Raw genomic sequence first — 230,686 nt, forward strand, 5'->3', positions numbered from 1 at the left:
GTTCCGACGGCCCATGCGCTTGATCACGATGGCTTTGTGGGCGTGCAACTGCATCCTCGGCAATGCCGGGCGGCGATGATCGAGTTTGATCACACGCCGGGCGAAGCGAATCTGGAGGGGCCCTACTATCCTGCTGGCGGCGACGGCTGGCAGCACGCCATCTGCACCGACGTGACCCAGGGCATCCATGAAATCGTCGTTGAAAGCCCTGATCCCCATGCCCTTGGCCAGCACTGGGCCCGAATCATCGAGAAGCCTTACCAACAGGAAGGAAACGGCGGCCTGATCGAGGTCGACATGATCAATATCCGCTTCGCGCCAGGATCCGCGGGCAGTCGCGAGACCCTGCGCGGCATCGTGGTTGCAACCACCGATCCGGCTGGCGTCATGGCGCGGGCGGCTGAGCGCGGCCATGCGCCGGACGGGACAGGGTTCCGCATGTGCGGCGTCCGTTTCACAACGGCCTGAATCCGGACGGTTTCACCCGGCAATCCCCCGCCTCGCATCAGGCGGCGGGCAGGTGGCGAGCCTGAGGCGTCAGGCTGGGCGCTGCGACGGAAATGGTCTGGAGCCATCCGGAGGCAGGCTCCGAACGGCGCGTCGCGACTTTCGCGATGCGCCGTCCGTCACGGTGAGATAGCGCGGTCGATTCCTTGCAACAACGGCGTCAGGTCGCCTTTCGGCGCCGTCTTGCGGCGCCGAAAGGCGGGGTGGTCTTGCAGGGTGGTCTTGCCCGGAGGCGCAGACCGGGCCAGAAGCGCGCGCATCCAGCTTCCGTTCGCGACTGCCATTCCAGGTATTTACGATCGTCGTTTTCTGACGCAGCCCTTCATGCCGCCCCGGGGGTGAAACACGCCGCCGGTTGCGAAAGGCCGTTCATGGCAGATTATTGTCGCGCCGGATTTCGATGGAAGTATTAACGATACTATTAAATATACATCAATTAAATTTGAATATTTTACAAGTTGATTGAAAATAAAAAACATAATTCAGGGAGGGGCAGAATGGGGTTGAGTTCCATCTGTTTTCTTATTGAAGAATCAAAAAAATCAGGTTCTTCAGAAATTTCAAATGCACAACTGTTCATATGCAGACTATGCGAGGCGCTTTCGCTGCCGTTGCCGCAATTCGCTGCCGAGCATGATCGTGACAATCATTATATTTTTGAGAAATCTGTCAGTTTCGGTCTTCTTAACGGGCGTTTGTGTAGCGGTCGCATAGATCTCTACAAGCGCGGCTGTTTTGTGCTGGAATCGAAACAGTCGGCAATGGCGCGCCGCAGGGCCGCTGGCTGGCCGCCGCCGGCTCCGGCGACGCGAAGTGTTTGTGCATGGCGGCGGGCCATGAACGCCGCGCGCATGCAGGCGGAGAACTATGCGCGGGCCCTGCCCGAGCCGCCGCCGTTTCTCATCATTCTCGACGTCGGTCATATGATCGAGATCTATGCTGACTTCTCTGGAACCGGGGAGGCCTACGCGCCTTTTCCCGATCCCGGACAGCGTTGCATCGCCATGGATGATCTGCGCCGCGCCGATGTCCAGCAGCGCCTGCGCGCCATCTGGACCAATCCTGGCAGCCTCGCCAGCGAACTGCGCGCATCGCCGGCGCGCGAGGACGCCCTCACCCGCTATCTGCTGGACCGGGCGGCGTCGCGGGCCAGGAGCCATCCGCGCCAGCGCGCCCAGACCACCGGGATTCCCGAGCCGTCGGCAGGCCGGTTCGCCCCGCGTCTTGGCGTCCAGGAGCGCGGCGCCGGCTGCCGCATACTGGTCTGACTCCCGTCTGGTTTCACCCCAGCTGACTTAACGTCATGTGGCGCTGGAGCGATCGCGCTTGCGTCCTGTCGTTTTCCGCAGCCCCTCCCGGCGCTATTTGACTGGCGGATGCTGTCTGGAAAGGCCAGATTGCCGGTCTCGCCGCGCGTGATCTGGAGTCCTGCCAATGACAACATCTCCTTTCGTCACCACCGACTGGCTTGCCGGACGGCTGGGTCTTGCCGGACAGCAGGGCGCCGCCGGGCGCGCGGCTGGAGCCCCAGCGCCAGCGGTTGTCGACGGTTCATGGTATCTGCCGGCGCTGGCGCGCGATCCCGCGGCCGAGTTTCTGGCCGGACATATTCCCGGCGCCGTGCGCTTCGATATCGAGGAGATCCGGGACAAGGCGTCGCCGCTGCCGCACATGATGCCGTCACCGGAAGCCTTTGCCGCCGGCGCTGGCGCGCTGGGGCTCAGCGTTGACCGGGAGATCGTGGTTTACGACGGCGCCGGCCTGTTTTCCGCCCCGCGGGTATGGTGGATGCTGCGGGTGATGGGCGCGCGCCGGGTTTTCATCCTGCAAGGCGGCCTGCCGAAGTGGAAAGCCGAAGGCCGGCCGCTTGAAACCGGCCCGGCGCAGCGTCCGCAACCGGCGGCGTTCGTGGTTAGCCCGCTGGCAGGCGCCGTCGTTGATTATCGTGACATGGCGGCGACCGTCGCCAGCGGCGATCGCCAGGTCGTCGATGCGCGTCCGGCGGAGCGGTTCGCCGGCGCGGCGGCGGAGCCGCGTCCCGGCCTCGCCGCCGGCCACATGCCGGGCGCGCTCAACACGCCGTCATCCAGCCTTGTGGCCAACGGCATGCTGAAGTCGCCGGCGGAATTGCAGGCGGTGTTCGACGCTGCCGGCGTCGATATTCACAAGCCGGTGACAACCACCTGCGGTTCCGGCGTTTCCGCCGTCATCGTGGCGCTGGCGCTTCAGGAACTGGGCGCGCCGCTGCCGCCGGTCTACGACGGCTCGTGGAGCGAATGGGGCGGCCAGCCCGACGCGGCGATTGCCGTGGGCCCGGCCTGAAGCAGGCCGGTCATTCGCCCAGCACCTGGCTCAGGAACGCCTTGGTGCGGGCGTGCCTGGGCGCGGTGAAGAAGGTTTCCGGATCGGCCTGCTCGACGATCTGTCCGCCGTCCATGAAGATCACCCGGTCGGCGATGCGGCGGGCGAAGCCCATCTCGTGGGTGACGCACAGCATGGTCATGCCATCGCCGGCCAGTTCCACCATGACGTCCAGCACCTCCTTCACCATCTCCGGGTCGAGGGCCGAGGTCGGCTCGTCGAACAGCATGATGCGCGGGTTCATGCACAGCGCCCGGGCGATGGCGACGCGTTGCTGCTGGCCGCCGGAGAGCTGGCCGGGATATTTGCCCGCCTGTTCCGGAATGCGCACGCGGGCCAGCAGCGCCAGCGCCTGCTCCTCCGCCGCGCGCCGGCTGGCGCCGCGCACCCGCATGGGCGCCAGCACGCAGTTTTCCAGCACCGTGAGATGCGGAAACAGGTTGAACTGCTGGAACACCATGCCGACCTCGCGGCGCACCCGGTCGATGCTGCGCAGGTCATGCGTCAGTTCGACCCCGTCAACGACGATATCGCCCTGCTGGTGCTCTTCCAGCCGGTTGATGCAGCGGATCAGCGTGGATTTTCCGGAGCCGGACGGCCCGCAGATCACCACCCGCTCGCCGCGCCGGACGCTGAGATCGATGTCGGTCAACACCTGGAAGTCGCCGTACCATTTGCTGACGCCGCGCATCACCACGGCGTCGCCTTCGCCAGGGGGCGCCACATGGGTGGAAGGATCGTTCGCCGTCATGACCGGCTCCCTGCAGCCGCCAGGCGCCGTTCCATCGCCGCTGAATAGCGGGACATGGCGTAGCAGCAGATAAAGTAGAAAATCGCGGCGAAGGCATAGCCCGTCGACGCGGTCACCGGCGTTGCCCAGGCCGGATCGCGGGAACTGACGTCGATGGTCGTCAGCAGGTCGAAGATGCCGACAACCGTCACCAGAGTGGTGTCCTTGAACAGGCTGATGAAGGTGTTGACGATGCCGGGAATGACCAGGGTCAGCGCCTGCGGCAGGATCACGGTGAACATCATCTGCCAATAGCCGAGGCCAAGGGCGGCGGCGGCTTCATACTGGCCCTTCGGCAACGCCTGCAGGCCGCCGCGTATCACCTCCGCCATGCCGGCGGCGGCGAACAGGCTGACGCCGACCATCACCCGCACCAGCGGGTCGGGCAGCACGCCCGGCGGCAGGAACAGCGGCAGCATGCGGTTGGCCATGAACAGCACGGCCAGCAGCGGCACGCCGCGCATCACCTCGATGAACACGGTGGACGCGGCGCGCACCACGGGCATCTGCGAGCGCCGGCCCAGGGCCAGCAGCACGCCAAGCGGCAGCGATGCGACGATGCCGACGATGGAGATCACCAGCGTCACCAGCACGCCGCCCCACAAATTGCTGGGCACGGCGACGAGGCCCGAGAAGCCGGGACCATAGAGCAGGATCCAGGCAATGACCGGGAATGGAATGACGAAGACGAACAGCGCCGCGCCGCGAAACGGCGCGCGCGGCCACAGCGCCCAGGCAATGTTTAGCGCGCACAGGACCATGGCCAGGTTCGGCCGCCAGCGCTGCGCCTCCGGATACTGGCCGTAGATGAAATAGCCGAGCCTGCGGGCGATATAGGGCCAGCAGGCGCCGGTTGCGCCGCCGGCCTCCCCGGCCAGACAGGCGGCGCGATCCTCGCCGCTCCAGACAGCGTCGATGAGCAGGAATTCAACGGCGGGCCGCAGCAGGAACCAGGCGATGGCGATGGCCAGCACGGTGAGCAACGCGTTGACCGGTGTCGACACGAGGCTGCGCAAGCCCTGGATGAACCCGGAGGGTCTTTGCGGCGGGCGGGCGGAGGTTGATGGCGTCATCGTCATCTCAGCGCTCCACCAGCGCCATGCGCGCGTTCCACCAGTTCATCAGCAGCGCCGTCAGCAGCGACACCGCCAGATAGATGAGCATGATGAGCGAGATCACTTCCAGCGCCTGGCCGGTATTCTGCAACACGGGTCCGGCGCCGATTGACACCAGGTCCGGGTAGCCGACGGCGACGGCAAGGGACGAGTTCTTGGTGAGGTTGAGATATTGCCCGGTAAGCGGCGGAATGATCAGCCGCAACGCCTGGGGAATGACAATCAGGCGCAGGATCTGGCCTTCGCCGAGGCCCAGCGCCCGTCCGGCTTCGCGCTGGCCTTTCGGCACGGACTGGACGCCGGAGCGAACGATCTCGGCGATGAACGCCGAAGTGTAGAGTGACAGGCCCAGCACCAGGGCCACGAATTCCGGCAGCAGGGTGACGCCGCCGCTGACGTTGAAGCCGCGCAGTTCCGGCCAGGCAAGCGGCAGGGCGCCAGCGAGGCTTCCGGTCGTCAGCCAGACCGCCGCCAGCGGCAAACCAGCCAGAATGAGCGGCGTGACAAGCCATAGCGCAAGCGGGGGCTTGCCTGCCCGCCGCCGCCGGGCGCTCCAGACGGCGAGGCCGGCCCAGAGGGCCAGCGCCGCCAGCAGCCCGGCGCCAAGCGCGGTCCAGCCTGGGGTCGCGACCGGCCAGGGACTGTAGAGCCCGCGATTGTTCAGCAGCAGGCCGCCCGGCAGCGCGATGGACTGGCGCGGCACTGGCAGTGACTTCAGAACGACGTTGTACCAGACCAGCAACTGCAGCAGCAGTGGCGTGTTGCGCAGAACTTCCACATAGGCCGAGGCGAATCGGGCCACGAGGGCGTTATGGGACAGGCGCGCGACCCCCACGACGAAGCCGAGCGCCGTGGCGATGACGATGGCGGTGAGCGAGGCAGTCAGGGTATTGCCGAAGCCGGCCATCAGCGCCCGGCCGTAGCTGTCTCCGGCCTGGAACGGGATCAGCGAGCCGGTAATGTCGAAACTGGCCGGCTCGGCGAGAAATCCGAACCCCCAGGTGATGTTGGAGGCGCGCAGATTGGCCACGACATTGCGGCCCGCCCAGGCGAACAGGCTGACGACGGCGATCGCCAGCAACGCTTGCCAGACCAGGGCGCGCGCCGCCGGATTTCCCCACCAGCCGGTCCCCGGGCCCCGCCCCTGTCCGTATGCTCTGACCGGCTTGCCTGCTTTCACGCCGCTCCCGCCCCTGATCGATGTCATGACCTTGTGGACCGGCGCAAAGCGCACGCCCATCCAGGAGCGCCCACTGATATCTCGCCGCCTTTTACGGGAGTACGTCAGTTATCCGGGTGAATTCCTGAGTATTCCCGCGCAAAGCTGGCATGTGGATGCGCCCCCCATGGCTTGTATTCACAAGCAATTTTCATGAGCGGCAACGCCAGGGTCGCCGCGCTGCATTCTAGCGAATGGGCGGAGCGTACATCAGGCCGCCCTTGTTCCACAAATTATTCTGCCCGCGGGGGATTTTCAGACGGGAGTTTTCGCCAAGGTTCCGCTCATAAATCTCACCGTAATTGCCGACGGCGCGCACAATATTGACGAGCCAGTCGTTTGGCAGGCCGATGCCTGAACCAAGCTTGCCATCGACGCCGAGCATGCGGCGCAATTCCGGATTGTCGCTGGCGCGCTTCTCCTCGACGTTGGCTTTGGTGATCCCGGCCTCTTCCGCCGCGACAAGGCCAAAGCCAATCCAGCGCACCACGTCAAACCACTGGCCGTCGCCCTTGCGCACGGCGGCGGCGAAGGGCTCCCGCGAAATCCGCTCCGGCAGGACGATATTCTCGGCCGGGTTCGTCATGCGCAGGCGTTCGGCGTAGAGTGCCGAGCTGTCGCTGGTGAAGACATCGCAACGATGAGCGTCATAGGCCCTCACGGTTTCAGCGGCGCTGCCGAAGGCGACGGGCTTGTAGTCCATTTTGTGCGCGCGGAAAAAGTCAGCCAGATTCAGTTCGTTGGTGGTGCCGCGCTGCACGCAGATTTCGGCGCCATTCAGCTCCAGGGCTGATTTCACGCCAAGCTTGGCCCTGACCATGAATGCCTGCTGGTCATAGAAATTGATGGAGGTGAAGCTGGCGCCCACGGAGGTGTCGCCGGTCATGGTCCACGTCGTGTTGCGCACCAGCACGTCGATTTCACCCGTTTGCAGTGCGGTGAAACGGTCCTTGGCGGTCAGCGGCACATATTTGACCTTGTCGGGGTCGCCGAAAATGGCGGCTGAAATCGCCCGGCAATAGTCCACGTCGAAACCGGTCCATTTGCCCTTGTCGTCGGGCACGCCGAAGCCGGCGAGACCGGGATTGGAGCCGCAAATCAGCTCGCCGCGCTGTTTGACCTGATCAAGCACGCCAGCAGCAGCTGGCGCGCCGTTCGCCACGGCGGCGATCACGCCGCAGGCCATCGCCGTCAACACGGGGGCGCGTTTCATCCGTCTGTCCTCCTTCGCGCCCGCTTTCCGGCGCCGGGTCTGATGTGGCTCGCGTCTGCATGACATGGCGGGTGTACCCCGCAGGTCAACCCCACGGCGCCAATTTCCGCCGCCGCGCACTGGTTCCACAGGCAGGGGCTGGGGAGAAACAATGACTGTCCTGCGGGGCGCGGGGTTGACGGCCGGCGCGCAAAACCCGCACACCTCCCGGGTGAGACGGTCGTGACGAGGAGCCATCCGGACATGCGCAAACTGAGTGATGATGAACGCAGTCGCCTGTCCAGCCGCACCCGCCTGGTGCTCGGCGGTCGCAATCCCGACGAGCAGTTCGGCTTTGTAAACACGCCGATTTACCGCGGCTCCACCGTGTTGTCGCCGGACGCCGCGGCGCTGCGGCGCTCGGACGCCCGCTTCACCTATGGCACCCATGGCACGCCGACCACGGAGGCGCTGGAAAACGCCTGGTCGGAACTGTCTGGCGCGGCGGGAACGGCGCTGGTTCCTTCGGGGCTTGCCGCCATCTCCCTGGCGCTGATGTCGTGCGTGAAAGCTGGCGATCATATTCTGGTGACGGATTCGGCCTACCGGCCCACGCGGCGCTTCTGCGATGTGGTGCTGGCGCGCATGGGCGTCGAAACCACCTATTACGATCCCTATCTGGGCGCCGGAATCGCCAGTCTGATCCGCCCCAACACCAGCGCCGTGCTGACCGAGGCGCCTGGCTCGCAGAGCTTCGAGGTGCAGGACATTCCATCCATTGCCGCCGTGGCGCATGCGGCTGGCGCGCTGGTGCTGATGGACAACACCTGGGCCACGCCGCTGTTTTTCCCGCCGCACGCGCGCGGGGTCGATCTCGCCATCGAGGCCGGCACCAAATATCTCGGCGGCCATTCCGATCTTCTGCTGGGCCTGGTTTCCGCCAATGAGCGGGCGTTGCCGGGCCTGCGCCGCACGGCGGAGGCTTTCGCCATGTGCGCCGGGCCGGAGGATTGTTTCCTGGCCCTGCGCGGCCTGCGCACCATGGAGCTGCGCCTGCGCGAGGCCGAGCGGCAGGGCCTCGCCCTCGCCCGCTGGCTTGAGTCGCGGCCGGAGGTCAAAAGCGTCCTGCATCCGGCGCTGGAAAGCCACCCGGATCACGCCATCTGGAAGCGCGACTTTCTTGGCGCCAGCGGCCTGTTCAGCGTCGTGCTGAATCCGGTTTCCGAGGCGGCGGTGGACGCCTTCCTCGACGCGCTGGCCCTGTTCGGCCTCGGCTATTCCTGGGGCGGCTATGAGAGCCTGGTGATCCCGTTCAATTGCGGCTCCTACCGCTCGGCGACGACATGGGATCCGGGCGGACCCGCCCTGCGCTTCCAGGTGGGGCTTGAGGACATCAACGACCTCACCGCCGACCTGGAGCGCGGTTTCGACCGATTGCGGGACGTCGCCGGAATTTCCGGCGCGGTCGGGTGATCTGGCCATGCCGGGCCATCATTCCTTCATGCTGCTGGTGGCGGCGGGCGGCGTCGCCCTCGCAGCCGCCAGCGGTGCGCCCGCCGCCGGGGACCCGGCCAGCGCGCCGCCCATGGCGAGCCAGGCCATGGGCGGCGACGCGCGCACGGCGCTGCCGGTGGGAACGCTGCAACTGCCGCGCCCTCCGGAACTGGAGCTCCGGTCGCTGGATATCACCATCACGCCCCAGGAGGTGCGCGGCCGCTACGTGATTTTCAACCGTTCCGGCCGGGATGTCGCGCTGCGCGCATCGTTCGCCGCGCCCGATCTGGACGCGGCGGCGCCCGGTTTTGGCTATGCGGCGATTCCGCAGCCCGAGCAGATTAACTTCATGGGGTTCGCCGCCACGGTTGATGGCGCGCCCGTGGCGCTTATGGATGAGCGTCACGCATTCGGCGCCGGGCTGGAGCGCACCCAATTGCTGGAAGACGCCGGCGCGCCGCTGCAGCCAGCTGGCGTGGGGACCTGGGAGGCGCTCGGCAAGCTGGGCTCTCAAGCCTTGCAGGACCTGCGCGCCGCCGGGCTGATCGACATGGATCGGTTTGGCGAGCGGCTGGAGCCGCGCCCGCGCTGGCTGCTGAAAACCGCCTGGCACTGGCCCCAGATATTTCCGGCTGGCAAGGAGACGGTCATTGCCTGGCGGCATGCAGCTTCGGTTTCTGTAGGCGCCACGCCGCTGGCGGATCGCAGCCAGCTGGCGCATGCGGCGCGCTACGCGCGCTATTGCGCCGGGGACGCCGTCAACGATGCGGCCAGCGCGGCGCGCAACAATGGCCCTGGCAATGACTGGCTGCTGGAGCGCGGGCAGCGTTTGCGCATCAGCACCGGCCCGGCCTACGCTGGCCCTGCCGGGGTTGTGACCATCACGCTCAATACCGGGGCTGACGACGCCATTGCCGCAGCCTGCATGGAAGGGCTGGAGCGCGTCGGGCCAGGGCAGTGGCGCATGCGGCGCGAAAACGTCACGCTCGATGAGGACCTGGAGGCGCTGCTTGTCAGCCCTGGCAAGGTGGCCAGCCAGGGCGCGCCGCCGCCGGATGACGCCGACGCGGCGCCGGCGCAACAGAATCAGTGAGCGGAACAGGCGCGCCCGTCAGGCGGTCTCGCTCTCTTTCTGCCGGCTGTTGCGGATCAGCGCCAGGTTGCGCAGGTAGATGAAGACGCTGAACGCCTGGCCGAGGATGATGACCGGCTCGCGCTTGTACAGGCCGTAAAGCAGCGTGATCAGCCCGCCGCCGATGGAGAAGAACCAGAAGGCCACCGGCACCACGCTGCGACCGGCCTTTTCGCTCGCCAGCCATTGCACCACGAAGCGCATGGCGAACAGGAGCTGTCCGACCAGCCCCAGCACCAGCCACAGGTCGGCGCGGGCGATGAACACGTCATAGAGATAGCCGCCAATATCGTGCGACAGGCGAATCAGCATTAGCGCAATTCCTGAACATGCGGCGGGGCCTTGCGGCGGCGTATCAGCCACCAGACGCCGGCCAGATCGAGTATTCCCACCCAGAGCCGGTCGAAGAAACCATATTTCGAGGCGCCGGCCATGCGCGGACGGTCGATGACGTCGACCAGCGCCACTTCATGACCGTCCCGCCGCACCAGCGCCGGCATGAAGCGATGGAGCGCATCGAAATATGGCAATTGCAGGTAGACCTCCCGGCGGATGGCCTTCAGCCCGCAGCCGGTGTCGCGGGTGCCGTCGCGCAAGATGGCGCCGCGAACGGCGTTGGCGACTCGCGACTGGAATTTCTTGAAGCCGGTGTCCTTGCGGCCGACGCGCTGGCCAGCGGCAAGGCCAAAGCGGACGCCGCCTTCCGTCAACTCCCGCACCAGCGAGGGAATGAAGGCCGGATCGTTCTGGCCATCGCCATCGATGGTGACGAGAACGGGCGCGCGCGCCGCGAAGGCGCCGCTGCGCACGGCGGCGCTCTGCCCCCGGGAGATGTCATGGCGCAGGCGGCGCAGCCATGGGCGCGTCCTCGCCTGCTCCTCCAGCACCGCCGGCGTGGCGTCGGTCGAGCCGTCGTCCACATAAATGACCTCGAACGCCGCGAAGACCGCGCAGGCTGTCGCGATCTCCGCGATCAGCGGCGCGACATTGTCCGCCTCGTTCTTGACGGGAACAATCACAGTCACCGCGGGGAGGAAGTCGGTCGGTTCGCTCAAGGCCACAACTTTCCATTTACCGGGTCTGGCGAAGGACGGTCATCAGGGCCAGGGCCCGACCCGCCGGAACAGCTGACCTTCACCAGAACGCCTGACGCATCGCGCGCCACATGCGCGCGCCAATGCACGAACGTCCGCGTCGCTTCCGCCAGCTGTCCGCTCGCGCCAGATGCGCAGGGCGCGCACATAGCAAGCGCAGGCCCATGCGGCAATCTTGCGGCGCGCATGGCTGCCCGCGCTGGCGTCACGACGTTGCAGGCGACCGGGGCCGCCGCTACCGCGCCGACATCCAGACGCCAATGTCGAGGCGCTTGCCGCCATTGAGATTGAAGCCCCTGATGCGGGTGGTGAGCGTCGGCTGGCGCGGATCGCCCGTCAGGCGCTGCTGGAAGGCCGGCTCCTCGAGCGCCGTGACAAAGGCGACGCGGCACGGCCCATGGCGGATCCAGTCGGCGGCGGCGGCGCCATCGGCCATTACCAGGCCGGTTTGGGTCAGAAACACCAGGCTTGGCTCGCGGTAGCCGGCGGTCAGCGCCTTCACTTCCGGGCAGCCCGCCGCGGCGGCGGCGGTGCGCATGGCTTCGGCAAGGCGCGGCGAGGTGCGCAGACCCGCCAGATGCGGCTGCGTTACCCCCAGCACGGTGGCGACGAAAACCACCGAGCAGAAAATCGCCAGCAGCGCCGAGCGCCAGATGTGGCCGGCGCAATAGGCCAGCCAGCCGGTGATGGCGATCGCGGCGGCGACCAGCAGGCCGGGAACCGCGATCCAGGTAATGGCGCCATCCAGCGCCCAGCCGGCGGCCGGCAGCAGGAACAGGGCGGCCACCGGAATCAGCGGCAGCAACAGCATGGCCGGACGGGCGCCCCAGCGCTGCGAGGGGGCCAGCGAACCGTTGCACAGGGCGCGGGCGACGAGCATGGCCACCGCCGGATACAGGGGCAGCACATAGTGCGGCAGTTTGGTTGGCACCGCCTCGAAGATCAGCCACGCCGGAATGATCCAGGCCAAAGCGAAGGCCACCGCATCGTTACGACGCTCGCGCCACAGGGTTTGCGCGGCGATGGCCGCGAACGGGGCCAGTGGCCAGGCCGTGCCGAAGAAAGCGATGAAATAGGCGCCAGGCGGCCCCCAGTGTTTCTCCTGGCCGCCGCCCACCTTGCCGAGCATGTCCTTGCCGACGGCTTCGGCGAAAAAGGCGCCCTTCGTCTCAATGGCGATGGCGATGAACCACGGCGCCGTGAGCAGCAGCACAAGCAGCGCGCCTGATAGTGGCCGCAGCGCCAGCAGCCAGCGCGCCGAGCGCAGCCAGATGCTGAGGGCGATGGCCGGCAGCGCCACGATCATCAACCCAACCGGCCCCTTTACCAGGATGGATGCGGCCAGCGCGCCCCAGAACGCCAGGCGCACGCCCGGCGGCAGCGCCGGCGTTGCGTCGCCATCGCGCTGCAGATCGCGCCGCGACGGCATCCACGCCCGCGCCAGGCCGCCCATCAGCATGACGCAACAGGCGGTGAGCACAGCGTCGGTCTTGGCGAGGCGGGCCTCGACGCCGAGCAGGATGGTTGCGGCGAACAACGCTGCTCCGGTGATGGCGAGCCTGCGGCCGCCGAACGCCAGCAGCGCCCAATAGGTCAGCAGCACGGCGGCGATGGCGCCGAGCAGCGACGGCGCCCGGTACAGGGCGATGGTGGCGCGCGCTTCCGGGACGCCGAGCGCCTCACCAATTTTCACCGCGCCAACCTGCAGCCAATAGATGCCCGCCGGCTTTTTGTTGCGGGCCTCGTCCTGGAAGCGGATGGCGATGTAGTCGCCTGTTTCCAGCATCTGCTTCGTCGCCTGGGCGAAGCGCGGCTCGTCGCGATCCATGGGCTGGAGCGAGGAGAACCCAGGCAGGAACAGGGCCAGCGACAGCAGCAGCAACGCCGCAACCGCCCGCCAGTGCGAAGCTTCCAGCCACGACAGCAGACCCAGCGCGCGGCGGTCGCCAGGGGCCGGAACGGGCGGCGTTGCAGAGGCGACGCCAGGCAGGTTCGAAGGGGCAGCGTGGGACATCGGGTTCTCTTGCAAGGGGCTGGCGTACAGGGGGCTGGCGCATACAGCCGGCTGGCGTCCAGGGAGCTGGCGTCAATGCAGGGTCGATTTGGGCGCTTTCCCGGAAACGACGCGTCGCTTTCGGGAAAGCGCAAACAGCGCGCCACCCGCCTGAATCAGGCGCGCCGGCGCGCAGGGCCAATGATCCAGGGCGGCCTCTCATGCCTGCCCGCCCCCCGGAAACGGCGGTCCGCTGGCCGGAGATCAGGCGGCGATCCGTTCACAGCGCGCCGGCGGCATGCGCCTGGTCTCCAGGGACAACGCGAACCCTGTCAGGACGCAGCCCTGAGGGGGCCTGCCTGACGGCTCCATCGCTCCGCCTTGACGCGTCTTGCCTGCTTTAACGCGTCTTGCCCGCGTCCTCAATGACAGCGCGCGGCGGTTCACGCGCCGCGCCAGCCGTCGCCGTTCAACCCTGCCCCGCCATCCGCCAGCCTGGAGCCTGCTTGCGAACCATGTGATCTGCGCAACATTGATTTGGCGCGACGGGAATCTATGGTCAGGATGCGTCGATGGATGCGGACGGAGGGGTGGCATGAAAAAACCCGGTTGGCGCAGAGCCTTTGAAAAAGCCGACCCCAGCTCCCGGCCCGGAGACGGGCCATTGCCCGGGGGTGGACGCCGCGCGACGTCACTGCGGCCTGTCGCCAGCGACGACGGCCACGCCGGCCGGGCGGCGCAGGAAGGCGCCGGCGATGCGGACAACGGGCGCGCGCCAGCGGGAGAGCCAGCCGCCGCGCCGCCAAGCGCGGAAGTCATGGTGTTGCGCGCGGGCCTCGAAGACTGCCTCTGTCATCTGGTGGAGCTGTACGGGCCGGATGTGCTCGATTCTTTTCTGGAGCGGCGGTTGCGCCGGAACATAGCGCCCATACTTGCCCATGCGGCGGAAATGGAATCTGGCGCCCAGGGCGCCCGCATCCGGGCGCACGCGACGGCGGCGGAGCGGCTATTGCGCGATGCGGTCGAATCCGTCAGGAAAGACCCCACGCCGCCGTCCGGCTGAGGCAGACGCGCTACATGTGTTCGTTATCGTGCGCCCCTGGATGTTGAAAGCGGTCCCATTGGCTGGCGCCCTGTTCATAATAGCGCCAATCTGGAGAAAACGGCGCACCGGCCCGTGCCTGAACAGGCGCCGCCGGGCGGGCCGGTTTTCCGCTACAGACGGAGCTGTCTGCTCCAGCGTTTCGAACCGGCGCATTTCCCCGGAGCGCGAGGCGTCCTGGGAAGCGGCTCCGGTTTCGCCATGATCGCCGTTGTGTCGCCCATGCGAAGCGACCGGCCCCTTCCTTAAAATCGCGAGGCCCATGATGCACAAATTGCTCGCCACCCTGACTGCGCTGACGCTTCTCACCGCCTGCCAGACCACTGGCGCCCGCAATGTGGCAAACATGACGCCCTCGCAATTGCAGGCCGTAAAGGCCCAGGATGCGAAGACGGCGGAGGCTGAGTACGCGCGCTGCGACCAGGCGTCGGCCAATATCGTCGCCTCCACCAAATGCAAGGCCGCCGTGCGCGAGCGCTACATCACCCCTTACGCCCCGCCGGAGGAGCAGCGCATTTCCCGCATTCTGGTGGCGCAGAACATCGCGCTTGCCGAAAAGATCCAGCGCGGTGAAATCACGGAAGCCCAGGCGCGCGAGCAATACGCGGCCATTGTCCGCTCGGTGATGGATCAGGAGCGCCGCCAGCATCAGGGACGCGGCGGGCGCAGCTGACGCCCAGCGCCGGATTGCGTGAGAACGGGAGGCCAGCTTCACTTTCAGGTGGGGCTGGCCTGATTTTTTTGCGTCAGCTGACGCGACATTGCTGCTGCGGGATTGTCTCCGCCCCGGGGCGCGGATGCCCAGGCGAACAGCACAACAGGACGCCGGTCAGCGCGAGGCGTAACCGGAAATCGAAAATCATGTATGGCTGGAATTCTGTCAGAGCCTGATCCGGCTCGCACGCTGCCCATCGCGGACGACGCCGGCAACCCGGCCCGACGATATGCCTGGGGAAGCATTACTTCAGCAGCATGTTGATTTATGGTCGGGGCAGCAGGATTTGAACCTGCGACCCTCTGCTCCCAAAGCAGATGCGCTACCAGACTGCGCTATGCCCCGACGTGCTGAAAGCTCGTGCTTTCTATGCGCTTCCCACTTTTCGCGCAAGTTATTGCTGGAAAAAAACGGTGGACTGTTTGGCGGATCAAATCGCCGGGCAGCCTCCGGCTGCCTCCCTCCCGATTGTCTGGCGTCTCCCAGGTTGAGGCAATCAGGATCGGCCGGGCAACGTCGCTCGGCCAAAATACGCTTCAGGATCTGGCCAATGCGATCTGGCTGCTGGAATCAGCCACGCGCCCTGGTCCGCATGCAGGCCCCGGGCATGGTGCGCCAATTTCAGCGGATCGAATATGACGCCAGAACCCCACCGGGCGCTGGGGACTTCAGATGCCAGACCTGTGGGCAACGGGAGGCATCGCCTGGCCGGGAAGCTCCGGGAAGCTCCCGTTCCCGCAAAATGCTCCGGCGTCGCAACGGAAACCCGAAGCCGCGCGACGTTAACCAGCGATAGCCGGGGCCGGAGGCAGCGTCCCCCCATTGGCTCCGGAGCTACCTTTTGGCGGCTGGCTTACTTCAGGAGCGCGCTTGCGCGATCAAGCGCGTCGCCAAAACCCTTGAGCGACACGTTCAGCGCGAACGGCTTTTCCGTATCGCTGGCGAACAGGTTGAGCTTGAGCTGCTTGCCCTTGCGCATGCTGGCGACCGTAGAGGCATCAAGGGTCAGCGGCGCGATGCAGCCGCCCGGCACACAGGTGCGGATCGGTGTCGCCGCCAGCGCCTTGCCATCGTCAACCTGCACCGCGGCCCCCTTGGCCACCAGCAGGCCAAATGGCAGCAGCAGCGCCCCCTCGGCTCCCTTGGCGGACGGCGTCAGCTCGATGGACAGCACGCGCTGCGCGCCGCCGCCCTGGGACTGCTGGGCCAGTTGCTGCGACACGGTGCACAGCTTGCGATCCTTGGGCGTAATGCAATTCACCACCCAGTCGCCGTGGGTCTCCCGCAAGGAGGAGGCGCCGCCGGGCAGCGGGCTGCCCGTTTGCGCGAAAGCGGACGTGGCGGCGAAAATGGCCGTCGCTACAATACCAGCGCGAATCATATGAGCGTTCTCATCAGGAAGAATGGCAAAACAGACCAGACGCGACATCCGGCCACGATGGCTTGATAATGTATATATTAGAATTCACATCAATATAGAAGTATAGAAACACGCCTGTGGCGTTTTTGCGGCCCACATTTATCCCGGCGCGCGATTCTTCACTCCGCCCGAACGTATATCCCAGAACGTCAGCCTCTGAAAATTTTGCCTCCGGCTGGCAAGACGACGCGCCCCATGGCGCCAGGACGGGCGGCGCGGACGAGAGCGCGAATTGTCATCGGGTCGCGTAATATGGTACCGGGTCAGCAATGCCTGCACGCCGGGCAATTGCTCCTCTGGCTGGCAAACACTTCTCTGGGTGGCAAACCTTCTCTGGTTGGCAAACCTTATCTGGTTGGAAAGTCCCGATGACCGCGCGCATTCTGCAGCCCGCCCGTAACGCCATGCAGTCTGGCAAGGCCAAATCCGGCCGCTGGCTGCTTGAATTCGATCCGGCCTCGCCACGCAGCGTGGAGCCGTTGATGGGGTGGACGAGTTCTTCGGACACGCGCCAGCAACTGCGCCTGTGGTTCGACAGCAAGGAAGACGCCATCGCCTATGCGGAGCGCAATGGCATCGCCTGGCGCGTTGAAGAGCCGCGTCCGACCCGGCCGCGTCATAACCCGGCCTATTCCGACAATTTCAAATCTGACCGCATTGGCCAGTGGACTCATTGAGGCCCCATTGATCGGTCGCGCAGGCGGGGGAGACAGCCCCGGATGACGGCATCAGGCGGTGTGACGCCTGATATCCTGCAGGCCGCCGGGAGCCGCCAAAAACCGGGGTGACGGCGATTTTCGCTGCCGATGCGCCGGATTTTGCCCTATATGACCGTGGAATTGACTGGCGGAATCACGCGGCCAGTTATTGTTCGCCAGATCCGGCTGCCGGCGCTGCGCCTGGGTCAGGCGCAGGGTTGCCGGGCGCTGGCGCGTCGGCCCGGCAGGCCCAGACAGCCGGATGCGTCGCGGTTTTTGACACACGTTCTTCATGGCTGGTTCGCCAGCATGCCATGGGGCCCCGTAGCTCAGCTGGATAGAGCGTCGACCTTCTAAGTCGAATGTCGCAGGTTCGAATCCTGCCGGGGTCGCCAAACCTTATACAAATCAGATAGTTTAGGCTGGTTAGGATACATCCCGATCATATGGTTGGGATAAATGCCGCTGGTTACGGCGCGCCGACGAGGCGCAGCATCGCCGGCTTCGCGAGGACTTTTTGCCGCGCCCCGCCTGCCCCGTCGGCAATCTCGCCAGCTGCTTTTCCACCGCCATGGCCGCCCCTGATAGAATGGTCCGGCGTTTTCCTGACGCCCGGCGGCCGCGGCCTTTCCGATGCGCCGCGCCACGGCCGCGGGGCGCGCGATAGCCGTTGGCGGATCGCTGTCAGGGCGTTCGATTTCCGTTCGAATCCTTGACTTTCTGGCGTCGCGTCGACATCTTTCCTGTATGAACGACGTGCTCGCCACAGCGGGACATCCGCAAGCCAACTGCCCGATAGCGGGACACTAGCCCGACGTTCGTCCGCGCGCCCCGGACGTCGGGGACGAGCTGCCTGTGTTTTCAGGCCTTCCGTCTGTCCGTAGCAGGCGCGCTTTCCCCAACACATTGTTTTATTGCACCCGGTCCAGCGAAACCGCGCGCCGGATTGGAAGGCCTGACCCATGACCAAACTCAGCAGCACCCGCTCCCGTTTGCCTGCGCTGGTTATCAGCGCGGATGATCATCATCGCCTCACCATGCTGGCCGAAGCCGCCAGCGACCGCATGCCGGATGTCGCCGAAACGCTGCTCCAGGAACTGGACCGGGCCCGCGTGGTGAAGGATGGCTCGGCGCCGGCTGACCGGGTGCGCATGGGGTCAACGGTCACCTACCGGGCCGACGCGGCCGAGCGGACCGTACGGCTGGTCTATCCTGGCGAGGCGGATATCGAAGCCGGTCGGATTTCGATTCTCACGCCCATCGGCGCGGCGCTTATCGGACTGAGTCCGGGCCAGTCCATCAAATGGACCGCCCGGGACGGGACCGCCCACCAGCTGACCATCGTCGACGTCAAGCCGCCGGCAGCCTGAGCCGACGGGGCAGGCGCCCGGCGCGTCCCGCCTCCCGGCCGGCGATGTAGCCGGGTCACGGCCGTCATCAGGCGTCCGCTCATTGCGGGTCATTTTGAGCGGCGCTGATCTGATTCGGCGGGCATCGGCCCGCCGGTTTGGCATGACGCGGCGTTGCGCCGGCGGCCAGGCCTGGCGCGCAGGCTTTCTCCTGGGGGATCGCCGCTTCCGGCGCAGCCTGGCGTTTCACGAATACGCGATCGGCCGCCGCTCACAGGCGGCGCCTGCCACGCCGCGAAAGCCGCCGATCACAGGGCGCCTTAAAGGCAACAGCGCTCCAGGCAAATGTGCTGCATCCACATCTGGGCGGCCAGGCCGTGAAAAAGTCCCCGGTTTCCACATGGCGCATGCCCTTTTACAATTTGATAACCACCGGGGAAACGGCGACGATCATGCCGAAAACCTCGTGTTCGCCGCAGGTTGCGCGCGTCAAGCCGGATGTCGCCAGACACAAGTCCTAGAGTGACGATCCGTTAATTCATCTATATATAGTGCGTGACGCGAGGCGAGACGATTGCAGGGGCATTCAGACCCGGCTAACGTCCGGTTGCTCTGGCGACAGACGGCGGGCGCTCCCTGGTGAGGCTTCGCGCTGTGCTGGACCGTCTCATACGACAGTCGCTTGTGGCGCGCGGTTTCTCTGGCTGCGCGGCGCTGTGCGCCCCAGGGCAGGCCCGGCAGTTCGCGGCCAGGGTTCGCCCATTTTTTGAATTGCCGCATTTTCCCGATGTGGGGTGTTCGCGCCTCGCGGAAAATGCCCATCGCCACGACACAGCTGAGCCGCCGCCAGATAAATACGGCAGGCGTGACGGAGTCTTCCATGCGGATCGAGCGGCGTTACACCAACGAGGGCAAGCCAGTCTGGGAGAGCATTGCGTTTCGCAAGGCCACCAGCGAGATCCGCAACCCGGATGGCTCCGTGGTCTTCCGTCTGGAGGACATGGAAGTCCCGGCGGGCTGGAGCCAGGTGGCTGCCGACGTGCTCGCCCAGAAATATTTCCGCAAGGCTGGCGTGCCGTCGCGGCTGAAGCGCGTTGAGGAAAATGGCGTCCCGTCCTGGCTGTGGCGCTCGGTGGCCGATGACGCCGCTCTCGCCGCCCTGCCCGCCAACGAGCGCACCCGCTCGGAAATCTCGGCCCGGGAAGTTTTCGACCGCCTCGCCGGCTGCTGGACCTATTGGGGCTGGAAGGGCGGCTATTTCACCGCCGAGGATGACGCCCGCGCCTTCTTTGACGAACTGCGCTACATGCTGGCCAACCAGATGGTCGCGCCCAACTCGCCGCAGTGGTTCAACACCGGCCTGCACTGGGCCTATGGCATCGATGGCCCTGGCCAGGGCCACTATTACGTCGACTTCCAGACCGGCGAGCTGAAGGCCTCCGAATCGGCCTATGAGCATCCGCAGCCGCACGCCTGCTTCATCCAGTCCGTCGCCGATGATCTGGTGAATGAAGGCGGCATCATGGACCTGTGGGTGCGCGAGGCGCGCCTGTTCAAATACGGCTCCGGCACCGGCTCCAATTTCTCGGCCCTGCGCGGCGACGGCGAGCGCCTGTCCGGCGGCGGCCGTTCGTCCGGCCTGATGTCATTCCTGAAGATCGGCGATCGCGCCGCCGGGGCGATCAAGTCAGGCGGCACCACGCGCCGCGCCGCCAAGATGGTGGTGGTCGACGTCGATCACCCGGATATCGAAGCCTACATCGACTGGAAGGTGAAGGAGGAGCAGAAGGTCGCCGCGCTCGTCACCGGCTCCAAGACCGTGCGCCGCCACATGAAGGCGGTGCTGAAGGCTTGCGTGAACTGCGAGGGTGAAGGCGACGCCTGCTTCGACCCGGAGCGCAACCCGGTGCTGAAGCGCGAACTGCGCCTCGCCCGTCGCGCCCAGGTGCCGGACAGCTACCTGAAGCGCGTCATCCAGTACGCCCGCCAGGGCTACCGCGACCTCGATTTCGACGTCTACGACACCGACTGGGATTCGGAGGCCTACCTCACCGTCTCCGGCCAGAACTCCAACAATTCGGTGTCGCTGACCGACGACTTCCTGCGGGCTGTCGAGAATGACGGCGCGTGGGCGCTGAACTACCGCGACGGCAAGGTGAAGAAGACCCTGGCCGCCCGCGACCTGTGGGAGAAGATCAGCTACGCCGCCTGGGCGTCGGCCGATCCTGGCCTGCACTACAACACCACCATGAACGACTGGCACACCTGCCCGGCGGACGGCCGCATTCGCGCCTCCAATCCGTGCTCGGAGTACATGTTCCTGGACGACACGGCCTGCAACCTGGCCTCGGCCAACCTGCTGCAGTTCTATGACCGCGACGCCGAGCGCATGGACGTGGACAGCTTTGCCCATGCCTGCCGGTTGTGGACGGTGGTGCTGGAAATTTCGGTGACCATGGCGCAGTTTCCGTCGAAGGAAATCGCCCGCCTGTCTTACGAATTCCGCACCCTCGGCCTTGGCTACGCCAATATCGGCGGCCTGCTGATGACCATGGGCCTCGGCTATGACAGCCGCGAGGGCCGCGCCCTCACCGGCGCCCTCACCGCCATCATGACCGGCGTGTCCTACGCCACCTCCGCCGAAATGGCGAAGGAGCTTGGGCCGTTCCCTGGCTATGCCCGCAACGCCGATCACATGCTGCGGGTTATCCGTAACCATCGCCGCGCCGCCCATGGCGCGACCAACGGCTATGAGGGCCTGGCGGTGACCCCGGTGGCGCTCGACGCCGCCTCGTGCCCGGACCAGCGGCTGATCGAGGTCGCCCGCGCCGCCTGGGACGAGACCCTGAGCCTCGGGCAGGAGCATGGTTTCCGCAACGCCCAGGCGACGGTGATCGCCCCCACCGGCACCATTGGCCTGGTGATGGATTGCGACACCACCGGCATCGAGCCCGACTTCGCCCTGGTGAAGTTCAAGAAGCTGGCTGGCGGCGGCTATTTCAAGATCATCAACCGCGCCGTGCCGGACGCCCTGCGCCGCCTTGGCTACGCGGAAGCGCAGATCGCCGAGATCGAAGCCTACGCCATCGGCCACGGCTCGCTGGGCCAGGCGCCGGGCGTCAACCACACGACGTTGCGGGCGAAGGGCTTTGACGACGCGGCCATCGCCGCCATCGAAAAGGCGCTGCCGAGCGCCTTCGACATCAAGTTCGTCTTCAACAAATGGACGCTGGGCGAGGAACTGCTGACGGGCAAGCTGAAGGTTCCGGCCGAGCGGCTCGAGGACCCCTCCTTCGAGCTGCTGACGTTCCTCGGCTTCAGCCGCAAGGACATCGAGGCCGCCAACATCCACGTTTGCGGCGCCATGACCCTGGAAGGCGCCCCGCACCTGAAGAAAGAGCACTATGCGGTGTTCGACTGCGCCAATCCGTGCGGTCGCATCGGCAAGCGCTACCTGTCGGTGGAGAGCCACATCCAGATGATGGCGGCGGCGCAGCCGTTCATCTCCGGCGCCATCTCCAAGACCATCAACATGCCGAACGACGCGACGGTGGAGGACTGCTCCAGCGCCTACATGCTGTCCTGGCGCCTCGGCCTGAAGGCCAACGCCCTGTATCGCGACGGCTCCAAGCTGTCGCAGCCGCTCAACGCCGCGCTGATCTCGGACGAGGACGACGAGGTCGAGGACGCCGTCGACACCCTGCTGGCCCAGCCGACGGCGGCCCGCACCGCCCAGGTGGCCGAGCGCATCGTCGAGAAGGTGGTGGAGCGGGTGCAGCGGATCCGCGAGCGCGAGAAGCTGCCGGAGCGCCGCAAGGGCTACACCCAGAAGGCCATGGTCGGCGGCCACAAGGTCTATGTGCGCACCGGCGAATATGAGGATGGCCGCCTCGGCGAGATCTTCATCGACATGCACAAGGAAGGCGCCGCCTTCCGCGCCATGATGAACAATTTCGCCATCGCCATCTCGCTCGGCCTGCAATACGGCGTGCCGCTGGACGAATATGTCGAGGCCTTCACCTTCACCAGGTTCGAGCCGGCCGGCTTCGTCCAGGGCAACCAGTCGATCAAGAACGCCACGTCGATCCTCGACTATGTGTTCCGCGAACTGGCGATCTCCTATCTCGGCCGCGACGATCTCGCCCACGTCGACCCGTCCGAGATCGGCTTCGACGTGATCGGCAAGGGCGCGGCCCAGGGCCGGCAGCAGCCCGACGGCGAGCCAGCGCCGACGCCCGCCCCGCGTCCGCTGGTTTCCAGGGGCTTCGTGCGCGGCCGCCAGCCGACCAACCTGCTGGCCATCGCCGGCGGCCATGACGGAGCCCCCACCGCCTTTGGCGGCGCCCAGGCGGCGACGGCCCTGAAGGAGCCGCTGCCGGAGCTGAACGACAACGACGATGACGAGGCCCAGGCTGAAGCCATTTCGGCGAAGCTGCAGTTCGCCCCGGCCGGCTCGGCAGCCGCAGCGGCTGCGCCATCCTCCTCGGACCGTCGCAAGGAAGCGCTGATGAAGGGCTACCAGGGCGACGCCTGCGGCGAATGCGGCAACTTCACCCTGGTCCGCAACGGCACCTGCCTGAAATGCGACACCTGCGGCGGCACGACTGGTTGCAGCTGACCAGCACACGCGCGGATAATGTGGGGAAACCCAAAGTTTGTCCGCATTTGACGGGAATTTGCCGCAAACGACAGTGGGAAGCTGTGCCAGCCCCCATAGTGTGTCGGCAGTGACGATAAGTTTGAAGGCGGCAAACCACAAAGTTTGTCGGCTGGATCATTGACCAAAATGAGTGACCGGGCGGCCAGAAAGTGGCCGCCCGGCTGGCAAAGCGAACAAATCATGAATTGAAACCGAAGCGTGCGAGGACCGATGAGCGCCTACTCGAAGAGGAGAATGCATCAGTGGCGACGATTGAAGGCTCAGGAGTCCTCGAAGACCGCCCAGCCTGCCTCGCCACTTTCGTTCGGCGAACATCATGATCATTGATCAGCGTCCCGCCTTCAGGAAGGCCTACCTCATCAATCTCCTCGCTCGGCTTTGCTCCGAGCTGGACATCTCAGAAGCGCGCTTACGGCAAGCGCAGAAGCGCTATGAAGGCGTCGCGGAGTGGCTTTCGGAGGGGGATCACTTCCTCCTGCGCGACTTCTCGATCTACCTCCAGGGCTCGACCGCGCTCGGGACGTCGGTGAAGCCGATCGGCCGCAACGAGCACGACGTCGACCTCGTCGCTTTCATGCCCGCCGGTACCACCGATCTTTCGCCGGCTTTCGTCAAGGCAGTCGTTGGAAACCGTCTCAAGGAGAATGCGATCTACGCGCAGCTCCTAGAGGAGAAATGCCGTTGTTGGCGCCTAGTCTACGCGAACGAGTTCCATCTCGACATCACACCGGCGATCTTCGATCCGCGCTGCCGCCAAGGCGGGGAACTCGTTCCGGACAGGACGCTTCGCGAATGGAAGGGAAGCAATCCTAGAGGCTATCGCCGGGCGTTTGAACGGCGTGCCGCCATCGTACCCCGCTTGCGGGTCACGCGCGCGTTCGACATGCCCGAGGGGGCCCGGGCGGACATTGAGCCATTCCCTAAGACGGCCAGCGGCCGGAGCCTGCTCTGCAACATCGTCCAAGTCGCCAAGCGCCACCGAGACGTCCACTTCGAGGGACTCGACCCGGCTCTCTCGCCGATTTCCGTCATCCTCACAACGCTCCTGGCCTGGAGCTATGAGGCATGCATCGAAGAGGCGGTCTACGATACGGAGTTCGACCTGATGATGGCCGTCCTGGGCCGGATGCCGCAGTTCATCGGCACGACGCTTCCGGACGGGTCGCGGGGCTACTGGATCCCCAACGAGACCACGATCGACGAAAACTTCGCCGAGCGCTGGAACGACGATGGCCAGCGGGCAACAGCTTTCTATGCCTGGCATGCCAGGGCCATCGCTGACATGGAGCGGCTCGCGCTCGCCGAGGGCACCGACGTAGTTCGCCGGCAGATGGACGACGCCTTTGGGCCGAGACCAGTCGCAAGGGCCTTCACGGCGCTCGACGAGGAGATTTCATCCGCACGCCGAACCGGCTCGCTACGTGTGGCACCGCTCTTCGGCGTAACAGCGGCTTCGTGCGTAGCGGCGTCGGTGCCGGTTCGTGCCAACACGTTCTTCGGGCGGGATTGAGGGTGAACATACCACGCCAACCACCTCACCTGACGATGCCCCAGCAGCTTGTGAACCTGCGGTCGAACCCGCTGACCAAGGGCGACGGCGGCATCGAAGGCGGTGGACTGACCTGGCGGTTCGCGGCTTCCCCCAGCCCCATATCGCGAATCTACGGGCTGCGATTGACCTACGCCCGTGGCGTGCCTCCGCGGATCTATGTCGACGAGCCCGACCTGACGTTGCTCGCGAATGGCGCGCGCATCCCTCATGTCTATTCCGAACGCCCCACCCGCCTCTGTCTCTATCTGCCCGACGCATACGAATGGCTCCCGAGCATGTTGCTCGACCGCACCATCGTGCCGTGGGCGGTGCTTTGGCTGTGGTACTTCGAGGACTGGCTGGCGACTGGCGAATGGCACGGTGGCGGCGTTCACGTCGCGGACCGCGAGCTCGATGAGGGCGGTCGCCACGTCCGGCGCGCGCTCGCGGCGAAGGAAAGAAAGGCTGCTTAGGCATGGCCGGAACGAAGATCGCTCCGAAGGTCGAGTACGCTCTTTGGGCCAGGTCCGCCGGGCGTTGCCAGTATCGAGGTTGCAATGAGAACCTGGTCGGGGATCTGCTGGCCGGCAAGACCATGGGCAAGTTCGGCTACAAGGCGCACGTCATCGGGGACGTGCCCAAAAGCGGCTCCGGCGTGGGAGGGCCGCGCTACGATCCGGTCCGTTCGGCTGCGCTCGCGGGCGACATCAGCAATCTCATGCTGCTTTGCGGCAGATGCCATAAGAAAGTCGACGTCGACTATAAGGACGACCACCCAGAAGACGTGCTGCTCGCGATGAAGGAAGAGCATGAGCGGCGCGTCGAGATCCAGACATCGATCATGCCGGATCGCGCCTCGCATGTGCTCAGGTTCGGCGCCAACATCGGCTCAAACCAGGCGCTAGTATCGAAGCAGGACATCTTCGATGCGATGCTTCCCGAGCGCTCCCCCGACAACGATGGCCGCGCCATCGACCTAGACATGCCCGGCTTCTCGTTCGAGGACACGGAGCCGGCCTACTGGCAAGGCCTGCGAGAGAACATGCGCCGCCAGTTCGACGCCCAAGTTCGGGGTCGGATCGAGCGGCAGGAGATCCGGCATATCAGCGTGTTCGCGCTCGCGCCGATGCCGCTGCTGATCGAGCTCGGTCGGCTGCTCGGGGACATCCCGAATGTCAGCGTGCATCAACGGCATCGGGAGCCAGAAACGTGGAAATGGCAGATGGATGGGCCATCTATCGACTTCATCGTCCACGAACCGAAGTCGCCGACCGGTAACGTCGTCGCTCTGAAGCTTGGTGTAAGCGCAACACTGAACGACGACCGCATCGTCTCCGTACTAGGTACGGGAACAGCCATCTGGTCGATCACCGCAGCAGATCCCGGGAACGATGCCATGCGCCGCCCCGAGGACTTGGTGTCATACCGAAGAATTCTCCGGGGCATCTATGATCGCATCAAAGCCGCTCATGGTGAGGAAGCCAACATCCATGTCTTTCCAGCGGTACCGGTATCCGTTGCGGTGGAAACCGGACGCGTATGGATGCCGAAGGCAGACCTGCCGCTGCTCATTTACGACCAGAACCGCAAGAACGGTGGCTTCTTTGCCGCGCTGGAGATCAGGCACATCTAAGCACCCGTGGTATTGCAGCCAATCGTTCGACAAATGCGCGTAGGCCGCGCCCCGGTTGAAAAGGTCCGGTTGCCAATCCGCGGCGGCGCAGCGCCACCGCCGTCGTTGGCTACTGGAGCGTAATACGGCGATCACCTGAGGGTTCAATGCCTAGATTTATCTTCGTGTCCACGAAACCGGCAGCAGGCCATCTCGCGAAACTCAAGAGGTGAGAATGGCGTCCGGTTTCTTCGCCTAGCTTAGGTTCAGGCGCGCCTGCCTGACGCGCGCCTCGCAGGCGTCCAGCCGCGCGGCGAGCGCCGCCTCGGCCTCGCTGAGGGCGATCTCGCCGGCGTCCGGTTCGATTCTGTAGAGCTCCTGCCCTTCGCGACCAGATCGCCTTCCCTGAAATGACGCGCGCACGAAACCACTGGCGCGCGAGAGAATATCGACGGCATTGATGGCTTCGACACGCCCGATCAATTCCGTGACCGGCGGCGCGTCCCGGGCGTGAACCATGGCGCCGCCAACCAGCGGCGCATTCGATGACGGTTCGGCGCGGGCGGATGCGCCTGGCGCCGCCAGCGCGGCAAAGCCGCCGAAGCCGACATGCTTCACGGCAGGCCGTGCGCTCACTGGCTTCATGGCGAACGCCCTCATGCGTTGTCTGATCCCCTCGTGGCGGCTTCTGGTGATCCTCTTGGGGGATCATCGCGTCAGGCTCCATCGGAACCTGCTTGTAACCTGAAGCATCGCCGGCGGGTGGTGGGGGCGCGTTACCGTTTTACCCGGGGACAGCCAGCCGCCATGCTCGGCCGTCGTCATCCGGGTCGCCATTGGATTGCATTGCAATCCCGGAGCCTGCCGCGATACTGGGATTATTAACCGCCGCCTCACGCCATAGAATCGGTCGCTTGGAAACCGGTGGCCTGGAAACCGGTGGCTTGCGTCAGCGCCAGCATGTTTGTCCGGACAGGTTGCGGGTCGCCCCGCTTCGGGCGGCGCCGCAAGCCGGCGTTCATGCAAAGACAGTCACAGGGCGCAATGGCCCGGCTTCGCCATGCGTCGATCCCGCCACTGGCCGCCTGAAGGGAGCGCGACCAATGCCCAATTTCCAGATGATCAATGCCGGAGGTACGCGTATCCGGGCTGTGGTCGAGGGGACTGGCCCCCTCGTCATCATGGTCCATGGCTTTCCGGAATCCTGGTATTCCTGGCGCCATCAGATCGGCCCGATTGCCGCCGCCGGCTTCACGGCCTGCGCCATTGATGTGCGCGGCTATGGCGGCTCAGCCAAGCCGCCCAGGGTCGAAGACTATGCGATGGAGAATATGATCGGCGACCTGGTTGGCGTTGTCGACGCGTTGCAGCCGGGCGCGCAGGCGATCCTGATCGGTCATGACTGGGGCGCGCCGATCGTCTGGAACGCCACGATGACGCGGCCGGACAAATTCCGTGCCGTCTCAGCCATGTCGATCGTGCACGCTGGCGTTCCGCACCGGCCGATGACCGAGGTTTTCAACGAGCTGTTCACCTCCAAAAACCGCTTCTTCTATCAGGTCTATTTTCAGGAGGTCGGGCGCGCGGAACACGCTTTTGACAATGATCCCCGTGATTTCCTGGCAGCCTTTTATCACGCGATTTCCGGCGACGCGCCGGACGGATCCTGGCCAAAGAACAAGACCGCCGATGCGGATCTGCTGACCGGGCTGCCGCGCCCGTCAGCGGCGGCGGCGTGGATGACGGAGGCCGACCTCGATTATTATGTCGGCCAGTTCGTGGGATCCGGCTTCTTCGGGCCGCTCAGCCGTTACCGCAATCATGAGCGCGATTTCGCCTATCTGCAGCAGTTCAGGGGGCGGAAGATCACCCAGCCATCGCTGTTCATTGCCGGCGACCGGGACCCCGCCTTCAATATGTTTGGCGGCTCCGATCCGGTTGAGTTGATGAAGAAGCATGTGACCAACCTGCAGGGCGCGCATGTGCTTGCCGGCTGCGGCCACTGGACCCAGCAGGAGCGCCCCGGCGAGGTCAACGACCTGCTTTTGCCCTGGCTGGCTGACTTGCGCTGAACCGCGGCGCCCATCCCCCGGGCCGCCGGCATTCTGGCAAACCAACTGGATCGCCCGAACCAGATCGTTCAAACCAGGCTGCGGCGGCGCCGTGAAAGGCGCCCGCCGCTATTGTCCGGCGCGCGGTGCAACCCTTGCCAGCCAGCCTGGCGCACCACAGGCGCGTTCAGGTTGCACGCCATTTTCGATAGCGCGGAGCGGCGGCCCCCAACCCATTCTGGAATATCCGGTTGCCGCCAGCTCCAGTTCTCGTCGCCTCCCCCGCGACGGCGCTTGACGTCGGCTCAATCGTACTGTTTGGTATATTTATATAACTTAAAGTATGAATCCCGTTGGATCAGGGGACGAAACATGCGTTTTGCGGGCAAACTTCTGGCGGGCTGCGCGATTGCGCTGCTGTCCGGCGCGGCGGCCATCGCCGAGACGAAACCACCGCTGAAAATTGGCGTTCTGGACGATTTGTCAGGGCCTTATGAAGATGTTTCCGGCCAGGGCTCGGTGATTGCCGCGCAACTGGCGGCCGAGGACATGAAGGAAGTACTTGGCCGCAAGGTCGAGATCGTTTTCGCTGACCATACCAACAAGGCAGATGTCGGCGCGCCGATCGCCAAACGCTGGTTCGATGTGGACGGCGTCGACATGGTGACCGGCCTCGGCAACTCGGCCGTCGCCCTCGCGGTGCGCAACGTCGCGGCCAATGCCGGCAAGATCGACATGATCACCAATGCCGGCAGCAGCGACCTGAGCGGCAAGTTCTGCACGCCGACCTCGTTCCACTGGGTGTATGACACCTATGGGCTGGCAAAGACCATCGGCACGGCCACGATCCGCAGCGGCGCCAAAAGCTTCTACATGATCCTCGTCGACTATGGCGTCGCCAACGCCCTGCAGCGCGATGGAACCCAGTTCGCCACCGCGGCTGGCGGCAAGCCGGCCGGCAGCATTCGCGTGCCGTTGAACAACAAGGATTATTCGTCGTTCATCCTGCAGGCGCAGGGCAGCGGCGCCGACGCCATCCTGCTCGGCATCGCCGGCGCCGACCTCGTGAACTTCATCAAGCAGGCGCGCGAGTTCGGCGTCAGCCAGGACAAGACGAAAATGGCGTCGTTCCTGTCCTACATCAACGATGTGCGCGGTCTCGGCATCGACGCCGCCCAGGGCCTGCTGCTGTCCGAGGCGTTTTACTGGGATCAGGACGAGAAGACCCGGGCCTTCGCCAAACGCTTCTACGAACGCGCCAAAAAGATGCCCAACAGCATGCAGGCCGGCGTCTACAGCGCCGTCAACCACTATCTGAAAGCCGTGCAGGCCGCCGGAACCACGGATACCAAAACCGTGGTCGCCAGGATCAAGGAATTGCCGGTCAACGACTTCATGTCGGACAATGTCAAGGTGCGCGAAGATGGCCGCGCCGCCCGCCCCATGTACCTGTACCAGGTCAAGAAGCCTGGCGAGTCCAGGGGTGAATGGGATGTGATGACGCCGGTCCAGAAGCTTTCGGCTGAAGAAGCCACGCGGCCGCTGTCGGAAAGCGAATGCGCCTTCGTGAAGCAGGCCGGGGCGCAGCCAGGAAGATGATCTGGCAAATGATCTGAGCCACCGCCGTTTCCGCCGGGCCAGCCTCCTCCCTGATGGTCCGGCGGCGCGCTGCCGGCCAGACGAGCGCCCGTCTGGCCGGCATTTTTTGCATCCATCCGCGGCGCGGTTATCGCGGCGACGCGAGCGTCGTTAGAGCAGGTTTCGATCAATCTGGATCGCAAGCTGCTCTAATTTTCCTTGTTTTGAGCGAATTCTGATCGATCAGCTGATTCCAGATGATCGGAAAGCGCTCTAGCCGCGGCGCGGACGTGGCGGCGGCGCAAATCCGGAAAACAGCTGGAGAACTGGAGCGAAAACCCGGGACGTCGCGTGAAAGGCTGGGGCGTCGCAGCGCCTTTGCCACATGACCTTTGCCGCATGATCTGGGCCCGCGTCAGCCGGGGGCTGACCTCATGCGTTATCGCGCGTTGCGGCCGCTGCGGGATTGTGGCCCACGAGGTTGAGAGCCAGCTGGGCAAGCGAGGCAGAGAGGTCGTCCGGCGACAGGCGGCCCTTGTCAGAATACCAGCGGTGCACCCAGCGCACCATGCCGCTGACGGCAAGCGAGGCGATGCGGGGATCATCCACGTGGAAATCGCCGCTGGCGACGCCTTCGGCAATCAGGCTGGCCAGCTTGACGTCGAATTCCCGCTGCTTGGCGCGGATGTCGGCGATTTTTTCCGGGGTGAGGTTCTTTTCTTCCTCAAGCATGATCGCGGTGAACCGCTGGCGCTCGATATTGCTGCGCACGTAAACGGTCACAAACGCCCGCAGCCGCTCGACGGGCGAACCATCGGTGTTGTTGAGCGGATCGGCGACATCATCATAGAGATCAAAGAACGCCTGGTCGAACCAGTCTTCAAGAATCGCATATTTATTCTTGAAATAGGTATAAATAAACGGCTTGGTCACCCCAAGCTCCGCGCCAATGTCGTCGATCGTTGTTTTTTGAAAACCCTTTTCATAGAAGAGCTTGGTCGCGGCCGACAGGATCAGCTCACGCTTGTATTCCCTGACCTGCTTCTTGACGCTCATGACAACCTTCCGGAGCAGCCCCGGGCGCTGCGTTTCCTGTCAGATACAGCCAACCCAGACAGAGCGCCAGTCCCGGCGTCGCCGACCCGGCGCGGTGCTTGCGCCGGCAAGACCTGCCCCTGCCTGAAACCTTTGCACGCGGTCCGCGCCGGCCGGGAATGTGTTAGAGCGCTTTCCGATCAGCCGGAATCGGCTGATCGATCAGAATTCGCTCAAAACAAAGAGAACTGGAGCAGTTTGCGATCCAGATTGATCGAAAACTGCTCTAGCGCATTCTCCAGCCGGCGCGGACGGTGAAACGCCAGCCTCAGGCGGGGTGCAACTCTTCGCGAGCGCGCTTTGCCAGCATCACGCGCTGCACCTTGCCGGAAGCGGTCATCGGCAGGGCGTCGACCACCACCAGATGGCGCGGGATTTTGAAGCTGGCGATCTTGCCCTTGCACGCCGCCTGCACGTCGGCCAGCGAGCATGTGGCGCCGGCTTTCAGCACCACATAGGCGCAGGGCGCCTCGGCCAGCCGCTCGTCCGGCACGCCAACCACCGCCACCTGCTCAATCGCCGGCACAAGCGCCAGCAACTCCTGCTCCAGCGCCGCAGGCGATACATTCTCGCCGCCGACCTTGAGCATTTCCTTGTAGCGGCCGAGGAACTGCATGAAGCCGTCCGGCCGCAGGAAGCCGCGATCGCCGGAGTGCAGCCAGCCGTCGCGGTCAACTGTCTTCGCCGTCGCCTCGGGGTCACGGAAATAGCCGCGCATCACCGTGTAGCCGCGCGCCAGAATTTCACCCTCGACGCCGGCGGGGCGGTCCACGCCGGTTTCCGGGTCGACAATCCGCACCTCGAGGCCCGGCATCGGCCGGCCGGAGGTGGTTGTGCGCTGCTCCAGGGTGTTGTCCATCGAGCTCATGAAGACGAAGCAGCCGACTTCCGACATGCCCCAGCCCGAGAAGGTGGGGCACAACACGCCCTGCACCTGGGCGGCCACGGCGTTGGAATTTTCCATGCCGGCTGGGAGTGAGCTGAACTTCAGGCTGGATACATCGCGGGGCGATTGCGCCTGCGCCCGCAGGATGTCGGCGAAATGGGTCTCAAAGCCGTGCATCGCCACGATCCGCTCGCGCGCGACCAGATCCAGCGCGTCGGCGGGGCTCCAGGCGTCCATCACCACCTGATGCGTGCCGATGAGCAACCCCGCGACCAGATTGTCCGACAGGCCATAGGTGTGGAACGTCGGCAGGAAGCACAGCACCGCATCTCCGGCCACGGCGGGCCACAGTTTGTGCCGCTCGAAAATGTTCCGCACGATGCTGTGGTCGTGCATCACCCCCTTGGGGTTGCCGGTGGTGCCCGAGGTGAAGATAATCAGGGCGATATCCTGCGGTGTCACCGCCGCGGCGGCGGCCTCCAGCTGCGCCGGGGAAACCTCCCCGGCCCGGGCGAGAAAACGCGTCCATGCGGTTGGCGCATCAGCTGGCGCATCGCTGACGATGACGACGTGCTGCAGGTGTGGGAACCCCTCGGCTCCGTCAAAGCGCAGGCCATCGAAGCCCGGCAGCGCCCCCTTCAGCATGCTGACGTATTCAACCGGACCGGACCGCTCCACCACGAACAGAATCTTGCACTCGGCAAGTTGCAGGGCATAGGAAACGTCGTATTCGCGATAGCGGGTGTTCAGGGGCGCGACGATGGCGCCAATGCGTTGCGCGGCGAGGAAAATCACCGTGAAATCAATCCGGTTGGTCATCCACATGCCAACCACATCGCCCTTGCCTGTCCCATGCGCCAGCAATGCCCGGGCGGCCAGATCAACCTGGGCATGCAGTTCGGCGAAGCTCAACCGCCGGTCGCGAAAGCTGACGGCGGGCGCATCGGGCCAGAGCCTGGCGGCGCGGCCAGACAGATCGCCAAAGCGTGTGACTGTTTCTGACAAGGGCGTTTCTCCATAATCGCATGCCGCTGAAACGGGCGCTGGCCGGGCGCGTGAACGTCCGGCGCGATCCATTTTGCCGCAACTTAAAACGTTTTCCGGCAAAGCGGACGCCACTTTGCGCGAGGACAACGCGTTCAATCAAATCACCCGGAAAAATCCGGCCGGGCGCGTCAGCGCAAGTCACCGCCATCGTCCGTCCGCCGCGCCCGCTGATCCATCACAGATCGGCGTTGAACTTCTGCACCATCAGCGCCTGGGAGAGGCCGCCGTCGCAGTTCAGGTTCTGGCCAGTGATGAAAGACGCCATTGGCGAGGCCAGGAAGACGATTGTATCGGCCAGCTCCGACGCCTGGCCGAGGCGTCCCATGGGAATGCGGGCGGCGCGCTGCCTGATGACGTCCGGCGTCAGCACCGCCCGCATCAGCGGCGTTTCGACGGTGCCGGGGCTCACCACAGTGACGCGCACGCCATGGTCCACCCATTCAAGCGCCATGGTCTTCGTCAGGGCGATCAGGGCCGCCTTGGTGACGCCGTAAGGGCCGCCATTGGGATAGGCGCCGATGCCGGCGAGCGAGGCGATATTGACCACGGAGCCGTGCGGGCTCTGGCGCAGATGCGGCAGGCAGGCGCGGGACAGCATGATGGCGCCCTCGATATTGACGCGGAAGCTGCGCCGCCAGTCCTCAAGGTCGCTGTCTTCCACCCGGCCCGCCTTCACAAGGGCTGCGGCGTTGATGACGATGTCCAGCCGTCCCCAGGCGGCGACGGCGGCGGCGACCGCCGCGTCGATATCCGTCTGGTTGGCCACATCCATGGCGGCGGCGATCGCCGCGCCGCCACCGGCGACAATGGCGGCGGCGACCTTGTCCGCCGCTTCCCCGCGGATGTCGGTGACCAGCACCTTGCCGCCATTGGCCGCGATAACGCGGGCGGTTTCCTCGCCGATGCCGCTGCCGGCGCCGGCAACCAGCGCCACGAGCCCCTCTAGCTGCGAGTGGCGCATCCAGTCGCGCGGCCGCACGGCGGCAGATTCTGCTGCATCCATTTGCTTGCTCCGGTTGACGGGGCGGATCAGGCGCCGGTGGGCCGCGCATCGCGCGGGGCCTCCCCTCGTTTCCAGATCGAGGTCGCTCATCCTACCTGATGGTATATATTAATACTATTAGGTAAATTGAGTCACGCGATGAAACGGCCCGGCCCAGCGGGACGGGTTCCCCAGGCGCCTTTGCCGGAAAATGGCCCGGCTGGCTTTGGCTCAGAAATCCGCCGGTTCGGGCAGGAACTTCGCCATCGACCAGCCGCCGTCCACCGGCAGGACGACCCCATGGATGAAGCCGGCGTTTTCCGACGCCAGAAAAGCGCAGGCCTCGCCAATCTCCTCCGGCTGGCCAACGCGGCCGAGCGGCGTGCCCTCGACCATCATGCGATGCCACCATTTGTTGTTGCGGATGCGCTCGTCGGCGCCAGGGCTCCAGATCAGGCCCGGCGCCACGGCGTTGATGCGCACGCCGTCGCGGCCAAATTCGGTGGCCAGCATCGTGGTGATGCCGATGACGGCGGCTTTGGTCGGCACGTATGCGGCGCTGACGCCAACGCCCACCAGGCCAAAAGCCGAGGCGATATTGACGATAGAGCCCTTCGTTTCCTTCAGCGCCGGCAGGGCGAAGCGGCACAGGCGCAGCACTGGCCGCACATTGATGGAATAATAACGCTCATAGTCATCGTCAGAAGTTTCGAGGAACGGACGGGCGTTGCCAAGGCCGGCGTTGTTGACCAGGGCGTCGAGGCGGCCAAAGCTGGCGAGGCAGCCGGTGATCGCCTGCTCGCAGTCCGCCGCCTCGCGCAGATCGCCGACCTGGTGGGCATAGTCCTCATGGGCGGCGAGCGAGGCGTCAGCCGGCTTCTGGTCGACGCCGAACACCCGCCAGCCGTGCTTGAGAAACACCCGGACGATGCCGAGGCCGACGCCCTGCGAGGCGCCGGTAACCAGTGCGATGCGCTTCATGTGGTTTCCTTCCCTGTCATGGCGTCGGCCTCCCAATGGCGCGCCCTGCTCCTGTCATTGTTCAGTTGGAGAGCTTCTCGCGGCGAACCCGGATGCCCGCCCGCTCGCGGTCCCAGACCGTTTCCGTCACCCCTTCGGCCCGCAGCAGGTATTTCTCGATTTTCTGGGTCGGCGTGCGCGGCAGGTCGGCGACGACGCGGATGTAGCGGGGGAGCATGAAGTGGGCGAGGCGCGGCTGCAGGAACGCCAGCAGCTCCGCCGGATCGATGGTCGCGCCCGGCGCGGCGGCGACGATGGCCAGCACGTCGTCCTCCGAATGCTCGCCTGGCGCGCCGACCACGGCGCATTCGCGCACCGCCGGATGGGCCAGGATTTCCGCCTCCACCTCGAACGAGGAGATATTCTCCCCGCGCCGGCGGATGGCGTCCTTCATGCGATCGACAAAGAAGTAATTGCCGTCGGCGTCGACACGGAAGGCGTCGCCGGTGTGGAACCAGCCATTGCGCCAGGCGGCGGCGGTTGCTTCGACATTGCCGAAATAGCCAGAATTCAGCGCCCATGGCGCATCGCTGCGGACAATCAGTTCGCCGGTTTCGCCGGGCGCGACCTCGCAGTCATGGGCGTCGACAATGCGCAGTTCGTTGCCAGGACGCGCCTTGCCGCAGGTTCCCGGCGTCGCCGGATTGCGTTCAGAGACGATCGGCGTGTTTAGCTCGGTCATGTTGAACAGGGTCCAGACATCGACGCCGAAGCGCGCGGCGAACGCCTGTGAATCACCCGGCAGCGGGATCATGGTGACCTTGCGCAGGGTATGCTGGCGGTCTTCCGCCGACGGCGGGCGCTTCATGATGAAGCTCGCCATCACCCCGAGCAGGATGCTGTAGGTCGCCTGGGTAGCGTGCACCGCTGGCCAGAACCCTTCGGTGCTGAAATCGCCGCCGAGCCCGACCGCGCCGCCCCGGTCAAGCATCAGCAACACCGGCAACGTGCCGCCGATGTGGAAGAACGGCAGGAAACACAGCACGCTGTCCGTCTCGTCCAGCATCGGATAGGAGGCCGGCCCGCCCATGCACCACATGTGGGCGTAGGAGCTGACCACGCCCTTGGAGCGGCCTGTCGTGCCGGAGGTATAGATGATCGACTGCGGGTCCCATGGCTCGATGGGCCGGGCCAGCGGCGGCAGCTCCGATGCATCGCGGGCCACGGCGGCGAGCGGGATCATCTCCACGCCGTCGATAACGGAGTCGGTCCCGCCCTGAACGACAATGGTCCGGATGGCGCCGCGATCCACGCCCCGCAGCCGCTCCAGCAGCGCGCCAGAGGCGACCAGCACCGAGGCGCCGCCATTGGCCAGCACATGGGCGAGCACCCCGCCGCGATATGCGGTGTTGATCGGCACATAGACCGCGCCGAGCCAGTTGATGGCGAACCACACCTGGACGATGTCGACGGTGTTGGGCAGCCAGACGTTGACGTTGTCGCCCTGCTTCACGCCAAGCGCCGCAAGACCGGCGGCCAGTTCTTCCACCGATTGGCGGAATGCCTGGTAAGTGATCAGCGCGCCATCCGGAAAGCGCAGGAACGGCCGGTCCGGATGGGCGGCGGCGCGGCGCTCAAGCACGTAGCGCAATACCGCGTCATGGCGATCGGGGACGCCGCCCGCGCCGGCGGCGCGCTGACGATCTGCTGACATGATCTGGGACACGTTGTTTCCCCGTTCAGGCGACCTTCAGTTCATCCATGCGGGGTGCGCCGAGGTCCGCCTCGAAGCGGGCGTAGGTCCACGGCCACGACACCACATTGCCCTGCTTGTCGAAATACCAGCTGGTGCAGCCGCCGGTGGCCCAGACCGTGTGCTTTATTGCCTCCGACACCTCGGCGTTGAACGTCTCGGTCGCCACGCGGGTCGGCTCGATCTCACGGTGCGCGCCATCCGCCAGCATCCGCACCAGTTGCATGGCGTAGCCGATCTGCACTTCCGCGGTGCGCAGATAGGAGAAATTGCCAATGGGGCTGTTGGGGCCGCCAATGAAGAACAGGTTGGGAAAATCGGGTACGGCCACGGAGCGGTAGGCCTGGCAGCTGTCCTTCCACCGCTCGTTCAGCGTGACGCCGTCGCGGCCGGTGATCACCGCCGGGCGGAAGAAGGCGAAGGGATCAAAGCCGGTGGCGTAGACGATGACGTCCAGCTCGTGCAGCTCCCCATCCTTCGTGCGCACCCCACCCGGCTCGATGCAGGCAATTGGCGTATCGACCAGATGGGCGTTGTCCTTCTGGATGGCCGGATAGAATTTGTCCGAGACGATCAGGCGCTTGCAGCCGGTCTGGTAGTCCGGCGTCAGACGGCGGCGCAGATCCGGATCATGGACGTTGTTCTCCAGGTTTTCCCGGCAGGCGCGGGCCATTTCGGCCAGGGCTTCGTCATTGGCGCCGACCAGCGCCGAGGCGAAGCGGTTGTTGAAGACGTCGTTGAGGAATGCGTACAGCTCGCCCATCTTTTCCGGATTGTCGCGGAACTGCTGCTTCTTCTCTTCGGAGAAAGCATTGTTCGGCACCGGGCTGATCCACTGCGGCGTGCGCTGGAACAGCGACACGGAGGCAACCCGGTCAACGATGGCCGGCAGGATCTGCGTCGCGGTGGAGCCGGCGCCGATGACGCCGACGCGCTTGCCGGCAATATCAAGGCTCCGGTCCCAGCGCGCGCTGTGGAAGGCAGCTCCGGCGAAGCTGTCGCGACCAGGAATTTCCGGCAGCACCGCCTGGTGCAGGATGCCGGTGGCGAGGATCACGGCGTTATAAAGCCCCTGGTCGCCCTGACTGGTGACGAGGCGCCACAGGCCGTCGCCGGCGTATTCAGCCGTCTTCATCTCATTCGACAGCCGGACATGGGCGAGAATGCCAAGATCCTCGGCAACCTTGCGGAAATAGGCGTGGATCTCGGCCGCCGGCGCATATTCGTGCGTCCACTCGGCGTTGGGCGCGAAGGAATAGCGATACAGATGCGAAGGCACGTCGCAGGCAAGGCCCGGGTAGCGGTTGTCGCGCCATGTGCCGCCGACGTCGTTGGCGCGCTCAAAGATGTCGAAGGCAATGCCGGCTTGCTTGAGCCGGACGCCGGTGGCGATGCCGGAGGCGCCCGCGCCAATGACGGCGACCCTGAACGGAGTGCTACCCATGTTGTGTTCCCGCTTGCCTGACCGGTGAACCAGTCGCTTTAACCAATTGGTACTTTTATATACTCATCAGTATATTTTCCGCAAGCCCTGGCGGAATGGTTTCGGTCTTCCGTTCGCGCCTGACGGCAAACCGTGTGGTGCGGCTGGGGCGGAGCCGCGGGCGTTGTTTTTTAATACATAAATAATTTCAAATATTTACATGATACTCCGCGCGCATTCGAGGCGCGAACCATTGGCCTGCCGGCCGGTCGCCCGATGTGCCGGGACGCAGACATGCGGGATGCGCCAGCTTCGCTTTGGGCGCCCGATCCCGGCCGGCGCCACCATCCGTCTATGCCAAAATGGCCATGTGCGCCGGTCTGAAATGACCTAGTGGCTGCCTTGGGGGCAGGCTTCAGGGCGGAGTTTGTTGCGGAAGCATTGTGCGTCTCGCGTTGCAGCGGACGTCAGGGGACCCCGGCGACGCAATTAATCCGCTGGAATGCCGTGGATTTGCCGCACGGGCCACAATGCCGCGAAAAATTTGAACCAAATCCACCGCAACCGGCACTCATGAAGCAGAATTCAGGGGGTGAGGCCATGAGTGATGAAAAACCGCGATCCCGTCGGGGATTTGCTGCAATGGATCCGGCAAAAGTGAAAGCTATCGCCAGTCTTGGCGGGCAAAGCGTGCCGAAGGAAAAACGGGCCTTTTCGGCCCAGCCAGAACTTGCCGCGGCTGCCGGCCGCAAGGGCGGACGGAATGTGGACGCCGGGCTACGTTCGTTTTCCCAGGATCGCGCGCTGGCTTCAACCGCGGGCAAAGCCTCCGGCCGCCGCCGCAAGGACAGCGGCGCGGATGATGAAAAGCCGTAGGCCTTCCACCGTACCCGGCGTGCGATCGCGCGCTGTGCCGCCCCCCCCCCCCGCCGCGCGCGCCAAAGCTGGCGCGGCATGGGCGGGGGCTGCCGCCAGTCCGAAGAAAAAATTACTGGATTGATAAACGGTCAGGCTGACACATATGTCTGAGTTCCGGCGCATGTCCGCGTTGCGCCAACGAATGGAGACGGCATTGTCAGCAGACGCCCTGTTCCAGCCTTTCGATCTCAAGGGCTTGCGCCTCAAGAACCGTATCGTCATGGCGCCCATGACGCGCTCGTTTTCGCCGAAAGGCGTGCCAACTGGCGATGTCACCGCCTATTATCGCCGGCGCGCCGCCGCCGATGTGGGGCTGATCGTCACCGAAGGCACTGTCGTCGAGCGGCCCGCCGCGAAGAATGACCCGAATGTGCCCGACTTCTTCGGCGACGCCCTGCCCGCCTGGCGTCGCGTCGTCGATGGCGTACACGCCGAGGGTGGCCTGATCGCGCCGCAACTCTGGCATGTGGGCGCGGCGCGTGGCCGTGATCCGTCGTGGGACCCGCAGCCGGTGGACGCTCCGTCCGGCCTGTCGCGCCCCGGCAAGCGCTTCACCGAGCCAATGACCGAAGAAGCGATTGCTGACACCCTGCACGCCTTCGGCCGCGCCGCGCGGGCGGCGAAGGACATCGGCTTCGACGCCGTGGAACTGCATGGGGCGCATGGCTATCTGATCGACCAGTTTCTGTGGCGCGGGACCAACGAGCGCGACGACGCCTGGGGCGGCGCCGGCATCCCGGAACGCGCCCGCTTCGCGGCCGAAATCGTGCGTCAGACGCGTGAGGCGATCGGCCCCGACGTCCCGCTGATCCTGCGCCTGTCGCAATGGAAGCAGCAGGACTACGACGCGCGCATCGCCCATAATCCTGAAGAAATGCGCGCCTGGCTGGAGCCGCTCGCCGAGGCCGGCGTTGACGTCTTCCACTGCTCGCAGCGCCGTTTCTGGGAGCCGGAGTTCGAGGGATCTGACCTGAATTTCGCGGGGTGGGCCAAAAAGCTCACCGGCAAGGTCACCATCACCGTTGGCTCGGTTGGCCTGAGCGGCGAATTCATCGCAGCTTTCGCTGGCGAGGGTTCAAAGCCCGCGTCTCTCGATGGCCTGCTGCGCCGCCTGGAAGCCGGAGAGTTCGACCTGGTGGGCGTTGGTCGCGCGCTGATCTCCGACCCGGAATGGGTGCTGAAAATCCGCGACGGCCGCACGGATGAACTGAAGAACTTCGAGCGCACGGATCTTGCCACCCTGTTCTGAGGGGCTTCCTGGCCCTGAGGGACGCTCTGGCGCACAAAAAAGAAGGCCGCCCTTTTGAGGCGGCCAAATTCAGGGAGGTCTCGCTGGAGTGGGGATCTCCCGATCCCCGAAACGCCAGGCGACTGGCCCGCGTTTCATGCAGGCAACATAGGCCCGCCGCCCGGCTCCGTATGTGCGCGGCGACACATGCCGCGACATATGCCGTGATACGGATTCGCGATGCCCGGATGTGGGACGCGACGCGCCATCGCGACTGAATCCGCTTGCCTCAACGCAGGCCGGGACAGATGCTGCCTTGCCGATTTTGACGTTTGCATCCGCTCGCACATCCTGCGCACCGCAACCGGCAAAGTCGTCCGGTGCGATAACATTAACCGGTTGCCAGCGGTTTTTCTGATCAGGCGTTTGCACGGCCGCGTGGAGCGGACCGCCCATGCCGGCAACAGAACAATGGCGCCGCAATAACGCTTCAGGGGAGGAAACGGATGGGAAATCGTCTTGCTGGCCGGGCGGCGCTGATTACCGGCGGAACCAGCGGCATTGGGGAAGCGACCGTCAGGCTGTTTGTCGCGGAAGGCGCAAAAGTGATGATCGCCGGCCGCAACGTCGGCAAGGGCGAAGCGCTTGCATCCGAACTGGGGGCCAACGCCGCGTTCATCGCCACCGACGTGGCGCTTGAGGCGGACGTGAAGCGGGCGATCGACGCGACGGCGGCGCGCTTTGGCCGGCTGGATTGCCTGTTCTCCAATGCCGGCGGCCCAACCCGCGGCAACGCCGACACCATCACCGGCGATGATTATCATCACGCCATGGACCTGCTGCTGGGCAGCGTGCTGTTCGGCATCCGTTACGCCGCGCCTGTCATGAAAGCCCAGGGACGCGGCGCCATCATCAACAATGCCTCCATCGCCGCCATCCGCGGCCATATGGGCGGCTATCTGTATTCCATCGCCAAGGCTGGGGTGCGCCGCGCCACCGAAATGGCCGGCCTGGAGCTTGGCCCCTTCGGCATTACCGTGAACAGCATCTCGCCAGGGGCAATCGCCACGCCGATTTTCTTTGGCGGATCGCAGGTCGCCACGGGCCTTGACCCGGCGCATTCAGAAGCAAAAATGCGCAAGCTGACGCAGAACCTCGCCCGGGCAACGCCGCTGCACCGTTCGGGAACGCCCCACGATATCGCCACGGCGGCGCTATTCCTCGCGTCCGACGAAGGCGCCTTTGTCAATTGCCACGACCTTGTCGTGGATGGCGGCATGGCCGCTGGCGGCCGCACCAGTTTTGAGGACCAGACGCCCGGCGCTCCGGTCTGAGCGCCAGGCCCACAGGCTTCGGGCCCGCTCCTGCAGGCGCGGCGTCAGCAAGAGGCGGCCCGCCAGACGTTGCATGAAGCGCCCCGCGCCGCCACAACGACCCGACAAGGATGCCCGGCATTGTCCAGGCCCGCACAAATCGCCGCCCGTCACGGCCAGGCAACCATAAACATCACCAGGGAGACACCCATGACAGCACCGGTTCAGCAGGGCGCCAGCTACGAAGACGTCGTGCGCGGCCGTCGCAGCATTCGCGGCTACACATCCGCTCCGGTTCCGAAGCAACTGATCCGCGAGATCCTCGAGGTCGCCATGCGCGCACCCTCCTCGCACAATACCCAGTCCTGGAACTTCTACGTGCTGACCGGCGCGCCGCTCGATCGCATTCGCGCTGGCAATACCGAGCGCAATCTGGCCGGGGTGCCGCATTCGCGCGAGTTTCGCATCCGCGATGAGTCCGACCCGGCGCACCGGGAGCGGCAGATTGACATCGCCAAGCAGCTCTTCGGCGCCATGGGCATCGAGCGCCACGACAAGGAGAAGCGTCTGGACTGGGTCATGCGCGGCTTTCGCCAGTTCGACGCGCCGGTGTCGGTGGTCATTACCTATGACCGGACGGTGCACGGCAGCGATATCGCCCCGTTCGATTGCGGCGCCGTCGCCAATGCGCTGGTCAACGCCGCCTGGGCGCGGGGGCTCGGCTGCGTCATCAACAGCCAGGGCATCATGCAGTCGCCTGTCGTGCGCGAGCACGCCGGCATCGCTGATGATCAGGTCATCATGATGTGCATCGCCATGGGGTACCCGGACGATAGTTTTCCCGCCAACAGCGTGATTTCGCGTCGCAAATCGGTGGATGAAGCCACGACCTTCGTGGGCTTCGACGACTGAATTCCGGCGGAGCCGGCCTGACATTTGCCTCCCCCCATCGCGCGGGGAGCAAATGTCGGATGCAGCAGCGCGATGGGCGCGCTTTCGGGAAAAGCGAACTGGAATTTTCCCGACAAAATCCCATCACATCAACCAGATGGACCAGACCCATGCGAACCGGAATTTACCGGGCTTGCACTGACCCGGCTTGCACTGACCCGGCATGCTCTGACCAGGTATGCTCTGACGCGGCATGCTCTGACGCGGCGCCCTGACGCGATGCGGCTTCGCCGCCCCCCGGTCTCCTTGGCTCCCTTTCTTGGCCTCCCTTTCCTGGCCTTTCGCTCCGGGTCTCCCGCTCCTGGGCTCCCTCTCCTGGTCTCCCACTCCTCGTTTCCCGCTTCTGAGCGCTGGGGCGCCCCGGCGACGCCGTCGCGGCGCGCGTTGCCGCGCGCCCCGCCTCGCCAGCCGTTTCGCCAAACGGAAAAGCTTCTGGCCGCTCCATAGCCAGACGTTTTGCCGCCTGGCTGCTCCATGATGCTTCGCCGCCTGGCGGCGCCGGCGGGTCATGTGCATTGACTGATATTAAATGTTCATTTAGGCGGAGTTTAAATAACCATTTAAGTCATATGAGGAGACCGAGCCGACCATGTTGGAAACAGATCCCCGCACTCCGGTATTGGTCGGCGTTGGCCAGATCGTTCGCCACTGGGACGGCAAGGACGTGGCGGCGGCGCCAGATCCGCTGGGCCTTCAGGTCGACGCCGCCAGGGCCGCTCTGGCTGACAGCGGCGCGGCAGCCGCGCTGGCTTCCCTGATCGACAGCGTCTTCGTCGTCCGCGCCAACCACGATTCCATGCGAAGCGTGCGCCATCCGCTTGGCCGTTGCGCCAACCCGCCGGCGACGCTGGCGGCGGAGCTGGGCCTGTCGCCTGCCCGCTGCGTTTATTCAGTCGTCGGCGGCGACCAGCCCCAGGCGCTGGTCAACGAGGCGGCGGAGGCGATTTTCGCTGGCGATATGCGCGCGGCGTTGCTCGCCGGCTCGGAGGCGATCGCCGCCCTCAAGACGGCGTTGAAGACGAAAGCCCGGCTGGACTGGTCCCGCAGCGTCGAGCAGCCATGGGAAGATCGCGGCATCGGCCCGACATTGCTGTCTGAATACGAGATCGCCAATGGCCTTGGCATGCCGACCCAGAGCTATACGGTGTTCGAGCATGCCCTGCGCAACCGTCTCGGCCTCGACCAGGCGGCCTATGTCGCGCTGATATCGGAACTTCTGGAGGGTTTTTCCGCCGTTGCGGCGCAGAACCCTTACGCGCAGTTCCCCGAGGCGCGCGACCGCGCGTTTCTCGCCACCGAAAGCGCCGCCAATTATCGCATCGCCGATCCTTATCTGAAATGGCACGTGGCGCAGGATGCGGTGAACCAGGGCGCCGCCTTGATCCTGACCTCCGTCGGCGCCGCGCGCGAGGCCGGGATCGACCCGTCGAAATGGGTGTTCCTGCACGGCTACGCCGCCGCGAAGGACCGGCTGATCGTCGAGCGCCCAGACCTGTCGCGGTCGCGCGCCATGGAAGCGGCGCTGCATGGCGCGCTTGCCATGGCGGGCAAGACCGCCGCCGATATCAGCCAGTTCGACCTGTACAGCTGTTTTCCCTGCGCCGTGCTGATCGCCGCCGAAGCGCTTGACCTCGACTGGCGCCAGACGCCCTGCACGGTGACGGGCGGCCTGCCGTTCTTCGGCGGCGCCGGCAACAATTATTCCATGCACGCCATCGCCACGATGGCGGAGCGGATGCGGGCGGCGCCCGGATCGTGGGGGCTGGTGCTGGCCAATGGCGGCTTCCTCTCCAAGGAAGCCGCTGGCGTCTATTCCACCACGCCGCCGCAGGCCTGGGCCCCGCGCCACGTCCGCGTTCCTGGCGACGACATTCAGGCGCGCATCGACTCAGCCCCCGCGCCGCGCCTGCTGGCGGAGGCGACCGAGGCGACCATCGAGGCCTATACGGTTACGTGGAAGAAGGGCCGCCCGTCGCGCGGCTATATCATCGCCTCCAACAGCAAGGGGCGGATTCTCGCCCGGGCCCGCACCGGCCATCGTCCGACCCTGTACAGCTTGCATGCGGATGATCCGGTCGGCAGGCGGGTGCGCATCGTCCATGAGAACGGCGCCAATTTCATCGCGCCGTCGCACCGCCTGTGCGAGCCCGCCCCGGCGGGCGGCCTGCCGGAGCGGCGGTTTGAGCATGTGCTTGTCCGCCGCGACGGCCACGTGCTGGAGGTGACGCTGAACCGTCCCGACGCCATGAACGCCCTGCACAGCGCCGTTCATTTCGAGCTGCATGAAATCTGGGACGAGTTCGAGCGCGATCCCGACCTGTGGGTCGGCGTCATCACCGGCGCCGGCGACCGGGCGTTCTGCAGCGGCAACGACCTGAAGGTCACGGCGAAGGGCGGCGACATGTCGATCCCGCCAACCGGGTTCGCTGGCCTGTGCGGGCGCTTTGACCGCACCAAGCCGGTAATCGCCGCCGTCAACGGCGTCGCCATGGGCGGCGGCCTGGAGATCGTTCTCGCCTGCGATCTGGCGGTGGCCGACAGCACGGCGCGGTTCGCCCTGCCGGAGGTGAAGGTGGGCCTTTACGCCGCCGCTGGCGGCGTGCAGCGCCTGACCCGGCAGATCGGACGCAAGGCGGCGATGGAGCTGATCCTCACCGGCCGCCATTTCAGCGCCGCAGAGGCGGAGGCCCTGGGCGTCATCAACCAGCAGGTGGAGGACGGCCAGGCCATGGCGGCGGCGCGCGCCCTCGCCGCCCGGCTTCTGGAAAACTCGCCATCGGCGATCCGGGCATCGAAGGAGGCGCTGAACCGGCTGGAAGAACTGGAATCGCTTGAAAAGGCGATGGACGCCAACAACCGGATCTTCGGCAGGCTGATGCGGACCCGCGATTTCCGTGAAGGCGTCACCGCCTTCGCCGAAAAACGCAAACCCCAATGGAGCGGCTCATGATCGCCCCGGCGGACGGCCAGCCGATGCTGGCGGGCGTCAAGGTCGTTGACCTGACGAGCGTGGTGTTCGGCCCCTATTGCACGCATGTTCTGGCGGAGCTGGGCGCCGAGGTCATCAAGATTGAAAACCCGGCCGGCGGCGACAGCTTCCGCTGGTCGGGCAAGGCGAAAAAGACACCGGGCATGAGCCCTGGCTTCCTGGCGATCAATCGCGGCAAGCAGTCGGTCACGCTCAATCTCAAGAACCCGGACGACCTCGCCTGCATGAACGCTTTGCTCAGGGAAGCCGACGTGTTCGTCTGCAATGTGCGCGGCAAGGCCATGGAGCGCCTGGGGCTGGACTATGAGACGGTGCGGGCCGCCAACCCGGGGATCGTTTACGCCCATTGCGTCGGCTTTGGTCAGGATGGGCCCTATGCGGACCTCCAGGCCTATGACGACGTCATCCAGGCGGCGACGGGCGCCGCGAGCCTGCTGCCGCGGGTCGATGGCGATCCGCGCGCCCGTTATCTGCCGTCGCTGATCGCCGACAAGGTCGCCGGCCTGCATGCGGTCTATGGAGTGCTCGCCGCCATCATTCACCGGCTGCGCACCGGCGAGGGGCAGAAGGTCGAGATCCCGATGTTCGAGGCCTTCTCCCACTTCATGCTGATCGAGCACCTGGGCGGCCTCGCCTTCGATCCGCCGAATGCGCCCGTCGGCTACTTCCGGCAGATCGATCCCGACCGGCAGCCATTTCCGACCCGTGACGGCTATATCAGCATCGTGCCCTATACGGACGAGTCCTGGTTCACGGTTTTCGAAACCCTGGGCAACCCGGATTTCATGAAGGATGAGCGTTTCGCCACCCGCAAGCTGCGCGGCGTCAACCTGGCGCTGCTCTATCGCGAACTGGCGCGTCTCACCGCCGGGTTCACCACGGCCGAACTGCTGGAGATGTGCCGCGCGGCCCAGATCCCGGCCCAGGCCGTGCGCGATATCGGCGACATCATGAATGACGCCCATCTGGCGCAAACGACGTTTTTCTCCCACCAGGATCATCCGGTCGAAGGCGCCTATTTCGCCATGAAGCATCCGGTGCGTTTCGCAGAGCCGCTGGCCTCCGAAGGGCGGCCGGCGCCGCAACTTGGCGAGCACACCTGGAGCGTGCGGGCGAAGACAGCGTCCTGAGCCTGACGGATTCATGCGGAGCCGCGCGCCGGCTCCGCATGAGGGCGCCAGCTGGCAACAATTCCTGGAGGTTGAGGCTCTTGAGGCGTCGATCTTGAGGCATCGCTTTTGGGGCGTCGCGCTTGAGGCGCCTCCCGGCCCATGGCCCTGGCGCGCGCATCGTCTGCTCTCCTGGTCCAAAGTCGCGCCCGGTCTGGTCGAAAATGCTTGGGCGGAGGGGCGCGCCGGTATTGAAACACCCCGGCGATTCAATATGAACGATACATCCGCCCCGTTTCGATGCGGCGGATGTGGAGTACGCCTCAGCAGGTGGACTGCGTCCATCCCGCTGCATGGGTTCCAGGGCCAAATCCGTTCGTGATGAAGCGGCGTTTGCCCTGGTTGTCCGGCTAAACGCATTTTCCTTGTTGAAGCGCATTCCGCTTCGCCAAAAACGCCCTGAGCGACGGGTTACAGATGAAGCCTGCTCCCGCCCTGCTGCAACAGACCCCGCAACGCATCGTTGAGGCGGCGCGGTCGTTGATGACCGAACGCGGGGTGCTTGAGGTGTCCCTGGCCGACATTTCGGAGCGGGCCGGCTCCAATGTCGCCCTCGTCAGCTATTATTTTGGCAATCGCGAAGGGCTGATGCTCGCCATCGTCGAGGCCGACGCCCAGCAGGCGGCCGCCCATCTGGAGCGCCTGCTGGCGTCGGACATCACGCCGGCAGCGAAAATCGCCGCCCATGTCCGGGGGCTTGTCGAAGCCTATTACGCGCGGCCGTATCTGCACCGCCTGCTGCAAAAACTGCTGCGCGAGGGCTCGCCCGAAGCCTCCGCGCGGGTGGCGGAAACCCTGGTCCAGCCTGTCGCCGAGGCGCGGCGGGCGATTGTCGCCGAAGGCGTGGCGCAGGGCGCGTTCCGCAGTGTCGATCCGAACCTGATCGGCTTCGCCATCGACGGGGCCTGCGCCCATATCTTCTCGTCCGAGCAGTCCCGGCGCACCATTCTTGGCGACGGCGCCCTGAGCCACGCGCTGGTGCGCCGCTACGCCCGCGAGGTTTCAGAGCTTGTGGTCAACGGCCTGTTGGTGCTTTCCCCGGAGCCGCGCGTGGCGCCGGACGACGGCGCGACCAGCGTCAGCGCGTAGAGCCCCTGGTTTGAGCGCGTTCTGGTCTTCGATCAGACGTTTCTGTCTGACCGGAAAGCGCTCTGGCTGGCGGGCGTTGCAGCAGGCTGGCGCAGGCGGCGATCCCGAGCAAGACGGGCGTGGTCCAGAACCCGGCCGCCACACTGCCTGCGGCGTCTGAAATGGCGCCGCCAATGAGCGGCCCGATCGCCTGCCCGAAAGCGAAAAACACCGTCAGCAGTGAAATCGCCGCTGTCCAGCATGCGGGCTCCAGCTGGCGCTGGACGACAATGGTGATCGACGAGGGGCCGGCCATGAAGCTGCCCCCGAATATGACGGCCGACAGGAACATTGCCGCCGGCCCCGGATACAGCAGAACCGGCAGGGCGCCGATCATGGCGATGGCAAACACCATGGCCGGCCCGCGCCCATCATCAAAGGCGCCAAGCACCCGGCCCCAGACCAGGTTTGAGACAGCGGAAACGACGCCCAGCACGAACCAGAACCAGATCATCTGGCTGCTGCTGCCGCCCTGGCTTTGCAACAGCACCATGATGAAGGTCATGTAGCCGACGTAGCCGACGCCAAACAGGCCATAGCCAGCGACAGTCGGCGCCAGCTGGCGCAACTGGCTCCTGTCAAGCTTCGCCGCGGCCCTGCCCGCCGGCTCGCTGACACGGCGCGCGGCGGCGATGGCGAACGGCAGGCCGATCACGCCAATGCCCCCGAGAGCTGCCCACGCCTCCGGCCAGCGCTGCGGTCCGGCCTGGAGAATGAACGGGACCACCGCCCCCGACAGCAACACCGCGATGCTGACGCCCGCCATGTAAAGGCCGACCAGCAGACCACGCCGCCGGGGATTTTCCGCCGGACAGATCGCCGACGTGAGCGCCGCGCCGAGGATGAAGGTGAAGGCCGTGGAGAAGCCGCCAAGCGTTCGCAGGGTGAACAGCAACAGGAAATTGCCCGTGGCGGCCGTGAGCAGCAGGATGAGCACGCTGACCGCATAACCGGCGATGAAGGCGCGCGCCGCGCCCCAGCGCCGCGCCGCGAGGGCGGCGACGAGGGCGCCGCCAATGTATCCGGCGCCATTGGCCGTGTTGAGCGCGCCCGCCTCCACATAGGTCCAGCCCAGATCTGCGCGCATGGGCGGCAGCAGCAGGCCGTAGGCGAAGCGCGACAGCCCGAGGGCCACGGCGGCGCCGGCGGACAGGCCCAACGCCGTCAGCACCTGGCCACGAAACCGGGAAGCCGCCCCATCGCGCTCCGGCGTAACCTCAAGGCTCATGGCGCCCTCCCGTTCACGGCAACCGCCGGCCGGCAATCTTTGTCATTCTGAACCAGCGCGTCCCGGTTGGGCAAAGCGCCGCCTGTTGGGCAAGGCGCGCGCGTCCCCTGTCCGGCATGCGCCCCTGGCGGCGCGCTCTGGAGCGCAGCGGCGCAATCTGCTATCTTTGACAAGCATGTCATTTTTGACATTGCTGTCAACAACCATCTGGAGGCGGGCTTGGCTGGCGTCAGGCAGTTTGACGAGGACACCTTGCTGGAAGACGCGCTGGCGCTGTTCTGGAGCCAGGGCGTCGCAGCGACTTCGATGGTAGATCTGGCCAACGCCACAGGCGTGCAGCGCGGATCGCTCTACAATGCCTATGGCGACCGGGAGGCGATCTTTCTTCGCGCCTACGACCGCTATGCGGCGCGCTTCCTGGACAGCGCCAGGGCGTGCCTGGCGGGCGATGACGCAAGCCGGATGCTGCGCCGCCTGTTCAACGCGGTGACCGCCAGCATGCTTGCCGGAAGCCCGGCGCGCGGCTGCCTGACTACCCGGACGGCTGGCGACGGCAGCCTTGCAAGCCAGCCCATCCGCGCGCGCATCCGCCAGATGCTCAACGACCTCACCGCCATTGTGACGGAGGCGCTGTCGCGGCCTGGCGTTCGCGAGCAACTGACGCTGGAGCCGGCGCAGGCGGCGGAGCTGGTGGTCACCTTCACCCGCGGCCTGGCGGTGATGGAGCGGGTCTATGGCGACCCGAACGCCCTGCTGCGCAGCGCCGAAAGCCTGATCAGCGTCATCGCGCCAGATGCCAGGCGGCCATGACGGCGCCTGTCACGCCTCCTGCATCTGGCCGAATGACGGCAGACGCTCGCGCAAAAAGCTGACGAATGCGCTCACCGCCGCGTCGTCCTCAAACCGCGCGTCATATTGCAGAACGAAGTAGCGCGTCGTTGGCCGCACGATGGGGTGCGCCACCACGATATGACGCGTGGCGAGGTCCATGGGCAGCAACGCCTCGATGGCCATGGCGCATCCCAGGCCCGCGGCCGCCGCCTCGATGGCCATGCCGATGCTCTCGAAGCCGCCGCCATTCTGGGCGGAGATGGCGCCGAAGCCGGCGTGATCCAGCCAGCGCCGCCAGTCATCCGGCCGCGCCCGGGCGTGCAGCAGCGGCGTGGCGGCGAAATCCACCTCGCCATGCTTCAGCCATTCGGGCGCGCAGACCGGCAGCGTGCGGATGGGCGCCAGCGGCAGGGTGACCAGCCCGGCGCGCGCGGTCGCGTCGGAAACGGCGATCACCGCGTCGAAGCGGCCAGGCAGCAGGTCGAGCGGGTTCAGGCTGGTGTGCAGATCAATTTCGAGATCGGGATGGGCGGCGCGCAGGGCCGGCCACAGCGGCAGCAACATGCGCGAGGCGAAGAAGCCATAGGCGCCGATCGCCAGGCGGCGGAACCGGCGCAGCTTCAGGCCGCCGGCGGCGTCGGCGATGCGGTCCAGCCCCTCGCGTGTGGCCTCCGCCAGGGTTTCGCCTGCCGGCGTCAGCACCAGGCCCGAGGGACGGCGCACGAACAGCGCCGTCGCCATGTGCTCTTCCAGCGCCCGGACGTGACGGCTGACAGCGCCTGGCGTCACGCCCAGTTCGCCGGCGGCGCGGGTCATCGACAGATGCCGCGCCACGGCCTCGAAGGCGCGGATAGCGTGCAGCGGAGGCAATCGTCGCCATGACATGCATTGAGTTTAACTCAATGCCCTGGGCGAACAAGTCGTTTGGCCGCTGCGATGCATCGCCCCTAAGCTGGCTTCATGAACGCGCCCCAATCTCCATACGCCCTGGCCTCGCGAACCGCGAGCGCCCGGCGTTCCGAAGCGCTGGCTCCCACCACGCGCGGTCTCAATTACTTCGATATCGACGGCAGCCTGCGCGCGCTGGCGCCGTTGTATATGGAGGACAAGCTGCTGGCCCACCTGACGCCGCACCTGTCGGCGCTGGGCGAACTGGCGGGCGAACGGCTGTACGGGCTGTCAGAAACAGCCGAACGCCGCCAGCCGGTGCTGCACCCGCGCGACGCCAGGGGGCGGGACGAGGAGTGGCTGGAGTTCCACCCCGCCTACCATGAGATGGAGCAGATCGCCTTCGGGCAGTTCGGCATCCACGCCATGACCCATCGCGGCGGCGTCATGGGCTGGCCGGAGCGCATGCCCGCCATCGCCAAATATGTCTTTCACTACCTCTTCTCCCAGGCCGAATTCGGTCTGCTTTGCCCGGTCAATCTCACCGACAGCTCATCCGAACTGGTGCGCCGCTTCGCCAGCGACGAACTGAAGGCGCGCTACCTGGATCGCATGTGGAGCCAGGACATGGGCGAGTTGCTTCGCTGCGCCCAGTTCATGACGGAAAAGGCTGGCGGCTCCGACGTCGGCGCCGGCGACCTCGCCGCCGTGCGCGATGGCGACCACTGGCGGCTGTGGGGCGAGAAATGGTTCTGCTCCAATGTTGACGCCGAGCTGGCGGTTCTGCTGGCGCGCCCGGAAGGCGCCGGCAGCGGCGGGCGCGGGCTCGGCCTGTTCCTCATGCCGAAAACCCTGCCGGATGGCTCGCGCAACGACTATCGGGTTGTGCGGCTGAAGGACAAGCTCGGCAGCCGCACCATGGCCAGCGGCGAAATCGTGTTTGAGGGCGCTGTCGCCTATCAGCTGGGCGAACTTGACCAGGGCCTGAAGCAGATGCTGGTCATGGTCAATTCCAGCCGGGTTTCCCATTTGGCCCGCGCCGCCGGCATGATGCGCCGCTGCCTCAACGAGGCGTTCCAGGCCGCCCGCCACCGCAACGCCTTCGGCAAGGCGGTGATCGACCACCCGCTGATGCGCCGCCAGATGCTCAAGCTGATGGTTCCGACGGAACAGGCTCTCTCCGCCCTGCTCTACGCCGCCACCGCGCCGGAAACAGCGCTGCGGCTGCTGACCCCGGTCGCCAAATATCGCGCCTGCCGCGACAATGTCACGGTGGCCACGGGCGCCATGGAGGCGCGCGGCGGCAACGGCTATATTGAGGACTGGCCCAACGCCCGCCTGGTGCGCGACGCCCACCTCGGCCTGATCTGGGAAGGCACCAGCAATATCAACGCCCTTGATGCGGTGCAGCGCGCCGTCGGGAAGGTGGCGGCGCATGGGGCGCTGCGCGATGATCTGAACGCCAGGCTGGAGCAGACGCCCGGTCTGCCCGGCCAGTTCCGCACCCGGCTCGACGGCGCGGTCGGCGAAGCCTTCCGCTTCGCGGAGGAAGTCGCCCGGCATCCGGAAAACGAACGGTTCTGCCGCGTCGCCGCCGGCAAGCTGTACCACGCGACCACCGCCGCCCTGATGGCCAGCGAAGGCCTGGCGGTCGCGGCGGCCGGCGGCGACGCGCGGCGGCTGCTGCTGGCCCGCTTCGTGCTGGAACACCGCCTCCACCGCTCTGATCCAGCCTCGCTCGACGCCCTGCGCTGGGAGGATGAGGCCATCGACCTGCTGCTCAACGACGCCCCGGTTTCGCTGGCCCAGGCAACCTCGCTGCTGGTAGCCTGAGGCCTGCCCCAGACGCCGGCGCGCCCGCCTCACCGGCGTCTGGTCAGATCTGAATGGCGCATGGCATACCTTGCTGGACGGGCGTTCCGGCAGCGCTGCGCCTTGCAGGCCGTCGTGCGTCAGGCTCATCGTTCCATGCGCTTGGTTCCTGGTTCCAAGTTCCTGGTTCCAGGTCCCTGGCATGACGACGCCCACACAAGAATAACTGAACAGGAAGAAACGACGTGAGCCACGGATCCGACACCGTCAATTACAGCGTCAGCAACGGCGTGGCGCGCATTGCCCTTGCCCGCCCGCCGGTCAACGCCTTGAACATCCCGTTGCTCAAAAGCCTGATTGGCGCCCTGCAGCGCGCCTCGGCCGATCCGGCGGTGCGGGTGGTGCTGTTGGCCAGCGACGTGCCGGGGCGCTTTTCGGCCGGGCTCGATCTGCCGCTGATGCTCACGGCCTCGCCCGAGGCGGTGCGCGAGACCCTGCAAGACCTCTACATCAATCTCTATGACGCCCAGCACAATCTGGGCAAACCTTCGGTCGCCGTCGTCAACGGCACGGCGCGCGGCGGCGGCATGACCCTGGCCATCTCCTGCGACATCATCATCGCCGCCGATAACGCCACCCTCGGCTATCCGGAAATCGACCTCGGCCTGCCGCCGGCGATCCATTTCGCCCATTTGCCGCGCATCATCGGACGGCACCGGGCGTTCGAACTTCTGTTCACCGGCCGCTCCTTCACGCCCCAGGAAGGCCGCGAACTGGGCCTTGTCAGCCGCATCGTTCCCGCTGGCGAGCTGGACGCGGCGGCGCGCCTGCTGGCTGAGGAACTGGCGGGCAAGCCGGCGCGCGGCGTCGCCATGGCCCGGGCGGCGTTCATGCGCCAGAACGACCTCGACTACCGCCGCAGCATCGCCGTGGCGGTGGAGGATTTCTGCAACGCTTTCGCCACCCCGGAAGCGCGGACGGAGCTGGAGGCGTTCGCCCGGCGCAAGGGCAAGCTGCCGGTCGCCTGAACCGGAAGGTTCAGCGCCTTTCAGACGATGGCTTGCCAGCCGCCCGGGCGTCAAGCTCCCGGATGGCGGCGCGGGCCTCCTCGCCCTCGGGAATAGGCTGGCCGCCGTCGCGCCAGGCGATAGCGTCCTTGAAGCCGTGCTGCTGGGCGTAGCGGCGGAACCACAGGCCTTCCGGATTGTGGCGGGTGATGCCGTCGAACAGGGTGGCCATCATCTGGCTCTGCTCCAGGCCCATGTTCAGCATCACCTGATTGACCACCATTTTGTGCATGGCCAGATGGCTTTTCGGCACGCCGGCGATGCGGGCGGCCAGTTTCAGCGTCGCCGCTTCCAGCTCTGCCGCCGGAACCGCGATGTTGGCGAGGCCCCATTCGGCGGCGGTGGCGCCGGAAATGATATCGCCGGTGAACATCAACTGCTTGGCGCGGGTCGGGCCGAGACGGTAGGTCCACATCGCCGTTGTCGGGCAACCCCAAACCCGCGTCGGCATATAGCCAATGCGGGCGTCATCGGCCGCCACCAGCAGATCGCATGACAAGGCGATATCCGTGCCGCCGGCCACCGCAGCGCCATGCACCTTGGCGATGGTCGGCTTGGAGCAGCGCCACAGGCTCATGAAGTCCTCGGTGTTCCGCTTCATGTAGGCGTAGTCCACCATGGGATCCCACGGGTGGCTTTCCTGCTGGCACGGATGCTCGATCATCTGCTCGGCCGAGTTGGCGAGATCGTAGCCGCCGCAAAATCCCTTGCCGGCGCCCTCAACGATGATGACGTGGGTCTGCGGGTCGGCTTCCGCCCAGGCCACCGCCGCGCGAATTTCGCCGGGCATGGCGTCGCTGATGGCGTTCATCCGCTGTGGCCGGTTGAGCAGCAGGCGGGCGATGCGCGGATTTTGCGGGTCGTGATCTATGCGCAGGGTTGAGAATTCCGGCATCTGACTGTCCTCCCGGTAGCCGTTTTTTTTCTGGATGCGTGTTCGCTTCAGCGCGGCGGCGCCTGTCCGCGACGGCTTCCCCTGACCTGTCGGGCCAGGGCGCGCTTGCTGAACCGCGAACATTGGCTGAAGCGTCGCTTGCGCGAATGCCCGGGACAGGCCCGGGCATTCCACCGGGGGCGTGATCAGCCCTGGCCGGCAACGCGGAGGCGTGGGCGGCGCGTGGTGGCGGCGCTCTGGCCCCCGCCTTGTCGATGGCCCTGGTCGCGCCCCGCTCCGCTTACAGGGACGGGTGGCGCGCCAGGATGTTTCTGACGTCGACGCTGGCCGGAATGGCCCCGAAGGTGCGGCCGCTGGCGCCGTTGATGCGGGTGGTGACGAAGGCATCCGACACGGCGGGCGGCGCGTGCTGCAGCAGCACCGCGCCCTGGAGCATGAGCGCCATGCGCTCGGCGTTCATGCGGGCGTCGCGCTCCTGCGCGCCGGCGCGCAGCCGGTCAACCAGCTCCGCGCTGGCGCGGTCGAAGTCGGCGTTGAGCCCCCTGGCCCGGTCCAGTTCGGCGGCGAAGGCGTCGAGCGCCTCCGGCTCGCGCGCCAGGGTGCGCATGACGTCGAGGGCAATGACGTTGCCCGAGCCTTCCCAGATGGCGTTGAGCGGCGCCTCGCGATAAAGGCGCGGCATCATGCCTTCCTCCACGTAGCCGGCGCCGCCGTGGCACTCCATGCATTCGTAAACGAAATTGGCGTTGCGCTTGGTCAGCCAGTACTTGCCGACGGCAACAGCGAGACGGGCGAAGGCCTTTTCCTGCCCATCCGTCGCGTCGAAGGCGCGGGCGACGCGCATGGTCAGGGCCACCGCCGCCTCATATTCCAGCGCCAGATCGGCGAGCACGCCCTCCATCACCGGCTGGTCCGCAAGGGTCTTCTGGAACGCGCGGCGGTTGCGGGTGTGATGCAGCGCCTGGGCCAGCGCCATGCGCATGATGCCCAGCGTGCCAGCCATGGTGTCGAGGCGGGTGTGATGCACCATGTCGATGATGACGTTGACGCCCCGACCCTCCTCGCCGAGGAGTTCGGCGTAGGCGTCATGATACTCAATCTCGCTCGACGCGTTGGACTTGTTGCCGAGCTTGTCCTTCAGGCGCATCACCTGCATCGTGTTGCGCTCGCCGTCCGGCTTGATGCGCGGAACCAGGAAGCACGACAGGCCGCGATCCGTATAGGCCAGGGTGAGGAAGGCGTCGCACATGGGCGCCGAGCAGAACCATTTGTGGCCGACCAGGCGGAAAGTGCGGCGCGCCTCGTCAAGCGGCCAGGCGCGGGTGGAATTGGCGCGCACGTCGCTGCCGCCCTGTTTCTCGGTCATCGCCATGCCGATGGTGACGCCGGCCTTTTGCTGGAACGGACGCAGCTTGGCGTCGTAGGTTCCGCCGATCAGCCGGTCGAGCCATGGCTGCGCCACATCCGGCGTCGTCCGCAGGGCCGGAACGGCAGCGTAGGTCATCCCCACCGGGCACAGCACGCCAGCCTCTGCCTGGGTGAACACGGCGATCATGGCGGCGTGCGCCACATGGCCGCCCCGCCCCACAGGACCGCCGTCCGCCTCCTGCCGCCAGGGCAGATCGTGCAGGCCATGCTTCATCGCCAGCGCGATCAGCTCGTGATAGGCGGGGTGAAACCGCGCCTCGTCGATGCGCCGGCCGTAACGGTCGAACTGCGTCAGCTCCGGCGGAAACCGGTTGGCCAGGGCGCCCAGCTCCAGCACCCGCTCCGAACCCACGTCGGCGCCAAGCGCAAGCAGCGGCTTTTCCGCCCACTCTCCGGCTTCCCGGGCGACGGCCTCGCGCAGCGGCGTGTCGATCGCATAAAGGTTGACGTCGACGAATTCCGGCGGCTGGTTGGCGACGTCATGCGTGGCGAGACTGGTGCGGGGCGCGTAGACGGACATGGGGTTCCTCCAGGGCAAATAGCGCGGATCAGGCAGAGTGGATCTGTGGGCCGGCCAGATGTCGTTTCGAGAAAGTTGCTAAATTTGTCTGATACTGTCAACAACCGCAACAAAGAGAAAATCTCCGCCCGCGCCCTGGTGCTCGACCTGTTCACCACGGGCGTGCGCAACACCCTGTCCTCCAACGACATTCGCAAGATCGGCCATGCCTTCGGCCTCAGCGATCTGGCGCTGCGCACGGCGCTGACGCGGCTGCGGGCCGAGGGCAAGCTGAGCACGGCCGGCCGCGGAATTTATGCCGCGGGCGCCATGGAGGACCCGGTGCGCGAACGGGCGGCGGTGTGGCGCGCCCATCCGCAGCGGCGCATCGTCTGGGACGGCAGCTGGATCTGCGCCGCCATCAAGCCGGGCAGCCTGCCGCGCACCCGCTGGCGCCGCACGCAATGGGCGCTGGAGTTCAGTGGCTTCCGTCAGGATGAAACCGGATTGTGGGTGCGGCCCAACAATCTGCGCGGCGGCGCCGGGCAGATGGCGGGCGATCTCGTCGCGCTCGGCGCCGCCGACGCCATGCTGGCGGCGCGGCTGGATCATGTCGCCCCCGCCCATGCCCGGCGCTTCAGCGCCCTGTGGGACCGCGACGGCCTCGCCCGCTCGCATGAGGACGCCATCCAGATGCTGGAGGATTCGCTGCGGCGCATGGGCGTTGGCGACGCCGTGGCCGTCGAGACCCTGCTGACCGGACGCGAAGCGATCAGGCGAATTCTGCGCGATCCGCTGCTGCCGGCGGAAATCGCCGAAACCGCCACCCTCGACCGGCTGGTCGCCTGCATGGATGCCTATGACGCCTTTGGACGTCAGGCGTGGACGGATTTCATGGACCGGCTTTAGAGCGTTTTTGACCAGACGGCGCCGTCTGGCCGACCAGAGTTCGCGCAACATAAAACCTCCGGGGCTGGCTGCGGACGAAATCCAGACATCGGCCAGCTGTTGCTTTGCCGGCCAGGCGCCGTCCACCGGACTTGTCCGCCCGCCGCTGCCTGAACACCCGCCGCCCTGGCTCCTCGCGCCCTGGCTCTTGCGCCCTGGTCCTTGCGCCCTGGTCCTTGCGCGTCTTGACTCCTGGCCGCGCCGGGACGAAGGACGGGACGTCTCATCCCTTTTCACGCGTTTCCATGATCCGGTCTGGACGGGAGCGCTGCGTTTTTTTCCAGGTTCAGAAGCTGCGGATACGATGTCAGAAACAGAAAACCAGTCTCCGGAGACGGCGCCAGAAGCCTATTTCATCCAGCAGGGCGATCTGTTCGTTCCCACCAAACGGAGCCTTGGATACTGGCTGGACAACACCCTCACCGGCCCCGCCGTGGCCAGCCTGCTGGCCTGCTGCCTGGAGCGGGAATTTGGTGGCCCCGACTACATCGTGACGCGGTTTTGCGTTGACCTGCTCGGCATGATCCGGGCGGAGCCGTTCAGCGTGGAAACCCGGATGCTGCGCAGCGGCAAGCGGCTGCAACTGGCCGAAGCCTCGATCAGCGCCGGCGGCCAGTTGCTGGCCCGGGCAAGCGCCCAGTTTATCCGCCGGACCGAAAACCCCGACAACCCGACCTGGCAGACGCCGGACTGGCGCTCCCCCCTGCCAGACGAGTTGCCCCCCGCGAAGGGCTATGGCCTCGCCGCGGTCAAGCCGGTTGCGGCCGAATATGCCCGCATCGCGCGCATCGCGCCGGAAGCCACGGACAGCGGCCGCAGCAACGCTCCGGTGCTTGGCCCCATGGCTCCCGTCGCCTGCCGCCAGGCCTGGTTCCGTCCCCAGCGTCTGGCCATTGATGGCGTGCCGCTGACGCCGTTCATGCGCGCGGCGATGATGGGCGACATGACCAGCCCGATGACCCACAGCAGCGAATTCGGCATTGATTTCATCAACACCGATTTCACCCTGTACCTGCACCGTGAGCCCGTGGGCGAATGGATCGGCATGGAGCTGGTCAGCCACAACGCCAGCGACGGCGTCGGCATCGGCGGCTGCTGGATGCACGACGCGCAGGGCGTCCTCGGCACGGTGAACCTGTCGGCCATCGCCCAGATCCGCCGCAAGAACGCCGCGTGAGGCGGCCGGACACAGGGACAGGGAAACCAGGGCAGAGAGCCCGGATCAGGGACTGGCCCGTCATCCAGGCTCGCCACAGCCATTCGGTATGAACGGTTCCGGCGCTATGCCATCGCGCCGGCGCCGCCCTTCATCTTCACCGGAATTTTCAGGTAGCGCACGCCATTGGCCTCGGCCGGCGGAAACCGGCCGGCGCGGATATTGGTCTGGATCGACGGCAACAGCAGGCGCGGCGCCGACAGCGTGGCGTCGCGGGCATTGCGCATGGCGACGAAATCCGCCTCCGCCACGCCGTCCTTCACATGCACATTGCCGGCGCGCTGCGCCCCGACGGTCGTTTCCCAGGCGTAGGCGTCCCGGCCTGGCGCCTTGTAGTCGTGGCACATGAACAGGCGCGTTTCCGGCGGCAGCGCCAGCAGACGCCGGATCGACCGGTAAAGCTGGCGGGCGTCGCCGCCAGGAAAATCGGCCCGCGCCGTGCCGTAGTCCGGCATGAACAGGGTGTCGCCGACGAAAACCGCATCGCCGATGCGCCATGATACGTCGGCGGGCGTGTGGCCAGGCGTGTGCAGGGTCTCCACCTCCAGTTCGCCGATGCGAAACCGCTCGCCATCCTGGAACAGATGGTCGAAGTCGCGCCCGTCGGCATGCAGGTCTTCCGCGTTGAATACCGGCCGGAAAATCCGCTGAACCTCCCGGATGTGCTCGCCGATGCCAATGCTGGCGCCTGTCCTGGCCTTGATCCATGGCGCGCCGGAAAGGTGATCCGCGTGGGCATGCGTCTCCAGGGCCCATGCAATCCGGTAACCGGCGTCGGAGGCCGCCGCCAGAATGGCTTCGACAGAGCGCGTATCAACCTCACCGGACGGATGGTCGTAGTCCAGCACCGGGTCGATGACGGCGGCGACTTTCGTCACCGGATCAGCCACCAGATAGCTGACAGTGTTGGTGGCTTCATCAAAGAACGCCTGGATGATGGGTTGGGCGGACATGCAGGCCCCTTTCTGGATGGCTGTTGCCGAAAGCGATATTGACAATATATGAGCAATAACTAAATAAGCAATATCTTAATTAAAGACCCTCAATTGAACCCAGTGAGGCCCCCATGTCCGCCACCGTTGCAACCCTGCCCGCCATTGCGCCCGAACGCGCCCACCGCCTGATTCAGGACGGCGCCGTTCTCGTCGACATCCGCGAAGCGGATGAATACGCCCGCGAGCACATTCCCGGCGCCCGGTCCCGCCCCCTGTCGCTGGCCGCATCGCCCCTGAGCGCGCCCGACGGCGCCGCGATCATTTTTCACTGCCGTAGCGGCATGCGCACAGCCAGCGCCGTGGACCGGCTGGCCAACGGGATTCTGCCCGGCCGGCAGGGCTATGTGCTTGAGGGCGGCCTCGACGCCTGGAAAAAGGCCGGCCTGCCGGTCGCGGCGGACCGCAGCCAGCCGCTGGAGATGCAGCGTCAGGTGCAGATCGGCGCGGGCTCCCTGGCGCTTGCCGGCGTGTTGCTCGGCTTTCTGGTTTCGCCGGGGTTCTTTCTCATATCCGGCTTTGTCGGCGCTGGCCTGATCATGGCTGGAGTGACGGGCTTTTGCGGCATGGCCAGGCTGCTGAAGCACGCGCCGTGGAACCGCGCGGCGGCGCCTGCCTCCTGCTGCGCTTCCCCGAAAAACTGATGTCGCAGGCTGGGGGACCAGGCCATGACGCTGACCCTGCTTGAAGGGATTCTGGGCGTGGGCGCCGGCGCGCTCGTCGGCTTTACGCTTGGGCTTGTTGGCGGCGGCGGATCAATCCTGGCGACGCCGCTGCTGGTGTATCTGGTTGGCGTCGCCAATCCGCATGTCGCCATCGGCACGAGCGCTGTCGTGGTCGCCGCCAACGCCTTCGTCAACCTGCTCAATCACGCGCGGGCCGGAAATGTGAAATGGCGTTGCGCCGCCGTTTTTTCGGCGGCTGGCACCGCCGGCGCTGCGGCGGGCGCTGCCCTCGGCAAATCGATTGGCGGCGCCAGCCTGCTGGGTTTGTTCGCCGCGCTGATGCTGGCGGTGGGCGTCATGATGCTGCGCGGCCGCGCCGACGGCGGCGAGCCCACGGTGCGCCTCAACCGGAACAATTTTCCGAAACTGGTTGCGACGGGCGCCGGAGCCGGAGCGCTATCCGGATTCTTCGGCATTGGCGGCGGCTTCCTGATTGCGCCAGGCCTGGTGGCGGCGACCGGCATGCCGCTGGTCTTCGCCATCGGCTCCTCGCTGGTGGCGGTGACGGCCTTCGGCCTCACCACGGCCATCAGCTACGCCGCCTCCGGCCTGGTGGACTGGCGACTCGCCGCCCTGTTCATTGGCGGCGGCGTGCTTGGCGGCTTGCCCGGGGCCTGGGCGGCGCGGCGGCTTGCCGCCTCGCGCGGCGCCCTGAACCGGCTGTTCGCCCTTATCATTATTGCCGTGGCCACGTTCATGCTGGCGCGGGCGTCCGGGCTGCATTAGGTAAGGAGCCGGACAGGTCGCCGAAGCGCCGGCAGCCATTTCTGGACATGCTTCAGGGAAGAGCGAACGCACATGTCGCATCCGCAGATGGCGCTTGACGCCTTTGAACGACAGGCTACGGACGTGGCCAATGTTCTGCGGGCGCTCGCCAATGAGCGCCGGCTGATGATTCTGTGCAAGCTGGTGGAATGGGGCGAAGCCAACGTCACCACCCTGGCGGAGGCGGTTGGCCTGTCGCAGTCGGCGCTGTCGCAGCATCTTGCCCGCATGCGCGACGAGGGCATTGTCGCCACCCGCCGCGAAAGCCAGACAATCTGGTACCGCATCGCCGATCACCGTATCGAGCGGCTGTTCAACACCCTGTACGAGCTGTATTGCGCTGCTCCGGACGAAACGACTGACGACTGAGCCGGCGCCGGTTATTTCACCCGTGACTTTTCCAGCTTGCGGGCCAGGGTGCGCCGGTGCATCCCCAGCCGCCGGGCGGTTTCGGAGATGTTGAAATCAGTCTCGATCAGCACCTCGTGAATCCGCTCCCATTCCAGATTCTTTAGCGAGGTGGGCCGGGCGGTGACGCCGATGGAGGCGTCGCCCTCACCCCGGTCAAAAGCGGCGATGATGTCATTGGCGCTGGCCGGCTTGGGCAGGTAATGGCAGGCGCCGAGTTTGATCGCCTCCACCGCCGTGGCGATGCTGGCGAAGCCGGTGAGCACGACGATGCGGGTTTCCGGGTCGTTGGCGTGCAGGATGCGCACGCATTCCAGCCCCGAGCCGCTGGCCAGCTTCAGATCGACGACGGCGAACTCCGGCGCGCCGTCTTCCAGCACGGCGCCCAGGCCGTCGAGGCCATCGATGCGCCGCACCAGATAGCCCCGACGCTCGAAGGAGCGCTTCAGCGCGCGGGCGAATGCCTCGTCGTCCTCGATGATGAGCAGGTCGCCCGCATCACTCTCCATGAAGCCGCCCCTCCATGTTTCCGTTCGCTGGCGGACCGAAGGTCAGGGCCGTCAGCGGCAACGTCATGCGCACGCAGGCGCCGCCTTCCGCCCGGTTGTATGCAGCAAGACTCCCGCCGAGCTGGCGAACGATGTTTGAAACCAGAAACAGGCCAAGACCGCTGCCCGGCCGCCCCTTGGTAGAATGATACGGCAAGCCCAGCGCCTGCAGCATCTGGTCAGAGAAACCTGGCCCCGCGTCGCTCACCTCGATGTCCAGCTGTTCGCCGCTGTTGCGCACGCGCAGTCGCACCAGATGCGGTGAGGCCTCCAGCGCATTGTCCAGCACATTGAAGGCCATCTGCCGCAAGGCCATGTCGGTGACGATCGGACAATCGGCCCCCTCCAGCCCCGCGAAAGAAAAATGCGGCGGCTTGCGGGAAGCCACCCATTCGCCAACGGTGTTGCCAATGAAGACCGACAGGCGCGTGTGCGCCGTCCCCTCGCCGCGCACCTCGCCGGAGGCGGTCAGGATGCTGGAGACGATGGCCTTGCAGCGGTCGAGCTGCTCCTGCATCTCCCCCAGTTCTTCCATCATTCCTGGATCGTCCGCGAAAGCCGGGGCATGGCGCCAGTCGTCGAGAATCACCGTCTGGGTTGAGAGCGGCGTGCCCAGTTCATGGGCGGCGCCAGAGGCCAGCAGGCCGATGCGGACAATGTGCTCCTCCTCCGCCGAACGCTGGCGCAATTCCGCCAGCCGCGCGTCGCGCGCCCGCAGGTTGCGCTGGATGCGGCCGACAAAGATGGCCAGCAGCGCGGCCGCCAGCACAAAGCAGAGGAACATGCCCTGCAGATGCAGCCGGAAAAAGGCGGCCTCACCCGCGCCCGGCGGCATGACGATCTCCCGGCGGAAGAACATCAGCCCGATGAAGCACAGGCTGGTGATGACCACCAGGGCCCAGACGGCCCATGCCCGCAGCAGCACGAGGCCAAGCATCAGCTGCAACAGGAACAGGAAGATGAACGGATTGGCGGCGCCGCCGCTCAGATAGAGCTGCAAGGTCAGCGCGCCGACATCAACCAGCAATTCAAGAAACAGGCCGGAGGAGCTGATGCCCGCCTGCCGGCGGCTGCGCCAGACGCTCACCAGATTGACGCAGACCAGAAAACCGACCACCGCCAGCATTCCGGCGAGCGGCAGGCGCACGCCGAGCCAGAAATGCACGACGAGGATGGTGGCGATCTGGCCGCAGGCGGCGATCCAGCGCAGGTGAATGAGCAGAAGGAGGTTCTGCCTGTTGGCCAGATCCTCCGGATGGGCCGTGACGTTCACGCGCGCGCTCCGCCTCTGCGACCTTCAAGGCGAATAACGAGCACGGCGGCCGCCGCCGTCATCAGCGCCAAAGCGAACCATGTCACGGCGTAGACGAGGTGGTTGTCGCTGAAACGCACCACGGTGAGGCCGCCGACCGGATAGCCGCCAGGATTGAGGACCTGGCCAGCGTCAATGAAATAGGGCGCGACGGCGCCCGGCGCCATCCGCTCCAGCCCCTGTTGGCTGGCGATGGCCGCCACGTCGCGGGAGTGCCAGCGGCCGGCGGCGGGGTCGTTGTTGCGCAGGAAACCGCCGCCCGGCTCGGTGAGACGCAGCAGGCCCGTCACCTCCACCCGCCCTGCTGGCAAGGCCTCCTGGCGCGTGGCCTGGGCGCGCCGGTCCGGCGGAACGAATCCACGATTGACCAGCACGATGAACCCGGCGTCGGCGCGCAGCGGCGTCATCACCCAGAAGCCGCCGCCAAGCCGGGTGACGGCCTGGGTCAGCGTTTCACGGTCATGGAGAAACTGGCCCGCGACGCGCACGCGCCGATATTCCTCGCCGGCGACATCGCCCCAGGCGTCGGGCCCTGGCGCGGCGACGGGGGCGGCGTTCACCCGGCTTTCCACTTTGGCGATGAGGGCGTGCTTCCACGCCATGCGCCTGACCTGCCAGACGCCGAGCGCCCCGAAACCCAGCGCGCCCGCAAGGGCCAGCGTCAGGATGACCAGCAACCGGAAGCCGCTCCGTTTCATCGTCAGGCGCGGCTCCCCGCCATGGCGCGTTCACCCGGCGCAGCTAACGCCTTGCGTGAATAAAGCGCCTCAAACCAAAAGGACACAAGGAAAACCCGGCCTGGCGCGCCAGACCGGGGCTCCCACTCACCGGCGGATCATCTCCTCATGGGTCGCCATCATGTTGGCGTTGAGGTGGGTCATCACCCAGAGCGATCCGACGAGCACAATCACCACGATGATGATGGTGAAGACCAGCGCCATCATGTTCCAGCCCCCTTCGGAGCGGCCGTTCATGTGCAGGAAGTAGACCATGTGGACCACCATCTGCGCCGCCGCCAGGGCGAGCACAAGAACGGCGGTGACCGTTTTGCTCTCGATCGGACCGGCCATGACCAGCCAGAACGGGATCGCCGTCAGGATGACCGAGAGCACGAAGCCGATCACATAATCCCGCAGGCTTCCGTGCGTTTCCTCATGGCCGTCGTGGTGATGGCCATGGTCCGCGTGCGTTTCAGCGCTCATCGCAGCATTCCCATCAGATAGACAATGGTGAAGACGCCAATCCAGATGACGTCAAGGAAGTGCCAGAACATGCTCAGGCAGGTCATGCGGCGGCGATTGGCGGCGATGAGACCGTGGCGTCCGATCTGGACCATCAGCGTCACCAGCCAGATCGTGCCGAAGGTCACGTGCAGCCCGTGCGTGCCGACCAGCGTGAAGAAGGCGGAGAGGAAGGCGCTGCGCTGCGGCGTCGCCCCCAGGTGGATCATGTGGTGGAACTCGTAGAGTTCGATGCCAAGGAACGCCAGGCCGAACAGGCCGGTGACGGCCAGCCAGGCCAGCGTCGCGCCCGTCCGCTGTCGCGCCATCGACAGCATGGCGAAGCCGAAGGTGATCGATGACAACAGCAGCATCGCCGTGTTCAGCGCCACCAGATTGAGATCGAACAGGTCCTTCGGCGACGGGCCGGCGGCGAAATTGCCGCCGAGCACCGCGAAGACCGCAAACAGGATGGCGAAGATGAGACAGTCGCTCATCAGATAGAGCCAGAACCCCAGGGCGGTGCTGTGCCCTTCGGGGTGGTGCGGCTCCTCCGCCAGATGGAACGCCGGAGCCTGGCCGGCGCCCGCGGTGATTGCCTGGTTCGCCATCGTCAGACTCCCGCCGCCGCGAGGGCGCGCGTGCGCTCTTCCTCGGTCCGCGTCACTTCCTCAGCCGGAATGTAATAGTCGCGGTTGTAGTTGAAGGTGTGGGCGATGGCCGTGACGATCAGGGCGACGAAGCTGGCGGCGGCAAGCCACCAGATATGCCAGATCAGTGCGAAGCCCAGCGCCAGGCTGATGCCGGCGAGAATGACGCCCGCCCCCGTGTTCTTTGGCATGTGGATCGGCCGGTAGCCGGCGAGCGGCCGCTTGTAACCCCGCCTCTTCATGTCCGACCAGGCGTCATTGTCATGCACGACCGGCGTGAAGGCGAAGTTGTAGGCGGGCGGCGGCGACGAGGTCGCCCACTCCAGCGTGCGGCCATCCCATGGATCGCCGGTCTCGTCGCGCAACTCGTCGCGTTTCCAGATGCTGTAGGCGATCTGCAGCAGGAAGCAGACGATGCCGAGGAGGATCAGGAAGGCGCCGAAGCCGGCGATGAGGAACCAGATCTGGTGCGACGGATCGTCGAACACGCGCAGGCGGCGGGTGACGCCCATCAGGCCGAGAATGTACAGCGGCATGAAGGCGAACCAGAAGCCGATCACCCAGAACCAGAACGAGAACTTGCCGAGCAGCGGATGCAGGCGAAAGCCGAACGCCTTGGGCCACCAGTAAATCATGCCGGCGAACAGGCCATAGAGCACGCCGCCGATGATGACGTTATGGAAGTGGGCCACCAGGAACAGGCTGTTGTGCAGCACAAAGTCGGCCGGAGGCACCGCCAGCAGCACGCCGGTCATGCCGCCGATGACGAAGGTCAGCATGAACGCCATTGTCCACATCATCGGCGCTTCGAAGCGGATGCGGCCGCGATACATCGTGAACAGCCAGTTGAACATCTTGGCGCCCGTCGGGATCGAAATGATCATCGTCGTGATGCCGAAGAACGAGTTCACGCTGGCGCCGGAGCCCATGGTGAAGAAGTGGTGCAGCCAGACCAGGTACGACAGGATGGTGATGACCACCGTGGCGTAGACCATCGAGGTGTAGCCAAACAGGCGCTTGCCGGTGAAGGTCGAGGTGACTTCCGAGAAGATGCCGAACGCCGGCAGGATCAGGATGTAAACCTCCGGGTGCCCCCAGATCCAGATCAGGTTCACGTACATCATCGGGTTGCCGCCGAGATCGCTCGTGAAGAAATTGGTTCCCACGTAGCGGTCGAGCGACAGCAGCACCAGAACGGCCGTCAGCACCGGGAAGGTGGCGACGATCAGCACGTTGGTGCACAGCGACGTCCAGGTGAAGACGGGCATCTTCATCATGTCCATGCCCGGCGCGCGCATCTTGATGATGGTGCAGATCAGGTTGATGCCTGACAGCGTCGTGCCGACGCCGGCTATCTGCAGCGCCCATATGTAATAGTCGACGCCGACGCCTGGACTGCCGTCGATGCCCGACAGCGGCGGATAGGCCAGCCAGCCTGTCTGGGCGAACTCGCCGATGAACAGCGACATCATCACCAGAACGGCGCCGGCGGTGGTCATCCAGAAGCTGAAATTGTTCAGGAACGGGAACGACACGTCCCGCGCGCCGATCTGCAGCGGCACCACATAGTTCATCAGACCCGTGACCAGCGGCATGGCCACGAAGAAGATCATGATGACGCCGTGCGCCGTGAAGATCTGGTCGTAATGGTGGGCGTTGAGATAGCCCTCCGAGCCATTGAAGGCCCACGCCTGCTGCAGGCGCATCATCACCGCGTCGGCGAAGCCGCGCAGCAGCATGATGATGCCCAGCACCATGTACATGATGCCGATTTTCTTGTGATCGACGCTGGTGAACCACTCACGCCACAGGTAGCCCCAGAGGCGGAAATAGGTGATCGCGGCCAGCACCGCCACGGCGCCAATGGCGACCACGACGAAGGTCCAGACCACGATCGCCTCGTTCAGCGGCAAGGAACTGAGCGACAGTTTGCCGAACAGGATCGACTGGGATGTAGAAGCGACAGTCACTGAAGCCACCCGCGTCAGGAGTTCGTGGGACGCGCCGTCTGCATACCGCGCGGCGTGGGTTCGGAACGGCGGAAGATGCTGCCGGGGTGCGGCAGGCCAAAGCCGGTGATGGCCGTCGACGACCTGACCGGAGCCACCGGCGGCGCGCGCGACGCCATCCGCTCCGCCTCATCCGGCGTGCAGATGCTGGCGATCACGCGATCACCGCTCCTGGCGCGGGCCCGGTAGTCGCGGGGCAGCGGCAGGGTGGCGTTGATGCCGGCGAGGCCGAGGCCCCCGCGCGCGTCCAGCGCCATCATCTCGCTCATGCACATGCGGCCTGGCTCGACGCACATGTTGCGGATCAGATCGAAGATGCCCTGCTCTACCTTGCCGAATTTCTGGACCGGAACATTCTCGCTCGGCCGCTCGAGCTGCATGTAGGCGGCGCGGTCGAGCTGGGAGCCGGAGGCCTTCGCCGCGTTCACCCAGGCTTCGAAGCCGGCGTCATCCATGCCGTGGAAACGGAAATGCATGCCCGAGAAGCCGGCGCCGCTGTAATTGGCGGAGAACCCCTTGTAGTTGCCGGGGTGATTGATCACCGCGTGCAACTGGGTCTGCATGGCCGGCATGGCGTAGATCTGGCCCGCCATCGCCGGAATGTAGAACGAGTTCATCACCGAGGACGCGGTAATGCGGAAGTGAACCGGCCGGTTGACGGGCGCGGCCAGCTCATTGACCGTGGCCACGCCCTGCTCCGGGTAGATGAACAGCCACTTCCAGTCGAGCGCGACGACCTGCACCTCAAGCGGCTTCACATCCTTCGCCACCGGCGTATCGGGCGCGATCTTCTCCAGCCGCCGGTATGGATCCAGCAGGTGCGTGCCCATCCAGGTGATGGCGCCAAGGCAGATGATGATCAGCAGCGGCGCCGCCCAGATCACCAGCTCCAGCCCGGTGGAGTGATCCCAGTCAGGCTGGTAGTTCGCCTTTTTGTTCGCCGCCCGGTAGCGCCAGGCAAACAGCACCGTGAGCGCCATCACCGGAATGATGATGACAAGCATCAGCAGCGTCGAGATAATGACGAGATCCCGTTGCTGCTCGGCGATGAAGCCCGCCGGGTGAAGCACGACAAAGTTGCAGCCGCCCAGCAGCGCCAGTACCGGCAGCAACGCGACAATGCGAAAACGGTTCACGGCGCCATCCTTCCCGAAATACGCTCGTTCAGGGAGCTGCTAATCACCCCATAGCGAACATGACATTGGACAATTTGTCCAATGCCGTCATCGGGAGCTATGCTGCATGAGGCCAGAGCCAATTCAACCCTGAGGCGCATATTGCCTCGCCATTGCATTGGGCGATTCCGGGCGCCGGAGCGACGTCCGCTTTCGCAGGAATGACGGCGCGACGCCACGAAACTGACTGATATTTCAACGGACGGATCCTATGGCGCAGACCCTGACTACCGCCAACGGCGGCCTCCCGGAGAGTCACGGCCACGTAAACCCCGGGGAAATCGCGATTGGCGTTATTATTGGCCGCACGTCGGAGTTCTTCGACTTCTTCGTGTACGCCATCGCCTCGGTCGTCGTGTTTCCGAAACTGGTGTTCTCCTTCGCCGATCCGCTGCGGGGCACGCTGTATTCCTTCGCGATCTTTGCCCTGGCCTTTATCGCCCGCCCCATTGGCACGGTGATTTTCATGGCCATCGACCGGGCCGCAGGCAAGAACGCCAAGCTGACCATCGCGCTGGTCATGCTCGGCACGTCGACCTGCGCCATCGGCTTCCTGCCGGGTTATGAGACTGTCGGCGCCCTGTCGATCTGGCTGCTGGCGCTGGCGCGCATTGGCCAGGGCATCGCGCTCGGCGGCACCTGGGACGGCCTGGCCTCCCTGCTCGCCCTCAACGCGCCTCCGGAAAAGCGCGGCTGGTACGCGATGATACCCCAGCTCGGCGCCGCGCTCGGCCTGATCGTGGCCAGCGGCCTGTTCGCCTATTTCATCCACTTCCTGTCGCAGGAAGATTTCTACAGCTGGGGCTGGCGCTACCCGTTCTTCGTGGCCTTCGCCATCAATGTGGTGGCCCTGTTCGCCCGTCTGCGCATGGTGGTGACGCCTGACTACCAGCGGCTGTTCAACAACCAGGACCTGCATCCGAAACGGGTGCTGGAGACGCTGCGCGCCGAGGGCGGCAATGTGGCGATCGGCGCCTTCGCCCCGCTGGCCAGCTTCGCCCTGTTCCACATGGTGACGGTGTTCCCGCTGTCGTGGGTGTATCTGTTCACCCGCGACAACCCTGCCAACTTCCTGATCATCGAAATGGTGGCGGCGGTGTTTGGCGCGGTGGCCATTGTTGCCTCGGGCATTATCGCCGACCGGGTTGGCCGGCGCGTGCTGCTCGGCGTCAGCGCCGTGGCAATCGCCGCCTTCTCCGGCTTCGCGCCCCAGCTGCTGGACGCGGGCCCGGTGGGCGAAGCCTCCTTCATGATCGTCGGCTTCATTATTCTGGGCCTGTCGTTTGGCCAGTCGTCGGGCGCCGTCGCATCAGCGTTCTCGCCAGCCTACCGCTACACCGGCTCGGCCATCACCTCCGACCTGGCGTGGCTGTTTGGCGCCGGCTTCGCGCCGCTGGTCGCCCTTGTGCTCTCCAGCCAGTTTGGCCTGCTCGCGTCAGGCGCCTATCTGCTGTCCGGCGCCATCTGCACCCTGGTCGCCCTGCGGATGAACACCCGCTGGGAAGCCCACCACGGATCGACGCGCGCCCCCTGATTCTGCCCGGCGGAGCGCTGCAACGGAAAAACCGCCAGGATCGCGCTGATCCTGGCGGTTTCATTTTTTAGCGACTGGAGGCAACGCGCCCCCAGGCAAACGCCTCAACGCCCCCGGAAGACCGCCGTCCGCCGCTCGACGAACGAGCGGATGCCCTCGGCGGCGTCCTCAGTCTGCATGACGCGGCCGCGAATCGCGGGAATGACGTCGATGGCCGCCTGTTCGCCGGCTTCGATGAATTTGCGCCCGGCCTCCTTCGTCACCTGCACGCCAAGCGGCGCATTGGCGGCGATGATCCGGGCCAGCTCCATGGCGCGCGCGACCTGCGCGCCCGCTGGCGTCACCTCCTGCACCAGTCCGATGCGCAAGGCTTCCTGGGCGCCGAATTCGTCGCACAGCATCAGATGGTACATGGCGTTGCCCCACCCGGTGCGGGTGATGAAGCGGAAATGCGCGCCGCCAAGGGGCGCGATGCCCCGGCGGGCTTCCATCTGGCAGAACCGCACGTCGTCCGCCGCCACAACGATGTCGCCGGCAAGCGCGATCTCGATGCCAATGGTGAAACAGATGCCCTGCACCGCCGTGACGATGGGCTTGCGGCACTGGTTGCGCAGGCCGAACGGATCAATGGCGCCTGGCGGCAGCTCCCGCGCCGTCGCGCCGGGGCCGAAGAACTTCGGCATGTCGAGGCCGGCGGTGAAATTGTCTCCTTCGGCGCAGAGGACGCCGACCCACAGCTCCGGGTCCTGGTCCAGTTCGGTGAGGGCGTCGGAGAGCTGCGTCATCATCTCGGGGATGAAGGCGTTTTTCTTTGTGGGGTTATCAATGATAATTTTCAGGATGTGATCGTGGCGTTCGCTGCGCACGCGCGCTGTCGAAGGCATTGCTGCGGTCATTGCGTCCTCCCTGTCGCCCGGTCATCGCCGGCGATCTGGATGATGATCGACATTCACCACGATGATAGGCATCATGCTGATCGTCAAGCGCGAGTTATGGGCATGGGTCATTCACAGGCAGGAAAATCGGAAAACCGCGAGCGCATCCTTGCCGAGGCCTCACGCCAGGTGCGGAAAAACGGTCTGGAATCAGTCAGTGTGGGCGAGCTGATGAAGAGCGTCGGCCTGACGCACGGCGGATTTTATGGCCATTTCAGCAGCCGGGCCGCACTGCTGGCCGAGGCCCTGACGCTGGCGCTGGCCGATGGCCAGCAGCATGCGCAGCATCAACAGCATGAAAAAGGACAGGAGACGCTGGCCAGGGATCTGCCCGGATTCGCGCGCAGCTACCTCAGCCGCACCCACCGCGATGCGCCGGAAAACGGCTGCGCCATCGCCGCCCTGGCCGCCGAGGCAGCCCGCGCTGATCCGGAATGTCGGGACGTCATGAGCGCGCATGTCGACGCCTTCATCGGCTCCGTTACCGAGATGCTCAACGGCGATGAAGAGAAGGCCATGGTCGCGGTCAGCGCCATGGTTGGGGCCCTTTCGCTGGCCCGCGTCGCGACATCGGCGGAGCGCTCGGATGCGATTCTCAAAGCGGTCCGGACGCAGATGCGGATGCTTGCGGCGGACTGATCGCCACAAGGGCGCCTGGTCACGCCCACCCTGGCCCGGGCCATGCCCCGGCCAGCCCCTGACGGCGCCGTCCGCATTTACCGGCGGTCCGCGCCCCCGGCGGCTTCATGGGCGTCGCCAGCCGCCGCCTCTGCTTCTGTCCTCTCCGGTTCAGCCATTGCGGCGATCCGCTGCCGGGCGATGTCGAGAATTTCAGCTGAACGCGCCTCGCCCCTGAACACCCGCGACAGGGTCAGGGCGCCGAGCATGGCGCACCAGGCGAACACTGCGTCATCCTCCGTTGCCGCGTCACCGCCAAAGGCCGCGTTCATCCGCGCGAAGCCGCGCTCGGCCAGTTCACGCACCGGCCCGGACAGTTGCGGATCCGCATGGCGGCTGACGTCGGCCGCCAGCGCGGCAATGGCGCATCCTGCTGCAAGATTGTCGCGATGGCTTTCGCTCAGGTAACGCCCGACAATCTTCCGCACCGCCTCCGGCCCACCGGCTTGCGTCTCATCGCTGAACAGCCCGGTTCTGGCCGACGCTGCGCGCGCCACGGCGGCCTGAATGAGCGCGTCGCGTGAGCCGAAATGTTTGTAGAAGCCGCCATGGGTCAGGTCGGCGGCCTTCATCAACTCGCTGATGCTGACGCCCTCCGGCCCCTGGGCGCGGACGCGACTCGCGGCGACATCAAGAATGCGTTCGTGGGTTTCGGCCTTTTCGGCCCGGGACCGTCGCATGACGCCTGCCTCCTGTCCGACCGTTGACAATTTGGATGTTAATCATCATCCTAAACCAACTGGATGATGACAGACATCTAAACACGACAGGGCGGCGTTGTGAAGATTGCCCTGGCGCACCGGGACGGAACGAACCATGAGCTCCAATTTTGATAACAGCTGGCTGGCAGGCCCTGCCTCTGCCGGTCCCGCCCTCTCTGGCGCCGTCGCGCAAGCTCCGGCTGGCCAAAGCCGCCCCATACATCCGCAAGCGGAGTAACGGCCATGGCCAGACCCGATTTTGCCCATCCGCAGGTTGCAGGGGCGCCGGCCCCGGCGAGGCGCCTGTCTCCTGGCCTGGTGGCGTTGCTGGCGGGCTTTGCCGCCGTCGGCGTGCTGTCGACCAACATCATGCTGCCGGCGTTTCCGGCGATCGCCGCAGCGCTGCATGTCGCCCCGCGCGATCTCGGCGTTACCTTGTCCAGCTTCTTCATCGTCTTCGCCCTCGGCCAGGTCGTCGTTGGCCCGATCTCGGACCGCTTTGGCCGTCGCAAGGTCATCGTGGGCGGGCTCGGGCTGTTCCTGCTTGGCTCGGCCATTTGCGGCGTCGCCCCGTCGCTGGACATTCTTGTCGCCGGCCGGGTTATTCAGGCCATGGGCGTCTGCGCCACCTCGGTGCTGGCGCGGGCCATCGCCCGCGACCTTTTCGATGGCGACATGCTGGCGAAGGCGCTGTCGATGATCATGGTGGCCATGGCGGCGGCGCCGGGCTTCTCGCCGCTGGTCGGCGGACTCATCGCCACCTTCTTTGACTGGCGCATCATCTTTCTGCTGGTCAGCCTCATCGCCATCATCCTGCTCGTCGCCTATGTGTCGACGCTGGGCGAAACCCATCCGCCGGACCGCCGCGCGCCGCTTTCCCTGTCGAATGTCGCCGGCGCTTACGCGGCGCTTGCCGTGGATGCGCGCTTCATCTGCCCGGCCCTCGCCGTCAGCCTGATTATCGGCGGCCTGTACGCCACCTTCGCCGCTGCTCCGGTGATCCTGATGGCGGAGATCGGCATGACGCCGGTCCAGTACGGCCTGTACACGGCGGCGACGGTGTTCGTGGTGTTCGGCGCCGGCATCGCCGCGCCGCGTCTGGCCGCCCGCTTCGGCGCCCTGACCATGGCGCACGCCGGCGCCGGCCTGGCGGCGGCTGGCGGCCTGCTGCTGCTGCTCACCTACCGTCAGCCCAGCCTCATTGCCTATACGGGGTCGACGATCGTCTTCCTGCTCGGCATGGGCATGGCCAATCCGCTGGGCACGGCGATCGCCCTCCGGCCGTTTGGCGAGCGGGCCGGACTGGCCTCGGCGTTGATCGGCTTCCTGCAGATGGCCACCGCAGCGGCAACCACTGCGCTTGCCTCCAGCCTGCCGTTCTCCACGGCCTCGCTTCTCGGCGCCATGCAGTTCTGCGGCGGGCTGGTCGCGCTTGCGCTGCTCGGGCAACTGGCGCGCGCCGCCCGGAAAGCACCGGCCATCACGGCGGCGGAAGGCTGACCCACGCGCCCGACACAACAGGAAGCACGGCCATGGACGTACTGAAAAACAATCCGGCGCAATTGAGCGGGCTGGAGCAATTGCGCGGGCTTGTGGCGGCGGGTACGCCGCCGCCGATGATGCGGACGCTGTCATTCGCGCCAACAACAGTCGAGCCTGGCAAGGTTGTGTTCGAAGGCTCGCCGGGCCCGGAAACGCTCAATCCGATCGGCTCGGTCCACGGCGGCTACGCCGCCACGCTGCTCGACAGCGCTTGCGGCGCGGCGGTTCACACCCGGCTGGCCGCGCATCAGGGCTTCACCACGCTTGAGCTGAAAGTCGCCTATCATCATGCCCTGACGCCGGCCAGCGGCCCGGTGAAGGCCGAGGGCGTCGTGGTGTCGATGGGCGCCCGCGTCGCCTTCGCCGAAGCCAAGCTGACCGATGCGCGCGGCCGGGTCTGCGCCTCGGCGACCTCAACCCTGCTGGTTTTCGACCTGAAGCCCGCCGCCTGAGGCAGCCCCTGCGGCGCCATCGGGCTGGCCGACCCACGGCACGTCGCCCCGCCCCCGGCTGTGGGGGCGGAAATGGCTCGGCTGCCGGCCAGTCCAGCGCCGGAAAGCCGTGCGGAAGCTCGCCGTCGCGCCGAACCCCAGAATGCGCGCGATCTCGTCGGTCTTCATGCGGGTGGCGCGCAGGTAGCGGATCGCCATCCGGGCGCGCACGGTGTCGAGAATCCCGGCGTAGGACGCCCCCTCCGCCAGCAGCCAGCGCCGCAGCGTCCGCGAGGTCACATGCATGCGGGCGGCCACCTCATCAATGCCTGGAAAATCGTAGCGGGCCTCTTCCAGCATGCGGGTGACGGCGCCGGCCGCGCCGCTGCCGGCGGCGATCTGGTCGCTGAGCTGGTCGCAGATTTCACCCAGCGCCTGCGCCGTCAGCGGGTCGGCCATGCGCATCGGCGCGCCGACCCATTTCCGGTCCCAGAAAATCTCGTTGCGCGCCGCGCCGAAGCGGACTGGCGCGCCGTAAAGCCCCACGATTTCATCCGCATGGCGCGGCCGGGGGCGCGACAGGCGCACGCCGGCGAGCTGAAACTCCTCGCCATAGAGATCGCGCTGGTACGTCAGGGCCATGCCCAGATGGAAATCCAGAATGAAGCTGAACAGTTCCGGCTCAAGATCATGGGCGTCGAAATAGGTCATGATGCAATGGGCGTCCGACAGGGCGACATTGACCCCGAGCGCCGGCGTCGAGAGCTGGCGATGCCTCTCGAAATACGTCATCAGTTGCGGCCAGTTGGCCGAGGTCAGCATCAGCAGGCCAAAATAGCCAAGCACCGGAAGATGGCATTGCAGCCCGCCGCGCAGGGCGAACAGCGGATCATCGACCAGCGCATGGGCGTTGCGAAACACGCCGATCAGCTGCCGGATCGACATGCGCGCCGCCACATTATCCAGATCGCGCGCCTGCAGGCCAACGCCGGCAAGGGCGCTGTCTGCGTCAACCCCGGCGGCGTCAAGCAGCGCCACCAGAGCGCGGGCCTTGTGCAAGGGATGCACGGCCGGATCGAGCGCTGACGGCAACGTCCGCAACGTCGGCAGGCTCACCCCGCCCGGCTCCGGCCTGTCCGGCATGGCTCCTCCCGTCCTGTCACCGCCCGGATTGGCTCCGGTTCCCGCGCCGCATGTCCGCCAACCGTCTCCGAATGTCCGCGAAGGCGTCTTGGAGACAGCAGGCATAATCTAACATCATTCCAGCAATGACGGACTGCAAAAGCGGCGCATCCGCTGCGCGCCGGGCTCCCTAGCTCACGGGCCCCCTGGCGCGCCGGGGCGTAAAAAGCCTTGCAGATACCGAAAATTAGCGAGGAACGCCCATGACTACGGTCGTTGACAGCGAGCGGTTGAAGTCCTTTGTCGCCGCGCTTTTTCAGGCAGTGGGTTCAAACTGCCAGGAAGCCATGGAGATCGCTGACCATTTGGTGGAGGCCAATCTGGCCGGACACGACAGCCACGGCGTCGGCATGATTCCGGCCTATTTCCTGCATTTGCGCGCCGGCCACGTCAAACCCAACCAGACGCCGCAACGCATTGGCGGCGATGGTGCCTTCGCCCGCTTCGATGGCCAGATGGGCTATGGCCAGCCGGCGGTCAACCGGGTGATGGAGGCCGCCGCCGCCATCGCCCGCGCCCACGGCGTCGCCGTGACCACCCTGTGCAACGCCCAGCATATTGGCCGGGTCGGCGCCTATGCCGAGCGTTTGCAGGCTGAAGGGCTGATGTCGCTGCACTTCGTCAACGCCGTCTATCACGCGCCCACCGTCGCGCCGTATCGCGGCAGCGACGCGCGCGTCATGACCAATCCGGTCTGCATCGGGGTGCCAGGCGCGACGCCGCTGCTGCTGGATTTCGCCACCGCGACGATTGCCCTCGGCAAGGTGCGCGTCGCCTACAACAAGGGCGTCGCGGCGCCGGAAGGCAGCCTGATCGACAACCGGGGCCAGCCGACGACCAGCCCGGCGGTGATGTTCGAGGAGCCGCGTGGGGCGCAGACGGCCTTTGGCCTGCACAAGGGTTGGGCGCTTGCCTTCATGGCCGAGGCGCTGGGCGGGATCATGACTGGCGGCCCCCGCTCCGGCGACGGATTCGCCGGCGAGCGCGGCCTGATCAACGGCATCATGTCGATTGTCATCGATCCGGCGCGCCTGGTGGACGCGCAATGGCTGGACGCCGCCATGGCCACGCTGGCCGATTATGTGAAGGCCTCGCCCGCCGCCGACCCGCAAGCGCCGGTGCAGGTTCCAGGCGAGGCCGAGGCGCTGATGCGGGCCGGGCGGCGGCGCGATGGCATTCCCATCGATCCGACGACCTGGTCGCAAATCCTGGCCTGCGCCGAGCCCTATGGTCTGCGCCCGCCGTTCTGAATCAGGAGAGGCCATAGTGAAGCGTCAGATCAAGGCGTTCGTCTTCGATGTGTTCGGCACGGTGGTTGACTGGCGCGAAGGCGTGGCGAGCGAATTTGTCGCCAGCGGCCTCGTCGCCGGCGCGGACGCGGGCCTCGGGCTGCGTTTCGCCGACGCCTGGCGCGGGCGCTATGTGCCGGCGTTCATGAAGGTGAACCGGGGCGAGCGGCCCTTCGTCAAGCTCGACGCGCTACACATGGAAAACCTGCTGGAGATCCTGCCGGACTTCGGCGTCGATCCCTCGGGCCTGGCGCCGGAGCAACTGGAGCGGCTCAATATGGCCTGGCATCGCCTGCCGCCGTGGCCGGATTCGGTGGAAGGTCTGGCCCGCCTGAAGAGCCGTTACATCATAGCCCCGCACTCCAACGGCAATCTGCGGCTGTTGCTGGAGATGGCGAAGCATGGCGGACTGCCATGGGACGCCATTCTCGGCGCCGAGGTGGTTGGCGCCTACAAGCCGACGCCGCACAGCTATCTGCGCACCGCCGAACTGCTGTCGCTGCAGCCGCACGAGGTGTGCATGACCGCGGCGCACAACGACGATCTGCAGGCGGCCCGCGCCTGCGGCCTGCGCACCGCCTTCATTTACCGGCGCACGGAATACGGGCCGGAACAGACCACGGATCTTCAGCCCACCGCCGATTGGGATTTCGTCGCCGAATCCATGACCGATCTGGCGGCTCAGGCCTGCGCCTGAAGCCGCCGCCAGCATATCCGGGGAACCCACATGACCGCATCCGACCAGCCCCCCGCCCGCAAGCTTCGCAGCGCCGGCCTCACCGGCCCCAACGCTTTCGCCACCCGCGCCATGCTGCGCGCCGCCGGCGTGAAAGCGGAGGATTTCGGCAAGCCGATCATTGGCATCGCCAACACCTGGAGCGGCGCCATGCCGTGCAATATCCATCTGCGCGACCTGGCGGCGCGGGTGGCGGAGGGCGTGCGCGCCGCTGGCGGCGTGCCGCTGGAGATCAACACGGTGGCGGTGAGCGACGCCGTGCTGGCGGTCGGCGGCGCTTCGCTGATCAGCCGCGAGATGATCGCCGACTCCATCGAGCTGGCGGCCACCGCCTATGCCTTTGACGCCATGGTGGCGATTGGCGGCTGCGACAAGACCAACCCCGGCTGCGTCATGGCCATGGCCCGGCTCAACATCCCGTCGGTCTATCTGTACGGCGGCGCCATTGCCCCGGGTCGCTATCGCGGCAAGGACGTCACCATCCAGACCCTGGCGGAAATGTCCGGCGCCTTCGCCGCAGGCGCCGTGAGCCGCGCCGACATGGACGAACTGGTGGAGACAGCCCTGCCCGGCCCCGGCGCCTGCGGCGGCATGTTCACCGCCAACACCATGGGCTCGGCCATCGAGGTCATGGGGTTGACGGCGGCCAATTGCACCAGCGCCCCGGCGGTGAGCGGACGACGCGGCGACATCGCCTTTGAAACCGGCCAGCTGATCCTCGACGTGCTGGCGCGCGACCTGCGGCCGCGCCAGATCATCACCCGCGCGGCGCTGCACAACGCCATGGCCGTGGTGGCGGCGATGGGCGGCTCCACCAACGCCGTGCTGCATCTGCTGGCCATCGCCCACGAGGCCGGCGTCAGGCTGGAGCTGGAAGAGTTCCAGCAGGTCAGCGACCGTACGCCCCATCTCGGCAATTTCACCCCCTCCGGCAAATACAACATGCAGGACCTGCACCAGATCGGCGGCGTGCCGGTGGTGATGCAGGCGCTGCACGGCATCGGCCTGCTCGACGGCGACGCTCTCACCGTCGACGGGCGCACCCTGGCGCAACGCCTCGCCGATGTGGCGTTTCCGCCGGAGCAGGACGTGATCGCCCCGCCACAAGCGCCCCTGCACCCCAATGGCGGCTGGGTGATCCTGCGCGGCGACCTGGCCCCGGAAGGCGCGGTGCTGAAGGCGACGGGCACCGAACAGCGCCGCCACGTCGGCCGCGCCCGGGTGTTCGAAGACGAACCCGCAGCCTATGCGGCGGTCATGGCCCGGCAGATCGTTGCCGGCGACACGGTCGTGATCCGCAATGAAGGCCCTTCTGGCGGGCCAGGCATGCGCGAGACGGCGCGCGTCACCGCCGCTCTGGTCGGCCAGGGCTTCAAGGACAGCGTGGCGCTGATCACCGACGGGCGCTTCTCCGGCATTTCGCACGGTCTCGCCATCGGCCACGTCAGCCCGGAGGCGGCGTTCGGCGGGCCAATCGCTTTGGTGCGCGACGGCGATGAAATCGTGGTGGACCTCGACGCCCGGCGCATCGATCTCAACGCGCCGCCAGAGGTGCTGGCCAGCCGCCGGGCGGAATGGCGCCCCGTAACGCGCCCGGCGAGCACCAGCGTCTACGACAAATACGCCCGCAACGTCAGTTCGGCCTCCACGGGCGCCGTGACGACGCCCGCCCGGGCGTGAAACCATGACGCGCCGTCTTGTTGACGGCGCGGGTTAGAAAGCGTGACGCGCCGTCTTGCAGACGGCGTGGGTTAGAAAGCGTGGCGCGCCGTCTTGCAGACGGCGTGGGTTAGAAAGCGTGGCGCGCCGTCTTGCAGACGGCGTGGGTTAGAAAGCGTGGCGCGCCGTCTTGCAGACGGCGCCTGGATTTTGCGGCTTTCACCAGAAGCGAACTCCGCTTTTGGTGAAAAGGCGCGTGAAGCGCGCGTGAAGCGCGTCAGGCCGAAGGGACAGGGCATTTTGGTGGAGCCCGCTTTCACCGGAAGGCTCTCAACAAGCAGTGGGGCGCCCATGAATCAGCCTATGACACGGGACCGGATTGCCGGTCTGCTTGAGCAGGACGACTGGTTCGCCGCTTTGCCCGCGCCGCTGAAAGACGCGATCGTGAGCAACAGTTGCGTGCGCAGCTACCGGGCTGGCGAACTGGTGTTCGCCACCGGCGATGAGCCCAACGGGTTGTTCGCCCTGCTCTCGGGCCAGATCAATCTGGTGAACAACAGCAGCTCCGGCCGCCAGGTCATGCAGAACCTGCACCGGCCGGGAACCTGGTTCGGTTATCTGTCCATGCTTGACGCCCAGCCGCGTTTTCAGGACGCCGCGGCGACCGGGCCAACCGAACTGCTGTGCCTTGGCCAGTCCGCCTTCCGGCGCATCCTTCGCGCCGACCCGGATTATCACGCGCGCTTCGCCCTGCTTCTGTGCGGCAGCGTCCGGGTGCTGCTGGGCATGCTGGTGGAAAGCCGCACCAGCCCACTGAGCAGCCGGCTGGCCGCGACGCTGCTCGACATGTCGGGCGCAGTCTCCGCGCCCGCCGTCGCCAGCCCCGCCCCGCGCCTGACCCAGGAATTGCTGGCCGGCATGGTGGGCGCCACCCGCCAGACCGTGAATCGCCAGCTGCGCGACTGGCAGGCGCGCAACATCATCCGGCTGGGCTATGGCGCGGTAACGGTGGTGGACCGGGCGGCGCTCGCACACGCCGCCCGCGGCAACGCCACATCCGGGGAATATGGCCGCCGCGTCGCCTGAACGGGCGCCCGTCATAAAGCGCCAGCCACCGGGCGCTGCTGGATCACCGGACGCTGCTGGATCACAGCGCGTTCATGCAGAACCCGCCGTCGATCAGGATATTCTGGCCAATGATGTAGCCGGCCGAGGCGCCGCACAGGAAGGCGCAGGCGTCGCCGAATTCGTCAGGATCGCCCATGCGCCCGGCCGGCACGCTGCGGCTCACCGCCTCCAGATCAGCGGCCAGCGCCTGGGCGCGGGCGGTGGCGAATGATCCCGGCAGCAGGTTGTTGATGGCGACGTTGCGGCCGGCCACCTGGCGGGAGACTCCAGCGACAAAGCCGGACAGGCCAAGCCGCGTGGCGTTGGACAGGTCGAGATTGACCACCGGGCGCACGCTGGTCATCGAGGTGATGTTGACGATGCGGCCGAAATTGCGCGCCATCATGCCATCTACCGTGCGGGTGATCAGGGCCACGGCGGCCAGCATGTTGGCGTTAAGCGCCGCCTCCCAGTCCGCGCGCGTCAGCTCGCGAAAATCCTTTTTCGGCGGCCCGCCGGAATTGGTGACGACAATATCCGGCTCGGGACAGGCGGCCAGCAGGGCGTCCCGGCCCGCGTCGGTCGCCACGTCGGCGACAACGGTTCTGACCGCCGCGCCGGTGCGCTGACGCAGCTCCGCCGCCGCCGCCTCCAGCTTTTCAGCGCGCCGGCCGTTCATGATCACCTCGCAACCGGCTTCGGCCAGCGCGCGGGCGCAGGCAAAGCCGAGCCCTTCGCTGCTGGCGCATACGATGGCCGTGCGGCCGGCGATTTTCAGATCCATCGGCTGTCTCCAGGGCGCGGTCGGCGCCTGCTCATCCGGTTACGATGATCGTGGGGAAGCGCCGCCGAGACCGGCGACGCCATGGGCGAACCGGCAGGGCTCAGGGCGTGATGATATCGCCGAACAGCTCCCATGTTTTTCCGTTAAAGCGCTGGAGCTGCATGCTTTTCAGCGGGTAATAGTCGGTCGGCGTCGTCCTGACGTTGATGCCGGGCAACAGCATGGGCACGCGGAAATTCATATTGGTCGCCTGCTTCATGATGTTCTCGCGCGTCAGGTTGTCGCCGGCGTTTTCCAGCACCTTCTCCGTCACGCGGGCCACCACATAGCCATAGACGTTCATCTGGTCTTCCAGATTTCCATCTGGGTAATATTTGGCCATAAAGGCCTTCCACTCCTTCGTTTCCGGATCGTCCTTCCACTGCGGATCGGTCGGGTCCTTCAGGTAATAAGCGGAGATGATGCCCGTCGAGGCGTCAAACCCGGCCGGTTTCAGCACGCTGGAGACAGAGGTGGAGGTGGCGGCGAGGAAGAACATCGGTTTCCAGCCGATTTCGTGAATCTTGCGGATAGCCTGCGCCGCCTGCTTGGGAATGGCGTGCATGAACAGCACGTCGGCGCCGGAAGCCTTCAGTTTCAGGATCTGGCTGTCGATGCTCGGGTCCGTCGGCTCATAAGTCGCCTCGGCGACCACCAGCTTCTTCACATTGTCCGGCCCGAGCCCCTTTTTGAAGCCGAAACCATAGTCCTTGCCGGCGTCATCATTCTGGTACAGCAGCGCGATCTTCGCATCCGGCTTGTTCTTCAGCACATAGGCGGCATAAACCGCCGTCTCCGCCTGATAGGACGGCTGGAAGCTCATGCTCCAGGGGAAGTGCTTGGGGTCGCCCCAGGCCGTGGCGCCGCCGCCAACGAACATTTGCGGGATCTTTTTGTCGTTCAGATATTTGCGCACCACCATGCCGGTCGGGGTGCCAAGCGGGCTGAAAATGAAGGAGACATTCTCCTGCTCCACCAGCTTGCGCGTCTGCTCGAAGGTCTTGGGCGGGCTGTAGGCGTCGTCCAGCGAGATCAGATTGATCTTGCGGCCGTTGATGCCCCCCTTCTCGTTGACCATCTTGAAATAGGCGAGCTGCGCCCGTGGAATCACGCTGTAGGCGGACGCCGGCCCGCTGTAGGCGAACGTCTGGCCGATCTTGATCTCCGCATCCGTGACGCCTGGACCATATTGCTTCTCGGCCATGGCCGGACCGAGGCTGGCGATAACGGATATCGCCGCAACGGCGGATAGACCCCATTTCATTGTGACCCCTCCCGATGTTTTTTATGACCCAACAACAGTTGTGACGGAGCGCTCCTGGCCCTGTCTCACCCTGGCTTCCGCGGACGGCCGCATATTCCGGTTGCGCAGCGAGTGTGCACGCCAGCGGCGCGCCGCAATATCAAATGGGCGACATTATCGCCGGCAGAGTCAGCCTGCCTGTATCTGGACCAGAGCGAGCGGCGTTTCGCCGGCTGCGAACCTGGCCGCGTTTTCGGCCACATGCCGGGCCAGCCGCGCCATGTAGGCGGGCGACGCGGCGCCGCCGAGGTGCGGCGTGATGATGACGTTGGGCTCGGCCCATAAAGGGTGGCCCTGCGGCAGCGGCTCCGGGTCGGTGACGTCCAGACCGGCGCCGCCGATCTTTCCGGCGCGCAAGGCCGCAAGCAGCGCATCGCTGTCGACCAGATCGCCGCGCGCCACATTGATGAGCAAGGCGTCCGGCTTGCAAACGGCCAGTTCCGCGCGGCCGATCATGCGCCGGGTTTCTGGCGTTGATGGCGCGGCGATGACAATGACATCCGCGTCGGCCAGCGCCGCGTGCAGGCGCTCCACCGGATACATCACATCCGCTTCCGCAACGGGGCGCCCGGAGCGGTTGACGCCGGCGACGCTCATGCCGAAAGCCCTGGCGCGAACCGCCGTTTCACGGCCAATGCTGCCCATGCCGACAATCAGCAGACGGGCGCCAGCCAGCGAGCGCACCTGATTACGCACCGGCGCGTTCCAGCAACTGGCCTGCTGGTCGGCGGCGCACTGGCGCGCGCAACGGGCCAGCCCAAGCATCAGGGCAAAGACATGCTCGGCGACGCTGGGCGACCAGACATCGCCGGCATTGCTGACCTGGCATCCGGCGGGCACGCCATGAATGTCGAGGGTTTCGTGGCCCGCCGTCAGCAATTGCAGCCAGCGCGTGCGCGCCTGCGGCGCGGCGAGCGCCGCCGCCAGCTCTGGCCCGTAATGAAAGCTGCCGACGACGATGGCGTCGGCCTCGCGCGTCGCCGCCGGCAGATCGCCCGGCTCACACGCCCACGCCTCAATCTCCGGGTTAGCGGCCATGAGGGCCAGCATGTCCTCAAGGAGGACTGGCGAGCAGACAGCGATGCGCATGAGCGATATTCCCGCGTAACAGTTTCAGACCAGGGTCAGCGACACCTCGCCCAGACCGCCATCATGCTCGCCGCCGAGGCGACCAAGCAGCGTCAGCCCGCCGCCCACTTGTGCTGGCCCAACCGGCGCGGGCCCAACCGGCGCGGGCCACGGCGGAATGCAGGAGCCGCTGCTGACGATGTCGCCGGCTTTCAACGGCGCCCCCATGGCGGCGCGGTCGCGGGCGAAGCGCAGCAATTGCCCCAGCGGCCCGCCCACCACCAGGGCGCCGGAGCCACTGGCTACCGCCTCGCCATTGGCCATGAGCGTCACCGGCAAGGTTTCCAGATCAAGCGCGCGCCAGTTGGCGACGGGCGCGCCCACGACCAGCGCCCCGGCGTTGCCAAGGTCCGCGACAATCGCTTCTGGCCCTGGCCGCGGCTTCTGGAGAAAACGGCTGTCCGCAACCTCCAGGGTGGGAAAAACTTCGGCGATCGAGTCCCGCAGGCCCGCCGCGTCGATTTGCGGATCGATGATGTCAGCGCCGATGCGGAAGCCAATTTCCAGCTCGATGGCGCAGACGAAGAAATCGCCGCGCCGCAGCGTCGCCGGGCTGGCGTGGGTCCATGCGGAGAGAATGGGACCGTGGAAGGGCCCGGCGAAACCCAGGGCCTGCATCGTCGCCGTGCTGGTGGCGCCCAGTTTGTAGCCGGTCTGCGCGCCGCCAAGGATTGCGAGGCGGCGGGCGAGATGTTCAGCCTGCGCCGCATAGGCTTCATCCAGGGTTTGCGGCGGCGCGACCGGCTTTTCCGCCAGATCCAGCGGAACGCCGCTGCGCCACGCCTCCAGCAGTTCGTCAACCAGCGCCGTCATTCCCCCGCCTCCCTCACGCAGCCTGTTTCCGATTCCCCGATCATGGACCACTTGTCTGTCGCAAACAGTCGCCAGGGCGACATTCCGGCCTGGCGCCGATGTCGACGCCATGGGGGATCTCCTGGCGGGTATCCTGGCGTGCGGGTTCTTGGCGTGCGGGTTCTTGGCGTGCGGGTTTCTTGGCGAGCGGGTTCCTTGGCGGGTGGGTAGCTTGGGGGTGGGTAGCTTGGGGGTGGGTATCCTGGCGGATCTCCCGCGACCGGCTGACCTGCGCGCGCAACAAGCGACTGCTGGCCCGGCCACGAACCGCCTGCAAGCCAGATTGCGTCGGCATCTTTCTTTCCTCATGAAATTTTGATATTAATTATTTCCATGGAAAGGATATCGCCATGTTGACCGTTCACTCCCGGCAGACGGCTCAGGTCGCGGCGGGGCCGGTCGTGACCAAAGCCGTCGTCCGCGCCGCCGACCGGCTGGGCGTCAACGCCCGCACCCTGGCCGTTATCATCGGCGTCAGCGAGGCAACGGCGTCGCGCATGAAGCGGGGCGGTTTCATCCTGGAGCCTGGCGCCAAATCCTTCGAACTGGCCGTGCTGTTCATCCGCCTGTTTCGCTCGCTTGATGCGCTGGTTGGCGGCGACGACGGCGTTGCGGCGGCCTGGCTGAATGCCCCAAACACGGTGCTGGACGCCCGCCCGATCGAAAAATTGCAGAGCATCAGCGGACTTGTCGATGTCATCGCCTATCTGGACGCGCGTCGCGCTCTCGTCTGAATTCCGGCCATTCGCCGGAACCTGCTGGCGGCTGGTGGAAGCCCAGCACCAGGTCTCTACCCTGAAGCTGACCGACAGCCTCGCTGAACAGGCGCTGCTGGAAGAGCTGATCGAAGGCACGAAGCCGGCGATCCCGCCCGAATGTCGCCATCTGGATTTTCTGCTGGCGACGCCGTTCCGCTATGGCGCGCTGTATCCGGCGGGCTCGCGCTTTCGCCGGGCGGGCCGGACCCTGGGCGTCTATTACGCCGCCGACCGGCCGGCCACGGCTGTGGCGGAAATGGCCTTTTACCGGCTGCTGTTCTTCGCCGAATCGCCGGCCACGCCCTGGCCCGCCGACGCCTCTGAATACACCGCCTTCGCCGCCGCCGTGGCCAGCGGCCGGGTGCTCGACCTGACGGAGCAACCGCTGGCGCACGACGAAGCAATCTGGAGCGCCCCCGTCGCCTATGACGGCTGCCAGGCCTTCGCCGACGCCGCCCGCGCCGCGGACGCGGAGATCATCCGCTACCGCGCCGTGCGCGATCCACACGGCGGCGCCAATCTGGCGCTGCTTACCTGCCGCGCCTTCACCCAGCCCGCGCCGGTGGAGCGCCAGAGCTGGCGCATACGCGTCAGCGCCAGCGGCGTGCAGGCGCTGTGCGAGTTTCCCCGCCAGGCCGTAGAATTCTCCCACACGGATTTCGCCAGCGATCCCCGCATCGCCGGGATGAACCTGAACCGCCCGGCGCGCCCGCGAAAATAGGCCGCGCCGACACATGCGGGAAGCGGCTGGTTCATGACGTTCGCGCTGGCGCGCTGGCGTGCGGGGCGTTTCCCTCCCGCTTTTCCGCCTTCCTGCTTTCCCACCCGGGGCAACCTGTCCGCCGCTCCAACTTCCCGTCTCCGGCATTTACCTTCCGCCCTTTCCGCCGCCTTTCCTGACGCCATGGCCGGACTTGTTCCAGCCATCCACGGAAACCACAGCTCCGCAACGCGCTGTAACGGGATACGCGCCAGAGGCGTGGATGCCCGCGACAAGCGCGGGCATGACGCGGCGGATGACTCCTGGGCGCCTGGGCTGAAGGCAGTTTTCCAGATTTGGGCCGCAGACGCGGACGAGCGGTCATGCCGTCTGGATGATATTGAAATAATATTGATTTAAATCAAATACATAATTCAACACTATAATCTAAAACATCAACCCGGCATCACCCACGCGGTTATGTTCGTCCGGTGCTTCGCCCGGTTCGTTTCAGCCCATCTCGGCGCGTCAGGTGCAGGCGTAATCGTCCGCATGGCGCCGCAGCATGTCCAAAACGTCCTGCGCATCAGTCATGCCCTGCTAGGCGTCATCATTTGCCTGGTCGCTGACCGGCTCCCAGGGCGTCACATAGCTTTCGCCCCGGTGGCTGGCGTGAGCGAGGCGCACGTGGAAGGCGCGGGCGACAAGGGCGTCGTCGAGGACGGCTTCAGGCGGCCCGTCGGCCAGCTTGCGCCCGTCAGCCAGCAGGGCCAGGCGATCGCAGAATCGCGACGCCAGCGCCAGGTCATGCAGGGAAACCAGCACGCCGCAACCGGCCCGCGCCTTCGCCCGCAACAGGCGCATCACCTGCAACTGGTGTAGCGGGTCGAGGGCCGCCGCCGGCTCATCGGCCAGCAGGAACGGCGCCTCCACCGCCAGCGCCCGCGCCAGCAACACGCGCACGCGCTCGCCGCCGGAAAGGGCATTGAGGGGCCGGTCATGAAATTGCCGGCAGTCGGCCTCCGCCATCGCCCTGTCAATGGCGGCGTGATCGGCGGCTGTCAGGCTGGCGAAGGCGCGCCGGTGCGGCAGGCGGCCAAGGGCGACGATATCGCGGGCGCGCATGGCGCCGTTATCGTCGCCCAGGGAATCGGCGCTCTGGGACAACCACGCCACAGAGCGCGCCAACTGCCGGCGGTCGATATCCCGCAACAATCGTCCGCCCCAGGCGATCTGGCCAGCCGTGGGCGGCGCGACGCCAGCGAGAATGCGCAGCAGCGTTGATTTGCCGGCGCCGTTCGGTCCGATCAGGCCGACGATTTCGCCCCGGCGCAGGGTGAAATCGACGCCATCCAGGGCCAGTTGCGCGCCATGCGCCAGTTTCAGCCCGCTGGCGGCGATGGCGTCGGGCGCCGTCATGCCCGCCTCCTGCCCTGGAGCATCGAAATCAGGAATGGCGCGCCGACCAAAGCGGTCATGACGCCGAGTTTCAGTTCAGGCTGCACCGGCAACAGCCGCACCATCATGTCGGCGCACAGCACGATCATGGCGCCGGCAAATCCGCTGACCAGCAGCAGCCGGCCAGGACGGTGACCGACCAGCGGCCGCATCAGATGCGGCGCCACCAGGCCGACAAAGCCGACGGCGCCGGTGACCGAGACGGCGCTGCCCACGGCCAGCGCCGAGCCCAGCACCAGTTGCAGCCGCAGCCGCTCCAGATTGACCCCAAGGCTGGCGGCGGTGTCCTCTCCCAGGGCCAGCGCCTCCAGGCTGCGGGCGGAGGCCAGCAGCGCGATCCAGCCCAGAACCATCAGCGGCGCGGCCAGGAAAAACTGGGCCATGCTGCGGTCGGCCAGCGAGCCCATCAGCCAGAAGATAATCTCCAGCGCGGCGTAGGGATTGGGCGACAGGTTCAGCGCCAGCGCGGTGAAGGCGCCGGCCAGCGCATTGATGGCGACGCCGGCGAGGATCAGCCCGGTCGGGCTGCGGCTGGCCCCGGCCATGCGGAACAGCAACAGGGTGGCGACCAGCGCCCCGGCCATGCCGCCGAGCGGCAGCGCCAGGGCAAAGGCGCCGGCGAAACCGAAATAAAACACACAGACGGCGCCGAACGCCGCCGCGCCGGAAACGCCAATGACGCCCGGCTCCGCCAGCGGATTGCGCAGCAGCCCCTGCAACGCCGCCCCCGAAACACCAAGGCTGAAGCCCATGAACGCCCCCAGCAAAGCGCGCGGCAGGCGCAGCTGCACCAGCACCAGCGCATCCATGCTGTCGCGGCCGCTCCAGGCGCTGGCAATGGCCGCGCCCAGATCCAGCGGCGCATAGCCGATGGCGACAGACGCCAGGGTGAGCGCGACGGTGGCGGCCAGCAGCACAGCGACCAGCAAGGGCCACGGGAGCATTGGAATGGCTGGCGCCCGCAAGGAACGACGGATCATGGCCGCGGGCTCGCCTTGCTGGCGTCGCCGCCAGCCTTGTGCGCCGCGCGCCAGTCGTCCGCCGCCAGGGCCAGCCTGGCGACAGCCTCGGCGACGCCAGGCCCGGAGCAGGTCCACAAGCGCGCCGGCAGGGTCACCACGCGCGCGTGTTTCGCCAGCGCCTTCAAAGCGGGATGAACCAGCGCTTCGCCGGCCAGGGCGGGCCCCTCGCCCTCTTCATCGGTGAGGATCAGCATGTCGGGCCTGGACCGGATCACCGCCTCGAGCGGCGGCTGCGCCTGCCCGGCCAAAGGACCGGCGGCTGCGAGATTGTCGACGCCGGCGCGGGTCAGGATATTGTCGAGCAGCGCGCCAGGGCCGGCGGTGAAGCCGCCCGCCCGCACCACCACGGCGCGGGGCCGCGGCGCATGGAGATCCACCTTTGGCAGCCGGGCGTCAAAGGCCCGGACCAGGGCTTCGGCGCGCTCCGCCCCCCCGAGCAGCGCGCCGACGTCGCGGATCTGCTGGCGCACGCCGTCGATGTCCGGCGGCGTGTCCATCTCGACAACCGGGACGCCCAGAGCGCGCAGCAGCGTCACGCTGTTGCGGTTTGTGTGGAGACCGGCCAGCGCCAGATCGGGACGGAAGGAGATGACGTCCTCCACCAGCCCGTAATTGACCGGCGTCGCCGACGCTTCGGCGACCACATTCGACGTGTCGGGCCGGCGCGACAGGTAGGACACGGACGCCACCGCTCCCGGCCGCGCCAGCCGCAAGGCCAGTTCATCCGTGCACAGATTGATCGAGACGATCCGCTGCGGATGCTCTGGCGGCGCTGGCGCTCCAGCCATGGCGGTGGATGCAAGGCACAGGCCGGCCGCGACAGCCGCCAGCCCCAGGCGGACGCCCCGGATACAGGTCCTGACCGGTCCGCCGCACATGTCGCCCTCAGAAGGTGATGCGCGCGCCGAGCGTCGCCGTGCGGCCCGCGACGCCATAGGTGTAAACCTCCTGGTAGCGCTTGTCGAAAAGGTTATCGACCTTGACGTACAGCTCGGCGTTTTCGTTGATGCGCCAGGAGCCGCCAAGATTGACCAGCGTATACGCGCCCAGCGTCACCACCTGCTGGTTGTAAAAGGCGTCATAGGCCCAATCCGTCCGCTGACCATTGTAGATGACGCCGAAGTTGACGTTGGCCTTGCCCTCAAGGAAGGCGTAATTGACGTTGAGGCTGGCGATATCGCGCGGACGCCGCACCAGCTGGGCCCCGGTCGCATCCTTGCCGTCGGTATAGGTGTAGGCGCCGGTGACGGTCAGGCCGTCGATGGGCCGCACGGTCAGCCCCAGCTCCACGCCCTGGATGGGTGAGGTTCCCGGCATATTGACCGAGGTGTAGCCGGCGCCGGTGATCAGATCGGTGATGCGCTGGTTGAAGTAAGTGGCGTTCAGCACCACTCGCTGGCCCCAGATTTCCTGATCGACGCCCACATCCCAGCCTCGCGCCTTTTCTGGCGTCAGGTTGGGGTTGCCGCGATAGGTGTTGGTGTAGCCGTACAGTTCCGCCATCGTCGGATTTTTGACGCCCGTGCCGTAGGAGGCGCGCAGCTTGGTGCCGGTTTCGTCGATGCGGTAGGCGCCGGTGAAGCGGTAGGTCGTCGCGTCCTTGAAGATGTCGTTGTTGTCGTGGCGCACGCTGGCGGTCACCGTCAGATTGCGGAACGTGCCCTGATACTGGCCGACGAGGCCAGTGGACGCCATGGACTGGTCAAGGTTCGCCCAGGTGCTGTTGGTGCGGTAGCGCTCGTCCTTGTGCTGGGCGGCGAAAGTGACAATGTGCGAGGCGTCGAGGAACGACGGCGTGTCGAAACGCAGGTCCGTCTTGTATTCGTAGCGCGAAACCGTTCCGCGCGTATTGCCATCGGGCTGCCTGTCCAGGCGGTATTCGCCGCTCTGGTCGCTGCGCGTGGCGGCGAAAGTGTGGTTCCAGCGGCCGTCCAGCAGCTTCAGCTTCGCTTCGGCCCGGCCGAAGACCTGCTCGCCCTTCGCATCGGAATTGTCGTCATAGGCGCCGACGCCGCCGGCATAGCCGTCGGTCTTGTTGAAGAACTTCGTGTAACGGCCCATGAGGTTGACTTCGAGATATTCATTGGGGCTGAAACCGAACTTGGCGTAGCCGCCGCCGTTACGGTAGCCGTCGTTCTCGAAATTGCCGTAGCGACGATCGGCGGACGAGAAGCCGTCCGTGCTGAAGCCATTGGCGCTGATGGCGAAATTGAACCGCTCATCGCCATAGCTGACGCTGGAGGCGCCATTGATGGTCTGGCGCGAGCCGCCCTCGATGCGCGTGCTGAAGCGCGGCTTGCCCGAGCCCTTTTTGGTGATGACATTGATGACGCCGCCGACGGCGTCTGAGCCATAAAGGGCGCTCTGCGGGCCGCGCAGCACCTCGATGCGCTCCACCTCATCGGTGAGCAGATTGGTCAGGTCATACTCCGAGCCCGTCGCCGGATTATTGACCACAACGCCGTCAATCATGACCAGGGTCTGGTTGGACTCCGAGCCGCGTATGCGCACCTCGGTCTGCTTGCCCACCGGCCCCGACCGGCTGACAGCCACGCCCGGAACCAGACGCAGGGCGTCCGGAACGAAGCGGATCTGCTGGCGCTGCAGTTCCTCGCCGGAAATCACGGTGACGGCGCTGCCCACCTTGCTCAGGTCCGTGGGCGTGGTGTTGGCGGTGACGCTGATGGTGTCGAGCTGGATCACATCGGCCGGCAGGGCGCTGGGGGCGTTCGCGGCGCCAGATCGCGCGGGCGCGGCGCCCGCATTCTGGACCTGGGTGCTCTGGGACTCGAGGCTCTGGGACTGGGGGCTCTGAGCCTGAGCATTCCCGGCCTGGGGCGCGAGGGCCAACAGCGCGGCGGCGGAGCAGCCGGCCAGAACCTGGCGGCGCGCATGGCGATGGAAGCTGGCGGTGGAAGAAGACAACAACATCTGAACCCCGGCGGGACGCCTGTGGCGCGTCACCGCGAACAGGGCTCCCCGTCACCCGCCAGGGCGAGCTCCGGAAACCACCCGCCACAGAAGCACCCCGCTCCATGGGCTCGCGTGTGACCACGGCTGACGGCAGGTCTCCTGACTCGCGGGTCGTTACCTGCCGCCGCCTTCCCGGAACCGAGGTTTCCAGTGGCGCCATGGCGGAAGATTCGCCGCTTACAGTTGCGGGGGCAGCCACAGAATTGGCTGAAAAAACAGCCGCACTGCGTTCCCTTTTGATCCATTCAATGGAACCGTCGCCGGCCGGAGTAGGACGCGGCGACGCCAGTGTCAATTCCGCGGGTGGCGGAGCTTCAGGCCGGCTGGCGCGCATGCTCCAGAAAGCGGTCGGCGACGATTGCCGCCGCTGTCCTGTTGTCGACGCCGAGCTTTTCCAGCACCTGCTCCAGGTGCTTGTCGACGGTGCGGCGCGACAGGCCCAGATTTTCGGCGATCTCCTGGTTGGTCTTGCCGGCGGTCAGCCACACCAGCGCCTCCGCCTCCCGGGCGGTCAGGCCGAAACGGCCTTGCAGGCGGGCGATGTCGTCGCCCTCCTCGCCAGCGTGCGCCTGGATGATGATCTCGCCGCGCCGGCCGCGCCCCAGGCAGGTGAGACGTATGCCATCGCAGCGCAGGGGCTGCGCCTCGGAAACCGGACGGCCTGCCACGGCGCACAACCACAGGCGGATCGCCGGCGGCAGGTTGATCCCGCCCGCCGGCGCGCCCGCATCGCCGGCGAACAGTTGCGCCGCGCCGGGCGTGGCCCACACCACCCGGCCGTCAGCTTCCGCCGCCAGCACCGGGCGGCCAGCCTGGTCGAGAGCGCCGGAGGCCAGCCGCATGCGCCGGGCATTGAGCGCGTGAACGGTGATGCGGGCCAGCAGCACCTCATGATTGATCGGTTTGACCACATAATCGACGCCCCCCGCCTCCAGCCCGCGCAAGACGTCGGCGGGATCGCCCAGCCCGGTCATGAAGATCACCGGCGCATCCACCGCCTGGGGGCCGGACTTGAGCCGCCGGCAGGTCTCGAACCCGTCCATGCCCGGCATCACCGCATCGAGCAGCACAAGGTCCGGCGTCACCCGCGCCGCCAGATCGAGGGCGCCGGCGCCGTCGCGGGCGACAATGGCGACACAGCCGGACTCCTCCAGCGCCATGCAGATGGCGTTGAGGGCGGCCGGGTCGTCATCCACGACCAGTATGATCAGATCCTGCGGGTTCATGGTTGCGTTCCCTTAACACGCGGGCGATGGCCGGGAGATCGAAGACATCCAGCGCGGCGCGGATTTTGTCGAGCGCGCCGCGGTCGAGCCATGGCGGCGGATTGGCCAGGGCCTTGCGCAACGCCGTGGCGCGCCCCTCCTCCGCCAGGCGTATCAATTCGGCGGCGGACGCTGGGCCGCCGCCGGCCGCGATGGCCGGCGCACGCTCCGGGCGGGCGCTGTCCGCGCCTCCGCCATCTCCATCGCCATCTCCATCTCCATCTCCATCGCCAAGCAGCCTGGCGATGCGCGCCGACAGATCGTCAAGCCGGTAGGGTTTCACCAGCACGCTGTCCGGAGCCTGGTCGTCGCCGACCAGCGCGTCCGCCTCGCGGGCATGGCCGGTGATGAACAGCACCGGGGTCGCATGATGGCCGTTTCGGCGCAACCGCCGGGCCAGCTCGACGCCGTTCATGCCGGGCAGATCGACATCGAGCAGGAACAGCCTGGGCCGGATGGGCCGGGCGTCATCCTGCAACAGCGCCAGCCCGGCCTCGGCGCTTGAGGCGGCGTGGACGGTGAAGCCAAGCGGCTCCAGATGGGTTTTCGCCAGACAGATCTGCGCGGCGTCGTCATCCACCACCAGGATGTCGCCGGCGCCTGGCGTCGGCTGCAGCGCCGGCGGTTCGTGCAGCACCACGGGACCATGGCTTCCCTCGCGCGGGGCGACATGCTCGGCCGGCAACATCAGGCGGACGGTGAAGCGGGAGCCAAGGCCCGGCGCGCTGTCGAGGGCGATTTCACCGCCCATCACATCCACCAGCAGCCGGGTGATGGTGAGACCAAGGCCCGAGCCGGCGTGATGGGCGGCGCGGGCGGCGACGCCGCGCTGGAACGGGCTCCAGATGCGCTCCTGCTCGTCCGGGGGGATGCCTGGGCCCGTGTCGGCGACTTCGAACCGCGCCACCTCGTTACGATAGCGCACGGATAGCGTCACCGAGCCGGCGGTCGTGTAGGCGACGGCGTTGGAGCACAGATTGATGAGAATCTGGCGCAAGCGCTTTTCATCGATGCGCACCAGGGCCGGCAAAGGCGTTTCCACCTTCAGGGCGAAGACCAGGCCCTTTTCGGCGGCGCTGGAGGCGAAGATGCGGCGGATCTGGTCAAGAAAAGCGTTGATGTCGACCAGATCGACGTTCAGCGCCAGCCGCCCGGCCTCGATCTTCGAAATATCGAGCAGGCCTTCAATCAGCCCGGCCAGATGTTCGGACGAGGCGCGGATGGCCCCGGCGGCGGCGCGCCGCTCGGACGGCAGGTCGCCAGCCTTTTCCAGAACCTGGGCGAAGCCGTAAATGGCGTTCAGCGGCGTGCGCAGTTCGTGCGACAGCCCCGCCATGTAACGGGATTTGGCGTTGCTGGCCGCCTCGGCGCGCTCGGTGGCCTCGCGCAGGGCGGCGTCGGTGCGGCGGTGGGCGCGGATTTCGCGCAGCAGCCGGGCGGAGCGGTCGCGGACTTCGCGAAACGCCTTGATGCGATTGTCGTTGGTGAGCAGCAACAGCCAGACGCCAACGCCAGCGAAAATCAGCGCCAGGCAAAAGACCAGCACGACGACGCGGCCAAAATCAGCGGAGCCGCCAGCGCGGACCAGCGCCGTCATCATGCCGCCAAGCACCGCCGCCGCCAGCGCCGTGAAGATGATGAAGCGGCCAACCAGCGAGCGCACCCCGTTGAGCGCCGCCGTGGGCAGCACCGCGCGCAGGGTCCGGTAGGTCTGGGCGCTGATGCGGGCGCCGCGCCGGCAGGCATCGTGGCAGGCGGCGTCCAGCGAGCAGCACAGGCTGCACACCGGGCCGCTGTAAAACGGGCAATGCAGCAGGTCTTCCTGATCGAAGCCATAGCTGCAGATGCAGCAGCGCGATTCACCAATGACCACCGCTTCGGGCTGGCGGGCAAGGTAGTAGCGGCCGCGCGTTGCCCAAGCGATGGCCGGCGCGGCGACGATGGCCACGCCCAAAGTGATGAATGACGAGAACGCCTGGGCGGTTTCGCCAGCGAGGCCGCCGCCGGCGGCCAGCGCCGCGACGCCAGCCAGGGCCATGGCCCCGACGCCGACCGGATTGACGTCGTAGAGATAGCCGCGCCGGAATTCGACGCCCGGCGGCGCCAGCCCCAGCGGCCGGGAAATGGCGAGATCGCCAAACACCGCGCCGATCCAGGCCAGTGCGAAATGGGCGTAGACCAGCAGGGCCCGCTCCAGGGTTTCCACCACCCCGCCCCACATCAGCACGAAGGCAATGGCGACGTTGAACACCAGCCAGACAACGCGGCCCGGGTGGCTGCGCGTCAGCCTGGCGAAGAAGTTGGACCAGGTGATGGAGCCGGCGTAGGCATTGGTGACGTTGATCTTGATCTGCGACAGCACGACAAAGCTGACGGTCAGCAGCACGACGGCGCCGGCCGGCAGGCCCAGGGTGGCGAAAGCGGTGTGATACAGCGCTGAGGGGTCGGAGGTGGCGACGCCGGTGAGCTTCAGCGCCACGACGGCGAGGAAGGAGCCGAGCAGCAGCTTGACGGCGCCAGGAATGATCCAGCCAGGGCCGCCGAGCAGCAGCGCCGCCCACCAGCGCCGGCGCCCGGCGGCGTCGCGCGCCTCGGGCAGGAAGCGCAAATAATCGACCTGCTCGCCGATCTGCCCGACCAGCGCGAACAGCACGCCGCAGGCAGAACCAAACGCGATGAGCGGCGAGACGGGCGCGCCTTCCGGCCGCCAGTTCAGCCAGGTCTGCGCATCGGGCGCGACCCCGGCGAACAGCAATGCGGCGAACGGGATGACGTGGAGGATCAACCACGGCCAGTGCGTGGCCGACTGCAACGCCGAAATGCGGTTGATGCCGCCGACCACCAGCGGAAAGACGATGAGCGTGCCGGCCAGAAAGCCGGCCCAGACCGGCACGCCGAGGAACAGCCGCAGCGCCTCGGCCAGGATGGCCGATTCCAGCATGAAGAAGATGAAAGTGAACCCCGCATAGATCAGCGAGGTCATGGTGGAGCCGAGATAGCCGAAGCCGGCGCCGCGGGTCAGCAGGTCGACATCGACGCCAGCCCGCGCCGCCGCCCGGCAAATTGGCAGGGCGAGAATGAACAGGACGAGGCTGACGGTGAGGATGGCGCTGACGGCGATGCCCGCTCCCCAGGCGAGGGTCAGCGCCGCCCCGATCGCCTCCAGCGCCAGAAAGCTGATCGAGCCAAGCGCCGTCGACGCGACCCGCCCCGCCGACCAGCGCCGGGCGCGCCGCGCCGTGAAGCGCAGGGCGAAGTCCTCCATGGTCTCGTCGGCGACCCAGCGGTTGTAACGCCGGCGCTCCCGCGTCGCGGCCACATGCCTGGCGGCTCCGATGGCATATGGCTTTTCCAGGGGCCTCACGGATACAGCCTCACGGTGGGATACAGGTTCGCGCGAACGCGCGTTCGCTCATGCTCCGACCATAGCCGCCAGACAACGGCCGCGCGCGCCGGCGGTGGCGAACATTTGTGCAGGCGCGCCAGCAAAACGGCGCCCGCTTCCTGGCCAGGCGGCCCCGCGCTGAAAACAGCCAGGAACGGCCGGCGCCGGCGCCCACGATTTGGGCAGCGAACTGCATGAATCAGCTATTTCAGCGACTTACGGAAGGCCAGATACGCAATTTCACGTATGCGCCCCCGCCGTGGCCTCGGGCAGCATGAGATCAATCCAGAGCAACAGTTCCGGATCGGATCCATCCCCCGGACGCGTCCCAGCCGACGCGGCCATCCGGGGCCAGACCCAGCGAGAGCCTCCATGACCGACGAAACATTCCGCCCCTCGCGTCGCGCCATGATGTTCGGCGGCGCCGCGCTTGGCGCCGCCCTGTTCATGCCGAAGAACCTGCGGGCCCAGGACTTTCCGACGGCGAAGGTCAACACGACGGGCCTCAACGTCACCGACAAGGAGGCCACCGTCGGCATCCTGCACTCGGTCACCGGCACCATGGCCATCTCCGAGATCGGCTCGGTGCAGGCCGAGAAGCTGGCCATCGAGCAGATCAACGCCCAGGGCGGCGTGCTTGGCCGGCAAATCAGGTTCATCCAGGAAGACGGCGCCTCCGACTGGCCGACCTTCGCCGAAAAGGCGCGCAAGCTGCTGGTCAACGACAAGGTTCCGGCGGTGATGGGCTGCTGGACCTCGGCCTCGCGCAAGGCGGTGCTGCCGGTATTCGAGCAGAACAACGGCCTGCTGTACTACCCGACCTTCTATGAGGGCCTGGAGGAGTCGCCGAATGTTTTCTACACCGGCCAGGAAGCGACCCAGCAGATCATCGCCGGCCTCGACTGGGTGACGAAGGCCAAGGGCGCCAAGACGTTCTACCTGCTCGGCTCCGATTACATCTGGCCGCGCACCTCCAACAAGATCGCCCGCAAGCACATTGAAGACAAGCTGGGGTTGAAGGTGGTGGGCGAGGAGTATTATCCGCTCGGCCACACCCAGTTCAACAGCGTCATCAACAAGATCAAGCTGAAGAAGCCGGACGTGATCTACGCCGTGGTCGTCGGCGGCTCCAACGTGTCGTTCTACAAGCAGCTGATCGCCGCCGGCATCGACCCGTCGAAGGAGAAGCCGATCATCCTGACCATCTCGGTGACCGAGGACGAAATCCGCGGCATCGGCGGCGAGAACGTCAAGGGCGCCTATGCCTGCATGAAATACTTCCAGAGCATCGACAACCCGGCCAACAAGGACTTCGTCGCGGCGTTCAGGAAGATGTGGGGCCAGGACATGGTGATCGGCGACGTCACCCAGGCCGCCTATCTCGGCCCGTGGCTCTGGAAAATGGCGGTCGAGAAGGCCGGCTCCTTCGACGTGGACAAGGTGCGCGCCGCCTCGCCTGGTCTTGAGATGACCAATGCGCCAGAGGGCGTCATCAAGGTCCACAAGAACCACCATCTCTGGTCGAAAACCCGCGTCGGCAAGGCGCTGGAGAACGGCCAGTACGACGTGGTGTTCGAGACGAAGGACCTGATCGAGCCCAACCCGTTCCCCGCCGGCTACCAGTAAGCGCCGTCGCGCCGGTTTAACCGGCGCGGCCACCCTCATGCATTGCCAGGCCGGAGCATCGCCCGGCCGGCGCGTCTCGCCAACGCAAGGGGGCGGAACAAGGGGACGGAAGATGTTTGGTGAATACAGCCTGTCCGAACTGGCGTCGATTTTCGCGATGCAGGGCTTCTCGGGCCTGATCCTGTTCTCGGTGTTCGTGCTGATGGCGCTGGGTCTGGCGATCATCTACGGCCAGATGGGCGTGATCAACATGGCGCACGGGGAGTTCATGATCCTCGGCGCCTATGTCACCTATCTGGTGTCGCGCGCCTTCGGCGAACTGCCGCACGCGCTGTTCAATGTCTATTTCCCGGTGGCCATGGTCGCCGCGTTCCTCGCCGCCGGCGCCCTGGGCGCCTTCGTGGAGTGGGCGCTGATCCGCCGGCTGTACAAGCGGCCGCTTGATACCCTGCTCGCCACCTGGGGCCTGTCGCTGATCCTGCAGCAGCTCTACCGCACGATTTTCGGGGCGCGCGAAGTTGGCGTGACCATGCCGGAATGGATGATGGGCTCGCTGAAGCTGAGCGACACGATCGAGGTGCCCGTCAACGGCATCCTGGTGATGTGCATCGCCGTGACCATCTCCATCGCGGTGGGCGTGATGATGTACCGCTCGTCGTGGGGGCGCCAGGTCCGCGCCGTGATGCAGAACCGCATGATGGCCGGCGCCGTCGGCATCGACACGGAGCGCACCGACCGCCTGACCTTCGCGCTTGGTTGCGGCATCGCCGGCGTCGCCGGCTCCGCCTTCACAATGATCGGCTCAACCGGCCCCAGCTCCGGCCAGCTCTACATCGTCGACACCTTCCTCGTCGTGGTGTTCGGCGGCGCCGCCAGCCTGCTCGGCACCATCGCCAGCGCCTTCACCATCAGCCAGGCCCAGTCGATCCTTGAGTTCTTCCTCTCCGGCTCCATGGCCAAGGTGCTCACGCTGCTCACCGTCGTCGGCATCCTCATGCTGCGGCCGCAGGGCCTGTTCGCCCTCAAGCTGCGCAAGTGAGCAGCTGACGCGACTTCCCGGGCGTCTCCGCCGCCCGGGCTCCGAATTTACCGAACGCCTCTTCCGGAGACCGCCATGCGCTTCCTGTCAGTATCCGACCCAGGCCTGAGGCGGCAGACCATCGGCCTCGCCATCCTTGCCGTGCTGCTGCTTATTGTGCTGCCGCTTGGCCTCGACGCCTTCCGGCTCAACCTGTTCGGCAAGTATATGTGCTTCGCCTTTGTCGCCATCGGCCTCGTGCTGTGCTGGGGCATGGGCGGCATTCTTTCCCTCGGTCAGGGCGTGTTCTTCGGCCTCGGCGGCTACGCCATGGCCATGTATCTAAAGCTCGAGGCCTCGACGCCGGAAGCGACGAAGATCCAGTCGACGCCTGGCATCCCGGACTTCATGGACTGGAACCAGCTGAAGGCGCTGCCGCTGTGGTGGGAGCCGTTCCACTCCCTGCCCTTCACCCTCTTCGCCATCATCGCCCTGCCGGTGATCTTCGCCTTCATCATCGGCACGGCCATGTTCCGGCGGCGGGTGGGCGGCGTGTACTTCGCCATCATCACCCAGGCCATCGCCGCCATCGCCACCATCCTGATCATCGGCCAGCAGGGCTACACCGGCGGCGTCAACGGCATCACCGACCTGCGCACCCTGAACGGCTGGGACATCCGGCCGGACAGCGCCAAGGTCACCCTGTATTTCGTCTGCTCTGGCCTGCTGCTGCTCTCCGCCGTCCTCGCCCTGTTCGTGCAGCGCAGCAAGCTTGGCCGCATCCTGATCGCCATGCGCGACCAGGAAGACCGGGTGCGCTTCTCCGGCTACGACGTCGCCGCCTTCAAGACCTTCGTCTTCTGCCTCGGCGCCGCTTTCGCCAGCGTTGGCGGGGCGATGTTCACCCTCCAGGTCGGCTTCATGTCGCCCACCATCGTCGGCATCGTGCCGTCGATCGAGATGGTGATCTTCTGCGCGGTCGGCGGCCGCCTGTCGGTGATCGGCGCCGTCTATGGGGCGCTGCTGGTGAACTGGGCCCGCACCAGCTTCTCTGAAAGCTTCCCCGAGCTGTGGCTGTTTGGCCTCGGCGCCCTGTTCATCGCCGTGGTGATGGCCTTCCCGTCCGGCCTGGCGGGGGTCTGGGTCGAGCGCATCGAGCCGCTGTTCCGGCGCGGCGGCCGCAGCCGGGATGCTGGTGAGGACGCTGGCAATGGCGACGCCGGCAAGGCGGCGCCGGCAGCCCCGGAAGCCCCCGCAAGCCGCCCGCTGCCGCACGCCAGCGAGAGCCTCCGGCCCGAACTTCCGGCTGGCGCCCGCGCCGCCCTCTGAATGAAGGAGATCACGATGTCCGCGGAAACATCCCACTTCATTCTCACGGTCGAGGATCTCACCGTGTCCTTCGACGGGTTCAAGGCGGTTGACGGGCTCAACCTCTACATCGAGCCCAATGAGTGCCGGGTCATCATCGGCCCCAACGGCGCCGGCAAGACCACGGTGCTCGACCTGATCTGCGGCCGCACCAAGGCCACCGGCGGCTCCATCCAGTTCAAGGGCCTGGAGCTGCGCCGGATGCGCGAGGACCAGATCGTCCACGCCGGCGTCGGCCGCAAGTTCCAGACCCCCAGCGTTTACGAAGACCTCACGGTCTTCGAGAACCTGGAGATCAGCTACCCGAAGGGCCATGGCGTGTTCGGCGCCCTCGCCTTCCGCCGCGACGCCGCCGTGAAGGACCGGATCCGCGACATCGCGGAGCAGATCTTCCTGGATGACTCGCTGGAGAAGAAGGCCGGCCTGCTCTCGCATGGCCAGAAGCAGTGGCTGGAGATCGGCATGCTGCTGATCCAGGACCCGCAATTGCTGATGCTGGACGAGCCGGTGGCCGGCATGTCGGTGGCCGAACGGCGCAAGACCGCCGAATTGCTCAACCGCATCACCCGGGACCGCAGCGTCATCGTCATCGAGCACGACATGAGCTTCGTCGAGGACATCGCCACCCGCGTCACCGTCCTGCACCAGGGCAAGCTGCTGTCGGAAGGCTCGCTGGCCCACGTCAAGGCCGACCCGAAAGTGGCCGAGGTCTATCTGGGGCACTGACGGGCGCGCCGGACCGACTGGCGAAACCCGGAACAAGTATCTGATTTCATTAAACCTGCAACGAACCGACGCCCGAATTGCGTCCGCAGGTCGCGGCCAGGCCCCAGGCCGCCGCAGGAAAGGAGCCAGCCATGCTGAAGATCGCCAACCTCAGATCCGGCTACGGCGCGTCGGAAGTGCTGCACGGGCTCGACCTCACGCTGGCCCCCGGCGAGATCGTCGCGGTGATGGGTCGCAACGGCATGGGCAAGTCGACCCTGATGAAGACCCTGATGGGCATCATCCCCGCCATGGGCGGCGACATGTCGGTGGCCGACGCGCCGCTGAACGGGCTGAAGCCGCACAGGCGCGTCGCCGCCGGCATCGCCTATGTGCCGCAGGGGCGGATGATCTTCTCGGCCCTCACGGTGCAGGAGAACATCGAAACCGGCCTGACCGTCACCGGCCGTCGCGACGTGCCCCAGGACCTCTACAGCATGTTCCCGGTGCTGTGGGAGATGCGCGGCCGGCGCGGCGGCAACCTCTCCGGCGGCCAGCAGCAGCAGCTCGCCATCGCCAGGGCGCTGGCCTCCAATCCGCAAACCCTGCTGCTGGATGAGCCAACCGAAGGCATCCAGCCGTCGATCATCAAGGATATGGCGCGAACGCTGAAGCAGCTTCGCGACGCGCGCGGCCTGTCCATTCTCGTTTCCGAACAGGTGCTGTCGTTCGCCCTCGACGTCGCCGATCGCATCGTCGTCATCGACAACGGCCGCTTCGTCCATGAGGCGCAGCGCGCCGACGTGGACGCCGCCGCCGTGGAGCGGTTCCTGTCCGTCTGAATTCTTCTTTTCTCTTGTTTTTCAACAGCGAGGACGCCATGGCCGAGACCCTGATTTCCGTAGACCTGTCGGCAAGCCCGCACAGCAACGCCAACGTGCACAACCGCTGGCACCCGGACATTCCGATCAATGTCTGGGTCGAGCCCGGCGATGATTTCAAGATCGAGTGCTATGACTGGACCGGCGGCCAGATCAGGAACAACGACGACGCCTCCGACGTGCGCGACGTCGAGCTGCCGCAGGTGCACTATCTCTCCGGCCCCATTGGCGTGAAGGGCGCCGAGCCGGGCGATCTGCTGGTGGTCGACATTCTCGATATCGGCGCCAAGGAAGAGATGCAGTGGGGCTTCAACGGCTTCTTCTCGAAGAAGAACGGCGGCGGCTTCCTCACCGACTATTTCCCTGAGGCGCAGAAGTCGATCTGGGACTTCGAGGGCATGTTCACCAGGTCCCGCCACGTGCCGGGCGTGCGTTACGCCGGGCTGATCCATCCTGGCCTGATCGGGTGCCTGCCCGACCGCAAGATGCTGGACGCGTGGAACGCCCGCGAAAAGGCCCTGTTCGACACCAACCCTGACCGCGTGCCCGGCCTCGCCAATCTGCCCGACGGCGGCCCCACCGCCCACATGGGCGCGCTGAAGGGCGAAGCCCGCGACAAGGCGGCGGCGGAAGGCGCCCGCACCGTGCCGCCGCGCGAACACGGCGGCAATTGCGACATCAAGGACCTGTCGCGCGGCTCGAAGATCTACTTCCCGGTTTACGTGCCTGGCGCCGGCCTTTCCATGGGCGACCTGCACTTCTCCCAGGGAGACGGCGAAATCACCTTCTGCGGCGCCATTGAGATGGCGGGCTGGCTGCACATCAAGGTGTCGCTGATCAAGGAGGGCATGAGCAAGTACGGCATCCGCAACCCGATCTTCCGCCCCTCGCCGATCGCGCCAAAGTATGACGACTACCTGATCTTCGAAGGCATCTCGGTAGATGACGCCGGCACGCAGTATTACCTCGACGTCAACGTCGCCTATCGCCAGGCCTGCCTCAACGCCATCGAATATCTGAAGAAGTTCGGCTACTCCGGCGCCCAGGCCTACGCCATCCTCGGCACCGCGCCGGTGCAGGGCCACATCTCCGGCGTGGTTGACGTGCCCAACGCCTGCGCCACCCTCTGGCTACCGACCGACATCTTCGAGGGCGATTTGATGCCCGGCCCCGACGGCCCGAAGAAGCTGGTGGACGGCTCGGTTGACGTGCCGCTGGCGCCGGACCTGTAACGGGCTCCCGGTGTGGGCGGGAGCACCGCTTCCGCCCTGCGCGCCCCTGTCAGGCGGCCATGCCCTTGCGGCATCCGCCTGACGGCGCCGCCACACTTCCCTGACGCAGCAAAGAAACCATCCGGCCGGGCGCCATGACGTCCCGCAACCACCAGGAGACCGCCATGCCGTCCTATGATTATGAATGCGCCGGCTGTGGCCCGTTCGTGGCCTTCACCAGCATGGCCCGCTATGCCGAACCCGGCGCCTGCCCGGATTGCGGCGCCGAAAGCCCGCGCGCCTTCATCAGCGCGCCGATGCTCTCCGGCATCAGCAGCGAGCGCCGCTTCGCCTGCGAAACCAACGAACGCAGCGCCCACGAACCGCGCCGCCTCTCCAAGGACGGGCCGACCGGACCAGCGCCCCGCAAGCACGGCGCCGGCTGCTCCTGCTGCAGCAGCAAGACGCTCGCGCCGCGCAAGACCCTGCACCGCCCGGATGGTTCAAAGAGTTTCCCGACCGCGCGACCGTGGATGATTTCGCACTGAGGGAATCCCCGCGCGCAAAAACAGGGGCAAAAACGGGGGCAAAAAACAGGGGCTGGAGTCATGGACTCCAGCCCCTGTTTTTTTGCGGTGATGCGCCGGAAAGCCAGCGGCTGCCCGCCAGGCAGCCAGGGCCTTCAGGCAGTCAGGGCCTTCACGCGGCCGAAGCCTTCACGCAGCTTTGCCAATCATGCGGAAATGATAATCAGCGGCGCCGAACATGGCTTCGAAAGCCAGCACGCGCTTCATGTAGTGGCCAATCGACAGCTCGTCGGTCATGCCGACGCCGCCGTGCGTCTGCACCGCCGCCTCGGCGATGGCGCGGCCGAGCTTGCCGATCTGCGCCTTCAGCACCGAGACGTCGCGGGCCGTCAGGCGGCCGGCTTCGGCCAGCGCCGTCGAATAGGTCAGCGTGGCGTGGGCCTTGGCGAGGGCGATCTTCATGTCGGCGAGCCGGTGAGCCACCGCCTGGAACGTGCCGATGGCGACGCCGAACTGCTTGCGCGTGGTGGCGTAGGCGCCGGTGATGCGCATCATGGCGCTCATGGCGCCCACAGCTTCCGCCGCCAGCAGCAGGATGGCGTCGGCGACCAGACGCACGATCACGTCATGGGCGTCGCGCGCCAGCACGTCGGCGCCAGCGACCTGCACATTGTCGAAGCGCACATGGGCGGCGCTGCGGCCATCCTGGGTGCGGAACGGCGTGAAAGTCACGCCGCCAGCCTTCGGGTCCACCAGCAGCAGCACGAGGCCGGTTGCCTCGCCAGCCTTGCCAGCGGCGCGTGCGGCGACGACGATGAAATCGGCTTCGGCCGCGGCGAACACCAGCCGCTTCTCGCCATTCAGCGTGAAGCCGTCGCCAGATGGGGCGGCAGCCATGGCGATCTGCGCCGGGGCGGCGAGACCACGCCCCTCGTCATAGGCGAAAGCGCCGATGCTGGCGCCGCTGGCGAGATCAGCCAGGCGGGCGCGGGCGTTGGCATTGTCGCCAGCCGCGACCAGGGCGCCGCCGGCCATGGCCAAAGCGAAGGCCAGCGGTTCGACGGTCAGGTGTTCGCCACAGGTTTCGGCGACGGGAACCAGCGCAGCGGCAGAGCCGCCCAGTCCGCCGACCTCCTCCGGAAACGGCAGGGCCAGCACGCCGAGTTCGGCCAGCTGGCTCCACGCCTCCTTCGACCAGGCGGCGCCCGAGCGCAGCAGGCCCTGGCGGGCGTCAAAGTCGTAGTTACGGTCGAGATAACGCGCGACGCCGTCGCGCAGCATCACCTGCTCTTCGGTGAAATTGAAATCCATGTTCCAGTCCTCACCGATTGGCGGCCAGCACCGTGCGGGCGATCAGATCGCGCTGCACTTCATTGGAGCCGGCATAGATCGAGGTCGCGCGGGTATTGAGATAGTACGGCATGGCGATCAGGTCGAAGTCGTCGCCCAGCGGCGCCACATTGGAGCCGACCACCAGCGCCTCGAGCTGCTGCGGAACGGTTTCAATGCCGGAGACGCGCGTCATCATGATCGAGATGCGCTGCGACAGCTCCGAGTTCATCGTCTTGTTCACCGACGGATAGGCCGCGTCGCGGGCCATCGGGTGGCCGCTGATGGCCATCTGCTCGAAGTGACGGCAGGACAGCACGTCAGCCTCAAGCTCGCCGAGATCGCGCTGGAACACCGGATCGTCGGCCAGCATGCCGCCGAACGGCGATGGCGTCTGCTCCGCCGTCTGGCGGATGCGATCAACGGCGTGCAGCATGGCCGGGCTGGCGGCCGAGCCGCCGCGCTCGTGCTTCAGCAGATGCTTGGCCACCGACCAGCCGTCGTTCTCCGCGCCGACGCGGCCGGATTTGGGCACGCGCACGTTGTCAAAGAACACCTCGCACTGCTCCGGGAAGCCGTCGAGGCCGATGATCGGGCGGATTTCCATGCCCGGATAATCGGTGCGCTCGAGCAGGAGGAAGGTGATGCCTTCCTGCTTCTTGCCGGTCTTGCTGGTCCGCACCAGCATGAACATGCGGTTGGAATGATGCGCCAGGGTGGTCCAGATCTTGGAGCCGTTGATGATGTAGTCATCGCCGTCCGACACGGCGGAGCACTGCAGCGAAGCCAGATCGGAGCCGGCGTTGGGCTCGGAATAGCCCTGGGTCCAGTAGTGCTCGCCGGAGAGGATGCCAGGCAGGTGCTTGCGCTTCTGCTCATCGGAGCCAAGCTCGATCAGCATCGGGCCGACCATCTGCAAGCCGTTCGGCAGCAGCGGCGGCAGCTCGCGCTTGCGGCATTCCTCGGCGAAGATGTAGCGCTGCTCGACGCTCCAGCCGGTGCCGCCATATTCCTTCGGCCACGCGGGCGCGGCCCAGCCCCTGGCGTGCAGGATCTTGTGCCACGCCATCACCTGCTCGAAGGGGGCAAAGACGCTGGTGGTCTTTTTGCCGGCTTCGCGGATGGCCGGGGTTGGCGCGACGTCGAGAAACGCAGCGACTTCCTGCCGGAAGCTTTCAAGCTCCGGTCCGAACTCGATATTCATTTGCAGTTTCCTGCCCTTGCGATGTCACAAGGCGCCGGCGCAAACGCCGGCGCCAGATGTCTGGCGCGTCAGTTTTCTGACTGGACGCCAATTTTCCGGCTGACGCAATGTGTGGCGCAAACGGCGTCCACATGGCTGGAAGCGCCCTGCCGGGAACGCCCTGGCGCCCAGGCAGGCGGGGCGCGAACCGCCCCGCCCCGGGTTCATCCGTCAGGAGGAACCGTCAGGGTTGCCTCGCTCAGCCCCTGCTCAGCCCTTGGCGGACGTGGGCTTGTCAGCCAGCGCCCACTCGTCGCCCTTGTAGGTGCCCATGATCAGCTCGTTGAACGGCGAGTAATCCTGGGGGGTAATGGCGTAGGTGATGCCCGGCAGCAGGGCCGGCGTGGTCATGCCCTTCAGGTTGGTGGCCTGGCGCAGCAGGTTTTCGTGGGTCAGCTCGTCGCCGCAACGCTCCAGCACCTTGTGCATCAGCGCCGCCACGCCATAGCCGAGGAAGGCGGTGTTGTTGTCCGGGGTGATGTTGGGCAGGCGCTTGGCCCGCAGCGCCTGATAGGCCAGGACGTCAGGATCCTGCGCCCAGCGCTTGCCGCCAATGTCCTTGACGTACTGCGGCGAGACGATGCCCTGGATGGCGTCCTTGCCGGCGGCGTTGAGGATCGAGGTGGCGTTGGAGGTGCTGATCAGCAACTGCAGCACGTTCCACTTCAGTTCATGCGCCTTGCGGATGGCGAGTGAGGCGAACTTGCCGGAGGCGCAGTTGTAGAACACGTCGGCGCCCGACTGGGCCAGCTTCAGCATCTGCGAATCGACCGTCGGGTCGGTCAGGTCATAGTGGGCCTCGGCGACGATGGTTCCGCGGTTGCCCAGCGCTTCCTTGAACAGACGGAAATAGTCGCGACCAAATTCGTCGTTCTGGTACAGGGCGGCGACCTTGGCGCCCGGCTTCACCGTCGCCGTATAATTGGCGAGAATGGCCGCCTCGATATTGTAGAGCGGCAGGCCCGGCGTGGTCCACGGGAAGTTCTTCGGGTCATTCCAGCGCGGTGCGCCAGCGTTCAGCAGAAGCTGCGGAATCTTCTTGCTGTTCAGATACTTCTGCACCGATGCCTGGGTGGCGGTGCCGAGCGAACCGAACAGGCCGAGCACCTCTTCCTGCTCCACCAGGCGGCGGGTCGCCTCCATGGTCTTGGGCGGGCTGTAGGCGTCATCGAGCGAGATGAACTTGATCTTGCGGCCGTTGACGCCGCCCTTCTCGTTCAGCTCATCGAAATAGGCCGCCTGGGCGAGGCCCACGGCGCCATAGACCGATCCGGCGCCGCTGTAGGGGATGGTCTGGCCGAGACGGATCTCGGTATCGCTGGCGCCCTTGTCATATTTCTTGGTTCCGGCGGCGATCGCCGGGCCGCCGCGCAGCGTGAAGCCAGCGCCGAGCGCGCCCGCGCCGGCCAGCAGGAATGTCCGTCTGTCCATGGTGTCCCCTCTTAACAACCGAAGGCGCCGGTTGGGCGCCCGTATTCTGCTTGTGTCCGCCAGGTCAAACCCGTGCGAAGCGGATTTGCCAGGCCTGCAGTCCTGTCGCAACGCAAGCGACGACCGCTGCGTCAGATGTCGCCATGCCCGGGCGTCTGCGTCCCGATGTCTGGCGATGTGCGCCGCCCCGCCTTTCCAGACCGTCGTCAGTAACGTTCGGCTGGCCTCCCACGGGCGGCGCCGGCGGATATGGAGCGTAGTTTGCCGGCGTCCGCAAGAGGTCTGGACGCATGAAACGTTGCATTCAGAACCGATTTCAGCAGGCCGCCGCCCGCCAGCTGACGCTTGCAGGGCGATCTGACGGATATTTCCCGGGAAATTCTGGTGATTTTTCAACCCGTGACGGCGCTATGAGCGGCGCCGCCGGCTGGCCGGCGGCGGTGAATCGTCGCCGCCGTCCGGGCCTGCGCCCCAGGTCCATGCTCCAGGTCCATGCTCAAGCGCCCGCTGTGGCCTAGCGACCGGACGGTTTTGCCAGCAGTTCAAGCGCCGACAGCGTCGCCACGCGGGTTCCGAACGGGATCGCCTTCAGATCGACGACGAAATTCGGGCTGTGATTTATGTAAGGGAACTTCCTGCCCTCCCGCGCCGCCCGCGTGAACACGCCGGGATCGGCGACGCCGACGAAGGTATAATTTACCGGCGTATCAGTGAACGAGCCGAGCAGGTGGTGGAAGTCCTCGGAGCCGCTGGCGCGGGGCATGCTGGTGATCACGGCCTTTTCGCCGATGGCCGGCCTGAGGGCGGCGGCAAGACGCTCCGAGAGCTTTTTCTCATTGACCAGCGGCGTTGCGCCACCCTTCATGGTGATGGTCGGGTCGGCTCCTGGGGCGGCGTAGGTGGCGGCAACGCCGGCATTCACCGCCTTGATGCCCTTCAGCAACTGCTCGCGCACCTCAGGATCGTACCAGCGCAGATTGGCCTTCAGCACCGCCGTCTCGGGAATAACGTTGTTGTCCGCGCCCGCCTGCACGGAGCCGACAGTGATCACCGCCATTTCCTGCGGATTGACCATGCGGCTGACCACGGTCTGGTAGCCGAGCACCGCCATGGAAGCCATCACCACCGGATCGCGCGCCATGTGCGGCATGGAGCCGTGGCCACCGGCACCCCTGAACACCACGTCGAGCTGGTCGGTCCCGGCCATGCGCGGCCCTGGCGCGTTGGCAATGGCGCCGACGGGGATCGGCGCCGTGTGCAGGCCAATGAGGAAATCCGGCTTTGGCGCGCCATGCCTGTCATACAAGCCGTCGGCCACCATGGCCTTGGCGCCGGTGATCAGTTCCTCGGCGGGCTGGGCCACCAGCACCAGGGTTCCGCTCCAGTCAGATTTCATGGCGACCATGTTCTTCGCCATGCCCAGCATCCAGACGACGTGGGCGTCGTGGCCGCACATGTGGGCCACTGGCGATTCTGAGCCATCATCGCGCTTCACCGTCACCTTGCTGGCGTAGGGCAGCCCGGTTTCCTCCTTCACGGCGTTGGCGTCCATATCGGCCCGATACATGACGACGGGGCCAGGGCCGTTTTTGAGAATACCGACGACGCCCGTCTGGCCAATGCCTTCCTTCACCTCGAAGCCCAGCGCCTTCAGCTCTCTGGCCACGATGGCGGCGGTGCGTTTTTCCTGGAAGCCCAGTTCGGGATGCTGGTGAATGTCCTTGAACATCCCGGTGAGGCGCGCCGTATCGTCCTCCACCAGCCTGGCAACCCGGCTGTTGAAATCAGCGGCGGGCGCGGTCTGGTTTTGCGCCTGCTGGGCCAGCGCCGGGGTCGGTTGGGCCAGGATCGACTGGGCCAGGATGGGTTGGGCCAGGATCGGTTGGGCCACGGTGAACAGGGCCGCCGACAGCGCGCTGCGCATTGCGATGTTTCTGGACATGGTTTCCCCCTTTTGAGCCGGCGGCGCGACGCCGGCGTTTGCCCTTCATCTCACGGTTTCTGGCCGGCTCCGTCGCCGGATCAGAACTCAACCCCCTGCTGCGCCTTCACGCCGGCGGCGAAATGATGCTTCGCCGCGCCCATCTCAGTCACCAGATCAGCGGCGGCGAGCAATTCCGGCCTGGCGTTGCGGCCGGTGACAACCACGTGCAGGTCCGGCCGTCGCGCCTGCAGGCGGGCGACCACGGCGGCCAGATCGAGATAATCGTAGCGCAGGGCGATGTTCAGCTCATCAAGGATGACCATGGCGTTGTCGGGATCGTCCATCATGGCGCAGGCGGTTTCCCAGGCCTTCGTCGCCGCCGCCACGTCGCGGTCGCGATCCTGCGTCTCCCAGGTAAAGCCCTCGCCCATGGAGCGCCAGGTCACCAGATCGCCGAAGCGTTGCAGGGCCGTCTGCTCGCCGGTGCTCCACGCGCCCTTGATGAACTGCACCACGCCGACCTTGCGCCCGTGGCCCAGCATGCGCAGAGCAAGGCCAAAGGCGGCGGTGGATTTGCCCTTGCCCGGACCGGTGTTGACGATGAGCAGCCCCTTCTCGATGGTTTTGCTGGCCACCTCCGCGTCCTGCACCGCCTTGCGGCGCGCCATCTTGTCCTTGTGCCGCTGCGCCTCTTGGTCGAGTTTGGCCCCGTCGTCGCGTTTGGCCCCGTCGCTGTTTTCCACGTCCGCTTTCCTGTTCCGATGCTGAGGCGCCAAAGCGCGATCATCCGGGCCGCCATCCCGGCGAGGGCCGTCACATTGACAAAATACGCTGGCCCACACTAGATGCCGGCAGCGATGGTCTTCTTCCCCACAGGAAGAAGTAAAAAGGGAAAGCGGTGCGCCGCACATCCCCGGACGCCGGCCAGGCCGGCGCCATGGGTTTTACGCGCAATTCCGCTGCTGTACCCGCAACTGTAAGCGGACAGCCGGCGTCACACGGCCACTGGGGCAACCTGGGAAGGCGACGACCGGCGTTTTGATCCGTGAGCCAGGAGACCTGCCCTCGCTACAGATTCACCATGTCGTCCGGCGGGTTTACCGGGCAGGGAGAACAGCGTGAGCAAACACGTCCCGCCGCTGGAATCGCCAGCGGTCCCTGGCTGCATCGCCAGCGAAGACCATCCAGCCAGCAATGAGCATCTGGCCGCCGTTTCGCCCCCCGGCGACGCGTCTGCGACCGCCGCCGCCCCTGCCGCCCATGGCGTGGTCATCGTGGTGTGCGAAACCTGCCGCCGCCCGGAAGATCCGGCAGCCGAACCGCGCCCTGGCGCGGCGCTCTGCGCCAGCGCCGAAGCGGCGGCCAGCGGCTCGGGCTTTGCGGTGCGCCGGGTCTCCTGCCTTTCCAATTGCAAGCGCGGCCTCAGCGCCGCCATCGTCAGCGACAGGGCCTGGACCTATGTGTTCGGCGACCTGAAGGCCGACAGCGGCCCTGACCTGTTGCGCGGCGCCGAATTGCTGGCCGGCTCGGCGGACGGGCTAATGCCGTTCCGTCCCCGGCCGGAAACGCTGAAGCGCGGCATGATCGCCCGCGTCCCCCACATGCAGACGCTGCTTTCCCCCCCAAAGGATACGCCATGAACGCCCAGGGCCCCCACGCCCCGCAGAGCGCCGCCTCCGCCCGTCCCGGCCAGACGCGCACGCCCTGCACCGTCATCACCGGCTTTCTCGGCGCCGGCAAGACGACGCTGATCCGCGCCCTGCTGGAGAAGGCCGACGGCCGCAGGTTCGCGGTGATCGTCAATGAATTCGGCGATGTTGGCATCGACGGCGAATTGCTGAAGAGCTGCGGCATTGCCTCCTGTCCCGGCGAGAACATCGTCGAACTGGCCAATGGCTGCATCTGCTGCACGGTGGCTGACGATTTCGCTCCGGCGCTCGACCGCATCCTCGCGTTGCCCCAGGCCGTCGATCACATCCTGATCGAGACCTCCGGCCTGGCGCTGCCCAAGCCGCTGGTGCAGGCGTTCAACTGGCCACAGATCCGCAACCGCGTCACCGTCGATGCGGTGATCGCCGTGGCTGACGCGGCCGCGCTTGCTGAAGGCCAGGTAGCCCACGACCTGGAAGCGCTCGCCGCCCAGCGCGCCGCCGATGAATCGCTCGACCATGACGACCCGGTGGAGGAAGTGTTCGAGGACCAACTGGCCTGCGCCGATCTGGTGGTGCTGACCCGCACCGACCTGATCGACGCCGCTGGCCTGGAGAAGGCCCGCGCCCATGTGGCCGCCCATGTGGCGACCGGCGTGAAGACCATCGCCGCCGCCCATGGCGACGTCGACCCGGTGGCGCTGATCGGCCTTGGCCATGCGGTGGAAGACCAGATCGAGGGCCGCAAGACCCACCACGATGACGAGCTGGACCACGAGCACGACGATTTCGACAGCTTCGTCGTCGACCTGGCCGATCCGCAGTCGCCGGAAGAGCTGGCGGCGCGGGTGCAGGCGGCGACCGGCGTCGACAATGTGCTGCGCATCAAGGGTTTCGCCCGCGTCGCCGGCAAGCCCATGCGCCTGGTGGTGCAGGCCGCGGGTCCCCGCGTCAGCCATTATTTCGATCGCGCCTGGCAGGCGGGCGAAACGCCGGCCACCCGCCTTGTGGTCATTGGCCTGAACGGCCTTGACCGCGCCGCCGTCGAGGCCGCGCTGCGGGCGTAAAGCATCAGGCATGCACATTCTCGCCAGCACATCGTCATCGCTGGATGACCTCGCGGTTCCCGTCGACCTGGGCCAGAGCCCGGCGGAGATGGCCGTGCTGTCCTTCAGCGACAGCGATCTGGCGGGTCTCGAGCGGGCGTGGCGGGCCGAACGCGACGCGGCGCCGGCGGAAATGCCGGAGTTGCGGCTGGTTCCCCTGCGCGAGTTGCGTCACCCCATGTCGGTGGATCTGTGGATCGACGCGGTGGGCGCGAAAGCGCGGGTCGTGGTCGCCCGGATTCTCGGCGGCCTCGACTGGTGGCGCTATGGCTGCGAGCAGCTCGCGGCGACGGCGCGCCGCCATGGCGTCGCGCTGGCGCTGTTGCCGGGTGAAGATCGCGACGACGACGAACGGCTGGCGCAGCTGTCCACCGTCGACAGCGCGGCGCGACGCGCCATCCTGAGTTGTTTTCGCGCCGGCGGCCCCGACAATCTGCGCCTCGCGGCGCGCCACATGGCCCGGCTGGCGGGCCGCGAAATCACCGTCGCGGAAGCCCGCGTGACGCCGCAGGCCGGCGGCTATCTGCCTGGACGCGGCGCTGTCGCCATCGACGCGCTGGGCGTTGAAGCCAATCCCGAGCTGCCATGCGTCGTCATATTGTTCTACCGCTCGATGTTGCTGGCGGATGATGCGGCGCCGATCGACGCGCTTGCCGCAGCGCTGCTGGCGCGCGGCATACAGCCAGCGCCGGTTTTCGTCTCTTCGCTGCGCGACAGCGCCGGGCGCGACGCGGCGCGCGACGCCTGCGCGCGGCTGAAGCCGGCGGCGCTGGTCACCGCCACCGCCTTCGCCGCCGCCGGCGCCGACGACGGCCCCGGTCTGTTCGCGGAGCTGGGCGTTCCGGTGTTCCAGGTTATCGTGGCGACGACGCGGCGCAGCGCCTGGGCCGACGGCCAGCGCGGACTGACGCCCGCCGACACCGCCATGCACGTGGCCCTGCCCGAGGTCGATGGCCGCGCGCTGGCGGGCGCGCTTTCGTTTAAAGACGCAGCATCTGACCAGGGCGCAGCATCGGGCGGCCCTGGCGAGACGTTGCGCAATATGCCAGAGCCGGACCGCGTCGAAGCCGTGGCGGACCGCATCTGCGCCCATATCCGCCTGCAACGGACGCCGGCGGCGGCGCGACGCCTGGCGATCATGGTTCCCGACTATCCGGGCGTCGAAGCCCGCAGCGGCTACGCCGTCGGCCTCGACGCTCCCGAAAGCGCGCTGGCCATCCTGGCGGATCTGGCCAGCGCCGGTTATGCGATCGCGGATATTCCCGCCGACGCCCGCGCCCTGATGCTGGCGCTGGAGCGGCCGCAGCCGGCATTCAGCGCCGAAGATTATCTCAGACATTTCAACGCCATGCCCGAAACGGCCCGCGACGCCGTTATCGAACGCTGGGGCCCGCCGCCCGCAGCCGATGCGCCGGATTTCAACTTTCGCGCCGCGCCATGCGGCGCGGCGACAGTGGTGCTGGCGCCGGATCGCGGCGAAGCCGACAGCCGCCGCGCCGACTATCACGACGGCGCCCTGCCGCCGCATCATAACCTGCTGGCCTTTGGATTCTGGCTGCAGCACGCGCTGGCGGCGGACGCCGTGGTGCATGTGGGCGCCCATGGCGCGGTGGAATGGCTGCCGGGCAAGACCGTGGCCCTCACCGGCGCCTGCTGGCCCCAGATCGTCTTCGGGCCGCTGCCGGTGATTTATCCGTTCATCGTCAGCAATCCCGGCGAAGCGGCGCAGGCCAAGCGGCGCATCGGCGCCCTCACCCTCGGCCATCTGACGCCGCCGCTGATCGCCGCCGGAACCACCCCGGCCATGCAGGCGCTGGAGCGGCTGGTGGACGAATACGCCAGCGCGGAAAGCCTTGATCCGCGCCGCCGCGATCTGCTGGCCGGGCAGATCGTCGCCGCCGCCCGCGACAGCGGCCTTGCGCGTGAAGCCGGTGTCGACGTGGACGGCGACGCCGTCGAAGCGTTGCAGCGCATCGACGCCTGGCTGTGCGACCTGAAGGATTTCCCGGTCAAGGACGGACTGCACGTCTATGGCCGCGCTTGCCCGGAGGCGCCGCCGGAGCGCGCCGCCAGCGCGGAAAGCGCCCTTCATGCGGAAAGTACTCTTCACGCCGAAAACGCTCTTCGCGCCGAAAGCGCCGTTGCCGAAAGCACCGCGTTGCTGACCGCCCTTGATGGCTGCTTTGTCGCCCCGGGCCCGGCCGGGGCGCCGGCGCGCGGCCGGGCCGACGTACTGCCGACGGGGCGCAACCTGTTCGCCGTAGATCCGCGCGCCATGCCGACGCCCACCGCCTTCGCCCTGGGCAAGGCGGCGGCGGAACAACTGGTGCTGGATTATCTGCAACGCCACGGCGACTGGCCGCGCGCCATGGTGATCGACCTGTGGGGCAGCGCCAGCCTGCGCACCGGCGGCGAGGAAATTTCCATGGGCCTGGCGCTGATGGGCTGCCGGCCGGACTGGGACCACGCCACCGGGCGCGTCACCGGCGTTGAAGTGCTGCCGCCAGCCAGCTTTGGCCGGCCGCGCGTCGACGTGTCATGGCGGATTTCCGGCCTGTTCCGCGACATGTTCCCAAGCCAGATCGCCTTGCTCGACGCCGCCACGGCGGCGGTGGCGGCGCGGGAGGAAAGCGACGACGACAATCCGCTGGCCGCCAGCGTGCGGGCCGGGGCCACGGCCGCGCGGGTGTTCGGCGCGGCCCCGGGCGTCTATGGCGCCGGCGTCGAGCATGAACTGGCCAGCGGCCAGTGGGAAACGCGCGAGCAACTGGGCCAGCGTTATCTTGAAACCGCGTCGCACGCCTATGGCGGCCTCGCCGGCGACGGCGTCGCCGCTCCTGGCGTCTTCGCCGCGCGGGTGGCCGCGGCGGACGTACATGTGCACCCCCAGGATGATCCCGGCCGCGACCTGCTGGAGGGCTCCGCCGACGTCGCCTTCATCGGCGGGTTCGCGGCGGCGCGGGCCTTGCAGGCGCGCGATGCTGGCGAGGTTCGCCCTGCCGATATCGTGGTGCTGGACACCACCAACCCCGCCAGCCCACGCGCCCGCTCGCTGGCGGCGGCCATCGCCCGCGTGGTGCGGGCCCGGGCGGTGAACCCGGCGTTCATCGCCGGCCAGATGCGGCACGGGCCGCGCGGCGCCTCGGAGCTGGCCGAAACCGTCGACCGGCTGGTGGCCTTCGCCGAAACCACCGGCTGCGTGCCCGGCTCGCTGCTGGACGCGGTGCACGACGCTTATCTGGGCGACGCGGCGGTGCTGGCCTTCCTGCGTCACAATAATCCCGCCGCCGTGCGGGTGATCGCCCGCCGCTTCGCCGACGCCCGCCGGCGCGGCCTGTGGCATCCACGCCGCAATTCCATCGACGATGATCTGGCGGCGCTGATGGCGCAAGCCGGATCGCCGGAAGCGCAGGCCGAAAAAGCCCAGGGCCCAAAATCCGGGTCCCCAAAATCCATGGCCCCGGTGGAGGCAACGCCATGACCGCCGGCTCCCTGCGGCGGGGCGCCTGCCCCAGCCTGGCGACGCCGATGCGGACCGGCGACGGCCTGCTGGCCCGGCTGACGCCGCGCGACGGCGAGATCAGCATGGCGCAACTGGCGGCGCTGGCCGCAGCGGCGACGCGCCACGGCAGCGGCCTGATCGAGATCACCATGCGCGGCGCCGTGCAAATTCGCGGCCTGACGGCGACAGGCGCCGAGGCGCTGGCGATGGACGTAGCCGCCAGGGGCATCGTGGCGCGCCAGGGCCTCGCGGTTGACGTCAACGCGTTGGCCGGCATCGACCCACTGGAGTTGTGCGATCCCCGCCCCCTGGCGTCGCGGATCGCCGGCGCGGTGAACGGCTCGCCGCTCGCGCCGCTGCTTGGCCCGAAGGTCTCGGTGACGGTGGACAGCGGCGGCCAGTTCGGCCTGACCGCGTTGAAAGCCGATATCCGCCTCGTGGCGGTCGATGCCTCGCGCTGGGCGATGATGCTGAACCTGGCTGCCGGCGCGCGCCGGGCGTTCAGCGGCGATGAGACCGCGATCGCCGGCGCGGCGCTGGACATGCTGGCGGAGATCGCAGCGCTGGGGCCAGAGGCGCGCATGGGCGACGTGGCCGCCGGCGTGGTTGACAGGATCTGCGCCGGCCTCACGCCCATTGACCCGGTTCCGGCGCGCGCCGCCGTCGTTCCCGTCGGCGTTTTTCCGACAGTTCACGGCCCTGCCATTGGCCTGACGCCGCCATTCGGCGCCACCGACAGCGCCACGCTGGCCAGGCTGGCGGCCGCGTTGCCACTGGCGCGGGTCCGCTTCGCGCCAGAGCGCGGCCTGTTGCTGCCTGGCCTTGATGCTGCTGCCCGGACGCGTTTGCCGGAAATTGCCGACGAGCTCGGTTTCATCCGCCAGGCCGATGATTCCCGGCTGCGGATTTCTGTCTGCGCCGGCGCGCCGCTCTGCGCGTCCGCCGCCATCGCCACGCGCCCGCTGGCGGCGGAGCTGGCGCGCGATGATGACGCGGCGCTGCGCGCGGCCGTCGGCCCGGACCAGAAATTGCACGTCTCGGGCTGCGGCAAGCGCTGCGGCGCGCCCGCGCGCAATGTCACGCCGCTCGCCCTGCCGGCTGGCGCGGCGGTCATCACCGGGGGGACTGCCCCTCCCAAGAAAGCGGCGCGGAACGGCGCGGCAGCTCCCGAACCAGCCCCCATGCCGGCGCAATTTTCCCGATTGTCCCAGGCGCTTCAAACCCTGGCCGCGCGCCATGCCCATGGCGACGCTCCAGATCCGGCGCCCGATCCTTTGAAAAAACAGCCATGACCACCCAGAGCTATATCAAGGATGGCGCCGCCATCTACGAACAGTCGTTCTCCATCATCCGCCGCGAAGCGGACCTCGCGCGCTTCAGCGACGGCGAGGCCGACGTCGCGGTGCGGATGATCCACGCCTGCGGCGTGGTCGAGGCGGCGCGGCATTTCATCTTTTCGCCCGGCTTCGAGCCGGCGGCCCGGGCCGCGCTGCAAAACGGCGCGCCCATCCTGTGCGACGCGGAAATGGTGGCGCACGGCGTCACCCGCGCCCGCCTGCCGGCGAACAACGAAGTGATCTGCACCCTGCGTGACCCGCGCACGCCGGAACTGGCGCAAAAGCTGGGCAACACCCGCTCGGCGGCGGCGCTGGAATTGTGGCGCGACCGGCTGGAGGGCGCGGTGGTCGCCATCGGCAATGCCCCAACGGCGCTGTTTTATCTGCTGGACATGATCGACGCCGGCGCGCCGCGCCCGGCGGCGATCATCGGCATGCCGGTGGGTTTCGTCGGCGCGGTGGAATCGAAAGCGGCGCTGGCGCAGCGCTCTGATCTGGCGTTCGCGACCGTGGCAGGCCGCATGGGCGGCAGCGCCATGACCGCCGCCGCCATCAATGCTCTGGCGAGGGTTGGCATATGAGCGCGAACAGCATGAACGGAACCCCGATTGGCCGCCTCACCGGCGTCGGCACCGGCCCTGGCGACCCGGAGCTGATGACCCTGAAGGCGGTGCGCGCCCTCGCTGGCGCGGACGTGGTGGCGCACTTCGCCAAGCGCGGCTCCGCCAGCAATGCCCGCGCCATCGCCCAGGCGCATCTGCGCCCGGATGTGATCGAGCTGCCGTTGCTCTATCCGGTGACCACCGAGCTGCCGCACCGCAGCGACGCCTACCGGGACGCCATCACTGGTTTCTACGAGGAATCGGCGGCGGCCGTGGCAGCGCACCTCGACGCCGGCCGCTCGGTCTGCGTGCTGAGCGAGGGCGACCCGCTGTTCTACGGCTCCTACATGCACCTGCACGTGCGGCTGGCGACGCGTTACCCCACCGAGGTCATCCCTGGCATTACCGCCATGTCCGGCTGCTGGTCGGCCGTTGGTCTGCCGCTGGCCCAGGGCGAAGATGTGCTGATGGTGCTGCCCGGCACCATGGACGAAGCGGAGCTGGCGCGCCGTCTCGCCGACGCCGACGCGGCGGTGATCATGAAGGTTGGCCGCAACCTCGGCCGCATCCGCCGCGCCCTCGCCCTGGCCGGCCGGCTGGAGGGCGCGATTTATGTGGAGCGCGGCACCATGGACGCCGGCCGCACGGCGCCGCTGTGCGAGGTTGCCGGCGACGTCGCGCCCTATCTGTCGCTTGTGCTGACCCCAGGCTGGAGCGACCGGCCATGAGCGGCGCGATAGCAGGCATGAGCGGCGACGCTTCCCTTGACGGCGCCGGCGCCGGCCGCCTGACCGTCATCGGCCTTGGCCCTGGCGGCCCGGACCAGATGACGCCGGAGGCGCGCAACGCCGTGGCGCGGGCCACGGATTTCTTCGGCTATTTTCCTTATGTGGAGCGGCTGGCGCTCGGCCCGCATCAGCGTCGCCACGCCTCCGACAACCGGGAGGAGCTGGCCCGCGCCAAAGCGGCGCTGGCCATGGCCATGGCGGGCCGCGAGGTGGCGGTGGTTTCCGGCGGCGACGCCGGCGTGTTCGCCATGGCGGCGGCGATCTGCGAGGCCATTGATCACGGCCCGGCGGAATGGCGGGCGCTGGACATCGCCATCGTGCCTGGCGTCACCGCCATGCTGGCGGTGGCTGCCTGCGTCGGCGCGCCGCTCGGCCATGATTTTTGCGCCATTTCCCTGTCGGACAATCTGAAGCCGTGGGAACTGATCGAAGCGCGGCTGCGCGCCGTGGCCGGCGCCGGCCTGGTCATCGCCCTGTACAACCCGGTGAGCAAGGCGCGCCCGTGGCAATTGGGCCAGGCCTTCGACATCCTGCGCGACATCCTGCCGGCGCAGACGCCGGTGGTGTTCGGCCGCGCCGCTGGCCGGCCGGACGAGCGGGTGGCGATCGTTCCCCTCGCCGGGGCCCATTCCGACATGGCCGACATGGCCACCTGCATCATCATCGGCTCGCCGGAGACGCGGCTGATCGCCCGCGACGGCCGGGCGCCGCTGGTCTACGCGCCGCGCTCGGCGACGGGCGCGGGCTCCAGGGAGCCTGGCGCCGAGGGGCGCGCGTCCGGGGTCTCCCCGTCATGAGCATGACCGGCCAGACGCCGCAGCCGGGGTTATCGCAACAATGCCTGTTGCAAGCAGACCCTGCGCAGCCAGGCCACCGCCTCGGCGGCGGATTGCGTCGCGGCGCCGCCGGGCGACGGCGGCCGGTCGATCATGACGACCGGAACGCCAAGCATGCGCGCCGCCGCCAGCTTGGCCGCCGCATCATCGCCGCCGCTGTTCTTGGTCACCAGCACGTCGATGCGATGGGCGATGAGCAATTGCCTTTCGTCATCCAGACTGAACGGACCGCGCGCCTGCAACCACGCGACATGGGGAAACTGCACGCCAGCGTCGGCCGCCTCGATGGTGCGGGCCAGATAGACGTGCTGCGGCGCGGCCATGAAGGCGGCGAGATTTTGGCGGCCAATGGTGAGGAACACCCGGCAAGACGCTTCGCCAAGGGCCGTGACGGCGGCTTCGATGCTTGCCACCTGGCGCCAGTTGTCGCCGGGTTCGGGCGTCCAGGCCGGGCGGACCAGCCGCAGCAGCGGCGTTCCGGTCAAGGCCGCGGCTTCGACGGCGTTGGCGGCCATGCGCGCGGCGAAGGGATGGGTGGCGTTGACAATGCAGGCGACGCGCTGCTCGCGAATGAACGCCGCCAGTCCGGCAACGCCGCCGAAGCCGCCGACACGCTGGTTTACTGCGATGGGGCCGGCCTGCGGCGGCAGCGGATTGCGGGTGCGGCCGGCGAGCGACAGCGTCACGTTGAGCGGCAAATCCGTTTTCGCCTGCAAGGCGCGCATCAGGGCGCGGGCGTCGGCGGCGCCGCCCAGGATCAGAACATGCGGCGCAACGGCGGACTGGCTGGAGGTCATGATGGCGTCCAGTAACGACGGGTGGGCGGAAGTTGCAAGCGCCGCAGGCATAAGAGGCGCCGCAGGCGATGCAAGCGCCGCGGGCTCTTCTGGCCGGGCAGCGCCCCGCCCCTGGCTGCAGGTGGTCGGGCTTGGCGAGGATGGGCTGGATGGCCTGGGCGCCGGCGCCCGCCGGGCCATCGCGGAAGCCAGCGTGGTGTTCGGCGGCCAGCGCCACCTGGAGCTGGCGGCTGCGGCGATCACCGGCGAGGCCTGTCCATGGCCGACGCCATTCGACGCCGCAATGGCCGCCGTGCTGGCGCGGCGCGGCGCGGCGACGTGCGTGCTCGCCTCTGGCGATCCCATGCATTACGGCGTCGGCGTCACCCTCGCCCGCCACGTGCCGGCGGCGGAAATGAAGGTATGGCCTGCGCCCTCGTCGTTCAGCCTCGCCGCCGCGCGGCTGGGCTGGGCGCTGCAGGATGTAACCCTGCTCTCGCTGCACGGCCGCGACGAGGACGCCCTGCGCGCCCATCTGTTTCCGGGGATGCGGCTGCTGGTTCTCACCAGCGACGGCGCGGCGCCGGCGCGGCTGGCGCGCATGCTGGCGGAAGCTGGCTTCGCGGCTTCGGACGTCACGGTGCTGGAGGCGCTGGGCGGTTCGCGCGAGCGGGTGACGACGACCACGGCAGGGAATCTGGGCGAGGCGCGGTTCGATCCGCTGAACGTGCTGGCGCTGGCCTTGCGCGCCGATGCGGAAATACAGCCGGCGCCGCTGGGCGCGGGGCTCGATGACGGGTTCTTTGCCCACGACGGCCAGATCACCAAGCGTGAGGTGCGGGCCGTCACGCTGGCGGCGCTGGCGCCGTCGCCTGGGCAATTGCTGTGGGATGTAGGCGCCGGCTCCGGCTCGATCGGCATCGAATGGCTGCGGCTGTCGCCGGCCATGCGCGCCATCGCCATCGAACAGGACGCCGCCCGGGCCGAACGCGCCCGCGCCAATGCGGCGCGGCTTGGCGTTCCCCGGCTCGACCTGCGCCAGGGCGCGGCGCCGGAAGCGTTCGCCGGCCTGCCGCAACCGGAGGCCATTTTCATCGGCGGCGGCGCCCGCGAGACCGTGGTGGAGGCGGCGAGCGCCGCCCTGAAGCCCGGCGGGCGGCTGGTGGTCAATGCGGTGACGCTGGAAACCCAGGCGCTGCTCACGACCCTGCGCCAGCGCCATGGCGGCGAACTGATTTCGCTGGCGGTGGCCCGCGCCGCGCCGGTGGGCGGCATGACCGGCTGGCGCGCCGCCATGCCGATCGTGCAATGGCGCTGGGGCAAGCCATGAATTTCTGCGCCACGAATTCCCGCGCCGAGAATTCCTGCGCCGCCGGGAGCCCGCGCGCCGCCTGCACCGCCAGGGTCTGTATTGCCGGCGTCGGCTGCCGCGTCTCGGCCAGCGTCGACGACATCCTGGCCGTGACCGTTCAGGCGCTGACGCGCGCCGGCCTGCAAATGGCCGATCTCACCGCCCTCGCCTGCATTCCGGCCAGGGCCGGGCATCCGGCCATCCAGGCGGCGGCGGCCCGGCTTGGGCTGCCGCTTGTCGTTGCCGATCCGGCCGCGCTCGTGGTGGCGGCCGGGGCCTGTCTCACCCACTCGGACGCCTCGCTGGCCGCCACCGGCCTGCCTTCGGCCAGCGAGGCGGCTGCGCTGGCCGTCGCCGGGCCGGGCCGGGCCCACCTGCCCGGCCCGCGCAGCGCCAGCCCGCAGGCCACCTGCGCCATCGCCGTGAGCGACGCGGACCGCGCGGACGCCCCCCGGCAAGATTGAACCATGCCTTTGATTTCAAGCACGTTTGACCATCTGGATCAGCAATGACCGTCCACTTCATTGGCGCCGGCCCCGGCGCCGCCGATCTCATCACCGTGCGCGGACGCGACCTGCTGGGGCGCTGCGAAGTTTGCCTGTACGCCGGCTCCATCGTGCCGGCGGAACTGCTGCAATATTGCCCGCCACAGGCGCGGCTGGTCGACACGGCGCCGCTGTCGCTGGATGAAATCGAGGAGGAATACATCGCCGCAGCGGCGCACGGCCAGGACGTGGCGCGGCTGCATTCCGGCGATCTGTCGATCTGGAGCGCCGTGGCCGAGCAGACGCGCCGGCTCGACCGGCTGGGCATTGCCTGGACGATGACGCCAGGCGTGCCGGCCTTTGCCGGGGCCGCCGCCGCCCTGGGGCGCGAACTGACCATTCCCGCGCTCGCCCAGTCGCTGGTGCTGACCCGCGTTTCCGGCCGCGCCTCGCCGATGCCGGCGGGCGAAACCCTGGCCGGCTTTGGCCAGACTGGCGCCACCCTGGCCATTCATCTGGCCATTCATGCGCTTGACCAGATCGTCGCCGAGCTGACGCCGCTGTATGGGCCGGCGTGTCCGGTGGCGGTGGTCGTGCGGGCCACATGCCCGGATGAGCGGGTCATTCGCGGAACCCTGGCCGACATTGCCGGGCAGATGGCGGAAGCGCCAGCCGAGCGCACCGCGCTGGTGTTCGTTGGCCCCGGCCTCGCCGCCGCCGATTTTCAGGAAAGCGCCCTGTATGACGTGGACTACCAGCGCCGGTTTCGCGGCCGCGACGCCCATAACCGGCCGCTGGCGCCGCATGACGCTGAATGTGGAGAGCCGTCATGAGCGCTGAGCGCCCCACGTCTCCCACATCACCTGGCAATGCCGGTGAAACCCTCCCGGCCGTGGCGGCGGAGGCGTTGCGACGCCTGGCCGGAACGCCCCTGCCGGCGGCCGAGGCCAGCAGTTTTGGCCCCGGCGAGGTCTGGCTGGCGGGCGCCGGCCCCGGCTCGCTGGAATGCCTCACGCTTGGCGTGGTTGCAGCATTGGCGAAGGCCGACGCCGTCGTCTACGACGCCCTGGTCAATCCGGACCTGCTGCTGGCCGCGCCCAAAGCCGAAAAGCATTACGTGGGCAAGCGCGCCGGCGTACGCTCGGCGGCGCAGGCCGACATCAACGCCCTGCTCATCCGCCTCGCCGGCGAAGGCAAACGGGTGCTGCGGCTGAAGGGCGGCGACCCCAATGTGTTCGGTCGCGGCGGCGAAGAAGCGCGGGTCCTGGCCGGCGCTGGCGTACCGTTCCGCTTCCTGCCGGGCCTCACCTCCGGCCTCGCGGCGCTGGCCGGGGCCGGCATTCCGGCGACGCTGCGCGGCGTCAGCCAGGCGATCACCCTGGCAACCGGCCATGCGGCCGAGCCGCCGGTTCCAGGCGAAGGCCCGGACTGGGCGGCGCTGGCGAAAACCGGCCAGCCCATCGTCATCTATATGGGGCTGGGCAATTTACCGCTCATCCGCGACCAGTTGCTGGCCGGCGGCCTGGCGCCGCACACGCCGGCGGCGGTGATCCACGCCGCCTCGACGCCTGAGGAAAGGGTGCTGGTTTCGGACCTGGCGGGCGTGGCGGAGGCGGCGCGACGGGAGAACATAAAATCGCCGGCGCTGATCGTCATCGGCGAGATCGTCGCCTGGCGCCACGGCGCCGCGCCCGCCGGAGGCGCATCATGACCGCTCCGCATCCACCACGCGGCCTCATCGTCGGCGCCGCCCGCTCCGGCTCGGGCAAGACCAGCGTCACCATCGGCCTGCTGCGCGCCCTGAAGCGGCGCGGCCTGAAGGTGCGCGCCGCCAAATCGGGGCCGGATTACATCGATCCGGAATTTCACCGCGCCGCCACCGGCCACCCTGGCGTCAACCTGGACAGTTGGGCCATGGAGCCCATGCTGCTGCGCGACCTGCTGGCCCGCCAGAGCGCCGGGGCTGATCTGGTGATCGTGGAAAGCGCCATGGGCCTGTTTGATGGCGTCGACGCCGCCCCCGGCCGCAGCGGCGCGGCCGCCGACCTGGCGCGCATCTACGGCCTGCCGACCCTGCTGGTGCTGGACATTTCCGGCCAGTCACAGACCGCCGGCGCCATCGCCCATGGCTTCGCCACCCACGACCCCGCCGTGCGCATTGGCGGCGTCGTGCTCAACCAGGCCGCCAGCGAGCGGCACGAAGCCGTGGTTCGCCCGGCCATCGAGCGGCTGGGCCTGCCGGTGGTCGGCGCCATCCGTCGCAACCCGGAGATCAGCCTGCCGGAACGGCATCTGGGCCTGGTGCAGGCAGGCGAGCACACCGCCCTGGAAGCCTTCATCGACCAGATGGCCGACGTGATCGAGGCTTCTGTCGATCTCGACGCGGTGCTGGCGCTGGCGGGGCCAATTGCCGCCGGAGACGGAGAGACGGCCTCTTCCCGGCTGCAGCCGGATTCTTCCTGGCTGCAGCCTCCTTCTTCCTGGCTGCAGCCGCCTGGCCAGCGCATCGCCATCGCCCGCGACGCCGCCTTCTCCTTCATCTACCCGCATGTGTTGCAAGGCTGGCGCAACGCCGGCGCCGACATCGCGCTGTTCTCGCCGCTTGCCGACGAGGCGCCGGACACTGCCTGCGACGTCTGCTGGCTGCCCGGCGGCTATCCCGAGTTACACGCCGGCCGGCTGGCCGCCGCGAGCGGGTTCATGGCCGGGTTGCGCCGCTTCGCTGAAACCCGCCCGGTGCATGGCGAGTGCGGCGGCTACATGGTTCTGGGCGCGGCGCTGGAGGACGCGGACGGCGTCACCCACCCGATGGCCGGCCTGCTCGGCCACGTCACCAGTTACGCCCGGCGGAAGATGAACCTCGGCTACCGCGAGGCGCGGTTGCTCGCCGACAGCCCCGTGGGCGCGGCGGGCGCAGTCATTCGCGGGCACGAGTTTCATTATTCCCGCCTGGTGAGCGCCGGCGACGACGCGCCGCTGGCGCAACTGGCCGATTCCCAGGGCCGCGATCTTGGTCCCTCCGGCGGCAGGCGCGGCCACGTCACCGGCTGCTATTTCCACGCCATCGCGCGCCACAGTGTTTGAGAGCGTCATGCGCAAGATCTTCGTTATCGGCATCGGCGCCGGCAACCCGGACCACATGACCGTGCAGGCCATCGCCGCGCTGAACCAACTTGATCTGATCCTGATCCCGCGCAAGCCGGGGCAGAAGGACGATCTCGCCGAAGTCCGCCGCGAAATCTGCCGGCGTTTCCTGACCAGTCCGGACACGCGGCAGATCGAGTTCGACCTGCCGGTGCGGGCGCAGCAGGACGACGCCTACCGCCAGACCGTCGACGACTGGCACGACGCCATCGCCCGCGCCTACGCCGGCCTGCTGGACAGGGAATGCGGCCCCACTGGCGTTGTGGGCCTGCTCGTCTGGGGCGACCCGTCGCTCTACGACAGCACCCTGCGCATTCTGGAGCGGTTGCGCGCCCTGCCGGAGGCGCCCATGGCGATCGAGGTGATCCCCGGCGTCACCAGCGTCCAGACGCTGGCGGCCAGCCATCGTATCCCGCTGAATACGATCGGCGGCCCGGTGCTGCTCACCACCGGGCGCCGGCTGCGCCAGGGCGTCCCCGCCGATGCGGAGACCATCGTGGTGATGCTGGACGGCGCCTGCGCCTTCACCGTCCTGCCGGCGGCGCAATACGATATCTGGTGGGGCGCCTACCTCGGCATGCCTGACGAAATCCTTGTCGCCGGGCCGCTGGCGGACGTGGGCGAACGCATCGTGCGCACCCGCGCCGAAGCCCGCGCCCGTCACGGCTGGATCATGGACACCTACATGCTGCGGCGCCGCGCTGACCCGTGACGCGCAAGACGCCGCTTCCCGAACCGGACCGGTCAACCGAGGGGGCATGACGCGTGGGAGGGCGCCAGCATGACGGCGGGCCAACGCCTGGAAGCATGGGATCAGCAGATGGAGGCAGGCCATGTTGGATAATGACCGGCAGGCGGGCGCGGCGACGACGGCGCCGGTCGTGATCCTCTATGGCCGCGCTTCCTTTGATCGCCAGCAGAACGTCGCCCAGATCGCGGCGCGCCTGAACGCGGCGGGCGGTCGCACATTCATTCCGGCCTGGGAGGATCTCACCGGGCCGTCGCTTCCGGACGTTCTGGAAGACCTGCTGCAGCGCGGCGTGCGCCAGGCGCTGGTGATTCCAGCAGCGTTTCCAGCAGACCCGTCGTTGACCGCCTGGTTGCCCGGGGCGCTGGCCGCCTGGCGGCTGGAGCATGCGGGCGGGGATTTCGACCTGCGCATCGGTCCGCCGGTCGAGCAGTTCCTGGACGTGACGGCGGCCGTGACGGCGGCTCTGGCGGCGGAGCCGGAGCGGATCCGGCCCGTCGCCGACGTGAAGCCCAGCATGGGCAAGCCCGGCTGGACCGATGTGCCGGAGCACGCGCGCCAGGTGTTTTTCTGTCTGGGCGCCCGCTGCGCCCACCGCAAGGCGCTGCCGCTGTATCAGCACATGCGCAAGCTCATGAAGAACATCCGCCCGCTGAACAGCGGCCCGCAGCGGGCCATGTGCGTGCGCTCCGGCTGCCTCTATCCCTGCAACCAGGGGCCGTTGCTGGTCGTCCAGCCAGACGGCGTCTGGTACGGAAATCTCGATGAAGCGCTGATCGAACGCATTGTGCGGGAGCATCTTCTCGAAGGCGCGCCAGTGGTTGACGCCATCGTTCATCAGCAAAAAACTTCAAAAAACCCAGATGCCTGACGAAAACTCCTCAAGCGCTGAATCAAGCCGGCGCGCAGCGGGTTTGTCGGGCGGCAAACCAATGCGGATGGCGTCGGCGCCCACGCCGGAGGCGGCTTCAAAGCGGCGCACCCACAGGCCGCGCCGTCCCAGGACATCGAATAACGCGCGGGCGCGCGGATGACGCACCAGGCGGAACAGGCGGACGTCGCCGGTGACGGCGAGCCCCGCCGCAGCCAGCCGCTGGTCGAGCCGCGCCGCCTCGGCCGTCAGCCGCCGGATCATGGCGTCGCGCCAGGCGTCGTCCTGCAGGGCGGCCAGGCCGTACTCCAGCGCCGGGCCCGACACCGACCATGGCCCGAGAATGGCGTTGAGGCGGGCGGCGTTGGCGGGCGCGGTAATGGCGAAGCCCAGCCGTACGCCCGCGAGGCCATAGAACTTGCCGAAGGACCGCAACACCACCAGCGCATCGCCCAGGCCGTGTCGCCCCACGTCGCCGGCGAGGCTTTCCGCCGCCGGACAGGCGTCGATGAAGGCCTCGTCCACCACCAGCAGGCCGCCCTTGCGGGCCATCGCCTCCGCCAGTTGCAGCAGCGCCGCCCGGCTGGTCACCCGCCCGTCCGGATTATTGGGATTGACGACAACGGCGACGTCGGCCCCGGCCAGCGCCGCAAGCCCATCGGAGACGTCCGCCTCATGGAAAATGACCTGATGACCCGCGGCCTTTGCGGCGTCGGCGTGGCCGGCATAGGTCGGCGACAGGATCATGGTCCGGACTGGCCCGGCCGCGGCTGGCCGCGCCAGCATCATGATCTGCGCCAGCAGGATCTGGGTTCCTGGCGCCGCCACGACCTCCGCGCCGGGCGCGACGCCCCAGGCCGCCGCCGCCACGGCGCACAGGCGGGCGTGGCGGGCCGGCTCCGGCAGGCGCATCAGCAACGCCGATGGCATTGGCCGGCGGCTATGGGGATGGGGATTGACCCCCGTCGACAGGTCGATCCACGGCGTCGGCGCCTCCGGGAACAGGGCCGCCGCCTGCATCAGGGAGCCGCCGTGCACGATCACGTCCTGCTCTGGCGCGCCCCGCCCGCCCATCGCTGAATTCTCGTCCATCAAACCCACACCGCTTGCAAACCCGTCGCCATCCTGAACCCGCACAGCCTGAGCCGCCATGACCATCCTGCTCGCCTTCGCCGCCATGCTGATCGAACGCGCCATCGGCTATCCCGGCCGGGTATACACGACCATCGGCCACCCGGTGAGCTGGATTGGCCGTCTCATCGCATGTCTGGATGAAAAGCTGAACCGGCCGGGCTTTTCCACCGCCGCCCGCCGCGCCTTTGGCGTGCTGACCCTGCTGGTTCTCGTCATCGTCTGCGGCGGCGTTGGCCTTGCCATCCAGCAGGCCCTGCTGGGCGCGTTCGGCCTGGCGGCCGGGGGCGCGCTGGTCGCCGTGCTGGCCAGTTCCCTGCTGGCCCAGCGCAGCCTGGCCGAGCATGTGGTCGCCGTCGCCGATGCGCTGGAGCGGGATGGCCTCGCCGCCGGCCGCCACGCCGTGTCGATGATTGTCGGCCGCGATCCCGATACGCTGGACGAAGCCGCCGTTTGCCGCGCCGCCATCGAGAGCCTGGCCGAAAATTTTTCCGACGGCGTCACCGCGCCGGCGTTCTGGCTGGCGGTCGCCGGATTGCCCGGCGGCGCCGTCTACAAGGCGGTGAACACCGCCGACAGCATGATCGGCCACCGCACGGCGCGGCACGAGGCCTTTGGCTGGGCCGCCGCCCGCTGTGACGATCTCATCAATCTGCCGGCCTCGCGGCTCACCGGGCTGGCGCTGGTCGCGGCCGCCGCCATCACGCCAGGGGCAGACGCCGGCGCCGCCTGGCGGGCGGTGCGGCGCGACGCCGGCAAGCACCGCTCGCCCAACGCCGGCTGGCCGGAAGCGGCGATGGCCGGCGCGCTCGGCCTCGCCCTGGCCGGCCCCCGGGTCTATGGCGGCCAGACGGTCGATGACGCGGAGATGGGCGCTGGCGGGCGGCGCGCCGCGACGCCCGCTGACATCCGCCGCGCCCTGCGGCTGTACCATCTGGCGGATGCCCTGCTGATCGCCATTGCCGGGTTTTCTTTCGTTGTATTACAGTCGCTTATCTGGATGTCCTGACAAGCCAGTCGATGTCGAGGTGCGTCTCAAGATGCGCCGCCAGAGCGTCGAGGGCCGCCTCGACGCCGGTCTCATAGGCATGATCGACGCCATCGCCGCCGAGGCGCCGCAACCAGGCGTCGCGCTGGCCATCGTCGGCGAACAGGCCATGCACGTAGCAGCCGCAGACCCGGCCGTTGGCGGAGACGGCGCCGTCCGCGCGCCCGTCATCAAAGCGGGCGAGCGGCCGGGCGAGACCTGGGCCGGTGGTCACGCCCACATGCATCTCATAGCCATGGAAAGCGGCGCCATCGGCGGTCCGGCCTGAGGTTTCGCGCAAGGTCTTGTCACCGGCCAGCACGGTGTCAACGTCGAGCAGGCCGAGGCCGGGAACGGCCCCAGGCGCGCCCTCCAGCCCCGCCGGATCGCTGACGCTGCGGCCGAGCATCTGGTAGCCGCCGCAAATGCCCAGCACATGGCCGCCGCGCCGCACATGGGCGGCGAGGTCAGTGTCAAAGCCTGCGGCGCGCAGGGCGGCCAGGGCCGGGATCGTCGCCTTGGAGCCGGGCAGGATCACCAGATCAATGTCGCCGGGCAGCGCCTCGCCCGGGCGAACGTGAACCATCTCCACCTGCGGCTCGGCTTCCAGCGGGTCAAGATCGTCAAAATTGGAGATGTGCGGCAGCACCAGCACGGCGACGCGGATGCGCGCGCCGGCCTTGCGGACAGCGCGCCCGCCTTTTCCGGAAAGCCCGAGCCCGTCCTCCGCCGGCAGCCGGCCGGCCGCCTCCAGATGCGGAACCAGGCCGACGGCGCGCCAGCCGGTGCGGGCCTGGATGATCGCCATGCCATCGGCGAACAGCGCCGGATCGCCGCGAAACCGGTTGATGATAAAGCCTTCGATCATCGCCGCATCGGCCGGATCGATCACCGCCTGGGTGCCGACGACGCTGGCGATCACTCCGCCCCGGTCGATATCGCCAATCAGCACCACCGGAACGCCGGCGGCGCGGGCAAAGCCCATATTGGCGATGTCGTGACTGCGCAGATTGACCTCGGAGGCGCTGCCGGCCCCCTCAACCAGCACGATGTCGACATCCTGGCGCAGCCGGTTGAAGCTCTCCAGCACCGCCGGCATCAGGCCGGCCTTGACGCGCTGGTAATCCGCGGCGCTGGACGATCCGGCGACGCGGCCCTGGACGACGATCTGGCTGCCATGGCCGCCCTGGGGCTTAAGCAGCACCGGGTTCATATGCACCGTCGGGGCCAGGCGGGCGGCGCGCGCCTGCAGGGCCTGGGCGCGGCCAATCTCGCCGCCATCAATGGTGACGGCCGCGTTGTTCGACATGTTCTGCGGCTTGAACGGCGCGACCCGCAGGCCGCGATTGACCAGGGCGCGGGCAAGCCCGGCGACCATCAGCGATTTGCCGACGTCGGAGCCGGTTCCCTGAAACATCAGCGACCTGGCGGGCATGTGGCGCTCCATAGCTTTGATGCGAGCCATTTTGCGCGCTGGCCGCGCGCACCCCGTCGCGCGAGGCAGCTCCACCTTTCGCGAACATGCTCTGGTTGTGGATGCCTGACTACACGGATGGGCGGCGCGCATAAAGGCCGGCGGCCGGGCGCCTGCGGGCCATTCTTGACATTTATATCAATTGATACATTTTTAGCGGATAACCACTCAGGAGGAAGCCCGCATGGCTTTTGACGCAGACAGCCCGGACGTCTGGGCCCGCGCCCGCCGTCAGGCGGAGCAGATTCCCGCCATTTATGGCAACATCGATTTCGACAATTTGCCCGAGCGCTTCACCAACTCCATGGAGAGCGACAGCTCCGTGCGCGGCCCCTTCCGCGACATGCGCGCCGCGCTGCTGGCTGACCGCGAACGGGTGGCGACCATCGCGGGCTACACGATGACTGGCGATGTGGTGGCCGACGCTTATGCGGCGCTGATGCCGCAACTCGGTTTTCGCGGCATGATTTCCCAGCTGGAAACCGCATGCCGCAAAGGCCTGGAGGCCGTGCCCGACGCCCCGCCGGAGCTGGTGGCCTTTATCCGCGACATGGAGCGCACGCCCGCCTGGGTGGACATGAAGCTGGTCAATGAAGGCGCGCGGCTTGAGCGCAACAGCATGGCCAACCTGGCGCCTTACGTGATCCGCGGCGCCCTGCTCGCCACCTTCATGAACAAATATTCGGCGCTGCCCATGGCCCTGACCGGGACGCTGACCGATTCCCTCGCCGCCAAGCGCGCCTTCGAGACGGCGACCTTCTTCACCCTCACCGTTCTGCCTGGCGGGCTGGAGCGTCATGGCGAGGGCTTTCGCGCCGCCGCCATGGTGCGGCTGATGCATTCGATGGTGCGGTTCAACGTCATGCGCCGGCCTGGCGTCTGGGACGCCAGCGTGTTCGGCGTGCCGATCCCCCAGGTTGACCAGATGCCGGCGGGCCTCATCAGCTCCTTCCTGCTGTCGTTCAAGGTGCTGGGCCAGGGCCGCAACCATTTCACCGATGAAGAACGGGCCCGCATCGAGCTTGCCCGCTACCGCTGCTTCCTGCTTGGCCTGCCGGAGGATCTGCTTGGCGAGACGCCGCAGCAGATCGTCGACCTGCTGATGACCCGCCAGGCGACCTTGCGCGCCGGCTTCGACGACAAGACCTGCGGCGCCCTGGTGCGCGGCGCCATGTCGGCGGAACTGTCAAAGGACGCCAGCCTGGCCGGGCGCATGCGTCGCGGCATGGAGCGCAGCTTCTCCAAGGCATATCTGGTGCGCAACTTCCTTGAGGGCGACGTTTCCAAGGCGCGGGCGATGGGCGTTTCCTATACCGGCCGCGACCGCCTCATCGCCATGGCCACCGCCCTGTTCCTCGTGCCGCGCATGAAACTGTATGACGTCGCCATGCGCCTGCCCGGCCTGCGCGACATCGCCAACCGTCGCCTTGTCGACAAGCTGGAGCGGCTGCTGCACCGTTACGGCCACGCCGATTTCGCCTCCGACGGCGAGAACTACCGACCCGTGCGGGCCTGACGCCGGCGCGTGGCGCGGTGGCCGGCGCCGGCAGGCGTCGCCATTTGCGCCCTGGCCGGAGCCATGCTCAATAGGGATATGGCGCAGCCGTCCCCACCACCACCTTCCAGACCAGCAGCCCCCCCACGGGGGGGGCGCGACGCCCGTTCTGGCTATGCCAAGGGCGAGGAGACCCGGCGCGCCATCCTCGCCGCCGCCCTCGCGGAATTCGGCGAGCATGGCCTGGCCAACGCCACGACGCGGCGCATCGCCAGGGCGGCCGGCGTCACCCTTCCGTCGCTGGCATATTATTTCGGCAACAAGGAAGGGGTGTATCTGGCCTGCGCCAGCGAGATCGTTGACCGTTACGTGCGCCAGATGGCCTCCATATCGGCCGCCGATCTCACCGAAGCCCTGACGCGCGCCGACAGCGCCGCATGTCGCGCGCACCTCAAGCAATTGCTCCGGCATCTGGTGCAATTGCTGGCCGGCTCTGATGATGCGCTCACATGGACAACTTTCGTGGAGCGGGAGCTGCGCGAACAGGGGCCCGCCTTCACCATCCTGTACGAGCGCCTGTGGGAGCCGGGGGTGCGCCTGCTGGCCCGGCTGATCGCCGGCGTGCGCGGCGCGACCAGCGCGCGCGATGCCGACACCATCGACGCGCTGCTGCTGATTTCCAGCCTCGTGGCCTTCTACACCGGCCGCGCCGTCTCCCTGCGCACCCTGGGCTGGAAGAAGATCGGCAAAAGCGAGCTGGAGGCGCTGTTCGCAGCCGCCGACCGCCTGGCCGATGGCGTCAGCGGCGGCGCGGAAGCCTGAGCAACGCGCCCCGGCTCCGGTCTGGCGCGCTTTCCGGTCAGACCCAAACATCTGATCGACCGGAATTCCTTCAGGACAAAGGCTTTAACGCGGCCACAACACCATTTGCGTGCAGCGGAATAGCGCCAGGGTCTTGCCGCTGGCCTCGCTGCGCGCCACGGCGTCCCAAACCTGGGTGGTGCGGCCGCCATGCGCCATGGTGGCGACGCAGGTAACGGCGCCCTCCCTGGCGGTGCCGAGGAAGTTCGACTTCAGCTCGATGGTGGTGAAGCTTTCCGCCCCCTCCGGCAACGACAGCATGCAGCCATAGCCGCAAGCCGAATCCACCAGTGCGATCACGGCGGCGGCGTGCAGGAAACCGTTGCCGGCAAGATGGCGCTGTTCGATGGTGAACCCGCCCTCCACCAGGCCGCGCTCCGCGCGCGCCCAGCGCATGCCCAGATGCCAGGGCAAGGTGCCCTCATGCCGGGCGGCGATCATCGCGATACCATCTGACATTGTTTCCTCCGGCGCTTGCAATGTTTCGGTCCGGCTACGCGAAACCGGCGCTTCCATTTATAATTTGTCCCGCCAGGCGCCGGAAGGAACCCGGATGCGCATCCATGTTACCGGCGTCTTCGTTGACGTGGACGCGAAACATGATGGTTTGCCGGCGCCCGACGATGCCTGCCGCAATCTCATCCGGTTGCGGCAGCTGCGGCGCGCCTGGGGGATCAGTTCCGCAGATCCAGCACCATGAACATGGAGTTGGGATCGGCCACGTAGTCATTGAATGGGCCGGTTTCCGCGAAGCCGTGGCGCAAATACATGTCGATCGCGGGCCGGAAATAGTCCCAGGAGCCCGTTTCCAGCCAGAGCTGGTGAACGCCGCCGGCCCGGGCGTCGGCGATGAGGTGGCGCAGCATCTCGCCCCCCACGCCGCGGCGCCGCATGGCCTCCACCACATACATGGACTTCACTTCGGCATGGCGCGGCGCGAAGCGCTTCAGCGCGCCAATCGCCAGCAACGCGCCCTGGTCCCATGCGGACCAGAAACGGATATGCGGCGTTTGCAGCGCGGCGATTTCCAGCGCATGGGCGCTGCCTGGCGCGGTGTTGGCGTATGCTGCTTCGAAATGGGCGCGCAGGGCCTCTATCACGCGCGCATCATCGAAAACCCCCAGACGGAACATCATCTGAACCTCCTTCGGGCAAGGCCTGCCAAGGGATCAAGGCCTGGCAGGGGCTCAAGGCCTGGCAGTGGCCTGGACTTGGCAGGGCCTGGACCTGGCAGGGCCTGGGCCTTGGCCCGGACCTGGCAAGGGCCTGGACCAAACGCGACGGCCACAGTAAACCGATTGCCCGCCCGCCAGAAGGCGCCCCGAATGCCTGGCTGGCCATGGCGGGCGGGTCCGTGGCGCCCGGCCGCCCGGGGCGCGCGCACGGCATGGGCCGGCCGGGCGCGGGAATTTTCTCCCATTCTTTCTTGGGAAATCTGGTCCGCGCCCGATATGCTGGGCCCAGCGCCCGCCCCCAATCCAGGATCCAGATGCTCCAGATCGACGCCTTCCTGTCCTTCACCATCGCCATGTCGCTGCTGCTGGGCGGCAAGGTCATCACGATGAACGCTCCGCTGCTCCGGCGTTACAGCATCCCCGAGCCGGTGGTTGGCGGCGTGTTGTGCGCCGCGGTGGTGGGGCTGGTCTACGCCATCAGCGGCGTGAAGGTGAGTTTCACCCTCGGCGCGCGCGACTTCCTGCTGCTGGTGTTTTTCGCCTCAATCGGGCTCGGCTCCGACCTGAGAACCCTGTTGCGCGGCGGCAAGCCCCTGGTGATCCTGACAGCGCTGGCGGCGACATTCATGCTGATGCAAAACGGCCTTGGCGTCCTGCTGGCCGAGGCATTTGGCTTCAATCCCCTGGCGGGCCTGATGGTCGGCTCGATCTCGCTCACCGGCGGCGTTGGCACCACTTTGGCCTGGTCGCCGGTTTTCGTGCAGCAGCATGGCGTCAGCAACGCCCTGGAGCTGGGGATCGCGGCGAACACCGTGGGTCTGATCGCCGCCTGTGTCATTGGCGGCCCCATGGCCACATGGCTGATCAGGCGCCACGGCCTGCATGGTCCGGCCGCGCGCCAGCTCGACATCGGCTCGCGCGCCCGGGGGGCAACGCCGCCGCTGGATTATTTCAGCGTGGTGTGGGCGCTGCTGGTCATCAATTTGACGATCATGCTGGGCATGGGCCTGCATGGCCTGATCGCGGAAACCGGCGTGACATTGCCGGCGTTCGTCGGCTGCCTGCTTGCCGGCATCATCGTCCGCAACGCCACGCCCATGGCGTGGAAACGCGACCTCTCCCGCACCTGGCCCGGCGTGCGCCAGGGCATGGCGCTGGTCTCGGACATCGCCCTGGGCGTTTTCCTGACCATGGCGCTGATGGGCCTGCAATTGTGGGAGTTGTCAGGCGCGCTGGTCTTCATTTTCACCGTGCTGGCGCTGCAGATCCTGCTCACCATTCTCTGGACGCTGTTCGTGGTGTTTCGCGCCATGGGCTCCGACTATGAGGCGGCGGTCGTCTGCGCCGGCTTCGGCGGCATCACCCTCGGCTCCACCGCCACGGCCGTGGCGAACATCACCGCCGTGGCGCAGCAGCATGGCCCGGCGCACCGGGCGTTCATCATCGTGCCGCTTGTCGCCGGCTTCTTCATCGACCTGGTAAACGCCGCCGTTATCTCAGGCTTCATCGCCGCGCTGGGCTGACGCACTCCATTGAGTCACGCTCACAGGGGGCGACAGGGCCGCGCGATTACCGTCGCGATTACCGTCGCGTTTCCCTCGCGACGCCGTCCCGCGCCGCCACCGCCACATCGGGGAAGTCGCTGAACAGACCATCGACGCCCAGGTCGATCAGAGCCCGCACTTCCTTCGCCGGATCCCCGCCGTAGCTGGCCGCCAGAAACCGCGGCTCGCTGCGCAAGGTCCAGGTGACGACCCCGAGCCCCGCCGCATGGGCGTCGCGCACCACGCCGCCCGGCGGCAGCGCCAGCCGGGCGCCCTCGCCCTCGGCGCCTGGCGCCAGTCCATCGGCGGCGGTGGCGGCGCGGGTCGGGATCAGCCAGCGCTTCCAGGGCGCCACATAATCGGCCCAGGTTTTCACCTCGGCGAGGCCAGCCGGCGTCAGCAGATCGGCCCATGTGCGGCTGTCGCCCGTGACGGTCCAGTCGAAGGGGCGCATGTTATCCGCCGCCAGGGTCATGGCGCCGGCGGCGTCAGGCGCGCCGCCGTCCACCAGTTGCAGCAGACGCACGCCGGTGCGGCGGCGCAGATAGCGCAAATTGCCGGTTTCGAAACTCTGGATGATGACCGGCGCGGCGCGATCCTTCCAGCCGGCGGCGTCGAGGGCGGCGACCAGCGCATCCTCCAGCGGCAGCCCCTGGGCCGCGTGCCAGGTGGGATGCTTGGTCTCCGGCGCGATCCCAATTTCCCGCCCGATTTCCCGCCCAATTTCCCGGCCCCGTCGGGCGCTTTCAGTTTTGGCGAGGTCGATGACCTCCTGCAGGGTTGCGATGCCGTAGCGGTCGTTATGGCTCTGGTCGCGCCACGCCATGGGCTGGCGGGCGCGCAGGGTTTTCAGCTCGGCCAGGGTAAAATCGGTGGTGAACCAGTCGGTGACGGCGACGCCGTCGAGCAACATGGTCCGGCGCCGGGCGGCGAACTCCGGGTGATCGGCCACATTGGTCGTTTGCGACAGCATCGGCTCATGACGCACCACCAGCACGCCGTCGCGCGTCGCGACCACGTCCGGCTCGATGAAGTCAGCGCCCATGTCGATGGCGCGCCGGTAGGCGGCGATGGTGTGATCCGGCAGATAGCCGGAGGCGCCGCGATGGGCGATGACCAGCGGCCTTGCCCGCGACGGGCCGCCCGCCTCGCTGGCATGGGCCCTGACAGACGCGTTCGTCGCCATGGATGTCTCCGCATGGGCAGGGGCGAACAGGGACAGAAACAGGAAACCGGCCGCAAGGCTCCGCACCGCATATCCTCCGTGAAAGAAACAGCGAACGGAGCATACTGGTCCGGCTGCGCGATCATAGCATGACAACGCCGCCAGCCCGCGGACGCCAGTGCGGACGTCCTGTCGCCCGGCGCCTGGCGCAAAAACAAATGGCCGGGACATGCCCGGCCACCTCGTCATCCAGTCTGTCAGCCGCCGGTCAGGCGACCGACTTCAGATGGCGCGACAGCACGTCGGCGATGGCGTGGTCATCAAGGCCGCGGGCGCGCAGGTCCTCGGTGAAGGCGCGCACGTTGAACTCGCCAACGCGGCGCTCGGCCGGATCGACCTGCGGCTCGGTGACCATGCGGAAATCGAACGGACGCTCCGGCCCCTCGAAGACCTCGTAATGGATGATGTCTTCAACCTTGTTGCCGGCGCCGTAGGTCAGCACCTTGGGGCGCATGGAATACAGCTCGGTTTCCTGCACGAAAGCCGATGCGCAGATGATGAGCTGGTCGCCCTTCTGGCAGTTGCGGGCGGCGGCGCCGTTCAGCACGCACTCGCCCTTGCCCGGCTCGCCGAAGATCACATAGGTGTAAAACCGCGCGCCATTGGCCTTGTTGAAGATGTCAACGTACTCCAGCGGGCGGATGCCAGCCTGGGTGCACTGGTCGGGATCGAGGGTAATGGAGCCGTGATAGTCAAGATCCGCGCCAGTGACGCGAATTCCATGCAGCTTGGCCCTGACAACCTGGATCATAGCTAACCTTCCGCAGCGTTCACGGCAGGACCGTGAAGCCTGTATCGCCAGTCTTGCGCCCGACGGAACGGGCGGGACGTCCGGCGCTCCCGGCGCCGGGGCCCGCCGCAGGGCGAGCAGAGGCCCGCATATACGTAAAAACGCGTCCAGACGCCAGCTTTATCCACGCATGGCGCCATTCCGGCGCATGCAGATTGCATTCCACGCCGTCAGATCAAATCGAGACGTCCGCCAGCCGCGCCGACGGACGTCCTGTTGCAGAAACAATACCGCTCAGCTGGTGCGCTGCGAACGGTCCTTCTCGTTCTGGCCCTTGATCAGATCACGGGCCTTCTGCCAGTCGGCGTCGCTCCAGTCCCGCATGACGCTGTAGAAATTGCCGCCGGTGGCCAGGCCCTGGGCGCCATCAAGAGCGATGGTCTCGCCATTGATCCAGGTGGAGCCGTCCGACTGCAGGAACGACGCGAGGTTCTGCAGATCGGCGAACGTGCCGTGGCGGCCCATCGGATTGGCCTTCGCCGCGCGCTCGCCAGGCTTCTGGCCGGGGCTGAGCCGGGCGTTCATGCCTTCCGTGGGGATCTCGCCGGGGGCGATGGAGTTGAGGCGGATGCCGTAGTGGCCCCATTCTGCGGCCAGCGACATGGTCATGACGTTGACGGCCGCCTTGCTCATGGCCGAGGGCACCACATATGGGCCGCCATTGCGCACCCAGGTGGCGAGGATGGAAATCACCGAGCCCGGCAGCTGCTTTTCGATCCAGCGCTTGCCCACCGAATGGGTTACGTAGAACGTGCCGTGCATGACGATATTGGCGATGGCGTTGAAGCCGCCAGGCGTCAGGTCCTCGGTGCGCGAGATAAAGTTGCCGGCGGCATTGTTGATCAGGCCGGTGAGCGGCGCGCCGCTCTGGAACACCTCCTCCACCATCGCGTCCACCGCGTTGAAGTCGCGGATATCGACGCCAAACGCATCGACCTTGCGGCCCGGATAGCGGTTCATCAGCTCCTTTGCCGTATCATCAAGCACGCCCTTGCGGCGGCCGCAGATAACAACGTCGGCGCCAAGCGACATGAAGCCTTCGGACATGGCCTTGCCGAGACCCGTGCCGCCGCCAGTCACCAGAATGCGCTTTCCGCCGAGCAGATCCTTGCTGAACATGTAAATCTCCAGTCAAACGCTTGTTTTTCCCGGCCGGGCCCGCCACTCGCGGTCCTCCGGCCTCATGATGCAATTCCATGGCGGCCCCAGTCCATGGGTCCGCGGCCGGGCGAGGCTCATACCAGAATGCGAAGATGCTGACGCATCCGCATTCTGAATTGCTCAAGCGCCGCACGGGCTTCACCAAGGCCCGGTGAGTCAGGCTCACCGGGCCCTGGCATCAGGCGGCGAATTTGGCCTTCATGCGCTCCCCCACCTCGGCAAGGGCGTTCAGGGGGCGGATCATCACCTCAAGCCCGGTGATCAGCCCCTGTTCATCAAGGCGGAAGTGATCGATGCCGCGCAGCTTGTGCGGACCGACATTGGCCTCGAACTCCAGAATGACGCCGCCATCGCGGGTCCACTCGCCGACGTAACGAAAATTCTCGAAGACCGCCAAAGCGTTGCAAACAACCGCGACGGCATATTCCTTCGATTGCTTGGGGCTGTAGAAAACCGGCGACAGCAGCGTTGGATTATCGGCGAACAGGGCGGCCGCCCCCGCCGCGTCATGGCTGTCGGCCCATGCGCGCCAACGCCTGATGAAATCCGCCGTGATGCGCGGCCAGTCAGCTTCGCTCATTGTCATCTCCTCCCCCGGCGCCCATGGCTTTTCCGGTAAATGTTCGCGGGTCATCCGCCAGGGCCAATTCCGCCAGGGCAAGATTCTGCAAGTGCAGGATTCCGCCATGCCGGGCATGCGCCGGCGCCGGCTGGCGCGCGGCCAGACCTGTTCGTGATGAGAAAACATCTGTTCAGTCAGGCGGCGCCATCAGCGGGCGGCGCCCATGAGGCTCAACAGGAGCCGGCGGTCTGCCGCCCCCCGGGCGGACATAGCGCAGCGAACGCGCGGCCAGGGCTGGCGGCGACTGGACGCGCCGCCGGGCCGTCAGGTCTCCCCCGGCTTCCGGTCTATGCGCCCACCGGAAACCGCCACCTGGCGACGACAGCGCGTCCTGAGCGCCAGAACACCCGGAAACCGGCTGAACCACAAGGGGCGGACACGCCAGAAACTTGTGTTTTCGCGCCAGCTACGACACCATGGCGCCAGCCAGATCGTTTCCCGGCGCAGCGTTCGCCGCTTTGCGGGAAGAAAACGCGTCTGGTCAGGATGATAGAACATTGGCCCCAGCCAGGGGGCGCGGGAAGCGCTCCAGCCCCAGGCCACGCCGTCCAGGTCACGCTGGCCAGGTCACGCTGTCCATGTCACGCCGTCCATGTCGCGCCGGGCCTGCAAAACCGGCCGCCGGCCTGGCCCGGGCGCGGCGCGCGGTTTTCCCCAGCGGCGGGATGCGGCGCGGGGCGCGCGGGCTTCAGGCGGACGCGGCGCGCCCAGGCGGTGTGGCTGAGAAATCGCGGCGCGGAGGAGAAATCGGGGCAATGCTGCTGTCACTTTACCGCAAGGTTCCCGTATCGCCGCAGAACATGATGGTGATGGCGGAGTTGCTGCGCGAGAACGACATTGACCCTGCCCCCGCCTTCGCCGCCGCCGGCGTCACGGCCGATCAGGCAAGCGATCCGCTGGCAACGGTCAGCGGCGCCGCCGAGCTGGCGTTTCAGGAGAAATTTGTCGATCTCACCGATGGCCGCCGGCATATCTGGCTGGAGCTCGGATTGCGCTCGCGCTTTTTGATGCTGGGCCTGTTCGGGGTGGCGGTGATGACGTCGCGGACCCTGCGCTCCGCCATGGAAACGGCGGGGCGGCTGGCATGGCTGCACCATTCGCTGGCGCTTTACGACCTGAGGACCGCAAACGGCGTCTGCACGCTGCGCATGCGCCTGGACCAGACGCCGCCGCATTTGCGTGAGTTCACCGCCCTGCGCGACGCCCCCGCCACCACCGACCTGCTCAACATGATCTGGGGCGGGCGCTTCCCCTTCCTCGGCATTGAGCTGACGGCGCGCGACCGGATTTTCACCCAGGTGCGCAAGCCGGACGCGATGGTGGTGAGCGTGGGCGAACCGGGCGCGACCTGGACGTGGCCAGCGGAATTGCTTGACCAGAAACTGCCGGCGGCCGACCGGCGCTCCCACGAGCTTTCGCTGCGCCAGGCCGACCAGTTGCTGCAGCGCGCTTTGGCGACGAAAGAGGAGAACGATCTGGCGGCGCGCATATCGCGCCTGCTGCAATCGGGCGAGCCGGGCCTGAGCCTGCCAGATGCGGCGACCCGGCTGGGCATGAGCGCGCGCACGCTGCAACGACGGCTGACCGAGGCCGGCGTCAGCTATCGCCAGCTGCAGGCGCAGGAGCGCATCAATGGCGCGCGGCGGCTGCTGCGCGAAACCAGCCTGCCGGTGGCGGAGATAGCCTGGCGGCTGGGCTACACGGAAACCTCGGCGTTCAACCACAGCTTCCGCCGGACCTGCGGCATGAGTCCCCGGGCCTGGCGCAAGAGCATCGGCCAGGCTCCGGCGGGGTCATGAACGGCGACAGCCTCAGGACTGGATCACCGGAATCGCGGTCTCGGACTTCAGCCGCTCAAGGGCAAAACGCGACACCACGTTCTTGAGATTGCCGGCGGCGATGATGCGGCGGTAGACCTCATCATATTCGGCCATGTCGCGCACGACGATGACCGCCAGATAGTCCACGTCGCCGGCCATGCGGTAGAAGGACAGCACTTCCGGCATCTGGCGCAGCGCCTCGGCGAACCGGCGGATCTCCGCTTCGGAATGTTCGCCGATCTGCATCGACACGAACACGGTCACGCCATAGCCCAGCATCTCGTGATCGAGCAGCGCCACGCGCTTGCGGATGATGCCCGCCGCCTCCAGACGCTGGATGCGCTTCCAGCACGGCGTCGGCGACAGGCCGGCCTCATCGGCGATTTCAGCGATGGTCAGCGACGCATCGCGCTGCAGCGCGCGCAAAATGCGCCTGTCGATGGCGTCGAGCTTTGGCGCCGGCCCACGCGGGGCCGGACGCGGGATGTCGCGTATGACGGCAGCTTCAACCATTCCCGATGTCCTGTCCCCCACGCCCGCCGCACGCACATCCGCCTGACGGCTTTCAGGCGTGTCGTCGCGACGTCGCGGCCTAATTCACATTTGAATTCGATATTTAAAATAATAATACAGAAAATTGCGACGTAAAGGCAATCAATTTTGGGAGCATGCGTAATTTATGCGCATAACCATCTGTTTTAAAACAAATTCAGCCGACCCGGAGAGATCCGCGACAGGGCCCGCGTCAAAGAAAATCGCCCGGCTGCGTTGGCGGCCGGGCGAGCAAGGGCTGCGCACGTTAGCTACGGGAGGCGCCTACGCCCCGCCGAGCCGGTCGCGCCGGATGCGAATCCCGGCCGCCTCCCGGTCCCACACGCCGGCGGCGACGCCTTCGTCGCGGATGACATGCTTCTGCACCTTGGCCGTCGGGGTTTTTGGCAAATCGGACAGGATGCGGACGTAGCGTGGGATCATGAAGTGAGCCATGCGCGGAACGAGGAATTCGATCAGTTCGGCCGGATCGAGGGAGGCGCCAGGGGCCAGCGACACGGCGACCAGCACCTCGTCCTCGGATATCTCACTCTTCACCGCCACCGCCGCCGCCTCGCGCACGGCCGGATGGCTGATGACCTCTGCCTCCACTTCGAAGGATGAGATGTTCTCGCCGCGCCGGCGGATGGCGTCCTTCATGCGGTCGACGAAATAGAAATAGCCCTCCGCATCGCGCCGGAAGCCGTCTCCAGTATGGAACCAGCCATTGCGCCAGGCGGCGGCGGTGGCCTCCGGGTTCTTGTAATAGCCGTGGTTCATCGCCCATGGCCTGTCGGTGCGCACGATCAGTTCGCCAACCGCGCCAGGCGCCACTTCGCAATCATTGCTGTCGACGATGCGGCATTCCACGCCGGGGCGCGGCCGGCCGCAGGCGCCGACGCGGTCCGGATTGGTCTCGGACACCAGCGGGCACGACACCTCGGTCATGTTGAACACGGTGATGACGTCGACGTTGAAGCGTTTGCCGAAGGCGATGGCGTCGGCGTCCAGCGGCACCGCCGTCACCCATTTCAGGCTGTCAGCGTATCCCGGCGGCGGATCGGGCTGCTTCATCAGGAAGCCGCCCATGACGCCGAGCAGGATGACCGTGGTGGTCTGGGTGCGGTGAACCGTCTCCCAGAACGTCCCGGTAGAGAACGCTTCGACCAGAGTGATGGAGCCGCCCTGGCCGAGCATGAAGTAGACCGGAATGGTGCCGCCGGCATGGAACAGCGGCAGGGTCACCATGTGCCGGTCCCCCGCCGTGGCGAGCGGGAAACCTTCGCCGAAGCTCATCAACTGCATATAGGACTGCAGCACGCCCTTCGACGGTCCGGTGGTGCCGGAGGTGAAGATGATGGCATGGGTGTCCCAGGGCTCGATCGGTTCGGCCAGGTCGCTGACGTCGCCCGCGCCCTCCTCCAGCACGCGGGCCGGATGCTGTGTCAGTCCCTCCACCACCACGTCGCGGTCGTGGATCACCACCACGTCGCGCAGGTCCGCCAGGTCCACGTCGCCGAGGCGGTGCAGCAGATCGCCGTGCACCACGCCGATGCGGGCGTCCGAAAGCTTCAGGACATGCTCCAGCACGCCGCCGCGATAGGCGGTGTTGAAGGGCACATAAACCGCGCCAAGATAGTTGATGGCGAACCAGACGGTGAGGATTTCCGGCCCGTTGGGCAACCAGACCATGACGTGGTCGCCGCGCCGCACGCCGAGCTTTTCCAGGCCTTCGGCCGCGGCCCGCACCCGCTGGCGGAACTGCGCGTAAGTCCAGCCGGCTCCATCCTCGAAGACGACATACGTCCTGTCCGGGAATGCGGCGGCGCGGTCGTCCAGCAGATAACGCAGCACACACGCTTCGCGCGGCGTCACGCCATGGTCGGTGTGATTGGTCATGGGCCTCTCCCGTGACGATAACAGTTTGTTTTTATGGTTTTCTGCGACTGTGTTTGCTGGTGCGCAGCGCGCCAGTGAGGGGACTGGCGCGCTGCGCGTCCCGCCGGCCCGAGGAATCAGACCGGCGGAATGGTGCGGAAACGCGGCGGCGCGTGATTGTCCCGGCGGGCGGGCGTGCGCTGCAGCGTCTCGATAATGCGGAAGCGGGTGGTGCGCGGGTCGATGACATCATCCACGCCGAAGCCGCGGGCGGCTTCAAGCGGCGTCACCTGGGCGCGCATGTCGTTGACCAGTTGCTGGCGGCGGGCCTGTGGATCGGCCGCCCCGGCATAGTCCTTGCGGAAGGCGACATCGACGGCGCCTTCGATCGACATGGCGCAGATCTCGGCGGTCGGCCAGGCCACGGCAAGGTCGGCGTCGAAGCTGCGGCCGCCGGCCATCGCCACATAGCCCAGCCCATAGCCTTTGCGCAGCACCACCGAGATGCGCGGCACCGTCGCCAGTCCCAGTTCGGCGATCAGCTTGGCGCTGCGCCGGCCAAGCTGGGTGCGCTCGGCATCGGAGCCGATAGCGAAGCCGGGCACGTCGATCAGATAGATCAGCGGCAGACCGAAAGCGTCGCACATGGCGATGAAGCGGGCGGCCTTCTCGCAGGCCGGCGAATCCAGCATGCCGCCCAGCGCCAGCGCCTGGTTGGCGATGAAGCCGACCGGCCGCCCGTCCATGCGCGCCAGCGCCGTCACCACATTGCGGGCGAAGGCCGGCTTGAACTCGGTGACGCTGCCGGCGTCGGCGATGCGGCCGATGACATGGCGCACGTCATAGGCTTTGCGGGTGTTGGCCGGCACCATGGCCGCCAGCGGCGCGGCGCGCTCCGCCTCTTCAGCGGCGCTGAGAGTGGGCGGAACCACCGGCAGCGGCGCCCGGGCATTGGTGGGCATGTAAGAGAGGTGCCGGCGCAGGGCGGCGATCGCCTCCTCTTCCGTGGCCACGGCCAGATCGGCCAGGCCATAGCGCGTCACCTGGGAATCAGCGCCGCCCAGCGCCTCAATGCCGATGTCCTCGCCCGTGCCCGCCTTCACCAGCGCCGGCCCGGCGAGGCCCATGGCGGACTTGCCGCGCACCATGACGACGAAATCGGCGAGGCCAGTGTAATTGGTGTTGGCGGCGAAGCCGGCGCCCAGGATGGCGCCCACCACCGGAACCCAGCCGTTGAGGCGGGTGAGATCGTGGAACGACGAGGCGCCGGCCGCATAATGGCGGGAGTTCTGGCCGTCCTGGATGCGATGGCCGCCGCCATCAAGCAGCATGGCCAGCGGGACCCCGCTTTTCAGGGCGATGGCGATGGCGCGGTCCATCTTTTCGATGCCGAGGTGGCCGACGCTGCCGCCGAAGACGCTGAAATCCTGGGAGACGACCATCACCGGCCGCCCGTCGATCCGCGCCGAACCAACCACCACGCCCTCGGCCGGGGCGGTTTGTTCCAGCCCCTCATGGGCGACCAGTCCGCCAATCTCGACAAAGCTGCCCGGATCGACCAGCAGGTCGATGCGCTCGCGCGCCGTCAGCCGGTCGCGCTGACGCAGACGCGCCACGGCGTCGGGCCGCGCCGCATCCATGGCCGCGGCGCGGGCCCGCTCGATGACGTCGCGCTGGGCCAGCGCCTCGGGATCATGCTCCGGCTCCTGCTCCGCCGCGACCATGGGGTCGCCCGCGCCAACCATCCAGAGGATTGGCGCATCGGCGCGCAGGGTCTCGCCCGGCGCGGCGTCGATGCGCGCCACCTGCCCCGCCATCGTGGCGGTGATGGCGTGCTCCATTTTCATGGCTTCGACGATGGCCACGGTCTGCCCGGCGGCGACGCTGTCGCCAGCCGCCGCCTTCACCGCCACCAGGCGGCCACGCATGGGCGCGCGCAGGGCCGTCGCGCCCTCCAGATCGCCAGTCGCGGTTTCCGCCCGGGCGCTGTCGCCGGCGTCCACGCGCGGGGCCAGCCATGACTTCTGGCTGGCGGCGGCGGCGACCAGTTGCGGGGCGGCGCGGTCGATGAAGCCGGTGTCAGCCTGGCCAGCGATGAATTCGGGATGGGCGAGAATGGCCTGCAGCGCCGGAATGGTGGTGGCGACGCCATCAACGCCGAATTCGCCCAGCGCCCGGCGCGCCCGGGCCAGGGTCTGGCCAAAATCGCGGGACGGCGCGCGCACCACCAGCTTGGCCAGCAAAGCGTCAAAGCCGGAGTGGGTTTCATAGCCCCGGTAGCCAAAGCTCTCCACGCGCACGCCGGCGCCGGCTGGCGGCTCGAACACGCTGAGCACGCCGCCGGAGGGCAGAACCCCGCCATCTTCGGTCAGCGTCTCCATGTTGACGCGCAGCTGGATGGCGTGGCCGCGCACGGGCGGCGGCGCGGCCAGCCCCAGCTCCTCCAGCGTGCGACCGGCGGCCAGGGCAAGCTGGGTCTGCACCAGATCGACGCCAGTCACCTCCTCGGTGACCGTGTGCTCAACCTGAAGCCGGGGATTCATTTCGATGAAAACATGACGCCCGGTGGCCCGCCCCTGGGCGTCGGTTTCCACGAGGAACTCGACGGTGCCGACGGCGTCATAACCCGCCGCCGCCGCGATGCGGGTGGCCTCGACGCAGAGCTGATGGCGCAGCTCGTTCTCCAGCCACGGACTGGGGGCGATTTCGACCAGCTTCTGATGCCGGCGCTGCACCGAGCACTCACGCTCCCACAGATGCGAGACGGCGCCCGTGCGATCGCCGATCACCTGCACCTCGATGTGGCGGGCGCGGCCGACCAGTTCCTCTGCGTAAACGTCGGCGTTGCCAAAGGCGGCGCGGGCCTCGGAGGCGCAGCGGTCATAGGCCTCGGCAAGTTCGGCGACATCGCGCACGATGCGCATGCCGCGCCCGCCGCCGCCGGAAACCGCCTTCAGCATGACGCCGGCGGCGTCTGGCCCCAGGCTTTCCATGAAGCTCTGGACCTGCGCCAGGCTGGCGGGACCGTTGGTGTTGCGAGCCACGGGCGCGCCTGCTTCACGCGCCAGCGCAACGGCGCGGGCCTTGTCGCCGAACAGCTCCAGCGCCTCCGGACGCGGCCCGATGAACGTCAGGCCGGCGGCGGCGCACTGGCGGGCAAAATCGACGTTCTCGCTGAGGAAGCCGTAGCCTGGGTGGACAGCGTCGCAACCATTCTCCACCGCCACGCGAACGATGGCGGCGCCATCGAGGTATGCGGCCGCGCCCTCGCCCGGCAGCGTCGCCGCCCCATCCGCCTTCGCCATATGCAGCGCGCTGGCGTCATCCAGCGGGGCGACGGCCAGCGACGCCACGCCAGCCTCGGCGCAGGCGCGGGCGATGCGGATGGCGATCTCGCCGCGATTGGCAATGAGAATCTTGCGGAACAAGGGCTGATCTCTCACGGGTTCAAGGAAGCCGGCCGCCGGGCGCATGGCCCACATGGCGGCGCGCAGGCGTTATCTCGTCAGGCATTATCCGGGCCGTGACGCGGCGCGCGCCTGGAGCGCCGGACGCGCGCCCTGCGACGCCAGCCGGAACGCCTGGGCAGACGGAATGACGGTCAGGATTTTCGAGAAACTGTCGGCGGTCTTTGCTTCCCGCGCCGGTCTGATGAGATGCGGCTGGCAGTGGCCGCCGCTGGCGCGTCCAATCACCCCGGCGCCGGATGGCTGGGCGTGGCGCGGGACATCGGACGGGGTCTGGCGCGGGACCGAAGCCAGATCATTCTTGCCCGGCGCGTGGCGGGCGAAGGCGGAGACATCGTCGCCGAACCCGGCGCAGATCGCCTCCCTGCCAGCAAGAGCGCCGGTGATCGCAGCGAGGCCGGCCGCCTGCACATTGCCGGCCATGAGAACGGCGCCGGTGCTGGCGCGCCATGTCGCCGCCATGACGACGCGCCGCGCTGCAATGCCGCCTGCGGCCGCTTTGCCCTGACCGGCCATCCGGTCCTCCCTTGCACGTCCCCTCGCTGGCTTCAGTGACCCAGCGTGCTTTTCATAATTGTTAGCATAACCAATTTATTTGCATCAAGTCATTGGCGTATTGATTTGCATCATCCCGTTGACCAACGCACGCCTTAATTGAGTCCCGGCATGGATTTGCCCATTGCCCGCCTCGCCCTGAGGCCGCGCCGACGTGAGGCATCGCGGCCGCGCCGGCGTTTTTTTTGAATCCTCCGTGACTTGAGCGTTTGAATTTTCTGGCGCCAGATGCCATTCAGGATTCGCAATTCTGCAACCATAACGCGAACATTTCCGACCAATGACATTGCAACAACGCGCACCTCCAGGCGCGCAGTCGCCCCGGACGAACGCAGGCTCGGGGCGCGGGACTGCAAGACGGGAGGCTTTCAGATCGGGGACGTTCCCGGCTTCATGCCGGCGACCGGCATGGGAGCGCCGCCATGTCCAGGCGGCGTGACCCTGCCGACAGGCCAGCGGATCCCGCCAAGGCCCCTGCTGCGCTTCCCGCCACGTCTCCTGTCGCGCCCGTTGTCACCCCCCAGGCCGCTGACGCCGCAAAAACCACCGAACCCGCAAGCCTTCTGGCCGCGCGGCCGGAGCTTTTTCGCCCTCCCCGCGCCCGCCGTCCGGGCAGACCGCCGCGAAAAGGCGACGACACAGGGGATTCGTCACGGGAGAAACTGCTCGACGCCGCCATCAATCTGTTCGCTGACTGGGGTTATGAGCCGGTGAGCACCGCGGCGGTGGCGCGGGCCGCCGGCCTGTCACAGTCAATGGTGCACTATCACTTCGGCTCCAAGGAGCAGTTGTGGCGGGCGGCGATTGACCGGCTGATGCGCCGTCGCGGGCAGTATTTTCCGGTAACGCGCCTGGCAACGCATGAGCTGAACCCGGTCGAGCGCCTGAAGCTGCTGATCCGTCGCCTTGTGGAGGCCAACGCGGCGGAACCGCACTACATCCGCATCGTGACCCATGAGGCCATGGGCCGGACGCAGCGATTCGACTGGTTGATGGAAAAATTCGTCCAGCCTGGCATCTTCGCCTTTGACGAGGCCATCGCTGACGCCATGGCCCAGGGGCTTATCCGGCCTTTACCGCCCCATCAAACATCAAGCATCATCACCTCCGCCGCCTCCATGACCTTCAGCATCGGGGCGGTGACGCTGGCTATGCACGGCCGGGATCCCTACGCGCCCGACCAGATCGCCAGCTATGGCGACACCATCGTTTCCCTGCTGTTTGACGGGTTGCTGACACGGCCTGACGACAGCGCGCCGCCAGCCGCCGGCTGAGGGATTTGCCCTCGACCAGCGCCGGTTTCGGCGGCAGGATGCCCGGGCCCGGAACCTGACGCCGCACAGGATGGCGGATCTGGAAGGACCGGAGCCTGGGAGGACCGGAGAATGAACAGGCACGTGCTTGTGGCGGGCGCATCGGGGCTCGTCGGCCAGGCGGCGCTACGCCATTTCCAGGGCATGGCGGGCGTGCGCGTCACGGCGCTGTCGCGGCGGCGACCGCTTCAGGACGGCGGCGGCCGCTTCCTCAGCCTTGATCTCAACGACCCGAACGCCTGCGCGGATGCGGCGGCCGCGCTTGGCGACGTGACCCATGTGGTCTACGCGGCGCTCTATGAAAAGCCGGAGTTGATCGACGGCTGGCGGGACCCGGAGCAGATCGCGGTCAACGCCCGCATGTTCAGCAATCTGATGGAGCCGCTGCTCGCCCACGCCAGCGGCCTGCGCCATGTCACCCTGCTGCAGGGGGCAAAAGCCTATGGCGCCCACGCGCGCCGCATGGCGCTGCCGCCGCGTGAGGATCGCGACGAGGCGCATGACATCCCGAATTTCTACTGGGAGCAGGAGAACTGGCTCAAAACGGCCCGGCGCGGCAAGGCCTGGAGCTGGACCATCTGGCGCCCGCAAATCATCTTCGGCCTGTCGTTCGGCAGCGCCATGAACCCCATCACGGCGATAGGCGCATGGGCGGCCCTGCTGCATGAGAAAGGCGAGCCGCTGTATTTTCCCGGCGGCGAGACCGGCAATGTATTGCAGGCGGTGGATGCAGACCTGCTGGCGCAGGCGATTGCCTGGGGCGGCGAAGCGCCGACGGCGCGCGACCGCATTTTCAATATCACCAATGGCGATGTCTTCGTCTGGGCCAATGTCTGGCCGGCGATCGCCGACGCCCTCGGCATGCGCCCTGGCGAACGCCGCCCCGCCTCCCTCGCCGATGACCTGGCGCAAAGCGGCGCTGAGTGGACCGCCCTGTGCCGGCGGCATGGCCTCGCCGCGCCAGAGTTGCCGGCCTTTGTCGGGGCCTCGGCCCAGTACGTGGATTATCTGCTGGCGCGCAACGCCACCGGCAGCCCCAAGGTTTCGATCATTTCCGACATCCGCCGGCACGAGGCCGGCTTCTCCATGGTCATGGATACGGAAGCCATGTTCCGCAAATGGTTCGCCGCGTTCCGTGAGGCAAGGCTGTTGCCTGGCCACGCCGGCGCGCATTGAGCTTTGACGGGGGAGATGACGGCGCGCCGGCCAGGGCCGCAGCCGCCAGCGTTGCCTGCCGGCGGGGCGGCGCGGCAAATCCTGCGGGGCAGTTCCTCCGCCGCAAGTTTGGCGCGGCAATTTCAGTACAGCAAATTCAGCGGGGTTTGACGCCCGCGCGTAGCCCGCGCCCAGGCTGAAAAATATCGCCATCGAAAGGTACAGCCCGTGAAATATGTGAAATTCGGCCGCACCGGCCTCGACGTTTCCCGCATCTGCCTTGGCTGCATGACCTATGGCGTTCCCGAACGCGGCGCGCACCCATGGACGCTCGACGAGGCGGCCAGCCGGCCGCTGATCCGCCAGGCGGTGGAGAAAGGCATCAATTTCTTCGATACGGCGAACGCCTATTCCGACGGCACCTCGGAAGAAATTGTTGGCCGGGCGCTCAAGGAATTCACCCGCCGCGAAGAAACCGTCATCGCCACGAAGGTCTTCATGCGAACGCGCAAGGGGCCGAACGGCGCCGGGCTGTCGCGCAAGGCGATCATGCAGGAGATTGACGCCAGCCTGAAGCGCCTCGGCGTGGATTACGTCGACCTCTACCAGATCCACCGCTGGGACCATGCCACCCCGCTGGAGGAGACCCTTGAGGCGCTGCATGATGTGGTGAAGGCCGGCAAGGCCCTCTACATCGGCGCTTCCTCCATGTTCGCGTGGCAGTTCGCCAAGGCGCTTTACACTTCCCGCCTGAACGGCTGGACGGAGTTCGCCTCAATGCAGAACCACCTCAACCTGCTGATGCGGGAAGAGGAGCGCGAGATGCTGCCCCTGTGCCGCGATCAGGGCGTCGCCGTGATGCCATGGAGTCCGCTGGCGCGCGGCCGCCTCACCCGCGACTGGGACGAAACCAGCCAGCGTCAGGAAACCGACGCGTTTGGGGGCACGCTGTATCGCTCCAGCGAGGACAGCGACCGGCAAATCGTGGCGGAAGTCGCCCGCATCGCGGCGGCGCGCGGCGTCTCGCGCGCCCAGGTCGCCATGGCGTGGCTGCTGCGGAAGGATGGGGTGACGACGCCGATCGTTGGAGCCAGCAAGCCACAGCATCTGGATGACGCCATCGCGGCGGTTGATCTCGCGCTCGACGACGCCGAGATCGCGGCCCTTGAGGCGCATTACGTTCCCCATCCCGTTACCGGGTTCAGTTGAGCGAATGCCTGCCCACGCACGCCAACGGCCCCCCGCCCATGCCGGCGGGCGACGCCAGGAGCCAGAGGTTTGGAGCCAAAGGTTTTGAGAGCCAGGGGGCTGGGGCCAGCCCATCATCATTTTCACGCGACAATTCACAGACGCCGCTTGCGCCAGCCGCATGGCGTCGCGACCATCGCCCTCGGGATGGCGCAGAATAAGCAATTGTCTCCATGTCAATATTCCCGATCAGCCCCGGAACAGCCTGACGGACGCGGCTCTCAGCAACGCCTGCTTCTTAGAACCCCTCTAAATCATTGAGATTGCGTTCAAATTTTTACGGCGTTAGTGAAACGCAAGTTCCGGGATGCCTGTCCGGCAACAGGCCCCAGTCGTCTGGAGTGGTGTTTCTGGTCCGGAGCACGCTGGCGAGCGCCAGCCGGGATCATGGGTGGGCTGCCTGCGTAGCCCCCCGGCTGGCGCGCCGGTATCCGGCGCGCGTCGACGACGGCGGGATGCATGTTCCCGCCGCAGACGTCAGCCTTCCGCCAGCCATTCCGGCGGTTGTTGCAATATGGGAGTTGGTCACTTGTCCGCGTTTTCGAAGCATTTCGCCCGTTCGCGCAACATGCGCGCCGTCGAGGCCTTTGAACGCGCCAAACCTGGCTCCCGTCAGCGTTACGCCGCGCCCCTCGCCGTCCTGATGCTGGCCCAGGCGCTGGCTCCCGCCGCCCTCGCCCAGGGACTGTCGCAAGGGCAACAGCAAGGGCAGCCTTTGGGTCAGGCACAGGCGCAGCAGGCGCCGGCTCCGTCCAGTGCGGCTCCATCCACCGCCGCGGCCCAGCCGGCCAGGCCCGTCATGTCGGTTCCCGAACACGCCGCGCCGGCCACGGCGCTGCCGCCGGGCCATCCGCCCCTGCCGGCATCTCCGGCTAATGTTTCACCTCAGGCCAGCCAGCCGGCCGCGGCGCCTTCAGGGGCCGCGCCCGTCAACGCTGCCCCCGCCCAGGGCCAGGCGCCAACCGCCCCCGCCGTCATCCCGCACGATCTGTCGCCGTGGGGCATGTTCATGCAGGCCGACATCGTCGTGAAGGCGGTGATGCTTGGCCTCGCCTTCGCCTCGCTGGTCACCTGGACCATCTGGCTGGCGAAATCGCTGGAACTGCTGGCGGCCCGCCGCCGCGCCTTGCGCGCCCTGCGGCGCCTGCATACGGCCGGCAGCCTTGCGGAAGCGCTGGGCGACAACGCCATCCGCTCCGGCGGCCCGGTCAGCGAGATTGTCGCCGCCGCGGAGGCTGAAGAAGAGCGCTCCGCCGGCCTGCCCGCCGAGGGCGTCAAGGAGCGCGTCGCCATCGCCCTGTCGCGGATCGAGGCGCGCGCCGGCCGCAGCATGGCGCGCGGCACCGGCCTGCTCGCCACCATTGGCTCCACCGCCCCGTTTGTCGGCCTGTTCGGCACCGTGTGGGGCATCATGAATTCGTTCATTGGCATCTCGGTGGCCAAAACCACCAATCTGGCGGTCGTCGCGCCGGGCATTGCCGAGGCGCTGCTGGCCACCGCCATCGGCCTGGTCGCCGCCATCCCGGCCGTCATCATCTACAATGTGTTCTCCCGTTCAATCACCGGCTACCGGGCGCTGCTGTCAGACGCATCGGCCCTGGCCCTGCAGCACCTGTCGCGCGATCTGGACCGGCGGGACATGGGCGTGAACATGACCCAGCTGCGTCGCGCCGCGGAGTGATCAGATGGCCGTCAGCCTGAAGGAAAGCGGCGACGACCTCGCGGAAGTCTCCGAGATCAACGTGACGCCGTTCATCGACGTCATCCTCGTTCTGCTCATCATCTTCATGGTGGCGGCGCCGCTGTCGACCGTGGACGTGCCGGTTGACCTGCCGGTCTCCAACGCCCAGCAGCAGCCGCGCCCGGACAAGCCGCTGTTCCTGTCGGTGAAGAACGACCTCACGCTGGCGCTCGGCGACGACGGCGTCGCCCGCGAAGGTTTGCAAGGCGCGCTTGACGCCCGCACCCATGGCGACCGGGAACAGCGCGTGTTCCTGCGCGCCGATCAGGGCGTGGCCTATGGCGAGCTGATGAAGGTGATGAACCTGCTGCGCGGCGCCGGCTACCTCAAGATCGCCCTCGTCGGCCTGGAAGACACCGGCCAGGCTGGGCAGCCAGCGCCCGCCGCGCCTGCCGCCAGCGCAGAAGCTGGACAAAACCCCGGAGCCGGCCAGTGATGGGAAGCGCCGGTCATGGCTGGGCGTTCGCCCGCTGGGGCGCCGCCAGCGCCGTTGTGCTCGCCGCCCATTTCGGCGGGGCCTGGGTGGCGCTGAACTGGAAGCACGCCGAACCCGCTGGCGAACCGCCGGCGGCGGTGATGATCGAACTGGCGCCGCTTCCGGTCTCGGCCAATAACGCGCCGCAGAACGAAGCCGCCCCGGGCCCCGAAGTCGCGGAAGCGCAGCAGGCCGAAAAGCCGGTGGAATCGGAGGTGGCCCAGAACGAGCCGCCGCCGCCGCCCGAGCCGGAACCCGAGCCGCAGCCACAGGAAATCCAGGCGCCGGAAGTGCCCCAGAAGGCCGAGGTCGTGCTTCCCGCCGCGCCCAAAGTCGATCCGCAGAAAGAACGCGAGAAAGAGCGCAAGCTGGAGCGCGAGCGCCAGAAACGCATCGAGCTGGCGCGCGAACGGGAGCGCGAGAAGGAACACAAGCGCGAGCTGGAGCGCGAGAAAAGGCGGGCCGCGCGGGCAAAGGCGCTTGACGCCGAACGCACGGCCACGGCGCAGCGCACCTCCGCGCCCTCCGGCGCGCCAGGACCGCGCTCGCCTTCCGCCGCCTCCGCATCATCGGGCGCCAACAGCGCGGCGATGGCGAGCTGGCGCGGCGCGCTGATGGCCCACCTCAACCGGCACAAGCGCTTCCCCGGCAGCGCCGCGTCCAACAATGGCACGGCCGTGGTGTCGTTCTCGATCAACCGGAGCGGCGGCGTCACCAGCGCCCGCCTGGCCCGTTCGTCCGGCGACAGCGCTCTGGATGCCGAAGCCGTGTCGACCGTGCGGCGCGCCAGCCCGGTGCCGGCGCCGCCAGCGCACATCGCCGGCGGCTCGATTTCCCTGTCGGTGCCGATCCGCTACAGCCGTTGACCCGCAAGTTCGCCGCGTAGGCGCCAAAGCCATGACAATGCCCGCGCCCGTCGCGGACATTGGCTTTTTGGGAAGACGGCCTGGCGCGCGCCGGGCGGGCTTCTAATGACCGGCCTCTGATGATCCGGCGATTGGTGACCTGCACTGGAAGGACGCCGCCCTGACGCACCATGGCGTCAGGCGGGCTCAGGACCAAGGCGTTCCGCGACAGTCCGCCGGGCCGGTCCAGTTATCAATGCGCCTTGTAAAACCACCTGGCTAAAGCCGCCTTGCGAAGGTCGCCAGCGCACGTCGCCGTTGCCACCAGCCATCAGCTATTTCTTCGGCGGCTCCGGTTGCACCGGCGGCGAGAGTGGCTGCAATTGTTGGGCGGCCCCGTCATGGCCGGCCGCGGCGCCGGCCTTCACCGCCGCCACCGCGTCGAGAATGGCCCTGGCCACCACCTCCGGCTGCGACAGCACCACGGCGTGGCTGGCGGGCGTCGAGACGGTGCGGGCCTTGATGCGCCCCGCCTCCGTTTGCTGCACGCCGGGGTCGAGCAGCCGGTCGTTGCCGGCCACCACATACCAGACCGGCAGGTTTTTCCAGGCGGCGTTGTTCACCCGCTCCTCGAACACCTTGCCGAACACCGGAGCCTGGGTGGCGGCGAGCAGCCGGTTTTGCGCCGCGTCGAGGTCCTGGCCAAAGTCCGTGGCGAAAGCGTCATCGGCAAGCCGGACGAAACCGGATGAATCGGTCAGCAATTTCCCCAGCCCCGGACCACGCGGCGCGTTGCGCAGGCGGTCGATGAATGACTGGCCCACGTCCGGCGCCATGGCCGCCACATAGACGAGCGCCGCCACCTTCCGGTCGACGCCCGCCTCGGTGATGATGACGCCGCCCCACGAATGCCCGACGAGAATGACCGGCCCCCTGGCGATGGCCAGCGCCCGCTGCACCACCGCCACATCCGCCCACATGGAGTTCAGCGGCAGTTGCACCGCCGTGGCGCTGACGCCAGCGCGCTGCAACAGCGGGATCACGCCGCGCCATGCGGAGCCATCCAGCAATTCGGAATGAACCAGGATGACCGTGGGGGTGATCTCCGCCTTCGCGGTGGAGCCAGCCGTTGCAGCTCCTGGCGCTGCGGCTCCAGAAGCCGCGGGGCCAGAACTGGCTGAGCCTGGCGCGCCCTGCGCATCGCCGGCAAGCGGGCCGCGCCCGGCCGACGGCGTGGCGGCTGATCCATCCTTCGCGCCAGCGCTCCCTGCCGGCGCGCTGGCAGGCGCTTCAGCGGCGGCGGGAGAACTGGCTGAAGGACTGGCTGGAAGGTTGGTTGCAGGCGTTGCCGTTGCACGCGGGCCCGGCTTCTGGCCGTCCATGCCGGCTGGCGTCGCCGGAGACGGAGGCGCGGCGGATTGCGATGCGTTCGCCGCCGGCCCGCCATCCGCCGCATACGCAGCCGGGCCGCCAACCGCAAGCAGCGCCGCCAGCCCCAATGTCGTCACACAGGAAATAATCCGCGCGGCGTGAGCGCGCGCCGGGGCCGTCCGCTGGCGCGGCGCCGGGGCTCCGGATGTCGAACCGGGCGCTATTCCAGGCGCCAAAGCGGCGCCCGCTTTTGCTGGAATCGCCGTGGCCGCCATATCGCCCTCCTCGCCCCGCCGTGCGGTCGCCGCGACCGTCAACGCCGGCCGGCGCTCACAGGCCGCCGCGAATCGTCCGCCCGCAGGAAACCATACGCCAGTTATCATTCCGGCGTAGCGAGACTGCCCTGGCGTCGCCCCCCCGTAAAGCCGTTCCCGGATTACGACGCCATGCCGGCCAGACAGACAGCGCGCACAAAAAATCCGGCCCGACGTCACCGCCGGGCCGGATCTGGTTCCTTTCGGACAACGCGGGACCGGCAAGGCAGAGATGCGATCGTACGGATCGCCATCCTGTTCCGGCCGGTTGGTCCCACGCTCTCACACACGCCCGGCGATGGCGCCAGCGCGCCAGAGCAAAATCCGTTCATACTGAAACGGTATTTCACTCCAGCATTTTGCAGTCACGCGTTTTCCTGACGCGAAGCAGCGCCCGCCTCGCTGGAAACGCTTTAGCCGCGCAGCGCCTTCAGGGCGTTGCGACCGGCGTAGATGGCCTGGCCGCCGAGCTGCTCCTCGATGCGGATCAGCTGGTTGTACTTGGCCGTCCGGTCGGAGCGGGCCAGCGAGCCGGTCTTGATCTGGCCGCAGTTGGTGGCGACGGCGAGGTCAGCGATGGTCGAATCCTCGGTCTCGCCCGAGCGGTGCGACATCACGGCGGTGTAGCCGGCGCGGTGCGCCATATCGACGGCGGCCAGGGTCTCGGTCAGCGAGCCGATCTGGTTGACCTTGACCAGGATGGAGTTGCCAACGCCCTGGCGGATGCCGTCCGACAGGCGCTCGACATTGGTGACGAACAGATCGTCGCCCACCAGTTGGCAGCGCGAGCCAACCAGATCGGTCAACAGCTTCCAGCCAGCCCAGTCGTCCTCGGCCATGCCATCCTCGATCGAGGCGATCGGGTAGTCGCCGACCAGCTTGGCCAGATATTTCGCCTGCTCTTCCGGCGAGCGGGAAACGCCCTCGCCTTCGTAGACGTAATTGCCGCCCTTGAAGAACTCGGTGGAGGCGCAGTCGAGGGCGATCATCATGTCGTCGCCAGCCTTGTAACCGGCGTCCTCGATGGCCTTCATGACGAAGTCGAGCGCAGCTTCCGCGGACGGCAGGTTCGGCGCGAAGCCGCCCTCGTCGCCCACATTGGTGTTCTGGCCAGCGGCCTTCAGATTGGCCTTCAGGCGGTGGAACACCTCGGCGCCGGCGCGCACGGCGTCGGCCAGGCTTGGCGCGCCCACCGGCATCACCATGAATTCCTGGAAGTCGATCGGATTGTCGGCGTGGGCGCCGCCATTGACGATGTTCATCATCGGCACCGGCAACACGCGGGCGGTCGGGCCGCCGACGTAACGGTAGAGCGGCAGGCCGGAAGCCTCGGCGGCGGCCTTGGCCACGGCCAGCGACACGCCAAGGATGGCGTTGGCGCCAAGGCGGGCCTTGTTCGGCGTGCCGTCGAGCTCGATCATGATCTCGTCGATGGCCACCTGGTCCTCGGCGTCCTGGCCGGCCAGCGTGTCATAGATTTCGGTGTTGACGGCCTCGACGGCCTTCATCACGCCCTTGCCGCCGTAGCGGTCCTTGTCCCCGTCGCGCAGCTCAACCGCTTCGTGGGCGCCGGTCGAGGCGCCGGAAGGAACCGCCGCGCGGCCCGTGGAGCCGTCCTCCAGCACCACATCGACTTCAACGGTCGGGTTGCCCCGGCTGTCGAGGATCTCGCGGGCGACGATATCGACAATGGCGGTCATGGAATGCAGCTCCATACGTTCAGGAAAGCGCGGGCATACGAAACGCCTGTGACGCGCGCGTGAAAAGGGTTCGCTCTGGCGAGGGCTTCTGAGGGCCTTTTACGGCATCAACATGGGCTTTCAATAGCCATGCGCGGAAATTACAGCCCCCGCCAGCTTGTATCCGCCGTTGGCGCGGCCGTTCCCTGGGCTTTGCAAAAGGAGTATAGGAGCGCCATGAGCAACGCCGATCTTACCCAGCATCTCAGCCATTTGGGCCAGCAGAGCGCCACCCCCGCCGACCCGGCGACGGCGGTGCTCGACCGCGTGCCCAATCCGCATCCGGATACGGACTATATCGCCCGGTTCACCGCGCCGGAGTTCACCTCGATCTGTCCGGTCACCGGCCAGCCGGATTTCGCCATTCTGGTGATCGACTATGCGCCGGACCAGTGGCTGGTCGAATCGAAATCGCTGAAGCTGTACCTGCACGCCTTCCGCAATCATGGCGCGTTCCACGAGGATTGCACCGTCGCCATCGGCAAGCGGCTCGCCAGCCTGCTGCAGCCGAGGTTCCTGCGCATCGGCGGCTACTGGTTCCCGCGCGGCGGCATCCCCATCGACGTGTTCTGGCAGACGGGCGAGTTGCCGAAGAACGTCTGGCTGCCGGATACCGGCGTGCAGCCCTACCGCGCCCGCTTCTGAGCCAGGCGCCCTTTTCCGCCAACGCCGCGCCCCGCGCCACCCGCCGGCGCAATGGCGCCCCATTGGCTGTAGTTTTATCTTTCGTATAACATATCACCCCCTTGCCACCGGCAATGGGGAATGGGCACACTCACATCAACGGTCTGTGAATGGCCGCTCCGGCCAGCAACGGTCAGCCGCAAGCAGCGCAGACGCCGGGAATGCGCTCCCGCGTCGCGCAAGCTGTGATCGCGCCAGACGATCCGGCCCGCACGGCTACGTTTCCTGACGGGCTCCAGGGAGGGATGTGATGAAGAGATTGCTATCGACGATCGCCGCTTCACTGCTGTTCGGCGGCTCCGCGCTGGCCCAGGGCGCAGACATGCCCGGCGTGACGAAAGACAATATCAAGATTGGCCAGACCACCGCCTTCAGCGGCGGCGCCTCCGCCTATTCGGTGATCGCCAAGACGCACCAGGCCTATCTCAAGGAAATCAACGACAAGGGCGGGATCAACGGCCGCAAGGTCGAGCTGATCTCCCTGGACGACGGCTACGCCCCGCCGAAAACCGTGGAGCAGACCCGCAAGCTGGTGGAGCAGGACGGCGTCTCGTTCATCTTCAATCCGCTGGGCACCGCCACCAGCCTCGCCGTGCAGAAATATCTGAACAGCAAGGGCGTGCCGCAGCTGTTCGTCGCCTCCGGCAATAGCGGCTGGGATAACCCCAAGCAGTTTCCGTGGACCACCGGCTTTCAGCCGTCCTACTTCAGCGAAGGCGTGGTGATCGGCCGCTACATCGCCAAGAACCTGCCCAACAGCAAGGTCGCCCTGCTTCATCAGGCTGACGATTTCGGCAAGGACTACCTGCACGGCCTGCGCAAGGGGCTCGGCGCCAACGCCGACAAGCAGCTCATCAAGGTGGCGAGCTACCAGCCGACCGATCCGGTGATCGACTCGCAGCTCGTCGAGCTGAAGGCGTCGGGCGCCGACGTGTTCGTCAACGTCTCCGTACCCAAGTACACCGCCCAGGCCATCCGCAAAGTGGCGCAGATGGGCTGGAAGCCGACCCACTTCGTTTCCTCGATCTCCGCCTCGGTGGCGGCGGTGATGAAGCCGGCCGGCGTGGAGAACGGCGTTGGCATCATCGCCACCGCTTATGTGAAGGATCCGCTCGACCCGCAGTGGAAGGACGATCCGGGCATGAAGGAGTTCCACGCCTTCATGGATCGGGCCATGCCCTCCGCCGACCGCGCCGACACCAACTACGTCTATGGCTACACCTCGGCCAGGGTGCTGGAAGACGTGCTGAAGCGGGCCGGAAACGATCTCAGCCGCAAGAACATCATGAAGATGGCGACCACCCTCAACATGGATGCCGGAACCCTGCTTCCGGGCATCAAGGTGCAGAATACCCCGGAGCGGTTCTCACCGCTCACCCGGATGCAGCTGACCAAATTCGACGGCAAGACGTTCCACCCGTTCGGCGAGATCATCTCCGGCGAGTGAGCGTGCGCCAGCGCTGGCATTGCGTGACGCCCGGGGCTTTCCCGGGCGTCATTTCATTTATGAGAACACCAATCCAAGCACATGGCATAACTCGTTATTTTCATCATGCACCGCAACTTCCGGTCACCAGCCTGGCGCGAGAACGCTTGCTCGCGGCCAGCCCTTGCGCGAACCCGGAATGGCCAAGTAGCCCCTGGCCAGCCCCCTTTGCCCCATTTGCCGCCTGCTATCGGCGCGGCGCTCCCAGCAAATAGCCGCAGAGCAAACCGACAATTGCGATGACGCCCGCGCCAAGCCCCAGGGTCAGCGCCGGCCCGGCGAAGCCCAGCGCCGCGCCCCACCAGATCGGCCCCACTGCCTGGCCGGTCATGAAGCTGGAGCCGTGCAGCGCCACGGCGGAGCCGCGAAACGCCGGGGCCAGTTCAGTTGCCTGCACCTGAAGGGAATTGTGCAGGCTGTAGAAGCCAAAGCCCAACAGCATGAAGGCGGCGAAGTCGCCCTGCCAGGGCAGGCCCGTCGCCGTTGCCAGCAGGGCCGCAGCCGCAGCTATTCCGCCCATGCCCATCAGCCCCCGGCTGCCCAGAAGCTCCATCAAACGGCCCGCCGAGGCGCTGTAGACAATGCCGCCAAGCGGAAAGGCGGCGATGACCAGACCAGCGATGGCCGGGCTGTTCTCGCCGCGCGCCGCCAGCAGAACCGCGACGAACGGCATCAGGCCGAAGATGAACACCCCCTCGCAAAACACGGCGCTGAAGCAGATCCACGCCCGGCGGTTGCGCAGCACCGCGCGAAAGCCATGCAGCACGCCATGGACCGGCGCCGTGGCGGAACGGGCGCCGCGCGGCAACACCCGCATGACCGCGACAGTGGTGATGGCGCAAATCACGCCATACAGCAGGAAAACGCCGCGCCAGCCGAGCCACTCGACAAGGAAGCCGGCGCCAATGGCGCCGGCAAGGCCGCCGCTGATGGTGGCGCCAAGCATGCGGGCCAGCACGGCCTGACGCGCCTCCAGCGCCACCCGGTCGCCGATCAGCGCGATGGTCGCGGGGAAAATGCCGGCGGAGGCGACGCCGCAGACCACTCGCATGGCGAACTGCCAGTCCCATGCCGGCCACAGGGCGCTGGCGACGCCGCCAAGCGAAATGATGACCATGCAGATGCGGATGACGCCGCTGCGACCGAAACGGTCGCCCACCGGCCCCCAGACCAGCTGCATCAGGCCAAACGGAAACGCGAAGGCGCTGCCAAGCAACGCCACCTGCCCCGCCGGCACGTTGAGATCGCGGGCAATAACCGGCACGAGCGGATCGACAGCGCGTACGAACAGGCTGGCGGTGAAGCAGGAGATCGCCAGCCAGACCTGAAGCCGGGCAAGCGAAGGCTCAGCCAGGGGCTGACGCATGGTTTTCCTTCCCTGACGCCTGGCGGCGCCCTGCTTTTCTTGTCCGCGCGACTTTCGCGCGCGTCATTGCCATGGCCCGCCTCGCGAACGCGCGCCGGGGCAACGCGACGCGAGCGACCCTGCGCTGCCCGACATTTACCGTTTGATGTTTACTGGCTGGGTACGGCGGAAACCAATTCCGCGCCGGCGGGGTGGCGTTGCGTCACGCGAAGGGCTGGCGCGCCATTCAACAGCATTCCGTCATGCCGGCGCCTGCGGGTAACGGGCGCAGCCCTCCAGCCCTCCAGCCCTCAAGCCGCCATGGCCCTGCCTGTCCTGGCCATCCACGGAGTGATGCCATAGCAACCATCTGCGCCCGCTCCGGCGCGGCAAAGGCGTGGATGCCCGCGGGCATGACGCTTGGGAAGTAGCGGGGCGGCGCGGACGACGCCAGGATCTCCTGACGCGGCGAGAAACCCCTTGCCGGAAAACCTTCTGGCGCCGGATTACCCGGCGCGCTGCTTGGCGATGGCGTCGAAGGCCAGCAGTTCGCCCAGCAGCGTCTCCATCTGCGCCAGCGGCACCATGTTGGGGCCGTCGGACGGGGCGCGATCCGGATCAGGGTGAGTTTCGATGAATACGCCGGCGACGCCCACGGCCACGGCGGCGCGGGCCAGCACGGGCACGAACCGCCGCTCGCCGCCAGAAGAGGTTCCCTGCCCGCCAGGCTGCTGCACCGAATGGGTGGCGTCGAAAATCACCGGCGCGCCCGTGGTCTCGGCCATGATTGGCAGCGCGCGCATGTCGGAAACCAGGGTGTTGTAGCCGAAGCTGACGCCGCGCTCGGTGACCAGCACGTCGGGATTGCCGGCGCTGGTCAGCTTGGCGACCACGTTCTTCATGTCCCACGGGGCGAGAAACTGTCCCTTCTTGACGTTGACGACGCGGCCGGTGGCGGCGGCGGCCAGCAGCAGGTCGGTCTGCCGGCACAGGAAGGCCGGGATCTGCAGCACGTCGACCACCTCGGCCACCGGCGCGCACTGGCCAGCGTCATGCACGTCGGTCAGCACCGGCACGCCCAGCTTCTCACGCACTTCGGCGAACACCGGCAGCGCGCCATCAAGCCCCATGCCGCGCGCGGCGGAAGCGGAGGTGCGGTTGGCCTTGTCGAACGAGGCCTTGAAGATCAGGCCGATGCCCAGCCGGTCGGTGATGGCGACCAGCTCCGACGCCACCTCCATGGCGTGATCGCGGCTTTCCATCTGGCAGGGGCCGGCGATCAGGGCGAGCGGCAGGTCATTGCCGAAACGCACCGGCTTGCGGGCGCCCGCGCCCACAGTGACGACGGGGTTGGCGGTGGCTGGAGCCTGGCTGGTCATGGCGCCTGTCCTTCTGTCCGGTATGCGGGCGGGCCTCGTGGCCGCGACAACCCGCCATGAACGGCAACGCCCCGAAAACCGGGGCGTCGCGCTTGTCAGTTCTGAATAACCCGCGCCATCAAACCGGCGAGGCATGGTCGCGCGAGCAGCGGCAACCGGCTTCAGACCAGCCGGCGTCAGACCAGCCGGCTCTGGGCAATCGCCGCCTCGACGAAGCTGCTGAACAGCGGGTGCGGCTCCAGCGGGCGCGACTTGTACTCGGGATGGTACTGCACGCCAATGAACCACGGGTGATCCACATGCTCGATGGTTTCCGGCAGCACCCCGTCCGGCGAGACGCCGGAGAAGCGCATGCCGGCGGCTTCGAGGCGCTCACGGTAGTCCATGTTGACTTCGTAGCGGTGGCGATGGCGCTCGGAAATTTCGGTCTTGCCGTAGATCCCGGCGATCTTCGATTCCGGCGACAGCACCGAGCGGTAGGCGCCGAGGCGCATGGTGCCGCCCAGATCGCCCTCGGCGGTGCGGCGCACCAGCTCATTGCCGCTGAGCCATTCGGTCAGCAGGCCGACCACCGGCTCGTCCGTGGGGCCAAATTCGGTGGAGCTGGCCGCGCCAACGCCGGCAAGGGCGCGACAGGCCTCGATCACCGCCATCTGCATGCCGAAGCAGATGCCCAGATACGGCACCTTGCGCTCGCGGGCAAAGCGGGCGGCGCGAATCTTGCCCTCGGCGCCGCGCTGGCCAAAGCCGCCGGGCACCAGGATGCCGTGCACGTGCTCCAGGAACGGCGCCGGGTCCTCGCGCTCGAACACCTCGCTCTCGATCCAGTCGAGATTGACCTTCACCCGGTTGGCGATGCCGCCGTGGGTCAGGGCCTCCATCAGCGATTTGTAGGCGTCCTTCATGCCGGTGTACTTGCCAACGATGGCAATGGTCACCTCGCCCTCCGGGCTTTTGACCCGATCGGAGATTTCCTGCCAGCGGGTGAGATCCGGCTCCGGCGCGTCCTTGATGCCGAACGCCGCCAGCACTTCGCTGTCCAGCCCCTCGGCGTGATAGGACAGCGGCACGTCATAGATGGAGGAGACGTCGCGCGCCTCGATCACCGCCGTCTCGCGCACGTTGCAGAACAGCGACAGCTTGCGGCGCTCCTCGCGGGGAATCGGCCGGTCGGTGCGGCACAGCAGCAGGTCCGGCTGGACGCCGATGGAGCGCAGCTCAGCCACCGAATGCTGGGTCGGCTTGGTCTTCAGTTCGCCGGCGGACGGGATATAGGGCAACAGCGTCAGGTGCATGTAGATGGCCTGATCGCGCTCCAGCTCCTGGCCGAGCTGGCGAATGGCCTCCAGGAACGGCAGGCTTTCGATATCGCCGACGGTGCCGCCGATCTCCATCAGCACGAAGTCGTAACCGTCGTTGCCGCTGAGGACGAATTCCTTGATGGCGTTGGTGACGTGCGGAATCACCTGCACCGTCGCGCCCAGATAGTCGCCGCGCCGTTCGCGGGCGATGATGTCGGAGTAAATGCGGCCGGTGGTGATATTGTCATTGCGGCTGCACGGCATGCCCGTGAAGCGCTCGTAATGCCCGAGATCGAGATCGGTCTCGGCGCCGTCGTCGGTGACGAACACCTCACCGTGCTGATACGGGCTCATGGTGCCCGGATCGACGTTGAGATAGGGGTCGAGCTTGCGCAGGCGGACCTTGTAGCCGCGCGCCTGCAGAAGGGCTCCGAGTGCGGCTGATGCGAGGCCCTTGCCCAGGGAGGAGACCACGCCGCCAGTGATGAATACATACCGCGTCATGGGACCCGCTGGATACGCTGAATCGGTGCGATTGGCGAGAGCTCCGGATAAATTTTGTTCGGTCATCACAAAAAAATGCCCCGCCGCTGAAGCGGCGGGTCCATGCTGGAGCAACCTTCGCAAACGTGGACGCGGCCACCCTTGCGCGCGGAATTGCATCAAATCAAACAATCAGAGCGTTTTCACGGGTTCATTGCTGAACCCGGAAAACGCTCCTGTGTGGCGTTAACGCCCGTGGCTGCGGGCAGCCGCCCCGGGGGCGACCGCGCCACATGACTTACTGCTGCGTGGGGACCTGAGGCGCCGCCGGAGCCGCTGGCGCGGCGGGAGCCTGCTTCTGCATCTGCTTCAGCTGGTCGAGAACGCCGCCGCCGGCGGGCGCGCCAGGCGTCCCTGGGACCGTCTGGGCCGGCAGATTGCGATCAAGGATCGAGCCGCCGCCGCGCGACATGCTGGCCAGCACGGTCAGCCCCAGGCTGGTGACGAAGAACAGCGCGGCGAGAATCGCCGTGGCGCGCGTCAGGGCGTTGGCCTGACCGCGGCCGGTCATGAAGCCGGAAACGCCGCTGCCGCCGCCCATGCCCAGCCCACCGCCTTCAGAGCGCTGAAGCAGCACAACGCCAACCAGCGCCAGAACGATGAGCAGATGAACGACGATGAGAACCGTTTGCATGAACTATGCCCAATGGCCGGCGCCCGGCCCATCTCGATGTGAACGGGAAAGCGGTTTCGGGAGACAGCCCCCAAAGCGACTTGCGCGTTTAGCACGCCCCGCGCCCAAGAGCAAAACGAGCAGCAAAACGCGCCGCAAAACGTGCGGCAGAAGGCGTGACCAGGACGCAACGCCAGACGCGGCAAGCGGTGCGCGAAACACCGGGGCAAACCGCACAGGGGCGCGACCGCCCGCCCGGGCGGGCCCGCGCCACGCATCCGGCATGGCGCCCGCCCCGCCCCAAACAGCCTCAGGCGCTGGAATCAGCAGCCGGCGGCGATCGCCAGGAAATCCGCCGCGACGAGGCTGGCGCCGCCCACAAGGGCGCCGTCCACGTCCTCCACCGCCATCAGCTCGGCCGCGTTGGAGGGCTTCACCGAACCGCCGTACAGCAGGCGAACGCCGTCAGCGAACGCCGCGCCAAAGCGCTTGCGCAACTCGGCGCGCATGAAGGCGTGCACTTCAGCCACGTCAGCGACAGTCGGGGTCAGGCCGGTGCCGATGGCCCACACCGGCTCATAGGCGACGATCAGGGCGCCCTCGCCATCGGGAACCGAACCGGCCAGCTGCGCGCCCACCACGTCCAGCGCCCGACCAGCGTCGCGCTCCTCGCGGGTTTCGCCGACGCAGACGATCGGGGTGAGGCCGGCGCGGCGGGCGGCTTCGGCGCGGGCGCGCACGTCGGCGTCGGTTTCACCATTATAGGCGCGACGCTCGGAATGGCCGACGATGACCGCCGTGGCGCCGACGTCGGCAAGCATCTCCGCCGAGGTCTCGCCGGTATAGGCGCCGGAAACCGCCGGATGGCAGGTCTGGGCGCCAATGGCCACGCCGCTGCCAATGGAAGCGGCCGCGAACGTATACAGCAACGGCGCGGGCGGGCAGACGAGCAGGTCGGCCTTCGCGCGCAGGGCGGCGTCATAGCCTTCGATCACCTGGCCGAGCGTGCGGGCTCCGGCGATCTTCATACCATTCATCTTCCAGTTGCCCGCGATCAGCGGACGGCGCTTGTGACCGGCCATCTTGCTCCCCGTTTCGTCATTGGCGCTCCGCCAGCCGGGCTTCAGCCCGGCGCCAGCCGCCGCCTCGTGAATCTGGCGCCGCCCCTCGAATCTGGCGCGGCCGCCGCCGCTCCCGATACGGGGCTCCGTTTCTGGGGCCGGCTCTAGCAGAGCCACCGCACGCCGGCAATGGAGCGCCTGGGGACACCGCGTAGCCCCACAAGAGCCGGGGCGTCGCTGGATATTGCTGAATCTGGCCCTCTCCGCCCGGTCTCTCGCGCGCGACCATGGACGCAGGCGCGGCCGTGCTCTATGTCAGCATCAAGCTAAGTAATTGCTGACTTAAGTTACAGCCCGTCCAGCTGGCCGGGCCATCGCGCCGGCCGGCCCAGCGCGGCCCATCATTCACCCTGGCAGGCCGGCCCACGCGGCCCGCTCCCGCCGGGACGCTCCAGGAAGGTCGATTGATCACATGCTTCAGGGAATGCGCAACGCGAGCAAGGGCCTGCTTGGCAAGGTCGTTCTCTTTGTTCTCTTCGGACTGCTGATCGTTTCCTTCGCCATCTGGGGCATTGGCGACATGGTGCGCGGCGGCTCGCGCAACACGGTGGCGATGGTCGGCAAGACCGAGATCACCATGGAGCAGTTGCGCACCGCCTGGCAGAACGAGTTGCAGCGCCTTTCCCAGCAGTACCGCACGGTGATCACGCCCGCCCAGGGCCGTGAGATGGGCCTGGACGCCATCGTGCTCGGCCGCCTGGTGACCGAAGCGGCGATGGATCAGGAAGCCCGCGACATGAAGCTTGGCGTCACCGACGCCTTTGTGGTCGAGACGATCGCCGCCGACCCCAACTTCCGTGGCGTCAACGGCCAGTTCGACCGCGCCCGCTTCGCCGAGGTGCTGCGCAACAACGGCTTCTCCGAGGCCGGCTACCTGGCGGAGCAGCGCAATACACTGGTGCGCCGGCAGATCCCGGAAGGTCTGGCTGGCGGCATCCAGACCCCCGTTGCGATGAACCAGGCGGTATACCGCGTCAACGCCGAGCGCCGCGCCGCCTCCTGGGTCGCGCTTCCCGCCGCTTCTGCCGGCGAGATCGCCGCGCCGTCGGATGAGGCGCTGAAGAGCTTCTTCGAAAGCCGCAAGGCCTCGTTCCGCGCGCCGGAGTTCCGCACGTTCAATGCCGTGGCGCTGACGCCGGCTGGCCTCGTCAAGGCGAAGAACCTTGCGGCCGCCGTTACCGACGCCGAGATCAAGGCGCAATACGAGAAAACGAAGGAGAGCGCCTGGGGCTCGCCAGAGCGCCGTCGCCTGCAGCAGATTTCTTTCCCCGATGAAGCGACGGCGAAGGCCGCGGTGGAATCGATCAGGGCCGGCAAGTCTTTCGAAACCGTCGCGAAGGAACGCGGCGTGTCGGAGAAGGATCTGGATCTCGGCGAGGTGACCCGCGCCCAGATGGTCGACCCCGCCGTGCGGGACGCCGCCTTCGCTTTGGCTCCGGGCGCTGTCAGCGATCCGGTCAAGGGCAATTTTGGCGTCGTGGTGGTGCGGGCCGCATCGGTGACGCCGGCGGCGATCAAGCCGCTGGCCGAAGTCGCCGACGCCATCCGCACCGAACTCGCCACCGCAAGGGCGAAGGAAGAAATCACGGCGCTGCATGACAGGATCGAGGATCAGCGCGTCAATGCCCGCCCCCTCGCCGAGATCGCTCGCGACGCCGGCCTGACCCTGGTCAAGGTGGACGGCGTCGACAATCAGGGCAAGGACAGGCAGGGGGCGCAGTCGACCGCGCTGCTCGCCCTGCCCGGCGCCCAGGAGTTGCTGCGCGACGCCTTCAACACCGACGTGGGCGCCGACAACGAGGCGCTGAACGTCGATGACGGCCATGTCTGGTTCGAGGTCACCAATGTCGAGGCGGCGCGCGACCGCACGCTCGAGGAAGCCAGGGCCAATGTGGAGAAACTCTGGCGTGAGGATCAGGTGAACGCGAAGCTCACGGCGCGCGCTGACGAGATCGTCAAGAAGGTCAACGAAGGCGCGACATTGCAGGCCGCCTCCGGCCTTCCGGTCAAGACCGCCAGCGACCTGCGCCGCGGCCAGGCGGCGGGCGATCTGGACGTCGACACGGTGCGCCAGATCTTCGCCATCCCGGCCGGCAAGGCGGGCTCGGCGACCCGGCCGGGGCAGCGGATCATCTTCCAGGTGACCTCGGCCACCATGCCGCCCTTCTCGGCCAGCGCCATCAATCCCCAACTGGCGGAGCAGATGAATCTCGCTCTCACCGACGATCTGCTGAGCAGCTACGTGCGCATCCTGCAGAACCGTTTTGGGGTCAGCATTAATCAGCAGAACCTTCGCAACGCGATCGGTTCCGCCCAGCAGTAAGCTGAACGATGCAATTTGAACCCACGCCCGAAGCCGCCGCCGCGCTTTACGCTGCTGGCCGGCCCTTCACCATCGCCGTCCGCTTTCTTGCGGACCTCGAGACGCCGCTCGGCGCCTATATGCGCCTGTCGCAGGCCGCCGGCCCCAGCTTCCTGCTGGAAACCGTGCAGGACCTCTCCGTGCGCGGCCGCTATTCGATGATCGGCATCGCGCCGGATCTCATCTGGCGCTGCCTCAACGGCAAGGCCCAGATCAACCGCCAGGCGGCGCGCGATCCGGAGGCCTTTGTCGACGAAGCGGCGGGCCCGCTGGACAGCCTGCGCGCCCTGGTCAACGAAAGCGCCATAGACCTGCCGGCGGGGCTGCCGCCGATGGCCGCCGGCGTGTTCGGTTACCTGGGCTATGACATGGTGCGCCACATGGAGCGCCTGCCGCACATCAATCCGGACGCCCTTGGCGTTCCGGAAGCGATCATGGTGCGCCCGACGGTGATGGCCGTGTTCGACTCGCTGAAGGACGAGCTGATCCTGGTCACGCCGGTGCGCCCCCAGGCCGGCCTCACCGCCAGCGCCGCCCTCGCCAGCGCCCAGGAGCGGCTGGAGGCCGCCGTCGCGTCGCTCAGCGCGCCGTTGCCGGTTGCCGACCAGGCTGACGTGACCGGGATGCCGGAGCCGGAGGCCGTGTCCAACACGCCGCCGGAGACCTTCATCGCCATGGTTGAGAAGGCGCGCGATTATGTACGGGCCGGCGACATTTTCCAGGTGGTGCTGGGCCAGCGCTTCGAGGCGCCGTTTACCCTGCCGCCGCTGTCGCTCTACCGGGCTTTGCGCCGCGTTAATCCCTCGCCTTACCTCAGTTTTCTGGACTTCGGCGGCTTCCAGCTGGTTTGCTCCAGCCCGGAGATCCTGGTGCGGTCGCGCGAAGGCAAGGTCACCATCCGCCCCCTCGCCGGCACCCGCCCGCGCGGCGCGACCCCGGAGGAAGACCGCCGCCTTGGCGAGGAGTTGCTGGCCGACCCCAAGGAGCGCTCCGAGCATCTGATGCTGCTCGACCTTGGCCGCAACGACGTCGGCCGCGTGTCGAAAACCGGCACGGTGAAGGTGACGGAGAGCTTCGTGCTGGAGCACTACAGTCACGTGCAGCACATCGTCTCCAACGTGGAGGGCGAACAGGACCCGCGCTTCGACGCGCTGGATGCGCTGGTCGCCGGCTTCCCGGCCGGCACGCTCTCCGGCGCGCCCAAGGTGCGGGCGATGGAGATCATCGACGAGCTGGAGCTGGAGCGGCGCGGACCGTTCGGCGGCTGCATTGGCTATTTCAGCGCCAATGGCGACATGGACACCTGCATCGTGCTGCGCACCGCCATCGTCAAGGATGGTAAAATGGCGGTGCAGGCCGGCGCCGGCGTGGTCTATGATTCCGACCCGAAGTCGGAGCTGATGGAATGCGTCAACAAATCAAAGGCCCTGTTCCGCGCCGCCGAGGAAGCGATCCGCGTGGCCGGGCAAGCCGGGCGCGGCCAATGACAGGCCGGGCGCAACTCATGGGCGCTGCGGCGAGACACGCAGCCCCCCGGGCCAATCCGGCGTTGCGGCTGGCGACGGCGGCGTGGCGCTGGCGAAGCTGCTGACCAACGCATTCGCCCCGCCCAACGCCAGGCTCATGAGTGAGCCGCCGCGTTTTCACGGAAAGCGGAAGTCCCTTTCCCCGAAAACGCCATGAATGATAAAGGCCCTGCCATGACGCGCGTGGTTCTTGTCGACAATTATGACTCTTTCACCTGGAACCTGGTGCACCTGATCGGCGCGCTGGGCCCGCAGGTGGACGTGCACCGCAACGATACGCTGACCACGGCCGACATCGCCGCCATGGCGCCGGACGCCATCGTGCTGTCGCCGGGGCCGTGCACCCCCAACGAAGCCGGCGTCTGCCTCGATGTGATCCGCGATCTCGGCGGCCGCATCCCGGTGTTCGGCGTCTGCCTCGGCCTGCAGTCCATTGGCCAGGCCTATGGCGGCCAGGTGGTGCGCGCGCCGCTGCCGATGCACGGCAAGGTCTCCGTGGTGCGCCACACGGGCCAGACGATCTTTGAAGGGATCGACGGCCCGTTCAACGCCACGCGCTACCATTCGCTGATCGTCGACCGGGAAACCTGCCCGGCCGACCTGGCGATCACCGCCGAGACCGACGACGGCCAGATCATGGCCCTTTCGCATGTCAGCCAGCCGGTGCACGGGGTGCAGTTCCACCCGGAAAGCATCCTCTCCGAGCACGGCGCGACCATGATGCGAAATTTCCTCAACCTGGCCGCCGCGTGGAACGCCGCCACAAACGCTGGAAACTGACCGACGCCATGGATGCTTTCAAACCCTTCATCGCCAAGGTGGCGACCGGCGCGGCGCTGACCCGCGACGAAGCCCGCGCCGCCTTCGAGAACCTGCTCTCCGGCGAGGTGACGCCCTCCCAGGCTGGCGCCTTCCTGATGGCCCTGCGGGTGCGCGGCGAAAGCCTGGACGAGATCGTCGGCGCCGTCAGCGCCATGCGCGGCCGCATGACGGCGGTCCAGGCTCCGGCCGGCGCCATTGATATCGTCGGCACCGGCGGCGACAATGTCGGCACCTGGAATGTCTCGACCCTCAGCGCCTTCGTCGTCGCCGCCTGCGGCGCGCCGGTGGCGAAGCACGGCAATCGCGCCGCGTCGTCGAAATCCGGCTCGGCCGACGTGCTGCTGGCGCTTGGCGTCAATCTGGACCTTGGCCCGGCCGACATCGCCCGCTGCATCCAGGAAGCCGGCATCGGCTTCATGTTCGCGCCCAACCATCACGCGTCGATGCGCCATGTGGCGCCGGTGCGCACCGAACTGGGCGCGCGGACCATCTTCAACATTCTGGGGCCGCTCTCGAATCCGGCTTCCGTGAAGCGGCAACTGCTCGGCTCCTTCTCGGCCATGTGGCTGGAGCCGATGGTGCGGGTGCTGCAAACGCTCGGCGCCGAACGGGTGTGGGCGGTGCACGGTTCCGATGGGCTGGACGAGATCACCACCACTGGCCCGACCCAGGTGGTGGCGCTGGAAGATGGCGCCGTGCGCACATTCACCGTGCAGCCGGAGGATGTTGGCCTGAAGCGGGCCAGCCTCGATGACCTGAAGGGCGGCGATCCGGAGCATAACGCCTCCGCCGCCATGCGCCTGCTCCAGGGTGAACCTGGCGCCTACCGCGACATCGTGCTGATGAATGCCGGCGCGGCGCTGGTCGTCGCCGGCAAGGCGGACGATCTGGCCGCCGGCGTCGCCATGGCGGCGCAGGCCATCGACAGCGGCGCGGCGCGCAAGACGCTGGAAAAGCTGGTCCGGGCGAGCCACGCGGGAGCAACGGCATGAGCAATGTTCTGGAACGAATCGGCGCTTACAAGCTGGAGGAGATCGCCGCTGCGAAGGCCGCGATCCCCCAGGCGCAAATCGAGCAACTGGCCGCCTCCGCCCCGGCGCCGCGCGGCTTTCTGGCCGCGCTGGAGCGGAAAATCGACGCCGGCCAGCCGGCGCTGATCGCCGAAATCAAGAAGGCCAGCCCGTCGAAGGGGCTGATCCGCGCCGATTTCGATCCGCCGGCGCTGGCCCGCGCCTATGAGGCCGGCGGCGCCGCCTGCCTGTCGGTGCTGACCGATACCCCGTCGTTTCAGGGCAGCCCGGAGTTCCTGAAGGCGGCGCGCGCCGCCTGCGCCCTGCCCGCCCTGCGCAAGGATTTCCTCTACGATCCTTACCAGGTGTTCGAAGCCCGGGCCTGGGGCGCTGACTGCATCCTTGTCATCATGGCCTCGGTCGACGACGCCCTGGCGCTGGAGCTGACGCGGACGGCGACCCGCCTTGGCATGGACACGCTGGTGGAGGTGCACGACGGCGACGAACTGGAGCGCGCGCTGAAGCTGCCGTCGCGGCTGATCGGCGTCAACAACCGCGACCTGCGCACCTTCGAGGTGTCGCTGACGGTGACCGAACGCCTGGCCCCGCGCGTGCCGGCCGATCGCGTGCTGGTGGGAGAAAGCGGCATCTTCACGCCGCAGGATATCGCCCGCCTCGCCGCCTGCAAGGTCAACGCCTATCTGGTGGGCGAAAGCCTGATGCGCCAGGAGGACGTGACCGCCGCGACGCAGGCGCTGCTGGCCGCCGCCTGACCCCCAGGCTGCCTGACCCAATGGAGGCTGGCCTGGCCATGGCGGCGCCTGAGCCAGGAGCCGTAGCCAGGCAGCCGTCCAGTCATGCAACCAGCCCGGTCAGGCCATCCGACCGTCTCAGTCGCGCGGCGCCACGAATGTCAGCCCGTCGCCATCGGCCTTGCAGGTCAGTTCCGTGGCGTCGCTGAGCGGCTTCATGGTCGCCGGGTCCAGCTGGCGCAGGTACACATGCGCCAGTCCATCCGGCGTCAGGCGCAGGCGCACATATTGCAGCGTCATCGCGCCGGTTTTTGATGACAGGAACAAATGGCTGTCGGAGGTGGCGATCCACCGGTCGATGACATTCCACGCCTGAAAGCGCACCACGGCGAATCCCGTCGGGCCAAACGTCTTGCCAGCGCCAGCCGCCTTGTCAGCGCCAGACATTTTGCTGACCTCGCGACCAGTCCGTTCGCATTTGCCAAGGCGCATCACCACGCCGGGAAGCTCGCCGGCGGCCAGGCGTCCCGCGAGATCGTCATGGCTCCAGGCCGCCTGCCCGGCGCGCGGCGCAACAAGGACAACAACAGCTACAAGCAATAACTTCATTGAAAAATGGTACATACGCATAATAATCACCAGTATTTCAAATAAATATCCGCAGGTTCTGACGATACAGCACCTGCGGCATGTGGAAATACCAGTGAATGCGCATGACGGTGAATATATGCGCGCGCCAGTTGCCGGAGCCGCTGCGGCGCCCGGCAACCATGCAGATCATCGCAGCCGCAGGCCGGCATCGCGGCGCAACTGCGGCCGCCCCGCGCATGACCGGGCGCGATGCGCACGGGGCTTTTGCCGCCGCCTGCCTTTACTTGCCTTTCGGCTGTCGCCCTCAGTGCCGCCGCGCTCTGCCCTGTGGCGTTTCTGCCCGGTGGCGTTTCTTCCTGGGCGCGTTTCTTCCTGGGCGCGTTTCTTCCAGGTCGGGTTCTACCCGGCGGCGCCTTATTCCGCAGCCTGGGCGCCGTAACTCAGCTCCAGCCCGTCCATGTCGCCCTTCTGACGCCAGGTCTCCCACATGCGAAGGAACACCGTCGGGCCCCGCCAGTACTGATTGTTCTTCAGCACCCGCATGTTGTTCACGTTGCCTTCGTTGTTGTAGTAGCCCGGCGTGCACTCCTCCAGATAAGGCACGCGGGCGCGGGCGATCTTGACGCAGGCATCCACCCACGCCTTTTCCGCCGCCGCCGTTGCCTCGACGGTGATCGCGCCGCGTTCGCGCATCTGCCGCAACAGCCAGCCGATATGACGGGTCTGCTCATCCAGCATGTGCTGGAAATTGGGGCTCTGGCCCGACTGGATCGGCGTGACGATGAAGCAGTTGGGGAAGCCGCGCGAGAACAGCCCGTGGAAGGTTTCGGCCCCGTCCCGCCATTTCTCGGTCAGCGTCAGGCCGTCCCGGCCGTAAACCTCAAGGCCGAAGCGGCGGGTGATGTCGGTGCCAACCTCGAAGCCGGTGGCGTAGATCAGGCAATCCAGTTCATAGGATTTGCCGTCGACGACGACGCCGGTTTCGGTGATGCGCTCGACGCCCCGCCCCTGCGTATCGATGAGATGGACGTTGGGGCGGTTGAAGGTCGGCAGATAGCCATCGTGGAAGCACGGCCGCTTGCAGAACTGGCTGTACCAGGGCTTCAGCGCCGAGGCGATGGCGGCATCCCTGACGATGGAATCAACGCGGGCGCGCACCCGCTCCATTTTCTGAAAGTCAGCCAGTTCGATCAGCTTCTCCGGGTCTTCGACAACCTCGCCCTGTTTCTGCTTGCGCCGCGCCGCCAGCAGAATGTTGCCGATGAGATCGGTCCAGCCGTCATTGACCAGATCCTCCTCGAACTCTCCGCCCGAGACAACGGCGGTGAAATTGTCCATGCGCTCCCGCTGCCAGCCCGGCTGGAGCGAACCGGCCCAATCCATGTCGGTCGGCCGGTCATCGCGCACGTCGATGGACGACGGCGTGCGCTGGAAGACGAACAGTTCCTTTGACCATTCGCCAAGATGCGGCACGCACTGCACCGCCGTGGCCCCGGTGCCGATGATGCCCACCCGCTTGTCGGCAAGGCCGGTGAGATTGCCGTGCGAATCGCCGCCAGTGTAAGCGTAGTCCCAGCGGCTGGTGTGGAAGCTGTGGCCCCTGAAAGTCTCCACGCCCGGAATGCCAGGCAGCTTCGGCCGGTCCAGCGGACCGCCGACGAGGATGACGAAGCGGGCGGAAATTTCATCGCCGCGATCAGTGCGCACATGCCAGCGCGCGGCCGCCTCATCCCAGCGCATCTCCGTCGCCACGGTCTGGAACAGGGCGTGCGGGTAAAGATCGAAATGACGGGCGACCCGGTGGGCCTGGGCAAGAATTTCCGGCGCGCGGGCATATTTGCGCTGCGGCGTGTAGCCGGTTTCTTCCAGCAAGGGCAGGTAAATATAGCTTTCCGTATCACAGGCCGCGCCCGGATAACGGTTCCAGTACCAGGTGCCGCCGAAGTCGCCGCCCTTCTCGATGATCCGGAACGATTCGATCCCCGCCTCGCGCAGGCGCGCGCCAGAGAGCAGCCCGCCGAAGCCGCCGCCGATAACAACGGCGTCAACGGTTTCGCGCACCGGCTCACGGGTGAAACCCGGCGCGACATAGGGATCGTCCAGATAATGCGCGAAATCACCGGTCATGGCGGCGTACTGCTGGTTCCCGTCGGAACGCAGACGCCTGTCCCGCTCCTCCCGGTAACGCGCCTTCAGCGCATCGATCTCGATATGCGCGGCGTTATCGCCCGTAGCTGACATGTTTCACTCCCGGCGCAAGCGTCATGACTTTATGAAATATCCTTATTCTTGATAAAGATACTGATCAGTACCAATAGCCATGTCAACTGCGGCTTCGCCATGATCGCGTCTGCGCCCGGCGCATGGAAAACCCAGGTCGCGCCGCCGCACTGCCAGCAGCGCAGCGCCTGCCACCCCGGCCCATTTGCATCCGGATCACATATTGCGGAACACAGCAGGAACATGCAATACTGTTCATGATTTGTTTCGTTGCAGAATCGGCCTGTCAGTTTTGCCCGTTCGTCTGGCGTTAAGGCGGGGGCTGGCTGCTCTGTCATTGGGGGTGAGAGACGATGTTGACGGCCAAGCAGCACGAGCTTTTGCGGTTTATCCATCAACGCCTTCAGGAAACCGGCGTGCCACCGTCGTTTGACGAGATGAAGGAGGCTCTGGATCTCAAATCGAAGTCCGGCATCCATCGCCTGATCATGGCGCTTGAGGAGCGTGGATTCATTCGCCGGCTACCCAACCGGGCGCGCGCCGTCGAGGTGTTGCGCATGCCTGACATCCAGCAGGGAGCTGGAGGAAAGCCCGCGCAGACGGGTTTCCGGCCGCGCGTGGTGGCGGGCGGCAAAAGCGCCGCAACGGTGGCGAAACGCACGGACAACGAAGGCTTTTCCCCCGCGATGACGGATGGGCAGATCCCGGGTGTCGTCGCGGTGCCGCTGATCGGGCGCATCGCCGCCGGCGCGCCCATCAGCGCCATACAGCATCAGGGCGAGAGCATCCCCCTCCCCGTCGGCCTGCTGGGCGCGGGTGACCATTACGCCCTGGAGGTGCGCGGCGATTCGATGATCGACGCCGGCATTCTGGAAGGCGACACCGTGGTGATCCGCCGTCAGGATTCCGCCGATAATGGCGACATCATCGTCGCGCTGATCGATGATGAGGAAGCAACCCTGAAGCGCCTGCGCAAACGCGGCCCCAGCGTTGAACTGGAAGCCGCCAATCCGCAGTTCGAGAACCGGGTGCTGCCGGCCGGCCGGGTGAAAATTCAGGGCAAGCTCGTCAGCCTGGTGCGGCGTTATTGAAGCGCCGCCCCGGCATTTGGGAAACCGCGCCGGGTCAGGCTCTTCAGGGCAGTCGCCAGCTTCAGCGGATTGGCCATGTCCCAACTGCTGGATGACGCCGGACGGTTGCGCGGCTCGCGGGTTCTGATGGCGTTTTCGCTTGTGCCGTGCGGGGCGCTCAATCCGGCTGCGCGGCGCCGGTTTCGCCACGCGCGTCATCATCGGGGTCCGTTCCGCCGCCGGCGTTTGCCTCCCTGCCTTGTTCTGGCGTCGTCGCGCCATGCTGATCCGGCGTTCGCCGCGCCGGCCGCTCCGGGGCTGGCTGGAAACTCCGGTGTGTGGGCGGTTCGTATCGTGGTGGCCGGGCCGGCGTCCATGGCCAGCCTTCCCCGGGCTGCCGCACGCGCCTTACCGTGGCCGCGCCTTCATGCAGATAGATGCTGGCGGCCCCCTGCTGCGCCAGTGTCTGACGATCCAGCGCCACGGCCGCGCGACATCCCGATGGCGCGCGATGCGGGGAGACGATGACATCGGCGCGGGCGCAATCTTCAAACAGGCCGCGTCGCTCCCGGCTCCATGCGATGGCGCCGCCATCATCGCGGAGCGCGGTGCAGCCCAACGGATCGCAGCGCGCGCCAGCCCGCAGGGAAGGATCGCTCGCCGCCCGCTGGTCGCCAATGGCGCGCAACCATTGTTCAACGGTGAACGATGACGGCGTTCCCAGCAGGGTGACGCGCAGCCGTCCATCAGAATCGCGCCCCTGGCCCTGCACCACCAGCGCTCCGCGTCCCTGCCGGTCGACCAGCACATCCGGCTTTGAGGCGAACTGGAGCAGAACCAGACCGGCGAACGCCGGCGCAAGGGCCGCCCAGCGCAGGGGCGAGCGCCAGATGACAAACCAGATGATGGCTACGCTCAGGCACAATAATGCGCCCGGCCCAGGCGCGGCGACGCCGGCGACGGCGTGGGGCGTCGCCGCGATGCGCATGGAGACGTAAAGCACCGGCTCGGTCGCCGCCCCCATGACCCACCAGACCGGCCAGTCCAGCCCAAGCGCCGTCAGGGCGACGCCCACGACGGCGGCGGGCATCACCACCAGCGACAGAAATGGCAAAGCCATGGCGTTGCCGACCAGCCCCAGCGGATACACCGACTGGAAATGCCAGACGCTGAATGGTCCGGTCGCCAGCTCACAAACCAGCGTCGTCAGTCCGACTGCGACCAGCGGCGCCATCGCCCGGCGGACCAGACCAGGCCCGGCGCGACGCCGGCGCGGCTGCCCTGGCGTGACCGCGCTGCGGTCCGCCAGCGCGATCAGCCCGGCCACGGCCGCGAACGACATCTGGAAGCCAGGCCCCAGCAGGCTTTCCGGCTCGCGCACAAGCACAATCATCGCCGCCACGGCCAGATTGTGCATGGAGAGCGCCGGCCGGTCGACCAGAATGGCGCCAAGCATGGCGAGGATCATGATCAATGACCGTTCGGTCGCGACATCGGCCCCGGAGAAGACGCAATAGGCGGTCGCTCCGGCCATGGCGAGGACAGCGGCGATCTTGCGCACCGGCAGATGCAGCGCGCACCACGGCGAGAGCGCCAGAAGCGCGCGCGCCGTCCAGAAGAACATGCCGGCGGCCAACACCATGTGCAGCCCGGAAATGGAGATGATGTGATAGATGCCGGCGGCCCGCAGCCAGGCGTTGGTCTCCTCCGCGATCTGCCCGCGCTTGCCGGTGACGAGGGCCGCCGCGACCGCGCCAGCCTGGCCGCCCCATGCGCTGGCGATCCGGTCGGTCAACGCCATGCGGCCATTGTCGATCCATGCGGCCAGGCGCCATGCCCACGGCGCCGGCGCGGGCATGGCTTGCGCGCTTTCCAGATCGTTTTCCTGAGCATTTTTCTCGCTGTTTTTCTGGCCGCGGTTGCCCTCTCCTGGTAGCGGCGCGGCTGATGGGGCGTCGACCCAGGCGGCCTGCGCCCCATCCCAAACCGCAATCCTGCCGAGGGCTGAACCCGTGCCGCCGGTCTGCCGGAACCAGGCGTCGCGGGCAAAATCGTAGCCGCCGGGGCGCGCTGCTTCTGGCGGCGGCAGCAGGCGCGCCCGCGTTCGCACCATGACGCCCGCGCGCAACGGCTCCGCCTGTCGCACCGACACCCTGACCCTGGCCGGCAGTTGCTGCGGCGACAGGCGCGCGAAGCTGACCGGAGCCACCAGCAGCCTCGCGCCGGCCCCGCGCTGGTCCACGGCCAGGACATATCCGGTCAGTTCGCCAATGGTGGGCCGTTGCAACACCGGCGCATCCAGCGCGGCAAGCCGCAGGGCGCTGGCGGCGTAGCCGGCGGGAATCATGGCCAAAACGACCAGCGCCATGCGCGCCGCCGGCCGGCGGCGCGTCGCCGACGCCAGCAACAGGGCGCAGGCGGCGACAAGCGCAGGGCCGGCGTCCCCCGGCGTCAGGCGGTTGAAATACCAGATGACGCCGCAGCCGAAGAGCACCGGCAGCCAAAGCCAGTGGCGGCGCTGGTCGATGTCCGCGCCCAGCCAGCCCCGGATCTGGCGGGCGGCCATCGCCGCCCACAATGCCATGGTCGTGGCCGGAGCCCGGCGCAGCAGGCGCGCCTCGCGCGCCAGACCAGTCGCTATCCCATTCACCAGCCGGCGAACCAGGCCGGCGTGCGTCTGGAGAGCCCGGAGGCCTGACCACCAAAGGCCTGAACGGGCTGTATTTGCCTGGGCGGGAGCAGTTGTTTCCGGAAGATGATGATCCGCGCCAGCATGGGGGGGCGCCGCCTGCGGGGATGCGGCGCGGGCAAGCTCCGGTGGGGCATACGCCGCCTGGGCGAACTTTGCGGCAAGCAGCTGTCCGTCCCGCGCGAGCGCAGGCGCACCAGACCGGCGCGGAGCGTCCGCCGCCCCACCCTGCGCTTTCCCCACTGGCTTCATGCGCCGTTCCGGCGTCACGACGGGATGCGCCCGCCATACAACAGCAACAATCAACGTTCAGTCATGGCCCGCGTCTGGCTTCGACTGACGGCGACGACATGCTACACGAGCGCATGGCGCGTTGACAGCGATCCGGCGGCGGCTCCGTGCAAACGGCGGATCAGGCACAGGCTCCGGCGTCGCGCCGGTTGCGGCCTTCTCCGGCCTCCTGCTTGCTGACAACGCCCTGGAGGCATTGCCAAACCGGCGGATGGCCAAACGCAACGCGCCAGGGCAACGCGTCAGGGGCTTTGCTTTCATGCAAAGCCTCATGCAAAAGCGGAGACGCTTTTGCTGGACTGGCGCAACCCCACCCGTCCAGACAATGGCGCCCCCAACCGGGCGTCGCTTTCCGTATTTCACACGCTGTTGAGCCCATGACCGATCAGATCATCACGCGATTCGCTCCGTCTCCGACTGGCTATCTGCATATTGGCGGCGCCCGCACCGCTCTGTTCAACTGGCTCTACGCGCGCAAGCACGGCGGCAAGATGCTGCTGCGCATCGAGGACACCGATCGCGAGCGCTCCACGGACGCCGCCATCGCCGCGATTATCGACGGCCTTGGCTGGCTGGGCCTGAACTGGGATGACGAGGTGGTCTACCAGCACGGCCGCGCCGCGCGGCATCGCGAAGCGGTCGACCAGCTGCTGGCCAGCGGCAACGCCTATTATTGTTACGCCACCCCCGAAGAGCTGACGGAGATGCGCGAACTGGCCCGCAAGGAGGGCCGGCCCATGCGTTATGACGGCCGCTGGCGCGATCGCGACGCATCCGAAGCGCCTGCTGGCGTGAAGCCAGTGGTGCGCCTGAAGGCGCCGCAGTCCGGCGAGACGGTCATCGAGGATGAGGTGCAGGGCCGCGTCGTCTGGCAGAACAAGGATCTCGACGACCTGGTGCTGCTGCGCTCCGACGGCAACCCCACCTACATGCTGGCCGTCGTGGTGGACGATCACGACATGAACGTCACCCATATCATTCGCGGCGACGATCACCTGACCAACGCGGCGCGCCAGAAGCAGATCTATGACGCCCTGGGCTGGAAGACGCCGGTGATGGCGCACATTCCGCTGATTCACGGGCCGGATGGGGCCAAGCTCTCCAAGCGCCACGGCGCGCTCGGCGTCGAGGCTTACCGCAGCATGGGCTACCTGCCGGAAGCGCTGCGCAACTATCTGGTGCGTCTCGGCTGGAGCCATGGCGATCAGGAAGTGTTTTCCACCGATGAGATGATCGCAGCTTTTGGCCTTGGTCAGATCGGCCGCTCGGCGGCGCGGTTTGATTTCGCCAAGCTGGAAAACCTCAACGGCCTTTACATGCGCAACGCCAGCGATGCGCGGCTGGTGGAAGCGATCGAAGCGATCCTGCCTGAGCTTGGCCCGGCCCGCGGCCTCGGCGACAGCTTCACGCCGGAGCAGCGCGCCAAGCTGCTGGCGGCCATGCCTGGCCTGAAGGAGCGCGCGAAGACCCTGGTGGAGTTGCTCGACAGCGCGGCGTATCTGTATGTGGCGCGCCCGTTGCCGCTGGAGCCGAAGGCGGCGGCGCTGCTTGACGATGCGGCCCGGCGCCGCCTGGCCAGCGTATTGTCCCACATCGAGCCGTTGCAGGATTGGGCGGGCGAAGCCCTTGAGGCTGCGGTGCGCGACGTTGCCGAAGCCGAGGGCGTCAAACTCGGCCAGGTGGCCCAGCCGCTGCGCGCCGCGCTCACCGGAAAAACCACTTCTCCCGGCCTGTTCGACGTCATGGCCGTGCTGGGGCGTGAAGAATCCCTCGCCCGCATCCGTGATCAGGCCGCCTGACCGCAGCGGCCGACCGCCATTCCCCAGGGAAATTTACCCCGGGAAATCGACAAACCACACGGCCACGCAAGCGTGGCCGTTTGCACGTCGGCCTCCTGGCTGCCCGCACGACCCGTGCGCATGCCCCGGGGAGCCAGATCCAGGGAGGCTGCCCCTGGGCCCATTTGGGGCCGAACCCCACGCCGGGCCACCGCCATGGCCCTGAGGGAATGCCGCCACCTCATTGTTTTGTTTCCGGTAAATCGGCGCCAGGCCAGCGGGCCACATCCGCCCGCCCCATGCGCCTGCGCCAATGTCTCCCGCACTGGCGCCATATTGCGGAAGCCCTGCCCTCCACTGGCCTGCAGCGGCCTGTTCCCGGCGCCCGCTCTGCGCCCGCTCCTTGCGCAGACCAGCCATGCTGCGCGTCCCGAAGCGCAGTTACGCTTGAAGGCCCACGGCAAATCGTTTACCGAAGCACTAGCTGCCTCCAGCCCTTCAGGCTTTGCGCAGCAAGATAACCCAGCACCGTGCGGCGCGGCCAACGAACCGTCTGAAGCTCGTTAGCGCCGCCCGGTCAGACCATGCCAGGGGTGATTCAATGACCGCAAAAACGGCTGCACTAAGCGTCGATGGAAACTCGGTGGACCTGAAAATCAAACAGGGCACCATCGGGCCAAGCGTCGTTGATATCGCGCCCCTTTACAAAGACACCGGGATGTTCACGTTCGACCCCGGGTTCACCTCGACCGCGTCCTGCGAGTCGCAGATCACCTACATCGACGGCGACGAAGGCACCCTGCTGTATCGCGGCTACCCGATCGAGCAGCTGGCCGAGCACGGCGATTTTCTTGAGACCTGCTACCTGCTGCTGGAAGGCAAACTGCCGACCACCCAGGAGAAGGCGGATTTCGATTATCGCGTCACGCGCCACACCATGGTGCATGAGCAGTTGCTCCGCTTCTTCCATGGCTTCCGCCGCGATGCGCACCCCATGTCGATCATGGTGGCCTCGGTTGGCGCCCTGTCGGCCTTCTACCACGACTCCACCGACATTAATGATCCGAAGCAGCGCATGATCGCCTCCATGCGCATGATCGCGAAGGTGCCCACCCTCGCCGCTCTGGCTTACAAATATCATGTCGGCCAGCCGTTCGTTTATCCGCAGAACGATCTCGATTACACGTCGAACTTCCTGCAGATGTGCTTCGCCGTGCCGTGCGAGGAGTACAAGGTCAATCCGGTGCTGTCGCGCGCCCTTGACCGGATCTTCATCCTGCACGCCGATCACGAACAGAACGCCTCGACCTCGACCGTGCGCCTCGCCGGTTCGTCGGGCGCCAATCCGTTCGCCTGCATCGCCGCCGGCATCGCCTGCCTGTGGGGACCCGCCCACGGCGGCGCCAACGAAGCGGCCCTCAAGATGCTTGAGGAAATCGGCAGCGTTGAGCGGATTCCGGAGTTCATCGCCCGCGCCAAGGACAAGAACGATCCGTTCCGCCTGATGGGCTTTGGCCACCGCGTCTACAAGAACTACGACCCGCGCGCCAAGATCATGCAGAAGACCACCCATGAGGTGCTCAACGAGCTCGGGATCAAGGACGATCCGCTGCTCGAAGTGGCCATGGAACTGGAGCGCATCGCCCTTTCGGACCCATACTTCATCGAGAAGAAGCTGTATCCGAACATCGACTTCTACTCGGGCATCACCCTGAAGGCCATGGGCTTCCCCACCGCCATGTTCACGGTGCTGTTCGCCCTCGCCCGCACCACGGGCTGGATCGCCCAGTGGAAGGAAATGATTGAGGACCCGGCGCAGAAGATCGGCCGCCCGCGTCAGCTCTACACCGGCGCCCCGCGTCGCGATTACGTCAATATCAACCAGCGCTGATTTTTCCGGCGATGGCAGACATCAACCCCGGCCTTGCGCCGGGGTTTTTGCTGTCTGGTTCTGGATGCCGGAACTGGGGCAATATTCGGGACGCGCCGTTCGCCAGGAAAACGCGCGTCGAAGCGGGCGCTTCCGCTTAGCCAGATGCGCTGCGTATGGTCCCGACCTGACGCCGGTCAGGCCCGTCCCTGCCCGGCAACATCTATGACGATGCGCGCCGCCCGCTCGGACGGCGTTTCGCCATCGGTCAGCATACGCGCCTCGACCTCAGCCAGCGCGGCAATCTGCGCGCGACGCTCCGGCGTCTGCGACAGCAATGGCGCAAGGGCGGCCGACAGATTGGCCGCCGTACAATCCTGCTGGATGAATTCGGGAATGGCGTTCCTGCCGAGGATGAGGTTGGCGAGAACAGCGGAAGGCGCGGTAATAAGCCGGCGAAGTATGGCGCTTTCGATATTCGACACCCGGTACGCCACGACCATGGGTACGCCCGCCAGCGCCAGCTCCAGGGTCACGGTGCCTGAAGCCGCCAGCGCCGCGTCAGCTTGTTGAAAGGCCTGAAACTTCGCATCCTCGCCAGCAACGATGCGCGGCGGCGTTTTCCATGTGGCGACGCCCTGGCGAATCTCGTCCTCCAGATGGCGCACCGCCGGCAGCACCAGATCGAAACGCACGCCCTGATCGTGCAACTGGCCCAGGGTTTCGCCGAATACGGCGAGCAACCGGGATATTTCACTGCGCCGGCTGCCGGGCAGAACAAGCAGCGACGGCGGCTCCGCCAATGGATGCTCCAGGTCCCGCGCCCCGCGCAGCAACGGCAGCTTCTCGATCAGCCGGTGGCCGACATACGTACATGGCGGCCCGCCCAGTCGCCGGTGGGCATCCGGTTCAAACGGCAGCAACGCCAGCAAATGATCGACATAAGCCGCCATTTTGCGCGCCCGTCCCGGCCGCCAGGCCCAGACGCTGGGGCTGACATAGTCGACGATTGGCAGTGCAGGCAGGCGCTTGCGCACCCGCTTCGCCACCGCATGGGTGAAATCAGGGCTGTCGATGATGACCAGCACGTCGGGTTGCGCCGCGACAATGGCCTTGACCGTCTGGTAAACCCGCTGGATCAGCGTGGGCAGCCGCATGATCGGCGCGATGAAGCCCATCACCGCGATGTCCGACAGGGGAAACAGGCTTTCCAGGCCTTCATGCGCGAGCCGTTCGCCGCCGACCCCACCAAAATTGACGCCATCAGGACCAAGCCGCTGCTTCAGCGCGACGGCGAGCCCCGCCCCGAGTTGATCGCCGGATTCCTCACCGCAAACCATCCAGACTTTCAGGGGACCTGCTGCTTTCACCTTGTCCTCCCAGGGGCGCGAATGCTGGCGCATGTCCGGTAAAATCCAGGCTGCCAAAATGCCCGGTTCTTTTGATGTCGCGGCTTTTCTGCCCGAAACGCAGATTCAGCTTTTCCGAAACGCACCAGGGCATGACGCCAGCCAGTGGATACCCGCTTGCTGGCGTCACATCACGCGACATCCGAAAATGTCAGCGGTGATGTGTTTCAGCGCAAACGCATCCCGTTCTGGTCGACCGATGTTCCAATCAGAAAGACATTACGCCGGTTGGCTTCCGCAACCGTCGCCGCCTGATCGATAATCATTGTCTTGCCGGCGCCCACGGCAATGCCGGCGAACCCCGCCGCCGCGGCGCAACGCACCGTGCGCGGACCGATCACCGGCATATCGATGCGCAGGTCCTGCCCGGCCTTGGCGGTTTTCACCAGCACCGGCGCCTGATCCGAGCGCGGCAGGCGGCCGCTTCCCCATAATTTGCGCACACGCGAAATCATGGCGTCCGTGCCCTCTGGCCCCTCTACCGCGCATACCCGCGTGCCGGCGACGGCGACGGCCTGGCCAACGTCATAGGGGGAAAGGCTGGCAAGAACGGCGAAACCGATATCCACCGAGGCGGCGGCAAGCGGCGGAGTCTCGCCAAGAACCCCTGTCGGCGCCAGCAATTCCGGGGCGAGCGCGTGAACGCCAGCAACCGTAAATCCCTGATCTTCCAGAAGATTTACAACGCCGCGCAGCAACCCGTCATCCCCGGCGGCGGCGAGCCTCGAGATCAGATCCCGATTGCGGAAAGCTGAATAGGCCCCCAGCAGGGCCAGCGGTCCCGGACGATGTACATAGCCGGCCATGGTCACCGCGCCAGGGCGCCATCCATGCAGCACGTCAAGCACGCCCTGGGCGTCAAGCAGATCGCGCACGGCGCCGGCGGCGCGGCGCGTCGGCCGATCGGCAAAACCCCGCAGCGCGAGAATCTCAACCGGACGACCACGCTGGCGCAACGCTTCCGCCAGCGCCAGCGGCAGGGACCCGCCGCCGGCCAGAATGGCGACCGGCGCCTCCATGGCTCAGCTCTCGGCCTGTCGCGGGGTGCAGATCGCCCGGTCGCCGCCCGCGCGAATGAACGCCAGCACCTCGGTGACCAGCGGATGGCCGCCCAGTTCACTCTCCGCATCGGCCACGCGCTCCAGCAGCGTGCCTTCCGCGGCGAACAGCAAACGGTAAGCGCGACGCAGGGCGTGAATATCCTCACGCGCGAAACCACGCCGCTTCAGCCCCACCAGATTGAGGCCAGCCAGATGGGCGCGATTGCCTATGACCATGCCGTAAGGGATGAGATCGTTCTCAAGCCCGGACATGCCGCCGACAAACGCATGCGCGCCGACGCGGGTGAACTGGATGACGGCCGAACCGCCGCCGAAAATGACATGATCCCCAACGGTGACATGCCCGGCCAGCATCACATTGTTGGACATGATGACATTGCTGCCGACGTGACAGTCATGGCCGATGTGGGAATTTGCCAGCAGGGCGCAACGGTCGCCGACAACCGTCGCCATTCCGCCGCCCGCCGTGCCCGGGTTAATGGTAACCCCTTCACGGATCATGCATTCCGCGCCGATGCTCAGCGTCGACGCTTCGCCGGCGTATTTGAGATCCTGCGGCGCATGACCAATGGAGGCGAATGGGTAAATCTTCGTGCGGGCGCCGACCGTGGTCCGGCCGGCCACAGCCACATGGCTGACCAGCTCAACGCCGTCCCCCAGCACGACATCAGGGCCAACCGTGCAAAACGGTCCAACGCTGACGCCGTCGCCGAGCCGCGCCGAGGGATCAACAACGGCAAGTTGGTGAATGCGGGCGGCCATGGTCACTCCAGCACCAGCATTGCGGAAACCTCTGCCTCGGCGACCAGCACGCCGTTGACCTTGGCCTCACCACGATACCACCACATGTTGCGGCGGTTATTGAGTTTGCGCATATGGAACTCGACAACGTCGCCTGGCTCCACAGGCTTGCGGAACTTGCACTTGTCGATGGTCATGAAGAACACCTGCTTGGGCGCCTTCGACTCAGCGATCTTGCTGGCGACGCAGATTGCGCCGGCCGTCTGCGCCATGCCCTCAATCAGCAAAACGCCTGGGAACAGCGGACGGGTCGGAAAATGCCCCTGAAACTGCGGCTCGTTGAACGTGACGTTCTTGATGCCGATGCAGGATTCATCGCGATCGATCTCGATGATGCGGTCCACGAGCAAAAATGGATACCGATGGGGCAGATAGCTCATGATCTGCACAATATCCGCCGACTCAAGCTTCTGCGGCGCCCCTTCCATCAAAATGCTCCTTGCTGATGCCCGTCGGGACCGTGGTCCGATCCGACCTTCAAGATTGTTCACTTGTTCCTGTCGCGCGACGCAAGCTTTTTCAGCGCCGCGATTTCACGGAACCATTCCTTGACCGGACGCGCCGGTGTTCCGCCCCAGATGGAGCCTGGCGGCACATCCGAATTGACATTCGAGGTCGCGGCGATCTGCGAACCGGCGCCAACGCGCACATGGCCGATAACGCCAACCTGGCCGCCAATGACCACATAATCCTCGATGGTGGAGCTGCCGGCTATGCCGACCTGCGAGACGATGACGCAATGGCGGCCGATGACCACGTTGTGGGCAATCTGCACCAGATTGTCGATCTTCGTCCCCTCGCCGATCATGGTGTCGCGCGTGGCGCCCCGGTCAACCGTGGTGTTGGCGCCGATCTCCACATCATCCTGAATGATCACCCGCCCGATTTGCGGCAGCTTCAGGTGCGAGGCGCCCATGGCGAAACCGAAGCCGTCCTGCCCGATGCGGACGCCGGGGTGAATGATGACCCGGTTGCCCAGCAGCGCGTGCTGCAGCACCACGCCCGGCGCAATTGAGCAGTCGCGGCCAATGCGAACGCCCGGCCCCACGACTGTGGTGGCGCCAATCACCGAGCCGCGCCCCACTTCGGCGCCTGCGCCAATCACCGCGCCAGGGTCAATGACCGCCCCCTGCTCGATGCGTGCGTCCGGATGCACGATGGCCCCCGGCGCCACGCCGGAAGCGCCAAAAAATGAACCGGGGCTCATGGCGTCCGGATACAGCTCCGCCAGAACGCGTGCGTACACACGGTGCGGATCCTTGCAGACGATGGCGACGGTCCCGGCCCCGACCCGCGCCGCATAACGGTCCGCCACCAGCACCACGCCAGCGCGGGTGGCGGCCAACTGCGCCACGTATCTGGCGTTGTCCATGTAGGACAGATCGTCCGGCCCGGCGCTTTCCAGCGGCGCGACGCCGAGAACCAACCGCGACGGATCGATGCCCTCGGGAAGAGACGCGCCAGCCAGCGCGGCCACTTCCTGCAGGGCAATGCGGCGCACGGGCGTGAAGAATACCGGGTCAGTCATTATCCGGGGCCATACAGTGAAAACGGCGGGACGTCCAGAAGACGACCCGCCGCGAAGCATATCAGACACAGGCGATCGCATGGCCGCCCGCCAGCGATAGATCAGAAGCTGCCGCCACCGGAGAAGCGGAACGCCTGGGTGCGGTCGCCGGTCGCCTTCGACAGCGCATAAGCGTAGTCGAAGCGGATCGGACCCAGCGGCGACTGCCACAGGATACTGGCGCCAACCGACGAACGGATCGACTTGGAGTCGTAGACATTCACGCATTCTGGCTGAACCGGCAGGCCCGCGGTGCTGCAGCCCATGGCGCCCCAGCCCTCGATCAAGCCGTTGTTGTTCAGGTCGAAGTAGCGCTTGCCCTTGTAGCCATAGAGCGTGCCGGCGTCGGCAAACAGGGCGCCCTTCAGGCCAATCTCACGCGGAACCAGCGGGATCGGGAACTGCACTTCGACGCTGGCGCCAAAGTAGGTGGTGCCGCCGATACCGTTGGTGGACGGATCGCCATTCAGGTCACGCGGACCAATACCCGACGGAGCAAAGCCGCGAACCAGCGTCGGTCCCATGAAGAACTGGTCGGTCAGGCGCAGGTCCTTGCCGCCGATCGGGCTGATGTGACCGCCCTGGATCTTCAGGATGCCGACCACGTCGTCGAACAGCTCGCGGTAGTAACGGGCCTCACCAGTGGCGCGAATGAACTTCGAGTCACCGCCAAGACCAGCCACCTCAGGACGAACCTCGGCAAAGATACCGCTGCGCGGATCCTTGATGTTGTCCAGCGTGCTGTAGGTCAGCGTGGCGCCGACCAGCGACGTAATGGTATTGCCGCGCGACTCCTTCACCGCAATCGAGGCTTCGCCATCGTAAGCGCAGTTCGGGAAGTACGACAGGGCGCCTGGCGTGCCGTCATAAAGGAACACGCCCCGACCCGGATCGCTTGGCGAGAACACCGAAGTGTAACCCGGAAGCGGAACGCTACAGTCGTTGTACGGCTTCTTGTAGGTGTTCGGCACCTTCAGGTTGGTCTGATACAGCGAGTAACGCAGCTGCATCGAGAACTCTTCCGTGATCGGCAGGCCGAAGCGGATGGTGCCGCCCGTCGTCCGCGTCTCGTAGTTACCGTACTTGGTGTTGTCGACATACTTCGTGAAGACGTCGAAACCGGCGGCGAGGCGCTGGCCAAGGAAGTACGGCTCGGTGAACGAGAGCTGCACGCCGTTGGCGCGTTGGCCGAGCTGGCCCGAGAGGCGCACGTACTGGCCGCGACCCATGAAGTTGGACTCGGACACGGCCACTTCGCCGATGATGCCGTCCTGGGTCGAGTAACCGCCCGACACCGAGAACTGGCCCGTGGCCTGATCTTCAACGTCGATGTTCAGCACCACGCGATCGGGCTGGCTGCCCGGCTCGTTGGTGACGCGCACCTTCTTGAAGTAGCCAAGGTTGTTCAGGCGGCGCTCGGCGCGGTCGACGAGCACCTTGTTGTAGGCATCGCCTTCCTCAAGGTCGAGCTCGCGACGAATGACGTAGTCACGCGTACGGGCGTTGCCGCGGATGTTGATGCGCTCAACATAAACGCGCGGACCTTCCTCGACCACATAGGTCAGGCCGATGGTGTTGTTCTGGCTGTCGCGAACGCCGGCCGGGCGCACCTGGGCGAAGGGATAACCACGACGCATCACGTCGGTAGTCATCGACTCCATACCCTTCTCGATGGCGTCGGCGTCATAGACGTCGCCAGCGGAGGTCTTCATGCGCTTGCGCACCTCATCGGCCGAGACGCCCGGAATGCGGGATTCCACATTCACGTCGGCGACGCGATAGGGTTGCCCCTCTTCCACGCCGATGGTGACAACCCAGCCGCCCTTGGCGTCGTCGAACGCCGCATCGCTCTGCACGATGCGGAAATCGGCGTAGCCATGCTTCAGGTAGAAGCGACGGATCGCATCCTCGTCCTGGGCGATCTTGTCCGGATCATAAACGTCGGAGGTCTTCAGCCACGACAGCAGATTCATCTCAGTCGTCTGCATCAGGTTGCGCAGACGGGTGGACGAATAGGCGTGATTGCCGACGAAATTGATTTCCTTGACGCCGGTCTTGTCGCCTTCCTTGATGGTGAAGACGACGTCGACGCGACCATTGTCGAGCGGAACAACGCGGCTGGATACGGTGGCGAACCCACGACCGCCGCGCTTGTAAATCTCACGCAGCAGCGCCTCGTCGCTCTGGACCGCCGCCGGGCTGTAGGGGTCGCGCGCCTTGGTCGCCAACTCGCCCAGAAGCACGTCCTTCTGGATCTTCTTGTTACCCTCGAAGACCACGCGATTGACGATCTGACGCTCACTGGCGCGGGAGGCGCTGCGGTGCTGCCCATAGCCCTCCGCTGCCGTCTGGGCCTGAACGCCGACGACGCCCGTCGCCAGCAGAAGCCCGGTCGCAAGAGCAAGACGGCTCACGCCTGTCATACCCACACTGCGGATCGTTGCAGTCACATTCATAAACTGGCCGCCCTGATTCTTATGGACCCCTTCAAGGGGGCGCTATCCATGCGTTCTACGCTGCCTCTCAAATTGCTTCTAACGGGTTTACGCCCGCTTGCAATCAAAGAGAGGGTTAACAAAGGGTTTTTTCCCAACCGTGGTTACGAAGTCACGATGCCCGCAGGCCAAACAGACTGCCCAGATGCATGAGATCGTTCCAGGTCACAAACAGCATCAGCATCAGCACGAGGGCGAGACCGATACGGAATCCATACTCCTGGAGACGTTCGCTCATGGGCCGCCCCCGCACGGCCTCCACTGCATAAAACAGCAGATGTCCCCCGTCGAGCATCGGAATGGGAAAGAGGTTAAGCAGCCCGATCGACACGGACAGGAAGGCGGCCAGGTTAAGCAGCGGCGTCAGCCCCATTTGCGCAACATGGCCAGACACCTGGGCGATGCGGATCGGCCCCGAGAGCTGGTCCACGGATTCCTTGCCGACGATCAGCTTCCCCAGATAGGAAAAGGTGCGATCCACCACATGCCAGGTTTCCTGCGTCCCCATCCGCAGGGATTCCAGCGGGCCGTAATGGCGAACCTGGGCGTCCGCCGGATTGCGCGACCCCTGCACGCCCAGCATGCCGATGCGCTGCTTGCCAAACGGCGTGGACAACTCGCGCACCGCCGGCGTGGCCGAGATGTGAATCAGCGAGCCGCCGCGCTCCACCGTGAAATCCAGCTTTTCCCCGGCGCTGCCGGAAATGATGCGCTGCATGTCAGCGAAATTGGAGACCGCCTCGCCGTCAATCGCCTTCACCACGTCGCCGGCGTGGAAGCCAGCCTGGGCGGCGACGCTGTTCTCCTGCACGGCGTCAATGCGCGGTATCAGCTCCATCCGGCCATAGGCGAAAATGGTGAGACTGAAGATGACGATGGCGAGGATGAAGTTGGCGACCGGCCCGGCGGCGACGATGGCGGCGCGGCGCGGCAGGCTGGCGTGGTGGAAGCTGCGCGCCCGCTCCGCCGCGCTCATGCCCGCAAGGCCGGCGAGGTCCGGCGTGCTGGCCGCTCCGGCGTCGCCTTCGAACTTCACGTAGCCGCCAAGAGGAATCGCCGAAACCTTCCAGCGCGTTCCATGTCGATCGGTCCAGCCGAACAGCTCGCGGCCAAAGCCGATCGAGAACGCCCTGACCCCGACGCCGCACCAGCGGCCCACGATGTAATGCCCGTACTCATGCACGAACACCACGATCGACAGCACAAAAATGAAAGGGATGACCGAGCCGAAAAAAGACCCGAACAGACCTGTCAGCCCGCTGATATCCATCGCGCTTCCACTCTCCGCAAAAATTGACGCCAGCCTGGGGATGCATCTGGACAAACCGATTCAGGAATCTCGTCTATCCTTTTGATTTTATCGCATTTTACCCAGATTGAGCGACGCGACGCCCCGTGAGGAAAACGCTATGGCGTCCCTGTGCATTTATCAAACTGAATCCTGGCTGTATTCAGGCGCCGGCGCCTGAATCAGGGTGTGGTCCATCGTCAGCCGGCGCATCCGGCGTCGAGCGCCGCCGTGGCCCTGGCGCGCGCTTCCGCATCGATCTCCAGGGCGTCGTCGATGCCAGACGGCGCCGCAACGCCAGCCATGCTTTCACACACCCTGGCGATGAGCTCCGGAATGGCGCAAAAACCGATGCGCCCGGCGAGGAAAGCGGCGACAGCCACCTCATTGGCGGCGTTGAGCGCAGCGGCGGCGCCGCCGGAGGCGGCCATCGCCTCCTGCGCCAGGCGTAGCGCGGGGAACCGCGCGAGATCCGGCGCGCTGAACGTCAGGGCGCCGATTTGCGCCAGATCCAGGCGGGGCGTCGACAGCTTGAGACGTTCTGGCAACCCCAGGCAATGACCGATGGGAATGCGCATGTCCGGCGAGGCCATGCCGGCGGTTACCGAGCCATCGGTGAAGGCGACCATGCCGTGAATCACCGACTGGGGATGCACCAGCACGTCGAGCCGCTCCGGCGGCAGGCTGAACAGGTGCATGGCCTCGATCAGTTCCAGCCCCTTGTTCATCAGCGTCGCGGAATCAATGCTGATCTTCGGCCCCATGGCCCAGGTGGGGTGGGCCAGCGCCTGGGCCGGCGTGATGTCGGCCATGGCTTCAGCGGGCCAGTCGCGGAATGGGCCGCCCGAGGCGGTGAGCGTCATGCGCTCAACCCTGTCCACGGTCTCCGCGCCCAGGGCCTGGAAAAGGGCGTTGTGCTCGGAATCAACCGGCAGAACCGGCACCCCGCGCGCCGCCGCGTCACGCATGAAGGCTTCGCCAGCGCAGACAAGGCACTCCTTGTTGGCCAGGGCCATGACCCGCCCCGTCTGCATCGCCGCGTGCGTCGGGCGCAGCCCGGCGGCTCCGGATATGGCGCCAACCACCACGTCGCAGGACAGGGCGATGGCGTCGGCAACCGCCGCCTCACCGGCGCCGCTGGCCACGCCGGTCCCTTCCAGCGCATCGCGCAACGCCGCCCCCAGCGACGGATTGGCGACAGCGACGAATTCCGGCGCGAGCTGGCGTGCCTGCCGGGCAGCGCCTGCGATATCCGAGCCCGCCACCAGGGCGGCGACCCGGAAACGGTCTCGGTGCTCGTCCAGCACGGCGGCGGTCGAACGGCCGACGGACCCGGTGGCCCCCAGAACCGTCACGCGGCGAACGCCAGGTTCCAGCTCCTGGGAGTGCCCGGGCGCAGGTTGGAGATGCACGCTCATCGCTTGCCGTCCATGGTCAGAGAAACCCGAGCAGCATGCCGGCCGCCACCAGGGCAGTTACCGCCCAGAAGCCGTCGAGACGGTCCAGAACGCCGCCGTGGCCGGGTATCAGCGCGCCAGAATCCTTGACGCCGGCGCGGCGCTTGAGAGCAGATTCCGCCAGATCGCCGCCCTGCCCGACGACCGAGGCCAGAACAGACACAACAACCAGCTTCCACGACAGGCTCCAGCCGAAGCCAAGGGTCAGCAACAGCACGCCGGCCAGCGCCCCGAAAATGGTTCCACCCGCGAACCCGGACCATGTCTTGCCAGGGCTGACGCGGGGCCACAGTTTCGGCCCGCCAAAAGTCTTGCCGGTAAAATAGGCGGCGATGTCGGTGGTCCAGACCACGGCGAACATCCAGAGCAGCACGCCAGGGCCAATCACCGGCAGATGCCGCGCCGCGACCGGCGTCACCGCCAGAACGGCGCCGACCGCGAAAGCCGGCAGCGTCAGCGCCACGCCCGCCGCCGCGCGGGTGATGAAAAACCCGAGCGCGATGCTGGCAATAGCCCCGGCCAGAATCGCCACGCCTGGCGCGCCCGCGAAAGCGGTGAGCCCGGTCAGCCCGACAATCGCCGCGGCTCCCCGGCCAGCGACGTCGCGATGCGGGGATGGCGTGGGCTGCGCCAGCGCGCACCACTCCCAGGCGGCCACGGCGCCGGCCAGCGCCCAGAGGATCGCCAGCGGCCAGCCGCCAGTCCAGGCGGACCCGAGCGCGACCGCGCCAAGCACGATGGCTGACGCCGTGCGGAGCAAAAGCTCAGGGCGTCCGCCCTGGGGGCTGCCTGACAGAAATCCGCCGCTCAAGCCTCTTTGCCTCCCCCAGCCAGGGCGCCAGCTTCGCCAACACCGCCAAAACGCCTGTCGCGCCGGGCAAATTCGGCGATGGCGGCGCCCAGCGCCTCCCCGTCGAAGTCCGGCCACAGCACGGGCGTGAACACATATTCCGAATATGCCGTCTGCCACGGCAGGAAGTTGGACGTCCGGACTTCGCCCGACGTGCGGATGACCAGGTCGGGATCAGGCATGCCGCCGGTGTCGAGCATGCGGCCGACCAGTTCCTCGCAAACGTCATCCGGCTTCAACTGGCCAGCGGCGGCCAGCTCCGCGATGCGCCGCGCCGCGGCGGCGATTTCCTGGCGACCGCCATAGTTGAACGCCACCACGAGGTTGAGCCCCGTGTTGTGGGCCGTGCGCTTTTCGGCTTCATCGAGAATCGCGCGAACGTCGGCTTTCAGCCCCTCGCGCTCGCCAATGAAACGGATGCGAACGTTGATGCTTTCCAGATCGGCGAGATCGCGGCGAAAGAACAGGCGCAGCAGCCCCATGAGCGCGCCAACTTCCGCGGCCGGCCTGCGCCAGTTCTCCGAGGAAAACGAATATACGGTCAGATATTCGAGGCCGAGTTCAACGGCGGCGCGAACAGTGCGCCGCAAGGCCTCCACGCCGCGCCGGTGCCCCTCGGCGCGCGGCAGCCCCCGGCGGGTCGCCCAGCGGCCGTTACCATCCATGATGATGGCGACATGGCGCACCGCGGGCGCCGCGCTGGCCTCCGCATCGCCAGACGGGGGCGTCGTCAAATTTTCACCTGCAACGCCCATGCGTCCCCCGACCCTGCCAGACATGGCCAGACTGACCAGCGCCTGGCCCGGCTCATGCACCCGGCGGGATGGGCTCCCGCCAGCTTCACCATACCCCGCCCCGGCAGGCAGGCGCATCCAGCGCCTGGCGCGGTTTCATCGCGTGGGGCGCCTCCGGCCCGGCGGAAAACCCGGCCCAGCTGGAAACCGCCCGTCAGACCTGCATGATTTCCTTTTCCTTGGCGGCAACCGTCTGGTCTGCTTCCGCCACGGACTGGTCGGTGGCCTTCTGCACCTGCTCGCCAAAGCGGGTCTGGTCGTCCTCGCTGATATCGCCGGCCTTTTCCAGCTTCTTCAGCAGGTCCATGCCGTCACGGCGCACATGGCGGATGGCCACCTTGGCCTCCTCGCCATACTTGTGCGCGACCTTGACCATCTCCTTGCGGCGCTGCTCGTTCATCTCCGGAATGCGCAGGCGGATGACCTGACCTTCGGTATTGGGATTGAGGCCAAGATCCGACTCACGGATCGCCTTTTCAACCGCATTGACCATGCCGCGATCCCAGACCTGAACGCTGAGCAGGCGTGGCTCCGGAACCGAAACCGTCGCAACCTGGCTGATCGGCGTCGCGGCGCCATAGGCGTCCACCGAGATCGGATCAAGCAGGTTCGCGGACGCGCGGCCGGTGCGCAGGCTCGCGAGGTCATGGCGCAGCGCGTTAATGGCTCCGGTCATGCGGCGCTTGATGTCTTCAAGATCGAAATTCGCGGTCGTCATATGTCTCGCCCTGGCAATCAGTTTGGTTCAGTGGCGTCGCCTGCGGCGCGCCAGGCGGAAGAGGCGGCGACGCCGTCCCCACCCCGGACAGATGGCAGCTTCATAGCGGCTTTATGCGCCGGGCGCGAGCATCGCGCGCCAGGAAACGAAAACCGATGCGAAAAACCGCCTCACTGCCCTATTGCGGCGCGACCAGCGTAAAGGCGCCCTCGCCCCGCAAGGCGGCGCTGATGGCGCCAGGCTTGTGCAGCGAGAAAACCAGAATGCTGAGTCCGCTGTCGCGCGCCAGCGCGAAGGCCGCCGTGTCCATCACCTTGAGGTCACGGGCAATGGCGTCCGCATGGGTCAGCCGGTCAAAGCGCATGGCCTGCGGGTTGGCGCGCGGGTCGGAATCATAGACGCCATCGACGTTTGTGCCCTTCAGCAGCAGGTCGCATTCCAGTTCGGCGGCGCGCAGGGCCGCGCCCGTATCCGTCGTGAACCAGGGGTTGCCGGTGCCGCCGCCCAGCACCACGACCTTGCCATTGCCCAGATGGTCAATGGCCCGTCGGCGGGCGTAACTTTCGCACAGGGCTGGCATGGCGATGGCGGACATGGCGCGGGCGGGAATGCCGGCGGCCTCGATGGCGTGCTCCAGCGCAAGCGCGTTCATCACCGTGCCAAGCATGCCGATCGAATCGCCGGCGTTGCGGGTTAGCCCGCGCGAGAGGCCCTGCACGCCCCGGAAGAAATTGCCGCCGCCAACCACAATGGCGATCTCGAAACCCGCGCGGTTGGCTTCGGCGATATCGGCGGCGATCGCCGTGAGGGTTTCGCCATGCAGCCCCGACCCGTTCGGGCCAGCGAGCGCCTCGCCGGACAGCTTGAGCAGCGCGCGTTTAACCTGCATGCGATCCCCCAAAAAAATGTGGCCAGATGGCCGGGCGTTCTCCCGCCAGCCGGCATGGGGCGGGCGGGACAGCGCCTTCATGATCTGGCGAAGCGACGGCGCTTCGCTGGCATGATCTGGCGAAGCGACGACGCCTCGCTGGCATGATCTGGCGAAGCGGCGGCGCTTCGCTGGCATGATCCGGCAAAGCGACGGCGCTTCGCTGGAAAAGGCTCTGATGCGCCAACCCCGGCCAAACGGGCCGGGGTCGGGAAAAGCGGGCGGTCGCAGCGGACAGTTCGCAGTTTGTGCAAACGGCCTGCAACCAGCAATGGCTCTGGAAGCTAGCTGATCCTTCAGATCAACCGCGGCCTCCAAACTGCTGTTTCCGCGTCAGCTTCTGTCAACGCGGACCAGAAGCCCACCGGGCGTGGATCAGCCCTTCGCGGCAGCCGCGACTTCAGCAGCGAAGTCCGGAGCCTCTTCCTTCTCGATGCCGTCGCCCAGACCATAACGCACGAAGCCCTTCAGGGCGACCGGCGCGCCGACCTTGCCTTCAGCTTCCTTCAGCACCTGGCTGATGGTCTTGGAGGGGTCGTGGATGAACGGCTGCTCCACAAGGGTGTTTTCCTTGAAGTAGCTCTTCATGCCGCTCTCGACGATCTTCTCGAGAACATGTTCGGGCTTGCCGGCGTTCTTATCGCGCAGGATGGCCTTCTCGCGCTCCAGCACATCGGCCGGGATCGACGCGCCGTCGAGGCCAGCCGGGCTGGTGGCGGCCACGTGCATGGCGATCTGGCGGCCAAGCGTCTCGAGAAGCGACACGTCGCCGGTCGACTCCAGCGCCACGAGCACGCCGATCTTGCCAAGGCCCTCGCCAGCGGCGTTGTGGACGTAGGTGGCGATGAAGCCATTGTCCACATGCAGACGGTCGACGCGGCGCAGGTTCATGTTCTCGCCGATGGTGGCGATCAGATCCTGCAGACGGTCCTTGATGGTGACGCTCTCACCCGGGAAATGGGCGGCTTCGAGGTTGGCCAGGGTGCCGTCGCCATTGAGGGCGATCTTGGCGGCCTCACGGGCGAACGCCTGGAAGCTGTCGTTGCGGGCGACGAAGTCGGTCTCGGAGTTCACCTCGACGATCGCGGCGGTCTTGCCCGACGATTCAACGGCGACCAGACCTTCGGCGGCGACGCGGCCGGCCTTCTTGGCGGCCTTGGACAGGCCCTTCTTGCGCAGCCAGTCAACCGCGGCCTCGATGTCGCCGCCGGTCTCGTTGAGCGCCGACTTGCAGTCCATCATGCCCGCGCCGGTCTTCTCGCGAAGCTCTTTCACCATTGCGGCTGTAATGTTCGACATGGTCGTCCCCTGAAAATATGGCCAGGAACATGCGTCCGGCCCGGAGCATTTTCAAGCGCGGCCGAGGCGGCCCCGCCTGGTGAAAATGCGTGAAATCAAAACCTTGGGCGCTCCGGAACCTTGCCTAGGGCAAAACCGGAGCCCAGAAAACCCAAACTCAGGAAGCCCGAACCCAGGAAACCCGAACCCAGGACAGGCAGAACCCGGCGTCGATGAAACGCCGGGCCGATCAGTTTCAAAGCCCCCGCCCGGCGCCCATCAGGCCACCCGGGCGGATCACTCCGGAGACGTCAACCAGACCGCGATCAGGCGGCTTCGACGAGCGCGCGCGCCTGGGAAACCCAGTTATCGCGCTGGATGCGGCCATTGAGCTTCAGCTCGGCGTCAAGGCGGGCAACGTCAGCGTCCTTCAGGGCGCCGATCTGCCAGTAGTGGAACACGCCGCCCTCGTTCAGCTTGGCTTCCAGCTCAGGGCCAACGCCATGCAGCTTGGTGAGGTCATCCGGCGCGCCGCGCGGAGCAGCCAGAACCTCGAAGACCTCGTCAGCGAAAGCCTCAGGAGCCTCGGCGACGCCAAGGTCTTCAGCCACAGGAGCCTCGTCAGCGCCGTGGTCGAAGCCCATGTCGCTGGCGCCGCGGGAAATGCCGTCGATGGCGGCGCGGGCGACCAGGTCGCAGTACAGCTGGATGGCGCGGCCGGCGTCGTCGTTACCCGGAACCGGATAGGTGATGCCATCCGGATCGCAATTGGTGTCGACGATAGCCACGACCGGGATGCCCAGACGACGGGCTTCCTTGATCGCCAGCTGCTCCTTGTTGGTGTCGATGATGAACAGCAGGTCCGGCGTGCCGCCCATGTCCTTGATGCCGCCCAGCGCCTTCTCGAGCTTCTCCTGCTCGCGCGACAGCATCAGACGCTCTTTCTTGGTCAGCGCCTGGGCGGCGCCGCTGGAAAGCATTTCGTCGAGCTTGCGCAGACGCTGGATCGAGCCGGCGATGGTCTTCCAGTTGGTGAGCATGCCGCCGAGCCAGCGGGAGTTCACGAAGTACTGGGCCGAATTACGGGCCGATTCAGCAATGGAATCAGCAGCCTGGCGCTTGGTGCCAACGAACAGCACGCGGCCGCCGGCGGCAACGGTGTCGGACACGGCCTGCAGGGCGCGGTGCAGCATCGGCACCGACTGGGCCAGGTCGATGATGTGGATGTTGTTGCGCACGCCGAAGATGTACTCGCTCATCTTCGGGTTCCAACGGTGGGCCTGGTGGCCGAAGTGAGCGCCAGCTTCGAGCAGCTGACGCATGGTGAATTCAGGAAGCGCCATAATATATTCTCCGGTTATACCTCCGTGGAGCCGAGAAGATCGCAAGCCCGAAAAGCCGCGATCACCGGACAGCCCATTACGGTCATGGGCAAAAACTCCACGTGTGGGATGGCGCGGCTTATAGGCGCCAGGCGCAAATTAGGCAAGTGTCAGGACGCCGCGCCGGCGCGAAAACCGCAGGAAAATGGCTGCGGGCGCCGCGCCCCACTCCAGGGCGGGCGAATTCCGGCGGAGCAAACGCCCGTTCTGGCGGAATGCCGGCCCATGCAGCCCATATATATCCCTTATGTATGCCTTGAGCGCCCGGCTGCCGCGTCAGGCGGCCCGTCGACAAGACGGACAGCGCAGGTGAAAACTGCCTGTGGAATTGGGCCCGGAGAGAATCGCTGCGGCGGCGCTCGGGGCAATCTCCACACAGTCGCGAAGCCGGAGGGCGGCCACGGCCCGGCCCTGGCCGGAGCATTGGCAGCAAAACGCAGGCTGCATGGCTCCGGGCCTCCCCGGCCTACCTTCCGTTACGACGCAGAGCACCCGGACCACCGATATGACTCAAGCTCAAGACGAACAGCATCCGCCACAGGCTTCCTGGCAGGCCTTCGCCGCCGCCCTCGCGGAGGCCGGCGCGCCGGAGGCGCTCAACCGCATCGCCGCGGCGCTGGAGCGCGCATGGCCTGCGCCGCCGCCTGGCGCGAATTTCGATGGCGCCGACGCGTTTGTCTGGCAGGCCGCGCCGCCGCGCCTGGCGCCCGTGCCGCACGTCAACCGGGTCGAGATGGTGCTGTTGCAGGGCGTTGACCGGGCGCGCGACCAGCTTCAGGACAACACCACGCGCTTCGCCAGGGGCCTGCCCGCCAACAACGCCCTGCTGTGGGGGGCGCGCGGCATGGGCAAATCCTCCCTGGTCAAGGCGGTGCACGCCGCCATCAACAATGGCGATGGCCAGCCGCGGACTGGCAATGACAGGCTGAAGCTGATCGAAATTCATCGCGAGGATATCGCCAGCCTGCCGGCGCTGATGAACATCCTGCGCGAGGCGGCCTACCGTTTCATCGTCTTCTGCGACGACCTGTCGTTCGATTCCGACGATACCTCCTACAAGTCGCTGAAGGCCGCCCTCGACGGCGGCATCGAAGGGCGGCCCCGCAACGTGCTGTTTTACGCCACGTCCAACCGCCGCCATCTGCTGCCGCGCGACATGATGGAGAACGAGCGCTCCACAGCCATCAATCCGGGGGAGGCGGTGGAAGAGAAAGTCTCCCTGTCCGACCGTTTTGGCCTGTGGCTCGGCTTCCACAAATGCAGCCAGGACGAGTATCTGGCCATGGTCAACGGCTATGTGAGCCATTACGGCCTCGACATCGATCCGGCTGAATTGCGCCGCGACGCGCTGGAATGGGCGACAACGCGCGGCTATCGTTCCGGTCGCACGGCGTGGCAATACATCCAGGACCTGGCCGGACGGCTCGGCAAGACGCTGGAGAACTGAGCCGGCGCCGCAACGGAGGGAGCCATGCGGATCGCGCTGCTTGTTTATGAGGGCATGACCGCGCTGGACGCCGTCGGCCCGTATGATTCCCTCTCCCGGCTGCCGGAAGCCGACATTGTGACGGCCTCGCCAGGCGGCAGGCCGGCGACCTGCGGCGGCGGCATCGTCATCCAGGCGGCCGCGTCGCTGGACGACGTGAGCGCCGCCGATGTGCTGATCGTCCCCGGCGGCATGCCATCCGCCCTGCGCGGCCTGCTGGGAGACGCCGCCGTGATGGAGTGGCTGCGGCGGATCGACCAGACCAGCCGCTACACCTGTTCGGTGTGCACGGGCGCCCTGCTGCTGGCCTCGGCTGGCGTGCTGCGGAACCGGGCCGCCGCCACCCACTGGCGCGCCCATGACGCGCTGGCCGCGCTCGGCGCCGCGCCAGTTGCGGATCGCGTGCATGTGGACGGCAAATATCTGACCTCAGGCGGGGTCTCCGCCGGCATCGACATGGGCCTTGTGCTTTGCGGCCTGCTGGTTGGGCGCGAGCTGGGCGAAGCCATCGAACTCAGCATGCATTACGCGCCGCAGCCGCCGTTCGGCACTGGCGATCCGGCAACGGCGTTGACGCCAGCGCGGCGGCGGCTGATTGAGGAGCGCCTCCGCAACTGAACCTGGCGCCCCCGCGGGAGCGCCTTCCTGACCAATCAAACAAACGATTGTCCGGCTTTGCGCCGGCAGATTTCCGGGAGTGAATGATGAAAGCCTGGCAGCTTCAGGACGCCTCTGGCCTCGACGGCCTGCGCAAGGTGGATATTGACCGGCCTGCGCCTGGACGCGGCGAGGTGCTGGTGCGCATCAACGCCGTTTCGCTGAATTACCGCGACCTGATTACGGTGCGCGGCGGCTATGGCTCGCGGCAGAAATTTCCGCTGATCCCGGTTTCGGACGGCGCCGGCGTCATCGCCGAAGTCGGCCCTGGCGTGCGCGAATGGAAGGAAGGCGACCGGGTCATCGGCTCGTTCTTCGAGAACTGGCATGGCGGCGACGCCAGCGCGGAGAAGATGGCGGCGGCGCTCGGCGGCTCGGTTGACGGCGTCTTGTGCGAATACCGGGTATTTCCCGCGCACGCCGTGGTTGCGACGCCGGCCCACCTCAGCGACGCCGAGGCGGCCTGCCTGCCCTGCGCGGCCCTCACGGCCTGGAGCGCGGTTGTGAAATGCGGCCAGGTGAAGCCGGGCGACATCGTGCTGACCCAGGGTACCGGCGGCGTTTCGCTGTTTGCCCTGCAATTCGCCAGACTGGCCGGCGCGCGGGTCATCGCCACCTCGTCCAGCGACGCCAAAATCGAACGGCTGAAGACACTCGGCGCCGACGAAACCATCAATTACCGCGAAACGCCGGAATGGGGGAAACTGGCCCGCGTGCTGACTGACGGACGCGGCGTCGACATCGTCGTGGAAGTGGGCGGCGTCGGCACGCTCAATGAATCAATCCGGTCGCTCCGCATTGGCGGCATGATCGGTTTCATCGGCGTGCTGGCCGGCGAAGCCAGGCAGGAGCCGCGCCTGTCCCTGATGGTGATGCAGCAGCAACGCCTGCAGGGCGTCACGGTCGGGTCGATCGACGACCTGAAATCCATGTGCGCGGCCATCGCGCAGAACCAGCTGAAGCCGGCGCTGGACCGCACCTTCAGCTTCGATGAAGCCCCGGAAGCCTTCCGCTACATGTCGAGTGGGGCCCATTTCGGCAAGGTGGCGATCGCCATCGGCTGAGACGATGTTTGCATGATCTGGAGCCTCTTCCGATCGCAATGGATCAGAAGCGGCTCCCGTGTCCGCCATTTTGCGCGAAATCCGGTCGACCAGACGATTCAGTCTGATCGGAAAGCGCTCCAAAACGCAGAAAACGCCCCGGGAGGGATCCGGGGCGCTTTCTGTTTCTCCGGTGGGGTCTCAACCTCCGGCGAGATGGGGCATCGGATCCACGGGCGTGGACCCCTTGCGCAATTCAAAGTGCAACTGGGGCGTGGAGACATTCCCGGACTGGCCGGACTTCGCCACCGTCTGGCCGCGGCTGACCTTGTCGCCGCGCTTGACGGTCAGTTCGCCATTGTTGGCGTAGGCGGAGACCCAGCCGTTCTCGTGGCGGATCAGCACCAGATTGCCATAACCCTTCAGCTCGTTGCCGGCATAGGCGACGACGCCGCCTTCAGCCGCCTTGACGGGCGTGCCTTCCGGCAGGGCGATATTGATGCCCTCACTGCCATTGCGGCCGTTGAAACCCTGAATGATGCGGCCACGCGCCGGCCAGCGGAATGACCCGCCGGACGCCTGCTGGGCGACTTCCTGCTTGGCGGCGGGCGCTTCGGGAGCAGCTACGGCAGCCTGCTGACGCTCGGGCGTCTTCAGCTCGGCGACCGGCGCCTTCTGCTGGGCCTGGGCGACCGTCTTTGCCGGCGCTTCCGCAGCGGTTTTCACCTGGGCGGCGGCCTTTGCCTGGGCAGCTGTTTTCGCTTGAGCAGCGGCCTGGGCGGCGGTCTGGGCCTTCGCGGCTGCAGTCTGGGCCTGCCCGGCCGCCTTCTGCGCCGCCTGGCCCGGCTGGCCTGCGACGGCTTGCGCCTGCTGCTGCAGGCTGCGCGGCGGCTGACCAGCCTTCACCGGCTGCTGCACGGCGGCGCGGGAGGCCGCGATCACCTGGGCGGCGCGGTCGTTGGCAGACGTCGCATGTGTCTGCACATTGCGCTGGGCGCCCTGCGCCGTCTGCAGCGCCTTGCCCGGCGCGGACGTCACATTGCTGGCGGCGCGGCTCGCGGACGTCGCCGCCTGCTCCACGGGACGGACGACCGGCTGGGCGGCGTTACGCGCAGCGGAAGAAGCCGACGCGACAGAACTGGCGCCGGGATTGTAAACCGGGATGACAACGCTGGAGCCAGGCGTCAGCCCGCCGCCGCCGATGTTGTTGGCGGCGCGAATGGCGGCCGGCGGCACGCCATAGCGATCAGCGATGGACTGGACCGTATCGCCCTGCCCCACGGACACTGTAGCGCCGCCGGCGGCGGTCCAGCCATTGGCGCTGCCGGACATGGCGTCGGGGCGCACGCCGGCGAAGCCGGCGGACGGGCTGAAAGACTGGCTGGAGGCGCCGGAGGGCGGCGGCAGCGACGACGTCTGCACCGGGGCAGACCCGCCATAAGCCCCGCCGCCATAGGACGGCGAAGAACTGCCCGGCACATCGGAAGGCGGCAGACTGCCAGTGGACATGTTGTCCGTTCCGCCGAAACCGGCGAAACGCTGGGAATCGGCGGCGCAAGCCGCGGCCAGCAGTGACAGGAGGCTGACGCCAGCTATCCGGGCCAGCGCTCCAGAACGGTTCGTCGGAATCGAATGAGGCATTTGAAATCCACCGGCTACGCAACACACGCAGTTAAAGCGGATTCAGGTTAAGCAACGGTTTCCATTGGTCGCCAGGGGAACTTTTTGGAACATTTTTGGCGCATGTGAAGGGAAGTTCACACAGGAAACGGCAGTAGGGCGGCCCGCCCGGCGCAGCATCGGCAGACGCCTGAACGGTTACAACGCCTGCGCGATTCCCGCCTGCAGCGGCGGCAGGCGCAAAGGCCCGCACAGGGCCTCCGGCAAAGCGTCGCCATGACGCTCAACGCGGACCAGACGCGGCCCCTGCGGCGTGATCATGGCGCCGACGAGCCGCCCGCCATCGTTGAGCGCATCAATCAGGCCGGGCGGCGCATGGGCGAGCGAACCGTTGAGGATGATGCGGTCGAAACGCCCCCAGGCGGCGGCGTCCGCAACCAGGCCATCGCCCACCTCCACCGTCACATGGTCAAGTTCAAGCCGGCTGATGCGGCTGGCGGCGGCGATGGCGAGCGTGCGCATGCGCTCAAGGCTCACCACCTCCCCGGCCAGATGCCCGAGGACCGCCGTGAGATAGCCGGAGCCGGAGCCGATCTCGAGCACGCGGTGCTCGCGGCTGACGGCCAGCTCGCGCAGCATCAGCGCCAGTTGCATGGGAGACGTCATGGTCTGGCCGCACGGCAGCGGCAGCGCCACGTCGGAACGGGCCAGATCGGCGAAACGGCGCGGCGCGAACATGTCGCGCGGCGCCAGCTCCATGGCGCGCAGGATGGCAATGTCCCGGATGCCCCGCGAACGCAGGTTGAGCAGGAAAGCCGCCGTTTCCTCGCGCACCGGATTCTCACGTGTCTGCAACTGCGCCAGCGCCGCCACCATGCACCTCCGCCGCCATCCTGGGCCACGCGGCCCGGGCCGCCCCTGCATGGCATTACAGCGCGGATTTAATTAAGAAATTATCCCAGCCCGGCGGGGGCGTCCGCGCCCGGGGCCCGGCCCTGAAAGCGACGCCTGGCTGTATTTCGCCCGATCTGGCGAAGCTTGCCTGGCGCTGCGCGCGCCACCAGGGACGAAGCGCGGGCTACGTCGCAGCACTTCGCCCGAACGTCACGCAGCCTCAGGCGAAGCCGCGGGCGTAGCGGGTCATCAGCGGCTCATCCGTCATGTTGATGCGCAGTGGGGTGACCGAAATTTTCCGCTCAAACAAGGCTTTCAGATCGGTGCCGTTGCGCGGCGTCGACGGCGTGCGGCGGAAGGTGAGCCAGTAATAGGGAATCAGACGGCCATCGGCGCGCTCTTCAATATCGAGCATGCCAGGATCGCGCCGCCCCTGGGCGGTGACGGCGATGCCCTCAACCTCGCCCGCCGGACAGGGCGGGAAGTTGACGTTGACCAGGGTATCCGGGTCCATGCCCAGTTCCAGCACCTTGCGAACAACGGCTTCGCCATGGGTGGCGGCGCAATCCCACGGCGCGGATTCGCGCAGGCCCGGCTGGAACGACTGGGACAGGGCAATCGACTGGATGCCCAGCATCGCGCCTTCCATGGCGGCGGCGATGGTGCCGGAATAGATCACGTCCTCGGCGACGTTGTGGCCCTTGTTGACCCCGGACAGCACCAGATCCGGCCGGTGATCCTTCATGACCTGGCGCACGCCCATCAGCACGCAATCGGTCGGCGTGCCGCGCACGGCGTAGCGCTTGCCGTCGATCTGGCGCAGGCGCAGCGGATCGCTCAGGGACAGGGAGTGGCCAACGCCGCTCTGGTCGGATTCGGGTGCGATCACCCAGACGTCGTCAGAAATCGCACGGGCGATTTTCTCCAGCACGCCGAGGCCCTCGGCGTTCACGCCGTCGTCATTGGTGATCAGGATGCGCACGAGCAATCTCCCCGGACTGCGAGACAGGATGGACCCGCACGGCGCGGGCCTCTCCGTAAAGCGTTTTGCGGCGACATGCCCATCACGGCGCATGCGAAAAACGCATCAACTCAAACAAGGCGCGAACATCCGTTCCGGCCGGAACGGACGCCGCGTCGCGATCAGGCTTTGGCCCCGATCCGGGTGACGCCGCCCATGTAGGGAACCAGCGCCGCCGGCACGGTGATCGAGCCGTCGGCGTTCTGGTAGGTTTCCATCACGGCGATCATGGCGCGGCCGACGGCGGTGCCAGAACCGTTGAGGGTGTGAACGAATCTGGTTTGCCGGCTGTCCTTTGTCCGGCAACGGGCGTTCATGCGCCGCGCCTGGAAATCATTGCACACCGACACCGACGACACCTCGCGATAGGCCTGCTGGCCCGGCAGCCATACTTCCAGATCGAAGGTGCGGGCCGAGGCAAAGCCCATGTCGCCGGTGCACAGGGTGACGACACGATAATGCAAATCGAGCTTTTGCAGCACCGCCTCGGCGCAGGCCAGCATGCGCTCGTGCTCGGCAAGCGACGCCTCCGGCGTGGTGACGGAGACCAGCTCGACCTTGCTGAACTGGTGCTGGCGCAGCATGCCGCGCGTATCGCGGCCGGCGGCGCCGGCCTCGGCGCGGAAGCAGTGGGTGAGCGCGGTGAAGCGCTTCGGCAGCTCCTCCTCCGCCACGATGCTCTCGCGCACCAGATTGGTGAGCGGCACCTCAGCGGTGGGGATCAGCCAGTGGCCATTGTCCTGCCAGTCAGCGAAGGCCTGGCCGGCCGCATCCGCGACGCCAGCCTCCGCGTGGCGGCGGGCGTTGGCCGCGAACTCCGCCCGGGTCAGGCCGCCGGCGACGACGCGAAACTGGTCATCGCGGAACTTCGGCAATTGCGCCGTGCCAAACATGGCGTCATCGCGCACCAGCACCGGCGGATTGACTTCCTCATAGCCGTGCTCGCCCACGTGCAGATCGAGCATGAACTGGCCAAGCGCCCGCTCCAGCCGGGCAAGCTGCCCCTTCAGCACGACGAAGCGCGAGCCAGAAAGCTTCGCCGCCGTCTCGAAATCCATCAGGCCGAGCGCTTCGCCCAACTCGAAATGCTGCTTCGGCGCCGCAACGCCCTGCAGGCGGTCGGCGCGCGTATCGGGACGCTCGCCAAACACGCTCTTGACGACATTGTCGCTCTCATCGGCGCCGTCAGGAACCTCGGCGAGCGGCGCGTTGGGAATCGCCGCCAGTTCCTGGTCGAGCGCTGCCTGGGCGGCCTTTTCGCGCTGCTCCAGTTCCGGCGCGGTTTCCTTCAGCCGCGCCACCTCGGCCTTCAGGGCGTTGGCGCGGTCGACGTCCTTCGCGCGCATGGCCTCGCCCACCTCTTTCGACAGGGCGTTGCGGCGCTCCTGGGCGGTCTGGGCTTCCTGAATGGCGGCGCGGCGCGCGTCATCCAGCTCCAGCAGCCGGGACGACAGCGGCGCCAGTCCACGGCGGGCGAGCGCCCGGTCGAAGGCTTGCGGATCGTCGCGAATGAGGCGGATGTCGTGCATGGGATCACACGCTGGTTGGCGCGTTCTCCGGCGGGGCGGTCACAGCCCCACGTGGAAACGCATTGGTTCAAAAACATCGGGTGGCGCACGCGGCGCAACCATCGCAGCAACGCTGGCAGCGGGCCGGGCGGGCCGTGAAACGGCGCCAGACGATCGCGGGAAGCGTTTGCAACGGGGTGTTTGCGGCCCCCGCAGCGCCGGGTCAACCCCGGCGGTTCCGCAAAAGCAAACCGCCCTGGCCATTTCTGGCCAGGGCGGCGGGTGGTTTCAGGCCCCTGTCAGATGCCGTCTCCGGCTGTCGGCAGATCCTCCGCCGCTTCTTCTTCCGCCCGTTTGGCTTCCGCCTCGGCGCGTTTGCGCTCGACAATCTTCACGGCGAAAATCGAGGCCTCGTAAAGCAGCAGGGTCGGGATCGCGAGGGAGAGCTGGCTGATGACGTCCGGCGGCGTCAGCACCGCCGCCACCACGAACACCAGCACGATGGCGTAGCGGCGTTTTTCCCGCAGGAAATCGGAGGTCACAAGGCCAGCGCGCGCCAGCAGGGTCAGGATGACGGGGAGCTGGAAGCAGATGCCGAAGGCGAAAATCAGCGTCATGATCAGCGACAGATATTCGCTGACCTTGGGGAGCAACTGGATCGTCGCTTCGCCGGCGCCGCCAAGCTGCTGCTGGCCAATGGAGAACTTCATCACCACGGGCATGGCGATGAAATAGACCACCGCCGCGCCGAGCAGGAAGAACAGCGGCGTGGCCACCAGATATGGCAGGAACGCCTGGCGCTCGTTCTTGTACAGCCCGGGCGCGACAAACTTGTAAACCTGCCCCGCCACAACCGGAAACGACAGGAAAGCGGCCCCGAACACGGCGATGCGGATCTGGGTGAACAGATATTCCAGCGGCGCCGTATAGATCAGCCGCACGTCCGCCCCCGGCCCCGCCGCGAAGACGTAAGGCCACACCAGCACGTTATAAATATAACGCGCCAGGGCGAAGCACAGGAAAAACATCACCACGAACGCGATCAGCGAACGGATGAGGCGCGCCCTCAGTTCGATCAGATGGTCGATCAGAGGGGCGCGGGAGGCCTCAATATCGTCGTCGCTCATGATGTTCCGTCACTGGCGGGCTTGTTGGCGGGCGTGATGACGTCAGCAGGCGCAGCCGCCTGGGAGGCATCGCCCCCGGGCGCAGGCGCAACAACGCTGGCGTCGTCGGCAGCCGGAGTGGCTTTCTTGCGGGAGGCGCTTTTTTTTGGCGCGGTGGCCGAAGGCTCCGCATCGGCGGCCGCGACCTTGCCGGCGCGGGAGCGCTTCGGGGCGGCCCCCGGCGTTTCCGGAGCGGCCGGTACTGGATGGGTATCCACTGGCAACGCATGGGCTTTCGCTCCGCGCGATCCGGACTTGCGGGACGCGCGGGCCGGCTTTGCGGCGGAGCCGCCTGCCGCCGCGCCCTCTTCCGCGATGCCTTCCACGTTTTCCGGGGCTTTCACTTTGGCGACGCGCTTCCTGCGCGCGGGCGGCGCCCCGGTCGCCTGTGCGGCGTCGACCGGCATTGCGCCCGGCTGCGCCACGGCCTTCGGCGACGCGCCTTCGGCGGCGAAGGCCTTTCCGGCCGCATCCGGAGCGGGCGGCTGAGGCAGGCTGGCCAGGTAATCGCCGGCGCTGGGCACATCGGTCGTCGGCAACGGCTTCGGCGCGCCGCTGTCGTCGATGGCGCCCTTGATCTCGCTGCGCAGCCGGTCAATCGGGTTGAAGTTGTTCTTCAGGTCGCGGGCGGTGTCGACCACATCGGAGACGCCCTTGCGGAACTCCTCCATGTCCGCCTCGCGCATGGCGTCGTTGAACTGGCGCTGGAAGTCCGCCGCCATGCGCTTCACTTTGGTGGTGGTCTGCCCAAGGGTGCGCAGGGCGCGGGGCAGATCTTTCGGCCCGATCACCACGAGCGCAACGCCGCCGATCAGCAGCAATTCACTCCAACCAATATCGAACATCACGCGCTCTCTGGCCCTGGAGCATGTTGCGTTTGCACGAAACCGGCTTCGTGCAAACGCAACATGCCTGGATGTTGTCGTGAGAGACGGCCCCTGGAGCAAGAATCCACACCGGATTTTTGCTCCCTCTCCCCGAGCGGAGCCTTTTCCGGCGCAGCGATTGTCGCTGCACCGGAAAAGGCTCCTGGCCAGGCCGGATCATTCCGGTGATCCAGACTTGCGCCCAAGAACCTGCGCCTAAGAACCTGTGTCGAAGGACCGGCGGCGGGGTCCCTGGTCAGAGTTCCAGGGCAACCACCCTGGAAGCACATCCCATATCGACGCATCGCCGTGTCCACGGGCCGCCGGCCTGGCTCCACACGGACGTCCAGGGCGCTTCCGGTGCAGCCCGATCGTGGGGCGGCAAGGCGCAAGGCCCGGCGGCGACGGAGGGACCGCCTGCCCCGCTGTCAGAGCTTCTGACCAGCCTCGCTGCGGACGCCAGCCTGCGTATCAGCCGTCGTCTGGTTCTCCAGCGGGCGCGGCTGTTCAGCCGGAGCGCGCGGAGCCTCCTCATCGTCCTGCATGCCCTTCTTGAAGGATTTGATGCCCTTGGCCACGTCGCCCATCAGATCTGAAATCTTGCCGCGCCCGAAAAGCAGAAGCACGATCACTCCGACAACAACCCAGTGCCAGATGCTTGCGCCACCCATCGAAATTCTCCCAACCGCCTGTCAGCGACAAAAATCGCCCGGCATGTAAACCGCCTGTCAGCGCCGTCTCCCGGCTTTTCGCGGATCGATAACGCCCGCATGGCTGACCTGATATGGGCCAAACCTACGCGGCCCTCGCGGCCAAAACAAGGAAATGCGGACCAGCGCCAGCTGGTCCGCACGCCTGTTTTCCAGCCAGGGATGCTTATTGTCAGGCCACGGCTGGCGCCAGCAGTTCGGCAAGACGGGCGCGCGCCGCCTCAACATCAAGCGGTTCAACGGTTTTCAGGATGCGCCCCAGAGCCATGTCGGCGCGCCGCGCCGCCGCGCCATTGAGCAGGGGCGTGGCTGCGGCGATCTGTTCCATCTCCGCCCGGTCGCCATTGCAGTGCAAAACCACATCACAACCTGCGACTATCGAATCCCGGGCGCGCGCGGCGAAATCGCCCTGAAGCGCTTTCATCGACAGATCATCGCTCATCAGCAGGCCGTCCAACCCGATGCTCCCGCGAATGATCCGGCTGACAACCTCCGGCGAGGTGGTGGCCGGGCGCGCGGCGTCCAGCGCCGTGAACACCACATGGGCGGTCATGGCCAGCGGCATGTCCGCCAGCACGCGGAACGGCGCAAAATCGCGAGCCTCCAGCTCCGCAAGCGGCGCATCCACCACGGGCAGGTCGTGGTGACTGTCAGCCCCCGCCCTGCCATGGCCCGGGATGTGCTTGACCACCGGCAGCACGCCGCCGGACAGCAGCCCTTCCGCAGCGGCGCGGCCAAGGCTGGCCACCGTCGCCGGCTCGTTGCCATAGGCGCGATCGCCGATCACGTCGTGCGCGCCTGGCGACGGCACGTCGAGCACCGGCAGGCAATCAACGTCGACGCCGACCTCGCGCAGGTCATGGGCGATCAGCCGCGCCCCCAGCCAGGCGGCCTCGCGCCGGGCGAAGGGCGATGCGAGCTGGCCATAGGCGCGGCCCGGCGGATAGGCCGGCCACACCGGCGGCGCCAGACGCTGGACCCGTCCCCCCTCCTGGTCAATCAGCACCGGGACATGGCGCCCAACGGCGGCGCGCAGCTCCGCCGTCAGCCGCGCGACCTGAGCGCGGTCAACGACATTGCGCCGGAACAGGATGAAGCCCCACGGGTCGATCTCGCGAAAGAACCCGCGTTCGTCTTCAGTCAGTTCCGGGCCGGAAAGGCCAACGATCAGGGCCCGTGCGGTCATATGCTGCTCCCCAGGCGCGCTTCCCCAGGGGGGAGAAGGTGCGAATCATCAAAGAAAGATAGCCGGCCATGCCGGGGAACGCGGGCCCGGACGCACGCAGGGCTCCCGAATGGGAGCCCCGTGAGCATCAGCCGCCGGCGAAGATCCCGCCGGATTACCCCTGCGCCACAAAGCAGCTGCCGCCAACCGACTTGAGCTGCTGGCACAGGCTGGTGGCGCTCTCGCGGCTCAGGCCAGGCACCCGCAGGCGATAAATCGTGCGCCCGTTGGATTGCGCCTTGACGACGGCGGTGCCGTGGCTGGCCAGAACGCCGTATTTGCGCTTGAGGCTCGCGGCCATGGCCTTCGCCTCCTGTTCGGAGCCTGGCGCGCCAAGCTGCACCGCGAAACCACCCTTGCCAGCGGGAGCCGCGGCAACAGCCTTCGGCTTCGGCGCAGCCGCCGCTGCGTCAACCGAACCGGTCGGCGTGTTGTCGACCATGGTCGGCTGCACGCGATGCTCCTGCTTGGCGGAAGCCTGCTGCATCGGCCTGGCCGGCGGCGTGGGCCGCGCAGCGGGCGTCGGCGCCTGGGCCGTCTCGCGAACGGACTGCGGCACGGCAGCCTGCTGCTGGCCGGCATCCCGCACCTTGCCGTCGGGACCGATGGAAACCGTGCGGACCCGGCGCGGCTCGCCGAGGCCAGAGCGCGGATCGCGGTTGGCGGCGTGGGTCGGCAACGGCGCAACGCCCGGCGCGCCAAACGTGCCGGATTCATTGCCAACCTCGGACGGCAGCTTGCCGGCGGCGACAGCGGCGGCGCGCTGCTGGCGCAGGGTCTGCTCCACGTCCACCGGCTGCTCGTTGCTGGCGACAACCTTCGTCTCGCCTGGAGCCCTGGCGATTTGCTCGTAAATTTCCTTGGTGGGCGCCGGCGCCGCGGCGCTGTCCGCCGGCGGCTTCACCTTCACAGCCGAGGCGTCGGCGTGGATGACCGGCGCCTCGCCGCTTCCGCCAGCGCCGCCGCCACGCAAACCGAAGTAACCAGCAGACGCGGCGACACACAGCGCGACAACGCCAACCGCTGCATACAGCGGCGTGCGCGACCGCCGGCGGCGACGCAGGCGGGCGCCTTCAATCGCCTCCAGCGGATCGAGCGCCGGAGCAAACTCGTGGCGCCCCGCGCCATAGTGATCCTGCTCCGGCTGGGCTGGCCAGGAAGCCGCGCCGGATGCCGCAGCGCCAGCGCCGCCATCCCAACCCTGCCCGGCATGGGCGGAACCGTGACCATGCTGAACCTGGCCGGCGTCGTCCCAGGCCGCGGCCTGCTGATATGAGGCGGGCTGCTGACGCTGGTGGTAAGCGTCCCACTGCGGGTCAGCGGCGCCGGCATCATGCGCGGCTGCGTGGCCTGTGGCGGGGGTATTCATCCATGCCCGCAGATGGGCCGGATCTTCCGCATGCGCCGGCGCTGGCTCCTGCCATGCGGCCTGCAACGGGGCGACGCGATCGCCGCCCGCCGGAGCGCGCAGCAAATCGCGAAAACGGTCATTCTGCCCGACGATGCGGGCCAGTTCTGCAAGGCGGGCGTCTTCGGACGCCCCGCCGGCGCGCGAAGGCTCGCCAGTGCTGGCGATGCCTGCTTCAAGCGCATCAAGATCGAGCGCAACGCGGGAGGAGGATCGGTCAGTCATCGGCGCGTTCCGTTTCCTTTTGTGAGCTGGCAGCCCGGGAATACGCAAGCAACGACCGACGCGACCGGTCCGTTCAGCGCATTTCCTCAGGCGCTCCGACCCCCAGCACCCCGAGACCCGAAGCCAGAACCGACCGGACCGCGTCAACGAGGGCCAGCCGTGCTTGGGTCAACTCTGAATTCTCCTGGTTAACAAACCGTAAGGCCACGGCGTCGCGCCCCCTGTTCCAGTGACTGTGGAAGGCGCTTGCCAGATCATACAGGTAGAATGCGACGCGATGCGGTTCATGCGCCGCAGCCGCAGCCGCGATGACGCGCGGATATTGCGCCAGCCACCGCAACAGATCGACCTCCGAGGCGTCGGACAACGCGTCCATCCTGGCGCCAGCGAGAGCCGCCTGGTCAAAACTGCGCCCCGGGAAAGCTTCAGCCGCCTGACGGAACACCGAAGCACAACGCGCATGTGCATATTGCACATAAAACACGGCGTTATCCCTGGATTGTTCAACCACTTTCGCAAGATCGAAATCCAGCGTGGCGTCGTTCTTCCGGAACAGCATCATAAAGCGAACCGGGTCTGATCCGACCTCATCAATCACATCACGAAGTGTGACGAAGTCACCGGAACGCTTGGACATTTTAACCTGTTCGCCATCGCGAAGCAAGCGAACCAGCTGGCACAGCTTCACGTCAAGCTTGCCATTGCCGCTGGTGACGGCGGCGACAGCTGCGTTCATGCGCTTTACATAGCCGCCATGGTCGGCGCCCCAGACGTCGATCATGCTGGCGAAGCCGCGCTGGTATTTTGAGCGGTGATAGGCGATGTCGGCGGCGAAATAGGTGTAGGAGCCGTCGGACTTGAGCAGCGGGCGGTCCACGTCGTCGCCAAAGGCGGTGGCGCGGAACAGGGTCTGCTCGCGATCCTCCCAATCCTCCACCGGCTGGCCCTTCGGCGGCGGCAACCGGCCCTCATACACCAGGTCGCGGGCGCGCAGGTCAGCGATGGTCGCTCCAATCTGGTCGCCGTCGGGCCCCCGGGAAAGCGAACGCTCCGAGAAGAACACGTCGTGGCTGATGCCGATCGCCGCGAGATCACCCCGGATCATCGCCATCATGGCGTCGATGGCGGCGTCACGGACGATTGGCAGCCACGCCTCCTCCGGCATCTGCAGCAGGGCCTGACCGTGAGCCTCCGCAAGGGCCTTGCCGACCGGAACCAGATAGTCGCCCGGATACAGACCCGCCGGAATCTCGCCGATATCCTCCCCGAGCGCCTCGCGATAACGCAGAAAAGCGGAGCGGCCGAGCACGTCGACCTGGGCGCCGGCGTCGTTGATATAATACTCGCGGGTCACGTCATGACCGGCGAACGCCAGCAGGCTGGCGAGCGCATCGCCAAACACCGCGCCGCGCCCGTGCCCCACGTGCATCGGGCCGGTCGGATTGGCCGAGACATACTCCACATTGACCGCGCCACGACCGGCAGCGGCACGGCCAAAGGCTTGTGGATCGTTGACAACAGCCTTTAGAACATCAAGATAAACGCTTGATTTCAATCGTATATTTATAAATCCAGGGCCTGCAATCTCTACAGACGCCACGCCCTCGACTTCGCCGAGCGGACCGACGATCAATGCCGCCAGGGCGCGCGGATTGGTCTTCGCTTCCTTCGCCAGCACCATGGCCGCATTGGTGGCGAGATCGCCATGGCTCATGTCGCGCGGCGGCTCCACCACCACGCGGGAGAGATCCAGCCCCCCGGGCATGGCGCCGGTGGCGGCAAGACCTTCAAGCACCGTTTTCAAACGCTGTTCGTAAATATCAAAAATGTTCATTGCAAAACGCTTCTTCACAAGCCTGGCGGCCGCTGGGCGTCAATTCCGGATCGCGCCGCCCGCAATGATCCCGCCGCCCGCAATAGTCCTGCCGCCCCAATAGCAGGAGTCATGCCAAAACCCAATCAGCCCGACTCATGCGGCGCCGGGAGGCATAGGCGCCAGGCGTTGCTGGCGGCGGATACGGCGGCCAGTTACGCACGGGCTGGGGCGACGGAGCGGCCAGGACCTGGACGCCGCCAAAACCGGCCAGTTGCCGGCAATCCGGTCAATGGTCTGAAATATCGTGTCCGCCGGTCCAGGCTTCAGGCCGGGCGGTCACGTCGGGGGTATGGGGGAACAGCGCCTGGTGACGCGCCAGGGCGTAGCTGTCGGTCATGCCGGCGATATAATCAGCCACCCGCCGTTGCAGCCGCATGTCTTCCCCCGCCTCGCCGTTGAGATCGCGCCGCCATTCCGCCGGGAGCAGTTCCGGCTCGGCCAGGAAACGGGCGTGGAGATCGCGGACGATGGAGTCCGCCCCCTCGCGCAGGCGCATCAGCCGCCGGTGCCGGTACATGTGGGGAAACAGAAACTGCTTCATGTCGCGGTCAGCGGCGGCCATTCGTTCCGAGAACGCCACCACCGGCTCTGGCGCGAACCGGATCGCGTCGGCGTCCGCCGGACCAAGGGCGGTGATTCGACGACCGCTTTCAGCAATCACGTCCTCGACGAACCGGGTGATGACCCGGCGGACAACCTCGTGAATCGTCCGGGCCAGATCAAGGTCGGGCCAGAGTTGCTCCACCTCATGGAGAATGCCGGCGAGAAAAGGCGCCTTGCGCACGTCGTCCGCCGCGAACAGCCCGGCGCGCCAGCCGTCATCAAGGTCGTGGGCGTTATAGGCGATATCGTCGGCGATAGCGGCGCACTGGGCCTCGGCGCTGGCCTGGGTATGCAGCCACAGATCATGAATGGCGTTGTATTCCAGAATGGCCACCGGCACGCCGCGCGCGGCGTAGCGCGCCGTTGGCTGGCCGCTGGCGTCGAGCAATGGCCCGTTGTGCTTCACCAGACCTTCCAGGGCTTCCCAGGTCAGATTCAGCCCGTCCCAGGCGGCGTAGCGCCTCTCCAGCCGCGTCACCACGCGCAGCGCCTGGGCATTGTGATCGAAGCCGCCGATGCTCCGCGTGCAGGCCTCCAGGGCATCCTCACCCGCATGGCCAAACGGCGTGTGGCCCAGATCATGCGCCAGGGCGATGGCCTCGGCCAGATCCTCGTCGAGGCCCAGGCAGCGGGCGATGGCCCGGGCGATCTGGCTCACCTCGATCGTGTGGGTCAGACGGGTGCGATAATGATCGCCCTCATGCTGCACGAACACCTGGGTCTTGTGCTTCAGCCGCCGGAAGGCCGTTGCGTGAATGATCCGGTCGCGGTCGCGCTGAAACGGGCTGCGGGTGGGCGAATCGTCATCGGGCCAGCGACGCCCCCGGCTCTCCCCCGGATTGCAGGCCCAGGCCGCCGTCCACCGCTCGCCGTGCAGACGCAGATGCGTCATCTGAGACCCCCCAAACATGTCCACCGCTGCGCGCGCCTTCCGGCGTGGAAGGCGGGCCATTCCACCAGCCATTCCCGCGCCAGGAACCGTCCGGGCGCGCCTGGCGGCGTGTTCCGGCGCCAGGAATTTCACCTGCAATTCAACCTGCAATTCCACCAGACGGCCAGACAGCCAGGCCGCCGACTTTCCACCCGGGCATTCGCGCGCGGACGCCCGGGTGCTTGAAGCCGCGCCCTGGTGGACATACCTTTCGCGCAGGCCCAGGGAAAGCCGCTGGCTGGCGCCAGAGGCTCCTGGCCGTATGTTGCAGGAACACCGCGATGCAGAACGTCACCGTCACAGAGCGCGCCGCCCGCCGGATCCGGCAGGTGCTGGCCAATGAGCCGAGCGGCGCGATGCTGCGCATCAGCGTCAACGGCGGCGGCTGCTCGGGCTTTCAGTACGTCTTCGACATCGACCGTGACCGCGCCGATGACGACATTGTCATTGAGCGCGACGGCGCTGGCGTCCTGGTTGATCCGGTCTCGCTGGAATACATGCAGGGATCGGTGATCGACTTCGTCGACGACCTGATGGGACAGGCGTTCAGGATCGAGAACCCCAACGCCACGGCCTCCTGCGGTTGCGGCACGTCGTTCGCCCTGTAGTTCCGGCCCCGGTCTGGCGCGCTCGCCCAGATGCGCCTTCTTTTGATGTGTCTCACTCCCGATGCGCCTCTCTCTGGAGGCGCTTTCCGGGCCTCTCCTCCGGCGCCCCTTGAGCGTAGCCTCGTGGAGCGCCATCTCCCACCCGGGCGGATTGCCGGGCGGATTTGCCCGCACGACCAGATTTTGCTCTACAGCCGCCATGGTTGCGTCCCACAACCATGGCGTGGCGGCGTCTGGTGAACCGGATCCGGCATCTGCCTGCTGTCGCGCATCGCCCAGTCGTTCTTCATGGCGGGGGCGGCAGCCTGAACAAGTCCGCCAACCCGCAGCCAACCGTACGCCACCGAGGACTGTTACCCCCATGAATTCCAGACTGACGTCGTCCCATGCGCAGCCCCCGGCAGGCGCCCCGGCGAATTCCCGCAGGCGGCCCGCGCGCCGGATCGCAGCAGGCGGCGCGCTGGCATTCGTCGTCACCGGCGCCGTGCTGGCGGGCGGGGCCCAGTGGACGGCGCGCGAGGTGCGCGGCGCCCTCGCCAGCGCCGGCGTCGATGTGGCCGGCGTCTCGGTCGATCCGGTGTCCGGCTCGGTGACACTTGATCGCGTGGCCGCCAGCCAGGACGGCGTGCGGATTTCGGTCGGCTCCATCGCCACGCCTGGCCACTTCGGCCTTTCGAGCGCCGCCGAGGCAGCCGGGTCCGTCACGCTGACGGACATCGAGATCAGCGGCAAGCAGTTCACCTTGCGCATTCCCCGGCTCGAAGTCGCTGGCGACAATGTGGACGAAGCGCGCCTGCGCGCCATTTTTGACAAGACAAGCGCCACGCCGCTGGCGAAACGCCTGGTCGACATCAGCGTCAGCCGCGCCACCCTGCCCGAGCTTGTCCTCATCCAGAAGACCGACAAGGCCGAATCGTCATCGACCTGGAAGCAGATCACCATCACGGATCTGAAGAACGGCGTCGCCGGCGCCATCACCGCCAGCGGCGCGACGTTCGCCACGAAGGCGGGCGAGGTCAATTCCAGCGGCTCTATCGGCCAGACGGCCATGGAGCAGGTCAATCTGGCGCTTGTGGCGCGGCTTTACACCGAGGCCGCCGCCAATGACGCCGATCGCCAGTTGCAGCCGGCCTATGGCGCCTTCTCGGCCAGCGACATCACCGTCAAAAGCGACGACGCAAGCTTCGCCATCAAGCGCGTGAGCGGCAAGGACTTCAAAGCCCGCCTGCTCAATACGCCGCTGCTCGAACTGACCGCCGGCATCGAGGCGGTGACGAATCCCGACGACCTGGAGCCCAAGGCCCGCGCCGCCTATTACGGCAATGTCGCCGACATCCTGGAGGCCTTCTCGTTCGGCGAGGCCACCATCACCGGCATGACATTCGACGTTCCTGATCAAGGCAGCGACGACGACGAGGAGGACGCGGGCAAGCAGGCTGACGCGAAGGGCCAGAATGCCCAGAACAAGGACGCCAAAAGCGACGACAAGCCGGCGCCGCGCGTGCGCGGCGAGATCGCCTCGCTGTCGTTCGGCTCCGCCGTCGCCCAGGGTGGGCTCAGCTTCTCCGGCCTGAAGGTGGCCCCTGTCGAGGGCGATCACGTGGCCATCGGCGAGGGCAGCATCAGCAACTTTGCGGTGAAGCTCGCGGATATGTTCCGCAAGCTTTCCGCCGCCGCGGCCGCCGGCAAGGATGACGATTCTGCCCTGTCATCGCTGACCCCGACGACCGGCGGCGTGACCCTGAAGAATATCGACGTCAACGTCGCCAGCCCCGATGCGCCGGGCGAGCGGGTCAAATTCACCGTCCAGGGTTTTTCCGGCTCTTACAGCGACCCGGTCAATGGCGTGCCCACCGCCGTCGAAACCAGCCTCGACCGCCTGGTGATCGACCTGCCGAAGCCGAAGAAGGATGACGATAGCGAGGACGACGACTCCTCCGTGAACGCCACCCTGACCAAGCTGCACGCCATGGGCTACGACAAGCTCGACCTGTCGGCCTCAATCGACAGCAAATGGGACGCCGCCACGCAGCAGTTGCGCATCGGCGGGTTTTACTTCGGCGCCGCCGATATCGGCAGCGTCAGGATCACCGGCCTGCTGGGCAATGTCAGCCAGGAGCTGTTCACGGCCAACGAAGACCGGCGCCAGCAGTTGCTGCTCGCCTCCCGGCTGAAGAACCTCTCGCTGGACGTGACCGACAGCGGTTTTGCGAAGCGCTTCGCCGAATTGCAGGCTAAGGAACAGGGCGACAGCGACGCGACCCAGGTGCGGGCCGGCTGGGCCGCCCTGGCGCAGATGCTGCTGCCGTCGATGATTGGCTCCAGCGACGGCGCCAAAGCGCTGACCAGCGCGCTCGGCAAGTTCATCCGCGACAGCGGCTCCCTGAGCCTCTCCGCCACATCGCGGAAGCCGGACGGCGACCCGATCAGCGAATTGGTCATTGGCGCAGCCTCCGGCAACCCGGACGCGCTGTTCGATGCGCTCGACTTCAAGGCCACGACAAAGTAGGCCCGAACAGGCTTTGACGTTATGGCGCGGGCGTCGCACATTGCGACGCCCGTTGCATGTGCGGGTGTGTTGAACTGACCTCCCGGGAGAACGACCAGGCATGGGGCTGATCGGACAGTGGCGCAATCCGCACAACGAAACCCGCGTGCATCTGGCGAATCTGGCGAAAAAACGCGGCTTCAGCTTTGGCGCCTACAGCTATGGCCGCCCCAAGGTGCGGTTCGCTGAATCAGGCGCCAAGCTCAGCATCGGCCGCTATTGCTCCATCGCCGACAAGGTGGAGATCCTGCTCGGCGGCAACCACCGGCTGGACTGGGTCTCGACCTTTCCCTTCCCGGCTTTCCCCACTGTCTGGCCGGGCGCGAACAGCGACTACCACGCCACCTCGGGCGACGTGCATATTGGCCATGACGTATGGCTCGGCTCGGGCTGCATGATCCTCTCCGGCGTGACGGTTGGTCATGGCGCCGTGGTTGCCGCGCGCGCGGTGGTGACGAAGGATGTGCCGCCCTACGCCATCGTCGGCGGCAACCCGGCCCGGATCATCCGCTACCGTTTCAGCGAACCGGACATCGCCGCCCTGCTCGCCAGCGCCTGGTGGGACCTGCCGAAGGAGCAGGTGCAAACGCTGCTGCCGCTGCTGCAGGACACGGATGTGACGGCCTTCGCCGCCGCCGTCCGGAAAATTCGCGACGGCGGCTGAGAGGGGGCGCAACGGGCGGGATATCGCGATCCGCGACCGGCGCAACGTCAGCTGGCGCGGATCAAAATTTGCTCCACCCGCCTGCCCTGACGCGGCTTCCCGACGCGAAACGGCGCCCGCCTGGATGAAATCCTTCCAGACAGATGGCCCTCGCAGAATTATTTTCCGCGGATGCGCCCTGGCGTGAAACGTCCCTCTTGTGCGTGGAGGGAATCCGGCTTAAACAGAGCGTTACATCAGGAGTTGGGATGCATTCCCAACGCCAACCTGCCTGTTCCGGGCAAGGTGGCGCTCCCCTCAGGGGAGGATGTGGCCAGACCGGCAACCAAACGGAACCAGCCACCGCATCCACCTGCCCGAATCCGGAGCGCGAGACGGCCACCCGCCGCCTGCGCGCTGTCGTTTGTCGACGCGTTTTCCGTCTGCACGGAGAGCGCGAAACCCGAGTGGATGCGCCGATGCCCATCAAGCTGCCCGATGACCTGCCTGCTTTCAGCACCCTTGAGGCCGAGGGCGTGATGGTCATGCGGGAAACCGACGCCGTGCGTCAGGATATCCGCCCGCTGCGCATCGGCTTCCTCAACCTGATGCCCAACAAGATCCGGACCGAGACGCAGATCGCCCGCCTGATCGGCGCGACGCCATTGCAGGTGGAGATGACGCTGGTGCGCATCTCCGGCCACACGCCGCGCAACACATCAGCCGAGCACATGATTGCCTTCTACCGCACGTGGGAGGAGATCCGGGATGAGAAGTTCGACGGTTTCATCATCACCGGCGCGCCGGTGGAGCGGCTGCCGTTCGAGGAGGTGAACTATTGGGATGAACTGCGCCAGATCTTCGACTGGACGCAGACCAATGTGCACCGCTCCTTCAACATCTGCTGGGGCGCCCAGGCCGCCGTGCACCATTTCCACGGCATGCCGAAGTATGAGCTGGAACAGAAGGCGTTCGGCGTGTTCCGCCATCGCAACCTGTGTCCGGCCTCGCCCTATCTGCGCGGCTTCTCGGATGATTTCTCGGTGCCGGTGTCGCGCTGGACCGAGGTGCTCAAGAGCGATATTCCGGCCGGTTCCGGCGTGAAGGTGCTGGCGGAAAGCGACAGGGCGGGCCTGTGCCTGCTGGACGATCCGGCCACCGCCTCGCTGCACATGTTCAACCACATCGAGTATGACTCGACCTCCCTGGCCGAAGAGTACTTCCGTGACCTCAGCGCCAATGTGCCGATGGCGATTCCGCACGACTATTTCCCGGGGGACAATCCGGAGCATATGCCGAACAACCGCTGGCGCAGCCACGCTCACCTGCTGTTCGGCAACTGGATCAACGAGATCTACCAGACGACGCCTTTCGACATGAGCGATATCGGCAACAGGAAGCGCTGAAGCGCAAAAGCCCTGAACCGCCAGATCACCGGCTTTCGCGGCTATCAATGACAAGGCCCGCGCATGGCGCGGGCCTTGTCGTGTCCAGACGGGTATGCCCCGGCCAATTTCACCGCAGGGCCCTGGTCAGCCTGCCGGGAGGCGCGTCAGATCGGCCGCGGGCGGTCGCGCCGGTCAAGGATACGGCGCTTGATATTGAGAGCCGGCTTCTCAACCATCCGCCACGAGACGAAGCCAACGAGCACGGTGAGCGCCAGCGCCGGCGCCAGCAGGACGAGCGCGCCGGCCAGCGGAAACAGCGCGTGCAACGCCTGCTGGATGGGCCAGCCGTACAGATAGACGCCGTAGGAAATGTCATCGCGCGGCTCGGGGAGGAGACGGCTGACCGGAACCAGCGCCAGCCACATCAGGCAATAGGCCTCGGTGAGGAACAGCGCCGTGTTGTAGGCGAAGGTATTCCGCAGCAGCACAACGCCGGCGACCATGAACATCGCCACCAGGATCGACAGGCGGATGGAGCCGCCAAAGCGATAGAACACCGCGCCGGCCGTGAACAGCAACGGCAGCCGCACGGCGGTCTGCAGGCCCTTGGCTGCGTCCGGTTGCAGCCAGTCCAGCAACAGCAGGGCGGCGGTCAGCGACAGCAGCAGGCCAAGCGCCAGCCGGCGGCTGCGCAGCAGGCCGAGCGCGCCGATGACGAACACGGCCGCGTAACAGATCACCTCATATTTGAGGGTCCACACCGTTCCCATGGGGAAGCGGAACGGGTTGTTCTCAAACACCCCAGGCAAGACGGTGTTGCTCTTGTAGGTGGTCAAGGTCTGGACGACGAATTTCCAGGTTCCGGCGTCCGCCAGGTAGCGAAACGGCCCGAGCGAGCTGAGCGCCGCGCCAAACACCAGGCCAACCATCAGCGTGGCGACGATCAGACCCGGCGCGATGCGCAGAACGCGCGCCAGGGCGTAGTCAAGCCAGCCGCGCCGGTCGAAACTCATGGTGACCAGGAAGCCGGAAATGACGAAGAAGCCGTTCACGGCGTGCTCGCCCAGGGTATAGCCGGTCGCGGCTGTCAGCGGCTCGTCGTGCACATTGCCGGTGATGACGCTGAAGCCATGCGAAACGACGACGGCCACCGCCATCACCAGGCGCAGCAGGTTGAAATTGTTGGCGCGACCGACGGAGGCCTCCGTCACCGTGGGGGCGCCCAGGAGCCCGCCCCGCCACGGTTCCGCCGCCACGGCCTCCCCGGCCTGCACCGCGCCGACACGCTCGATCCTGCTGGTCATCCCTCTGCCCATCTCGCCTCTGGCCATCCCGCCCCGGTTCATCCCGCCGCCATGCCCTCGCGCACTTGCCGGACAAGCAGCTTCCACCCTTCGCGCCGAAAATACGTCAGTGCAAGGGGCCGGCGCCTGCCCTGTGAACCGGAGCCTTTACCTGGAGCGAATTCCAGTCGATCCGACGCTTCCGCCTGACCGTAAAGCGCTCCAGGCTTCGCAAGACAGACTCCAGCCTTCCGGTACGACCATCGCGCATGACCACATGCGGGACTGGACCGCGCTCCAGCGTAGCAGACACCATGTAGCGTTAAGAAAGCGCAGTGAATCAGAACGATCGCGCAAATTCCCGGCCCAGGGCCGGCCGCAATTTGCCGCGCATCCAGAACATCGCGAGAAATGACATTGTGAGACATGACATCGCGAGAAATCCCAGCGCCCCCGACGCATCTGGTCACCCGCCGTCGCTTGCATCCGGCGTTGCCGGCTCCAGATTCTCCCGCGCCAGCGCCCGCCTGCCCCTCAGGAAAGCCAGGGCGCCCGCCGCGCTCCCCGCATAACGCTCGATGGTGGCGCGGCGGAAGCTGAACAGGGCCAGCAGCGTCTTGCCGCCATTGACCAGGGCCGTGGCCAGGGCTGGCGACGGCAATTTCCATTTGTCGGCTACATAAGCCTGCGACCACGCCATGTGCCAGCGGGCGCGAAACACCCGGCCAGGCGCCCTGCCCGCCGATTTGCCGCGTCCGTGCCGGGCGACAGCCGCATGCACATGCACCAGCGCCAGGCCCGCTTCGGCGACGCGGCGACACAGGTCGTCATCCTCATAGAACAGGAAGATATTGGGATCGTAGCCGCCCAGCCGTTCAAAAACCGCGCGGCGCATCAGCAGGCAGGCGCCCGAAAGGAACGGCGCGCAGCAATCGCCTTCCGGCAGGCGCAGGATGTCGGGCGGATTGGTCAGATAGGGCGAGAGCAGCGAGCGGCGCTGGAAAAACAGCCGGCCGTCCGGCTCGATGATGCGCGGCGCCAGCATGCCGGCGTCCGGCCAGCGCCCGGCGGCGGCGAGCAGCGCCGCGACGCAGCCCGGATCAGGCGCGCAATCGGGATTGATAACGAGGATGAAGTCGCTGCCGGCGGCGGCGACGCCGATATTGTTGCCGCGCCCGTAGCCCTCATTGCGCGCATTGCGAATGACGCGCGCGCCGTGGGCCGCGGCCACCGCCGCCGTGTCATCGCTGCTGGCGTTGTCGACAACGATGACGGCGACGCCCTCGCGGTTCAGCGCCGTCAGGCACTCCGGCAGCGCGTCGGCGCTGTTCCACGCCACCACGATGGCGGTGACCGGGGTGTCAGCGCTCATCCCACGTCTCCATGACGCTGCCAGAATTCACGGGAATCGCCGGCATTCACCGACGACGGACCCGGCGCCCGGCGCGCGCATCTGGCGCCTTGTACATGATTGGGGCGCCCGCCAGTGACGGCGGACGCCCCTTCCAGTTCAGGCCCTTCTGGGGGCATGGCCGCGACCCGGGAAACCAGACCTGGCGGCCACGGTCCTCACGCCTCCGGCAGGTTGAGCCGGATGTGCAGTTCGCGCAGCTGCTTCGGCCCCACTTCGGCGGGCGAGCCCATCAGCAGGTCTTCGGCGCGCTGGTTCATCGGGAACAGCGAGATCTCGCGCAGATTGTTGACGCCGCAGAGCAGCATGACGATGCGATCGACGCCAGCGGCCATGCCGCCATGGGGCGGCGCGCCATACTGGAAGGCGCGGTACATGCCGCCGAAGCGCTCAACCACGGTCGCCTCGTCGTAGCCCGCCAGTTCGAACGCCTTCACCATCGCCTCGGGGCGGTGGTTGCGGATGCCGCCGGAGGCGATTTCATAGCCGTTGCAGGCGATGTCGTACTGGAAAGCGTTGATGGTCAGCGGGTCCTGGCTGTTCAGGGCCTCCAGACCGCCTTGCGGCATCGAGAACGGATTGTGCGAGAAGTCGATCTTCTTCTCGTCCTCGTTCCACTCGTAGAACGGGAAGTCGACGATCCAGGCCAGCTCGTAACGGTCGTGATCGACCAGCTTCAGGTCCTCGCCCACCTTGGTGCGGGCCATGCCGGCGAATTTGTAAAACTTCTGCGGATCGCCAGCGACGAAGAAGGCGGCGTCGCCTTCCTTCAGGCCCAGGGCCTGGCGGATGGCTTCGGTGCGCTCCGGCCCGATGTTGTTGGCGATGGGCCCCCGACCAACCACGCCCGTGGCGCCCTCGCCCTCGGCAGCGCCCCACATGATGTAGCCAAGGCCCTTCTGGCCTTCGCCCTGCGCCCAGGAATTCATGCGGTCGCAGAACGAGCGGCTGGCGCCGCCCGGACCGGGAATCGCCCACACCTCATTGCCGGCCTTCTCCAGCATGCTGGCGAACACCTTGAAGTTGGAGCCGCGGAAATGCTCAGACACCTCCTGCATGACCAGCGGGTTACGCAGGTCCGGCTTGTCGGTGCCGTATTTGCGCAGGGATTGCGCGTAAGGAATGCGCGGCCAGTTCTTGGTCACCGGCTTGCCGTCGGCGAACTCCTCGAACACGCCGGTGATCACCGGCTCGACGGCGGCGAAAATGTCTTCCTGCTCGACGAAGCTCATTTCCAGGTCGAGCTGGTAGAACTCGCCCGGCAGGCGGTCGGCGCGCGGATCCTCGTCGCGGAAGCACGGCGCGATCTGGAAGTAGCGGTCGAAGCCGCTCATCATGATGAGCTGCTTGTACTGCTGCGGCGCCTGCGGCAGGGCGTAGAACTTGCCGGGGTGGATGCGGCTCGGCACCAGGAAGTCGCGGGCGCCTTCCGGCGACGACGCGGTCAGGATCGGCGTCTGGAACTCGAAGAAGCCCTGATCCTGCATGCGGTTGCGCATGCTGGTGATGATGCGCCCGCGCTTCATGATGTTGGCGTGCAGCTTCTCGCGGCGCAGATCGAGGAAGCGGTACTTCAGACGGATCTCTTCAGGATATTCCTGATCGCCGAACACCGGCAGCGGCAACTCGGAGGCGGCGCCCAGCACCTCGGCGTCAGTGACGTAAATCTCGATCTCGCCGGTGGGCAGCTCCGGATTGACGGTGCCCTCGGGACGGGCGCGGACCTTGCCGTCGACGCGCACCACCCACTCGGACCGCACCTGCTCCATCAGGCTGAACACGGGCGAATCGGGATCGACCACGCACTGCACGACGCCATAGTGATCGCGCAGGTCGATAAACAGCACGCCGCCGTGATCACGGATACGGTGACACCATCCGGAAAGTCGCGCCTGGCTGCCGATATCCGACGCGCGCAGGGCGCCACACGTATGGGAGCGGTAACGATGCATTGTCTTGCGCCAGATCCTTGAAAAAACGGGGACGCCGGGAAATTTGGCAACGCCGGCGGCATGTTGGAGCGCGACAAAACCCATACGGCGCCCCCATTGTCAATGGCGGACGCCCTGCGGGAGGCGCAGACAGCTCCTTGCGGAGAAATTATGGCGCCGACGCAGCAAAAAAGCTAAACAGTCGGGACATTCCTCCCAGCGTGGTCTATAGCCCGGTTATGCTGCCAGTTACTTCATCCGCCGAACTTGCGGCGGCCTGCGCCCGCCTCGCCGCCCATCCCTATGTGACGGTCGATACAGAGTTTCTGCGCGAGACGACGTATTATTCGAAGCTCTGCCTGATCCAGATGGCGTCGCCCGATGAGGCGATTCTGGTGGATCCGCTGGCCCCAGGCCTTGATCTGGCCCCGTTTTTCGAACTGATGACCAATCCCGCCGTGGTGAAGGTGTTTCACTCCGCCCGGCAGGATGTGGAGATCATCTGGTTCATGGGCCATGTGATCCCGACGCCGCTGTTCGACAGCCAGGTCGCCGCCATGGTCTGTGGCTATGGCGATTCCGTGTCCTATGAGCAGCTGGTCAGCGATCTGGCCCGCGCGCGAATCGACAAGACCTCGCGCTTCACCGACTGGTCGCGCCGCCCCCTCACCGACCAGCAGGTCAGCTACGCCCTTGGCGACGTCACCCATTTGCGCGCGGTTTATGAAGCGCTGCGCGCCCAGCTCGCCGCCTCCGGACGTGAGGACTGGCTGGCCGACGAAATGGCGGTTCTGACCTCGCCAGCGACTTATGACACCAATCCCGACGACGCCTGGCTGAAGCTGGGCGGCCGGCTGCGCAAGACCCGCGACGCCCTGGTGCTGCGCGATCTCGCCGCCTGGCGCGAGCGCGAGGCCCGCTCCCGCGATGTGCCGCGCTCGCGCATCCTCAAGGACGACGCGCTGATCGACATCGCCGTCAACGCGCCGCGCACGGCGGAAGCGCTGGGGCAGCTGCGCTCCACCCCCAACGGCTTCGAGCGCTCGCGCGCCGGCGGCGAGATCATCGCCGTCATCAAGGGCGCCCTCGACAAGGATCCGCGCTCCATCACCCTGCCGTCGAAGGAGCGCGGCCGCTCGTCCAACGGCGCGCTGATGGATCTGCTGAAGGTGCTGCTGAAGGCGGTGTCAGAGAATGAAAAGGTGGCGCCAAAGCTGATCGCCACCACCGACGACCTGGAAGCCATCGCCGCCGACGACAACGCCGACACCCAGGCGCTCAAGGGCTGGCGCCGGACAATTTTCGGCGAACGCGCCCTTGCGCTGAAGCATGGCCGCATCGGCGTCGTGGTCGACAGGGGCAAGGTGTCGTTCGTCGATCTGCCGGAGAAGAAGGCCGGCTGAACCCGGCGCCGCCCAAGTGGCCCGCCGCGCGCGGGCCGGCGCCTCGCTCCGTCCCGCCGAAGGCGTGACGTCACGATAGCGGGCCTTGAGGTCGTGTTGTTCTTGCTGGAAGCCGCTGTGGCGCGGCGCGTCATGCCCGCAACAAATGCAGGCAACCAAGCCTCGCTGGGTTGAACCAGTCAGACGCCTTTGTGACAGGCGCCTGCCCAGAACGCCCTTTCAGGCGCCGCCGCACAGCAGCTGCGACCATCATGACGCGACGGCGCGCGCGACCCGACCGCGAGGCGCCGCCTCATCTCACGCTGATCTGCACCTGCATGCCGACCGTGCGGCCGAGCTGGCGCAGACGGTTGGCGATGCGATCGGAGCGCAGGTTTTCCAGCTCCGCCGGGATGGACAGGGTCAGCACGCCTTTTTTCACCGTCAGCGGACAGCGGGGCAGCACCCCGGCCATGGCGGCTGAAAGAATGTAGGCGACGCGCATGGCGGCGCCGAGAATGCGCGCCCGCTCGACCAGATGCATCGGCATCAGTTCACGAATGCGGGCGACATTGCTCTCGATCGACAGGCCCTCATGCCGGATGTAGTTGGACAGGGCCATGAAGCCCCGCTCCGGGTGCGTAACGCCTGCGAAAGTCGCCTGCGACAAGAGGATCAGCGCCTGCTCGCCGCGATAGTCGGGGTGCGCCCGCCAGCAGACGTCTGAAACCAGGCAGGCCGCCGCGCGCACCCGCGCTTCCGCCGGCGTCTCGCTCAGATGCAGGGAGGCGAACAGGCCGCCGACCCAGTCCACCAGCTCCTCGCAATGGCGTGGCGAACGGGAGCGCAGCCAGTTCATTTCCGAAGCCATGGCGAGCAGCGGATCCTGGGCCTGCAACTCCGGCGCGAGCGCCTCGAACAGCAACCCCTCCCGCACGCCATAGGGCGAAATCATCACCGAGGACGGATGGCCGCGCCGGATGATCTGTTCCAGCAGCAGCGCGCCATAGGCCAGCAGCGGCCGGCGCGCGGACGAGATGGAGCCGATAGCCTCCAGGGCTCCAACGTCAAGGCGCTGCACCATGCGAGCGAAGGCAATGGCCTCGCTGGGGCAGACTTCGTAGGCGTGCATCACGTGCAGCGGATAGCCCACCTGCTCCATGTGCAGACGCGCCAGGGCGCGCCAGGTGCCGCCCACGGCGTAGAAGGTCCGGCCTTTCAGGGCGCCGATCTGCGGCGCATTGGCAAGAGCGGCGCGCACCAGGGCGCCGGCCTTCTTGAGCGAAGCGCCGGACGCATCCTGCAGCGCCAGGCCGCCGAGGCGCAGGCTGAGCCCCGGCCGCAGCCCGCCATTGACGATCTCCACCAGCTCAAGGCTGCCGCCGCCCATGTCGCCGACGACGCCGTCCGGCTTCCAGAACCCGGAGGCGACGCCGAGCGCCGACAGTTCAGCTTCGCGCGTTCCGGCCAGCAGCGACACCGGCCGGCGCAGGATTTCCTCCGCTTTATCGATAAACCGCTCGCCGTTGGAGGCGTCGCGCACGGCGGCGGTGGCGAGAACATGGATGTCCTCGATCTGCATCACATCGCAGAGCCCGCGAAACCGCTGCAGGGCCGCCAGGGCGCTGGCCACGGCCGTTTTGTCCATCTTGCCGGTGCTGGCGACGCCGCGCCCAAGGCCGCACAGGACCTTTTCGTTGAACAGCGACGCAGGCGAGCGGGTGCGGCCCTCATACGCGACAAGCCGCACCGAGTTTGATCCGATGTCGATGATGGCGACCGGGCTCAGCGCGGGAAGGCGCCCGCCCCCACCCATGTCAGCGCCTTGCGGAACGCTTGCGAAGGGTTTTTGGGCTTGAATCCTTGAGGGATTTTCCACGTCCGGACAAACTCGGATTGGTCATGAAGTAACGATGAGCGTTGAAAGGCTCCTCGCCCTGCATGCGTTGGATACGCGTGGCGGAACCATCGGGAAGGATGCGCCAGCTCTGCTCGTTGTCCAGCAGATTGGCCAGCATGATCTGGTCCAGCACCTGCTGGTGCACCGTCGGCGTTGTGATCGGACACAACGCTTCCACGCGCCGGTCCAGATTGCGCTGCATCAGGTCGGCCGAGGAAATATAGACGTGGGCGCTCCGGTTCGGAAGTCCCTCGCCGTTGCCAAAAGCGTAGATGCGGCTGTGCTCGAGAAAGCGGCCGACAATGGACTTGACGCGGATATTCTCCGACAGGCCGGGAATACCCGGGCGCAGGGCGCAGATACCGCGAATGACGCAATCGATCTCGACGCCCGCCTGGCTGGCCTCATAAAGCGCATCAATAATCTGTGGATCGACCAGCGAATTGCACTTCAGCCAGATCGCCGCGGGCCGGCCGGCGCGGGCATGGGCCATCTCTTCGGCAATGTGACCGAGGATGCGCGGCTTCAGCGTCACCGGCGACACAGCCATGCGCTCCAGCTCGTCCGGCTCGGCGTAGCCGGTGATGAAATTGAAGATGCAGGCGACGTCGTGGGCGATCACCGGGTCAGCCGTGAAGTACGACAGGTCGGTATAGATGCGCGCGGTGATCGGGTGATAGTTTCCGGTGCCAACGTGGCAATAGGTGACCAGCTGGCCGCCCTCGCGGCGCACCACAGACGACAGCTTGGCGTGGGTTTTCAGCTCGATGAACCCGAACACCACCTGGGCGCCGGCGCGCTCCAGATCGCGGGCCCAGCGGATGTTGGCCTCTTCGTCGAAGCGCGCCTTCAACTCCACCAGCGCCGTCACCGACTTGCCGGCTTCCGCCGCCTCGGCCAGGGCCTTGACGATCGGCGAGTCCGAGGAGGTGCGGTACAGGGTCTGCTTGATGGCGACGACGTTGGGATCGCGCGCCGCCTGCTGCAGAAACTGCACCACCACGTCGAAACTCTCGTAGGGGTGGTGGATCACCAGATCCTTTTCGCGGATGGCGGCGAAGCAGTCGCCGCCGTGCTCGCGCACCCGCTCCGGGAAACGGGCGTTGAACGGCTTGAACTTCAGGTCGGGCCGGTCGATCGACACCAGCTGCGACAGGTCATTGAGCGCCGGCATGCCGTCGACGAGGAAGGCCTCGTCGCCGGAGACGTCCAGCTCCTTCATGACGAAGTTGCGCAGGTTCTCCGGCATGCCGCCGTCGAACTCGACGCGGATCACCGTGCCGCGCCGGCGGCGTTTCAGCGCCGTTTCGAACAGCCGCACCAGGTCTTCCGCCTCTTCCTCGATTTCGAGGTCGCTGTCGCGGATGACGCGGAAACCGCCGCGGCCAGTCACCTGGTAACCGGGAAACAGCCTGTCGGTGAAACGGCCGATGGCCTGCTCCAGGGAGATGAAGCGCACGGCGCCGGTGTCGGCGAAGTCCGGCAGGCGAATGAACCGGTCGATCTTGCCGGGCATGCGGATCAGCGCCGTCAGCTTGCGATTGTCGCTCTGGCGGAACAGCGACAGGGCGATGCTGAAGCCGAGGTTGGGAATGAAGGGAAACGGATGCGCCGGATCGACGGCGAGCGGCGTCAGCACCGGGAAGATATTGTTGAGGAAGTACTCCTCCAGCCACATGGTCTCGGCGCGCGTCAGATTTTTGTCCTCGACGGTGACAATGCCGTTGTCGAGCAACTGGTCGCGCAGTTCGTTCCAGCGGCGCTGCTGGTCGTCCGCCAGCTGCGACACCTCGCGGCTGATGGCGGCAAGCTGCTCGGCCGGGGTCAGGCCATCCTGCGACAGGGTCATCACCCCGGTGCGCACCTGACCGCGCAGGCCGGCGACGCGGACCATGAAGAATTCGTCGAGATTGTTGGCGGAAATC

General features: G+C 66.8%; 189 protein-coding genes, 2 tRNA genes, 1 pseudogene and 3 riboswitches (2 of these 195 only partly in view). Of the genes and pseudogenes, 92 read left to right on the forward strand and 100 right to left on the reverse strand.

Going from position 1 to position 230,686, the window contains the following annotated elements:
- The 3 genes from ACERNI_RS01795 to sseA all read left to right on the forward strand — a co-directional run.
- Window positions 1-468, forward strand: partial view of a VOC family protein gene (locus tag ACERNI_RS01795; RefSeq protein ID WP_448831547.1) — the 3' portion only. It extends 303 nt beyond the left edge of the window; the window shows 468 of its 771 coding nt (coding positions 304-771); its start codon lies off the left edge, out of view; it ends in the stop codon at window positions 466-468.
- Between the two features lie 497 nt (window positions 469-965).
- Window positions 966-1,775, forward strand: a complete 810-nt coding sequence (locus ACERNI_RS01800) for a type IIL restriction-modification enzyme MmeI (protein ID WP_448831548.1) — start codon at window positions 966-968, stop codon at window positions 1,773-1,775.
- Between the two features lie 166 nt (window positions 1,776-1,941).
- Window positions 1,942-2,829, forward strand: a complete 888-nt coding sequence (gene sseA / locus ACERNI_RS01805) for a 3-mercaptopyruvate sulfurtransferase (protein WP_448831549.1) — start codon at window positions 1,942-1,944, stop codon at window positions 2,827-2,829.
- Window positions 2,830-2,839: 10 nt separating this feature from the next.
- Here the strand turns inward: sseA and ACERNI_RS01810 are convergent, their stop codons facing one another.
- The 4 genes from ACERNI_RS01810 to ACERNI_RS01825 all read right to left on the reverse strand — a co-directional run bounded on the left by ACERNI_RS01810 (window position 2,840) and on the right by ACERNI_RS01825 (window position 7,205).
- Window positions 2,840-3,559, reverse strand: a complete 720-nt coding sequence (locus tag ACERNI_RS01810; RefSeq protein WP_448831797.1) for an amino acid ABC transporter ATP-binding protein — start codon at window positions 3,557-3,559, stop codon at window positions 2,840-2,842.
- 56 nt (window positions 3,560-3,615) lie between these two features.
- Window positions 3,616-4,737 (reverse strand): amino acid ABC transporter permease, encoded by a 1,122-nt coding sequence (locus tag ACERNI_RS01815; RefSeq protein ID WP_448831550.1) that lies wholly within the window; start codon window positions 4,735-4,737, stop codon window positions 3,616-3,618.
- A 1-nt stretch (window position 4,738) separates the two neighbouring features.
- On the reverse strand, window positions 4,739-5,953 hold the full coding sequence (locus ACERNI_RS01820) for an amino acid ABC transporter permease (protein WP_448831551.1): 1,215 nt from the start codon (window positions 5,951-5,953) through the stop codon (window positions 4,739-4,741).
- Window positions 5,954-6,179: 226 nt separating this feature from the next.
- Window positions 6,180-7,205, reverse strand: coding sequence for an amino acid ABC transporter substrate-binding protein (locus tag ACERNI_RS01825; RefSeq protein WP_448831552.1), 1,026 nt, complete (start codon window positions 7,203-7,205; stop codon window positions 6,180-6,182).
- A gap of 243 nt (window positions 7,206-7,448) precedes the next feature.
- Between ACERNI_RS01825 and metC the strand changes: the two genes are divergently transcribed.
- Together metC and ACERNI_RS01835 are read left to right on the forward strand one after the other, a co-directional pair.
- A complete protein-coding gene (gene metC / locus ACERNI_RS01830; protein ID WP_448831553.1) occupies window positions 7,449-8,657 on the forward strand; it encodes a cystathionine beta-lyase in 1,209 nt (402 codons plus the stop codon).
- Between the two features lie 7 nt (window positions 8,658-8,664).
- Window positions 8,665-9,771 (forward strand): DUF4424 family protein, encoded by a 1,107-nt coding sequence (locus tag ACERNI_RS01835; RefSeq protein WP_448831554.1) that lies wholly within the window; start codon window positions 8,665-8,667, stop codon window positions 9,769-9,771.
- An 18-nt stretch (window positions 9,772-9,789) separates the two neighbouring features.
- Here the strand turns inward: ACERNI_RS01835 and ACERNI_RS01840 are convergent, their stop codons facing one another.
- The 3 genes from ACERNI_RS01840 to ACERNI_RS01850 form a co-directional block, all read right to left on the reverse strand.
- Window positions 9,790-10,122 (reverse strand): lipid-A-disaccharide synthase N-terminal domain-containing protein, encoded by a 333-nt coding sequence (locus ACERNI_RS01840; protein ID WP_448831555.1) that lies wholly within the window; start codon window positions 10,120-10,122, stop codon window positions 9,790-9,792.
- Entirely contained in the window at window positions 10,122-10,865 is a 744-nt protein-coding gene (locus ACERNI_RS01845; RefSeq protein WP_448831556.1) for a glycosyltransferase family 2 protein, read from the reverse strand. The genes ACERNI_RS01840 and ACERNI_RS01845 overlap by 1 nt, the downstream gene beginning before the upstream one ends.
- A 274-nt stretch (window positions 10,866-11,139) precedes the next feature.
- Window positions 11,140-12,918 carry an ArnT family glycosyltransferase gene (locus ACERNI_RS01850; RefSeq protein ID WP_448831557.1) on the reverse strand — a complete coding sequence of 593 codons (1,779 nt, stop codon included), beginning with the start codon at window positions 12,916-12,918 and terminating at the stop codon, window positions 11,140-11,142.
- A 643-nt stretch (window positions 12,919-13,561) separates the two neighbouring features.
- Here ACERNI_RS01850 and ACERNI_RS01855 point away from each other — a divergent pair.
- Together ACERNI_RS01855 and ACERNI_RS01860 are read left to right on the forward strand one after the other, a co-directional pair.
- Window positions 13,562-13,960: a hypothetical protein gene (locus ACERNI_RS01855; protein WP_448831558.1), complete on the forward strand. Its 399-nt coding sequence runs from the start codon at window positions 13,562-13,564 to the stop codon at window positions 13,958-13,960.
- 301 nt (window positions 13,961-14,261) lie between these two features.
- Window positions 14,262-14,672, forward strand: a complete 411-nt coding sequence (locus ACERNI_RS01860) for a hypothetical protein (RefSeq protein ID WP_448831559.1) — start codon at window positions 14,262-14,264, stop codon at window positions 14,670-14,672.
- Between the two features lie 310 nt (window positions 14,673-14,982).
- On the opposite strand, the gene ACERNI_RS01865 is transcribed toward ACERNI_RS01860, so the two are convergent.
- A tRNA-Pro gene (locus ACERNI_RS01865) sits at window positions 14,983-15,059 on the reverse strand.
- Window positions 15,060-15,567: 508 nt separating this feature from the next.
- Entirely contained in the window at window positions 15,568-16,095 is a 528-nt protein-coding gene (locus ACERNI_RS01870; protein ID WP_448831560.1) for an invasion associated locus B family protein, read from the reverse strand.
- 407 nt (window positions 16,096-16,502) lie between these two features.
- Here ACERNI_RS01870 and ACERNI_RS01875 point away from each other — a divergent pair, with 407 nt between their 5' ends.
- The 7 genes from ACERNI_RS01875 to ACERNI_RS01905 all read left to right on the forward strand — a co-directional run bounded on the left by ACERNI_RS01875 (window position 16,503) and on the right by ACERNI_RS01905 (window position 26,005).
- A complete protein-coding gene (locus tag ACERNI_RS01875) occupies window positions 16,503-16,811 on the forward strand; it encodes an ETC complex I subunit (RefSeq protein ID WP_448831561.1) in 309 nt (102 codons plus the stop codon).
- Window positions 16,812-17,150: 339 nt separating this feature from the next.
- Window positions 17,151-17,227 (forward strand) — tRNA-Arg (locus tag ACERNI_RS01880).
- A gap of 567 nt (window positions 17,228-17,794) precedes the next feature.
- A complete protein-coding gene (gene rnk / locus ACERNI_RS01885) occupies window positions 17,795-18,202 on the forward strand; it encodes a nucleoside diphosphate kinase regulator (RefSeq protein WP_448831562.1) in 408 nt (135 codons plus the stop codon).
- A gap of 859 nt (window positions 18,203-19,061) precedes the next feature.
- Window positions 19,062-22,799 carry a vitamin B12-dependent ribonucleotide reductase gene (locus ACERNI_RS01890; protein ID WP_448831563.1) on the forward strand — a complete coding sequence of 1,246 codons (3,738 nt, stop codon included), beginning with the start codon at window positions 19,062-19,064 and terminating at the stop codon, window positions 22,797-22,799.
- A gap of 358 nt (window positions 22,800-23,157) precedes the next feature.
- The gene (locus ACERNI_RS01895; protein ID WP_448831564.1) at window positions 23,158-24,351 is read left to right on the forward strand and encodes a nucleotidyltransferase domain-containing protein; all 1,194 of its coding nucleotides are present in this window, start codon (window positions 23,158-23,160) and stop codon (window positions 24,349-24,351) included.
- A gap of 35 nt (window positions 24,352-24,386) precedes the next feature.
- Complete coding sequence (locus ACERNI_RS01900) at window positions 24,387-24,845, forward strand: hypothetical protein (protein ID WP_448831565.1); 459 nt, start codon at window positions 24,387-24,389, stop codon at window positions 24,843-24,845.
- 2 nt (window positions 24,846-24,847) lie between these two features.
- Window positions 24,848-26,005 carry an SAVED domain-containing protein gene (locus ACERNI_RS01905; protein ID WP_448831566.1) on the forward strand — a complete coding sequence of 386 codons (1,158 nt, stop codon included), beginning with the start codon at window positions 24,848-24,850 and terminating at the stop codon, window positions 26,003-26,005.
- A gap of 234 nt (window positions 26,006-26,239) precedes the next feature.
- Here the strand turns inward: ACERNI_RS01905 and ACERNI_RS01910 are convergent, their stop codons facing one another.
- Window positions 26,240-26,620, reverse strand: coding sequence for a hypothetical protein (locus ACERNI_RS01910; protein ID WP_448831567.1), 381 nt, complete (start codon window positions 26,618-26,620; stop codon window positions 26,240-26,242).
- A gap of 467 nt (window positions 26,621-27,087) precedes the next feature.
- On the opposite strand from ACERNI_RS01910, the gene ACERNI_RS01915 reads away from it, so the two are divergent.
- Both ACERNI_RS01915 and ACERNI_RS01920 read left to right on the forward strand, forming a co-directional pair.
- Complete coding sequence (locus ACERNI_RS01915; RefSeq protein ID WP_448831568.1) at window positions 27,088-28,056, forward strand: alpha/beta fold hydrolase; 969 nt, start codon at window positions 27,088-27,090, stop codon at window positions 28,054-28,056.
- Between the two features lie 351 nt (window positions 28,057-28,407).
- Window positions 28,408-29,634, forward strand: coding sequence for an ABC transporter substrate-binding protein (locus tag ACERNI_RS01920; RefSeq protein ID WP_448831569.1), 1,227 nt, complete (start codon window positions 28,408-28,410; stop codon window positions 29,632-29,634).
- A 411-nt stretch (window positions 29,635-30,045) separates the two neighbouring features.
- Here ACERNI_RS01920 and ACERNI_RS01925 read toward each other — a convergent pair whose 3' ends face one another.
- The 6 genes from ACERNI_RS01925 to ACERNI_RS01950 all read right to left on the reverse strand — a co-directional run bounded on the left by ACERNI_RS01925 (window position 30,046) and on the right by ACERNI_RS01950 (window position 37,780).
- Window positions 30,046-30,669 carry a TetR/AcrR family transcriptional regulator gene (locus tag ACERNI_RS01925; RefSeq protein WP_448831570.1) on the reverse strand — a complete coding sequence of 208 codons (624 nt, stop codon included), beginning with the start codon at window positions 30,667-30,669 and terminating at the stop codon, window positions 30,046-30,048.
- Between the two features lie 307 nt (window positions 30,670-30,976).
- Window positions 30,977-32,599, reverse strand: a complete 1,623-nt coding sequence (locus ACERNI_RS01930; protein WP_448831571.1) for a class I adenylate-forming enzyme family protein — start codon at window positions 32,597-32,599, stop codon at window positions 30,977-30,979.
- Between the two features lie 217 nt (window positions 32,600-32,816).
- Window positions 32,817-33,644: an SDR family NAD(P)-dependent oxidoreductase gene (locus ACERNI_RS01935; RefSeq protein WP_448831572.1), complete on the reverse strand. Its 828-nt coding sequence runs from the start codon at window positions 33,642-33,644 to the stop codon at window positions 32,817-32,819.
- Window positions 33,645-33,854: 210 nt separating this feature from the next.
- Window positions 33,855-34,604 carry an SDR family NAD(P)-dependent oxidoreductase gene (locus ACERNI_RS01940; protein WP_448831573.1) on the reverse strand — a complete coding sequence of 250 codons (750 nt, stop codon included), beginning with the start codon at window positions 34,602-34,604 and terminating at the stop codon, window positions 33,855-33,857.
- Between the two features lie 61 nt (window positions 34,605-34,665).
- Window positions 34,666-36,309 (reverse strand): AMP-binding protein, encoded by a 1,644-nt coding sequence (locus ACERNI_RS01945; RefSeq protein WP_448831574.1) that lies wholly within the window; start codon window positions 36,307-36,309, stop codon window positions 34,666-34,668.
- 13 nt (window positions 36,310-36,322) lie between these two features.
- On the reverse strand, window positions 36,323-37,780 hold the full coding sequence (locus ACERNI_RS01950) for a flavin-containing monooxygenase (protein WP_448831575.1): 1,458 nt from the start codon (window positions 37,778-37,780) through the stop codon (window positions 36,323-36,325).
- Window positions 37,781-38,266: 486 nt separating this feature from the next.
- On the opposite strand from ACERNI_RS01950, the gene ACERNI_RS01955 reads away from it, so the two are divergent.
- The 8 genes and pseudogenes from ACERNI_RS01955 to ACERNI_RS01990 all read left to right on the forward strand — a co-directional run bounded on the left by ACERNI_RS01955 (window position 38,267) and on the right by ACERNI_RS01990 (window position 47,416).
- The gene (locus ACERNI_RS01955) at window positions 38,267-38,635 is read left to right on the forward strand and encodes a general stress protein (protein ID WP_448831576.1); all 369 of its coding nucleotides are present in this window, start codon (window positions 38,267-38,269) and stop codon (window positions 38,633-38,635) included.
- Between the two features lie 184 nt (window positions 38,636-38,819).
- Complete coding sequence (locus ACERNI_RS01960) at window positions 38,820-39,926, forward strand: NADH:flavin oxidoreductase (protein ID WP_448831577.1); 1,107 nt, start codon at window positions 38,820-38,822, stop codon at window positions 39,924-39,926.
- A 485-nt stretch (window positions 39,927-40,411) separates the two neighbouring features.
- Entirely contained in the window at window positions 40,412-41,239 is an 828-nt protein-coding gene (locus ACERNI_RS01965) for an SDR family NAD(P)-dependent oxidoreductase (protein ID WP_448831578.1), read from the forward strand.
- Between the two features lie 189 nt (window positions 41,240-41,428).
- A complete protein-coding gene (locus ACERNI_RS01970; protein ID WP_448831579.1) occupies window positions 41,429-42,130 on the forward strand; it encodes a nitroreductase in 702 nt (233 codons plus the stop codon).
- 1,774 nt (window positions 42,131-43,904) lie between these two features.
- Window positions 43,905-44,255: pseudogene (locus ACERNI_RS01975) on the forward strand (hypothetical protein); the annotation flags it as partial.
- Between the two features lie 78 nt (window positions 44,256-44,333).
- Entirely contained in the window at window positions 44,334-45,119 is a 786-nt protein-coding gene (locus ACERNI_RS01980; protein WP_448831798.1) for an enoyl-CoA hydratase-related protein, read from the forward strand.
- Window positions 45,116-46,288, forward strand: coding sequence for a CaiB/BaiF CoA transferase family protein (locus ACERNI_RS01985; protein ID WP_448831580.1), 1,173 nt, complete (start codon window positions 45,116-45,118; stop codon window positions 46,286-46,288). Before ACERNI_RS01980 ends, ACERNI_RS01985 begins: the two co-directional genes overlap by 4 nt.
- A gap of 456 nt (window positions 46,289-46,744) precedes the next feature.
- The gene (locus ACERNI_RS01990) at window positions 46,745-47,416 is read left to right on the forward strand and encodes a TetR family transcriptional regulator (protein WP_448831581.1); all 672 of its coding nucleotides are present in this window, start codon (window positions 46,745-46,747) and stop codon (window positions 47,414-47,416) included.
- On the opposite strand, the gene ACERNI_RS01995 is transcribed toward ACERNI_RS01990, so the two are convergent.
- The gene (locus ACERNI_RS01995) at window positions 47,406-48,683 is read right to left on the reverse strand and encodes a YbfB/YjiJ family MFS transporter (protein ID WP_448831582.1); all 1,278 of its coding nucleotides are present in this window, start codon (window positions 48,681-48,683) and stop codon (window positions 47,406-47,408) included. The two genes, ACERNI_RS01990 and ACERNI_RS01995, sit on opposite strands and share 11 nt — an antisense overlap.
- 219 nt (window positions 48,684-48,902) lie before the next feature.
- On the opposite strand from ACERNI_RS01995, the gene ACERNI_RS02000 reads away from it, so the two are divergent.
- Window positions 48,903-49,493: a TetR/AcrR family transcriptional regulator gene (locus tag ACERNI_RS02000; protein WP_448831583.1), complete on the forward strand. Its 591-nt coding sequence runs from the start codon at window positions 48,903-48,905 to the stop codon at window positions 49,491-49,493.
- A gap of 9 nt (window positions 49,494-49,502) precedes the next feature.
- On the opposite strand, the gene ACERNI_RS02005 is transcribed toward ACERNI_RS02000, so the two are convergent.
- Window positions 49,503-50,384 (reverse strand): LysR substrate-binding domain-containing protein, encoded by an 882-nt coding sequence (locus ACERNI_RS02005; RefSeq protein ID WP_448831584.1) that lies wholly within the window; start codon window positions 50,382-50,384, stop codon window positions 49,503-49,505.
- A 90-nt stretch (window positions 50,385-50,474) separates the two neighbouring features.
- Between ACERNI_RS02005 and ACERNI_RS02010 the strand changes: the two genes are divergently transcribed.
- Together ACERNI_RS02010 and ACERNI_RS02015 are read left to right on the forward strand one after the other, a co-directional pair.
- Window positions 50,475-52,235 (forward strand): acyl-CoA dehydrogenase family protein, encoded by a 1,761-nt coding sequence (locus ACERNI_RS02010; protein WP_448831585.1) that lies wholly within the window; start codon window positions 50,475-50,477, stop codon window positions 52,233-52,235.
- Between the two features lie 224 nt (window positions 52,236-52,459).
- Window positions 52,460-53,242 carry an enoyl-CoA hydratase/isomerase family protein gene (locus ACERNI_RS02015; protein WP_448831586.1) on the forward strand — a complete coding sequence of 261 codons (783 nt, stop codon included), beginning with the start codon at window positions 52,460-52,462 and terminating at the stop codon, window positions 53,240-53,242.
- Between the two features lie 10 nt (window positions 53,243-53,252).
- Here ACERNI_RS02015 and ACERNI_RS02020 read toward each other — a convergent pair whose 3' ends face one another.
- A complete protein-coding gene (locus ACERNI_RS02020; RefSeq protein WP_448831587.1) occupies window positions 53,253-54,176 on the reverse strand; it encodes a crotonase/enoyl-CoA hydratase family protein in 924 nt (307 codons plus the stop codon).
- A 280-nt stretch (window positions 54,177-54,456) separates the two neighbouring features.
- Complete coding sequence (locus ACERNI_RS02025; protein WP_448831588.1) at window positions 54,457-56,124, reverse strand: acyl-CoA dehydrogenase family protein; 1,668 nt, start codon at window positions 56,122-56,124, stop codon at window positions 54,457-54,459.
- Between the two features lie 84 nt (window positions 56,125-56,208).
- On the opposite strand from ACERNI_RS02025, the gene ACERNI_RS02030 reads away from it, so the two are divergent.
- Both ACERNI_RS02030 and ACERNI_RS02035 read left to right on the forward strand, forming a co-directional pair.
- The gene (locus ACERNI_RS02030) at window positions 56,209-57,012 is read left to right on the forward strand and encodes a hypothetical protein (protein WP_448831589.1); all 804 of its coding nucleotides are present in this window, start codon (window positions 56,209-56,211) and stop codon (window positions 57,010-57,012) included.
- A 343-nt stretch (window positions 57,013-57,355) separates the two neighbouring features.
- Complete coding sequence (locus ACERNI_RS02035) at window positions 57,356-58,228, forward strand: thioesterase family protein (protein WP_448831590.1); 873 nt, start codon at window positions 57,356-57,358, stop codon at window positions 58,226-58,228.
- Window positions 58,229-58,332: 104 nt separating this feature from the next.
- On the opposite strand, the gene ACERNI_RS02040 is transcribed toward ACERNI_RS02035, so the two are convergent.
- Complete coding sequence (locus ACERNI_RS02040; protein WP_448831591.1) at window positions 58,333-59,220, reverse strand: MBL fold metallo-hydrolase; 888 nt, start codon at window positions 59,218-59,220, stop codon at window positions 58,333-58,335.
- Window positions 59,221-59,333: 113 nt separating this feature from the next.
- Between ACERNI_RS02040 and ACERNI_RS02045 the strand changes: the two genes are divergently transcribed.
- The 3 genes from ACERNI_RS02045 to ACERNI_RS02055 all read left to right on the forward strand — a co-directional run bounded on the left by ACERNI_RS02045 (window position 59,334) and on the right by ACERNI_RS02055 (window position 61,118).
- Window positions 59,334-59,903: a rhodanese family protein gene (locus tag ACERNI_RS02045; RefSeq protein ID WP_448831592.1), complete on the forward strand. Its 570-nt coding sequence runs from the start codon at window positions 59,334-59,336 to the stop codon at window positions 59,901-59,903.
- 24 nt (window positions 59,904-59,927) lie between these two features.
- The gene (locus tag ACERNI_RS02050) at window positions 59,928-60,710 is read left to right on the forward strand and encodes a sulfite exporter TauE/SafE family protein (RefSeq protein WP_448831593.1); all 783 of its coding nucleotides are present in this window, start codon (window positions 59,928-59,930) and stop codon (window positions 60,708-60,710) included.
- 72 nt (window positions 60,711-60,782) lie between these two features.
- Window positions 60,783-61,118: an ArsR/SmtB family transcription factor gene (locus ACERNI_RS02055; RefSeq protein ID WP_448831594.1), complete on the forward strand. Its 336-nt coding sequence runs from the start codon at window positions 60,783-60,785 to the stop codon at window positions 61,116-61,118.
- Window positions 61,119-61,129: 11 nt separating this feature from the next.
- Here the strand turns inward: ACERNI_RS02055 and ACERNI_RS02060 are convergent, their stop codons facing one another.
- From ACERNI_RS02060 to cyoA, 7 genes are all read right to left on the reverse strand, one after another.
- Window positions 61,130-61,666: a response regulator transcription factor gene (locus ACERNI_RS02060; RefSeq protein WP_448831595.1), complete on the reverse strand. Its 537-nt coding sequence runs from the start codon at window positions 61,664-61,666 to the stop codon at window positions 61,130-61,132.
- Window positions 61,656-62,978: an ATP-binding protein gene (locus ACERNI_RS02065; protein WP_448831596.1), complete on the reverse strand. Its 1,323-nt coding sequence runs from the start codon at window positions 62,976-62,978 to the stop codon at window positions 61,656-61,658. The genes ACERNI_RS02060 and ACERNI_RS02065 overlap by 11 nt, the downstream gene beginning before the upstream one ends.
- Window positions 62,975-63,715 (reverse strand): SURF1 family protein, encoded by a 741-nt coding sequence (locus ACERNI_RS02070; protein WP_448831597.1) that lies wholly within the window; start codon window positions 63,713-63,715, stop codon window positions 62,975-62,977. The genes ACERNI_RS02065 and ACERNI_RS02070 overlap by 4 nt, the downstream gene beginning before the upstream one ends.
- Before the next feature lie 126 nt (window positions 63,716-63,841).
- Window positions 63,842-64,219: a cytochrome o ubiquinol oxidase subunit IV gene (gene cyoD, locus ACERNI_RS02075; RefSeq protein ID WP_448831598.1), complete on the reverse strand. Its 378-nt coding sequence runs from the start codon at window positions 64,217-64,219 to the stop codon at window positions 63,842-63,844.
- Window positions 64,216-64,848 (reverse strand): cytochrome o ubiquinol oxidase subunit III, encoded by a 633-nt coding sequence (gene cyoC, locus ACERNI_RS02080; protein ID WP_448831599.1) that lies wholly within the window; start codon window positions 64,846-64,848, stop codon window positions 64,216-64,218. The genes cyoD and cyoC overlap by 4 nt, the downstream gene beginning before the upstream one ends.
- A gap of 2 nt (window positions 64,849-64,850) precedes the next feature.
- Window positions 64,851-66,857, reverse strand: a complete 2,007-nt coding sequence (cyoB, locus tag ACERNI_RS02085; protein ID WP_448831600.1) for a cytochrome o ubiquinol oxidase subunit I — start codon at window positions 66,855-66,857, stop codon at window positions 64,851-64,853.
- A gap of 14 nt (window positions 66,858-66,871) precedes the next feature.
- Window positions 66,872-68,032, reverse strand: coding sequence for a ubiquinol oxidase subunit II (gene cyoA / locus ACERNI_RS02090; RefSeq protein ID WP_448831601.1), 1,161 nt, complete (start codon window positions 68,030-68,032; stop codon window positions 66,872-66,874).
- Window positions 68,033-68,282: 250 nt separating this feature from the next.
- Between cyoA and ACERNI_RS02095 the strand changes: the two genes are divergently transcribed.
- Entirely contained in the window at window positions 68,283-69,605 is a 1,323-nt protein-coding gene (locus ACERNI_RS02095) for an MFS transporter (RefSeq protein WP_448831602.1), read from the forward strand.
- 104 nt (window positions 69,606-69,709) lie between these two features.
- On the opposite strand, the gene ACERNI_RS02100 is transcribed toward ACERNI_RS02095, so the two are convergent.
- The gene (locus tag ACERNI_RS02100; protein WP_448831603.1) at window positions 69,710-70,501 is read right to left on the reverse strand and encodes a crotonase/enoyl-CoA hydratase family protein; all 792 of its coding nucleotides are present in this window, start codon (window positions 70,499-70,501) and stop codon (window positions 69,710-69,712) included.
- Window positions 70,502-70,540: 39 nt separating this feature from the next.
- Here ACERNI_RS02100 and ACERNI_RS02105 point away from each other — a divergent pair, with 39 nt between their 5' ends.
- Window positions 70,541-71,179: a TetR/AcrR family transcriptional regulator gene (locus ACERNI_RS02105; protein WP_448831604.1), complete on the forward strand. Its 639-nt coding sequence runs from the start codon at window positions 70,541-70,543 to the stop codon at window positions 71,177-71,179.
- A gap of 77 nt (window positions 71,180-71,256) precedes the next feature.
- Here ACERNI_RS02105 and ACERNI_RS02110 read toward each other — a convergent pair whose 3' ends face one another.
- Window positions 71,257-71,898, reverse strand: coding sequence for a TetR/AcrR family transcriptional regulator (locus ACERNI_RS02110; protein ID WP_448831605.1), 642 nt, complete (start codon window positions 71,896-71,898; stop codon window positions 71,257-71,259).
- 264 nt (window positions 71,899-72,162) lie between these two features.
- On the opposite strand from ACERNI_RS02110, the gene ACERNI_RS02115 reads away from it, so the two are divergent.
- The gene (locus ACERNI_RS02115) at window positions 72,163-73,419 is read left to right on the forward strand and encodes a multidrug effflux MFS transporter (RefSeq protein WP_448831606.1); all 1,257 of its coding nucleotides are present in this window, start codon (window positions 72,163-72,165) and stop codon (window positions 73,417-73,419) included.
- Window positions 73,420-73,451: 32 nt separating this feature from the next.
- The gene (locus tag ACERNI_RS02120) at window positions 73,452-73,913 is read left to right on the forward strand and encodes a PaaI family thioesterase (RefSeq protein WP_448831607.1); all 462 of its coding nucleotides are present in this window, start codon (window positions 73,452-73,454) and stop codon (window positions 73,911-73,913) included.
- Here the strand turns inward: ACERNI_RS02120 and ACERNI_RS02125 are convergent.
- Complete coding sequence (locus tag ACERNI_RS02125) at window positions 73,875-75,035, reverse strand: AraC family transcriptional regulator (RefSeq protein WP_448831608.1); 1,161 nt, start codon at window positions 75,033-75,035, stop codon at window positions 73,875-73,877. The two genes, ACERNI_RS02120 and ACERNI_RS02125, sit on opposite strands and share 39 nt — an antisense overlap.
- 242 nt (window positions 75,036-75,277) lie before the next feature.
- Here ACERNI_RS02125 and ACERNI_RS02130 point away from each other — a divergent pair, with 242 nt between their 5' ends.
- The 4 genes from ACERNI_RS02130 (at window position 75,278) to ACERNI_RS02145 (ending at window position 79,844) form a co-directional block, all read left to right on the forward strand.
- Window positions 75,278-76,324: a malate/lactate/ureidoglycolate dehydrogenase gene (locus ACERNI_RS02130; RefSeq protein WP_448831609.1), complete on the forward strand. Its 1,047-nt coding sequence runs from the start codon at window positions 75,278-75,280 to the stop codon at window positions 76,322-76,324.
- A gap of 16 nt (window positions 76,325-76,340) precedes the next feature.
- Window positions 76,341-77,060, forward strand: a complete 720-nt coding sequence (locus tag ACERNI_RS02135; protein WP_448831610.1) for a haloacid dehalogenase type II — start codon at window positions 76,341-76,343, stop codon at window positions 77,058-77,060.
- Between the two features lie 30 nt (window positions 77,061-77,090).
- The gene (gene ilvD, locus ACERNI_RS02140) at window positions 77,091-78,779 is read left to right on the forward strand and encodes a dihydroxy-acid dehydratase (RefSeq protein ID WP_448831611.1); all 1,689 of its coding nucleotides are present in this window, start codon (window positions 77,091-77,093) and stop codon (window positions 78,777-78,779) included.
- A 330-nt stretch (window positions 78,780-79,109) separates the two neighbouring features.
- Entirely contained in the window at window positions 79,110-79,844 is a 735-nt protein-coding gene (locus ACERNI_RS02145) for a Crp/Fnr family transcriptional regulator (protein ID WP_448831612.1), read from the forward strand.
- 61 nt (window positions 79,845-79,905) lie between these two features.
- Here ACERNI_RS02145 and ACERNI_RS02150 read toward each other — a convergent pair whose 3' ends face one another.
- The 4 genes from ACERNI_RS02150 to ACERNI_RS02165 all read right to left on the reverse strand — a co-directional run bounded on the left by ACERNI_RS02150 (window position 79,906) and on the right by ACERNI_RS02165 (window position 83,932).
- Entirely contained in the window at window positions 79,906-80,649 is a 744-nt protein-coding gene (locus tag ACERNI_RS02150; protein ID WP_448831613.1) for an SDR family oxidoreductase, read from the reverse strand.
- A gap of 100 nt (window positions 80,650-80,749) precedes the next feature.
- Window positions 80,750-81,952, reverse strand: a complete 1,203-nt coding sequence (locus ACERNI_RS02155) for an ABC transporter substrate-binding protein (RefSeq protein WP_448831614.1) — start codon at window positions 81,950-81,952, stop codon at window positions 80,750-80,752.
- A 168-nt stretch (window positions 81,953-82,120) separates the two neighbouring features.
- The gene (locus tag ACERNI_RS02160) at window positions 82,121-83,080 is read right to left on the reverse strand and encodes a D-2-hydroxyacid dehydrogenase (RefSeq protein ID WP_448831615.1); all 960 of its coding nucleotides are present in this window, start codon (window positions 83,078-83,080) and stop codon (window positions 82,121-82,123) included.
- Between the two features lie 24 nt (window positions 83,081-83,104).
- On the reverse strand, window positions 83,105-83,932 hold the full coding sequence (locus tag ACERNI_RS02165) for a 2-keto-4-pentenoate hydratase (protein WP_448831616.1): 828 nt from the start codon (window positions 83,930-83,932) through the stop codon (window positions 83,105-83,107).
- Window positions 83,933-84,321: 389 nt separating this feature from the next.
- Here ACERNI_RS02165 and ACERNI_RS02170 point away from each other — a divergent pair, with 389 nt between their 5' ends.
- Window positions 84,322-84,705: an MbcA/ParS/Xre antitoxin family protein gene (locus ACERNI_RS02170; protein ID WP_448831617.1), complete on the forward strand. Its 384-nt coding sequence runs from the start codon at window positions 84,322-84,324 to the stop codon at window positions 84,703-84,705.
- Window positions 84,665-85,450, forward strand: coding sequence for an RES family NAD+ phosphorylase (locus ACERNI_RS02175; RefSeq protein WP_448831618.1), 786 nt, complete (start codon window positions 84,665-84,667; stop codon window positions 85,448-85,450). Before ACERNI_RS02170 ends, ACERNI_RS02175 begins: the two co-directional genes overlap by 41 nt.
- A gap of 579 nt (window positions 85,451-86,029) precedes the next feature.
- Here the strand turns inward: ACERNI_RS02175 and ACERNI_RS02180 are convergent.
- The 6 genes from ACERNI_RS02180 to ACERNI_RS02205 form a co-directional block, all read right to left on the reverse strand.
- The gene (locus tag ACERNI_RS02180) at window positions 86,030-86,848 is read right to left on the reverse strand and encodes an ABC transporter ATP-binding protein (RefSeq protein ID WP_448831619.1); all 819 of its coding nucleotides are present in this window, start codon (window positions 86,846-86,848) and stop codon (window positions 86,030-86,032) included.
- Entirely contained in the window at window positions 86,845-87,867 is a 1,023-nt protein-coding gene (locus ACERNI_RS02185; protein ID WP_448831620.1) for a FecCD family ABC transporter permease, read from the reverse strand. Before ACERNI_RS02185 ends, ACERNI_RS02180 begins: the two co-directional genes overlap by 4 nt.
- Window positions 87,864-88,787, reverse strand: a complete 924-nt coding sequence (locus ACERNI_RS02190) for an ABC transporter substrate-binding protein (protein WP_448831621.1) — start codon at window positions 88,785-88,787, stop codon at window positions 87,864-87,866. Before ACERNI_RS02190 ends, ACERNI_RS02185 begins: the two co-directional genes overlap by 4 nt.
- 7 nt (window positions 88,788-88,794) lie before the next feature.
- Window positions 88,795-90,840 (reverse strand): TonB-dependent receptor plug domain-containing protein, encoded by a 2,046-nt coding sequence (locus tag ACERNI_RS02195; protein WP_448831622.1) that lies wholly within the window; start codon window positions 90,838-90,840, stop codon window positions 88,795-88,797.
- 114 nt (window positions 90,841-90,954) lie between these two features.
- Window positions 90,955-91,156: riboswitch (cobalamin riboswitch) on the reverse strand.
- Window positions 91,157-91,196: 40 nt separating this feature from the next.
- Window positions 91,197-92,108: a response regulator gene (locus ACERNI_RS02200; protein WP_448831623.1), complete on the reverse strand. Its 912-nt coding sequence runs from the start codon at window positions 92,106-92,108 to the stop codon at window positions 91,197-91,199.
- Window positions 92,071-95,466 (reverse strand): hybrid sensor histidine kinase/response regulator, encoded by a 3,396-nt coding sequence (locus tag ACERNI_RS02205; RefSeq protein WP_448831624.1) that lies wholly within the window; start codon window positions 95,464-95,466, stop codon window positions 92,071-92,073. Before ACERNI_RS02205 ends, ACERNI_RS02200 begins: the two co-directional genes overlap by 38 nt.
- 438 nt (window positions 95,467-95,904) lie before the next feature.
- Between ACERNI_RS02205 and urtA the strand changes: the two genes are divergently transcribed.
- The 7 genes from urtA to ACERNI_RS02240 all read left to right on the forward strand — a co-directional run bounded on the left by urtA (window position 95,905) and on the right by ACERNI_RS02240 (window position 102,889).
- Complete coding sequence (urtA, locus tag ACERNI_RS02210; protein ID WP_448831625.1) at window positions 95,905-97,158, forward strand: urea ABC transporter substrate-binding protein; 1,254 nt, start codon at window positions 95,905-95,907, stop codon at window positions 97,156-97,158.
- A 112-nt stretch (window positions 97,159-97,270) separates the two neighbouring features.
- A complete protein-coding gene (gene urtB / locus ACERNI_RS02215; protein ID WP_448831626.1) occupies window positions 97,271-98,197 on the forward strand; it encodes an urea ABC transporter permease subunit UrtB in 927 nt (308 codons plus the stop codon).
- Window positions 98,198-98,272: 75 nt separating this feature from the next.
- Window positions 98,273-99,505, forward strand: a complete 1,233-nt coding sequence (urtC, locus tag ACERNI_RS02220) for an urea ABC transporter permease subunit UrtC (protein ID WP_448831627.1) — start codon at window positions 98,273-98,275, stop codon at window positions 99,503-99,505.
- 15 nt (window positions 99,506-99,520) lie between these two features.
- A complete protein-coding gene (gene urtD / locus ACERNI_RS02225; protein WP_448831628.1) occupies window positions 99,521-100,270 on the forward strand; it encodes an urea ABC transporter ATP-binding protein UrtD in 750 nt (249 codons plus the stop codon).
- Between the two features lie 131 nt (window positions 100,271-100,401).
- Window positions 100,402-101,091, forward strand: a complete 690-nt coding sequence (gene urtE, locus ACERNI_RS02230; protein ID WP_448831629.1) for an urea ABC transporter ATP-binding subunit UrtE — start codon at window positions 100,402-100,404, stop codon at window positions 101,089-101,091.
- Window positions 101,092-101,129: 38 nt separating this feature from the next.
- Window positions 101,130-102,362, forward strand: coding sequence for a formamidase (fmdA, locus tag ACERNI_RS02235; protein WP_448831630.1), 1,233 nt, complete (start codon window positions 101,130-101,132; stop codon window positions 102,360-102,362).
- A gap of 164 nt (window positions 102,363-102,526) precedes the next feature.
- Window positions 102,527-102,889, forward strand: coding sequence for an FmdB family zinc ribbon protein (locus ACERNI_RS02240; RefSeq protein ID WP_448831631.1), 363 nt, complete (start codon window positions 102,527-102,529; stop codon window positions 102,887-102,889).
- 168 nt (window positions 102,890-103,057) lie between these two features.
- Here ACERNI_RS02240 and ACERNI_RS02245 read toward each other — a convergent pair whose 3' ends face one another.
- The 5 genes from ACERNI_RS02245 to cobO all read right to left on the reverse strand — a co-directional run bounded on the left by ACERNI_RS02245 (window position 103,058) and on the right by cobO (window position 109,538).
- On the reverse strand, window positions 103,058-104,179 hold the full coding sequence (locus tag ACERNI_RS02245) for an acyl-CoA dehydrogenase family protein (RefSeq protein WP_448831632.1): 1,122 nt from the start codon (window positions 104,177-104,179) through the stop codon (window positions 103,058-103,060).
- Between the two features lie 10 nt (window positions 104,180-104,189).
- Window positions 104,190-105,401 carry an acyl-CoA dehydrogenase family protein gene (locus tag ACERNI_RS02250; RefSeq protein WP_448831633.1) on the reverse strand — a complete coding sequence of 404 codons (1,212 nt, stop codon included), beginning with the start codon at window positions 105,399-105,401 and terminating at the stop codon, window positions 104,190-104,192.
- A gap of 249 nt (window positions 105,402-105,650) precedes the next feature.
- On the reverse strand, window positions 105,651-106,871 hold the full coding sequence (locus ACERNI_RS02255) for an ABC transporter substrate-binding protein (protein WP_448831634.1): 1,221 nt from the start codon (window positions 106,869-106,871) through the stop codon (window positions 105,651-105,653).
- Between the two features lie 514 nt (window positions 106,872-107,385).
- On the reverse strand, window positions 107,386-108,813 hold the full coding sequence (locus ACERNI_RS02260) for an amidohydrolase (RefSeq protein WP_448831635.1): 1,428 nt from the start codon (window positions 108,811-108,813) through the stop codon (window positions 107,386-107,388).
- 80 nt (window positions 108,814-108,893) lie between these two features.
- A complete protein-coding gene (gene cobO / locus ACERNI_RS02265; protein WP_448831636.1) occupies window positions 108,894-109,538 on the reverse strand; it encodes a cob(I)yrinic acid a,c-diamide adenosyltransferase in 645 nt (214 codons plus the stop codon).
- Between the two features lie 98 nt (window positions 109,539-109,636).
- A riboswitch (cobalamin riboswitch) is annotated at window positions 109,637-109,876 on the forward strand.
- A gap of 37 nt (window positions 109,877-109,913) precedes the next feature.
- Here cobO and ACERNI_RS02270 point away from each other — a divergent pair.
- From ACERNI_RS02270 to ACERNI_RS02300, 7 genes are read left to right on the forward strand one after another with little or no spacing between them, the layout of a single operon-like run.
- The gene (locus tag ACERNI_RS02270; RefSeq protein ID WP_448831637.1) at window positions 109,914-110,435 is read left to right on the forward strand and encodes a DUF1636 family protein; all 522 of its coding nucleotides are present in this window, start codon (window positions 109,914-109,916) and stop codon (window positions 110,433-110,435) included.
- The gene (gene cobW / locus ACERNI_RS02275) at window positions 110,432-111,511 is read left to right on the forward strand and encodes a cobalamin biosynthesis protein CobW (protein ID WP_448831638.1); all 1,080 of its coding nucleotides are present in this window, start codon (window positions 110,432-110,434) and stop codon (window positions 111,509-111,511) included. The genes ACERNI_RS02270 and cobW overlap by 4 nt, the downstream gene beginning before the upstream one ends.
- A 10-nt stretch (window positions 111,512-111,521) precedes the next feature.
- A complete protein-coding gene (gene cobN / locus ACERNI_RS02280) occupies window positions 111,522-115,031 on the forward strand; it encodes a cobaltochelatase subunit CobN (protein ID WP_448831639.1) in 3,510 nt (1,169 codons plus the stop codon).
- On the forward strand, window positions 115,028-116,344 hold the full coding sequence (cobG, locus tag ACERNI_RS02285) for a precorrin-3B synthase (RefSeq protein WP_448831640.1): 1,317 nt from the start codon (window positions 115,028-115,030) through the stop codon (window positions 116,342-116,344). The genes cobN and cobG overlap by 4 nt, the downstream gene beginning before the upstream one ends.
- Window positions 116,341-116,970: a precorrin-8X methylmutase gene (locus ACERNI_RS02290; protein ID WP_448831641.1), complete on the forward strand. Its 630-nt coding sequence runs from the start codon at window positions 116,341-116,343 to the stop codon at window positions 116,968-116,970. The genes cobG and ACERNI_RS02290 overlap by 4 nt, the downstream gene beginning before the upstream one ends.
- Before the next feature lie 11 nt (window positions 116,971-116,981).
- On the forward strand, window positions 116,982-117,719 hold the full coding sequence (locus ACERNI_RS02295; protein ID WP_448831642.1) for a precorrin-2 C(20)-methyltransferase: 738 nt from the start codon (window positions 116,982-116,984) through the stop codon (window positions 117,717-117,719).
- On the forward strand, window positions 117,716-118,576 hold the full coding sequence (locus ACERNI_RS02300; RefSeq protein WP_448831643.1) for a precorrin-3B C(17)-methyltransferase: 861 nt from the start codon (window positions 117,716-117,718) through the stop codon (window positions 118,574-118,576). Before ACERNI_RS02295 ends, ACERNI_RS02300 begins: the two co-directional genes overlap by 4 nt.
- Window positions 118,577-118,605: 29 nt before the next feature.
- Here the strand turns inward: ACERNI_RS02300 and ACERNI_RS02305 are convergent, their stop codons facing one another.
- Window positions 118,606-119,412, reverse strand: a complete 807-nt coding sequence (locus ACERNI_RS02305) for a cobalt-precorrin-6A reductase (RefSeq protein WP_448831644.1) — start codon at window positions 119,410-119,412, stop codon at window positions 118,606-118,608.
- On the opposite strand from ACERNI_RS02305, the gene cbiE reads away from it, so the two are divergent.
- From cbiE to ACERNI_RS02340, 7 genes are all read left to right on the forward strand, one after another.
- Window positions 119,411-120,721 carry a precorrin-6y C5,15-methyltransferase (decarboxylating) subunit CbiE gene (cbiE, locus tag ACERNI_RS02310; protein ID WP_448831645.1) on the forward strand — a complete coding sequence of 437 codons (1,311 nt, stop codon included), beginning with the start codon at window positions 119,411-119,413 and terminating at the stop codon, window positions 120,719-120,721. The genes ACERNI_RS02305 and cbiE overlap by 2 nt on opposite strands.
- The gene (locus ACERNI_RS02315) at window positions 120,718-121,206 is read left to right on the forward strand and encodes a cobalamin biosynthesis protein (protein WP_448831646.1); all 489 of its coding nucleotides are present in this window, start codon (window positions 120,718-120,720) and stop codon (window positions 121,204-121,206) included. The genes cbiE and ACERNI_RS02315 overlap by 4 nt, the downstream gene beginning before the upstream one ends.
- Before the next feature lie 44 nt (window positions 121,207-121,250).
- Complete coding sequence (cobM, locus tag ACERNI_RS02320; protein ID WP_448831647.1) at window positions 121,251-122,060, forward strand: precorrin-4 C(11)-methyltransferase; 810 nt, start codon at window positions 121,251-121,253, stop codon at window positions 122,058-122,060.
- Window positions 122,057-122,938: a uroporphyrinogen-III C-methyltransferase gene (gene cobA / locus ACERNI_RS02325; protein WP_448831648.1), complete on the forward strand. Its 882-nt coding sequence runs from the start codon at window positions 122,057-122,059 to the stop codon at window positions 122,936-122,938. Before cobM ends, cobA begins: the two co-directional genes overlap by 4 nt.
- A complete protein-coding gene (locus tag ACERNI_RS02330; protein ID WP_448831649.1) occupies window positions 122,935-124,311 on the forward strand; it encodes a cobyrinate a,c-diamide synthase in 1,377 nt (458 codons plus the stop codon). Before cobA ends, ACERNI_RS02330 begins: the two co-directional genes overlap by 4 nt.
- A 7-nt stretch (window positions 124,312-124,318) precedes the next feature.
- On the forward strand, window positions 124,319-125,083 hold the full coding sequence (cobF, locus tag ACERNI_RS02335; protein ID WP_448831650.1) for a precorrin-6A synthase (deacetylating): 765 nt from the start codon (window positions 124,319-124,321) through the stop codon (window positions 125,081-125,083).
- 121 nt (window positions 125,084-125,204) lie between these two features.
- Window positions 125,205-125,990 (forward strand): (2Fe-2S) ferredoxin domain-containing protein, encoded by a 786-nt coding sequence (locus ACERNI_RS02340; protein ID WP_448831651.1) that lies wholly within the window; start codon window positions 125,205-125,207, stop codon window positions 125,988-125,990.
- Here ACERNI_RS02340 and cobD read toward each other — a convergent pair.
- On the reverse strand, window positions 125,970-127,142 hold the full coding sequence (gene cobD / locus ACERNI_RS02345; RefSeq protein WP_448831652.1) for a threonine-phosphate decarboxylase CobD: 1,173 nt from the start codon (window positions 127,140-127,142) through the stop codon (window positions 125,970-125,972). The two genes, ACERNI_RS02340 and cobD, sit on opposite strands and share 21 nt — an antisense overlap.
- Between cobD and cbiB the strand changes: the two genes are divergently transcribed.
- Window positions 127,141-128,130 (forward strand): adenosylcobinamide-phosphate synthase CbiB, encoded by a 990-nt coding sequence (cbiB, locus tag ACERNI_RS02350; RefSeq protein ID WP_448831653.1) that lies wholly within the window; start codon window positions 127,141-127,143, stop codon window positions 128,128-128,130. The genes cobD and cbiB overlap by 2 nt on opposite strands.
- Here cbiB and ACERNI_RS02355 read toward each other — a convergent pair.
- The gene (locus ACERNI_RS02355; RefSeq protein ID WP_448831654.1) at window positions 128,114-129,583 is read right to left on the reverse strand and encodes a cobyric acid synthase; all 1,470 of its coding nucleotides are present in this window, start codon (window positions 129,581-129,583) and stop codon (window positions 128,114-128,116) included. The two genes, cbiB and ACERNI_RS02355, sit on opposite strands and share 17 nt — an antisense overlap.
- A gap of 223 nt (window positions 129,584-129,806) precedes the next feature.
- Here ACERNI_RS02355 and ACERNI_RS02360 point away from each other — a divergent pair, with 223 nt between their 5' ends.
- Both ACERNI_RS02360 and ACERNI_RS02365 read left to right on the forward strand, forming a co-directional pair.
- On the forward strand, window positions 129,807-131,138 hold the full coding sequence (locus ACERNI_RS02360) for an oxygenase MpaB family protein (RefSeq protein WP_448831655.1): 1,332 nt from the start codon (window positions 129,807-129,809) through the stop codon (window positions 131,136-131,138).
- 63 nt (window positions 131,139-131,201) lie between these two features.
- A complete protein-coding gene (locus ACERNI_RS02365) occupies window positions 131,202-131,939 on the forward strand; it encodes a CerR family C-terminal domain-containing protein (protein ID WP_448831656.1) in 738 nt (245 codons plus the stop codon).
- 84 nt (window positions 131,940-132,023) lie between these two features.
- Here the strand turns inward: ACERNI_RS02365 and ACERNI_RS02370 are convergent, their stop codons facing one another.
- Both ACERNI_RS02370 and ACERNI_RS02375 read right to left on the reverse strand, forming a co-directional pair.
- Complete coding sequence (locus ACERNI_RS02370) at window positions 132,024-132,437, reverse strand: PaaI family thioesterase (protein WP_448831657.1); 414 nt, start codon at window positions 132,435-132,437, stop codon at window positions 132,024-132,026.
- Window positions 132,438-132,652: 215 nt separating this feature from the next.
- A complete protein-coding gene (locus ACERNI_RS02375) occupies window positions 132,653-133,114 on the reverse strand; it encodes a GNAT family N-acetyltransferase (protein ID WP_448831658.1) in 462 nt (153 codons plus the stop codon).
- 353 nt (window positions 133,115-133,467) lie between these two features.
- On the opposite strand from ACERNI_RS02375, the gene gltS reads away from it, so the two are divergent.
- On the forward strand, window positions 133,468-134,676 hold the full coding sequence (gene gltS / locus ACERNI_RS02380) for a sodium/glutamate symporter (RefSeq protein ID WP_448831659.1): 1,209 nt from the start codon (window positions 133,468-133,470) through the stop codon (window positions 134,674-134,676).
- A 58-nt stretch (window positions 134,677-134,734) separates the two neighbouring features.
- Here gltS and ACERNI_RS02385 read toward each other — a convergent pair whose 3' ends face one another.
- The 4 genes from ACERNI_RS02385 to ACERNI_RS02400 all read right to left on the reverse strand — a co-directional run bounded on the left by ACERNI_RS02385 (window position 134,735) and on the right by ACERNI_RS02400 (window position 138,453).
- Window positions 134,735-135,883, reverse strand: a complete 1,149-nt coding sequence (locus ACERNI_RS02385; protein ID WP_448831660.1) for a glycerophosphodiester phosphodiesterase — start codon at window positions 135,881-135,883, stop codon at window positions 134,735-134,737.
- Between the two features lie 247 nt (window positions 135,884-136,130).
- Window positions 136,131-136,673, reverse strand: a complete 543-nt coding sequence (locus ACERNI_RS02390; protein ID WP_191318184.1) for an aspartate 1-decarboxylase — start codon at window positions 136,671-136,673, stop codon at window positions 136,131-136,133.
- A 273-nt stretch (window positions 136,674-136,946) separates the two neighbouring features.
- Window positions 136,947-137,831, reverse strand: a complete 885-nt coding sequence (locus ACERNI_RS02395) for an SDR family oxidoreductase (RefSeq protein ID WP_448831661.1) — start codon at window positions 137,829-137,831, stop codon at window positions 136,947-136,949.
- A gap of 220 nt (window positions 137,832-138,051) precedes the next feature.
- A complete protein-coding gene (locus ACERNI_RS02400) occupies window positions 138,052-138,453 on the reverse strand; it encodes a nuclear transport factor 2 family protein (protein WP_448831662.1) in 402 nt (133 codons plus the stop codon).
- Between the two features lie 797 nt (window positions 138,454-139,250).
- Here ACERNI_RS02400 and ACERNI_RS02405 point away from each other — a divergent pair.
- Window positions 139,251-140,294 (forward strand): helix-turn-helix domain-containing protein, encoded by a 1,044-nt coding sequence (locus ACERNI_RS02405; protein WP_448831663.1) that lies wholly within the window; start codon window positions 139,251-139,253, stop codon window positions 140,292-140,294.
- A 12-nt stretch (window positions 140,295-140,306) separates the two neighbouring features.
- Here the strand turns inward: ACERNI_RS02405 and ACERNI_RS02410 are convergent, their stop codons facing one another.
- From ACERNI_RS02410 to ACERNI_RS02425, 4 genes are all read right to left on the reverse strand, one after another.
- Entirely contained in the window at window positions 140,307-140,828 is a 522-nt protein-coding gene (locus ACERNI_RS02410; RefSeq protein WP_448831664.1) for an Lrp/AsnC family transcriptional regulator, read from the reverse strand.
- Window positions 140,829-141,131: 303 nt separating this feature from the next.
- Window positions 141,132-142,745, reverse strand: a complete 1,614-nt coding sequence (locus ACERNI_RS02415; protein ID WP_448831665.1) for an AMP-binding protein — start codon at window positions 142,743-142,745, stop codon at window positions 141,132-141,134.
- Between the two features lie 116 nt (window positions 142,746-142,861).
- The gene (locus ACERNI_RS02420) at window positions 142,862-146,152 is read right to left on the reverse strand and encodes a carboxyl transferase domain-containing protein (RefSeq protein WP_448831666.1); all 3,291 of its coding nucleotides are present in this window, start codon (window positions 146,150-146,152) and stop codon (window positions 142,862-142,864) included.
- An 84-nt stretch (window positions 146,153-146,236) separates the two neighbouring features.
- Window positions 146,237-146,707, reverse strand: a complete 471-nt coding sequence (locus ACERNI_RS02425; RefSeq protein WP_448831667.1) for a hypothetical protein — start codon at window positions 146,705-146,707, stop codon at window positions 146,237-146,239.
- A 461-nt stretch (window positions 146,708-147,168) separates the two neighbouring features.
- Between ACERNI_RS02425 and ACERNI_RS02430 the strand changes: the two genes are divergently transcribed.
- The 6 genes from ACERNI_RS02430 (at window position 147,169) to ACERNI_RS02455 (ending at window position 153,544) form a co-directional block, all read left to right on the forward strand.
- On the forward strand, window positions 147,169-148,020 hold the full coding sequence (locus ACERNI_RS02430; RefSeq protein WP_448831668.1) for a TetR/AcrR family transcriptional regulator: 852 nt from the start codon (window positions 147,169-147,171) through the stop codon (window positions 148,018-148,020).
- Between the two features lie 111 nt (window positions 148,021-148,131).
- A complete protein-coding gene (locus ACERNI_RS02435; protein ID WP_448831669.1) occupies window positions 148,132-149,235 on the forward strand; it encodes an NAD-dependent epimerase/dehydratase family protein in 1,104 nt (367 codons plus the stop codon).
- Window positions 149,236-149,442: 207 nt separating this feature from the next.
- Window positions 149,443-150,423 (forward strand): aldo/keto reductase, encoded by a 981-nt coding sequence (locus ACERNI_RS02440; RefSeq protein ID WP_448831670.1) that lies wholly within the window; start codon window positions 149,443-149,445, stop codon window positions 150,421-150,423.
- A gap of 682 nt (window positions 150,424-151,105) precedes the next feature.
- The gene (exbB, locus tag ACERNI_RS02445; RefSeq protein ID WP_448831799.1) at window positions 151,106-152,143 is read left to right on the forward strand and encodes a tonB-system energizer ExbB; all 1,038 of its coding nucleotides are present in this window, start codon (window positions 151,106-151,108) and stop codon (window positions 152,141-152,143) included.
- A 4-nt stretch (window positions 152,144-152,147) separates the two neighbouring features.
- A complete protein-coding gene (gene exbD / locus ACERNI_RS02450; protein ID WP_448831671.1) occupies window positions 152,148-152,639 on the forward strand; it encodes a TonB system transport protein ExbD in 492 nt (163 codons plus the stop codon).
- Complete coding sequence (locus ACERNI_RS02455) at window positions 152,639-153,544, forward strand: cell envelope integrity protein TolA (protein WP_448831800.1); 906 nt, start codon at window positions 152,639-152,641, stop codon at window positions 153,542-153,544. Before exbD ends, ACERNI_RS02455 begins: the two co-directional genes overlap by 1 nt.
- Window positions 153,545-153,858: 314 nt before the next feature.
- Here the strand turns inward: ACERNI_RS02455 and ACERNI_RS02460 are convergent, their stop codons facing one another.
- On the reverse strand, window positions 153,859-155,031 hold the full coding sequence (locus ACERNI_RS02460; RefSeq protein ID WP_448831672.1) for an alpha/beta fold hydrolase: 1,173 nt from the start codon (window positions 155,029-155,031) through the stop codon (window positions 153,859-153,861).
- A gap of 590 nt (window positions 155,032-155,621) precedes the next feature.
- A complete protein-coding gene (gene eno, locus ACERNI_RS02465; protein ID WP_448831673.1) occupies window positions 155,622-156,908 on the reverse strand; it encodes a phosphopyruvate hydratase in 1,287 nt (428 codons plus the stop codon).
- Window positions 156,909-157,124: 216 nt separating this feature from the next.
- On the opposite strand from eno, the gene queF reads away from it, so the two are divergent.
- Both queF and ACERNI_RS02475 read left to right on the forward strand, forming a co-directional pair.
- A complete protein-coding gene (queF, locus tag ACERNI_RS02470; RefSeq protein WP_448831674.1) occupies window positions 157,125-157,592 on the forward strand; it encodes a preQ(1) synthase in 468 nt (155 codons plus the stop codon).
- Window positions 157,593-157,881: 289 nt separating this feature from the next.
- Window positions 157,882-159,078, forward strand: a complete 1,197-nt coding sequence (locus ACERNI_RS02475) for an ABC transporter substrate-binding protein (RefSeq protein ID WP_448831675.1) — start codon at window positions 157,882-157,884, stop codon at window positions 159,076-159,078.
- Between the two features lie 226 nt (window positions 159,079-159,304).
- Here the strand turns inward: ACERNI_RS02475 and ACERNI_RS02480 are convergent, their stop codons facing one another.
- From ACERNI_RS02480 to tpiA, 5 genes are all read right to left on the reverse strand, one after another.
- Window positions 159,305-160,483, reverse strand: a complete 1,179-nt coding sequence (locus ACERNI_RS02480) for an MFS transporter (RefSeq protein ID WP_448831676.1) — start codon at window positions 160,481-160,483, stop codon at window positions 159,305-159,307.
- A 485-nt stretch (window positions 160,484-160,968) separates the two neighbouring features.
- Window positions 160,969-161,841, reverse strand: coding sequence for a 3-deoxy-8-phosphooctulonate synthase (gene kdsA, locus ACERNI_RS02485; RefSeq protein WP_448831677.1), 873 nt, complete (start codon window positions 161,839-161,841; stop codon window positions 160,969-160,971).
- A 176-nt stretch (window positions 161,842-162,017) separates the two neighbouring features.
- Entirely contained in the window at window positions 162,018-163,646 is a 1,629-nt protein-coding gene (locus ACERNI_RS02490) for a CTP synthase (RefSeq protein ID WP_448831678.1), read from the reverse strand.
- Between the two features lie 277 nt (window positions 163,647-163,923).
- Entirely contained in the window at window positions 163,924-164,319 is a 396-nt protein-coding gene (gene secG, locus ACERNI_RS02495; protein ID WP_448831679.1) for a preprotein translocase subunit SecG, read from the reverse strand.
- 302 nt (window positions 164,320-164,621) lie between these two features.
- Entirely contained in the window at window positions 164,622-165,380 is a 759-nt protein-coding gene (tpiA, locus tag ACERNI_RS02500; protein WP_448831680.1) for a triose-phosphate isomerase, read from the reverse strand.
- A gap of 451 nt (window positions 165,381-165,831) precedes the next feature.
- Here tpiA and ACERNI_RS02505 point away from each other — a divergent pair, with 451 nt between their 5' ends.
- The 5 genes from ACERNI_RS02505 to trpC all read left to right on the forward strand — a co-directional run bounded on the left by ACERNI_RS02505 (window position 165,832) and on the right by trpC (window position 171,912).
- On the forward strand, window positions 165,832-167,742 hold the full coding sequence (locus ACERNI_RS02505; RefSeq protein WP_448831681.1) for a SurA N-terminal domain-containing protein: 1,911 nt from the start codon (window positions 165,832-165,834) through the stop codon (window positions 167,740-167,742).
- An 8-nt stretch (window positions 167,743-167,750) separates the two neighbouring features.
- Window positions 167,751-169,268, forward strand: coding sequence for an anthranilate synthase component I (gene trpE, locus ACERNI_RS02510; RefSeq protein ID WP_448831682.1), 1,518 nt, complete (start codon window positions 167,751-167,753; stop codon window positions 169,266-169,268).
- A gap of 213 nt (window positions 169,269-169,481) precedes the next feature.
- The gene (locus ACERNI_RS02515; protein WP_448831683.1) at window positions 169,482-170,087 is read left to right on the forward strand and encodes an anthranilate synthase component II; all 606 of its coding nucleotides are present in this window, start codon (window positions 169,482-169,484) and stop codon (window positions 170,085-170,087) included.
- 8 nt (window positions 170,088-170,095) lie between these two features.
- Complete coding sequence (gene trpD / locus ACERNI_RS02520; protein ID WP_448831684.1) at window positions 170,096-171,121, forward strand: anthranilate phosphoribosyltransferase; 1,026 nt, start codon at window positions 170,096-170,098, stop codon at window positions 171,119-171,121.
- A complete protein-coding gene (trpC, locus tag ACERNI_RS02525; RefSeq protein ID WP_448831685.1) occupies window positions 171,118-171,912 on the forward strand; it encodes an indole-3-glycerol phosphate synthase TrpC in 795 nt (264 codons plus the stop codon). The genes trpD and trpC overlap by 4 nt, the downstream gene beginning before the upstream one ends.
- A 117-nt stretch (window positions 171,913-172,029) precedes the next feature.
- Here trpC and ACERNI_RS02530 read toward each other — a convergent pair whose 3' ends face one another.
- The 3 genes from ACERNI_RS02530 to ACERNI_RS02540 form a co-directional block, all read right to left on the reverse strand.
- Window positions 172,030-172,500 carry a hypothetical protein gene (locus tag ACERNI_RS02530; protein ID WP_448831686.1) on the reverse strand — a complete coding sequence of 157 codons (471 nt, stop codon included), beginning with the start codon at window positions 172,498-172,500 and terminating at the stop codon, window positions 172,030-172,032.
- Between the two features lie 396 nt (window positions 172,501-172,896).
- Window positions 172,897-174,723, reverse strand: coding sequence for a flavin-containing monooxygenase (locus tag ACERNI_RS02535; RefSeq protein WP_448831687.1), 1,827 nt, complete (start codon window positions 174,721-174,723; stop codon window positions 172,897-172,899).
- Between the two features lie 29 nt (window positions 174,724-174,752).
- Entirely contained in the window at window positions 174,753-175,097 is a 345-nt protein-coding gene (locus ACERNI_RS02540; RefSeq protein ID WP_448831809.1) for a hypothetical protein, read from the reverse strand.
- Here ACERNI_RS02540 and lexA point away from each other — a divergent pair.
- Window positions 175,056-175,793 carry a transcriptional repressor LexA gene (lexA, locus tag ACERNI_RS02545; protein WP_448831688.1) on the forward strand — a complete coding sequence of 246 codons (738 nt, stop codon included), beginning with the start codon at window positions 175,056-175,058 and terminating at the stop codon, window positions 175,791-175,793. The genes ACERNI_RS02540 and lexA overlap by 42 nt on opposite strands.
- A gap of 157 nt (window positions 175,794-175,950) precedes the next feature.
- On the opposite strand, the gene ACERNI_RS02550 is transcribed toward lexA, so the two are convergent.
- Window positions 175,951-178,422: a ComEC/Rec2 family competence protein gene (locus ACERNI_RS02550; RefSeq protein WP_448831689.1), complete on the reverse strand. Its 2,472-nt coding sequence runs from the start codon at window positions 178,420-178,422 to the stop codon at window positions 175,951-175,953.
- 707 nt (window positions 178,423-179,129) lie between these two features.
- Between ACERNI_RS02550 and gltX the strand changes: the two genes are divergently transcribed.
- Window positions 179,130-180,551, forward strand: coding sequence for a glutamate--tRNA ligase (gene gltX / locus ACERNI_RS02555; RefSeq protein WP_448831690.1), 1,422 nt, complete (start codon window positions 179,130-179,132; stop codon window positions 180,549-180,551).
- A 580-nt stretch (window positions 180,552-181,131) separates the two neighbouring features.
- Entirely contained in the window at window positions 181,132-182,421 is a 1,290-nt protein-coding gene (gltA, locus tag ACERNI_RS02560) for a citrate synthase (RefSeq protein ID WP_448831691.1), read from the forward strand.
- A gap of 176 nt (window positions 182,422-182,597) precedes the next feature.
- Here gltA and lpxB read toward each other — a convergent pair whose 3' ends face one another.
- From lpxB to ACERNI_RS02630, 14 genes are all read right to left on the reverse strand, one after another.
- Window positions 182,598-183,803, reverse strand: coding sequence for a lipid-A-disaccharide synthase (gene lpxB, locus ACERNI_RS02565; RefSeq protein WP_448831692.1), 1,206 nt, complete (start codon window positions 183,801-183,803; stop codon window positions 182,598-182,600).
- Window positions 183,804-183,976: 173 nt separating this feature from the next.
- On the reverse strand, window positions 183,977-184,828 hold the full coding sequence (locus ACERNI_RS02570; RefSeq protein ID WP_448831693.1) for an LpxI family protein: 852 nt from the start codon (window positions 184,826-184,828) through the stop codon (window positions 183,977-183,979).
- A 3-nt stretch (window positions 184,829-184,831) separates the two neighbouring features.
- Window positions 184,832-185,632, reverse strand: a complete 801-nt coding sequence (gene lpxA, locus ACERNI_RS02575; RefSeq protein WP_448831694.1) for an acyl-ACP--UDP-N-acetylglucosamine O-acyltransferase — start codon at window positions 185,630-185,632, stop codon at window positions 184,832-184,834.
- 2 nt (window positions 185,633-185,634) lie between these two features.
- Window positions 185,635-186,099, reverse strand: coding sequence for a 3-hydroxyacyl-ACP dehydratase FabZ (fabZ, locus tag ACERNI_RS02580; protein ID WP_191318217.1), 465 nt, complete (start codon window positions 186,097-186,099; stop codon window positions 185,635-185,637).
- Between the two features lie 59 nt (window positions 186,100-186,158).
- Window positions 186,159-187,199: a UDP-3-O-(3-hydroxymyristoyl)glucosamine N-acyltransferase gene (lpxD, locus tag ACERNI_RS02585; RefSeq protein WP_448831695.1), complete on the reverse strand. Its 1,041-nt coding sequence runs from the start codon at window positions 187,197-187,199 to the stop codon at window positions 186,159-186,161.
- A 101-nt stretch (window positions 187,200-187,300) separates the two neighbouring features.
- Window positions 187,301-189,661, reverse strand: coding sequence for an outer membrane protein assembly factor BamA (gene bamA, locus ACERNI_RS02590; protein ID WP_448831696.1), 2,361 nt, complete (start codon window positions 189,659-189,661; stop codon window positions 187,301-187,303).
- Between the two features lie 184 nt (window positions 189,662-189,845).
- On the reverse strand, window positions 189,846-191,003 hold the full coding sequence (gene rseP, locus ACERNI_RS02595; protein ID WP_448831697.1) for an RIP metalloprotease RseP: 1,158 nt from the start codon (window positions 191,001-191,003) through the stop codon (window positions 189,846-189,848).
- A gap of 218 nt (window positions 191,004-191,221) precedes the next feature.
- Window positions 191,222-192,439, reverse strand: coding sequence for a 1-deoxy-D-xylulose-5-phosphate reductoisomerase (gene dxr, locus ACERNI_RS02600; RefSeq protein WP_448831698.1), 1,218 nt, complete (start codon window positions 192,437-192,439; stop codon window positions 191,222-191,224).
- A 16-nt stretch (window positions 192,440-192,455) separates the two neighbouring features.
- On the reverse strand, window positions 192,456-193,289 hold the full coding sequence (locus tag ACERNI_RS02605) for a phosphatidate cytidylyltransferase (protein ID WP_448831699.1): 834 nt from the start codon (window positions 193,287-193,289) through the stop codon (window positions 192,456-192,458).
- Window positions 193,286-194,083 (reverse strand): isoprenyl transferase, encoded by a 798-nt coding sequence (locus ACERNI_RS02610; protein ID WP_448831801.1) that lies wholly within the window; start codon window positions 194,081-194,083, stop codon window positions 193,286-193,288. Before ACERNI_RS02610 ends, ACERNI_RS02605 begins: the two co-directional genes overlap by 4 nt.
- A gap of 193 nt (window positions 194,084-194,276) precedes the next feature.
- Window positions 194,277-194,840: a ribosome recycling factor gene (frr, locus tag ACERNI_RS02615; RefSeq protein WP_448831700.1), complete on the reverse strand. Its 564-nt coding sequence runs from the start codon at window positions 194,838-194,840 to the stop codon at window positions 194,277-194,279.
- Window positions 194,841-195,018: 178 nt separating this feature from the next.
- Window positions 195,019-195,729, reverse strand: a complete 711-nt coding sequence (gene pyrH / locus ACERNI_RS02620) for a UMP kinase (RefSeq protein ID WP_448831701.1) — start codon at window positions 195,727-195,729, stop codon at window positions 195,019-195,021.
- A 414-nt stretch (window positions 195,730-196,143) separates the two neighbouring features.
- Window positions 196,144-197,067, reverse strand: a complete 924-nt coding sequence (tsf, locus tag ACERNI_RS02625; RefSeq protein WP_448831702.1) for a translation elongation factor Ts — start codon at window positions 197,065-197,067, stop codon at window positions 196,144-196,146.
- 305 nt (window positions 197,068-197,372) lie between these two features.
- A complete protein-coding gene (locus ACERNI_RS02630; RefSeq protein ID WP_448831703.1) occupies window positions 197,373-198,389 on the reverse strand; it encodes a 30S ribosomal protein S2 in 1,017 nt (338 codons plus the stop codon).
- A 544-nt stretch (window positions 198,390-198,933) separates the two neighbouring features.
- On the opposite strand from ACERNI_RS02630, the gene ACERNI_RS02635 reads away from it, so the two are divergent.
- The 3 genes from ACERNI_RS02635 to ACERNI_RS02645 all read left to right on the forward strand — a co-directional run bounded on the left by ACERNI_RS02635 (window position 198,934) and on the right by ACERNI_RS02645 (window position 201,635).
- Window positions 198,934-199,875, forward strand: coding sequence for an ATP-binding protein (locus tag ACERNI_RS02635; protein WP_448831704.1), 942 nt, complete (start codon window positions 198,934-198,936; stop codon window positions 199,873-199,875).
- Between the two features lie 24 nt (window positions 199,876-199,899).
- Entirely contained in the window at window positions 199,900-200,532 is a 633-nt protein-coding gene (locus tag ACERNI_RS02640) for a DJ-1/PfpI family protein (RefSeq protein ID WP_448831705.1), read from the forward strand.
- Window positions 200,533-200,618: 86 nt separating this feature from the next.
- A complete protein-coding gene (locus tag ACERNI_RS02645; RefSeq protein ID WP_448831802.1) occupies window positions 200,619-201,635 on the forward strand; it encodes a zinc-dependent alcohol dehydrogenase family protein in 1,017 nt (338 codons plus the stop codon).
- 180 nt (window positions 201,636-201,815) lie between these two features.
- Here the strand turns inward: ACERNI_RS02645 and ACERNI_RS02650 are convergent, their stop codons facing one another.
- From ACERNI_RS02650 to ACERNI_RS02700, 11 genes are all read right to left on the reverse strand, one after another.
- Window positions 201,816-203,123 (reverse strand): peptidoglycan DD-metalloendopeptidase family protein, encoded by a 1,308-nt coding sequence (locus ACERNI_RS02650; protein ID WP_448831706.1) that lies wholly within the window; start codon window positions 203,121-203,123, stop codon window positions 201,816-201,818.
- 309 nt (window positions 203,124-203,432) lie between these two features.
- A complete protein-coding gene (locus ACERNI_RS02655; RefSeq protein WP_448831707.1) occupies window positions 203,433-204,110 on the reverse strand; it encodes a protein-L-isoaspartate O-methyltransferase family protein in 678 nt (225 codons plus the stop codon).
- A 238-nt stretch (window positions 204,111-204,348) separates the two neighbouring features.
- Complete coding sequence (gene surE, locus ACERNI_RS02660) at window positions 204,349-205,110, reverse strand: 5'/3'-nucleotidase SurE (RefSeq protein ID WP_448831708.1); 762 nt, start codon at window positions 205,108-205,110, stop codon at window positions 204,349-204,351.
- Window positions 205,111-205,271: 161 nt separating this feature from the next.
- Window positions 205,272-206,678, reverse strand: a complete 1,407-nt coding sequence (serS, locus tag ACERNI_RS02665; protein WP_448831709.1) for a serine--tRNA ligase — start codon at window positions 206,676-206,678, stop codon at window positions 205,272-205,274.
- 278 nt (window positions 206,679-206,956) lie between these two features.
- On the reverse strand, window positions 206,957-207,784 hold the full coding sequence (gene tatC / locus ACERNI_RS02670; RefSeq protein WP_448831710.1) for a twin-arginine translocase subunit TatC: 828 nt from the start codon (window positions 207,782-207,784) through the stop codon (window positions 206,957-206,959).
- Window positions 207,781-208,668, reverse strand: coding sequence for a Sec-independent protein translocase protein TatB (gene tatB / locus ACERNI_RS02675; RefSeq protein ID WP_448831711.1), 888 nt, complete (start codon window positions 208,666-208,668; stop codon window positions 207,781-207,783). Before tatB ends, tatC begins: the two co-directional genes overlap by 4 nt.
- Before the next feature lie 449 nt (window positions 208,669-209,117).
- Complete coding sequence (locus tag ACERNI_RS02680; protein ID WP_448831712.1) at window positions 209,118-209,360, reverse strand: twin-arginine translocase TatA/TatE family subunit; 243 nt, start codon at window positions 209,358-209,360, stop codon at window positions 209,118-209,120.
- Window positions 209,361-209,571: 211 nt separating this feature from the next.
- The gene (gene nagZ / locus ACERNI_RS02685) at window positions 209,572-210,585 is read right to left on the reverse strand and encodes a beta-N-acetylhexosaminidase (RefSeq protein WP_448831713.1); all 1,014 of its coding nucleotides are present in this window, start codon (window positions 210,583-210,585) and stop codon (window positions 209,572-209,574) included.
- Between the two features lie 154 nt (window positions 210,586-210,739).
- Entirely contained in the window at window positions 210,740-212,257 is a 1,518-nt protein-coding gene (locus tag ACERNI_RS02690) for an SPOR domain-containing protein (protein WP_448831714.1), read from the reverse strand.
- Between the two features lie 73 nt (window positions 212,258-212,330).
- The gene (argS, locus tag ACERNI_RS02695) at window positions 212,331-214,091 is read right to left on the reverse strand and encodes an arginine--tRNA ligase (RefSeq protein WP_448831715.1); all 1,761 of its coding nucleotides are present in this window, start codon (window positions 214,089-214,091) and stop codon (window positions 212,331-212,333) included.
- 268 nt (window positions 214,092-214,359) lie between these two features.
- Window positions 214,360-215,628, reverse strand: a complete 1,269-nt coding sequence (locus tag ACERNI_RS02700; protein ID WP_448831716.1) for a deoxyguanosinetriphosphate triphosphohydrolase — start codon at window positions 215,626-215,628, stop codon at window positions 214,360-214,362.
- 320 nt (window positions 215,629-215,948) lie between these two features.
- Here ACERNI_RS02700 and erpA point away from each other — a divergent pair, with 320 nt between their 5' ends.
- From erpA to ACERNI_RS02720, 4 genes are all read left to right on the forward strand, one after another.
- Window positions 215,949-216,275 (forward strand): iron-sulfur cluster insertion protein ErpA, encoded by a 327-nt coding sequence (erpA, locus tag ACERNI_RS02705; protein ID WP_448831717.1) that lies wholly within the window; start codon window positions 215,949-215,951, stop codon window positions 216,273-216,275.
- A 361-nt stretch (window positions 216,276-216,636) separates the two neighbouring features.
- On the forward strand, window positions 216,637-218,784 hold the full coding sequence (locus tag ACERNI_RS02710; RefSeq protein WP_448831718.1) for a hypothetical protein: 2,148 nt from the start codon (window positions 216,637-216,639) through the stop codon (window positions 218,782-218,784).
- A gap of 100 nt (window positions 218,785-218,884) precedes the next feature.
- Entirely contained in the window at window positions 218,885-219,487 is a 603-nt protein-coding gene (locus tag ACERNI_RS02715) for a CatB-related O-acetyltransferase (protein WP_448831719.1), read from the forward strand.
- A gap of 228 nt (window positions 219,488-219,715) precedes the next feature.
- A riboswitch (SAM-I-IV-variant riboswitch) is annotated at window positions 219,716-219,826 on the forward strand.
- A gap of 119 nt (window positions 219,827-219,945) precedes the next feature.
- A complete protein-coding gene (locus ACERNI_RS02720) occupies window positions 219,946-220,872 on the forward strand; it encodes a homoserine O-succinyltransferase (protein ID WP_448831720.1) in 927 nt (308 codons plus the stop codon).
- A 146-nt stretch (window positions 220,873-221,018) separates the two neighbouring features.
- On the opposite strand, the gene ACERNI_RS02725 is transcribed toward ACERNI_RS02720, so the two are convergent.
- From ACERNI_RS02725 to aspS, 3 genes are all read right to left on the reverse strand, one after another.
- On the reverse strand, window positions 221,019-222,158 hold the full coding sequence (locus ACERNI_RS02725) for an acyltransferase family protein (protein ID WP_448831721.1): 1,140 nt from the start codon (window positions 222,156-222,158) through the stop codon (window positions 221,019-221,021).
- A gap of 445 nt (window positions 222,159-222,603) precedes the next feature.
- The gene (locus ACERNI_RS02730) at window positions 222,604-223,509 is read right to left on the reverse strand and encodes a glycosyltransferase family 2 protein (RefSeq protein WP_448831722.1); all 906 of its coding nucleotides are present in this window, start codon (window positions 223,507-223,509) and stop codon (window positions 222,604-222,606) included.
- 197 nt (window positions 223,510-223,706) lie between these two features.
- Window positions 223,707-225,500, reverse strand: coding sequence for an aspartate--tRNA ligase (gene aspS / locus ACERNI_RS02735; protein ID WP_448831723.1), 1,794 nt, complete (start codon window positions 225,498-225,500; stop codon window positions 223,707-223,709).
- Between the two features lie 218 nt (window positions 225,501-225,718).
- Between aspS and rnd the strand changes: the two genes are divergently transcribed.
- Window positions 225,719-226,882 carry a ribonuclease D gene (gene rnd, locus ACERNI_RS02740; protein ID WP_448831803.1) on the forward strand — a complete coding sequence of 388 codons (1,164 nt, stop codon included), beginning with the start codon at window positions 225,719-225,721 and terminating at the stop codon, window positions 226,880-226,882.
- 292 nt (window positions 226,883-227,174) lie between these two features.
- Here rnd and ACERNI_RS02745 read toward each other — a convergent pair whose 3' ends face one another.
- Together ACERNI_RS02745 and ACERNI_RS02750 are read right to left on the reverse strand one after the other, a co-directional pair.
- The gene (locus tag ACERNI_RS02745; protein ID WP_448831724.1) at window positions 227,175-228,677 is read right to left on the reverse strand and encodes a Ppx/GppA family phosphatase; all 1,503 of its coding nucleotides are present in this window, start codon (window positions 228,675-228,677) and stop codon (window positions 227,175-227,177) included.
- A 1-nt stretch (window position 228,678) separates the two neighbouring features.
- Window positions 228,679-230,686, reverse strand: partial view of an RNA degradosome polyphosphate kinase gene (locus ACERNI_RS02750; RefSeq protein WP_448831804.1) — the 3' portion only. Its footprint extends 449 nt past the window's final position; the window shows 2,008 of its 2,457 coding nt (coding positions 450-2,457); its start codon lies beyond the right edge, outside the window — the gene reads right to left on this strand; the stop codon is at window positions 228,679-228,681.

The sequence above is a fragment of the Camelimonas sp. ID_303_24 genome (genome assembly GCF_053543495.1).

Coding starts and splice junctions, on each gene's coding strand:
- sseA (WP_448831549.1), top strand. CDS start 1,942: ATGACAACATCTCCTTTCGTCACCACCGACTGGCTTGCCGGACGGCTG.
- ACERNI_RS01810 (WP_448831797.1), bottom strand. CDS start 3,559: ATGCGCGGCGTCAGCAAATGGTACGGCGACTTCCAGGTGTTGACCGAC.
- ACERNI_RS01815 (WP_448831550.1), bottom strand. CDS start 4,737: ATGACGATGACGCCATCAACCTCCGCCCGCCCGCCGCAAAGACCCTCC.
- ACERNI_RS01825 (WP_448831552.1), bottom strand. CDS start 7,205: ATGAAACGCGCCCCCGTGTTGACGGCGATGGCCTGCGGCGTGATCGCC.
- metC (WP_448831553.1), top strand. CDS start 7,449: ATGCGCAAACTGAGTGATGATGAACGCAGTCGCCTGTCCAGCCGCACC.
- ACERNI_RS01835 (WP_448831554.1), top strand. CDS start 8,665: ATGCCGGGCCATCATTCCTTCATGCTGCTGGTGGCGGCGGGCGGCGTC.
- ACERNI_RS01840 (WP_448831555.1), bottom strand. CDS start 10,122: ATGCTGATTCGCCTGTCGCACGATATTGGCGGCTATCTCTATGACGTG.
- ACERNI_RS01850 (WP_448831557.1), bottom strand. CDS start 12,918: ATGTCCCACGCTGCCCCTTCGAACCTGCCTGGCGTCGCCTCTGCAACG.
- ACERNI_RS01860 (WP_448831559.1), top strand. CDS start 14,262: ATGATGCACAAATTGCTCGCCACCCTGACTGCGCTGACGCTTCTCACC.
- ACERNI_RS01870 (WP_448831560.1), bottom strand. CDS start 16,095: ATGATTCGCGCTGGTATTGTAGCGACGGCCATTTTCGCCGCCACGTCC.
- ACERNI_RS01875 (WP_448831561.1), top strand. CDS start 16,503: ATGACCGCGCGCATTCTGCAGCCCGCCCGTAACGCCATGCAGTCTGGC.
- rnk (WP_448831562.1), top strand. CDS start 17,795: ATGACCAAACTCAGCAGCACCCGCTCCCGTTTGCCTGCGCTGGTTATC.
- ACERNI_RS01890 (WP_448831563.1), top strand. CDS start 19,062: ATGCGGATCGAGCGGCGTTACACCAACGAGGGCAAGCCAGTCTGGGAG.
- ACERNI_RS01895 (WP_448831564.1), top strand. CDS start 23,158: ATGATCATTGATCAGCGTCCCGCCTTCAGGAAGGCCTACCTCATCAAT.
- ACERNI_RS01900 (WP_448831565.1), top strand. CDS start 24,387: ATGCCCCAGCAGCTTGTGAACCTGCGGTCGAACCCGCTGACCAAGGGC.
- ACERNI_RS01905 (WP_448831566.1), top strand. CDS start 24,848: ATGGCCGGAACGAAGATCGCTCCGAAGGTCGAGTACGCTCTTTGGGCC.
- ACERNI_RS01915 (WP_448831568.1), top strand. CDS start 27,088: ATGCCCAATTTCCAGATGATCAATGCCGGAGGTACGCGTATCCGGGCT.
- ACERNI_RS01920 (WP_448831569.1), top strand. CDS start 28,408: ATGCGTTTTGCGGGCAAACTTCTGGCGGGCTGCGCGATTGCGCTGCTG.
- ACERNI_RS01925 (WP_448831570.1), bottom strand. CDS start 30,669: ATGAGCGTCAAGAAGCAGGTCAGGGAATACAAGCGTGAGCTGATCCTG.
- ACERNI_RS01935 (WP_448831572.1), bottom strand. CDS start 33,644: ATGGATGCAGCAGAATCTGCCGCCGTGCGGCCGCGCGACTGGATGCGC.
- ACERNI_RS01940 (WP_448831573.1), bottom strand. CDS start 34,604: ATGAAGCGCATCGCACTGGTTACCGGCGCCTCGCAGGGCGTCGGCCTC.
- ACERNI_RS01950 (WP_448831575.1), bottom strand. CDS start 37,780: ATGGGTAGCACTCCGTTCAGGGTCGCCGTCATTGGCGCGGGCGCCTCC.
- ACERNI_RS01960 (WP_448831577.1), top strand. CDS start 38,820: ATGGAGACGGCATTGTCAGCAGACGCCCTGTTCCAGCCTTTCGATCTC.
- ACERNI_RS01965 (WP_448831578.1), top strand. CDS start 40,412: ATGGGAAATCGTCTTGCTGGCCGGGCGGCGCTGATTACCGGCGGAACC.
- ACERNI_RS01970 (WP_448831579.1), top strand. CDS start 41,429: ATGACAGCACCGGTTCAGCAGGGCGCCAGCTACGAAGACGTCGTGCGC.
- ACERNI_RS01985 (WP_448831580.1), top strand. CDS start 45,116: ATGATCGCCCCGGCGGACGGCCAGCCGATGCTGGCGGGCGTCAAGGTC.
- ACERNI_RS01990 (WP_448831581.1), top strand. CDS start 46,745: ATGAAGCCTGCTCCCGCCCTGCTGCAACAGACCCCGCAACGCATCGTT.
- ACERNI_RS01995 (WP_448831582.1), bottom strand. CDS start 48,683: ATGAGCCTTGAGGTTACGCCGGAGCGCGATGGGGCGGCTTCCCGGTTT.
- ACERNI_RS02010 (WP_448831585.1), top strand. CDS start 50,475: ATGAACGCGCCCCAATCTCCATACGCCCTGGCCTCGCGAACCGCGAGC.
- ACERNI_RS02020 (WP_448831587.1), bottom strand. CDS start 54,176: ATGCCGGAATTCTCAACCCTGCGCATAGATCACGACCCGCAAAATCCG.
- ACERNI_RS02025 (WP_448831588.1), bottom strand. CDS start 56,124: ATGTCCGTCTACGCGCCCCGCACCAGTCTCGCCACGCATGACGTCGCC.
- ACERNI_RS02035 (WP_448831590.1), top strand. CDS start 57,356: ATGTCAGAAACAGAAAACCAGTCTCCGGAGACGGCGCCAGAAGCCTAT.
- ACERNI_RS02040 (WP_448831591.1), bottom strand. CDS start 59,220: ATGTCCGCCCAACCCATCATCCAGGCGTTCTTTGATGAAGCCACCAAC.
- ACERNI_RS02045 (WP_448831592.1), top strand. CDS start 59,334: ATGTCCGCCACCGTTGCAACCCTGCCCGCCATTGCGCCCGAACGCGCC.
- ACERNI_RS02050 (WP_448831593.1), top strand. CDS start 59,928: ATGACGCTGACCCTGCTTGAAGGGATTCTGGGCGTGGGCGCCGGCGCG.
- ACERNI_RS02055 (WP_448831594.1), top strand. CDS start 60,783: ATGTCGCATCCGCAGATGGCGCTTGACGCCTTTGAACGACAGGCTACG.
- ACERNI_RS02060 (WP_448831595.1), bottom strand. CDS start 61,666: ATGGAGAGTGATGCGGGCGACCTGCTCATCATCGAGGACGACGAGGCA.
- ACERNI_RS02070 (WP_448831597.1), bottom strand. CDS start 63,715: ATGAAACGGAGCGGCTTCCGGTTGCTGGTCATCCTGACGCTGGCCCTT.
- cyoD (WP_448831598.1), bottom strand. CDS start 64,219: ATGAGCGCTGAAACGCACGCGGACCATGGCCATCACCACGACGGCCAT.
- cyoC (WP_448831599.1), bottom strand. CDS start 64,848: ATGGCGAACCAGGCAATCACCGCGGGCGCCGGCCAGGCTCCGGCGTTC.
- ACERNI_RS02095 (WP_448831602.1), top strand. CDS start 68,283: ATGGCGCAGACCCTGACTACCGCCAACGGCGGCCTCCCGGAGAGTCAC.
- ACERNI_RS02100 (WP_448831603.1), bottom strand. CDS start 70,501: ATGACCGCAGCAATGCCTTCGACAGCGCGCGTGCGCAGCGAACGCCAC.
- ACERNI_RS02105 (WP_448831604.1), top strand. CDS start 70,541: ATGATGATCGACATTCACCACGATGATAGGCATCATGCTGATCGTCAA.
- ACERNI_RS02110 (WP_448831605.1), bottom strand. CDS start 71,898: ATGCGACGGTCCCGGGCCGAAAAGGCCGAAACCCACGAACGCATTCTT.
- ACERNI_RS02115 (WP_448831606.1), top strand. CDS start 72,163: ATGGCCAGACCCGATTTTGCCCATCCGCAGGTTGCAGGGGCGCCGGCC.
- ACERNI_RS02120 (WP_448831607.1), top strand. CDS start 73,452: ATGGACGTACTGAAAAACAATCCGGCGCAATTGAGCGGGCTGGAGCAA.
- ACERNI_RS02125 (WP_448831608.1), bottom strand. CDS start 75,035: ATGCCGGACAGGCCGGAGCCGGGCGGGGTGAGCCTGCCGACGTTGCGG.
- ACERNI_RS02130 (WP_448831609.1), top strand. CDS start 75,278: ATGACTACGGTCGTTGACAGCGAGCGGTTGAAGTCCTTTGTCGCCGCG.
- ilvD (WP_448831611.1), top strand. CDS start 77,091: ATGACCGCATCCGACCAGCCCCCCGCCCGCAAGCTTCGCAGCGCCGGC.
- ACERNI_RS02145 (WP_448831612.1), top strand. CDS start 79,110: ATGAATCAGCCTATGACACGGGACCGGATTGCCGGTCTGCTTGAGCAG.
- ACERNI_RS02150 (WP_448831613.1), bottom strand. CDS start 80,649: ATGGATCTGAAAATCGCCGGCCGCACGGCCATCGTATGCGCCAGCAGC.
- ACERNI_RS02155 (WP_448831614.1), bottom strand. CDS start 81,952: ATGAAATGGGGTCTATCCGCCGTTGCGGCGATATCCGTTATCGCCAGC.
- ACERNI_RS02160 (WP_448831615.1), bottom strand. CDS start 83,080: ATGCGCATCGCTGTCTGCTCGCCAGTCCTCCTTGAGGACATGCTGGCC.
- ACERNI_RS02165 (WP_448831616.1), bottom strand. CDS start 83,932: ATGACGGCGCTGGTTGACGAACTGCTGGAGGCGTGGCGCAGCGGCGTT.
- ACERNI_RS02170 (WP_448831617.1), top strand. CDS start 84,322: ATGTTGACCGTTCACTCCCGGCAGACGGCTCAGGTCGCGGCGGGGCCG.
- ACERNI_RS02175 (WP_448831618.1), top strand. CDS start 84,665: ATGTCATCGCCTATCTGGACGCGCGTCGCGCTCTCGTCTGAATTCCGG.
- ACERNI_RS02180 (WP_448831619.1), bottom strand. CDS start 86,848: ATGACGGCGCCCGACGCCATCGCCGCCAGCGGGCTGAAACTGGCGCAT.
- ACERNI_RS02185 (WP_448831620.1), bottom strand. CDS start 87,867: ATGATCCGTCGTTCCTTGCGGGCGCCAGCCATTCCAATGCTCCCGTGG.
- ACERNI_RS02190 (WP_448831621.1), bottom strand. CDS start 88,787: ATGTGCGGCGGACCGGTCAGGACCTGTATCCGGGGCGTCCGCCTGGGG.
- ACERNI_RS02195 (WP_448831622.1), bottom strand. CDS start 90,840: ATGTTGTTGTCTTCTTCCACCGCCAGCTTCCATCGCCATGCGCGCCGC.
- ACERNI_RS02200 (WP_448831623.1), bottom strand. CDS start 92,108: ATGAACCCGCAGGATCTGATCATACTGGTCGTGGATGACGACCCGGCC.
- urtA (WP_448831625.1), top strand. CDS start 95,905: ATGACCGACGAAACATTCCGCCCCTCGCGTCGCGCCATGATGTTCGGC.
- urtB (WP_448831626.1), top strand. CDS start 97,271: ATGTTTGGTGAATACAGCCTGTCCGAACTGGCGTCGATTTTCGCGATG.
- urtC (WP_448831627.1), top strand. CDS start 98,273: ATGCGCTTCCTGTCAGTATCCGACCCAGGCCTGAGGCGGCAGACCATC.
- urtD (WP_448831628.1), top strand. CDS start 99,521: ATGTCCGCGGAAACATCCCACTTCATTCTCACGGTCGAGGATCTCACC.
- urtE (WP_448831629.1), top strand. CDS start 100,402: ATGCTGAAGATCGCCAACCTCAGATCCGGCTACGGCGCGTCGGAAGTG.
- fmdA (WP_448831630.1), top strand. CDS start 101,130: ATGGCCGAGACCCTGATTTCCGTAGACCTGTCGGCAAGCCCGCACAGC.
- ACERNI_RS02240 (WP_448831631.1), top strand. CDS start 102,527: ATGCCGTCCTATGATTATGAATGCGCCGGCTGTGGCCCGTTCGTGGCC.
- ACERNI_RS02245 (WP_448831632.1), bottom strand. CDS start 104,179: ATGGATTTCAATTTCACCGAAGAGCAGGTGATGCTGCGCGACGGCGTC.
- ACERNI_RS02250 (WP_448831633.1), bottom strand. CDS start 105,401: ATGAATATCGAGTTCGGACCGGAGCTTGAAAGCTTCCGGCAGGAAGTC.
- ACERNI_RS02255 (WP_448831634.1), bottom strand. CDS start 106,871: ATGGACAGACGGACATTCCTGCTGGCCGGCGCGGGCGCGCTCGGCGCT.
- ACERNI_RS02260 (WP_448831635.1), bottom strand. CDS start 108,813: ATGTCCAGAAACATCGCAATGCGCAGCGCGCTGTCGGCGGCCCTGTTC.
- cobW (WP_448831638.1), top strand. CDS start 110,432: ATGAACGCCCAGGGCCCCCACGCCCCGCAGAGCGCCGCCTCCGCCCGT.
- cobN (WP_448831639.1), top strand. CDS start 111,522: ATGCACATTCTCGCCAGCACATCGTCATCGCTGGATGACCTCGCGGTT.
- cobG (WP_448831640.1), top strand. CDS start 115,028: ATGACCGCCGGCTCCCTGCGGCGGGGCGCCTGCCCCAGCCTGGCGACG.
- ACERNI_RS02290 (WP_448831641.1), top strand. CDS start 116,341: ATGACCACCCAGAGCTATATCAAGGATGGCGCCGCCATCTACGAACAG.
- ACERNI_RS02295 (WP_448831642.1), top strand. CDS start 116,982: ATGAACGGAACCCCGATTGGCCGCCTCACCGGCGTCGGCACCGGCCCT.
- ACERNI_RS02300 (WP_448831643.1), top strand. CDS start 117,716: ATGAGCGGCGCGATAGCAGGCATGAGCGGCGACGCTTCCCTTGACGGC.
- cbiE (WP_448831645.1), top strand. CDS start 119,411: ATGATGGCGTCCAGTAACGACGGGTGGGCGGAAGTTGCAAGCGCCGCA.
- ACERNI_RS02305 (WP_448831644.1), bottom strand. CDS start 119,412: ATGACCTCCAGCCAGTCCGCCGTTGCGCCGCATGTTCTGATCCTGGGC.
- ACERNI_RS02315 (WP_448831646.1), top strand. CDS start 120,718: ATGAATTTCTGCGCCACGAATTCCCGCGCCGAGAATTCCTGCGCCGCC.
- cobM (WP_448831647.1), top strand. CDS start 121,251: ATGACCGTCCACTTCATTGGCGCCGGCCCCGGCGCCGCCGATCTCATC.
- cobA (WP_448831648.1), top strand. CDS start 122,057: ATGAGCGCTGAGCGCCCCACGTCTCCCACATCACCTGGCAATGCCGGT.
- ACERNI_RS02330 (WP_448831649.1), top strand. CDS start 122,935: ATGACCGCTCCGCATCCACCACGCGGCCTCATCGTCGGCGCCGCCCGC.
- cobF (WP_448831650.1), top strand. CDS start 124,319: ATGCGCAAGATCTTCGTTATCGGCATCGGCGCCGGCAACCCGGACCAC.
- ACERNI_RS02340 (WP_448831651.1), top strand. CDS start 125,205: ATGTTGGATAATGACCGGCAGGCGGGCGCGGCGACGACGGCGCCGGTC.
- cbiB (WP_448831653.1), top strand. CDS start 127,141: ATGACCATCCTGCTCGCCTTCGCCGCCATGCTGATCGAACGCGCCATC.
- cobD (WP_448831652.1), bottom strand. CDS start 127,142: ATGGCGGCTCAGGCTGTGCGGGTTCAGGATGGCGACGGGTTTGCAAGC.
- ACERNI_RS02355 (WP_448831654.1), bottom strand. CDS start 129,583: ATGCCCGCCAGGTCGCTGATGTTTCAGGGAACCGGCTCCGACGTCGGC.
- ACERNI_RS02360 (WP_448831655.1), top strand. CDS start 129,807: ATGGCTTTTGACGCAGACAGCCCGGACGTCTGGGCCCGCGCCCGCCGT.
- ACERNI_RS02365 (WP_448831656.1), top strand. CDS start 131,202: ATGCTCAATAGGGATATGGCGCAGCCGTCCCCACCACCACCTTCCAGA.
- ACERNI_RS02370 (WP_448831657.1), bottom strand. CDS start 132,437: ATGTCAGATGGTATCGCGATGATCGCCGCCCGGCATGAGGGCACCTTG.
- ACERNI_RS02375 (WP_448831658.1), bottom strand. CDS start 133,114: ATGATGTTCCGTCTGGGGGTTTTCGATGATGCGCGCGTGATAGAGGCC.
- gltS (WP_448831659.1), top strand. CDS start 133,468: ATGCTCCAGATCGACGCCTTCCTGTCCTTCACCATCGCCATGTCGCTG.
- ACERNI_RS02385 (WP_448831660.1), bottom strand. CDS start 135,883: ATGGCGACGAACGCGTCTGTCAGGGCCCATGCCAGCGAGGCGGGCGGC.
- ACERNI_RS02390 (WP_191318184.1), bottom strand. CDS start 136,673: ATGATCCAGGTTGTCAGGGCCAAGCTGCATGGAATTCGCGTCACTGGC.
- ACERNI_RS02395 (WP_448831661.1), bottom strand. CDS start 137,831: ATGTTCAGCAAGGATCTGCTCGGCGGAAAGCGCATTCTGGTGACTGGC.
- ACERNI_RS02400 (WP_448831662.1), bottom strand. CDS start 138,453: ATGAGCGAAGCTGACTGGCCGCGCATCACGGCGGATTTCATCAGGCGT.
- ACERNI_RS02405 (WP_448831663.1), top strand. CDS start 139,251: ATGCTGCTGTCACTTTACCGCAAGGTTCCCGTATCGCCGCAGAACATG.
- ACERNI_RS02410 (WP_448831664.1), bottom strand. CDS start 140,828: ATGGTTGAAGCTGCCGTCATACGCGACATCCCGCGTCCGGCCCCGCGT.
- ACERNI_RS02415 (WP_448831665.1), bottom strand. CDS start 142,745: ATGACCAATCACACCGACCATGGCGTGACGCCGCGCGAAGCGTGTGTG.
- ACERNI_RS02425 (WP_448831667.1), bottom strand. CDS start 146,707: ATGGCCGGTCAGGGCAAAGCGGCCGCAGGCGGCATTGCAGCGCGGCGC.
- ACERNI_RS02430 (WP_448831668.1), top strand. CDS start 147,169: ATGTCCAGGCGGCGTGACCCTGCCGACAGGCCAGCGGATCCCGCCAAG.
- ACERNI_RS02435 (WP_448831669.1), top strand. CDS start 148,132: ATGAACAGGCACGTGCTTGTGGCGGGCGCATCGGGGCTCGTCGGCCAG.
- exbB (WP_448831799.1), top strand. CDS start 151,106: ATGCTGGCCCAGGCGCTGGCTCCCGCCGCCCTCGCCCAGGGACTGTCG.
- exbD (WP_448831671.1), top strand. CDS start 152,148: ATGGCCGTCAGCCTGAAGGAAAGCGGCGACGACCTCGCGGAAGTCTCC.
- ACERNI_RS02455 (WP_448831800.1), top strand. CDS start 152,639: ATGGGAAGCGCCGGTCATGGCTGGGCGTTCGCCCGCTGGGGCGCCGCC.
- eno (WP_448831673.1), bottom strand. CDS start 156,908: ATGACCGCCATTGTCGATATCGTCGCCCGCGAGATCCTCGACAGCCGG.
- queF (WP_448831674.1), top strand. CDS start 157,125: ATGAGCAACGCCGATCTTACCCAGCATCTCAGCCATTTGGGCCAGCAG.
- ACERNI_RS02475 (WP_448831675.1), top strand. CDS start 157,882: ATGAAGAGATTGCTATCGACGATCGCCGCTTCACTGCTGTTCGGCGGC.
- ACERNI_RS02480 (WP_448831676.1), bottom strand. CDS start 160,483: ATGCGTCAGCCCCTGGCTGAGCCTTCGCTTGCCCGGCTTCAGGTCTGG.
- kdsA (WP_448831677.1), bottom strand. CDS start 161,841: ATGACCAGCCAGGCTCCAGCCACCGCCAACCCCGTCGTCACTGTGGGC.
- ACERNI_RS02490 (WP_448831678.1), bottom strand. CDS start 163,646: ATGACGCGGTATGTATTCATCACTGGCGGCGTGGTCTCCTCCCTGGGC.
- secG (WP_448831679.1), bottom strand. CDS start 164,319: ATGCAAACGGTTCTCATCGTCGTTCATCTGCTCATCGTTCTGGCGCTG.
- tpiA (WP_448831680.1), bottom strand. CDS start 165,380: ATGGCCGGTCACAAGCGCCGTCCGCTGATCGCGGGCAACTGGAAGATG.
- ACERNI_RS02505 (WP_448831681.1), top strand. CDS start 165,832: ATGCTTCAGGGAATGCGCAACGCGAGCAAGGGCCTGCTTGGCAAGGTC.
- trpE (WP_448831682.1), top strand. CDS start 167,751: ATGCAATTTGAACCCACGCCCGAAGCCGCCGCCGCGCTTTACGCTGCT.
- ACERNI_RS02515 (WP_448831683.1), top strand. CDS start 169,482: ATGACGCGCGTGGTTCTTGTCGACAATTATGACTCTTTCACCTGGAAC.
- trpD (WP_448831684.1), top strand. CDS start 170,096: ATGGATGCTTTCAAACCCTTCATCGCCAAGGTGGCGACCGGCGCGGCG.
- trpC (WP_448831685.1), top strand. CDS start 171,118: ATGAGCAATGTTCTGGAACGAATCGGCGCTTACAAGCTGGAGGAGATC.
- ACERNI_RS02530 (WP_448831686.1), bottom strand. CDS start 172,500: ATGAAGTTATTGCTTGTAGCTGTTGTTGTCCTTGTTGCGCCGCGCGCC.
- ACERNI_RS02535 (WP_448831687.1), bottom strand. CDS start 174,723: ATGTCAGCTACGGGCGATAACGCCGCGCATATCGAGATCGATGCGCTG.
- lexA (WP_448831688.1), top strand. CDS start 175,056: ATGTTGACGGCCAAGCAGCACGAGCTTTTGCGGTTTATCCATCAACGC.
- ACERNI_RS02540 (WP_448831809.1), bottom strand. CDS start 175,097: ATGGATAAACCGCAAAAGCTCGTGCTGCTTGGCCGTCAACATCGTCTC.
- gltX (WP_448831690.1), top strand. CDS start 179,130: ATGACCGATCAGATCATCACGCGATTCGCTCCGTCTCCGACTGGCTAT.
- gltA (WP_448831691.1), top strand. CDS start 181,132: ATGACCGCAAAAACGGCTGCACTAAGCGTCGATGGAAACTCGGTGGAC.
- lpxB (WP_448831692.1), bottom strand. CDS start 183,803: ATGCGCCAGCATTCGCGCCCCTGGGAGGACAAGGTGAAAGCAGCAGGT.
- ACERNI_RS02570 (WP_448831693.1), bottom strand. CDS start 184,828: ATGGAGGCGCCGGTCGCCATTCTGGCCGGCGGCGGGTCCCTGCCGCTG.
- lpxA (WP_448831694.1), bottom strand. CDS start 185,632: ATGGCCGCCCGCATTCACCAACTTGCCGTTGTTGATCCCTCGGCGCGG.
- fabZ (WP_191318217.1), bottom strand. CDS start 186,099: ATGGAAGGGGCGCCGCAGAAGCTTGAGTCGGCGGATATTGTGCAGATC.
- lpxD (WP_448831695.1), bottom strand. CDS start 187,199: ATGACTGACCCGGTATTCTTCACGCCCGTGCGCCGCATTGCCCTGCAG.
- bamA (WP_448831696.1), bottom strand. CDS start 189,661: ATGACAGGCGTGAGCCGTCTTGCTCTTGCGACCGGGCTTCTGCTGGCG.
- rseP (WP_448831697.1), bottom strand. CDS start 191,003: ATGGATATCAGCGGGCTGACAGGTCTGTTCGGGTCTTTTTTCGGCTCG.
- dxr (WP_448831698.1), bottom strand. CDS start 192,439: ATGAGCGTGCATCTCCAACCTGCGCCCGGGCACTCCCAGGAGCTGGAA.
- ACERNI_RS02610 (WP_448831801.1), bottom strand. CDS start 194,083: ATGGGCGTTGCAGGTGAAAATTTGACGACGCCCCCGTCTGGCGATGCG.
- frr (WP_448831700.1), bottom strand. CDS start 194,840: ATGACGACCGCGAATTTCGATCTTGAAGACATCAAGCGCCGCATGACC.
- pyrH (WP_448831701.1), bottom strand. CDS start 195,729: ATGCAGGTTAAACGCGCGCTGCTCAAGCTGTCCGGCGAGGCGCTCGCT.
- tsf (WP_448831702.1), bottom strand. CDS start 197,067: ATGTCGAACATTACAGCCGCAATGGTGAAAGAGCTTCGCGAGAAGACC.
- ACERNI_RS02630 (WP_448831703.1), bottom strand. CDS start 198,389: ATGGCGCTTCCTGAATTCACCATGCGTCAGCTGCTCGAAGCTGGCGCT.
- ACERNI_RS02635 (WP_448831704.1), top strand. CDS start 198,934: ATGACTCAAGCTCAAGACGAACAGCATCCGCCACAGGCTTCCTGGCAG.
- ACERNI_RS02640 (WP_448831705.1), top strand. CDS start 199,900: ATGCGGATCGCGCTGCTTGTTTATGAGGGCATGACCGCGCTGGACGCC.
- ACERNI_RS02645 (WP_448831802.1), top strand. CDS start 200,619: ATGAAAGCCTGGCAGCTTCAGGACGCCTCTGGCCTCGACGGCCTGCGC.
- ACERNI_RS02650 (WP_448831706.1), bottom strand. CDS start 203,123: ATGTCCACTGGCAGTCTGCCGCCTTCCGATGTGCCGGGCAGTTCTTCG.
- ACERNI_RS02655 (WP_448831707.1), bottom strand. CDS start 204,110: ATGGTGGCGGCGCTGGCGCAGTTGCAGACACGTGAGAATCCGGTGCGC.
- serS (WP_448831709.1), bottom strand. CDS start 206,678: ATGCACGACATCCGCCTCATTCGCGACGATCCGCAAGCCTTCGACCGG.
- tatC (WP_448831710.1), bottom strand. CDS start 207,784: ATGAGCGACGACGATATTGAGGCCTCCCGCGCCCCTCTGATCGACCAT.
- tatB (WP_448831711.1), bottom strand. CDS start 208,668: ATGTTCGATATTGGTTGGAGTGAATTGCTGCTGATCGGCGGCGTTGCG.
- ACERNI_RS02680 (WP_448831712.1), bottom strand. CDS start 209,360: ATGGGTGGCGCAAGCATCTGGCACTGGGTTGTTGTCGGAGTGATCGTG.
- nagZ (WP_448831713.1), bottom strand. CDS start 210,585: ATGACCGCACGGGCCCTGATCGTTGGCCTTTCCGGCCCGGAACTGACT.
- ACERNI_RS02690 (WP_448831714.1), bottom strand. CDS start 212,257: ATGACTGACCGATCCTCCTCCCGCGTTGCGCTCGATCTTGATGCGCTT.
- argS (WP_448831715.1), bottom strand. CDS start 214,091: ATGAACATTTTTGATATTTACGAACAGCGTTTGAAAACGGTGCTTGAA.
- ACERNI_RS02700 (WP_448831716.1), bottom strand. CDS start 215,628: ATGACGCATCTGCGTCTGCACGGCGAGCGGTGGACGGCGGCCTGGGCC.
- erpA (WP_448831717.1), top strand. CDS start 215,949: ATGCAGAACGTCACCGTCACAGAGCGCGCCGCCCGCCGGATCCGGCAG.
- ACERNI_RS02710 (WP_448831718.1), top strand. CDS start 216,637: ATGAATTCCAGACTGACGTCGTCCCATGCGCAGCCCCCGGCAGGCGCC.
- ACERNI_RS02715 (WP_448831719.1), top strand. CDS start 218,885: ATGGGGCTGATCGGACAGTGGCGCAATCCGCACAACGAAACCCGCGTG.
- ACERNI_RS02720 (WP_448831720.1), top strand. CDS start 219,946: ATGCCCATCAAGCTGCCCGATGACCTGCCTGCTTTCAGCACCCTTGAG.
- ACERNI_RS02725 (WP_448831721.1), bottom strand. CDS start 222,158: ATGACCAGCAGGATCGAGCGTGTCGGCGCGGTGCAGGCCGGGGAGGCC.
- ACERNI_RS02730 (WP_448831722.1), bottom strand. CDS start 223,509: ATGAGCGCTGACACCCCGGTCACCGCCATCGTGGTGGCGTGGAACAGC.
- aspS (WP_448831723.1), bottom strand. CDS start 225,500: ATGCATCGTTACCGCTCCCATACGTGTGGCGCCCTGCGCGCGTCGGAT.
- rnd (WP_448831803.1), top strand. CDS start 225,719: ATGCTGCCAGTTACTTCATCCGCCGAACTTGCGGCGGCCTGCGCCCGC.
- ACERNI_RS02745 (WP_448831724.1), bottom strand. CDS start 228,677: ATGGGTGGGGGCGGGCGCCTTCCCGCGCTGAGCCCGGTCGCCATCATC.